Origin of the sequence: Leptospira koniambonensis, from assembly GCF_004769555.1 — a bacterium.
Lineage (GTDB): Bacteria > Spirochaetota > Leptospiria > Leptospirales > Leptospiraceae > Leptospira_B > Leptospira_B koniambonensis.
Genome location: NZ_RQFY01000004.1, coordinates 403,700 through 634,385 on the forward strand (window position 1 = coordinate 403,700; position 230,686 = coordinate 634,385).

Below are 230,686 nucleotides of genomic sequence, written 5' to 3' on the forward strand. Positions count from 1 at the left end.
ATCTTTTAGATCAAATGTGGATTCTTTTCCGAATAATTTTAGGATCTCTGCTCCGGCAGAATTAGATGCAAATTTGAAAACGGATAAAATTTTAGAAAGATCGGTCATCCTAAAACAGAAAACGATTAATTAGGATTTTCTGTTTGTGTATTAGGAGCAGGCTCGGAAGTTTCCATATCATCTAAGATAGAAGGACTTTTCGGTTTCTTCTTCTTAGTTTCTTTTTCTTCCTTAGGCATGGAAATAGTCCTAATTTGGATATATTTTCCAAAAACCCAGCCTTGGACAGTTTCAGTAAATGCATCCTTATACTTGGTATTTACTAAAACTTTATAATAAAAGTCCTCAATTCTCTGGCCTTCAATCGGAATGATATAAGCTACTGAATGTTTGCTGATTACTTTTCCAACTTCTCCAGATTCCAGGTCACGGATCTTAGGAGCTCCAACATAAGGCTCTCTGAGAAGAGGAGTATTATCGGAAATAATAGTCATATATTTCCCGACAGCTTTTAACTTATATAATCTGGCACTGATCTCATTTACTATATTTTCTGAACTTGAATTAGCATTCAAAATTCTTAATAATGCAAAGATCGCAAATGAATTCTTTTGTTCTGTCAAAGTATCCAGGATCTGATTTCGAAGATTTGTTTTATCTTTGAAAGAATCTTCCAGAATTTTCATGGAAGTTCTGGTCTTATGCCTTCCTAAAGCTTCTACTGCTGCTTTTTGGAATTCTTCATCTTCTGAATTTAAATAATCTATAAATATACGAAGATCCTCAGGAACCTGGTAATATCCTAAACCTAAAAGAGTAGCTTTTACGATTTCCTTATCGTCAGACTTAAGACCTTTTTTTAAGAGAACTTCTCTTGCTCCGGGATCTAATGTTTTTCCCATTCCACGGAAAGAAGCTATTCTGATCTCTCTATCAGAAGACTTAGCCCCTACATAAAAATAATCTAATGAACTTCTGGAACCTATATCTGCAAGTCCCTTGTATGCCGCCTGGCGCACCCATTCTCCATCTCGATCTATCATTTGATGAAGGATCTTAACGCCCACTGGACTTTTTAATCTTCCCAAAGCCAAAGCTGCTGCCGCTCTAACTCTTGGGATAGGATGTGTCAGTCCATACTGTTTTAAGCGAGGGTAATTATATGTGGCTTCGCCTTCAAAAACCTTTAACAAACCAGCTTTTAAAAGGTCATTATAACGTTTGGTTTCAGGGTCCAGAACCGGCTTTTTAGGATTTTTCTTATTGGTTTCTTGCTCATCAGTTGGAGCCGGATCTTCAGTCTCCGAGGAATTATTCCCTAGGTCGGAAGTATTGTTAGTATCTTCTTGAGTTTGAGCGAAAATAGGAGAAAACCAGACTCCATAGGAGGCGATCAGTAATAAGCCTGGAAATAAAAATCTGAAATTCAATAGGGCAAACATTCTTTTAATCGAAAAGCAAGCTTTGGTCCAAGAAACATTTCCCTGTGCCAGCCTCTATTCTTTTTTTCGACCATCCGTTATCGGCCGTTTACCTTTTTTTAAGGCTGAATCCTCTATTGCAAGTAATGTAACCGTAAAAGTAATAATTTCTTTCCAGAACAGGATACAGATTTGCCATCTATACCTTTATATCTATAGAATTCGATCTTCTTACACTTTTTACAATCGGAACTGCTTGACTCTCTTTTTAAGAAATGGTACCGTCTAATTCTTAGAGAAGAGGCAAATTTATCAGTAAGCTCAGCGGAAACCTTTCCGGACTCAAGTCCAATCAGATCCAAAGACTCAAAAAACTCTCCGAGCGAAGAATTCGGGAAAATGTGATTATCACACCCGAAGTTTCCAGAACACTCACAGAACTTTCCTTCGAAATCAGCAGACAAATCGGAATACTAATTGATAGGAACGGATACGTAACTCACGTGATCGTGGGATCTGATAGTTCCATCGATATCCCTTGGTTAGATCGTATCAGAACATCCGAGGCCAGGTTACGAGGTTTAAGACTCGTTCATAGCCATCTCAAAGAAGAAAGTTTAAACCAAGAAGATCTTACAGACTTAGCTTTATTACGTTTAGATTATATAACTGCAGTTACCATGGATGACAAAGGTCTTCCCAGATCTTATTATTCCGCACATGTAAATCCTGAAGACGAAGAGGGAGAACCTTGGACTGTTCTTTCTAAAAAAGTCCCAGGACAATTGGAAGAAGGTATACTAGACGAAATTCTGGACATCGAAAGCAGGATGACCAGATATCGCAAAAATCTAAAAGATGCTCAAAAAGAGAATAGAGCCTTTTTAGTAGGAGTGTATCCTGAAAATAACAGAATACGTCCTCCTGCACAATCCATTAACGAATTAAAAGAACTCTGCAGAACCGCAGGAGTTCATGTAGTAGATTCATTCATCCAAAGAAAAAATCGTTTAGATCCTTCTACAGTATTAGGAAAAGGTAAACTAGAAGAAATCGTTCTAAAAGCGATCCAAAAGCAAGTAGAAGTATTAGTATTCGATCTGGAACTCACACCTTCGCAAGCAAAGAAGATCTCAGACTATGCAGATCTAAAAGTTCTAGATAGAACCCAATTGATCCTGGATATTTTTGCAAGAAATGCAACAAGTAGAGATGGTAAACTACAAGTAGAACTTGCCCAATTAAAATATCTAAAAGGTAGACTTTCCGAGTTGGATGATAATATGTCCAGGCTGACCGGGGGAATTGGAGGAAGAGGACCTGGAGAGACAAAACTCGAGATCGGAAAACGTAGAGTAGAAGAAAGAATTTCCAGACTAGAACAAGAACTTAAGTCCTTGAAAAAACGAAGAGAGATCGCAAGAAGAAGACGTAAGAAAAATGAGATCCCAGTCTGCGGAATCGTGGGTTATACAAACGCAGGAAAATCTACGCTGCTGAATGCGATGACAAATTCTACAGTATTATCCGAAGATAAGTTATTCGCAACATTAGATCCAACATCCAGAAGGATCCGTTTCCCGGAAGAAAGAGAGATTATCATTTCCGACACTGTGGGATTTATCCATGATCTTCCCCCAGAACTATCCAATGCATTTAAAGCAACATTGGAAGAATTAGGAGATTCTGATCTTCTCGTTCACGTAGTGGATGTTTCCAATCCTGAATTCAGACAACAAATGGAAGCGGTCGAAACTATATTAGAAGATTTGAATTTATCTGATATTCCAAGGATCTTAGTATTCAATAAAGTAGATGGATTACCAGAAGAAGCACGAAACGAACTTCTAAGAGAAGCCGATCTGGATACAATCTATGTCTCAGCAATCACAGGTTTTGGATTAGAAACTCTATTAAACCGGATAGAAGAAAGAATGTATTCACAAGCAGAGGCAAAACTCTCTAGCACTAAACTTTGGGAAGAAGATGAAGAATTGGAAGAGGAAACGGAAAAAACCTACGTTTAGCGCAGGTTTTGAAGAAGGTTAATTAAACTAGACCAGCTAATTTTTCTTGGTCTAAAGCCAATCGGATCACAGAATTGATATAAGTTTCCCTGTCCGATCTTCCGGTGATATAATCTTGATACACGGATTGCAAGAGCAAATAAAACATATTCTTTCGGCCCCTAAAAGAATGTTCGGACCGACTTACTCTTCCCATAAGCCTTTTTTAGGCCTTAGACTTTTTTCTTGCTCCTAGATCCAAACGGGGAAACTTGAATAAAGTGGCCATTCTTTCCGAAATACAGATCCGAGAACTAAAGAATTCCCTAGAAAATTCCGGTCTTCCCCACCGAGAAAATCAGGATTTGAGCGTTCATTGCTCCTTTAAGATCGGCGGGATTTCTCCCATCATTGTAGAACCTGAAACCCAGGACCAAATCCTAGAAACTCTTTCCATATTCAAAAAATTGGACCTGCCTTGGAAGATTTTAGGAGGCGGTACCAATATTCTAATCTCAGATCATCCTAATGATTTTGTGATCTTAAAACTTTCAGGCGGATTTAAAGAATATAAAGATATGGGAGAAGGTCTCTTCCAAGTGGGAGCTGCAACGAATACCACTCCAATCTTCCGCCAAATTTCTCAGAAAGGATATACCGGCGCAGAGTTCCTAAGCACAATCCCGGGTTGGACAGGTGGAGCAGTCATACAAAACGCAGGATGTTACGGAGGAGAACTTTTCGATCTAATCCAAGAAGTAGAATTCTTAAGAAACGGAGAAGTTCTGAAAAAAAAACCTTCTGAAATAGAACACGGCTATAGATTTACTGAATTCTTAAAAAGAAAAGATTCCATCATTCTTTCTATTCTAATCCAATTAAAACCTGGAAACTTAGAAGAGATTGAATCTTCTCTCAAAGAAAAAAGGGATAAACGAAATTCTTCTCAGCCCCAGAACAAAAAAAGCGCTGGTTCCATGTTCAAAAACCCAAAGGTATTCGACGAACAAGGAAAAGAGATCAAAGCTTGGCAATTCATAGACAAGGTAGGCCTAAGAGGTCTACAAATTGGTGGAGCTCAAATTTCTCCGGAACATTGTAATTTTATAGTGAATACCGGAGGAGCAAAGGCTTCAGATGTAAATGGACTTGTAAATACTGTACAAGAAAAAGTGGAAAAAGAAACCGGTGTACTATTACAAAGAGAAGTGGAATACTTCGGTTCCATTCCCTAATTCCAGGAAAACCAAATGCCAGTAGTTCGAGATCCTGAAGATAAAAAAGAAAGAATACTCACCTCTGCCTTAAGGTTATTCACCGAAAAAGGTTTTGAAGGAACTCCTATACCCGACCTAGCCAAGGATGCGGGCATAGGTGCTGGAACCATATACAGATATTACAAAAACAAAGAAGAATTGGTAAACGAACTGTATCGTTTCTGGAAAAATAAACTGAAAGAAACTCTCGCAGAAAACTACCCAGAAAAAGCAAAATCCAAGGACTTATTCGTTCATTTATGGAAGGCACTTGCGACCTTCTACCACCGTTACCCGGAAGCATTCGAATTTTTAGAGTTACACTATCATTCCCCGTATCTGGACCAAGCTAGCAAAAAGGCAACTGCCCAAACTATGGAGTTCATTTGTACATTTTTAGAACAAGCTAGGGCCAAAGGAGATATCAAATCAGACCTGGGTTCTATGGAACTTGTTTCATTATGTTATGGAAGCTTCGTAGGGATGGTGAAAATGGCCAAGGGCGGGTATATTCAGCTTTCAACAGAGACATTACATGCTTCTGGTTTAACTCTTTGGAAAGCATTGGCAAAATAACGACTCTTTGTTCTAAAATTCATTTCTTAAGAGATAGGAATTATTCCAAATTGGCATCTACCGAAAATGGAAGCAATATTCCAAGTTATATCCCAATTTATCATTTCTCAAATAACATCTCTTTCTAGTATGCTTATATAAATGATCGATAGTTAGGAGAAATCGTTTGTCCCTAGTACCCTCTATAGCTCTTCTTTGCTCAGCGATATTTTTTTATATTAAATCGGACAGACGAAAGCTCTCTTTAGCCTTCACTTCAATCGCATTCTTAATGGCCTTATGGTCGATATTATTATTCTGCTTAGAATCAGGACTAAATCTTGAATTTAAATTAGTGATAATGGATCTAATACCGATTCCTCCCCTTTTCATTCCTTATTTAGTTAACTATATTATTCGAAACTATTCAAATCCAAATAACTTAACGCCAGTCCCACGTCCTTTTGCGATTGCTCACGTCCTTGCAATTATTGTATTTTCTATATTTTTTGCTTTGGGGATAGAGTCTCCTTTTGCAGTTAATGGATCTTCATTTTATTTTCAAGGAGGATTAATTTATAATCTTTCTATATTCTATATTTATACTGCGCTTGCTTGGGGAATGGGTAGAATTGTTTATAATATGTTCCAAGGGAATTATTTTGAAAAACTTCATTCTATTTATCTTTTCACAGGAATTTTATTTTCCTGTCTCTTCTCCATCGGATTTCTTTTATTCAGCTCTTCTGAAGAATTGATCCATAATTCAATCTTAGCAATTGGATTAATCTTCTTCTTATGGTTTAGTTGGATACCTGTCACAAAATACAAATTATTTAATGTGGACATAGAGGACTTCGGGAAAGATCTCAGAAGTCCTAGAATTTCTTCTGTTGTTATAACTATTAATCGATATCTATTAAATAAGATCGATCCAATCGGATATAAAGAGATCTGCGACAGATACGAAAAATTAAAAGCAGAGGAACTCAAACATATTCATATGTCCGGCATCCAACGCCTTTTATTAGGCAAGGTTTCCCCATCTGAGTATTTAGCAGAAGCCTCAGAGAAGATAACAAAATTATTTTTTCATTAATCTCTATAGCGGAAAGTTTTAGTTCTAACTAATCGTATACTTTTTTTTCTAAGCTCAATAATTGTTTATATGCTAGTTCATAAGAGGAACGAGGTAAATTCATAGTAAGTGAAATTGCAGATCGTATCTCTTTATTTTTCTTTTCTTGCAATAACTTATGACACAAATTGATTATCAGTTCTTTATCGGCAAACTCCAATTTTAAAGATAAATCAATTACCCTTTTCATTTGAACGTCTTCCTTTATTTTTTGCGACTTAACAAGTTCATTCACTTGGTTACCAAAAATTGATAATTGTTCTTCGGCGCTAGCCTGCCAAATCCCCTTGCCAGTCTTAACGTAGATTTTTGATATTCCTAGCTGAATTAGGACCTCATTTAAGACCAATTCCTCTATTCTATCATCGTTTCGTGCCCATCTTTGAAATGTATGCTGGGTAATATTTACTTTTTCGACCGCTCCTTGGATTCCATATTGCTGTACTGCGTATAACAGCCGTTTACCCTCAGATCCTAGGGCACGGGCGGGTTTTAATGCTTCAGGGTCCTTAATTTTCTTCATTTTTGAACCTTACACAAAAAGTACTTTTTGTACTTTTTTTTACTTGATTACGTATATTTTGTATCATTTATGGAACCGGATGAAATCTAATGGTGCGAGCAAATTTTATCAATATTTTTCACTACTGTTGCCTAATTTCAGTTTAGTTAATTATTTTTTGATTTGTTACTATAGGTTTAGAATGCCGGTTCCGGAAAACTAATGTTATAGATTCTTGGACTATTACAATCCTTGTTCTAAATAATTCAACCTTCAAAATTGAATTAGTAAATTATTTTTTCGAAAAATATAAAATCGGCATATTTTAATTCGGTACTGAGAACAAATAATAGGAAAATTATATTTTTTCTGTTATTGATTCAAGTATTCAAATTTTCTAATAGTTTGTCGCACCTCTGATTCCACAAAAATAAACTATAAAGACTGAACTCAGAAAACTCTTAAGAGTAAATAAAGTAGTTTAGGAAAATTTGAAATGGTTACCCGAATGGAAAATAGTTCCTTGATAGAAACCCAAAATATTTCCACAGATCCAGAATTCACACCAGATCAGGATCCCGTATACCAAACAGATAAGGAACCTCAACTACATAAAAAACAAGATGAGTCCAGAGAAAGGATCATACGTTCTGCTCTTAAATTATTTGCAGAAAGAGGATTTTTCGAAACAAGGATCCCTGAAATTTCTGCTCACGCAAAAGTTGGAGTCGGAACAATGTACCGACACTTCCGAAACAAGGATCATTTGTTTAATGAGGCATTTCGGATCTCAGTCCAAGAATTTTCTAAGTTCTTAGATAGATCCATCTCTAAGAACTTATCTCCCAAAGAACAATTTTTCGATTTTTGGAAAGGATTAGGATTATTCTCTCAAGGTAAATTCGACCAATTGATCATGATAGAAAGAAACCTATCTTCTTATATTCTGGATGAAGAAAGCACTAAAGAAGCAGAGACTTTAAAACAAAACATTTCAGAATACTTTGAACCCACTCAGGATGATAAAAACCTAAGACTACTGTATCCTTCTCTCATTTTAGGTTCCTTTACCGGGATCTTACGTTTTCACAGGATCCACGAAAATAACATAGACCCTTCTCTTTTGGAACAATCTGCCGAGATGTTATGGGAAGGATTTTCAAAGGTCCGCCAATCTCCAAATTCTAAAAAGAAAGAAAAAAAGCCCTAAATTCAGAAATGAGATAGTTTTTTTGTCGGAGGTTTATCTCAAATAAGATAAGTAAAATAAGCGTAAAAAACTTATTTACCAAGTAGAAATAGAACTTAGGATAAAATCGTCCTTTTGATATAGTAACGGGATTGGTTTAGGGTTATATGCGAGCTCGATTTTTGATATTTTTAGTCGGATTCGGAATGTTATGCAAACCAATAGATGTGCATAACCCTGCTATTCCATTTTCGGATGCTTGGTGGGAAACCACCTTTGTTCGCTGTATTTTGGGAGAATTGGACGTTTGTCTCCCAGGACCTGTGATTACCGGAAATCTAAGCGCAAAATTCGTAAGCAATAACGCAGGGGCTATTAACTCTTCCGATCTTACTTGGAGATCAGATACCGATGGGCCTTATGATGTCCGGATCGACGCCGGTTCTTGTACAAGCGGGGCAAGTTTAATTACTGGAACCGCTATAGCAAACACAGACAATCTAGCCACAATCGCCGCTAGCATTCTTCCCTTTGGAACAAGTTATGTTCGAGTTTGTGTTACCGATCCTGAAGAAGATGTAACTGGATCTGGGATTTTTCGGATCGTTCGGGATGATACTTATCCTACAACGAGCACAAATCCTGTGGCAGGTGCTTATAATTCTTCTCGAAATGTTTCTATTATTTGTTCAGACACTGGAGGCGCTGGTTGCGATAAGATCTCGTATGTTACTGATACTTCTACCCCAGATATTGACGGAGCAACTGGGACTATCAATGTAGGAACTCAATATTCTACTCCTATCAACGTTCCTGCAAATTCCACTACTTCATTTAAGTACGTTGCAAGAGATAAGGCGGGGAATGTAACCTTAGTTGATAGCGCCGATATATCAGTGGATACTGTGACTCCTACTATCTCCGCTACTAATCCAAGTAACGGTGCGACTGGAGTAGCTCTCGCTCCAGGATCAATCAGTTTAAGTTTTGCAGAACCGATGGACACAACTCTCACCATGTCCATGACTACAGAAATTTATAATGGAACATCTTGGGTAACTATTCCAAATAACAATACTATATTCGATTGGCAGGATTCCCAAACTTTAGTCATTACGATCAGCTGGACATACTTTCCGGAAGATTCGCAAATTCGTTGGACTATTCCTTCTAGTTCCTTGCAAGACTTAGCAGGAAATGGTGTCTCACAACAAGCCTCTTTTACTACCATAACCGGTGCTGCAATCACGGGAGCCCAGACATATTCCGGCCCAACTGCACATGGAACTTATACGGCAGATATTACTACTACGGATACTTCTACAGGTTTAGTTTGGAAAACTTGTTGGGAAGGAAGAATGGGGCCTGGTTGTGCTACTGGTTCAGCCACAAATTCTTCTTGGGCGGACGCGGTAGACGGATGCGCCTACTTAAATTACATCCATGGTCCTGGAATAGGATATGCAGATCGAGAAAACTGGAGACTTCCCAGAGCTGAAGAATTATATTCTTTAGTGGAAGGAGGTGCCGATCCATACATAAATACTACTGCATTCCCAAATCCGGTATCTCCAGCAACTTGGACATCATCCAGAGGTATTGCAGGTTCTCCACTGGAGCAATTCGGGAGAACAGTTGTATTCATGTACGGAATTTTAAATGAATTCGATAAGAGCCTAAGTTATGCGTTACACTGCGTAAGCGATTGATCTTACTTCGCTAGTAAACTAGGATGATATCCTTCCGGAGTTTCGTATCCCATAATATCGAGGATCGTAGCTGCAACATTCGCAAGTCCAGGGTCCTGTAGATCTGTTCTTAATTTGATCTTGCTTTCTGGATCCAAAACACTGAAAGGAACAGGATTTAAGGTATGAGAAGTTTTAGGAACAGGTTTGCCTTCTTTGTCCTTCTCCAAATTTCCTTTTTTGTCTAGTTGGTACATCTCGTCCGCGTTTCCGTGGTCTGCACTCACCAATAGAACTACATTATTTTTTTTGCATGCTTCTGCAAGACGGGCCATACATCCATCTAGGAATTCCATTGCCTCGACAGTAGCCTTGTAATTTCCAGTGTGACCTACCATATCTCCATTTGGAAAATTGATCCTATAGAAATCGGAATGGTTCTCTCCTAAAACTTTTTCAAGTTCTGCTGTGATTGCCTGTGCCTTCATCTCAGGAGTTTGGTCGAATGGGATTACATCGGAAGGAATTTCCTTATATTCTTCACTCTTGGAATCAAACTTACCAGAACGATTTCCATTCCAGAAGAATGTTACGTGTCCATATTTCTGTGTTTCGGATAATGCGTATTGGCCAATCCCGGATTTAGCCATATACTCACCTAAGGTACGATCAATCGCAGGTGGGCTCACTAAAAAACGTTCAGGTAATTGTAAATCTCCGTCGTATTGCATCATCCCTGCGTAACATACTTCCGGAAAATTTCCTCTATCGAATTTGTCGAAATTTTTCTGAGTGAATGCTTGGGAAATCTCGATTGCTCTATCTCCTCTGAAATTTGTAAATACTACTGAGTCCCCGCTTAGAATTTTTCCTAGAGGTTTTCCAGATTCTTCTACTACGAAACTAGGGAGATACTGATCAATTACTGCTGGATCTTCTTTTCTAAATGTTTCGATCGCAGTTTTTGCATCCGGAAAGGTTCTACCTTCTCCATGAACATGGATTTTCCATCCTCTTTCTACCATGGACCAGTCAGCTTCGTAACGATCCATAGTGATCGTCATTCTTCCGCCGCCAGATGCGATTTTTATATCGGCACCTTTAGATCTGAATGTGGTCAGCCATTCTTCAAAAGGATTCAAATATTCTAAAGCAGACTTTTCAGACACGTCCCTTCCATCTAAAAGAATATGCAATCTGATCCTTGGGACCTTCTCCTTTACCGCCGCCTCAATCAAAGATTTTGTATGATCGATATGTGCATGAACATTTCCATCGGAGAAAAGACCGATAAGATGCAAAGTGGAATTTTTTGTTTTAGTATTTTCTATAATTTCCTTCCAAGCTTTTCCTTCGAATAACAATCCTTTGGCGATAGAGTTATTGACTAACTTAGCTCCCTGATCGAAAATACGCCCGCAGCCTAGTACATTATGACCTACTTCGGAATTTCCCATGTCCTCGTCTGAAGGCATACCAACAGCGGTTCCATGTGCTTTTAATAGTATGGTGGGAGATTCTTTCCAAAGTTTATTTAGAAAAGGAAGATTGGCACCTGCAATCGCGTTCCCGAATTCGGGTCCTTTAGGAGTATAACCTACGCCATCTAAAATTACGAATAATAGCTTTTTGGGAGAGAAGGGAGTCTTTTTCTTCAGTTGCATTCTATTCCAGGAAAGCCCTTCCCCATGCTTCGTCAAGAGGATTCAGATAAGGACTCGGTATTACATCCTTCGGCCTATGCAGGTTTTATCGAAAAAGAAGCAAGATTTAGGTTTTTCGGTGGAAGCGTTTAGAATGCATTATATGATGGTTTTGAATATCCTCAGGGATACCTATATCTTTACTCAGTTGCTTCTCCGCAACTATATGCTAAATTCTTAATATTTAATTATTTATAGACAAAGATGAACGCAAAAGGTCCCAAACCCTTAGATCCGAACACTGGCAACGTAGCCGTTCCTAACTTCTTAAAAGTTAAGAAGTTAAACGAAGTAGTGAGTTACTACATGAACGACAAGATAACTCACTCTGTCTATAAAGCCATTTCTGCGGCGACATCTTTCAAGAATGTTAAAAAAAGACAATTATTCGAACCTCATCATAAAGTTCCGGAAGTTGGAGAGTTGGGTCCTAAAGACATTGACCTTCATTTAAAACGTCTGCTGGAAGACGGCACAGTTTCTCAACTTGCATATTTGATTAGCGACAGTACGGAGAAACAACCGGAAGCACTTCCTTGTTACGCTTCTTTTCCTGAACCGGAATCTTTAGATCTAAGTAGGATCTATCTGGAACTTTTGGATTATTCTGTTTCTGCTCTTTTAAATTATCTGGATCGAAAATCGGAAACAAGCAAAACTCTACTTTGGGAAAATTTAGAATCTGATCTTGAATGGGGAGCCAGGAAAGAATCTCCTTTCCCACAATTATTTTTATATTTAAGACAAACATTTCATAATGAACATTTTCGAATTCCACCAAACCCAGAGTTTGTTAAAGATTTTTTATTCGAATTAGAGGACGATCTTCACAAAAAAGGAAGAGTTATAGATGTTCCCGGATATGGATTATTCGGGATCAAAAATTCCAAAGAAGCAGTCCAGATCATGGATAACGTAGATGATTTCATTCAATCAAAAGGAACAAAACAATTACGCCATGTTCTGATGGACGAATTCCAAAAGACCGCTATGGAAGAGAAATTATATTATTCTAATACTTCCAATCCTGAAACTACAAAATTCAAAACAGATAGGGCAGAAGCTTTCGCGAGAGCTTTACCTGGCAGTCCAAGTCCTGGAACTCCCGGAATGTTAAGTGTTGTTTTGATCCGTAGCCTTGCTGACCTTGCAGAAAAAGAACTTCATAAACAATCTTCTGAAAGAGATCGAAATAGATTCCATGATATTAAAAGGAATCTTCTCTCTGAATCCGGTTCTTGGGAAAGGAAAGTCCTATTAGTTCCTGACAAAGAATTCAAATCTTATCCGGAAGAATTAAAAAGAATGTTGATAGATGATCTGGAGATCGGTTATTCCACTTGGGAAACAAAAACCACTACCATACATGCATTCTTTCATAAAAACGCAAATAGTGTCAGACAGATCATTCTGAGTTTGGGGGCGGCTACAAACGTAGAAACTTGGAAAATTCTATGTATCAGACAACTTGTAGAATCCAACGAACCTCAGATCAAATCGATATTCAGAGAGCCAGATCTAGTTAAGGCTTACGGTAAAGTATTAAGAAAAGGTTATTTAGATTATTTCCCTTGGTATTATGCTATTTTAGATCTTTTAGGGATTGGAAGAATATTCCAAGATGTATTCTTCGCCCAAGCAAAAGAAAAGATTAAAGGCCAACAAAACCAACTTAAAGCCAGAAACCACGAAAATTCTAAAAAAGAAGAACAAGCAAAGATCCAGGAAAAGATCAAAGAAGAAGAAAAGATCCGCTCTGCGGAACAGAAGTCTAAAATTTCTTCTGCAATGGATGAGTTTTATTTCAAACGAAGCGTTCCACCTACAGCATCTGAGATACAAGGAAATGTGGGCGAATTCGCTGCAGACCTATATTACCAAATCTTAGATCGGGAAAATTTCGTTTTTATCTCTTGGGATAAAGGAAAGGAAAAAATGGACCAGATCCTTTGTTATCCTGCAAACGAATCTTTCAGAAATAAAGCTAGAGAATTACATAGAATCCTATCCGAAAGGATGGAAGTCCTACAAAACAAAGTAAGGACCGCAGAAGAAGAAGATACCCGAAATAGGATCTCAAAAGTGATTAAACATGTGGATGATTGGTTTGCATCTCACAAATCTTCCGCAGACAAATCAACTCCTCAAAAAGGGAAAATGGATTCGGATGATCCTTATGAATCCTTCCGGAAGGAAATTGATAAATTAAGGAAAGTGGATAAACCCTAAAAAATCTGTTTTTTCTAAAAAAGTGAGCAAAAACTCGCAATTTGGTTTGTGATTTCTAAGAAGAAACCAAGCAAACCCGGAACTATGAATTCGCATCCAAAGATCCCTTTCAGACTTCTCCCGATCGTATCGTTATTTTCCTTATTCTCTTTTTGCAATCAGGCAAACCCGATCAATTTGGACGGCAGCAGCAGTGCTGCCGGCGTTCTTTTGAATGTTGTTATTCCGAATATCATCGGAGCAGAGATAGTTCCAGAAGGCCTTCCGCAACTTTCTTCTCAGGCAATGTTTGATGCTGGAGATACTTACATAGATCTAAATTTTTCCGAAACAAGCACAGTGGACGAAAATTTTAGTATGACAGTCGAAAGCTATACAACAGTGTATGAGCCCCATTTTATCGGGTACAATACATTCACTCTTCCTGCAAATACGAACACATATTCGATTGGTTTTTCTTTAGAAGCAGATGATGACAACTGTTTGGATAATGCAGCAAGCAAGTTCAGTTTCAAAATTACGAAAGATTCAACTGGAGATAGTTTCGTTTATGATGTAAACGTAAAGGATGGAGATTATTGCATTTTTGCGTCTTCTGCCAAAACCCCTGCTCAATTAGGCGGGCTCGGTGCGATGGACAATCATTGCAAAAACTTAGCTAGTGCAAAAGGACTTCCCAGAAATCCTGCAAATTATAAAGCAATGGTAGGTGCTCTTTCCGCAACCTATGGTGATAGGAATCCGGGAGAATCATTATCATCTACTTCCTTCTTCAGAAACAATAAAAGATACGTTCGCAAGCAAGGGAATGGAACTTGGGTAAAAGTTTTTTCCATCTATGGCGCTTGGCCTCCAAGTTCAGATTTTGACAATCCACTGATCGATTCAGGACAATATTGGACTGGAATGCATTCAGCCTGGGGAAGAATGGACAATAATTCTTGTCTGAACGGCTCCGAAAGTTGGACAAATTCGAGCGGTTCCTCAAGCGGAAACCTAGGCACTTCGAGTGTAGTAACCGGGGATGCGGCCTATATGACACTTTCCAGCTGCGATTCTCCGTTGTCCCTGCCGTTTATTTGCGTTTATTCCCCAGATTAAATCAAAAAATCGTTCAATTTTTTTCCTGCCCGACTGTTTTCTTACTTTAAGGGGTATTATCCTCTGAGACTGGACGGGTGCGAATATGAAAGGATCTAAATCATTAAGGGCGGCTTTCATTCTATTATGTCTTACTCTATGGGTTTCCAAGTGTAATAACGCAGAATCCACTGCCCTGGACGGAAGTAAGCCCAGTCTAGCTGGCGCGATTACAATCGATCCGACTATTTTTTGGAATTTATTCGTTACCCTTCCCCCCTATCCTATAGAGCCCCTTTTGAACGAGGGAGAAACTACTCTTTCTGTAGATGAAAACGATGCGGCTGATATTATGTTCGCAATCCAGAACCCACCTACTGACGGAAGCACTATCCGATTCAAATTTTATAAAAGTGATACTATTACCTTTGTAACGGACTATAACCCAGATCAAGGGGGTTACCAGAATTATCTTACTGTTGATTTCGGACCCGATCCTCAAAATTCAAACTTCGATTATAAAAGCGGATTTCAGATCAATTCACTGGAAGACGAGAACTGTTTGAATAATTATTATGATCTTGTTGCAGTAGATGTATCCTCAGGTTTATCCCAAACTTTCAAAGTAAAAGTAAACGACTCTGATAAATGTATCTTCGTAGCCACGAATAACGGAGCAGGTTACGCAGGAAACTTTGCTAAAAAAGCGATTGATAATACAACTTTTGCAGGTCCAGTAGAAGTTGCTGATGATATCTGTAGTTCTAATATTCCTGATGGTGTGAACAAGGACGTGAATTATAAGGCTATGATTGCAGTGAGTTATAGCCCAAGCGGTAACCTTAGAAACCCATCTACCGATTGGGTATTCAGCAGCTTCCGTAAATACTATAGCCAGGGCGGCAAAAAGTTAGCATACTCTTTCAGTTCTGGTACTACAATCGGATTTGCAAATGCAGCTCAGTGGACAAATTCTCTAGGAACTTCAGGTAAAATTTGGACAGGATTTAGTTCCATAGATTGGACTACTGATACTCCTACTGTGACTCAATGCGCAGGCTTGGCTCCTTCAGGAGCACCTTACTCTTCCTGGTATTCTGCGACAGCAACTGGAACCCAAGGAGTTCTTTCCGCAGTGGATGGAGACTCAATTGCAGAAATGACGAATACAGATCCGGCTGTGGTGATCCCAACATTATGTTCTCAAAAACGTAATATCGTTTGTGTCGGACAATAGCTTATTAGTGATCCAATAATTAGCAATACCGCTTAAAACAAAAAACCCGGGTCACTTTGCGGTGATCCGGGTTTTTCTATTTTGAGCAGAAGTTATCTCCTAATCCAAAATAACTTATTTCCAATCCAATCCTTAATAACGGATCTCGTATTTAAGCTCTCCATTCCAGCCTAAACCATTTCCTCCAACAGTCATAGGCTGGTAAGAAGGAGCAAAGCTGAATCTAAAACCGGAGCTTGGTCCTTCTGCAATTCCTTGCTCAGCTTTTACTCCTAAATAATAGGAATAGAAGAGCTGCAATCCATACGCAATCCCAAACAGGTATTGGTAATTATTGGATTCTCCCGCAAGATTTTGGTAATGATTGAAGGCACCCTTGTTCACCAAAAAGGCTCCAATCAAACGTTCTGCTGTATTTGCAGGTAAGGAAAGGACAGGATCGTTCAAAGCAAATATGAAATAATTTCTTGCATTCTCTTCATAAGCCTTTTTGGCATCACCAAAGTCATTCTGGGCCTTAACAGCAAGGTAGGTTGCCCCTAAAACTGCTACAAATGCCATAGAAGCCTTAAATTTTTTGTCTGCCTTCCAAATCCCCCAACCTGGAACTACAGCTGATCTAAGCGAATAATCCCAGCGAGGCTTTTGGTACCATCTCTGGACTGTTAGTTCTTCCTCTATTTTTTTAGGTTCTTCTTTAGGTTTAACAGGATCCTTTTTCACTTCCTGCTTAGGGGTGTCTTTTAAGTTCAATTCAGCGATCTCTGTTTTTGGAACGGTTAGAACCTTTCCATCCACTTCGATCTGAACTTCCGTACGGGTTTGGTTTACCACTTTCCCTTGTATCACCTTTCCGTTTTTTAAGGTTAGGCTAGAACCAAAAACGGAGTGGGAAACAATTAGGAAACAAATTGCAAAAAGCCAACGATAAGGCATAATCTATCTTAAATCCCTTCGTTTAGGATTACAGACACTAAAATTGTCTGCCTATAACCGTTTTAAAACTGATTGCTTTCTACAAGAAAAAACCGAATTTACTTGAAAAAAGACCAATAGAAAAAAATTTCTATTCTACCGTGTCTGAAACCTTGTTTTTCGAAAAACTATACAATAAAAACAAGGATCACTTGTTTTCATTTATTCGGCGCTCTGTCCAAGATGAATCCACAGCTTTGGATCTATTGCAGGACACCTTTTTGAACTTCTTTAAACATTATTCCGGCAAGGAATTACCGGATGAACAGGTTTCCAGGATGATCTTATTTAGGATCTCCAGAAACTTAATGATCAACCATGGAAAGTCTTATTATCAAAAGAACGTTGCTCTCGTTGGTGAGGAAACTTCTTCTTTATTCGGCTCCAAAGGCCAGGGTCCTGAAAGTCAGGTCCTTGACGAGATGGAAGCCCAAAACCTCGGAAAGATCTTAAACGAATTATTAAGCACATTACCGGAAGAACAAAAGACTGCAATTGAGTTACGTTATTCCCAAGGTTGCAAATTGGAAGAGATAGCCTCCGTATTGGACTTATCCGTGTCCGGAGTTTCCAGGCTTCTGGAAAGAGCAGAAAAGCAGCTTCTACAAGAGGGAAAGAAGAGAGGCATCCAACCTTCTTCTTTTCTAAAATCCTAGGATTTTCGCAAAAATATGTATTTCGAACAATCGATTCATTTCGTCAAAAAAGCCATCCTCATTCAAAAAAATGAGCAAGGTACCAGTCTTCAGTTTGTTGATCCAACTGAGCGGGCAGGACAATGTGAACAGGCCCGGAACTAAAGGATACGGTAAAGAGGATGGAAAGAATGAACCCTGAATTCCAAACATTCGCAGAGCTCCTCAAAAAGTCTCTACCGGATTCTAAGGCACCGGACTTCGATCCAAAATGGATCGGCATGTCGCCTCGCTTCTCTGTGGAGGCAAATATCATGCAATCTCCTACTAAGGACAATGTAGTTCAACTGAGCGGCTCCAAAAATAAAGTATGGTACTTAGCTGCGGCAGCAATCTTATTCGTAGGACTTGGGGCCGGGACTTATTTCACTATTTTCAAAAAAGAAGCCGCACCTGTAGCCGAAGGCACATTGCTTAAAGCGGCAGTCGTATTCGTTAAAGGCGAAGCAAAAAATGTAAAAGAAGCTCCCATAGCATTACATTTAGGTGATATACTTAGCGAAGGCGATAAGATCGTAACTGGCAAAGGTGGATCGGTCGATATCGGTCTAACTGATTCCAGTGTGATCCGCTTAAAAGAAAACTCTGAGTTAGTTCTTAAAAGTTTAAGACAAACTGACTCTTCTCAAATCAGAATTTCCCTGATGTCAGGTAAGATCCTGAACTTAGTTGAGAAAGAAAAGAAAAACGCAAACTACTTCGTAGATACCCCTACTGTGGTGGCGGCGGTCCGAGGAACTTCTTTCGAAGTTAATGCTTCTGATAAAGAATCCTCCGTCTTTGTGGTCGAAGGTGCAGTCGAAGTAACTCCTTTGATCCATGACAAGACTGAAAAAGCTTTAATCACCGGCGGAATGATCATCGTGACAAACGAAAGAGTCATTGTGATCGAAGATACAAAACGTGCTCAAGCAGAATCTCCTGAATACGGCGACATGCGTAAGAACTTGAGCGGTCTTGACAAAGAAGTTTTAGCAACCACTCAAAACTTAAAAACTGCTAAGACCGAGCAAGAGCTTGAAGAACTTTATGATAAGAGTATCGAACATATTATCATGAAAGATGGTCGCGATATCAAAGGTGTTGTGGTTTCTCAGAAGAAAGGAAAACTGATCGTTCAAACCCTAAAAGGATCTTATATCCTGGATGAGAACTCAGTAGAAAAGATCATCTATTAAGAAATATTAATAGATAGGTCCTAAGATCGAACCCGGGTTAATCCCGGGTTTTTTATATCTTATAGCCCGCCGGACAGATCCTTATACGGACCATTCGCCTAATTTTTTATCTAGGGAGAAGGACCCAGCTCCTCTGAATAAAAGAGAGAGTGCCGCAGATACCGCGAGAATATGGTATTCGAAACCTTCTCCGCCTTTGTCCCCGAACCAATTCATAAAGAAGCCGTATTCTCTATGAGTGAAACCTGCTACTGTTAACGTGATTGCAAGTCCCAAAGCCCAGAATCTGGTCAGAAATCCGAATACAAAACAGATGGTTCCAACGAATTCAAAACCAATAACCAAAACTCCTAAGACATAAGGAGCACCGAAGGTTTCTGTAAAATAATCCATTGCTGTGTAAAACCCCGAACCTTCGAACCAACCCAATGCTTTTTGGGCTCCATGCGGGAAGATACAAATCGCAAGGCCCAATCTTAGAAATATAGGCCCGAAACCTTCTTTCGTTTGAAATAAATTATATAACATGCCGAATCTGCATTCTATAGAACTCAAATCCGGACATATTTCCATTCTAATTTATCTGGCCGAGACTAGAAGCTGGCTTACAGGGCAAAATAGGTTGTCGAAAGGGGTATTTCCGTAAATTTTGGCAATACGAACGCATCGGAAGGTACCTATGTCTGAAGAGACAGCCGAAAAGAAGAACAAAAAAATCAACAAGATGAGCGCCGGAGAGCTTGACCAAGCTCTGAAAGACGCAGTCGAGAAGATGAACGGGGAAACGAGCAAGTACGTACAACATCTTAAAGCGAGAAAAGAAGAACTCGCAAATAAGAAGTAAGCACTACTTTCAAAACCCACAAAACCCTCCGCGGACTCGTGCGGAGGGACCTCAATATCTCCAGGAACCATGCTACAATTCATCGATATCAAGCACCGGTTCGGTAGCTCCACACTTTTCGAAAACTTCTCCTGGCATATTAAGCCGGGCTCCAAGATTGCCTTAGTCGGACCAAATGGTTCGGGCAAATCCACCTTATTCAAAATGGCTGTAGGAGAACTAAATCCTGAAGAAGGTTTAGTAAGCCGCTCCAAACATACAGAGATCTCTTTATTCCAACAGATCCCCGATTTTAATTTTGAAGCTAGGGTAATCGATACTGCACTTTCTAAACATAAACATTATAATGAATATATAAAGCGTGCAGAGGACATTCATGCAAGAATGGACCGCACGGATCATGATTCTCCAGAATTCACAGCATTATTAGAAGAACAAAGCTCTCTAGAAGAATACGCATTTACTTACGGTGTCCATGAATTGGAAGCCCAAGCAAAAAAGATCATTGGTGGTTTAGGTTTTTCTAATGATCAAATGGAGAAGAAGGTAAAAGAATTTTCTCCTGGTTACCAGCATAGACTTGGGCTTGCAATTGCGATTTTGAATCCAGGAAACCTTCTTCTTTTGGATGAGCCAACCAACCACTTGGATCATGCATCTAAGGCATGGCTTGCAGAATATTTAGTAGATACGAATCGTTCTTTTGTTCTGGTAACACACGATCCTGAGTTTTTGAATGCGACTACTGAGACGATCGCAGAATTAAATCCGTCCGGTGTTCTGGAATTTAAAGGAACCCTAGAAGATTATTTCGAACATAAAAACGAACTTTTAGATAAGTTAAGACTTCAATTCAAAAAAGAAGAAGCATACTTAAAGAAAAGGACTGAGTGGATAGAACGTTTCCGTTCCAAGGCTACAAAAGCAAAAGCAGTCCAAAGTGTTATCAAAAGATTAGAAAAAAGAGATAAGGTAGAAGAGCCTGAGGATTCTTTCTGGAATTCCAAAACAGAATACAGGTTCAATTATACGCCTTGTGGTAATCTTTCTTTTAGAATAGAGAACGCCTCCTTTGCTTACGAAAAAGGGGGGAAGAATATTTTTTCAAACGCAGAACTTCATGTTTCTAATGGGGATAAAATTGCGATCATAGGCCCGAATGGTGCAGGTAAATCCACCTTTTTAAGAAACATATTAGGAATTCATAAATTATCCGAAGGTTCTGTCACTTTCGGACCCAAAACAAAGATCGGCTACTTCTCCCAAAACCATCATGAACATTTGGATCCTGAAAAAAATCTTTTAGAAACGATTCTTTCTGTATATCCAGATCTTCCGGATGTCGAAGCTAGAAAACTATTAGGTTATTTTTCTTTTAGCGATGATAGAGTTTTCAAAAAAGTGGGACTTCTTTCCGGAGGAGAGCAGAGCAGATTAAGATTGGCTCTATTAGTTAGATTCTCTTCTAATACTTTATTTTTGGATGAGCCCACAAACCATTTGGACTTGGTAGTAAGAGATAATTTGAAACGTGCACTCCAAGAATATCCTGGAGCAGTTTTGGTTATCTCTCACGATCCTGATTTTTTAAAGGATCTGTGCACAAGGACCGTTTCAGTTTCCAACGGAAAAGTAAAAGATCTAAATACCAGCTTCTCTGATTATCTAAAATTCCCTCCGGAAGAATTAGAAGCAGAAGGCGGTTTTACAGTCAAAGCTCCGGCCGAAAACGCTAGTACAGAGAACAAGAGCAGATCCCAGAAGAACGCTGATAAAAATCGGGTTAAAAAAATACAAAAAGAAATAGAACAAATCGAAGCTAAGATCGCTCTATTAGAAAAGAATAAATCCAACTCAGAGGAACTTCTCGCAGATCCGGAGTTTTATAAAAAGCGCAGTTATCAAATGGAATTAGACACTTATAACGAGACCAAAAAAGAGATCTCTAAGTTGACTGAAACCTGGGAAAAATTGCAAATCGAGATGGAAGAACTTACTTCCGTAGTATAAATTGATCCATAAGGAGACTGAATGAATCCGAAAGAATTAAAAAACAGATTAGATGCCAGAAAATCAGGAAGTGATGATTTTTACCTTCTGGATGTACGTAACCCGAACGAACAAGAGATTAGCACTATTGATGGAACAGATCTTTTGATCCCTGTTGCTGAATTACCTGGTCGCCTTGGAGAATTGGATTCTTGGAAATCTTCCGGAAAAGAAATTATAGTATATTGCCGTTCCGGAGCAAGATCTGCAAATGCCTGCGGAGTTTTAAAATCCACAGGATTTTCCAAAGTATTTAATTTAGAAGGCGGGATCCTTTTATATTCTGACGAAGTGGACCCAACTCTAGCTAAATATTAAGAATTTATCATTTACTTAGATAAAAACTTAGAGATAGCCGGAAGAACCATATCCGGCTTTTCTATATGAGGAAGATGTCCAGCATCCTTCACTAAAATAAATTCAGCGTTTAAAAGTTCCTTCACATACTCCCCTTTTTCCAAAGGAGTAGTATGGTCCTGATCTCCCCAAAAAACCAATACTTGCTTTTTGGTTAAGGCCAACTTTTCGAATTCAGGTTTAGGATCGAAAGAAATAATATTTCGGATCGTAGAAAGAATAGCTCTTCTAAAACCTTTAAAGCTAAGTTGGGTCTCATACTTCTCCACCCAGCCGCTCGGAACCTTAGAAGGATCTACAAAATCAGCAGAGATCCCTTTGGGTAAAGAAGGAATATAAACAACAGAGTTTAAATATTCCCCAACCAAAGGAACAGTCAGAGGAAATGTATTTGTCTTTGAAGTAAACGGATCTACTAAGATTACTTTTTTGATCTGATCAGGATGTTTAGAAACGTAATGAGCAACTATAGGACCTCCCATAGAAAGCCCCATTATATCAAAAGATCCAGTTATATGCAGAAAATTTAATAGATCAGAGATCTGAGTGGTAAACAGGTCCAGATTATAAATTGTATCCGGTCTGTCAGAATATCCTCTACCATACAGATCAAAACGTAAAACTCGGAAACCCGCATCCGTCAGTGATTTTTGAACTGGATCCCAGATAAAATAGGGAGTAGAAAATCCGTGAACTAAAACTACAAGATTTCCTTTTTCGGGTCCTAACAATTCGTAATGAGTCCAGCCCAAAGGAAGTTCTGCAAATTGTCCGGAAACTCCGGATCGAATTGATTCGTTTAATTCGATTTTTTCTCTAGAGCGTACGAATGGTAAAGCGGTAAGTACGATGAGTACAATTACCGCTAAGCCGAGGAGATATTTCTTTTTCATTCTTTATCTAAAAGAATTTTACGGAAAAATAAAAAGCCTTCGTCGAGAGGATCGCCGATCCCTCTTTTTTTCAACATTCCAGTCATGTCCAAAACAATGATCCCGTACATCCAGGAATACATTGTTCTTGCGAGAGAAGGATAATCTTCTTCTTTGATCTTGAATTCTCCCGATCTAACGCCCGCTCGGATAGTTTCCAAAAATACGCGGTAACTGGTTGGAAGTTTAGGGAACGCTTTTCTGTGCATATGTCCATGAACAGTGTTGAACATTACCTTATGAAGCTCTTGGTTATTCCCAGAAAAATCATAATAAGCCCTTGCGATCAGGGTCAATTTTTCGTAAGAGTTTTTTCCATTCAGTCTAGAAGCTCTCAGAGTTTCGGTTAACTGAGCTTCTCCCTGGGAAATGATTATTTTGATGATATCTTGTTGGCTTTTGAAGTGAGAATAAGGACTTGCAACGCTGCAATCCAACTTCTCGGCGATCCTTCTCATGGAAAGCCCATCAATTCCCTCTTCGTTCAATATATCCAAAGCCGCCTGGACGATGGATTCTTTATTTAAACTATTTCTAGTGCGCCTTCTTGGACGCGGAGCAGCTACTGCAGTCATAATTTTTGCCTACAGGACGATCGAAAGCCGAGAACGGCTCGAATATCGTCCCCATTGTCCAGTTATCCCAAAAATGGGCAGGATGTTCAAGAGTTTCCTTTTCAAATTAGGGGATTTTCCTAGTATAGGATACAAAAAAGATAGAAACGGACCCCTAGAATGAAAGCAACCGCCTCTTCCAAGGTTAAACCAAAGACCAAAGCCTCAAAAACTACACAACAATCACCCAAAAAAGCCACAAACGCTAAGAGCAGAACCCAATCCTCTAAGAGACATTTTCCAGCTCCTTGGTCGTTAACAGGAGAAGGATTCCTTTTTCCCCTATTCGGTAGGAAGTCCTACAATTCTGAAATGGCATTTTTAGATGAAGAAGATCGTAAGTCCTACAAAGGAGGACTCGGTTCCTTGATGTTAGTGAATTACGAAAGATCTGATGTAGGACCTTATCACGAACTTTTATACATCCCTGGAAATTTCGAACACAAGAACACAAATTATAAAAGGATCACTCGCATTTTTGTATCCAGCCAAACTTCTGTAGATGAAGGAATTCGTAACTGGGCAATTCCAAAAGAAAGAGCAGACTTCGTTTGGAAAAAAGAAGGTTCAGTGACTAAGATAGAAGTTTCCAGAGATGGAAAAACTTTTTTCAAAATTAAGATCCGTACATTAGGTTTTAATTTTCCTGTAAGCACTTCTATCCTTCCCTATGTACTTTTACAAAAAGCAGAAGATGGATCCAAACTAAGCACAGCATTTATAGGCTCCGGCAAAGGAAAATTTGCAAGGATAGAATCCGTTTGGTCTGATGAAACAATCTTTCCGGACTTTATCAAAGGTGGAGGAATGAAAACTGGAGTAGGAGCTTCTCCTTTTCATCTCACCTTCCCTATTGCAGAAAATGTAGAATAAGCTGAATATTCGAATTTAATAAAATACTCTTTATAAAAATCCTCGAGGAGTGTGCTATGAAGAAATTCCGTTTAGCGATTGTTCTTCCTTTTTTGTTTTTATTCTTTTCCGGGTCTGCATTTTCCGGAACTGCTAAGCCTCAGATTAAAGATTTTAATTTTGAGGTTGGAATGTCCAAAGTAGACATCACTGGACCTTCAACAGGGATCATGTTTTGGGGTTATGCGCAAGAAGGACAAAAGGGAGAAGGTATACATCTCCGACAATTTGCAAGAGCCTTGGTCATCAAAGATCCTAAAACAGGAAAAGTATTAGCCTACGTGACTGCAGAATTAGGCGGAGTTCCCCATGAAGTCCAAAGAGATGTAGCAGCCAGATTGAAGAAGGAGGTAGATCCTAATTTCAATTTAGCAAATGTTCTTCTGAACGCTTCTCATACCCATAGCGCTCCTGCAGGATTTTTTCACTATATTCAAAATTCAATATATACTACTAAGTTTTTTCCTGAATATTATTCAGTAATCACAAACGGTATTTTTCAGGCAATCAAAGAGGCTTATTCTAAAAGGGAAATAGCTCAGTTATTGATCGGAACTGCGACTGTAGAAGGGGCTGGAGTGAATCGTTCTTTAGTAGCTTACCAAGCAAATCCTAAGGAAGAAAGAGATAAGTATAATTCAGATACAGATAGAACGATGATCCAAATCTCTGTGAATACCAGAAGAGGAGTGATCGGGATTGTGAACTGGTTCGGGGTGCATACAACAAGTATGACCTTCGACAATCATTTGGTATCTACAGATAATAAAGGATACGCTTCTTATCTTTCGGAATTTGAGGCTGCAAAAAGAGGACAAAAAGATTTTATCGCAATCTTTGCTCAGGCAAACGAAGGAGATGTAACTCCAAATCTAAATCTGAACAATACCGGCCCCGGAAAGGATATGTTTGAGAGCACAAAGATCATTGGAGAAAGACAATATCTTGCGAGTTCTAAGATCTTAAATGATGATAATCTGAGAGCATTACCTTCAGGCCTTAACTATACACAGTCTTTTATAGATATGCCGAACTCAATTGTTCGTAAGGAATTTTCAGAAACAGGAAAGGACGAAAGAACTTGTTTGTCTGCTTACGGATATGCTTTAGCTGCAGGTTCTACGGAAGAAGGTGGAGGACATTGGCTTTTCCACGAAGGAATGAAAGACGAGGATAGAAAATTCTATATTGATTGGTTGGCAGCAAGATTACTGCAAGCTCCAAGTGATGAATTGAGAATCTGCCAAAAACCTAAAGCGATCCTATTCCCAATGGGAGAAACAAAACCAGATCCTTCTCTTTCTCAAATTTTACCCTTAGGTCTTGCTACAATCGGCGATTTTGCCTTGATCGTTTCACCTAACGAGGTTACTACGATGTCCAGCAGAAGGATGAAAGAAACAGTAAAAAAAGTTTTAGGAACTAAGATCAAAGAAATCGCTCTTTCAGGACTGACCAACGATTTCGCGGGATATATCACTACTAAGGAGGAATATTCTACCCAACAATACGAAGGTGGCCACACTCTTCACGGACCTTTTAGTTTAGATCTTTTTAGACAAGAATATTACAGACTTGCAAATGATCTTTTGCAGAACAAGACAAGCACTCAAGGACCTTTCCCTAAGGATCTGAGCACAACTGTTGTAGGCACTGATGTTCCTCATAGAGATAAGATCTCTTCTTTCGAACCTAAAATCAAAACTCCGAATGAGAGTATTGCAAAGATAGGAGAATCCGTTTCTTGTGAAGTGAGTTCCGTAAATCCGAACATCTCTTATCCAAAACAAAAATCCTATTTTGATGTGGAGAAGAAAGAAGGAGATAAATGGATCACTGCTTATGCGGATGCAAGCTGGGCCACTAAATTTTATTATAAAAAATCATTCTTACCTTTGTTTGATGATAAGATCCTACTAGTTTGGGAAACAGATAAGAATGATGTACCTGGAGTTTATAGGCTAAAACATTCTTCCTTCTATATTAATAAAGAAGGAAAAGAAGTCCCATTCTCCATTGATTGCCCCGAATTCGAATTAAAATAGTATGACTCGGAAACGGCGTAAATTGGAATGGTAGTACACCGTATTGATCTGCAGTTAATGACTGCGTAATATTTAATATTTTTAGGACTGGAAAAATGGAAGAAGCAGTTTTATTAGACGGAATCCGCACCCCTTTCGGAAATTTCGGCGGAACATTAAAAGATGTAAGCGCAGTTGATTTAGGAGTATTAGTTTCTAAATCATTGTTGGAAAGAACAGGAGTTAATCCTTCCGATATAGGTGAGTCTATTTTCGGAAACGTGGTCCCTACTGGAAAAGAAGCTATCTACTTAGCGAGACATATAGGACTCAAAACCGGATTACCTATCACAGTTCCAGCTTTGACCTTGAACAGACTTTGCGGTTCCGGAATGGAAGCAATCATACAAGCAGCTAAAAAAATCTACTTAGGAGAATCAGAAGCGGTTCTTGCAGGTGGATCCGAATCCATGAGTAATGCACCTTATGTTGTACGTAACGCTAGATGGGGAGTTAAATACGGTTCTGCTGAATTCGAAGATTCATTAGAGCAAGGATTAACTGACCAATACGTTGGACTCATCATGGGCGCTACTGCAGAAAATCTTGCAGACCAATACAAGATCAGCAGAGCAGAACAAGACGAATGGGCTGGAATTTCCCAAACCAGAGCGGAAAAAGCAACGGTAGAAGGTAGACTAAAAGAAGAAATCCTTCCTGTAACTGTTGGCGGAAAAAAACCAGTTACATTAGAAAAAGATGAATTTATAAAAGGTGCTGCTTCTATCGAAAAACTTGCAGGACTAAGACCTGCATTTAGAGAAGGTGGAACAGTTACTGCAGGAAACGCATCCGGTCTGAATGACGGAGCTGCTGCAACTATCATTACTTCTGCTTCTTACGCTAAGAAGATTGGTAAAAAACCTTTAGCGATCATCAGAGGATACGGACATGCTGGATGTGATCCTGCAAAAATGGGGATCGGACCTGCGTTAGCAATTCCAATCGCTCTTAAAAAAGCTGGCTTAAAACTTTCAGACATGAGCCTTGTAGAAGTAAACGAAGCGTTTGCTGCTCAGTATCTTGCAGTTCAAAAAGAATTAGGCCTAAATCCTGAGATCACAAACGTAAACGGCGGAGCAGTTGCGATCGGGCATCCGCTCGGAGCAAGTGGCGCAAGAGTAGCCATCACTTTAGCTTACGAACTTAGAAGAAGAAAGGCAAAATACGGAGTCGCTTCTCTTTGTATCGGTGGTGGACAAGGGATCGCCCTTATTTTGGAAAACCCGGAAGCATAACGAAAAAAGACTAGGTCCCGCTTGGTTTGCAGGACCTAGTCCAGTTCTCACTTTCCTAGTTTACGCTTTTATAATCTATTTTCCAATTCGAATGCTTCTGCCAAAAGTTCGTAAGAACGAACCCTGTCTTTAAAATCATAAGTGATCGTAGAAACCACTACTTCATCAATCCCGTATTCGTCTGTCAGATCTAAAATCCTTTCTTTAACTGTATTAGGTGTTCCTACAATCATTCGTCCGCGATTATGCAATAACCTGACTCTTTCCATATCAGAATATACATAAGGTTTAATTTCTTCGTAAGAAAGTATACCCTCGCTAATTCCTTTTTCAATATTTAAAAGTTGCCTGTCCATTACAGCCTGTAGCTCTTCCGCCTTCTCCTTTGTTTCTGCGCATAACACAAATATGCCTACGCTCGCATGAGGAATTGGAAGTGCTTCAGAAGGTTGGAATCTATCTTTGTAAGCTTGGATGCTCGCATATCCTCCAGTTGGATTGATAAACTGAGCGAAAGATAGAGCCATTCCAAAATGAGCCGCAATCAAAGCGCTTTCTCCACTGGAAGTTAAGATCCAAAGTTCAGGACAGGTTTCTGCGACAGGGATTGCTTTTACCTTCTCTTGAATAGAATCAGGTTCTGCATTGTCCGTCAAAAAATCTCGCAAATCCATCAATTGTTGGATAAAATCATTTTGAACAAAACTATTAGATGGATTTAATATAGCAGCTGTTAGTCGATCTCCGCCAGGTGCTCTACCAAGTCCAAGATCTATTCTTCCTGGAAACAAAGTCTCGAGCATTCTAAAGTTTTCGGCTACTTTGAGAGAGCTATGATTCGGGAGCATGATGCCGCCGGAACCCATACGGATCCCTTTCGTTTCGCCAGCAAGATGAGAGATCAAAACTTCAGGAGAAGACCCAGCCAGTCCCAAAATATTATGATGTTCTGAAACCCAATATCTGTGATAACCCAACCTATCAGTAAGTTTTGCAAGTTCGATAGTCTCCTGAACTGCTTGGGATGCGGTCCCACCTTTACGAATTGGAGATTGATCTAAAACACTTAATCGGATCATATTAGAATGCAGACTTTACCACTCCTCCATCTACTCGGAGAGCAGCACCATTTGTTGCGGAAGAAAGTGGAGAAGAAAGATATACCGCGAGATTTGCGATTTCTTCTACTGTTGCGAATCTTTGTAAAAGAGAAGTAGGCCTTGCGTTTTTGAAAAATTCTTTTTCTACAGTTGCGGTGGAAACGTTTTGTTGTTTAGCTAGATCTTCTAAAAATCCCTCGACACCTTCCGAACGAGTTGGTCCCGGTAGAATAGAATTTACAGTTACATTAGTTCCCTTTGTGAGTTCTGCAATTCCTCTGCCTAAAGAGATCTGAGCACTTTTTGTAACTCCATAATGGATCATTTCATTTGGGATCTGTATTCCAGATTCACTGGATATAAATAAGATCCTTCCCCAGTTCTTTTTAAGCATAGAAGGTAAATAAGCTCTGGAAAGTCTGACCCCGCTTAGAACATTCACTTCGAAAAAACGGATCCAATCTTCGTCCGGAATATCTACAAAATCTTTGGGTTCGAAAATACCAACATTATTTACGAGAATATCTACATTAGAAAATTTTGATACGATTTTGTTTACTTCTTCCTTACTGGAAAAATCCGCTTCCACTCCAAGAAGATTTGCTTTGGGGACTTTTTGCTGGATGGTAGAGATTGCCTCTTCTACTCTTGTCTTGGTCCTTCCGTTTACGATGACCTGTGCTCCTTCTGCCGCAAGGCCTGTGGCGATTGCGAGCCCAATTCCTGCGGTTGATCCTGTGACTAATGCGATTTTATCTTTGAGTTGGGTATCCATGTATTGTTTTCCATTACTTAGACGAGGCTAACGCAGTTCTAGGCAAAAAGGGTTTTGGCTGCGACTTAGCCTTAGGTCGGCTTCTAATTAAATATAGAGTTTCGAAGTAAGATATTTTACAGCAATTTTCGGGTTGTGCTAAATTCAAAAAATCTTTTATACTTAGGCAAGAAATGATCCTCAGTAAAGAAATCCAAACCCCTTTAGGAATACTTCTCGCGGGCGCCGTGGAAAAAGGTATCTGCCTTTTGGAATTCACAGAAAAAGAGAGGTTGGAACTCCAACTCACTCGTCTCAAAAAAGTTTTGGGAGAAGATATCCAACCCGGAGAAAGTAAGTTTTTCAGGTTATTAGAAGAACAGCTCCAGGAATATTTCGAAGGTAAAAGAAAAGATTTCGATATTCCTCTAGTGGTCTTAGGCACTGATTTTCAGAAAAAAGCGTGGGAAGCATTACATTCAGTAATTTACGGTAAGACAAATTCCTACGAGGCTCAGGCAATCCGGATCGGGGATAAAAACGCGGTCCGAGCAGTTGCAAAGGCAAACGGAGAAAATCGGATCGCGATCTTGATCCCATGTCATAGGATTGTTGGCAAAAGTGGAGATCTAACTGGATACGGCGGAGGTCTTTGGAGAAAAAAATTCCTGCTCGAGTTAGAGCAAAAATTTTCTGATTCTCCTACCTTACCTTTTTTCCGAGGTGAATGACAGATATTATACTCCCTGGGAATATAACGCCTTCGAAAGGAGACCACCCACTCTTACTTTTTATATCTTCTTTTTTGAATGTAGTTGGAGTTTCAAAATCTAGAATAGTAAAACTTCCGCAATAACCTTCTTCGATCTTTCCAAAACCTTTTCCGTATTCTTTAGGCAAAAACTCAGCTACAAAATCTCCAGGATTCTCTGCACAGATCTCTGAAATTTTTTCCAGAGAAATCCCTGCCGTCTTATGCAACCAAGTCACGAATAAAGAATAAGTGTCGAGTTGTGAAATACCGGATGTACCTTTTAGTTTTTCTTCAATAGAATGAGGAGCATGATCAGTAGCTAAGAAATCGATCCAACCCTCTTTGACTCCTTGGAGTAAAGCATCCTTGTCTTCAGGTCCTCTTAAAGGTGGATTCATTTGGAACCAATGTCGATTTTCGTCGGTGAGCATGGTTCTATCAAAGTATAAATGAGTAGGAGTCACTTCACATTTTACTTTGACTCCTCTCTTTCTAGCATCTATGATCTTCTTTAAACCTTCTTCCGTAGAATAATGGCATAACTTTCCGACCAGTTCATATTTTTCGATCAAATATAGTGCAAAGTCAGTAGCTAAAGTTTCAGCAATAGCGGGCCTTCTATCCTCATGATATGTTTCGTTTTGGCTTTTTTCTAAAATTTCAGGATCTTCACAATGAAAACTAATATTACATCCTTTGTAATGACGGATCGTTTCTTCTAATTGCTCATTGGAATAAAAAAATAATTCTCCGATCGAAGGACCCATGAACGCTTTATACGGAACATGAGCCTTTAGAGGTTTTGTATGAGGACCTATACCTGCATATAAAGTGATACGAACTGGAGAATGATCCGCGAGTTCTCTCTTTTTAGAGTAAGTAATATCGTCAGTAGGAGGAATAGGATTATTAGGCATGTCCGCGATATGGATCACACCTCCATTGATCGCTGCATTTCCGGCAGATAAAAAATCTTCTTTGTATTTATGTTTTCCAGATTCATCTTCTCTTGCATGCACATGAATATCGCCGAAACCAGAAAAAATCGTAAACTTATCTGGATCAAATGCCAATTCCTCCACATTAGAAGATTGTAATACTTTGTCTTTTTGGATAGAAACTATGAGGCCTGTTTTTGGGTCCAGCTCCACTGTACCTATAAAAGAACCTTTGGAGTTTTGGAATTTTCCCGAAATTTTCCGGATTTGAGGAGCCATTAACCCAGTTTATCTCAGGCGCCTTTTTTTTCTATCGCATTCAAAAGTTTCGTAATTGCGGCAGAAGGTCCCTGCTCTTTACGAATTTCTATAGCAAGATCCCTGGCCTCATCCAAACGATTAGTATGATAATACATATCTGCAAGATGCAGATTGTTTTGAGCATGGCCCTCAGAGATTGATCTCAATTCTTCCGACAAACGGATAGCTTCTTGGATATCTCCCATTTTTTTAGCACAATAAGAGAGTATAAAAAGCATCTCAGGATCTTTCACGATGCCCATCTCTCTTAATTCTTGCGCTGCCATATAAGCAGTTTGATAATCCTTGATCTTCAATCCAAGTTTTAAGATTAACTTAGAACGAACTGGATGTGAATCTTGGCTTCCTTGTAGATCAGAAAGGAACCTTCTTAATTCTGAAACTGAACTGGTCTTTTTGATCCGATCTGAAATCTCTTTCCAAGATGAAATTCCTCCACCAGATTTGGACGGAGATTCACTCCGACTAAAAGAAGAATATTCAGAACTTGCCTCCGTTCGGATAGACTGGACCATTCTATTAAATTGATCCGCTAAACTTCCAATCTCATCCCAAGCTTCTGGATGTAGTTCTCTTTGTAGATCTCCTTCAGTAGCAAGCTCCAAAGCAGAATATAATCTATCCAAAGGATGGATCACAAAGAAGGAGAAAAATGAATTGATCGCGATAGAAAAAAGAAGAATACAAACTAAAAATGCAAGAACTGGCTTTTTCAATAATCCAGTCTCAAAAGCTAAAAATTCCTGATAAGGAATTCCGATCTCTTTTACTTGGGTTTTACCTGGAGATTTTTGAATTATAGAATAATAATATTCTCCCATCGCAAGTCCGGGAATCCTTCTAAATCGAGGCTCTCCTTCTGGGACAAGTTCCCTCATTTGATCCAATGTAAAACTTCGTAATGCCTCTCCTTCTGCCGAAGAATTTTTAACAGAGCCGGAAAGTATTTTTAAGAATAATGCAAACTTCTCCTCTTTACCTTCAGGAGAGATTTGTTCCAAAATCCCGTCTCGGATATCTTTAGGTGGAAGGCTTTTGATCTTTTTACGGACCTTCTCCAAACCTTTGGAAAAATTAATTAGGTTTTCAGAATATTTCTCTGAACCTTTTAAAGACTCAGCAACCTTTGCATAAGAAGGGAATTCTTTATTTAAAGCAGATGGATTATTCCAAATGAAGGAAAGGATCAGATCTCTTTTGGATTCTACAAAAAAAGAAGTCTCCAACCCGCCGGAAGCAGTTAGAACAAATCCATCATTGTCTTGAACAGAAAGTAAATAAGAATCAGGAGATAGATCCTGAGCCTTCAATCTTTCCTTTACTGTTTCATTAAAGGATTCTAATCCAGGTTGTAAGAATAACCAACTACTTCCTTGGAATACGAATAATAATAACAATACGATCCCAAGTAGAATGGGAGATCTAAGACTGAAAGCTTCTCCGGAGGCTCTCAAATGGATCAACCACGCTAGAAATAATGCAGTTAAAAAAATAGGATTCCAAAAAGAAAGGCCGATAGCCCTATCTATCGGATAAGCAATTTCTTTTAAATGAAAAAGTATCGTTGTTCCAAGAAGAAGTAAAAAAGGCACCCAAAGAGAAAGTGCCATTAGCTGAATATCTGATCTATGAGCTTGAAAACCTCTCCAAACACCGAAGAGCAATATTACAGAAACATAAATGATCCCGAACCAGAATATAATTCTTTCGTCGGCCCGATGGATTACGTCGTAAACTCCTCCACCAAAATCATAAACAGGTTTCGCAAATATTGTTCCTACTATATGAAGGACCAATATACTTAAGGCCAGAAAATATCCGGCGCCTAATAAAATCCTTCCTGTCTTTTCAGAAGCTTGTGAATTCAGTAGGAAAAAGTATAAACATAGATGGGCGCATAGTAAAAACGCAGAAGGTAAAGAAAGCCATCTATGTAAAAAAGAAAGAGGGTGAAAGAAAGAAGTCCCGAGTAAAAAGGAAAGCTCGAGTAACGCGCAGTATAAGAATACCCAGCCTAAATGTAAGGTTGTTTCGTATTTTTCCTTTCTAATTAAAAGAAAAAAAGCGCAGAGCCCGGAAAGAAGAAATCCGGTAAGATAACTGACGCTGGAAAAAGTTAAAACAGCCATGATGGTTCAAAGCATCATTTCACACAAATTACTGCGAATTTGTTTGTGCTGGGACTTGGAGAAAAGTCTCCACTGCCTAAGTTTACGGTCATATAGTCCCCTTTATCTCCTGCGGCACTCGTAGACCAAAACAATCCGATAGTTTTAACCTTCTTGTCTGCTCTTTTGGAGAATGTTTTAAGCTCTTCCTTGTCTGGAAGTCTCTTTCTTCTGGAAGAACAATAACGAACTGCATCTTCCCAAGCAACTGGAGATCCAGCTTCTTCATCCCAACCATGTTTTCCATAAACAGGGGTTTTATCCAAATATTCCTGAACGATAAAATATCCGAAAAATACGATCAATGCTACTGCGAGAAACCCAATCACTTTTACAAGAGTTCCCGAACTTCCTCCGGATTGTTGAGGAGCCTTCATTGGAAGTTCTTTCATCGTTTCTGAAATTTTAGTAGCTACAGTATGCTGTTGGTGACGATTCGGACGACCATGCTCCGGTCTTTTTTTCTGCTGATGCCCGCGGGTTCCTCCGCCTGGATGTTTGTGGGAAGATTCTTGTTTTTTATTCCCTGAGGTTTTGCGAGGAGGCTTACGACGGTTCGCCATAAAGTGGGTTATCCTTTCAGTCGATGGATTTGGACCTGTTTATTCTAAACGGTCCTAAACGAATTTTAAAATCGTCCGTAAAAGAATCTCTACCAAGACTAGCTCATTTAGTAAAGAAAAAACCGCCAGGTCGAAAGGAAAGCCTCTATACATACTTAAAAAAGGTCGAATGTTTCCAGTATAGCCGAAAGGATTGTCCCAGAATGCAGACGATTCGAATCGGATTAATTGGCGCAGGCACGGTCGGCTCAGGAGTTCTTAAAATTCTTTCGGAAGAATCCGCAAGATTCGAAAAAGAATACGGTATCTCTCTAAATGTACATACTATTTGTACCAGAACTCCCTCTAAAATCGCCCCTATTTCTAAATTATTTTCCAAAGTAAAAATAACTGACGATTACAAACAAGTGGTGGGAAACCCCGAAATCGATACGATCATCGAACTTGTTGGAGGTACGACAATCTCCGAAGAGATCGTACTAGGTGCTTTACAATCCAAACAAACAGTAATTACAGCTAACAAGGCACTTCTTTCCGAAAAAGGAGAGGTCATTTATAAAACTGCAGAAGAGAACCAAACAGAAATTGGATTCGAAGCTTCTGTTGGTGGTTCTATTCCGATCATCCGAGCCATACGAAATTGTTTGGCGGGAGATAAGGTTCTAGGACTTTATGGGATCTTAAACGGAACAACTAACTTCATTCTTTCCAAAATGGAAACAGAAGGTTTAGATTATAAAGAAGCTCTAAAACTCGCCCAGGAAAAGGGATTTGCAGAAGCTGATCCAAGCTTCGACGTAGAAGGTATAGATACAGCTCATAAGATCAGTATTTTAGGATCTTTAGCCTTCGGAGAAAAAATCCCTCTCCAAAACATAGTGGTCGAAGGTATAACAAAGATTACACGACTAGACATCGCATTTGCTTCTGATCTGGGTTATAGGATCAAGTTACTCGGCCTTGTAAGAAAATTAGATGGAAAGGTAGAAGCCAGAGTCCAGCCTGTAATGATCCCAAAACATCATGCGTTTGCAAGTGTGATGAATGAGACAAATGCAGTGTATTACAAGACTGCATTTGCAGGCCCGGGTCTGATCGTGGGAAAAGGTGCAGGCGCATTGCCAACTGCGTCCGCAGTGGTTTCGGATCTGATCTATTACAGCTCAAGACGGGGCAAAAATCTTCCGATGGAAAGGAACAGATTTCCAAAAGCCTCTATATCTGAAGCCAACCAAACAGAAGCTAGATATTATCTGAGATTTAATACCTTGGACCAGCCAGGGGTTTTAGCGGAAATTGCAAAAGATTTGGGAACAAACGGAGTATCTATTTCTTCTGTTCGCCAAAACGAATCTGAAAAGGAACCTGCAGAAGTAGTCGTGGTCACACATCCATGCGTGGAAGCTTCGATTTCTGCGTCTTTAGGAAGGATAGATGCTTCCGAAGTGGTATTAGAACCCTCGGTCGCGATCCGCTTAGAAGACAAATTGTAAAAGTATGAACGAATTTCCCTGCACATTATCCTTACATGAAGGATTCGGGGATTCACATTTGGATTTATTTTTGGATATTGACGGAATTTCTCGTCTAATCACCTTCGGAACAGTCGCTTCTTATTGGGAATTGCTCCAAAGTGGATCGAAAATAACTTTTCAAAGAAAGAATGATCACAGAAGGATCTATCTGGACTTAGAAGGCGAAATCGAAGAGAAAGGACGACTTAGGATACTTTACCGCGGATCCGCCAAAACGGATTCCAAACCGGAAGAAGTCTCCGGATGGACGGAATTGACAGCCACCATCAAAGATGGAACAATGATGCTTTAACGCGGATCGGGACAAAATGGCAAAAACGGAATTCGAAGGCCTTTACATAGAAACTAAAAGAGACTCCGTCGGAGACAAAGAAGTTTTAGTCGTCATCATGAACGGAAAAGTGACGAATTCAAACGCTTTCGAAATTTCCAGAAAGATCAATTTCGTTTTCGACGAAGGGATCTACGAGATCATCTTAGACCTTTCTTCTTTGGAATATATCAATAGTGTTGGAGTTGCGACGCTTCTAACCTTGATCAAAACTGTAGACCAGCATAACGGAAAGATCGTGATCGGAGGATTGAATCACTTCTTAGAGAATGTGATCCGATTGATGGAATTACCTAAAAAGGTAGCGATCTATCATACTCTGGACGAGGCCAAAACGGTTTTTAAATAATACTTTCTTGTTTAGAAAGAATATCTAAATATTCTAAAATACCTTTTGCAATGGTCTCCTTAGAAGCGGGACCAATTTCCTTTTTAGAACCTTCTTTTCCAAAAATGATAACACTTGTATCCAAGTCTCCAAAACCTTTGGAGTCTTTGCCCACGTAATTCCCTACTATAAAATCCAGATTTTTTCTTTTAAGTTTACCAAGTGCATTTTGGTCCAATAGATCTGTTTCAGCGGAGAAGCCTATACGTAGCACATCTTTCAGATTTTCTGCCTGGATCTTTTCTTGAACCGAAACAAGTATGTCCGGATTTTTGATCAGTTCCAGAACTAAGGTGTCGCTACCTTCTTCTTTTTTGATCTTGGATTCATTTGCATTTTTAGGGCGAAAATCAGCAGGTGCAGCTGCCATAATAAGGATAGAAGAAGAAGTAACTTCTTTCAAGACCGCGTCTCTCATTTCCAGAGTAGTTTCTACCTTTACAACTCTTGCGCCTTTAGGTTCAGAATATTTTGGCTCAGTCAAACCACGAATATAAACTACATCTTTTACTAAATGAGTCGCTTCTTCTGCTAAACAATATCCCATTTTTCCAGAAGAAGCATTCGAAATAAAACGAACTGGATCGATCCACTCTCTGGTAGGTCCTGAGCTTATTATAATTTTTGAATATTTAGCCAAGATAAAATATCTTACTTAGAAGTTTTTAGGTACTGTTCCAGGATCTTTTTTTGCATTACTGGAACATCTGCAAGTTTGCCATAACCTTCGTCACCGCAGACCACAACTCCTTCTTGGGGATCTAAGATAATCACTCCGTCTTCTTTCAAACGTGCTAGATTTCTTTGTGTGGCAGGATGAGTGAACATATTCGGATTCATTGCAGGAGCAACTAATACAGGACATTTCGCAGCGAGATAGGTAGAAGTTACAAGATCGTCCGCAATTCCATTCGCCATTTTTGCGATAATATTTGCGGTAGCAGGAACAACAGCGATTACAGCTGCACGATTTCTTGCATCAATATGAGCCATTCCCTGCTCATATTCATCTACCTGGACTTTTTTACCTGTAAGTGCCTCGAATGTGATCGGACCAATAAACTTGGTAGCATTCTGGGTCATGATCACAGAAACAGGATAACCTTCTTTAGTAAGATTACGCACAAGTTCGCAGGCTCTAAAAGCTGCGATACTTCCGCTGACTGCAATCAGAATATCCTTTTTGTCCATAGTACAGATCCAAAACCAATCTCGTAGATTTACAACTTAAATCGCAAAGGAAGAAGGAGCAGAAAGTCTAGTAAAACGAACGGTCATGATCTTATTCCCGTCCATTTTTTCTACGGTCAGTTTACCTTCGGGGATTGCGACTTCAGTTCCTTCCTTAGGCATATCTTCTAACTTCTCTAAAATAAAACCTGCGATAGTACGGATATCGTTTAACTCGTCTTCTTCGATACCTGTTAGGATCTCTTTTAATTCGTCGAGTTCAGTTTCTCCATCAATATCAAATGCATCGGGAGAATGTGATGGAACTGCATCTGTTTCATGATCGTCAGTCTCGTCCCGGATCTCGCCGAAAACTTCTTCCACTATGTCTTCCATAGTTAGTAGTCCTGAAACTCCACCATACTCGTCGATCACGATCGCCATATGTTGTTTTGCGACCCGTAATTTCTGGAGAACCTTCTCGATGGACATACCTTCTGGAACCACGATAGGAGGTTGCATGATTGTAGTTACTTTTGCTTTTTTGTTTCGTTTAGATTCAGAAAGCCAAGCAAGATAAGCCTGAACGTGAATGATACCTACTATATTATCAGTGGTTCCTTCATACACAGGATATCTGGAAAAATGATGTTCTGCGATAATAGAAAGAACCCCATCCATTTGGCTGTCCGCAGGAATTCCTACAATACTCAAACGATGTGTCATCACATCCTTAGCTAAATGTTCGGAAAACTGGAAAGTATTTTGGATGATCTGGAATTCTTCCTGATCAATATTTCCCTGTTTATTCTGCTCTTGGATCAAGATCATCAATTCTTCTGGAGAATGTATGATACGATGAGAATCTTCTTTAAATCCGATCATTCTCAAAAGGAAAGTAGTCATTCCATTTAAGAAAAACGTAATAGGGAAAAATAAATAATAAAAGAAGAATATAGGAGCACTTGTAACCAAGGCCATGGTTTCCGTCTTTTGGATCGCAACTGTTTTAGGAAGAAGTTCTCCCAAAAGAATATGCAAAAATGTGATCAATGCAAATGAGATCGCTACTGCAACGCCATGAACAGTTAAGTCAGAATCCGGATAACCTGCGTAGTGAAAAATAGGCTCAATCCAGCTGGATAGATAACCTTCTCCCACCCAACCTAAGAGTAAGCTTGCAATTGTAATCCCCACCTGACAGACGGAGAGCATATCATTCAACATGCTTGCCGCTTTTTTAGTGAGAGCGGCCATAGGTCTGCCGTCCCTGATCAATTCTTCCAAACGAGAAGGTCTGATCGAGACCAGGGCAAACTCTGCGGACACGAAAAATCCGTTGGCAAAGATAAGAAGAAGTATTACGAAAAATCCAATCACGTCCATTAACGGTAAGATCTTTCGAATATAAAATTTAGGCAGATTGCTAGATCGAAAGAATAAAACAAGGTGGGAAAAATATGGCTTTGGTCCGGAAAATTCCGGCTTCTACTGTCGGGGTCCATCTATCTGTGATACCATCCCTGAAAAACGGTGCATTGTCGAGTGTTTTGGAGACGAAAAAATGAAAATTTGCTCTTTTATCGAACCGGGTTTAAGCGGGTTATTCTGCATTTCGAACCATTTTGAGGACTCTGGAATTCAGATTTGGGTCCCCATTTTCATTTGCGAGTCTCTCTAATAAATTTATGTCGGATTCCGATTCTGGATTCCAATATTTAACAAAATAAAGGCGAGAAGTCCCTGCAGACAGCCAGAACCTAGCCCAGTCCAAAAAGTCCTCAGATTTGTCTCCCCAGCCGGAACCACTAAGGGAATCCTTTGTAAATGCAATTCTATCCGGCAAATTCCTAAAATCTAATCTACGCTTTGCCTTTCTGAAAGAAATAGAATCAGATCCACAGGACCATTCATAATCCCTAAGTCCATTAGGCGATTTAGAAGTCACTTTCATATTCCAAACAAGTAAAGCTGACTTCCCTTGGAGCAATTTAGATCCATCATAATATTGTAATGGAAAAGACTGCCAGCCTAAATGGCCTTCCCCTTCCGGAAGATTTTTAGGGAAAAGATTCTCACAAGCAGGTCCGAACACTTTTTTAGCAGAATCAGACTCGTCTCTTTTATCAAATCTTAGGAATAATTTAATTTCAGAATCAGGGAATTCCTTTCTAAGATATTCTGCTGCTTCTACTCCAGGTGAATTCAAATAAATTTGGATTTTATCCTTTTTAGAAAAGGATTCCATCGCACTTCTAAAAGCAGATTGAGCAGTATAGCTAGTAGGATTATCGGTATTCAGCTCTCTTGCTTCCAGCTCGGAAGAATCTCCGTCTTTATGAAATAGAAATACTCTCTTATCCTTTACAAAAACTGCAATCAACGGGTGAGTTAACTTTTTGAAATTTGCATTTTTAAGAGGATCTGATTCTTCCCTAATGCGGGAAGATTCTTTGGTTCTCATTTCAGACCAAGCAGATTTCCAAGGTTCTCTTCCTGGAGGATAAAATCCTTTATATTTAGAAATTCTATTATGAGTTTTAAGGATCGCAAGGTCAGGAGGAGAATCATCTTCTTGAAGTTCAGAATTTTCCTCATAATGGATCATAAAAGAAAGTAGATCGTTTGTATAACCATGTCTGGTATAAAAATCAATTGCAGAATTTTCTAAACTTTTACTTCCGAAAGAAGGAGGGAGATAATTTTTGATCTCAAAAGTTTTATCATCCGTATGACCTGAAGCAGAAATTTTAAGCGCCTGGTCTAAGAAACTTTTTACTCCTCTTAGATTCGAAGATTCCTTATGAGAAAGAAATAATCCATTCAAACGGATCCATTCTTCTTTATAAGAAGGATCTTCTTTTAAAATACCGCCCGCCTTAGTAAACTCTATGATCGCTTTTCTAAGATTATTCGTTTTTAACTGCAAAAACCCATGAAGCAATGTCGCGGAATATTCTACTCTTCTCCACCCTTTACTTTGTGCGAGAAAGCTCAGATCCATTGCAAGTTTAGAAGCTACTTCAGGTTCGTCTTCTGAAAGTATTTGAATAATTCTTAATTTAGTAAATAGATCATCTTCTGTCAGATTTTTAGGAGTGCTAACTGATTGTAGAGCATCTACAGCTTTATGAGAATTTTTAGATTTCCAAACTGCAACAGATATTAGATCGCGAGCGCTATTTATCGGAATCGGTTCCCCTAAGAATGGATGGAGTATCTTAGTAGACCAGTGTAAAAAATCTAAATTCAAATAATATTCAAGTGCTCTTGCAGGTTCACCTTGCAAATATGCAAGAGTTCCTAACTTCAAATATAATGAATTTTTATAAGCGGGAGCCATTTCCCCTTGTCTTTCTATTATATACTTTAAAACTTTTTCAGCAGAATTCGGATCCCCATCCACCAAATAATAATACGCCAATTTTTCGTAAGAATGAGAAAGCATTCTTCCACCTAAATTTTCAGAAACAATACCAATTTTAGAAAATTGGATCGCGTCTCTTGCAAATCCTAACTCCGAAAGATAATCTGCAATATTAGGAAGAAAATTAGATAAGAAAGGAATATGTTTTAGCTCCTTCTCCTCTGGATCAGTAACCCCAGGAAAAGGAGAAAGTATTCTTTGCAAATTTGTATATTCTCTATCATGGTTCGGATCAGAAAGTTTGAAATCCGCCATATAACTTCCGAGACGAAGCATTCTACAAAGTGAATAATATTGTTTTTTGGGAGAACATTTGATCTTATCCGCTGGCTTCTTATAAAGAAGAACGTTACGAGTAGATTCTACTAATTCTTTTTGGTAAGTGTCTCCAGCAGGAGGATTCCAAACTTTTAGGAAATTTTCCCCATTTGATTTCTTGGAGAAGTAAATATCTTGAAAATAAAGTAGAAGAACTTCTGCGAAGCCTAGATCTTTTTCCTTTCGAATAGAATTGATAAGGTTAGAAAATTTTCCGGAATCTTTATTAAGAAGTAAATATTCACCAGCTAATAGTGCAAATTCTGATTTTTGGACTGCATTCAGACCTTCTGGAAAGGAATTAAAATCAGTTTCCTTCGTTAGGACGTTTTTGCCATCCATCAAAAGATAAAAATTACCTGGAGAACCTGTCCAACCGTAATCATTACGGGTCTGAGCAGATAGCGATGTACAAAAAGAACAGAATGAAATTAATAAAAATGGAATATACTTGAAAATTAGGCTAATGCCGCCTACTTTACGAATATTTAAAATTGCATTTTGCAAGGGAATCGATCGCGATTTAAGAGCGGTTTATAGACCTTCTCTTTTTAAGTCCCGGCCCATTAAATCTCTAACAACCTCCTTCGGATTCTTATGCTCGTAAAGCATTTTATACACCTCGGTGGTTATTGCCATTTCGATACCTAATTTCTGGGATAATTCGAATCCACTTTTTGCAGTTTTAACCCCTTCTGCAACTTCTACCATTCCGCCTAAGATAGAATCCAAACTTTCTCCTTTTCCCAATCTGAAACCTACAGTCCTGTTTCTGGAAGCATCTCCGCAACAAGTAAGGATTAAATCTCCCATTCCAGAAGGTCCTAAAAATGTAAGAGGATCCGCTCCCAATTTGACTCCTAGTCTGGAAATTTCGGTTAATCCTCTGGTGATCAAAGCGGCTCTAGTATTCTGTCCGAATCCTAATCCGTCAGAAACTCCTGCAGCAATTGCGATCACATTTTTTAAAGAGCCGCCAACTTCTACTCCGACCACGTCTGGAGTCCAATAGGTCCTAAAATATGTGAAACTGAATATTTCCTGTACCTTTCTTGCAGTTGCTTCATTTTTAGATGCGATACTCACTATCGTAGGTACACGTTTGACCAACTCTTTTGCAAAACTAGGTCCAGAAAGATAAGATAATCTGCTATGAAATTTGCCTGGAAGTTCTGCTTCAAAAATTTCGGAAACTAGTCTAAGACTTCCATTTTCTATTCCTTTGCTTGCGGAAACGATGGGAGCCTTTTCCGGTAGAAAAGATTTAATCTCTTTTAGAATATCAGTGATTGCGTGAGAAGGAGGAGCAGAAACGATCATGTCCTTATCACGTACGGCTTCTTCTAAACTTGTACTTCCTTTTAAATTTTTAGGAAGATCTATGCCTGGTAGATATTTTTCGTTCCGATGGTTCTCATTAATCTCTTGGATCAGCCCAGAATTCCTTCCCCAAATGGTAACATCATAACCTTTGTCCGCCAGCAACACACCTAAAGAAGAACCAAAACTTCCAGATCCGATAACGCCGATTTGCATGAGATACCCTTTCCCCGACTAACCCTAAGGAGTGATGATCCTGACCTGGAAAGCCTAAACGGCAAGAAAAAAAAGCAGCAAAAACAAAGGCCTTTCCATTCTTATTTTGGTATAAAACAGAAATGAGTTTACCGACCAAATCCGCAGGATTAACTTTGTTCTTCCATGCTCGATTTGCGGAAACTTTCGGGATTCAATCTTTTAGATTTTCTGACGGGAAAAAATTCCTTGGAAGAAAAAGCCTTAAAGAGCAATTACAGGATCGCCGTTTTACTTCATTCTTTGAATAAGGTTCTGCAAAAAAAAGTGGTAGAGGGCACAGAAGATCTAGAGTCCCTAGTGATGGATTCAGGTCGGGGTGTTTTATATCTTTCCGGACATTATTCTATCCAAGGACTGGCCTGGTCCAAAATTTTAAGAACGAATCATATCAGATATAAACTCTCTTTACGACCTGTAAAGGTAGACGGAAACAGAGTGGTGTTTCGAATAGAAGCGTTTAGACTCTATGATCATAACCCAAGATCTATAGATCCAATACGGATTTTTTCCAAAGTTTTCAAATTCCATAGAAAACTAATATTAGAAGAAATAGTCGAAGAAATTCCTGAAATATTATCCCTTACGGAAGTGGGGAATGAGATCAGAGTCGACTTAAATTATTTTTTAGCAGAAATTCCAGAAGTAGCTGGAGCTGTTTCAGTCCAAAAAGTAATCCCCGAAAAAGGAAATGTATTCTTATTCGTGCGCTCTAATACAATTTTAAAACCATTATTGGATTTTTTTGGTCCGGACTATCTAAGGGTAGAACCGATTTCGGAGAATGAAGACAGCATGCTCATGCTGTGGAGGGATTAGAAAGATTGGACATTATCACGGGTTTTTCAAGAATCAGTATAGAAAGGGTCAAACGGCTTCAAGTCGTTTAACATAAAATTAGGATAAGTCCAAATGAGGATCATTTACCTCACCGATATCCACGACGGGCTCAGAGGATTGAAAGAAGTCCTTATGGGAACCGAATGCGACTTGTACCTATTCTCCGGCGACATTATCTACAAAGCCTTTTTTAATCCAGAACGTATCATCGAATTTGTAACACTCCAAGAAGACATGTATCGTATCATGGATGATGTCAAAGAAGAGATCAATCCTTATGATTACGCAACAAGAGCAGTACGTTTTCCAGAGAAGTACCAGCCTAACGTGGTAGAAAAATCCCACGATTACAGAAGATTATTCCACCAAGCCGCAAAAACGATGAAGGAAAAATACGAACTCATCGAGATCATCATCCAAAAATACGCAAAAGCTCCTGTCTGGTTATTACCAGGAAATTATGATATAGATCTTCAATACTCCGCGTTATACGAAAGAGACCTGCATAGAAAAACCTTCGATATGGGAGGATTAAAATTTGCAGGTTATGGTGGAGCTCCAGTAATCACTTCAGGGATCCCGGAAAAATTAGCCGTAAAATTCCACGAGTATAATCGTAACGGAAAAAATTACAGCGAACCAGAAGACTTCTTCAAAGAAGAAAATCCAGATGTTGTTGTAATTCATAATCCAGCGTACGGATTTTTAGATAAGATCCCAAGTTTTGGAAATGTAGGCTCTCAAGGGATCCGAAGATATTTAGATGATTATTCTCCCGCCTTAGTTGTCTCTGGTCATGTTCATGAAGACCAAGGGATCATAAAAAAAGGAAAAACAGTGTTTTTGAATCCTTCTAATTTTGGACCGGTTGATTCAGTCTTCGGATTTCAACCTGGAGGCTTCTTCTCTGAAATAGAAATAGAAAACAATCTTGTAAAAAATGTAAAACTGAATAGACTATCGGATCACTCAATTCGCCACCTTTTAGAAGTCGATTGCTCTGGAGACAAGTTAGAGCTTGTCCATGCAAGCAATGACTCAGAAGTTCCGGCGGAAGATTTTATCCGATAGTTATGACTCTTCCAAAACTCAGCTCAAACTCTAATATTGTAAAATTCGTAGGTCTAAAAAAATTTTTTAGATCTCATGAGACTGGAGTATCCAGAGAAAGAATAGAAGACTTCAAAAAATTTAATAAGTTAATCAACTATGGTGGAGACGAGGTAGCATTCGATATATTAGGTTCCTTAAATTTCGGCCAAGCAACTTCCGATTCAGACACAGACATAGTAATGTATACTAGATGTGAAGAAGGCAGAATGGGAGAATGTGGACTGGAAAATTGTTATAAAATTGCACTTTTCAAACATATGTTCCTGAACCTAGTTACCTTCGAACATAATTCACAAGCTTATAAATTGGAAATCGTAGACTGTATCAATCTGAACCAATTGGAAAAAGATATAAAAGATAAGAATGCTGAATCTGCTTTGCTCATCCGTTTTTGTTTTTACAGATCCATTTGTAGAGGAGTGAATCGTAGACTTCTTCATAAATACGAAAATATGATCTCCGATAATCTTCCTCTTTGGGAAAAAATTTCAGAATCATTAGAAGAATGTTTCGAAGGGATTATTAAGTCTTCTCAACATACTTATTCATTTCATAAATACGCGGGAAGATTAGCTGATAAGGGAATTAAATTGCCTGGTTCCATGGCGGAGAAAATAAAGGATTATCTGAAACAATGATCACCTTTCTCACCTTAGTTGCTTGTTTAGCAGCGGCCGCGATCTTCTTCCATGTTTTATATACTGTAGATACAAAACGTCTGGATAAAAAAGATTCCAAACGACCTAAAGACAAAGATTACGGAAATCCAAGAAAAGTATACGGTGGAAATTGGGATCCGAACATTCCCCGCCCCAGACTTTGTCCTGTTTGTGGTCGATTCTTGGATAAGAATGAATACTTATACGCAGTTCTTTTTGAACCTGCAACTCCCGGAGCAAAACGACAAGCGCGGATTTATGGTTGCCGTTACTGTTACCTAGGATTGGATGATTCAAGTTCGGCTCCAGAGGAGATTATACAAAATTCTCCTCAACCGAAACCAGTCCAGGATGAAGAACTCGGTCTCTGATAAAAAAAACTCTACCATTTCCCTAACTAGCTCCATTGGAGTCGTAAAAGGTGTGGGTCCTAAAAAACAGGAAGTTTTAGAATCCGTAGGGATCAAAACTATCCAAGATCTTTTAGGATGGTTTCCACGCAGATACTTAGATCGGAACTTAACAGAAAATATTCTACTCAAACAAGGTGAATCAGTTACCTTAATTTTAGAAGTAATCGATTCTTATCTGGCTCACGGAAAAAAATCCAGACTAGTAGTTTCTGCAAAAACAAAAAACAATGAGCCGATCAGTTTAGTTTTCTTCAGAGGTATCCAATTTTTTCGCAGAGTATTCCAACCTGGAATTCTTGTAGCTGTAACTGGTAAATTGGAATATTTCAGAGGATTCCAACTCATGCATCCGGATTACGAAGTTCTATCTTATGGTGGGAACTCCGACATTTCAGAAGATGATCTTCCTGAGAGCATTCACACTGGCCGTATCATTCCTCTTTATCCTACAACGGAAGCAATGAGAGATGAACATCTCAATTCCAGAGAACTTCGTAAACTTATACACTTTGCATTAAAACTTTTAGAGGGCAGAATTCAGGAAATCCTACCTGCACAAGTTGTCAAAAAAAGAAATTTAATGGATCGAGCCCAGGCATATAATGAGATCCATTTTCCGACTGAAGATGAACAATTAGGAAGAGCAAGGACTAGATTCAAATACGAAGAATTATATTATTTCAATCTTTTGATAGAGTATAAACGTTCCCAAAGAGCAAAAGTTCCCAGGCTTTTATGGCCTCTGCCTGAATCCAAAACTGCAAAGGATTTGATCAAAAATCTACCTTTCGAGTTAACACCGGATCAAAAAGATAGCATAGCAAAAATTTCAGAATGGACCAAGTCGGATACTCCTGCCGCAATCCTATTGCAAGGAGATGTGGGTTCTGGAAAAACCTTGGTCGCACTTCTTACAGCACTCAAATACACAGACAATCAAGTTCAAGTCTGCATGGTGGCTCCTACAGAAATTTTAGCCAGACAACATTACCAAACTGTAATGAACTTCTTAGGAAACATGCCTTTCCTAAGAATAGAACTTTTAGTTGGAAAAGAACCTAAAAAAACCAGGGCAGAAAAAATATTCAGGATCAAAACTGGAGAATCCCTATTTATAATAGGAACTCATAGTGTTTTCCAAGAAGATGTGATCTTCAAAGATCTGGGACTTGCAATCATAGACGAGCAGCATAAGTTCGGAGTGGAACAAAGAGAAACATTAAGATCCAAAGGAAAAAATCCGGATATTCTTGCAATGACTGCAACTCCTATCCCAAGAACACTTTGCCTTACCTTATATGGTGACTTGGAACTCGTGACCTTAAAAAATCGCCCAGCCGGTAGGATCCCTATCAAAACATTATGGTTCACAGAAGGAAAAAGATCCGGAGTTTATAAATCTATCCAAAAGTACGTCTCCCAAGGAAGACAATGTTATATTGTTTACCCATTGGTCGAAGAGTCTGAAAAGTCGGATCTTAAATCCTGTATAGAAGCGTACGAAACATTAAGAAAAGATGTTTTTCCTGAATTCAAGGTAGGACTTCTTCATGGAAAAATGGAAACTTCTGAAAAAGATAGGATCATGAAATTGTTCCAACAAAATGAGATCCAAATCTTAGTCAGCACTACAGTGATCGAGGTTGGAGTAGATGTTCCAAATGCGTCGGTAATGGTAATTGAACATTCCGATAGATTCGGGATCTCCCAGCTTCACCAGCTGAGAGGACGTGTTGGTCGGGGAAAACACGAAAGCTTCTGTATCTTAATTTCTGATTCAAAAATTACGGAAGAAGCAAGATATCGCATCCAAGCCTTAGTAGATTCTGATGATGGCTTCTTCTTATCTGAAGCTGATTTGAAATTGAGAGGCCCTGGAGAACTTTTAGGCGTAAGACAAAGTGGATTACCAGACTTTAAGATAGCTGATTTAAGAGAAGACAGCCAGTGGATTGAAATCTCTAGAGAAGATGCAAATCAATTCGGGAATCTTGGAGATCTAGAAAAATCGGAAATCGTTTCTAGATTTTCGGAAGGCGCTTTATTATTTTCGAATTAAGAGAGATGAATTTTCGGCCGACTAAAAATATCCAGCCGGCCGAAAATTGATAATCTACAGAACGGATCAGTAGATAAACGGGATAATTGTCGGCCTAGGGTTTAGGTCGCAAGTAAAACCACCTAAATCCACAGTGAGCAAGTTAATGATCAATGCTTCATTAGCACAATCGTCAACATCAGCTTTATTATAGTATTTATCTTCTTCTACTTTTGCTAGTTGAGGAGCAAGAATAGAAAGAATTTCGAAGCCACTTACTGCGGATCCAATAACTGCACTTGTCAGAATGATACTTTTTGCTTCCTTTCCGTCTACGGTATCCGGATAGGAAAGACCGATCGCATCGAATAGAACACAATTAAACGTTAAGACCAGGGGCAGAAGAAGAGTGATGATTTTTTTCATCCAGGGTTCTCCCAATTTGTTTTTTACAAAAAATTTCCAATTAGAGCTTAACTTCAACCGAATTTCGAAAGTAATTCAATACAAATTTCCAGATTTCAGGACCTAAGTTTGTCATAAAGATCCGGAAATTTCTGTAGTAACATTTGTGTCTTAAACAAATTGAGACTGCCTCGAAAATCCCTTTTCCCCAAGTCGCCAGAGAAGAATATGGAATTATGCCGTTCCTATTCCGATGTATAGTACTTGTTCTGATTTTCGGTACCTTCTCCCTAACTTCCCAAACGACTGACGAAACCTACCAAGGTGTCTCGGAAATTTCTTATCTGATTGGGGACTTTTCTAAGGAGAAGGCTCTCGTATCTTTTACAAATCCTGGAGATCCAAGACAATTTTTCCTTCGAAAAGAAACCAAGGCTGCATTTTTAAAATTAAAAGAAGAATATAAAAAAGACCATCCAAAGGAAAGACAGGAGCCATTCATAATCTCCGCGTATAGATCTTTTTCAGATCAAAAATCCATATGGGAAGATAAATATTCTGGAAAGAAGAAGATGAGATTACCTGTAAAAGATAAAAGTCCTTCTCAGATCATCTCCTTAATTTTAGAATTTTCCAGCGCGCCCGGCACTTCTCGCCATCACTGGGGAACAGATATTGATATCAACGCCTTGGAAAATTCTTATTTTGAAAAAGGAGGAAGAGGAGAAGTCTTCTATAACTGGATGAAAAAGAATGCTCACAAATTCGGATTCTGCCAGCCTTATTCATCAAAATCAGAAAGAGCCGGAAAAGGTTATAATGAAGAGAAATGGCATTGGTCTTATGCCCCTCTTTCTAATAAATTCCAAAGAGCTTGGGTAGATGCTTATAAAAAGGAAAAATTAAATTTTAAGGGAAGATTCCAGGGATCTGACTCTTTAGGGAACCTACCCCTGGAATATGTGATATCTATCAACCCAGACTGCTCCAGGATAGATTAATATAAGTTGCGTGTTGGAGTTCCAACACGCAGAAACTTTTTAATTATCTGTGGTTCATAACTCCACGATCACTATTTCTAAAGAACTTAATGATCTGTAGAACTTCAGCAGGATGACCTGATTCCTTCTCCAATTGATCCAATGCAGTTCTATAATTCAGTCCTGAATGATAGATTGTTTTGTATGCATTCTTGATCGCCGATCTTGTTTCAGGAGAAAATCCTCCCCTTTTCAAACCAACAGTATTTAAACCAATGATCGTACAAGGATTCCCATCTGCAGTAGCAAAAGGAGGAACGTCCTGCACTACTTTAGAACAACCAGCGATCATTGCATAATCACCTACAAAACAAAATTGGTGAACTGCAACTAAACCAGAGATGAAAGCCTTATTGCCAACTGTAACGTGCCCCGCTAAAACAAGACCATGAGTTAGAATATTATCATCTCCTAAAATACAATCGTGACCTACGTGAGCATTTCCCATCACATAGTTCCTGTTTCCGATAATAGTGGGAGAATCTACCTTGGTTCCCTTGTGAATATTGGAATATTCCTTAAAAGTATTATTATCTCCGATGATTGTTTTGCTCGGAGTGCTAGGATCAAAACCTAGATCCTGAGGGCCTACTCCAATTACCGATCCATGATGTACTTTGTTGAATTTGCCTAATTTAGTACCTGCGAAAATTCGGGCTCCGGTTTCAATTACGGTTCCTTCGCCGATTACCACATCTTTTTCTATAATTGTATACGCACCGACTTCGACGGACTCGTGTAGTTCCGCTTTCGAATCGACGATGGCTGTTGGGTGAATTTTCATTAAGTTTCGCCTCTTAAATCTTCCATAATACGAAAATCGACGTGGATTTTTTCTTCAAGCTATAAATAATTGGGGTCGGTAAAGGGTTTAGTGCTTCGTCGAATTTGGGAAGCCGCAATCATTTACCAAACGCGGTTCGGGAAGGAGAATTCTATGCTAGTGGATTGGTCTCGTCTGGATTCCCTAAAACAAGGCGATGATGAAGATGATATTATTTGGCTGGAAGAAATGGTACGTTCTTTACGTAAGAACATGAACAGCCGTTTAGAGAATATCAAAAGTTTCACTGAAGAAAAGAAAGACGTAGAACTCCAAGCAGAATTGCACCAAACAAAAGGTGTAGCAGCGAATTTCGGACTCGCGGCAGTTCAGAAGAATGTTACTGAGGCTGAATTGAAATTGAAGGAAGGAAACTTAGAAGCTTGTCTAGCTCTTTGTCAGGAACTTCCGAGTCTTTGGGAGCAAACCAAAAAAGAATTAGCTCCCAAATTTCCGGAATAAGTCATAACTCTCTGACTTATTTTTTACCCTTACGTTCCAAAAAATAAGAATCTACCTTATCCGTTATAGGTTTAATTTTTTCCTCATAGGTTAAAATAGCTTCTACAGTTTTTTCGTATAGAGTCATTAGAAGCGCCTGAGCCGCATCACACATCTGCTCTTTACGGAACTCTTCTACATGTAAAGTTTCAGTAATAGATCCATCCGGATTAAACGGAAGAGAAGCCAATAAATTGGAAACCACGATCTTATCGTCACCCGCAACATGGCTTGGATCAAAGATCACAGGTAGAATTGTTTGGTTCTTAGCATGAGTGATCACGTTCAGATCCGGAGTGTTACGGCAATATCCTTCCTTGATGAAAAGAGTTTTCACTCCTCTTTCACAAAGAACTATATTTAAATTTCCTTGATTAGCAATATATTCTGCAGCTGAAAACCATTCGATAGCTTCGTTACCGAAACCTCTTTTTAAGATCACAGGTTTACCAGTGCGGCCTACTGCTTCTAAAAGTTCGAAGTCTTGAGCGTTTCTTGTTCCGATCTGGATCATATCAGCATGTTTGGAAACTTCTTCCGCCATGGTATGGTCCATAACTTCGGTTACGTAAGGAAGTCCGGTTTCTTCTTTTACTCTATCGAGTAATTTGATCCCGTCCCAACCCATTCCTCTCCAATCAGTTGGACGAGTTCTAGGTTTGAATGCTCCACCTCTAAAGATAATACGATCTAAGATCCCGAATTTTTTACCGATCTCTACAGCTTGTTTTGCAATAGTAACTGTTTGCTCATACGTTTGAGGAGAATCCGGACCAACTAGGAAGATATGTTTTCCAGTTCCAAACTTACGAACTAATCCATCTTTTCCGTGAACTTCTACAATTCGGTTTTCACGATGGACTACTTCTCCGTTTTTACCAGCAGCAGTACGAGCGATATTTTTATAAGGCAATGATACGTTCCAAATTCTAGTCACACCAGGAAGTTCTTTTACATAACCTTCCTTGTCGGAGATCTTACGGGTATCCCCGATAAAATGAATGGTATCGGATACAACCGCTCCGCGAATAATCTCGGTGGCGTTCCCACATTCGGATGCTAAAGCCTTTATTTTTGCTTCAGTTTCCGGATATCCCTTCTCCAGTTCGACTATGTCCACGTATCTTCCGTCCTATCTTTGTTCGATTTTACAATCGGGATTGATTCTCTCTCCAGCCTTTACTTCACACACGGAACGTCAAGAAATCCGCAGAGAAAAGAAATTAATGAGAATGTTCCGGCCCAGGAAAACTTCCATTTCTCACTTCCTGAATATAATTTTTGACTGCGCCGGAGACATCGTCGTATCCATTCAGGAAAGTTTTTAAGAACTTAGGCTTAAAGCCCTTATTCAATCCAAGAAAATCGTAAATTACCAGCACCTGTCCATCGGTCGCCGCTCCAGCTCCTATCCCGATCGTAGGAATTGGGACAGATTCAGAAATTTCTTTAGCAAGAGCAGAAGGTATTAGCTCGAAAACAATGGAGAAGGCTCCGGCGTCGGAGATCCCTTTTGCTTCGCTTATCAATCTGGCCTTATCTTGTTCTGCTTTTCCTTGGATTTTATGTCCTCCGAAAACGTTCACAGATTGAGGAGTAAGACCTATATGTCCCATAACTGGGATGCCTATCCTTTCTAATTTATAGATAAGTTCCAACATCTCGGGACCGCCACCTTCGAATTTTACAGCGTCGCATCCGCTTTCTTTCATTACCTTTCCAGCAGAGCGGATCCCTTCTTCCAAAGAAACCTGATAGCTTAAAAATGGAAGGTCCACAACTACGAATGTGTTGGGGGCTCCTCTTCTAACTGCCTTTGCATGATAGATCATCTCATCCAAGGTAACAGGCAAGGTAGTAGGCTGGCCTTGGTAGACAACACCCAGAGTGTCCCCGACGAGAATACAATCCACGCCGGAATCTTCTAAGATCCGAGCGAACATAAAATCATAGCAGGTCAATACTGTGATCCTTTTCTCTACAGGTTTTGGTCCTCTGGGAAATATTTTACTAACATCTCTCATGTTATCCCTCCGAAGGATTCCCAAATGCTTGGACGAGGGAACCTTCTCCGAGTTCATTTAAAAGTTCTAATATAAAAGGACGTGTGAACAAACTATGATGGGGAAGATGTAAACCCTTCTCATGGATTTTCATATCATCGATGGATAGAATATCTATATCGATCACGCGAGGGCCCTTGTCTCTTGTGCGGATCCTTCCCAATTCATTTTCAATTCCTAATAAAAAATCCAAAAGTTCTTTAGGAGAAAGATGAGTAGATATTTGAAGAAGTTGATTTAAGAAGTCAGGTTGGTCAGTAACTTCTAAAGCTTCTGTGTTTAAAGCAGTTCCTTTTTTTAGGATTTGTATTTCAGGATGAGCGCTTATCTTTTGGATCGCCTCCGAAAGATATAATTCGCGATCTCCCAAATTAGTTCCCAAACACAAAAATGCGATGTGATTATTTTTATCCATCAATGATTTCCGAAAGCGCTATGACTTAGACGATAATCAGGACAATCCAAATGGATTTGTTTTGCCATCTCCATTAATCTAGAAAAGATCCTGCCTTCTGCTTTATCTTTCCAATCCGTAGGAGGGATATTAGAAGTGAGAATGGTTACCTTCTCCTCTTCATATCTTGTATCGATCAAATCGTATAACTGAGAGTTAGCCCAATCGGATTCTTTGTTTGCTCCGAAATCATCCAGGACTAAAACTTCGACATCCGCAAATTGTTTTTTAATAGTTTGCTCCATTCCATGCAGCTCACTTTCTTTCTGATAACTGTCTCGAATGGTAGAAAGAAAGTCACGATTGATCTTTGCATATTTGCATGTCAAACCGTAGCGAAGGATCAGTTCATTTAAAATAGCACATGCAAGTAAAGTTTTTCCGGAACCAGTTCCACCCCAAAGGTATAAACCTTGTTGTATTCTTTCTCTTTCTTTCCATTGAATCACGATATCATTCGCCCAGTCATGAGCTGCTAAGAAAGAAAGTTCAGTGGTATCCATTCGATCTAAGGTTCTGTACTTGTATCTGGCTGGGATCCCTGCCTTCTTCACCAAATATTCTACCTTGCCGAGTTCCATTCTAGCGTTATGACAAACGCAAGGTAACATTCTATTTTGGCTTTCATCGTAGACCATATAAGGAGCCTTGCCACCGCAAGGGCAGGATTCTCCCACGCAGGAACAAAGTAGCAAAACTCCAGAGCTAGAATTCTTTACATTCTCTTCCAAAAGGAACCCGACTCCCGCACAGAATTTACAGCTGGGAGAACCTTCTCGGATCGGGGTTAAATTCTTTAAATTCATGGTCTAGATCCAGACTGGAAAAAAGGAAAGTAATAGAAAGAAAGAAATCTAAGAACCAATCATTTCCTAGGAATTCCTAAAAATCTGCTGACAAGTTCTGCTTTAAGCGAGATCCTGGAGGGAGTCTCTGAACGGATTCAGAGAACAAAATTAGCGAAAAATGATAGAATTTCGCTAATGGATAGTGTAAAAAGATTCTCGTTTATGTCCCTTCTATAGGAAAAATGGGAAATTTTTTTTAATCCAGGTTTATATCTTAAAGGTCCCTGACCGATAGATAAACAGAAGAAAAGGACTTTGCTGTCCTTTTTCTAAATCCTATCTTTGAAAGAGAAGGCACAGGTGTGAGCACTATGAAGGTGATGAAGACTATATTCGTTCTTCTGGCCGTGGTCGGACTCAACCTCTCCTTGTTCGCACAGAACCAAGGGGGGCAGGATACGACAGATGCCAAGGCGGCAGCTGATAAGATCGACGAACTGCTGAAAGGTGAGCTCGTTCCGGAAGACGACGACAAAAATCTAACGGAAGAAGCTAAGAAACGTAAAAAAGAAATCCAGGAGCAGGAAGCGATCTGGAAGAACCCTGACTTCAAAGGTTACGACAAGAACTTCCAAGAACTCCATCAGCTTTCTAAGGCTTTCGCGAACAACAAGTTCCGCCTGGCCCTGACTAGCTATCAATCCGGAGTTAATACCGTCCTCAAGATGAGGGAAGCTGTTGAGCAGTACCGTAAAGAGGAAGCGGAGAAGAAACGTCTAGACGAGAAGTGGTACTGGCAAAAGGTCGACCGCAAAGCTCGCGAGGATCGTGTCGTTTCCCGCCAAAAGTTGGAAGCAAAACAACAAGCATTGAATTATTTCACCAAGGCAATCAACCATTTGGATGAGATCAAGAACCCGGATTTACGTGAACGTGCCGAGTTCAAAAGACTTCTTTCCGATGTATACAGATCTTGGATTGTTACTGAATACGATCTACAAAACTTACCTCAGTGTATTCCTATACTGGAACTCTACATCGAGGTTAATGAAAATGAGAAAGAATACCCAGCTCACAAGTATCTTGCAAGCTGCTACGCTTTCGAAGAAAACATGATCAAGAAATACGGTGGAGCTAGCGAAGACCAGATGTTCAAATTCCGTCACAAGAAAAACATCCACCTTCTTCGAGCTACCGAGCTGAAATATGGAAAGGATTCTCCGGAATACAAACACATCGTTGCTTTGATTAACAAAGACGAAGTGATTTCGGTTCGCCCTTAATCCTCTCTTTTCATTTCAATGTAGGAAAAAACCCCGGCTTAAAACCGGGGTTTTTTTATTTCTAAAAGAATTGTGAGATTATAATTATCATCTGAAAGCTTCGAAAGCTAAACGAATGCATTCTTTTGCTTCGGGTACCATAATCTGATCTCCCAAGGATCGTATATCAGAATTACTAAACCATTTAATTTCGGAATGTTTTTTATTAGAATCTTCACGAAGCTTTTCAGAATTGCTTACAGCAGCAAAAATTATTCCCGGTATTATTGATCCATCATCATTTGTAATTTGATAGGTTGAAATCGGTCTCAAAGGACTTGGATTAATTTCTATTCCAAAATCCTCTTTGTAATCAACCATCATACATTCTTCGATAGATTTGCCAAACTTCAACTGCGCACAGCCGAATTCCCAAATTCCAGGCAATCTTCTTTTAGTAGCTACCCTTTTTGCCAAAAGAACCTTATCATTAAAAATAACTACTGCTACGCAATGTACTTCGGAAAGGCGACTAGAAATCACCCGAGTTGCATCTTCTTTTTCTAAAGTGATTGAACCTTTATCTCGTTCTATTATGCCTAAATAATGATTCTGGATATAATCTCGGTTTGCAGATTTAAGAATTTTACCCAATATATCAATCGATTCGAATTTTTTTTCTTTAATCCTCTCAATCAACTTTGAAGATAAATGATCGTCATATTCAAATATCCCTGCGAGAGAATTCCAGTCTTTAGAATACCAAATAATTGGATACGCTCTCCCGCCCCAAACACCTTTTAAGACTTCATAGCTAATAATCTTATATTTTCCGATTTCTGCGGATTTATCTATCCCAGACTCAGGATTCACATACGACAGTATATAGGCTAATTCCGCACTCACCGCAAGATTACCCTTCTCAACGTACTTACCTAACCGAAAGCCCGTATCAATATCAGGACCGATAAAATCCTTTGTAAGAGATTGTTCCTCAGCAGCAATATAGATAACGTAATTTGTCTCAACTTCAGAAGCGGCCTTCTTTATGGATGTTTTCGGAATTTTTGCAACTGGTGCTATCCAAACGATTCCCTTTATGGAAATTCGCTTAATCTCGGGTAATTCTTTAAAAATTTCATGTAAACTTGCGACTACATTTGTTAAAGTTTTTAGCGCAATTTCAGGGGCTTCAAAAAGGCGAGAAGCACGTCTAATTTTTTCGTAAAATAAGACTTCATCTCCATTGTATTTCCAAAGATGCACGGATTTGTTCTCATCTTTAAATTGAAGCTCAATTAATTCATAAAATTTATTAAAAACTTCAGGCCAACGACTTGATTCTTTAGATTTAAACTCTGTCGAATTTGTTAAATCAAATGAATAAAATAAATATAAATCTTGTTCAGAAATTTCTGTAAAAGATTTTAAGGCATCCCTTTGAGGAAACGCTTCAATGGAATCACGGGATATTGAATTCATTTTATTCCCAAGAGAAAACTCCTAACCATTTTCCACGAGTCACTACAGCTTCATCAGAAACTTTAAAATATTCTGAAATCGGAGAAATGCTACAAGCCCCTGCATGTGTATTCTTGCGAACTTCTCTTAAGAATTCTTCTTCAGGCATTAACAATGCAGCAGCAAATTGGTTTGCTTCTAATTCTTCCTCAGTATAACCGCTTCTGTAGTAAACTGAATCTTCGTAATTATCTACTCTAGACCATAAATCTGGATTTAATATATAGCCCATATGGATGAATAAGTGGCCAATCTCATGAGCAATAGTAAAATTCTTTCTTAAATCTGGTTTCCCACTATTAACTGTGATTAAGAATGAATTATCTTTCTTTTCTATTTTTCCATCAAAGTGAGGGGGTAAATCCTCTTCTTTATATTCTCCCCCAAAGGATGCGATTAACGCTTTTAAATCAATAGGAGATTGAAGTTTTAGTAGCGATCTCAAAAAATCGGCCAATTCTTGGATGGTTTGCCTTTTTCTTGCGTCCATTTTTTTATAATACTAAGTACTTGATTAGTTGTCTACTTTTTTCTAAAAAGCTTTTATATTTTAAGATATTTATATAATGAAAATTTTAAAGAACGAAGATTCTTATTGAAAGATCAGTTTAGCTAAACCAATATAAATAGGAAGAACGGAGGTAATGATCACAGCAACCATCCATCTTGTTTGAGAAGCGATTGTTTTATGAATACTTGCGATCTCTTTATACACTTCTTTGAATTGCTCTTGGATGCCAGCAAAACCTGCATGCATTTCTGCTCTAAGCTCAGCAATTGCAATCCATAACTTTGCGGTTTCTTCCTTAAATTCCATTCTAAGTTTACCGGTCTCTTCTTTAAATTCTAAACGAAGCTTACCAGTCTCTTCCATTAGTCTTTTTTCAAATCTTTCCGAAACGAATTCTTCCATAAATTTTCTCCCTCCTGAATTGGCTTGATTTAAAAGACTAACAAGAGCCTCAGCACCTTCTTCGCCTAAACTGTTCCTAAGTGCTTTGGGAACTAATAGTATTGGTTCAGTCATACATTAAACATCCATGATTTGATTTTCAAGCGAGTTGCTTTGAAGATACGGGTCTGAGAGAGGAAAAGTCGTTCACACTTTTTGTTAGATTTGAAGGATCTGCACCGGAATATTGATTCCAAAAGAAAAATATAGGCCCCAACAGAATGAAATTCCTTACTGATTCCGGAATTTATTAGTATTTCCCGGTATCAAATTCTAAGATCGGACGATCCTTTGCCAGAAACATTGTATTCTATATCTCTAGGAAACACCGGGGAATCCCTGGAAGAATGTTTAGAGGAGAGAAGAAGAATGGTAGCTCAGACATTAGAAAGACCGAGCCTCAACCAGAACTCCCAAGCGGAAAAAGTATATGATGTAGTCATCATAGGAACTGGATTCGCTGGGTTATGTATGGGGATCCGCTTAAAACAAGCCGGAATAGAATCATTTATTATTTTAGAAAAAGGAAATGGGATAGGAGGAACCTGGAGAGATAATACATACCCTGGAGCTGCCTGCGATGTTCAGTCGCATTTATATTCCTTCTCATTTGCACCTAAATCGGATTGGTCCAGACTTTTCGGGCCTCAAGAAGAAATCCTAAATTATATGAACCAATGTACGGACCATTTCGGGATCCGTTCTTTTATCCGTACGAACTCAGAAGTGAGCGGAGCCTCGTTTGATGAAAAAACAGGTCTTTGGGAAATCAATACTACTAGTGGGAAGTCTTACAAAACAAAATCTGTAGTGAGCGGCACGGGTGGTTTGAGTAGACCAGTTCTTCCGAATATCAAAGGAATTGATACTTTTAAGGGGGCAAAATTCCACTCTGCAAAATGGGATCATAGTTATAATCTTCAAGGGAAGAAGGTAGCGGTGATTGGAACAGGAGCGAGTGCAATCCAGATCGTGCCGACCATCGCTCCTATTGTAGGAACATTAAAACTTTTTCAAAGAACTCCAGCTTGGATTATCCCAAAACCAGATAGTAATATCTCAGGTTCCGTAAAAGGGATCTTTAAATTCATTCCTCCATTAAGATGGTTGTTTAGAAAAGCAATCTATTGGTTGAACGAAGTCGGAGTATTAGCTTTCGCGATCAATCCTAAACTGATGAAAATTTTTGAGAAGTTCGCCAGGAGTTTTATCAACAAAAGTATTCATAACGAAGAACTTAAGAAAAAGCTGACTCCGAATTATACGATCGGATGTAAACGTATCCTTCTTTCCAACGAGTATTATCCAGCGCTCAATAGAGAGAATGTTGAATTGGTTACTGATGGTATCGAAGAGATCACTGCTTCTGGAGTTAAAACAAAGGACGGAGTAGAACATAAGGTAGATGCAATCATTTTTGCGACTGGTTTCCAAGCAGCAGAAGCAGTTTCTCCTTTTGAGATCAAAGGAAGAAGCGGAAAACTTTTAGCAGATGTTTGGGAAGACGCAGCCGAAGCTTATTTAGGAACCACAGTTTCCGGTTTTCCAAATATGTTCATGATCGTAGGTCCAAATACTGGCTTAGGTCATAGTTCTATGATCCTAATGATAGAATCCCAAGTACAATATGCTCTCCAAGGAATTCGTTATCTACTTAATAAAAATATAAAGTTTATAGATGTTCGTCAAGATGTTCAGGATCGTTATAACGAAGAGATCCAAAGACGTCTTGGAAAATCCATCTGGTTGACCGGAGGATGTGTAAGCTGGTATAATACTAGTTCTGGTAGAAATACAACTCTCTGGCCGGGATTCACTTTCGAATTTAAGGCCAGAACATTCTTCCTTCGTCCTAAGGATTACGAATTTGTTCGTGTGGATGGAAAAGCAAAAAGACCCGGGATCGGTTCCAGAGTTTCTATGGTTTTAGATGCAACTTTTGGTTAAACAGGTCGGTTAAACTAAAGAGTCCAGTATACCAAGATTTCCCGATTACCATCTCTCCCGGTAATTGGGGAATCTTCCAAACCTATCCTTTTTCCTTTAATTTCATTTTTCAAAAATTGTAAAAAAGAATGGATCGTCTTCCAACGTATCCAAGGATCTCGTAAGACCCCTTTATCCAAATTTCTGGATTCTGTTTCGAACTGAGGTTTGAATAGACTAACTATATTCCAGCGGACATTCGGATTTTTGCTTTTGAGTTCGGAAAGAACGGGAAGAACAATACGAAGAGAAATAAAACTCAAGTCCATGACTAGAAATATCTCGTCCGGAAACATTTCTTTAGTCTTTTCGGCCCATAAAGAAGATAATAATTTCCAACTAGTATCTCTGATATGAAATCGGTCTCTAACAGTGACCTTTGGATTCATTGCAACCTTGGAAGCCATCTGTCCATAGCCAACATCGAAAGCAAAAACTAAGTCCGCTCCTTCTTCCAAGAGGACCTGAGTAAATCCTCCAGTAGAAGCTCCCCAATCTATACAAAGTTTTTCTTTAACCGATATATTCCATTTTTCGAATGCAGCTTTAAGTTTATAAGCTCCCCTGCTTACATATTTAGGAATAATTTCTCTGATACGGATCTCTACTGACTCTTCGAATAATGTGCCGACCTTGTCGGACATTCTATCGTTCACAAGAACTGAACCGGATAAGATGAGACTTCGAGCCTTGGAAATATCCTCAGCCAAACCCTTTTTCAAGAGTAAGTCATCTAGTCTAATTTTTTCTTTTGCCAATGTTAGAAGGAAGAGACTTAAAGAATTCTGGAAATTCGGAAACTTCTATTTTAGAAGAAGAAGTATCCAGATCCGACCCTAATTCTTCCAATTCGGAAACTAGATCTGAAACCATCTGCTTGCAAGTTTCCATTCCATATAGAGAAGGATAAGTGATCTTTCCGGATTTTCCATCTTTACCTGGAGTTTTTCCTAGATCTTCTTTAGTTCCTTCGATATCCAAAATATCATCTGTGATCTGAAATAATAAACCAAGCTTGGCACCATATTCTGAAATAGTTACTTCTCTCTCTTGGAAGTCTTCTCTCAAACGATTTCCCATTAGAAAGGAAGCCTGGATCAATGCTCCGGTTTTCAATTTATGAGTTTTAGAAAGTAATTCTTCCTTTGTTCCATTTAAGGAAGAAGGATTTCTCTCTAATAATAGATCATACATTTGTCCAGAAACCATTCCTGCGGCCCCGGCACCCTTTGCCAAAGTTCTGACCAAATCCCTATGCAGGTTTTTATCAGAAGAATCGATTTGGGTCAACCAATCAAACGCATAAGCCTGCAAAGCATCTCCTGCAAGTATCGCAGTTGCTTCTGAAAATTGTTTATGAAGAGAAGGTTTGCCTCTTCTGAAATCATCATCGTCCATACTAGGAAGATCATCATGGATCAAACTATATGTATGAACAAATTCTAATGCAGCCCCGATCGAAAGAGAATCGCCATTGATCTTTCCAAAAGAAGCGAAGGCAAGAATTGGCCTTAATCTTTTTCCACCAGCTCTCAGACTATATTCCATAGCTGCAGAAAGTTCAGGAGCAGATTCTTTTTTAAAAAATGGATATACTTGGTTTTCTAAATAATCCTCGAAACGATCTTTAGAACGTTTTAGTAATTGAGAATATTCGTTTGTTTCCGTTCGATTTGTCATTTTCCGGATTCGACAGTAATCACCACTTTGCCGGTAGTATTTCCTGTTTGGAAATGCCGAACTGCTTCCGGAAGATCCACGAAAGGATATACGGAACCTATATGAGGTGGTTCCAAATTTAATTTTAATAATGCTTTTAGATGAACAGTTAGTTCATCGATCTTCTCATATAACCAGATCAGGTTAAATCCCATCACCGCTTTATTTTCAGAAACAATTTCTAAAGTATCCACTTTAGGTCTGGTCAAATATCTCCAAGCCAAAGTCAGCCAATTGACCTTATCTCCCTGGCTCATAAAAGAAGCGGAACCATAAACTACCATGCGACCCATTGGAGAAAGAGCTTCATAGCTTGCTTTGAAAATTTTACCGCCGATACACTCTAAAACCAAATGTAATTCTCTACCGCCCAGTGCAGTTTTTAATTCTTCTGGAAAGCGAGAAGATCGAATGATCCAAGCATCGTAACCTTCTTTTTCCAAAAGAGAAATTTTAGAATGATTTCCTACAGAACCTAAAGTCCAGGCTCCGAATTTTTTAGCGATACGATTGGCATAGATCCCTACTCCACCCGCAGCACTATGTATCAAAACGTTTTGGCCTTTTCTTAAATCTCCCAAAGGAAGAAGAGCATAATAAGCAGTAAGCCCTTGGACTAAAAATCCTGCTCCTTGTTCAAAACTCCATTTTGATGGAAGTGGGAAAATATATCTAGAGTCTATGTTTATATAGTCCGCGTAAGCTCCGAATCGGGTCACTCCCATGACCTTATCATTCTTTTTAAAGTTTTTAACCTTCTTGCCAACAGCGATCACCTTACCTGAATATTCCAAACCTGGAATAAAAGATCCTTTAGGTGTTGCGCTATACAATCCTTGGATTGCGAAAATATCCGCAAAATTCAGACCGATTGCACGGATCTCTACTGTGACTTCATTGTCACCGGGAGGGGGAAGTTCCTCTTCTCTTCTTTCCAGAGAATCTAAAGAACCCTTGGTATCGACTCTATAAACGGAGCGAATCATGAGGGCATTCTGCTCTTTTAATTCCTATCCTAAAAGGAAAAAACAGATGGGAACGGAGGAAAAATTTCCTCCGTTTATTGGTTGGTTACTTAGAAGGGAAAATTTCTTTTAAGAAGTTTTTCAACTCCAACCAGGAACGTTTATCTGCTTTTTCATTGTAAGCCGCTCCTTTAGAGTTATCATTTCCTGCTTCTTTGATGGTGAAAGAATGAACCGCTCCACCGTAAGAAACAAGCTGCCAATCCACTCCTGCACTTCTCATTTCTTCTTGGAAAGCTGCCACCTCATCCGGTTTTACGAAAGGATCATCTGCTCCATGAAGAGCCAAAACTTTACCCTTAATATTTTTTGCATCGTCCGCCTTAGGAGTAGATAATCCTCCATGAAAGCTAATGGTTCCTTTTAAGGGAGCTCCACTTCTTGCTAGTTCTAAGGCAGTGGTCCCACCAAAACAATATCCTAAAATCGCGAGATTTTTTGGGTCCACACCAGTCTGGGATTTTAATGCGTCTAACGCGGCCTGGCCTCTGGCTCTTAATAATTTGCGGTCCCCTTCTCTAAAGGATGCAGCTAATTTGGAAGCTTCTTCCATAGATTTTGGGCGCACACCTTTTCCATAAATGTCCGCTGCAAAAGCAATATATCCTAACTCAGCGAGTTGTTCTGCTCTTGCTTTTGTATTTTCTCCCAAGCCCATCCAATCATGGACAAGCACAATGCCTGGAGCTTTTTTGGCTCCTTCTGGATAAGCAACAAAACCTTCTAAGACTGTATCGCCTTGTTTGTATTCTACGAATTCGGATTTAACTTTTGCAGATAAAACATTCGTCGCTAAAAGAAACGTTATACTGAACCAAATGATCTTTTTCATTCTATATTCCCCGGGAATTCCCGTTTGAAAAATAAATTTGATATTAGACTGATTCGAAATTTAAAGCAAAAAACTTAGGATCAAAAATAAACTACTCTAAGATCCAAACCGCCATGAGTGATATGTACTGTTTGTAATTTAGAGTTAATTCCTTTTAAAAACGCAGACCAGGTTTCTTCATCTGGACAAAGAATAAACCCTGAAACTTCGCCTGGAAGCTCCCACCAAATTTTTAAAGTTTCTGCAATACGTTTGTATAATCCAAGGTCGGACCCTTTTTGGATCCGTAAACCATAAGGTGGATTGAGTGGCATCCAGATCTTTCCTGGTTTGCCTGAGGATTCCCAGACTTCTTTAGGAGATAAAGAAAAGAAGTCCCCATCTTTCCCGATAAACCGATTTTGTGAGCTCAAAGGAAATTGTTTTATAAATTTCTGATATTCTTCGCTTCTTTCGTTTAGATAGGAGAAAACTTCCGGTTCTGAATCGTTATACCAGAATGCCAATTTATTCTCTTCTTCCGGTCCTATCTTACGTTTTAAAAATTCCCAACTTGGTGCTGGAAATTCTTTCATTTCTTGGAACATATAGTTCCGATCCAAATGAGGAAATCCAAGTTTAAAAAGTGAAGAAGCTGATTCCCAGATAAATGTTCCTGAACCAGCAAAAGGCACAAAAACCGCATTAGGTTCCGGCATATTCTTCTTTAATAAATGTAAAAGAAAAGCGGCTGTATCTTCCCTAACAGGAGCAGATTTAGATAGAGGTTTAAAATTTCCCCTTTGAAAAATGGGAGCACCTGCCAAACTCAAAGAAAGAATGATACTATCTCCAAGAGCAAGTGCATTTAGCTCAGTGTTTTTAGAATCAGGATCTCCAGATGACGAATAAGATTCTTCCCAAAAAGAATACAATTCTTCTCTGGAAATTTCTTTTCTTCCGCGAACCTGTGGATGGAAGTTTATGCCCCAGCTTTCTGGTAAAATTTCATTTTCTCTTAAGGATTCTATCAAACCTGAGAAGTTAAACTTTTCATCTAAAGGGAATTTGCCCAGATTCAAACGAAAATCTCTGATCCAAGGAATTCTAACCAACACCTCTAATGCTTGGCGAAAATTCGTTTTTTCTAATATAAACTTCTCAGGAAAAACCTTAAATTCAGGAGTATGATTTCTAGGAAGAAATGGATCGGAAACAATTTGAGAAAGTAAAACTTCTGTTTCTTTAGCAGAACCAGGAGGAACTAAAAATTCCCATCTAAGAGGTTTGCCGGATTTAAACTTGGGAATTTTCCAATCCATAGAGATATTCTTTTAAAATCGATTCTCCAGGAAAGGTAAAAAGTAGAACGAGCAAAACTTTGCGTGAGATCGATAACCTCACGCAAAGTTAAAAATTCGATTAGAACTCTGGGGAAACGAACTTGGCTTGGCCAGCACGAGGACGGATCACAAATCTATATTTACGTTTTGCGATCTGTTCCGGGTTGTACCAACGAACTTGGTAAACTGCCATTCCTTTTCCGGAGTTAGAAGTTTTTCTTACTTCTATATCAACTCCCTTATCGTCCACAGGTTCTCCATCCTGGGTCAACTCTTTCCAATCATTGCCTTCTTTGTATTCAATTGAAACCAAAGGTTCATGTAAGGAAATTTCAGAGCGACCCACATCCTTATAACGGAAGACCCAATGTTTTTCTAGATTTTCTTCTGCTAAGATCAGCTCAGGAGAATCTACTAATTCTCTTACACCTTCTGATTTCTCAGTCTCAGGAAAACGATCGGAACGATCCAATTCGTAATTCCAAGATGCAGGGAATGCTTCTTTTCCCCCAGAAGCCGGAAGATTTTTGGTCAGATCGGCAAGATGTGCCTGTAAGAATGGTTGGGTGCCTGGTCCGTAAAGAGTATGGCCACCTTCATAATGTTGGCGAGTATATTCTTCTGGAGTAGTCACATAACCGAAATATCCGTTTGCACAACTGATCACAGATGCATTTTTGATCGGCTGAGAACTGGATTTTAATGCCTCATCTACAAATCTTTTTCCAGATTCTTTAGTAACTTCGAAAGGAACAGGAAGAAGAAGTGTGTCCGCAATTTTCACAGACTGTAAAAGAAGTTTATGTGGGAACTTTGATTTAGGAAGAACGATAGGTTGTAGATATTTGAAACCCACTATTCTTTTATGACCTTGGCAACCGCCTGTTAAAAACCAACGAGGCCAACCTTCTGCAAAGAATGGTAGCCAGTTTAGAACTGGAGTGAGTCCATCTTCTGCTCCACCAGTTAATGCAGTTCCAACATAAGGACGATCACAAACTTCTGCATCTCCAATCTTTTGGTTTTCATACAGATCCACTTCCCTTGTATTAAAAGAAAGATTTGCTTCAGTGCTTAGAGAGTTTTGCAAAGAGTCAAAAAGTTTAGAAGCTTCCGCACCGATTGCTTCTCCAATTCTTCTGGATTCTATAAAACCTTGCATGTCTTCACGATAATCAGGAGAATTATCTCCATGAGTAGAATTGTTCAGTGCATGGATTGGATCCCAGCTTGGTTTAAAATCTTTACGGATCTTTTTCTCTAAAATTCGAGTTGGATATGCAAACACGTCCGCGTTCGCAACATCATTTGAATCAGGTACTGTAGTTCCATGAACGGAGAATGTAGAGAATGCACCAAGAGGTTTGTATCTTCCGTCTTTATCCTGTGCATCAATACGGATCATTACTAGATCAGGATTGATTGCTTGGTATTGGATCTCTGGTTTTAATTCTTCAAATCCAGAATTTTTATTAGCACGATAAGCATCCAAGGATCTGTTTCTAGTCAGTCCCCAAATTGCAGTTTTTCCAGAAGCAATCTTCGCAGGTTTTGCGGACTTATAAGCTTCTTCTACTCCACTAGTCAAACGATCCAATACGAAATCAGTCCAACCCTTATCGAATCCAGGTTTGTTAGAAGCAAACTCGTTATAAAAATTATTATCGTAGAAGTTAGCAGGAGCAGAGTGTGTATGAGTTCCCGCAAATACGATCCCACCAAAAGAAATATCTGTCTTAGAAGCCAAACGTTCTGCAAGCAAGTGATGGATCAAAAGAGATCCGGATAAAAGATCACTTTGGATCAAAACTACTGGTTCATTTGCATCTTTTCTAATATAGAAAATTCTAGCATAAAGACGAGTGCGGAAACCTTTTTCGGTCTCAGCCATTTTGGAATAACCTGCTAAAGGTAAACCGGGAGGAGGAGTTAAATCCACCTTGGAAATTCCAGCAACCAGTCCTCTGGTTTTGGAAGCAACTTCCGGTTTTTTATACGCGATCTTATATTCGGCGACGGTTCCGCAAGCGGCTGCAGAAAAGATTAAAAGGATCGAAATTAGGTACGGTTGGATATTCTTCACTATTTGATTCGGTTTCATTCCCCCTCCGGGAATTCTTTGGTTTTTTTAGCCTCTACTTGCTATCAGAAGGGTAAGTTCTTAGCAAGAATTTTCGGATAAGAGTATGTTATCGATCCGTCTTACAAACCAATTATATTCTCCAAAAATAGCTCGGATTTTTGAGCCTCTTATTAGTTTGAGACAAAATAAGAAATGTAGATAGGAAATCTTCTATGTCCCAACCGGGCTTTTTACAAAGACTTAAATTTCATTTTTTCAATTTCTATCCTCCTTACTTAGGTGCTGGTATCAAGGTTAAAGCCTTGAACAAAGAGAGAACCTTGTTCTCTACCACAATGAAACTCACACCTTTTAATAAGAATTATGTGGGAACACAATTCGGAGGATCTCTCTATTCCATGTGCGATCCTTTTTATATGTTGATCCTAATGGAACATTTAGGATCCGGATATCTGGTCTGGGACAAAGCAGCAACTATCAGATTTTTAAAACCAGGAGAAGGTACCGTAAGAGCTGAGTTTTATATCCCTAAGGAAAAAATCCAAGAGATCAAAGAAGAAACAGATCGTAAAAGAAAAATGGACGTTACCTTCACCGCTCAGATTGTAGATGTGAAAACCGGTAAGCTCGTGGCAGAAGTAGACAAAGTTATCTATGTCAGAAAAAAATTGAAAGAGTAAGTTCTTAAAGTCTACCGCCCAAATTTCGTCATTAGGATCATGTTGGAGTTCCGACATGATCCTGGGACCTTATCTCGAACCATTCTAAAGAAAGCCCTTCAAATCTTTTTAAAGGGGGCCTAAAATTGTTTTTCCCTAGGGACTACGATGAAATGATGGCCCCAAACGCTTATGTCCCAATGGAAAACAACACCTCTGTATGAGGAGCATAAACTTTTAGGCGCTAAGATGATCCCTTTCGGCGGTTGGGACATGCCTGTTCAATATTCCGGAATCATTGCTGAACATACAGCGACTAGAGAAGCTGCCGGTCTCTTCGATGTTTCTCATATGGGAGAAATTTTTATCGAAGGTCAGGCTGATATCATCCTCGGCTTTCTGGAATCAGTTACCTGTAATTCTGTTTCTTCTTTAGCAAATGGACAAGTGCAGTACAACGCAATCATCAATGAGAATGGCGGACTGGTAGACGATATCACTCTCTACAAGTTTAACGATCAAAAATATATGATCTGTGCAAACGCATCCAATGTGGATTCGGTTTACGCGTATCTAAAAAAGTATGTGCCAAGTTCTGCAAAATTAGAAAACCAAAGTGCTTCTTGGCATCAAATTGCGATCCAAGGTCCCAAAGCAGATTCCATTCTTTCTTCTTATTTTAAATCTGACCTAAGCCATATCGGATATTATAAATTCGTGTTATTCTCCTTTGTGGGAGAAGAGATCATTCTTTCCAGAACTGGTTATACTGGAGAAGACGGATTCGAAATTTACAGTTCTAATTCTACTGGCGTAAAAATCTGGAAGGAACTATTAGAATTCGGAAAAAACCAAGGACTTCTTCCTGTAGGCTTAGGCGCGAGAGACACACTTCGTATCGAAGCAAAATATCCTCTTTATGGTCATGAGTTGGACGAGAACAGAAGTCCAATCCAATCGGGGATAGGCTGGATCGTAAAAGAAAAGAAAATTCCTTATCCTAAATACCAAGAGATCATCTCCGAAAAAAAAGAAGGGCCTAAACGAAAGATCGTGGCATTCGAACTGCAAGAAGCAGGTGTCCCAAGAGAGAATATGCCAGTATTAGATTCTAACGGCAAAAATATCGGGATCACAACTTCCGGTACCTTCTCCCCTTCCTTAAAAAAAGGAATAGGACTCGCACTCGTGGACTCTGAAAAGATCCAACATGGAGAATCCATCCAAATTGAGATCAGAGGGCAGGCAAAGTCCGCAATTATATTCACCCAATCTTTCATTCCGGGAAGCATTCGGAAAAATTAAACTAAGGATTTTCAAATGGCAGTAACTAACGCACCTCCGGGTTATAAGTTCACAGAAAAACATGAATGGGTAAAAGTAGAAGGGGATACCGCATTGATCGGGATCTCTGACTATGCTCAAGCGGCACTCGGAGATATCGTTTTTGTGGACCTTCCAAAAGTAGGAAAATCTATCAAACAACTGGATACATTCGGAACGATAGAATCCGTAAAAGCAGCAGAAGATTTATACGCTCCCATCAGCGGAGAAGTAGTCGAAGTTAATGGAAACCTTTCCAAAAACCCGGCAGCAGTGAATTCTGATCCTTTCGGATCTTGGATGATCCGAGTCAAAGGGATCAATTCTTCCGAGTTAGAGAAATTATTAGATCCCGAATCTTACAGAGAATTAGTAAGCAAACTGGATTAGGAAAATAGAATGAGTACTGCAACTTGGAACGGATCCGGCAAACAAACTGAAATGAAGAATCCACTCGATCCTTTGGATACTTTTTCCAGAAGACATATAGGTCCTGATGAAGATCAGATCAAAGAAATGTTATCCACACTCGGTTTATCCGGGTTGGAAGAGCTGGTGGCAAAAGCAGTTCCAGAAGGAATTCGTTTGGAAAAAGCTTTGGATCTTCCTGAGGCTTCTACCGAAAGAAAGATCTTAAACGATCTGAAAAAGATCGCTTCTAAGAACAAGTTGTATCGCTCTTATATTGGTTCCGGTTACCAAGCGAGTGTAATGCCAGGAGTGATCCAAAGAAACATTTTGGAAAATCCGGGTTGGTATACTGCTTATACTCCTTACCAAGCAGAAATTTCCCAAGGAAGATTAGAGGCACTTCTAAACTTCCAAACCATGATCATGGATCTAACAGGTTTGGAGATCTCAAATGCTTCTCTCTTGGACGAGGCTACTGCTGCCGCAGAAGCAGTATTCTTAGCGTATGGAATTCGCAAAAACGAAACATCCAAATTACTTTTTATCTCCGAGTTATGCCATCCTCAAACAATTGATGTGGTCCGCACAAGAGCACTTCCACTTGGGATCGAAGTAAAAATTGGAAATCATTTAAAAGCAGAACTAAACGAAGATTATTTTGCAGTATTAGTTCAGTATCCAGGAACAGAAGGAACCATTTATAATTACGAAAGTTTCTTCCAGTTGGCTCATAATATTGGAGCTCTAACAATCTGTGCTGCCGATCTACTTTCACTTACAGTTCTAAAAGCTCCTGGAGAATTCGGAGCGGATATCGCTGTAGGAAGTTCTCAAAGATTCGGATTACCTTTTGGATTTGGCGGGCCTCATGCAGGTTATTTTGCGACCAAAGACGAATTCAAAAGAAATATGCCAGGAAGACTTGTAGGAGTTTCCAAGGACAGCCAAGGAAATCCTGGGCTCAGACTTTCTCTACAAACAAGAGAACAACATATCAGAAGAGATAAAGCTACTTCTAATATCTGTACTGCACAGGTTCTATTAGCAGTTCTATCTTCTATGTATGCTGTATATCACGGCCCCAAAGGTTTAAAAGATATCGCTCTTAGAGTTCATAGACTCACAGAAACATTGGCTAAAAATTTGGAGAAGGCAGGCTTTGCCATCCAAAACAAAACCTTCTTCGATACTATTGTTTTAGATCTAGGATCCAAGGCTCAAACTTATATAGATGCTGCTTCTAAAAAAGAGATCAATTTCAGAAGTTTGGGAAATGGCAAAATTTCAATCGCTCTGGATGAAACTGTAGAAGTTTCCGATTTGGAAGATATTCTTTCCGTATTCGGGACCTCTAAGATCGATCCTTCCCTAGAAGGAATTTCCATCCCGAACGAATTTATCAGAACTTCTGAATATCTTACACATCCAGTGTTCAACTCACATCACACAGAAACAAAGATGTTGAGATATATTAGAAAATTGGAATCCAGAGATCTTTCTCTCACAACTTCCATGATCCCTCTGGGTTCTTGCACAATGAAGTTGAATGCAACAGTGGAAATGTTCCCTGTGACCTGGCCTGAGTTTTCGAATATTCACCCATTCGCACCCGCAAGCCAAACAGAAGGATACAGAACTGTATTCTCTCAATTAGAATCTTGGCTTTCTCAGGTAACTGGATTCCCAGGAATTTCCCTACAACCAAATGCTGGTTCTCAAGGAGAATATGCGGGACTTCTCGCAATCCGAAATTATCATATCAGCAGAGGGGATAAGGACAGAGATATTTGTTTAATCCCAATCTCTGCTCATGGAACCAATCCTGCTTCTGCAGCAATGGTTGGATTCAAAGTGGTAGTGGTAGCCTGCGACGCAGAAGGAAACGTAGATTTAGAAGATCTGAGAGCGAAAGCAAAAGAACATTCTAAAGATCTAGCTGCATTAATGATCACCTACCCTTCTACACATGGAGTGTACGAAGAACCTATTAAGGAAATCTGTTCCATCATTCATGAGAATGGAGGACAGGTTTATATGGATGGAGCGAATATGAACGCTCAGGTAGGCATCACAAGACCTGCGAATATTGGCGCTGATGTTTGCCATCTGAACTTACATAAAACTTTCTGTATTCCTCACGGAGGTGGTGGACCTGGAGTGGGACCAATCGGAGTTGCAGAACATCTGAAACCATTCTTACCTGGTCACCCTCTTGTAGATAACGGAACAGGCAACGAACACGGTGCAGTCTCAGCTGCTCCTTGGGGAAGCGCAAGTATCGTTCTGATCTCTTGGGTGTACATTGCACTTTTAGGAACAGAAGGTTTGGAACAAGCCACCAAAGCTGCGATCCTAAACGCGAACTATATCGCCAAACGTTTAGAAAACTATTTCCCAGTACTTTATAAAGGTAAAAACGGATTCGTTGCCCACGAATGTATCCTGGATGTAAGACCTTTCAAAAAGACTAGCGGGGTAGAAGTAGAAGATATCGCAAAACGCCTGATGGATTATGGATTCCACGCACCTACCATGTCCTTCCCTGTTCCTGGAACTTTGATGATAGAACCTACTGAATCAGAATCCCAAGAAGAATTGGATCGTTTCTGTGAAGCGATGATCTCCATTCACTCAGAGATCCAAGAGATTGAACAAGGCAAGGCTGATCCTAAAGATAACCCTTTAAAGAATGCACCTCATACTTCTGCGATGGTGATCTCTGATAATTGGGACCATGCTTATTCCAGAGAGAAGGCTGCTTATCCGGCACCTTGGACTAAAGAGCATAAATTCTGGCCTTATGTAGGAAGAATAGATAACGTATATGGAGATAGGAACCTGGTTTGTTCCTGCCTTCCTTTAGAATCGTATCTCTAATTTTTTCTAAAAGCCAGAAGACAATAAAAAAGACCGGGGTTTTTCGCTCCGGTCTTTTTGTTTTATAAAGAATGAAGATCAGAAATTAATCGTCTTTCTTTTTCTTTTTGGATTTTTTAGACTTCTTGGAGTCGTCATCATCGTCTTTGTCTTTTTTAGACTTCTTTGACTTTTTAGATTTTTTGGAATCATCATCGTCCTTATCTTTATCCTTCTTGGATTTTTTGGACTTTTTAGAATCAGAGTCGTCATCATCTTTATCTTTTTTGGATTTCTTGGATTCCTTATCGTCATCCTCATCCTTTTCTTTCTTAGCCTTTTTCTTAGGCTCGTCTTGATCGTCGTCTTCGACCTTATCTTTGGACTTCTTAGCCTTAGATTTTTTTACTGAATCTGCAGAATCAGAAGCCTTTCCAGGTTTAGCTCTGCAATAAGCATCTACATTAGTTCCGTCTTGTTTGCTATAACCGGAAACCCAAGTACAATCAGAATCAGACTCGCATTGACCTTTGGATAAACCTTGGCATTGGGATTCTGCAGAAAGAGAAGTCCCACTTAAAATAAGCAGACCTGCAAAGAGAATACTAGTTATAAATTTTAAAAGATATATCGGCTTACGATACATTCTATCGACTCCTAAATCGAATGGTTCGACAAGGTTCTATATAGAAAAAGAATTTGCGATCTGAAATATTCCTATATTTCAAAAAAATTATATTAGAATCATTTTAAAAAGGTGGGTCGGGAGGGGAATTCCTCCCGACCAAACACAGTCAGGAATCAACCGCCATAGTACATCAACTGGAACCCGTATATAGGATATAAAATGCCCATCTAATCTAACATTAACTCCCCGGATCCATACCTTCAGAGCGGTCCGCATTCTACTATCGAGTCTTCGAATCGTCAAGCTCACAAAGTAAATAAGATGCAAATTTTGGAAAAAAATTTCATTTGGAAATATCTTTTTTCGAACAGTCGATATTCCATCGGCAATATTATGCAGATCATATTCACTATTTGTAATAGTCTTTGAATAGATCGGCCGTGTTCCAAACTTTATACTGGTTGTTCAGAATTTAGATCGATGCAGAATAATCAGGATAAATAAGTCTTGGTCTCAATCTAAAATATCATAAGGACAAGCTTAGAATTGAAGTTTAAGTTTTAGGGGAAATGTTAGAAGAAATAAAAAAGGCCGGAGATTAATCCGGCCTTATATGATTACAGTAGAAACCCGGCAACGTCCTACTCTCCCACATAGCGAACCATGCAGTACCATTAGCGATGAGAGGCTTAACTTCCGTGTTCGGGATGGGAACGGGTGTGACCCTCTCTCTATAACCACCGAGAATCTATAACCAGTATTCCCTGCGAACCTCGGAAGTCTACCTTTTTTCATAGAAAAAGAAGAAGTTTTTAGGGAGAAGAAGGAGCAGATTTTTCAAAATTTTCCCTCGGCTGAGCCGCCTAATCTCAGTTTTAATATTCCAAAGAAAGGGCTCTAACTTCTTCTCTGGAATAAGCATCTGGTTTTTTTAATATTTGGACCAATGCCTTAAATTCTCTTGGAAGAAGTTTCCCTGGATGTTTATTAAAATAATATTTGGAAGATCTATAGATCCCGTTCAATCCGCGGCCCCAATACACCAAGTTGAGATAATATTCTAAAACTCCCTTTTTTCCTAACTCTTCATCAAGAGCTTGTGCAATCCGGATCTCTCTTAACTTTCGAGTTAATGTTTTGTCCCTGGATAAAAATAATGTTCTAGCAAGCTGTTGGTCCAATGTGCTTGCACCTCTTAATCTTCTGAACAAAAAGACTGCTTGTATGATAGAAGATTGTATATCAGCTAAAGAATATCCTCTATGCCTGTAGAATCTATAATCTTCTACTTCTACCAGGTATTCTAAACTTCCTGGAGGTAATACTTCGAGCCGTACCCAATCATTTTCGAGAGGAACAGACTCTAAGTTTTCTGGGAGATAGACTAATTTGTTCTCTCTGAATAATATTCTTTTTTCAGGAAAGGTTTGGTAATAAATAAGAAGAAGGAATACTATTACCAGAATACTTCTGATCCCAAAGAAAAACCATCTATGAAAGAAATGGTTTCCTTCGTTCATTGGACTTCAGTAATAGTTTGTTTATCGTATATCAAAAATACTTCCTGCTCTATCTGTTCGGAAGATACAAGTTTCCAATTTGCTTTATCAAAGTTAAAATATGCAGATTCTCCACCGGTAATCGAAGGTAAACCAACTTGTCCAATAAAGAATGGAACTATAGTAAGATAAAGTCTGTTCACAAGTCCCTTTCTAAAAAAGGAATCATTTAGTCTAGGCCCGCCTTCTAAAAGTATTTTCGAATGCCCTCTTTTTTCTAATTCTTTCAGAATGATCTCCGGATCCAGATCTTCTCCCTGCAAAGGAATAATCTCTGCAAACTCTGATAATTCGGTTCTGACTTGGGATTCGTTTTTAGAAGTACAGAATAGAAGCGGTTTTACTTTAGAAAAATGGAATACTTTTCTGTCAGAAGGAAGGGTCCCAGTTCTTACAAGAAGTATGGCCCTTGGCTCCTTCTCCGATTCTACATATCTAAGATGAGTAACTGGATCGTCATTGAGTAAGCTATTTTTTCCGAGAATAAGAGCATCTGCTTCGGAACGGATCTGGTCCATTCTTCTCTTATCATTTCTGGAAGATAGACCATACCATTTTCCGTCGGGACGACATACCTTTCCGTCCAAGGTCATTGCCATATTCACGGCCAAAAAAAGACGACTCATTGAGGTTTAGATGCGAGGGTTTCGGAAAGTAATTTGAGAACTCTTCCTCTGCAGGTACCACAGCCGGTGCAACAACTTGTGTCTCTCATCAATTTACCCAAGGTATCGTTCCCTCTGCGGATAGAATTCGTAATATCCTCTTCGGATACTTGGTTGCATACACAAACCTTTCTAGGTCGCATCAGGGCATTTAGGTCTATTTGACTAAAGTCGGAAGAATTCATCAGGCCTTCTAATTATTGGACGCCGAAAGCAAAACCATCACTCAAGCTAAACATTAGAAGGCCAGGATCAAGAGAATTTTTTTCCAACCTGATTAGGCCCGCCATGCCAGTTTTAAGGAACCAACAGGTTTTTATAACGGATTCCAGAATGGATATTTCTCGTTGACAGCATGACTTTCAAGCTCATCCTCATTCGGAAAATTCCATAAAGGAAACCTACAGAATGCAAGTGACCAAACGCGCTCCCTTAAGGGAAATATTCGGATGGTGCATGTTCGATTTCGCCAATTCTAGTTATACCACTGTAATTATAACAGTCATCTACTGCAGAGTTTTCGCAGAAGTAATCGTTCCAATCTCCTCCAATCCGGCAAATCCTTATGAAGATGGGAATTTTTATTTTGGACTAGCTTTATTTTTCTCTTATCTACTGGTTGTACTGACCGGTCCGTTATTCGGAGCTATTTCAGATTTCTCCGCTAAGAAGAAAACTTTCCTCTTTTGGAGTTATATCAGCTGCGTGATCAGCACCGCTGCTTTCTGGTTAGTGGCGACTCCAGGTTCTTGGGAGTTAGGTTTTGCTCTAATCATTCTTTCTAACTTCTTCTTTGCTTCCGGAGAAAACTTTGCTTCTTCTTTCTTACCTCATTTAGGACCTAAAGAAGAATTAGGAAAAATTTCAGGGTATGCTTGGGGAGTCGGGTATATGGGAGGACTTCTTTCCGTATTCCTAGTCCAGACTCTTGTGGCACCTTCAATTGATCCTGCGATCTACGGTTCTCTTAGATTTGTAGGACCTCTTACAGCGTTGTTCTTCTTACTTGCTGGAATTCCTACGTTCTTACTTTTGAAAGAATACCAACCTGCTATTAAAATACCGACAGGAGAAAGTTATCTCACTATTGGTTTTAGACAATTATCAGAGAGTATTAAATCGATAAGACATTTCAAAGATCTAGTCATCTATTTGATCTCTCTATTCTTTTCTATGGCTGCGCTTGCTATTGTGATAGCATTTGCATTCTTATACGGGAACCAAGAGATCAAGATCACATCTGGTCAAGAGGCTACCCTATTCGTAATGCTTCAGTTCTTTGCGATGATAGGCGCAATATTCTTTGGATTCGTTCAGGACAAGATCGGAGCTAAGAAAACTTTCAATATCACTTTGGTATTTTGGATCTTCTGTCTGATCGGAATTTATTTCGTGAGAGAGATCACCGGTTTTGTAAACGGACTAGGAGTGGATATCTCAGTACAATGGGTATTTGTGATCTTTGGAACCCTCGCTGGTTCAGGAGTTGGATCCACTCAATCAGCAAGTAGAGCAATTGTCGGGGTCTTCTCCCCTGAATCCAAGTCTGGAGAATTTTTTGGTCTCTGGGGTCTTTCCGGAAAACTTGCGGCGGCAATCGGAGTTTTTGCGATCGGTATATTACAGAAAATTTTCGATCTAAGAAATGCATTCTTAGTAGTTGCTGTATTCTTTTTCATCTCTTTGATCATCAATACATTCGTGAATGAAAAAAGAGGGATAGAAAAAGCGAAGGATTGGGAAAGAAACGGAGGACATTAATCCTCACCTGCTCCAAGCTTTTGCTTGTAAATCCAATATTCTGGATTATACTTAAATCGTGGCTGGCGAGTTTAATACAGAAGATGAGTTCGAGTCCCACCAAAGCCAAAGAAAATTGGCTTTGGCGACTATGGACGAATTGACTCAAACTAAATTGGATCTTTTAGATGCCGGTAAAGAAATTCCTAAATTTCTAAACTACGCCATTTCTTATTTAAACCGTAAATATCTAACAGAAGAAAAAGTGATTAGCGACCTGATCGTACGAAGAGACTCTTCGAATTAATCACTCGTCTTCATCGTCTTTTTCTTTTTCCGCTTCTATTCGTATTTCAGAAATTACTGCTTGGGCCTCATCAAAAATCGGAGTTAGTGTAGAAGTATCCGAATCTATCTCGGTAACAGTATCTTCCAAATAATAAGTGCCTTGTGTTGTTAAGAAAAAGAATCTCACCTGATCCAAGTCTGGATTCGGGGTCCAGCGGACCTTCTTCCCTTGTTTCCAAAGATAAGCGTATTTGTGGATCAAACGTACGGAACTTTTTTTAATACTTTCTCTTCCTCCACCACCAATGAAAGAAGCTCCTGAAGTTAAGAAGATACTCGCGTCTCCAGAAAGAAATGTAGCTAAAGTGACTATCTCGCTTTGGGTAGGCCAGTCCATGATGATCCCGTAAACGACTGTTTTGCCGTTTGGATTTTGTATACCTATATCATCATATTCTGTTTCGAATGCGAGTTCTCTTAATTCTTTGTAAGGTGTGCGATCAATGGAAGGGCTGCAAGCCGAGAGCAGGAATATACAGATTATATTATAAAAACTAAATTTGAATATTGAGCTCGAAAACTTCTCTGACATGCGAATATACCGCTTCTTTTCCAAAGGAATATCTCTGAAAAATCTATCCTAATATACATCAGGAAAGACTTCTTTTTGCAAAAAGAAGGAAGAGAACCTAAGAAAAATTCTTGGATCTGAAAAAATCAAATCCTTCTTATTTCTTTTTGGTCTTTTTCTTCGGAGTCTTAGAGGCTGCTTTTTTCTTGGGAGAAGCTTTTTTAGGAACAGTCTTCTTCTTGGCGGGTTTTTTCTTAGCTACTGCCTTTTTTTTGCCTTCTTCGCTAATCGTGAGACTTGGGTCTCTTTCCATATTCTTAATATGAGAAGAATGCCTAAATCTAAGTGCAGACCAATCATCGTCTATGGAGATCAATCTTACTCCTTCAAAACTGATCTTTCCAAGTGGGTCCCAACCTGCATCTCTATGAATGGATACATTATATTTACGGGATGTTTTTTTGGGATAGGCCAACCATAAGAGTCCATCATCTATCAAGGTGGTAGGCACCATAGAAGCTATATTCCGGATCTCAACTTCGGTTTGGACGAACGCAAGTATAAGCCTGTATCTTTTTCCGGACCTTAGCGCTCTATCGACCGGAGCCCCTAAACTGGAAAGTGCGGGTTCGAATTCATAAGGAGAAGATAAAACACAAATCTCCCCTTCGCCAGGTTTGAATTGTAATTTACCAAACACGGAATGGATAGCCATCGGTAAATAGAATCCTTTTCGCCAAGAAAAGGCAAGCGAGAAACCGAAAACAATATTTGGTTCGTTTGCTTATCTATTGGATATTCTTAAATTACCGACCTTCTCCCTATTTATGGGATACAATGTTTTAGCAAGGTAGATAACAATTGTTATCCAATGAGTAGGAACTAACGTCACGCGTAAGAGGATAAACGTCTTAGAAGTTTAGGCGACAAGAGATCCTGCTAGTTTTGCCACAGATTTTCCTTTTTCTGGTTCTAGTAGAAACCATAGTATACTGTGATCTATCTCAATAACAAAAAAGGCGAACCGATTGGTCCGCCTTTTCCCTTATTCTAATGTTATAAAATTCTCTTATTGGAATTCCAACATTTTAGAAACTAATCTTTTTTGATTAAGTTCTAGATCCCTCAGCTTATGGCGAACATTCTTGTCCACCTTACGCAGATATTTTTTATATGTTACAATAATCTGTTTTTGTTTATTATAAGGTAGAGGATTAGTTTCCTCATGTAGTTTGGTCTCCACACTAGGTGCCATAGATTGAACCGGAGTATCTGGCCAAATCAATTCAGTATCATGGCTGGAATAATATTCTAATTTTATCTCTTTATTATTATTCGGAGTCCTTTTTCCTTCAGTTCCGATCTGAGGTCCCTTAGGCTCAATATTGATCACTCTACGCATCTCTCTTACGAAAATTTCGCCGTTAGAGTTCGTACGCTTGAATTGCATAATGATCTTTTCTAATTTTTCAGGATTACTTCCTGGATATATAAAGATACGCGCATTATAAAGATAAGTTTTAGGGAAGTCCCAGAAAGATTCTCCGGAGCCCATATCCAATTCCAGATAAGGTTTATTATCTCTATCTGTTTTTAAGAACTGAGGTAATTCCTGAGGTTCATCACCAATATATCTTAACGCTTTTTTGGTGGTTTCCATCTGAAGGATCTTATTGATCTGATGGATATTCTGAGAGATAGAAGCATGCAAATTATCTATCTCAATATCGGAAAACCCCGCCTTGCGGATGGCTTCGATCTGGCGTTCTATTTCTCTTTCTTCCATTGTTAGGATTTTAGGTGCCGCATCTATTTGTATGAATACGGCCAAAAGAGAAATTATAAGAAAGATAAGGGTTTTCATTAGATGCCTTCCTTCTAAATATCGAAAAGACTATACCCCATTCTTGATCCTAAAAAGGATTTTTTCAAGGGTTCTTTCCTGATTATGCCTCGAATCTTCCGCCCGAATGCCTATTTCGAAGAGGAACTCCGACTTGGAAAATTATTTCCGAGGGAGTTAGAGGCCAGGAATTCCGTTTTAGAATCCTCCTTTTTAGTGCTGAATTCTTTTCCCGACTCAGCAAAAGTTTTAGCTCATTCCCCTCCCGAAGAAAATTGGATCAAATATTGGAATGATAAGGGAATAAAGATCCCAAAACCTATTCTTCTTAGAAATATAAAACAATCTTTGCAAAAAGAGAAAGAGATCCAATTAGAAGAATGGGGAAAAATATGCCGTTGGAATTCCCACAGCTGTGAATTAGAAATAGATCCTGCATATTCAGATCCTGCAAAAATATACGGATCTAAACTAAACCAAAAAGATTGGAACCAAGAATCTAATTCTGATCTAATTTCTTATTCCATTCGCAATTCAGAAGATTGGGAAATATTCTTACAAAATGAAAAGGATCACTTCTCTCCGGATCAAAAATTCGTTTTTAAAACTGAGTTTGGATTTGCTGGCGCTCAAAAATTTAGAGATGTTTCCGGATTAAAAGATCTAGCTTATCTATTCTTAAAGGTTAAAAGAGAACCATTTCTGATCGAAACCTGGGTAGATAGAACCAAAGATTTTAGCTTATTATTCTCCGCAAAAAATGGGGAATATAAAATAGAAGAAGGCACCATCCTACTTAACGACCATAAAGGAAAATATTCCGGGACATGGATGGGAGAATTTTCAGAAATCGAAAATTACCTTTCTGGAATGTCAGAAAGTTTTTCTCAAGTCTCCAAATTCCATCCTAATTACGAAGGATATGGTTCTATAGATTCTTTCTTTTATAGATCTAAAGGCACCCAAGTTTTACGTAAAATTTCGGAAGTCAATTTTAGATGGACTATGGGCTGCTTATTGTTGGAGCTCCGACGTAAATTTCCTAAAAAGGGAAATGACCTTCTTCTTTTCTTACCCAAAGTCCAAAACTCAGATCCATACTCTAGATTAAAAACATGGGAGAAGGAAACAGGCTGGGAAATTCTTCCACTTTCCACATTCTTCTCCCCTTATAGAAGACCGAACCAGAAAAACCTAATTTGGGTACGTCTCCCGGCGGGGAAAACCCAGGATCCTTGGGAAGAGGCTAAAATCATTTCAGAAAGCGGTATCCGAGTTCTTGGCCCCTGAAATGTACTTGTGATTCTTTACCTGCCTCCGAGACTGGTTCCAATCCCTTCGGGGAACTAGCCTGCAGATATTACTCAGGTTTCAGGAAAAGAGATGGAACTGTTTCTCAATTACGCGCTTTATATTATCGTAAGTATCGGATTCTTGATTCCCTTCACTGGATTTGTTGTCGGAGCGGGAGCAATTGTAAATGCTACCGTTGCTGGATTTGCCGTTAACTTGTTGGCTCAAATCGTAGAAGAGGACAGACTCAAAGGTTATCTCGAAAAGAATAAGTCCACTATGATCGGTCAGGCTTTATTAAAAGCGATCGAAACAGGTAAAACTAAACTGGCACCTGGTTCAGTTGTTTCTCATGCAGAAGAGCATGGTCATGACGGTCATCATCTGATCTCCGTTCAAACTTACTCTCTTGTGTTTGCTGCATTGATCGTTGGAACTGTAATCACTGTATTAGTAGCTCAAGTTGACTTCGGAGCAATGAACACTGTGATCGCTATGCTTGTAGCGACCATCAAAGCTTCCTTAGTATTAGCTTACTTTATGCACCTTAAATACGATAACGTAATGAACAGAGTGATCTTCGGATCAGGTTTTCTTTTCTTACTTCTTCTTTTTGGATTCTCTGTAGCAGACATCTACACAAGGGCAAAAATTTTAGCAGGCTTCCCTTACTAAGAAGATTATAATACTTTCGAGTATTTCAAAAGAGCCGGCTGAACGCCGGTTTTTTTGTAGCCTGAGGTTTTCCTTCCAGCTTTCGTATCCGAATCGAACAGAGGAACTATGGCAGGATATTCAGGAACACCCTTGGCCAAAAAGTTAGGATTTAAAGAAGGCCAGTTTGCAATCATCATCAATGAGCCAAAAGAATTTAAAGGCTTATTGGAAGAACTTCCTCCAAATATTACATTCAAGAAGAAGTTAGCGGGAAGTTTCGATTATATTCATTTTTTCTGTAAGAGCAAAGATGAACTTTCCAAAAACTTTTCCAAGTTCCCGGACTATCTCGCTGACAAAGGAATGGTTTGGATCTCTTGGCCTAAGATGAGTTCAGGTGTGAAAACCGACTTAAAAGAAGATACGATCAGAGAAATAGGCTTGAAGACAGGGTTGGTAGACGTTAAAGTCTGCGCAATCGATTCGACTTGGTCCGGTCTACTTTTTAGAAGAAGAAAGAGTTAAGCTGTATCAAATATTCGGAAACTTGAACATGATCCTATTAAAACGTTATAGTCTGGGTTTCCTATTATCAGGGTTCATTTTATGTTTTGCCTGTATCGAAAAAGTTCCTGAAATCAAAAAGACAATCGAAATCACTGAACTTGGTTTAGTGTTAAATTACGAAGGCTGGATCTATGAAGAATATGATCCAAATAGAGATAGCTCCGACCCCAATCGTCCCAAAAACAAAAGAGAATCCCAAAACGATAAAAATATTAAGGTAATGTTCTATCTTTTCGAACCGGAACAAAATAAAGGTTCAGAGATCAGGACCAATATCAATTTTGTATCAGAGCCAATTCCTGTAAAATATTCCAAAGCAACCTTAGAAGATTACGTAGCCTCCATAAGTGGACTGTATTCAAATGTATATAAAGAATACGAAATACTTTCCGTTCCTCAAAAATGCAGTTTCGGAAAAGAGAAATGTATCTTCTTTGAATCTAAGTTCATTCTTCCAAATACCCCAGAAAATAAACAAATCAGAACTCTTCAATGGATCTTTTTCAAAGAAGGTACTGTTTATATTTTCACAGGGACAATACCTGAGTCAGAATTTTCGGAGAAGAATAAAAAGATCCTGAACACAATCCAGACTCTTACTGAAAAGATTTAATTCTAAGTTAACTGCGTCTTAAAGCCTTAGGCTTTTTATCTTCTGTGATATCTTCGTAGTCTACTAGAAGTTTATAGATCGAGACTGCGTCCTTCCAAATATGGATCCGTCCTTCTTTATTTAAATTCCGAACGTATTCATTTACTTCCGAAAGACGGGATCTAAAAAAATAGAATAGTTTTTTATCTTCTATCGCTATATGACTTACAAGCCAATCCTTTAAGTCCTGGATCAAAATTGCCAAAGATTCCAGTTCTTCTTTTTCACTTCTTTCTATCATATCGTTGATGAGAATATTAAATCTCTCATGTTGTTTCTGGTGATTTTTTTCCCCGATATAATGAAAATTATGCATGATAGCTTCTTCCGTATTAAAATGTTCACGGATATATTCTATCGTTTCGTAGATTGCTTCTTTTAATTGAGCACTTAAGGATTCAGAGTCTATCTCTTGTTTTAATCTTTGTTTATATAGTTTATCCGTTTTCACTAATAATTGCAAAAGCCATAGATGTTGGATATCCACGATCGCGATCCCAGTTTTGAGTTTATAACGATACCATAGGTCTGAGATCAGTTTTAGATTTTCTTCTCCCAGTTTTTTGAATTCTACGGAGACCTCTTGTTTTCCCGAGAAAAGAACCAGTTGGTATAATTTTTCGATTTCATCTGCATAGATAGATGCTTGCAAATGTCTTTGCATCCAATCTGTGAGCTTATCATCCACATGTACCATTGCAGCGTCCACATACTGTCTATCCTCACTCAGTATATGTCTAAACAGCCATTTTTTTAGGTTTTTAAGAAGGTCCAGAACAGCATTCTCAAAATCTCCTTCGAAACTTTTTCGGACCCTGTTCCTTAAAGCAGTAATAAACCGCATATGTTGTAATCTATGTTGCCCGAGCTTAGCGTATCCTATATTCTCTAAAAGTTTTTCTTCCAGAGCGAAATGTTCAGTTGCATAATCCAAAGTTTTAGAAAGTGCATTTGTGAACGTAGTTTCTAATTCAGATCTGGTTCCCGACTCCAGTTTATCTTCCAAATCAGCTAGAATCCCAATTAACCAAAGATGTTGTTTATCTATTTCAGGAATTCCTAAAGAAAGATCGAATGTCTTCCATATACCTCTGATTTTTTCTATAACCCTTTCGTCATACATGAGTTAATCCTTATAGCTGTTTTACGAAAAACTGTTACAAGAATTCGTGAGTAAGCTTCAGAACGAATCAGAAATCGAACGAAAGGAATTGATTTATATCAAATGGAGGAGAGAGAGGTTTAAGTAAGAATTAGATATTGTATCTTTTGATGATAGATTTTGCTTCTTCTACAAAAGATTTTTCTTCTTCTTTTGTGAAAGGTTTGAATACATTCTCTTGGAATCTTTTCGCTAATTGTATGTATTCCAGACAACCCGCAATACTCATCTCAGGTTTTGCTTTTTTCTCGTAGATGACGATGCCTCCGTTCTTAGGAAGCACCATGGCTCTAGGCGGGATCTTTTTACCTCCGCGGATCATACAACCCGCGAGTATCATAGCTCCATCTCCGATCTCAGCCTCATCTAAAATGATCGCGCCTATTCCAATCAAACAACCCTTCCCGATCTTACATCCGTGAAGCATTGTATTATGACCTACTAATGTATAATCGTCTATGATGAGGTTACCTGTAGAATCAGTATGAAGTGTGCTATTATCTTGGATATTAACACCTTCACCCAATTTGATCTCATTTAGATCTGCACGAACAACAGCACCCGGCCAGAGAGAAGATAAAGGTCCCATCTCCAACATACCGAATGCAGTCGCAGCCGGATGGATAAATGCCGTTTCGTGAATTTTCATGGTTTAACGAAGAGGATAACCGGAAGAATTCGCGATCTGGATCAAACGATCTGTGATCTCTTTAATCCTTTCCTGAGTTAAGTTCTTGTCCTGGCTTAAAAGTTTGAATCTATAAGAAACGGACTTTTTGTTTTCAGGAAGGTTTCCTCCAGTAAATACAACTGTAACTTTTACATCCTGCATTTCAGGGAATTTTTCTTGGACCGCAGCATCGCTGAATTTGGAAGAAGATTCATTTAGATCCATTACTAAAGAAAGATCTATCTCTGTTTGAGGGAAATGAGAAGGAGCAGCAAAATAGTTCTTATTTCTATCTTCGGTCCAAACTTCTAACAAAGAAGCAAATTCAAATCTTCCTAAAATGACTCTTTTTTTAATATCAGCAGTATCTAAAGCGGCAGGATGAGCGTATCCTAACTCTCCCACTTTTTTGCCGGAAACAAATAAGGAAAGAGAAGCCTTAGGATGGAAATAGCTCTTTTCATCTATCTTCCACTCGAACTCTCTTAAGTTTAAATGCCTTAATACTTTTTCGACTCCGGTCCTTATATCCAAGAAATCGGACTCTAAAACATTTAGATCTTTTTCGTTGGACTTCCTACCAAAAGAAACTGCCCAAACAAACCATTTGGATTCGTTAAAAGGTTCTTCTGCCTTTTTATAAGTGCGTCCAAACTCAAAAATTTTCAGTTTTTCGAATCGATCTGAATTAAATCTGATATTTTTCAATAGAGAAGGATATAAAGAAGTCCTTAAATATGCCTGCTCATCCGGCATTGCATTTAGGATCTTAATAGAATCCTTTACTTCTTCTTCAAAAGAATTATCTTTAAAGGAAGCATAAGAATAATTGAATACTTCGTTGTATCCCAGGTTTTGAGAGAATGCTCTTTTTAGATGTTTTTCCAGCTCTCTAGAGAAATTACGAGCGGGAGGTTTTACATCGGAAGCCAATGGACGAACAGGAATAGATGCATATCCCAATGTGCGACCTATCTCTTCTACTATATCTTCTGGAATAGTGATATCGTAATTTTGTCTGTATTTAGGAACAAGAACCTTAACTATATCTCCTTTCCATTCAGTGGAGAAGGAAAGTTGTTTTAAAATTTTATCTGATGTCGATTGATCAATCTCTGTTCCAAGTTTTTTATTCAAGAAAGCTAGGCTGACTTCTATCTCTACTTTTTTATCCGCAGTATGAATATAACCAGCGGGTAAACTTGCTTTCAGATCGGGACATCCATTCTCTTTCAAAAGATTTAATGCTCTTTTGATAATAGGAAGAGTTGTTGTTGCTTCGAGGCCTTTCTCGTAACGAACGGAAGATTCAGAACGAATTCCTGTTTTTCGGATCGACTTACGAACAAATTCTCTTGGGAAAACTGCAGATTCTAAAATCACTTTTTTGGAATTAGAATCTACTGCTGTATCTGCACCGCCCATCACACCAGCGATCGCGACACCTTTTTTAGAGTTACGAATGATCAGAATTTCAGAGTCAAGTTTGGGAGAAGTTTCATCTAGAAGAGGGAAACTTTCGTCCTTCTTCGCATAATCTACTTCTAATTCGATCCCACCTTGAGCGGATAATTTATCAGAATCAAAGAAGTGAGTAGGCTGTCCTGCTTCCAATAATAGATAATTGGAAACATCCACCACATTATTGATTACTCTCACTCCACATTTTTTCAAACGGGAACGAACAGTTTTATTCGAAGGTTTTATCTGAATTCCTTCAATGGAAGAAGAATAATAAGAATGTGCGTATTCTGTTTCTTTTACTTTTGGAGAAACAACATCTTTGGAAAAATCCCAATTGGTTTCGAAAGGATTAAACTTGATCGGTAAATTTAATTGAGCAGCAAGTTCTCTTGCAAATCCGAAATGGCTCCATAGATCCGGACGATGTGTAATGGATTTATTATCAATATCTAAAATAGTATCTCTGAATCCAAAATACTCTCTTAAGTTTTGACCTGGTTTTGCTTCCGGATCATCCAGAACCATAACACCAGCATCTTCTTCAGAGAGTCCTAATTCTTTTTCAGAACAAAGCATCCCGGAACTTTTTACTCCACGAAGTTCAGACTCTAGGATTTTTTTATCTCCAAGCTCTGCTCCTGGAATAGCGAGAGGAACCAAGTCCCCTACTTTTAAATTAGGGGCACCTGAAACGATTTGGATCTTATTTTTACCGTCAGAAACCTGAGCGACTTGTAGTTTGTCTGCCTGAGGATGTTTTTCTAAGGATTCGATCTTAACTAAAATGACCTTCTCCAAATGAGAAAAATAATCCTCTACCCCGTCTACTTCGCAAATAGAAGCCGCAATTTTTTTTAGGACATCCTCGAGAGATACATCCTTAATAGGGGTAAAATCGTTAATCCAATCCAGGGATAATTTCACGTAAACTGTCTCCTAAGGCCGAATATCTGGCGGAGTAGTTTAACAAAAGCGGATAGCGGGCGCTTGTGTCCAGCAGTAAAAACGGAGATCTATAAGCTGGAAGCGGCTCTTTATTTAGATCAGTCTGATCCAGGAAGATAGGCTTGGAAAAGTTCGAAACGATGGTGGATTTCTTTTCCTACTTTTACCTTTCTTAACTCTACTTCGAAATCCTCTTTTACTTTTTGGATCTCGTTTTTAGTTCGATTCATTGCGGATTTTTTCTCGGGTCTTCCTTCCCATTTGAAAGCAGCCTCTTGCCTCATTAGTTTTTCTTCTAACTGGCGGAGGGTGTTTTGGTTGCTGTTTCGGATCTTGTATTCTTCTTTTTGGAATAGATCTTTAGTTTGTTCGTATAATTCTTTTTTTCTATCTTCTAACGCAAATTCTAATGTCTCGCAAGCGGTCACAAAATATTTTTCAGTGTCACCAGGCAAATCTGTTTCAGAAGATCTGAATCGATTCTCTCTCACTGTTTCCGGGAGATTTTCTAAAACCTTAGAACTTCCGCTTCGTCGGTTCACTTCCACCACGAACAATTCTTTTCTGTCTAAGGAAAATTTGAATTCTACTATAAATACGAAGTATAAGAAGTTCCCAGAAGTTCTATAAAATCCGACTTTCCAACCCGATCTATCTTTCAAAAAGGATTGGACCGCTTCTTCAATTAAAGGATGTCCGAATGCCAAAAATTCCAGTCCATCATCTGCAAGTGCAAGTTCTGAATTGAATGTTGCTTTCTTCCCTTTGTAATTTACTCCATCAAGTTCGTACACTTGAGGTTTTAAGGTCTTAAGTTTGAAGTTCAGTCGATCAGAATACTTCTTAGCGTATCTAACAAAGAAAGTTTCTAAGTGTTGGTTAGTAAAAGATCTTTCTTGTAGAGTGGTCTTATAATAATCTTCTAAATTAAAATCCAATAGTTTAGGAGTAACCAAGGAGCCCAGTTTTTCGAAACCTTTTTTTGCGATCTTGATCCTTTGGTCGATCTCCTCTTCTACTTCTTTTAACTTTTTGTTTCCAGTAACAAATCTCATAAAGCTAGAATGGAAATCTAATTCGTCTTCGATTGCTCCGAGTAATTCGTCGGAACCTCCGATAGATTCCTCAAATAGTTTGATCTTATTGGATAGAACTTCTAAAATTCTTTCTGCAACTGTGTCCTTAGAAGCGAAATTGAAAATAAATACATTATCCTTTTGGCCGAACCTGTGAATTCTTCCAATCCTTTGTTCAATTTTTAAAGGACTCCAAGGTAAATCGTAATTGAATAGAACGTTTGCAAATTGAAGGTTACGTCCTTCTCCGCCTGCTTCGGTACAAATTAATATCTCAGAAGTTTTTCTGAATTCAGAAATTGCTTCTTCTTTTGCATCTGCACTTAAAGATCCATGAAATAATGTGACTTTGTATTCAGATAAGGTAGAGGCTAAGAAATCTTGGGTACTTCTAAACTGAGTGAATATAATAAATTTAGGGTGACCTTCTTTTTTGAGCTTCGCGATTGTCTCTTTCAGTTTTTGGCTTTTACGATCTTCTTTGATCTTTTTGCCTAAAAGGATCAATCTGTTTAAGGATAATAATTCTCTTCTGAGATTTGCAAGATCAGAAGGAGCGGATTCATCCAGATCAGAAACAAAGTCTTCGACTCCTTCTGTTTCGTCCAAGTCCCATTCTTCTAATTTATTGCCGACTGCCTGCAAACGATGGAGTCTATTCTCCAACATGAACTTTCGTTTGGACAATGCAGAAAGAAGCGCGAATACAGAAGAATCCAGCAATTTCTGGAATACGATCATCACGAATCCAATTGCCCTGTTCTGGGTCCTCATCGCGAGATTATACTCTCTGCGGACGTACTCAGTAGTCTCATTGTAGAATTGTCTTTCTACATCGGATAATTCTATCTTAACAGTTTTGGCGAATCTTTTGGTGAATCCACCTACTTCTACTTTTCTACGCCTTAAAAGAACCTTGGAAATTTTCTCTTTTAATCCGCTCTTATTTCCAAGAACATAATCATTTATAAAAGTGTGATATGGCCCAAGCAAATTCGGATCGACCAAGTGAACCAGATAATATAGTTCTTCTAATTTTCCTCTAAAAGGTGTTGCGGTAAGAAGAAGTAAACATTCACATTTTTTGGCAATCTTCTCCGCGAATAAATAAGCTCTGGTAACTTTATGATAGTCTCTTCTTAAACGGTGTGCCTCGTCAAAAACTACGATATCCCATTTTGTTTTTAGGATCTCTTCTGCGTATTTAGGATTTTTAATAAAGTCTACGGAAGTGATTACATGTTTGAAATTTTTCCAGTTTTTCTCTCCGCTAGCTAAGAAGTTCCTACGTTTAACGATCTCAAAGTCTTCGTTAAATTTATTCTTTAATTCCTGTTTCCATTGGACAAGAAGCGGAGAAGGAGCAACGACTAAAACTTTTTTATAACCTCTACGAAAGATCAGCTCTTTCATAACTAAAGCTGCTTCTATCGTTTTACCTAGTCCAACCTCGTCGGCCAAAATGAATCTAGGTCTAAGAGAATTTACAACAACGAAAGTGGATTCTATCTGGTGAGGAAGAAGTCTGGTCCTTGAATTAGATAATGCAGAAAGTTTGTCGTAAGCGTGAGTGAGTTTTAACTCGAATGCTTGCAAACTTAAATCGAGTAATTCAGGGTCTGCAAAAGATTCAGTAAATGCGGTAGGATAAGATCCTATAATTTTCAGTTTGTTAGAATTTTCAGAAATAGTTTTTCTAGTATCAGAAGATGGAAAGTAGATCTGGAATTTTCCGGAGTCGGAACTTTCTATCCTTCCAATTCCGAGTTCTGGTTCATCCTTGAGATAGCAGGAATCACCTCTGAATCCACTGGAAGAATCAGATTCGAAATCTAGACTGAGCTGCAAAGTAGAGTCCAAGATCAAACTCCCCTTTTTTCTCCCCAGATATATTTATGGGTCTGCAAAGAAAGGCGCAGATCCGTTCTATTATTTTCTTTGATCCAATCTACAAGGATTTCGGGAGCTAACTCTCCGAATACGGGAGAAGCCAGAAGATTTCCCTTTAATTTAAAACCGTCTATCACTTCCAAAGTTCTATCGAAATCCTTTCTATCTCTAATTACGAATTTGATCTCATCCAAATTATCGTTTCTATCCCGGACAAATTCCAAATTCTCCGTGATCATTTTGTTTTCCATTCCTGAGCCGGGGAGTTTGTAATCCAGGGTAAAAACCATATTTTCCAAATTGGAGATCGGCTCTGCCCCGTTTGTCTCCACCCTCACCCTCGTATAAAGCCCCGAAACTTGCCTGGACTGTTGAAATTTTTTCGCCAATGTTTGGCTGAAAATCCTATTCGAATTTTCTAATGGTTCTCCGCCCGTAAGAAGTATTTGTGTGGGAGAAGAAGAAATGGATCCTATCTCTGAGATCACATCTTCTAACTCCAATTCTTTCCCCGCATTCGGAGAAAGAGCGTACGGAGTGTCGCACCAAAGTTTACGGTTTCCGTCCATTCCGCATCGGAGAGAACATCCCGCGAACCGGACAAAAATTGTAGGCAAACCTGTTGAAATTCCTTCTCCAGAAACAGAGAGATAAATTTCATGAACGACGGATTTCATACTAAGGAATAGCTCTCCAAGGTACAAGATTTTTACCTGCTTTCTTTGCAAGAATCCAGAAAAAACCGTTTATTAGAATACCAGAATGATTTTTGGCCCGATCCAGTCAAGATGGGGCTATCAAAATCCCGAAAAAAGCTTGTTGAAAGACGTATGTACGTGTAATAAATTTGGAAGCCTTTTTGAAATCATTTTAACGTTTCGAAAGTACTAGAACGTCCTTCATGAAATTTTCCTTTTTAGAAAAAATCAAAGAAAAATCCCAATTCTTGCAATGGAAAGTGCTGATCGGTTTTTTCTCTCTTACTTTACTATTGATCATAGCAAGTTTGATCAGTTTGTATGGAATGATAGAGCTGAAGGACTCTGGAGTTTTAATAGAACATACATTTACAGTCATCGAAGAGATAGACCAATGTAAAAGTATCACTAGAGAGATTGGGATCGCACAAGCTTACACTGAAGACGCTGCCTCCGAAAATACCAGATCCTTATTCTCCAACTTAAAAAGTGAGATTAAGATCCTACAAAATCTCACCAAGGACAATCAGATCCAACAAGTTAGGATCCTTGGAGTTTCCAACCTAATAACAACTGCAGAAAAACAACCTGGCTCTTTTGAATCTAAAAAAGGGATCATACTGATAGAGATAGCGGAACTTCTGAATAATATGCAAGAAGAAGAGCTGAGACTTCTGAATAGCAGGAACGCTAATAGTTCTATGAAAGGAACCAGGGTCGCTTATTCGCTACTTACTTTAGTTATAGTTTCTTTTCTTGTCGTTGGTTATGGCTCCTTCGCTGTCCAAAAAGATATCAAAGAAAAGAGAAGGATCACTGATAGATTGATAGAAAGTGAGTCCAGACTTCTTTCCATTTTAGACAATCTACCTTCTGCATTTTGTATGATGGATCTGGACGGAAGGACCCTATTCCACAACCAAGTATTCGCGAACAGATTCTTAGAAAGTAAAGATAAAAGAAAGGACATGGGCCTCGAAAATCTTTTCGGAATTGAGAAGGCAGAGTTCATTTCTACAATCATTGCAAAATCCTTAGAAAAACAAGGTCCTTTGGATTTCGAATTGGACTTAATCGTTTCGGACGAAGAAAAAACATTCTACTGTGTGATCGTTCCTTTAGTGGACTTAGAGGGAGAAGTTTACTCAGTCTGTGGATTATTCACAGATATTTCTGTACGCAAAAACTACGAGTACGATCTCAAAAAAGCAAAAGAAGAAGCTGAAAAAGCAAACCGTGCTAAGTCAGAATTTTTGGCAATGATGAGCCATGAGATCAGAACTCCTATGAACGGAGTGATCGGAATGACTGAACTACTGATCGATTCCAATCTAAATAAAGAACAGAAAGAATACGCTGAGATCATCCAAAAAAGTGGAGAAAGCCTGCTCAATATCATAAATGATATTTTAGATTATTCTAAAATTGAATCCGGGACTTTATCTCTGGAAATCAGAGAATTTTCAGTCATCGAAACCATCGAAGAAGTTTTGGATCTATTCAGGTCTCGTGCAGCCCAAAAACAGATCGATTTGGTCTATTATCTGGACCCGAATGTTCCTGATAGGATCTTATGTGATAGCCTCCGCTTAAAACAAATCTTTATCAATCTGATCGGAAACGCACTAAAATTCACTGAACAAGGTGAGATATTCTTATCTGCAGAAGTTTCTAAATTAGAAGGGAATTTATATACGATCCTATTTGCGATCAGAGATACTGGGATTGGAATTCCGGATGAAAAACAAAAGGAACTATTCCAACCATTCTACCAAGTAGATACATCCTCTACCAGACGATATGGTGGGACAGGGCTTGGTCTTTCTATTTCTTCTCGTTTAATAGAAATGATGGGCGGGGTTATCTGGGTAGAAAGTGAACTGAATATTGGTACAACCTTCTCCTTCTATATCCAGGTAGAAGGTAATAATCAGGCAAAGAACAAAGAAAAAGCAGCTAACTCAGAATTGGAAAATAAGAAAGTTCTTATATTGGATGATAATCCTACCAACCTCAGGATACTTGCGTATCAGCTGCAAATTTTAGGGCTTATAACCTTCTCCGCTAAATCAAAAGAAGAAGCATTAAATCTTCTTGATTTGGACATCATGCCAGATCTTGGAATTTTAGATTATAATCTTCCTGGAAATACTGGATTAGAGATCGCCCAAGAGATCCGCAAAAGAAATTTTCATTTTCCATTAGTGCTTCTATCTTCTTCATTTCTAGACCCTAAAGATAAAGAGATCGCAGGTGAATTATTCGCAGGAGAATTGAGTAAACCTGTTAAGAAAAAAGATATAGAAAAAATCGTAACTGATATTTTAGCCGAAGATGAAGCTGGGACTAAGGCGAAGGCGAATACAAGATCTTCTTATCTTGCCAGCCAAAAAGAAATTTTAAGTTCTCAATTTCCTTTCAAGATCATGGTCGCAGAAGACAATGAGATCAACCAAACTCTTGCAAAAAGAATTATCCAAAAATTAGGATTTGAACCGTTTATCGTTCCGAATGGAAAAGAAGCTTTGATCGCTCTTAGAGAGAAGACGATCAATCTAATCTTTATGGATGTTCACATGCCTGAGATGGATGGACTACAAGCAACTCAGGTCATCCGAAATACTTGGCCTGTGGAATCACAACCTTATATCATTGCAATGACTGCTGCCGCAATGCAAGGAGATAGGGACCTATGTATTCGGGCAGGAATGAACGATTATATCTCCAAACCAATCGTATTCGAAGAACTGGTCCATGTAATGAGAAAAGCAGGGAACACTCTCTTTCCAAAGTCCAAAGCTTAACTCCAGCCAGATTTTGACGACCCTGAGGTTATAAAAAACCGTCCACAATTCCACAATTTCTGCCGATCTTTAAATTTAGAGGGCCTCACTCTTCCATGTCCAGGACCAGAGCTATTATATTTATCTCATTCTGTTTGCTTTTTCTATTTTCGGAAACCGGGACAAGCCAGGAAGAAAAGGAAGCCGCATCTTCATCTTCTGATACAAGAAAGATGGTACTTTGGACTGGAGAAGTTCTTTCCGTTTATAGAAATAAAGGAAAGGCAAAGATCAAAATAGGTAGGAACTCCTACTTTTCAGAACGTTCTGAAGAAGAGATCAAAGGAATCCTCGGCGAAAAATCAAATCTACCTTTATTCAGAAAACCTAAAATGGAAGAAATAGGCTCCTTCCAAATAGAAAATATAGAAGTAGAATTTGGAAAAGTAGGAAAACTCACTAAACCTGTTTCCATAGAACTTAGAGGAAGTTTTTCTATAGCAGAAGGTAAACCTGCCAGATTGATCAGCGTAGGACTTTTGATCGGAGCTTATGGAGAAGAAACATTCTACCAAGATCCTTCCAGATTTGATGCAACTGATGTGGTCCGAAATCGTTTAGCTAAAAATATTCTTCATCCAAAAGACGGAAAAGAAATGGTGCTCGTTCATACTGGTTATGAATCCAATGGCAAAATTTTATACGAGCATATGGGATATTTCCTATACGGGCAAGGTTCAGATCCCGGAGATGATAGTTATAATCCTAAATTCGGAGTTCCTGATAGAAGTAGCCTGGAAGAAATTCCTTCCTTTTACATTGATAAATACGAAGTCACAAACAAAGAATATAATAAATTTTTAAAAGAAACTAGCACTCCCCCTCCACCTCATTGGGAAAATGGAAATTTTCCAAGAGGAAAAGAATATCATCCAGTCACCAACCTAACTTATAGAGAAGCAGAAGCTTATTCTAAATGGGCAGGAAAGAAGATCCCGAGCGAATGGCAATGGGAGAAGGCAGCCAGAGGAACAGGACTCGTCTGGAGATTATTAAAAGACGAAAGTTACGAATTTATCTCCCAACCACAAGACTATCCTTTTGGAAATGAATTCGATTCTGCACTTTGTAATACAAGAGAAAGTGGAAGCAGAGGAACAATCTCTGTATTTGAACTTCCTTCCAAAGGCCAAAGTCCTTACGGTGCAATAGGAATGTGTGGTAACGTTGCAGAATGGACTAGCTCCGCTTATATCCCTTACCCAGGACATAGACCAAACTCAGGAAGATTTGGAAAACATCTGAAAGTGATCCGAGGTGGTTCTTATTCAGGAACCAAAGAAGAAGCTAAAGCTTATGCAAGAGACTTCGGTGGAATTCCGAATCTATTGAATGATAGAAAAGCAGGCCTCAGACTAATCACAGAAGTAAAAAATTAAGATGCTTTTAGGAGATCCTTACCTTTATTAGAATTTTATCCAAAGTTTTAGGTGAGATCCTGCTTAGAAAATAACCGAATTTTTCCTTTAATTTAGAAGGAATAATTTCTCGTTTTCTTTTCTCGATCCCTTTTAAGATTTTTTTAGCAACCAACTCAGGCTCTAATCCGTTCTTCTGTCCTTCATCCATAATTCCATGAGGAGTTCCATCTCCCTCTAATGCTTTTACTGAAATTTCCGTTTTCACAAAACCTGGACACACAGTTAAAACGTGGATGCCTGTTTTAGCGTTTTCCAATCGGATACTATCCATAAAGCCTTGCATCGCATGTTTGCTTGCGGCATATCCAGATCTCAATTGTGTAGCAAACTTTCCTTGTATAGAAGAGATCGCAACCACATGACCTTCACTTTGGCGAAGATCAGATTCCAAAAGTCGATACATGAACACTAAAGGAAAATAATTCGTGTCCATAATGGATCTGAAAATTTTTATATCTGTCTCGGCCGCAGTTCCTCTCATAGAAATTCCTGCGTTATGAATAAAGCCGTCGATCCTCTTAAATTTTTTTCTAAATTCTTCGACTACTTTTTTCAATTCGGATTCGGACATTACATCCGCTTGAAAAACGAAAATTCTATCCGGATGAGAAGCAGAAAGTTTTAGCTCCTTAAGTGCTTCTTTCCTTCTTGCAATCACTGCTACGTAAGCACCTTGCTTTTCCAACTCCGATGCCAGCGCCCTGCCTATCCCGGAACTCGCTCCTGTGACTAAAAAAACCTTATCTTGAAAAAAAGACGTCATCCCAAAATCCGTAAAAGTAGGTAGAAGAATAGGTAAGAATCGTAAAAAAGCAAATCAAAACATTGTAAAATCCTTTCAGGTCTATCTCTTGGAGAGAAAAAAGGAACCAGGAGAATGTATGGCACTTTCCCAATTAAAACAAAAGATCAGATACAAAGACTGCGGTTTCCAGCGAAGATATGAAAGTAGATACTATTGGTTTCCGGAAGAAAGCCCTCCGAGTTGCTTGATAGAAGTAAGTCAAAGAGATCCTTATCATGATATGACTTTGTACATGTTAGTGAACTTAGCCACCATGAAAATTATGGACTTAGATGTAGAGGAAGATAGAGTTCCTTACGAAACATGTCCCCACGCAATCAAATCTTATTCTTATTTAATCGGAGAAGATATATCTTATAATAAAATTATGAGGAAATTTCCTGAAGATAAAACAATAGGTTGTCTTCATATAAACGAACTTCTACAAAACGCTGCCCAAAGTTTTTCTTCCGCATATGCATTCTTCTTAAAAGAAAGAAATTTCCCACCTGAATGGGATGAGTATAGAATGTACCAAGGCGACTTAGATCCAAAATCCAGAAGGGAGATTGGAAGGCATTGGTGGATGAAGGACAAGGGTGTTCGAAATTCTTGTTATAGTTTTTCCGACAGACATGAAACTCCTGATTTGAAAGAGCAGGTGAAACCTCTCGACAGTATCACCTCTTTGATGGTAAAAGAATTCCGAAGTGCCAGAGGAAAATAATGATCCGAAGTTTCGCGATATTCATTTTATCCATTTACTTCTGCCCTATATTTGCAGATGTAATTCAGAATTGTGATAAGAAGAATATTTGCTCTTCGATAGAAACAGAAAACGAAGAAACTTCAGTTTATCTCCAGGCTAAAAATTTAATCCCTGGAACTCATATCACTGTCTATACAGCAATCGAAGGTTCTAATATAGAAACAGAACCTTCGAGCCCGATCTCTTTTGTATTAAATGATTCAGAAAAGAAGAAGGTACTGACATTCAAAAAGAAAGAGAATACTGAGGCTCCACTTTCGGTCGCAGTACTAGCAGTCGCTTACTATGGAGACTTATCTGCGAAACATGATGAAACCTACGTGTATACTCTTCCTTACGAAGGCAAGTCTTGGATCTCAGTAGGTTATAATAGCGGAGAAGAGCATAAAGGAGGAGGAGCTTATTCCCTGGACTTTGTTCTTCCAGAAGGAACTCCACTTTTAGCCGCGAGAGATGGGATCGTAGTAGAAACAGAGGATAAATTTACGGAAGGAAGAAGGGATCCAAAACTCATAGATAAAGCAAACCGGGTCGTGATAGAACATTCAGATGGAACAGTCGCGATCTATGGACATCTAAAATCCAAAGGTGTATTAGTAAAAACCGGCGAGAAAGTAGTCGCGGGACAAAAAATTGGACTCTCTGGAAACACAGGATTTAGCACAGGACCTCATCTACATTTTGAAGTTTATAAACCGGAAGAGAATCGGAAGAAAAAAAGTTTTGCTACATTATTCAAAACAGAATCGGAAGAAAAAGAATATTTAAGCGAGGAGAATGCTTACTGGAGCCCAGACGGAAAAACTCCCCCAGGATTTCCGATCACAAACTTGGAAGAATTTTGTATCGGCCATTCTATTCCAGACCCGGACAATCAAACTTCTTGCTCAGATAAGCTGCAAATAAAACGGAAACTTTATCTTTCTATACCTATCTATAAATCCGGGCCTTATACTTTTAAGGCAGAGTTCATCCACTTAAAAACTAAAAAGATAAGTTTTACCTTTCAGGAAAAAATCCCTGTTGGGATCAATTTTGAAGCCTGGGAAATTCAGCCGGTTCTGAGCGCTGGAAAATATAAGATCAAATTCTATCTAGAAGAAAAAGAGATCGGAGAAAGATCTCTACAAATCCTTCCTTGACCTAAATTCGCTTTCCGGTGAAAAGGATCGATCCATGTCTAATTTTATAGTAATCGGACTTTGTTTTCTGTTCGGGATACTCATCCGGACCAAAGGAAAGTTTCCCGCCGATTCCCATAAAGTTATCAATTCATTTATCATTTCAGTTTCCCTTCCTTGTATGGAGTTCGGACCTCTGCGTCATGCTTCTCTGGATGGGAACTTCTTAACATTCGCAGCCATGCCTTGGATCTTATTCGGATTCGGGTTTTTATTTTTCAGCTTTTTTGGAAAACTACTGAATTGGAAAGAAAGTACAATTGTATGTCTTTGTCTTTCTGCTGGACTCGGAAATACTTCCTTTTTAGGAATTCCACTCATCGAATCCTACTACTCTAAAGAGGGACTTCCTACAGTTCTAATCATAGACCAACTCGGAACATTTCTGACTCTTGCCATTCCTGGGACGTATTTAGGAACAAAGGCGAGGCATGCACTCAAACTCTCTGAAACCAAATCTTCTCTTTGGAAGACATTATTCACATTCCCCCCATTTATCGCATTATTGGTTTCTTTGGCTTCTCGTCCTTTTCCCGTTCCACAAGAACTTGAATCAGCAATCTCCAGAGTTGGAGACACCCTCATCCCACTTGCTCTTTTTTCAGTAGGATACCAACTTCCTGGGACCATTCGGATCAATTCCGAAGAACCAAATGCCGAAAATCCCAAGAGGGAATCAGACGATTCTTTTAGGATAAGAATTCCTTTGTTATTCGGCTTAGTATTTAAACTAATAATCGGCCCAGTCTTGATCTGGCTTTGTTTCGGAACCTTCTTCCATTATTCAGAAAAGAATATGGGCGAGAATTTTTTTAGAAACTTTAAGATCCTGATCATGGAATCCGCAATGGCTCCCATGATCACGGGAAGTCTTCTCGCTGCAGAATGGGGACTTTCACCTAGATTAGCTGTTTCCCTAGTTGGAATTGGAATACCGCTTTCTTTTCTAACGACCTTGGGATTGTATTACCTCCTGGAGAATCAGGCGTGGACTGGAACGATCTTTTTCGGGCAGTAAAAACAGGTAACAACGGAACCCTTCGCGCCTTATTATCTGAGGCTTCGACGAGAGATGGTTTCGCAGAAGAATTTCCTGAACTCAGAGATTCGTACGGCTGTGGACTTTTGTACTGGGCCATCAAAGAGGGAAATAAAGAAGCCACAAATCTTTTAGTAGAATATGGCTCCGATCCGAACGAGACAAGCTCAAGAGGAGAGACTGCACTACTTCTTGCATTAGAATCTGAGAATACTGAACTCACTACCATCCTCTTAGATTATGGTGCAGATCCTGAACTTAGAGATATGGATGGAAACACTCCATTAACAAGAGCGATCAGTTCGGGAACATTAGAGTTAGTAGAGATATTATTCGATCTACCAAATCATCCACCTGATATAGAATCCAGAAATGGAGAAGGTTATTCTCCTCTTCTTCTCGCAGTGGACATGGGCCATTTAGAGATCGCAGAATATCTGGTTTCAAAAGGTGCAGATCCTAAAAAGAAAAACTCAGAAGGACGAACAATCCTTCATCTAACTGCATTACATAATGATTATGAAATATTGGATCTATTCTCTGAGAACAAAGAAGTCCGTTCTTTGATGGAGAATAAGGACCAAGACGGAAATACCCCTCTTCTTCTTTCTGCTTTATATGATAGCGTAGAATGTCTGGAAAGATTACTAAATCTGGGCGCCGATCCTTTGGCCAGAAATCTAAGTGGTAAAACTGCTAAAGAAGAAGCTGATAGAATGAAATTCCATCATACTCTAAAAGTCATAAACAAGGCCACTCTCACTTTATTGTTTAGGGCTTCTTCTGAAGGAAAAACAGAAACAGTGGAAAAAATCCTAAGCAACGGTTACGAAGCAGAAGTTCGTGATATGCTTGGTCGCACACCATTGCTTCTTGCTGTAAAATCCGGAAAAACAGATTTGATCGAATTATTAGTAAAGAATGGAGCTTCTCCTTATTCTACAGATAAGGAAGGAAATTCTCCTTTAGCTCTTGCAGAAGCTTCTGAAAGTCCTGCTCTACATCAGATATTTAAACAATTCCTGAATCCAGAAGAAGGGAAATAAATTTAAATCCTACTTCTTTTGATGATCTTTTCGAAAAGTTCTTCTGGATCTGCGCTGACTTCTATCCATTCTCTGGTTTGAGAATCTAAGAAACCTTCTTCCACCATATGATCTAATTGTTGTAATAAAGGATCGAAAAATCCGTTTACGTTCAATATTCCGATCGGCTTGGAAAGAACTCCAAGCTGATTCCAAGACGTAACTTCTACCAATTCTTCTAAGGTTCCGATCCCGCCCGGCAAAGCAATGAACGCGATGGATTTTTCGTACATCAGAAGTTTTCTTTCGTGCATTGTAGGAACTAAGATCAGTTCCGTAATTTCTTTATGAGCAATTTCTTTACTGGAAAGAAACTCAGGAAGAACTCCGATTACGGTCCCACCTTTTTCCAAAACAGAATCAGCAACCGCTCCCATCAAACCGGAAGTGGCTCCTCCATACACCAGCCCTATTCCTTCGGAGGCCATTAAGTGACCTAAGAATACTGCGGCTTGAAGATAACGAGGTTCCTTGCCAGGTCTGGAACCGCAGAATACACAAATGGCTGGTTTCATCTGAGTCAGGATCGATTTTGATTTAGGTTTGGCAACCTGATTTGAGAGAAGGAGTAGACTAAGGAAAGATTTTGGATCTATCTTTGGTTCGGATAAATGATGATCTCTGTATAAGGGAATTCTTGTTTTAGATCGTCTAGTAAAGATTCTAAGATCTTAGGTTCTTCTAAAGGATGAGTGTCCTTTTTGAATTCCAGTCTGAACTCAAGAAATTTCCTTTCTCCCTTGGATCTGGCTTTTAGATCGTAGATCTTAGAAACCTGCGGAAACCGATCCGAAAGAATGTTTTGGACGGTCTCTTTGTATTCATCCGAAAAGTCGAAAGACATACCTCAAAACTTTCGATTTTAGGAAAATACTTCCTCCCTTTTTTCATTCTTTCTATAAAAAAGAATTGGAGTCTTGCGTCCAAGATACTTAGTCTTTCCGTTTACAATGCTACGCGAAATACTTAGAGGTAGACCTTGCAGACTTTTCTGAAACTTTCCGCATCCTTATTCTTAGGCATTTTTTTATTTGTCTCCGGCCCTGTATATTCTCAGGGAAAACTACCAGATCCGGAAGCTTTGGAAAAAGAAGCTGATGAGCTGGAATACCAGGCCGGTAAATCCCAGGTCCAAGCAGAAAGAAGAAGGCTCGCATTACTCGCGCAAGAAAAGAGAAAACAAGCAGCAGATGTCAGAAACGAACTTCATGACCAGGAATTATCCAAACCTTATACCCGGCCTACCTTAGATGTCCAGTTTGCGGCATTACAATCCACTTGGGAATCAGAGGTTTTAGCCAGACAAAAGAATATTGGAGTAAATAATTACAATACAATCCTTTCAGCATCTGGAGCTTACCAAGATGCTCAAAACACTGCCGCTGGTGCAGGTGTAAATCCAAACTTATTAAACGATAGTATCACAGGTTATTCTAGACCCCAAGGAAATACTAAGACTGCATTTCCTATCAAACTTTCTTATTTGAATACTGCCAAAACTTTCGGGATAGAATTCAATTATTTAGATCTAAAGATCAAACCTTCTTACACAACCGTGGATACAGCATCCGTATTGTCTGCGCTTGCTCCCGTTCAATACCATTCAGTCCAATACAGAAGATTAGATTATTCTTTAAACGTCGCTTGGTACATGCAAACAGCAACTGGGAGGATTGGTCTAGCAGTTGGAGCAAGAAACTTAGATATTATTTCCAGCGAATACGGAGTGATTCCTGGAAATTACGGTTTCGGAAAATCAGAAGAAAAAGCAGGAGGATTCGGTCCTCAGATCGGAGTTAGGATCTTCAAAAATTTCAACGCATTCTTGCTTGGACATTTTAAAGCGGATTATTTTAGGACTTTAGGACATTATAATAGAAACACCCAAGGAGTTCTGAACGGAATAACTGGCCCTTATATTTTAGATACCTCTCCTCCAGGCGGGCTAAAAGAAAACGTGCTTAGTAGGACCGGATATGAGATCGATTTTGGTCTTTCCTTGCTTAGAAGCCGTTGGTTAAAATATACTTTAGGATTCCAATATACGGAATTGATCTCTAAAGTTTCAGGTTATAATTATAATCCGAATGTTTTTCCAGGAGCACCTGGCGATATACTCTTTTTAAATCAGGTTTCTAAACCTTTAGATCAAATCTCTACAGGCTCAGCCTTACAAAAAGAAGTACATGATAAATTTTATGGAATTTATCTAAGTTTAACTTTGACTATTTAGGAAATAAGAAGAAGGTAAAGCGCCGCTTGAGAATGCGGCGCCGTGTAGAGGAAATTAAGCTGCTTGGGTAGTAGCTACAAATCCATTCTTTTCCAATAGATAATAGGAACCGAACAGAACGGAAACATAAGTAAAGTCTCCGAGTAAGCTATATTTGAAGAAAGGGATCGCAGCAATATAACATTCTACTAATCCTTGTGTGTTCAAAGTATACATTCCAGAAGTTAACCAAACAAAGAAGTTGGTGATCACGAAGAATGAAACAGAACCTGCAAGTCCAGCAATCGCCAGAGATCCGATACCTAAACGATCTTTGATCTTCATGCCTACAATAGCATACACTACGAACAATCCGTAAATCAATGGGATCATATCGTGAAGACCGATCACCAAGTCGCTGATCAGCATAATTCCCAAAGGAAGAGCGATCGCTAACCAACGGTTAGAGAAATAAACCCCAGCGAAAATAGAGATCGCCAAAACCGGAGTGAAGTTCGGTAAGTGAGGAAGAAAACGACTGAGAACCGCAAATACAAGTAATGCGAAAGCTACCAAATTTTTAGATAGTGACATGTTCTTTCTGGTATCCTTTTACCCAATTTTAGCATAAGAACTCTAAATTGAAAAGCACTTAGGTTTAAACAGGGATTTTCGGATAGGATGTTAGGATAAATCCCCCAGTCAATCTTCATTTCCGGGAAAAAGACTGTGAATTCGGAATCTAAAATCGAGCCTAGTACTTAATGAAAGCTCCCGACCCGAAAGACTATCCGAACTCGATGGCATTTCTCCAAGACATAACTTCTAAACTTAGAAGTCCGGAAGGTTGTCCTTGGGATAGAGAGCAGACACATTCTACCCTGGTTCCTTATCTAATCGAAGAGTCCCAAGAAGTTGTAGAAGCAATACTCAAAGAAAACGACGAGCACACTAAGGAAGAATTAGGAGATCTATTATTCCAAGTGGTCCTTCATTCTCAGATCGCATCCGAAAGAGGTGCATTCGGTTTGGAAGAAGTAGCCAAAGATGTGGCGGAAAAACTTGTACTACGACACCCTCATGTATTCGACCCCGAAACAAAAGATATCTCTTCCGCAGACGAGGTAGTCGCAAACTGGGATCTATTTAAAGAGAAAGAAAAACAACTCAGGCAAAAAACCTCTAAACCTAAATCTATTTTATCAGAAGTCCCAGAAACATTTCCTTCTCTATTAAAGGCAGAAAAATTCCAGAAGAAGGCTGCGAAAGCAGGTTTCGATTGGGAAGACATAAAAGGTGTAGAAGAAAAACTGAATGAAGAATTGCAGGAGTTCTTAGACGAGATCAGAGGAATTTCAGATCCTTCTTCCAATCAAATCAGGATAGAAGAAGAATTAGGAGATCTTCTTTTTACAATAGTCAATCTTGCAAGAAAATTAGGTGTTTCTGCTGAATCATCTCTTACTAGAACTAATACAAAGTTTAAACATAGAATAGAATATATAGAAGCTCGACTCGGAGAATCCAATCGTAAATTTTCAGAAACTCCTTTGGACGAGTTGGAAAAACTTTGGAACCAAGCAAAAAAAGGGCTCCAAAAACAAACTCAAAATCCGTTAGAAGAAAAGCAGAGTATTGTATCAGAATTGATCCGTGGACTTTCTTCTTTTATCATCTGGAAACAAAGTCCCGGAACAGATTGGCCCAAAACATATAGTTTTTCCAACAAATCAAACGAGTATTCGTTAGTATTCTCTGCATTCGGATCCATGACATTATTACCTAGTGCGGATCCATGGGGCAGAAAGGCGCAACCTATCTTCTATCTAAATCTATCTGAAAAGAATCCTGGAACCTGGGAAGATTTGTCTGGAAATTCTTACAAAAGCCAGGAAAATATTTACGAGGCAATCTTAGGATCGATCGGGGAGTATAGTCGTTTTCATTCTGAAGCCCGCAAAGGGGAAAAAGTTCCAGAAAAAGAAGAATGATCCGTTATGGGATGCATAGATATATATCAAAAGTATATAATAAATTTCCTTAATAAAGACACGGATTTTCCAATCTAGATCGAAAGTTCTATCCGTCTTCATTAACATGAACGCAAGCAAGGAAATGCCCTACCAAAGTGGCGTTAAGGAAGGTGCCGGTTTGCCTTCAGAAAAACTTAAAATACTGATCGTAGATACAAGCAAGGTCATTCTTGAAATTATCTCCTCAGAATTCTCCTCATCCTTATTTGATGTCCAAAAAGTATCTCTTATGGAAGAAGCAGCAGAACTCGCCAGAAAGACTAAATTCGACCTAATCACTTTAGGTATCCATTTAGAAGGTGGGACAGGATTCGATCTTTGTAAAGAGATCAGAGGTAAAGGTAAAAAGGAAAAATTCGCATCTTCAGCAGCCAGGATCATATTCGTAACCTCTGATTTTACTGAAGAAAATCGAATCATCGCTCATAATTCAGGTGCAGACGGTTTTATAGAAAAAACCCAAGAGTTAAGTTCTTTTCAGTCCACGATAGGAGAGATCATAAAAGATCTAATCGCAGAGAAAAAAGAGCCTTCCCAAAAGAATCCTAGTTTAGCAAAAAGAAAAGTGCTCATCATAGATGATTCAGAACTGAACCTGGTGTTGTTCAGAAGATTATTAGAATCAAAAGGCGCGGAGGTCCAAACTGCAATTTCTGGAAAACACGCTCTCCAGATTTTAGAAGAAAGACCAAAAGACTTCGAGGCAATCTTTACGGATATGTACATGCCTGGAATGAATGGGAACGAACTCTGTAGTCTCGTTCAAAAAAATCCAGCATTCTCTCAGATACGATTAGGGATAACCTCTGCGGCTGAGGAATCTTCTTTTACCAGAGATAAGATCCCAAGCGGTGTAGAATTATTTTCTAAACCTTACGATATGCAAGTAATCTGCGACTTTCTAAAGTAGTCGCTTCGTTCCTGCAGCCTGGATCGCAGACTATATAAACTCAATCCCGACAATTACATCTGGGTGGCATTCTCTTCTGATATCACCTTCTAACTTTGGTAATTTAGAGAACCAGGTTTTGTTTTCGAATAATAGGTCGATCCAATAGAAAAACAAATTCGCTTCTCCCAATTCATTTTGGATCTTAAGTTCTCCAAAATCTTTTTTGATCTCGCCTATTCTTTCGAATGTTTCTCCATTTTTAGTTTTGTAATGGATCTCCCAAGGTTCTGCTTTATAAGGAACACCTTGAGAATTCGGTTTTCCTTGGACCAATTTCCAAGCCTTAAGAAGAATTCTGGATACTTCTTCGGACTTTAAGGTTTTAGAATATTGTACATTGTCTCTCGTATGTTTAAATGAGAATTCTTTAGGTGCAGCTTTCCATGTTCCAGTGATAGTTCTACCATCACAAAAGAATGCCTTCACATTCGGCCCAGAATTTTGGTTACTCGAAGAATTGGATGAACTAGTAGAATCACCTCTTGCATCCAAACTAGGTTCATTCGGAAGAGTTGGATCTTTGGGTAAGCTGAGTTTTTGGCCAAAAATCGGAGTGATCAAAAATAAAAAAAGAAGGAGCCGTAAATGGCTCCCTCTTCTGTTTGTGTCTTTAGATTTCACAGTGTGAGATTCCTAATAGACTAAAGGCGTTTTTGGATCGCCTCCATAAACTGGAAGGTATCCAATTGTTTCGGGCCTTTGGTTGTGGTAAGTAAGACCAAGTCCTTGGTCATCTCTCCAGCTTGGATAGTGTCGATTACCGCCTTCTCCAATTTTTGAGCAAAGGAAACAACATCAGGAGTTCCATCCAATTCTCCCCTCTTAGCAAGAGCTCCGGTCCATGCAAAGATAGAAGCTACAGAGTTTGTAGAAGTGGTTTCTCCTTTTTGATACTGACGGTAGTGACGAGTCACAGTTCCGTGAGCTGCTTCGTATTCAAATTTTCCGTCTGGAGAAACAAGAACAGAAGTCATTAGTCCTAATGATCCAAATCCGGAAGCAACCATATCGGACATCACGTCTCCGTCATAGTTCATTAGAGCCCAAAGCATTCCACCTGGGTTCTTAACGATCTGAGCAACTGCATCATCAATTAGGTAATACCAGTATTCGATCCCAGCAGCTTTTAGTTCTGCAGCTCTTTTAGTAGAAACTTCTTCGAAGATGGCACGGAAACGAGCATGGTATTTTTTAGAAATGGTATCTTTAGTTGCAAACCATACGTTAATCTTTTCAGAGATCGCATAGTTGAAACAAGCTTCTGCGAAGCTATAGATGGACTTGTCCAAGTTGAACTGTCCCATCACAACACCAGGTCCGTCGAAATCGTTAATAGTAACTCTTTCTTTTTCTTTCCCGTCTTTAGTCGTGAAAACGATCTCTACTTTTCCAGCTTCTGGAATATAAAGTTCAGTGTCTTTGTAAAGGTCACCGAATGCGTGACGACCAACTACAATTGGTTTTTCCCAGGATCTAACTCCAGAAGGAATATTGTTTACGATGATCGGTTTACGGAAAACAGTTCCGTCCAGAATGGAACGAATAGTTCCGTTAGGAGACTTCCATTCTTTTTTGAGTTTGTATTCTACAACTCGATCTTGGTTTGGAGTGATGGTAGCACACTTAACACCCACACCGTATTTTACAATAGCATTAGCGGAATCTACAGTAACCTTATCGTCGGTTTTGTCGCGATATTCTACGCCTAGATCATAATAATCTAATTCAATATCAAGATAAGGATGAATGAAACGATCCTTAATTTCTTTCCAAATTATACGTGTCATCTCGTCCCCGTCGAGTTCGACGAGAGGAGTTTTCACCTTAATTTTAGCCATTGGAATTCTCCTTAGAATGTCAGATGGATTATAGGTTTTAAACCTTAGGTTTTTCCATCTTCTAAGGACTTAGGACTTCGGGAAAGAAGGATTCTCCTTTATTTTCAAGATTCCGCTTCGGAGGTAGTATAGGTTTTGGGTGGAGAAGTAATTGATTGCTACCGGAAGGGAAACGATGCCCAGGACTGAAAAATAACGATATTTTAAAGGATCTTTTCCATCCAGACCTACGATGGACTTTTCTAAACGTAAAAGTATCTTTTTCCAGCGTTGTAAGGTGGGAAGAAGAGAAGGATTACATCCTTCGAAATACAGACCTTCTGCGGAGCTAACAATTACATCTTTCAAGTTACTAGGAAGTGCCGGAGAACCAAACAGATCTCTTACTTTAACCAGGTCTTTTTCGACCTCGGACTCTGTTTGTCTTGGAATGGGAAGAATAGAACTGATCCCTAAGGAAACCGGAAGAGAAAGGCGGAATAAAAAGTCAGAAGCGACTATTGAATTCAGATATCTTCGAATTGTTTCGCCCAACGCGTCGGTATGATCCAGCTGTGAATCGCTTAGATCCTTTACGGTTTGGATAGTGTACTGGCTGAGCTTGATCTTTTCTGTCCAGAACAGGCCCAGTAATTCCGTTTCCATGTGGGTAAAGAGTACATTTTTTGTTCGGCCTTTTTTGGCAATCTCTATCTTGAGATCCAAATCCAGTTCTTATATACCACTTATGAGGAAAGGTTTGGTACCCAAGGAATAAACCCGCCCTAGGAAGACTGGATCTATTCTTCTTCGCACATTAGTTCAATCAAGTATCCATCTGGATCTTGGAAATTTAGAAAAAGTGTCTTAGAGGATTTACGAACACCATATTCCAATCTTTGAGAGAATAATCTTTGTTCGATCTCACGGAAACTTTTCGGATCTACCTTGATAGCAAAATCACATCCGGATCCATATACGGAAGAAGAAGGATCATCCTTCTCTCCGTAAATCGCTATATTCGATTTTCCAATGCCTAAAACTTTCGCAGCTTTCTCGGTCTCCTCCTCTTGGGGGAGACCGAAAATTTCACGATAAAAATTCGCGCTTACTTCCGGATCACGGGAGGTGATACCGATATGATTTACTTCCATAAACATAATTTTACTCCCTTAATTCGCGATCGATTTGATCTAACTTCTGTTGAAGTTTGTGTCTCATCTTCTCTTTCATCCTACGTTTCCAGTGTGCTCTTTCTCGATGACCATGGTGATGGCCTGGACCAAACCAATGTCCGCCTTTAAACAATATATGTGAAAGAACGAACAAACCTAAAGCTTGCCAGTAACTGATCTGTTTGATCCCGAAAATATCAGGAAGCAGCCAGTTCCAAAGTTGCCAAACCGCATAAGCCAAACCGAAAAAGAACAACGGCATAAAGAAGATGATCAGAAAAAATTTTCCTAATTTATGTCTAAACTCATCTGAACCGTGCATGGGTTTTCCTCCAAAACTCAAAACTCTTCCAGAAAGAAAACCTTAAGGTCCTTCAAACGTTTTGCTAAAAAATCTTTAGCGTATGATTTTCGCGCTGAGAGAGTTCCTTCTGGAATTCCGGTAGCTTCCGAAATTTCTCTAAAGGATTTTCCTTCGAACACGTTTTGTACAAACGCAGACTTTTGTTCTTCAGGTAGTTCTTCTACTGCGATCGCTAATTCCTGGAGCACAAGACTTCTGTAAAATTCCTTTTCAGGTCCTGCTGCTTTATCAGGTAATGCATCCTCTAAGAAAAACTCCTGCTCTAAACGAGAGTTAGAATACTTCCCAGCTTTTTTAAATCTGTACCAGTCCCCGACTTTATTGCGAAGAACCGCATACACATAAGCTAAAAGATATTCAATAGACCCAGCGGAATCCAGTTCAGTTACAGCGGTTAAAAAAGATTCCTGAAGAAGATCTTCTGCTTCTTCCGGATCTGCAACCCTGGAACGAACCCATGCTAGGATTCTATCTCTTTCCCGTCTGTATATTGTGTCCAAGGATCCCAATGTGTTTCTCTTTCCTTAAAGAGGTAGTTGTTGCTATGGGATTTTCCTTGGATTTTTTTAATAAGAATTGGTTTGAAACGGAAAAAAAATGATCCAAAAAGGAAAAATTCCGGACCAGAACCCATTCGAATTTAAAATGCTCTGCATGAAAACTCCTGAAGTTCGATTCAAAGGTCCCATGTAAGAAAGCTAAGTTTATCTCTTGGGTCCCATTTTTTTCTAAATCTCTAAATTTTTTTCTGCCATTTCCTTCGCTCAAAACCCGTTTCCCCGGAGGATTTTATGAAGGCTAGGAGAAACAAAGATATAGAGGAACATTTCGGTTGGATGAAATTGAAAACGGATCAATTGGGTTTTTTAGGAATTATACATTCCGTAAATAGATTCTATGATTCTCTGCAAGGTTCTCAATCCAATGAGCTTCGTTATTTCAGAAGAAAATTAGTAAGAACAGATTTTAGATATTCTAAAATTTTTATGAAGAAGTTCGGAGATTATGAATATCTGATCTATGCTCGAATAGAAACAGAAGGAAAATCAGAATCAGATTCTTGGATCCATGTAGATGGGATCAGAATGGAAAGGGATGAAATGAAAGCAAAAGGAGTAAAGGATCATCCATCTTTCGAGATCAGATGCTTAAGTGATATTTTCGAATCCTCCTGCGTGCCAGCATCCAGATCAGAAGAAGATAAAATAGATTCGGATTGCAGCTGAGCCCAAAAATTGCTTGCCGGAGAATAAAACCAGGGTTAGGAATTGATCCCCATGTTTTTCTCATCCGAAAATTCTTCGGCGAACGATTGTTCTTTTAAACAATCTAAATCCATTCTTCCCAAATCTATTTTGGTTTTCTTACTAATATTTTGTGCTTTAGGAGAATGGAAGCTATCCGCAGACGAAACAAAGATCCAAGCCAGGAAAACAAGCAAACATGAGATGGGATTTCATCCATATGCTCAGGAAGGTTATTTTCAAGCTTGGAATTATTCTTTTACGGATGATCAGACTTGGATCTTTGCAACTTTCATAGTGAGTAATTTAGGGCCAGGCACCAGAAACTGCGGAGTGAGCCTTGTAGTTTACGATAAACAAAATGGCACACAATTTTCCACCAGAGAATATTCCAAAGACGAACTCAAAGCAGAGAGTGGAAATTTAGAATTGGAAATTTATGATAGTTCCGCTTATAAGGGAGAAGCTGGGCCGGAGATCAAAATAATCACTGACACTGCTGAACTTGTTATTAGTTATAAAACTGGTTGGTCGAAAGCAGTTTCTCTTTCCGGAGGAAAGATACATTTACCTGAAAAAGATAGTTTTGTACAAGCAGACATGGCATTCTCTTCTGTCCCTGCAAAAGGATATCTTGTATTGAACGGAAATAGAATGGAGCTGAATGGAAGAGGTGGAATGGAACATCTTCTTACCAACTACGAAGTATATAAATACAGCAGACGTTGGGAATTATACCGGTCCATTAATAGTGCGGGAGAAAGATTATTTGCAGGCGGCTTTATAGGGAACGAAAACTTTCCTGGAGAAGAGGTCAGAACAGTAAGCGCATTAGATCCTGCCGGAAAAATGTTATTCTCCGCAAAAGTTTTAAAGTCAGAAGTTTTAGAATCAGAAACAGAACCTTTTTCAGGGTATCATTTACCGATCAAAGAAAAGTTTTATTTAGATGAAAGTGGTTCCTGCAGCTTAACAGTTTCTCGAAAACATACCATTGGGCAGATTTATGTTCTTTCGAATATATCAGCGGTACTTAGATTTTTTGTTCGTTTGTTTTTTACGAAACCTTATCAGCTTTATTATATCACTGATTCCAAATTAGATTGTGCCCAACTTCCAGAAGGAAATCTCCCGAAAGATAAAAACTTCCGGGGGATTTTTTCCTATTATCTGATCAATCCTTAGGCTTCGGACTTTTTATTACGAAGCAATATATTTCCATAATATATTGCAGTCAGAATAATCATGATCCAAGGGATCAGGTTTCCATATAGAATATAAAATCCAGGAGGAGAATCGATCACTTGGATCTGTTGCCAACTGGTTTCCGCTTTCATTAAAGAAGTGGATTTGCCTTCTATAAAATTTCCAAGATGATCTACGTAACCTGAGATCCCAGAGTTAGTAGAACGAACCAGCCATCTTCTCCATTCTATCGCTCTTAATCTTCCTAACTCAAAATGTTGGTCACTTTCAGTAGTGGTACCATACCATTTATCATTTGTAAGATTTGCAATGAACTGAGGATTTCCTGAGTCTTTGAACTTTCTTACAAATTCGGGAACGATCACTTCATAACAGATCAAAGGAAGAAAAGTACCCTCGTCTTTTAATTCTGTATGAGTTGGAGAATAATAATTTCTTACAAATTCAGCATCTATCCCTTCTGTCTTTTCCCAAGTAACTGGTAAAACGGTCTGAGGATTTTCTTTAGGAATATCAGAATAATAATGTAGAAGATCGAAAGATTCTCCCGGATCGAACCTGCCAGTTTGAGGGCTCAAATCATACATAAACTCAAAAGGCATTGTCTCTCCGAACATTACCAAATATTGTTTTTGGTAAGCTTGCCTTCTGACACCATTCGGATCATATACTACGTTATTATTAAAGTACCTTAGATATTCTCTTCCGGAACTTTTGGTTTTATAAGCTGCATCTATTTCGTTAAAGAATACAGTCGCCTTGTATCTATTTGCAAATGAAACCATTAAGGAATCGAACCTAGGCCAATAGATACGATCTCCCATTCTGATCTTTAATAGTTCTCTATTCGCGGAGAAATATGGAATTCCTGCTTCTGGTAGAACGATTAGATCCGGATTTTTACCGGCTCTTTGGACAGCATTCTCCACCATCTTGTCCATTCTATCCATTAGATCTTCGATTACTTCTCTAGGAGATCTTCCTCTTTCGTCACGAATACTCATAGGAGCATCCGGTTGTACTACTAGGACTTCGAGAGTCTTAGTTGGAGTTACATTCTTCCATTTTAAATACAATGTGGAACCAACGACCACGAAAAGAAGAAGTAACGCAAACGGTAAGGTCCAGAATTTTATAAAATGAGATCTTTTGTCTTTGGATCTTAAGATCTCAGGAAGATGTAATAGATTTGTTTCAAAAAGTGTATAAGAGATTACGAATACTAAGAATGAAAGTCCGTAAACTCCTGTGATCTCTACAGTTTGAGCGAGTATGATATTTCCTGCTGCAAGGTTTCCCCAATACCAAGGAAATAATTGGTACCCGATCATGTCGGCAGCCATTCCGCAGACACCGGCAACCCAAACACTATGTTTACCTGCTCTTCTGGAAAGAAAGGAGTAGGAGACTAAGAAAATTGGGAACTTCGCCCCAAACAAAACACCTGCCAAAAGAAGAATGATAAATGCGAGAGGCCAAGGGAAATTTCCGAAGACCATCGCCATATGATGGATCCAATGGAATGCGATCGCGTAGAAGAATACCCCAAATAGGAAACCGTATCCTACGAGCCTCCAATATCTTCCGGAATATTTATGAGTGATCCAAAATAGACCGAAGGGTGCGATCCAAACTAAATGGCTGAGATAAAAAGGAGCAAAAGCTAAGAATGCAAATCCCCCCATCCAGAGAAAACAGAAGAAGTCGAAAAACAGTGTTTTTTGAAACTCTCTAAAACGGTGTAAAAAAGAATCCATGGGTACCAACGTTGATCGGAAAAAAAACCTTTTGAGTCAATCTATTTAGGTTCTGATGAAGTGCTTGCCGTAGGAGAAGGAGGCATGAGTATACCAATAACACTGGTCGAATCATGAGCTCTCCATACTTCAAAATTGTCGGTAAAAATCCTCTTCACGGAACTGTAATGCCCCAAGGGAATAAAAACGAAGCCCTACCTATTTTAGGCGCTGTCTGTTTAGTTCCTGGCGAAGTAATTATCGAAAATATTCCCCAGATCTCAGACGTGTTAATGCTCATGGACGTTCTACGCCATTTAGGAATGGAAGTAGAAGATAAGGGAGAAGGTACGTTTGTATTTCGTAACAACGGAAACCTAAAGTCAGATCTTCCTGCAGAACTATGTTCCAAGATCCGCGGAGCTGTCACACTTGCAGGGCCAATTCTCGCAAAAACCGGAAGAGTATTTTTACCAAGACCAGGTGGAGACAAGATCGGGCGAAGAAGAATGGACACCCACCTTCTCGCACTCCAAGCACTTGGTGCTCAGATAGAAGTATTTCCAGACGGTTACGAAATCAAAGGTGATAGACTCAGAGGCACGGACCTTCTTATGGACGAGGCTTCTGTTACTGCTACTGAAAACGCAGTCATGGCGGCTGTACTTTCAGAAGGTGTTACAATCTTACGTCATGCGGCAAGCGAACCTCACGTGCAAAGGCTTTGCAAATTTTTAGTTTCCGCTGGTGCAAAAATTTCAGGGATCGGTTCTAATATCCTCACTATCGAAGGTGTAAGTTCCTTAAAAACTCCTGAAAAATCTCATAGGATCGGATCTGATTATTTAGAGATCGGAAGTTTTATCAGTTTAGCTGCAGTCACTGGCGGAGAAATTTTTATCGGAGATGTGGATCTGGAAGATATCCGAATGATCCGCATGGTATATTCTCGCTTGGGGATAGAAGTTCGTCCTCAAGATGGAGGCATTTTAGTTCCTTCTGACCAAAAAATGGAAATCATTCCTGACTATCATGGAGCCACTCCTAAAATAGATGATTCTCCTTGGCCTGGTTTCCCTGCGGATATGACTTCTGTTGCGTTAGTCACTGCTACACAATGTAAAGGGACAGTTCTCATTCACGAAAAAATGTTCGAATCTAGATTATTCTTCGTAGATAATATAATCTCTATGGGTGCTCAAATTATTCTCTGCGATCCGCATAGAGCGATCGTGATCGGACCAAATCGTCTTTATGGACAAAAAGTAGCAAGTCCAGATATCAGAGCAGGAATGGCAATGATCATCGCGGCTCTTTGTGCAGAAGGTACAAGCTCCATCCATAATATCGTTCAGATAGACAGAGGATTCCAAGACATAGATACTAGACTTAGATCTCTAGGCGCTCATATTGAGAGGATAGGTGAAGAATGAACCGAAAAGACTTCTTCCGGAAAGGCTTAGCAAAAGCTTTTTCCGTAATGGAAGAAGGCGTTAATGAAATTTCGGAAACCTGGAAAACTGCTGTAGAGGAAGATAAAAAAGCAGAACCGGAAAAGGCCCCACCTAAAAAAACTCAGATCAAGGTCCCAAAACCTAAAACAGTTAAAAGTAAATTTAAAGGTTTTAGAAATTTACAATTTCCTCCCGGTGCAGACGCAAAAGGAAAACGATTCTTTTCTAAATGTACGGCTTGCAGTGATTGTATCTATGCATGCCCTTATTCGGTTCTGTTTCCTGTTCCTGACGATAAGACTGGTAAACATTTTCCTCATATGGATGTGAATCTGAATGCATGTATGTTATGCAAAGATTATCCATGTATCTCTGCTTGCGAGACTGGCGCACTTTTACCTTATAAAGAAAATCAATCTCCTAAATTTGGAAAAGCAAAAGGTTTCTTCCAACATTGTATTAATTCCAGAACTGGAGAAAAAACCTGCGAGACCTGCTCTATCACTTGCCCAATTCCAAATGTAGTTCAGTTCAAAGGAAACAAACCAAACTTTTCGAATGAATGTGTAGGTTGTGGTTTATGTGTTTCTTCTTGCCCTACATTTCCTAAAGCGATCCAAGTACAATGAGTCGCGTTTCCAGACTTTCAGGTTTGGCGTTTTTATTTATATTTTCTAATTCTTTAATCGCAGATCCAATTCCAAATAAGATCAAGATCGGGATTTTATCTAAATATTCTCCAGATACAGTTCATATCATCGCAAAAGGTTCCAGAATTCAATATTCAGGTAAAAATACTTTAGAAAAAGATAAAACGATTTTGGTTCGAGCAGAAGAAGATCAAATCAGGATTATAGACGGAACTAAGAATGCAAGATCAGAACATATCCTATTCTCAGGTGGAGAATATGAGCTTGAACTTCCTAAAGATCAGAGCCCTAAAAAATACCGAGGAGATCTAGAAATTACCTCCTCCAAAGGAAAACTAAAACTTATACTTACTATTCCCTTAGAAGAATATGTGATGATCGGAATGATCTCTGAATTCGGGGATCTATTTTATCCTAAGGAAACAAAGAACCTAAATCCAAATTGGAAGCAGGAATACACAATCGCTGCATCAGCAATGATCCGCTCTTATGCACTCGCAAATATAGGACGACATTCCAAAGAAGGCCACGATCTCTGCGATCTAACTCATTGCCTCCAATTTTCAGGAAAATTAAAGAAGGAGAATAGTAATATCTCCTCTTCTAAAAAAATACTTCTGCAAGATAGAACTGGGAAAGTGTTAGAAACATTTTTTCATTCTACCTGCGGAGGAAATTTATCTTCTCCTTCTGTTCTTTGGAAAAATTTTAAAAATCCACAATATTATAGATCTGGGCCCGACACACAAGGCGGAGACATCCAATGTAAAAATTCTCCATACTTCTCTTGGGAAACTTTTATCTCGAAAGAAGAAATGGGATCCGCTTTAGAAGTAAAACAAATAACTGAATTAGAACCGAAGTATTCTGAATCCAGAGTAATAACCTTAGAATATAAAGATTACTCCGGAAAAAAGAATATCCAAGCTTCTGAATTCTTATCTAAAATCGGTAAAAAATTGGGCTGGAATAAAACCAAGAGTAACGATTTTAAGATCGAAACAAGCACTCGAGGATTTTATCTAAAAGGAAAAGGATTCGGACATGGGATCGGTCTTTGTCAATACGGAGCAAGAGAAATGGCGTTTAAAGGAGCAAAATCAGAAGAGATACTTCGCTTTTATTTTCCGGGCGCGGAACTGAGGCAAATCCCTTGAAGTCAATTTGCACTGTATCTACAATATATTTACTTTTTATAATATTCTTCTTTGAAACCTTAAATGCTCAGGCGGCAAGAAGAAAAGTAGAAGGATTTGAATTTTACTTTTTAGATGACTGGAACAAACAAAAAAATCCAGACAAACTACTCGAAACATTTGCAGAAAAATTCCTAGCAGAGATCCGATCCGAAGCAGAAAGATTAGAAAAAAGAATTCCGGGGGACACCCAAATCTTTGTCTCAGAAAATTCTGAGGTATTCAGAAAATACTCAGGTCAACCGGGAACCACGGCTGCATTCTATTCTCCTGAATCTAATAAATTCTTTTTTCAAAATCCGGAGAGTTTGGCTAAAAGAGGAATTTTAGATACAGTGATCAAACATGAGATCTGTCATTTTTTAGCTCCAGAATCTAAATCAGAATCTTCCTTCTGGATGCAGGAATCTTATTGCGAATCTTTGTATCCTACAAATCCAAAACCTATATCAGTAGATCTTAAGTTTCCTTGGAGTTGGGAAAAATTCGACGAAGAATGTATGAAGGAGATCCATACAAAAAATGGATCTAAAAAGAAAATTTTATACCAGAAACTTTATCTATGGGGTTCCTGGCTTTTAAAAACAAAGGGAGAAGCAAGATTTCGCGCTTTTTTAGAAACTCCAAATCCTGAAATCCAAAACATATATTCACAATTTGTAAAATCGAGGTATTAACTTTGCAAAGCGTGTAGGAATTCCAGCAAAATAAGATGAGCCGTATATTGGAGTTCCTACAAATGATTCAGAAAACCTTTAGTTTACCCCAATCTTCCCCTTCTTTTCCGGAGCCAAAAGAGATTACCAATCTTTCAAAAACTTTCAATTTGTCTAAGACAGGTTGCACATCTCTATCGATTGTTTTGGAAGTATATTCAGACGAGCCTTCTGCTCCATATAAATAAAAACTTTTGAGATCATCTATAATTCCTGGAACACGGACCACAAAATGATGAGGATAATAAGCTAGTTCTTTTGCAGGACCAGAAGAGAATAGATCCGCTTGGTTCGGGCGATTCCCATTTCCAGACGAAACAGTTTCTTCTGCACTTTTTCTATCGGAGGCTAGGTATTTCCAATTTCCAACTTTCAAAGAAGCAGGAGTATAGAAGCCACCTTTTCTCAATGGATAAGATTCCAAATTTGTATTTTGGTAAGTAACCTTGATTGGATTTCCAACTTTGAAAATCGCTTTTAAAAGTTTATCGTCTGGAACAGAAGCTGGTAAAGAAATTCCAAATCTTGGATAAACCATTCCGGATCTGTATTCCAATCCGTTAAAACTAAGAGCTATCCCTTTTTCAGAACCGAAGTATTGTTCATGGATACCTGCATTTTTACCGAATGCATTTAGGCCTTCTCCGAATTCTTCCCATTCTCCGCTTATGGATTCTAAAGATTTCCAAACTTCAGAAGGTTTTAATTCTTCTGAATAAAATACTAAATTTGTTTCTCGAGGTAGTATTTTAGAAAGACCAGGGCCAGAACTAATTACTTGGTTTTTATCTCCGCCTATCTTATAAACTTTTCCATCCAGATTTTTTCCAGCTTCCCAACCTAAAAGTAAAGCTGCTCCTGAATTTCCAAATGAAGGTTTAAGAAATGGAGCGATCAAAGAATCAGTTCCTGCATAAAGCAGAACCTTATTTTCTTTTTTAGAAACTTCTTTTCTCAGAACATCAAAACCACTTTGATTTCCCAAAGAATCATTACTTGCAGAAGAAGCCAGATCTAAAGATTTTTCCAATAGATCTTCAGAATCTGTTAGAATGATAAAATCTCCTAGAACGATAGCCAAAATTTTTCCAGAACCGAATTCATATTTAAAAGCTTCTAAGTTTCCGAATTTTTCAGAACCAGCAGCAAATTGATCAGCAAAATCATCTGCAGAATGTGTAGTCTCTGAACCTGTAGGAGTATCATATCCTTCTTCTGTTTGAGGAGGAGCTGGTTTTTCTTCCTTAGGAGTTTCCTTGATTACGATCTTTTCTCCCTTGAACGCAGTGATCAAACTCACTCCTAGCTTAGAGCTTGCACTTGCCTTACCTACAAGTATAAAATTAGATTTAGGAAATATAGCAGCAGCCACAGGTCCATCGAATAAAGCAGCAAGCCTGGATGGTTTAGTCATCACTCCCGCTTTCGCTTCTAATAAATAAAGAACGGAACTGATCTTTCTAAGTTCAGGTAGAGTAAGAATTTTTTGGAAGGTTCCATCATCCGAAAGTTCTCTTCCTAAATTGGTTTTTTCCAGATCTTCTACGAACTCTTCCGGACGATATACTTCTACGAGTAAGCTTGCTTTTTTAGGAATGAGAAGAGCAGGATCTTTGATTGAAGAATCTATGGAATATCCTTTTAAAGAAAGATAAAATCCAATCGCCAAAAAAACAACTCCCGCACCAGCAGGAACTCCGACTTTAGGATCTTTTAATATATTTTCCTTAAATCCGGCTTTGAGATTTTCCAAAGATTCTTTTGAAAAAAGTGCTTTGAGCTTAGGAATTAATTTTGTTTTGAAAATTTGGATGCAAGTTCTCATTTTATTTACCTGATTTTATTGCAGAATCTTTACTTTTAGGATCGATCTTAGCCAGAAGGATCGAAGCCAAAGATTTAGCCTGATTCCCTCCGGAGCCATTGTCCACAAAAACGGTCAGCACATATGATTTTCGATCTTTACGAAAAGATAATACTGTCCATCCATGGGTCTCATATTTATGCATATATTTAGTTCCGGTCCCAGTCTTGCCGCCCAGGATCTCTAAGTTTCCTTTTTCAGGAACATTCATATTCTTTAAAGTCCCGACTTGTGGAACCTCCGAAAGAGCGGAAGTAATCCATCTTAAATCCTTTCTAGAATAAGGATTTTCTTCCGATCGAACAGGCTCTTGGTTTGTTTGCCAATAAGGAGAAAGTCTTGGTCCTTCTTTCCATATAGAAGAATACAATTGTGAAATTTTTAAAGGGCTTAGAAGAAGTCCACCTTCTCCTATAGAAGCTGCTACTTTACGAAGTGCACTGATCGAGATAAAATTTGTATCAGAAGGTTCTAGATAAGGATCTAATCTGGATCTAGTAGACTTCCCCAAACTCCATTCTTCATGTAGTTTTGAATAAAATAGATCAGGATTAGTAGAAGCACTCGTTAAAAAATATACATTACAAGATTGAATTAAAGCAGATCTGAGATCCATTTCTCCATGGCCTTTTGCCAAAGAACATCTCAAATATTCTTTTCCGTTTTCATCTTGAGGCAGATGTAATGTGTTCAGATCCGATTTGTTAGGAGTTAAATTTTCTTTAGGATAAAATCTTCCCTTGCATAATACTTTCTTTTCGGAAGAAAATCCAAGGCTATCTTTGTATTTCAATAAAGTTAAAGCGGAGAAGGTTTTCACTAAAGAACCAGGAGGTAATTTTTTAGAAACGGCAATCTGAGGCCTGTAGATGTATTCTATTTTTCCAGAATCCATTTCCATCAGCACTACGGAAGATGTAGAATTTTTAGATTCGAATTCTTTTACAGCCTCATCCAAATAAGAATAAGAAAATTTAGGAGCCGCTTCGAGCCGTGCCACGCATAGCAAGACGACAATAGATAAAATCCCGATTTTATAATATACTTTGGAATTCATTCTGATCAGTCCGGCTCTATCTCAAAATTCCCCAGATGATACACTTGCTGGGCCCTGGTCATCGTGAATTGGTATTGTTTTCTTTTTTCTCTGGGTGTTCCTTCGTATAAGATTACATATACTTTGGCCCTAGTCACTTGTGAATTAAACGGAGCATAGTATTGAGCCTGGACTGCATAATTTCCAGGTAAGGCCTTGGACATTGTAAAAGTCTGAGGAGCAAAAGTAGAATCATCATACACAAGATTTCCTCCAGACTTAGTGGAAGTATGTGCCCAATAACACTTCTCCCCGGAAGGATCAATTACCCAAAGATCTGTATAACTCGCGGTGTCCCAGGTTAGAACTACTTTGATATCTCGCGAAGGGACCTTTGCAAAGAAGCTGACTTTATCGTAGGCCTTGCCAGCGCGAACCTCCACCAGATTGTCTCCGGGAGAAGCCACAGTACTAAAGGAAAATTTACCTGCATACAAAGGCACCATCTGAGGGATACCATTGATAACCACTGTGACTTTTTCAGGATTGATACCTGTCACAGTTCCGGAAATTTTCTGAATTCTTTCTGTGGTAAAACCACCATGAGGAGAATCTATCGAAACAGTTTCCGCACCCAAATACATTATGGAAAGTGAATATATCACAACAAGAGAAGTCAGGGAACGTATTCCAAGACTTCTACTCGACTTTCCAAAAGATATATTTGGCTGGGAAAAATACATCTTAAGATTCCGGATCTATCTCAAAGTTCGCGATATGATATACTTGTTGAGAACGGGTCATCACAAACTGAAATTGTTTTCTTCTTTCGTTTGGCTTTCCTTCGTTCAAAACAACATATACGTTCACCCTGGTGATTGGTCTATTATAAGAACCGTAATACTGCACTTGTATGGAATAATTTCCAGGCAGTGCCTTGGACATGGTAAAAGTTTCCGGACCATATCCATCCACTACGTCTACGTCTAGATTTCCTCCAGACTTAGTAGAACGATTTGCATAAAAACATTTTTCACCTGTAGGATCTAAAACCCAAAGGTCCACATCCGTTGCAGTGTCCCAGGTTAGGACCACTTTGATATCTCGAGGTGGAACAGCAGCGAAGAAGGAAACTTTGTCGCTTGCATTGCCCGCTTTCACTTCTATCAGATTTGTTCCGGGAGCAACCACAGTGCTTAAGGAAAATTTTCCGCCATGCAAGCGGATCATCTGCGGAATTCCATTAATTACAATGGTTGCCTTTTCCAGATTTCCGCTAACAGAACCTGAAACAGTTTGGATCCTCTCCGTAGTAAAACCACCATGGGGAGAATCTATCGTCACTGTCTGCGCGAATGTAGCAGATCCAAAAAGTAGAATAGAAGCGATGAGTAAATTATTGACCAACGTTGATTTCATCGTCTGAACTCGCTCCTGTTACTTCTGAATAATACATTAAGGAAGCTCTGGCAGGGATTACCTTATATTTCCCACCTACTTCTGCTCTGATAAAATATCTTACCTTAAATTCTTTTGTAGGACCTCCTACAAAGAAGACGGCTCTATCATCATAGATCTGCCGACTTAGATATTCCATCTTCAGATCGCCTGCATAATACTCCGCATCTCTTTGTAAGAAAGAGAATCCAGGTAATAAAGAATCTTCTACTTGATAATAAGAATCTAGATCTCCTTCTTTCTGGACGGAAACTTCGACCATTACCAGGTCACCTGGTTGGAATGTTTTGGATTCCACAGGAGTAATATCATTCGAATCCACTTTTAATTTATAATAGGTTCGTTTTACTTTGATACCATTGGAGTAAGCTTGGATTTTTTTGCTTCTATCCGTGTAATACAAGGAAGCGGTTGCATAAAGAACAGGCCCATCCTTCTTCAGAACTTGCACCTTGTTCGTTCCGGAACGGATCAACTCAGAAGGGATCGGGATCTTATATAATTCTCCCTGCTCCGATTTTGGCGAAAGAGTAACCGTTTTCAAACTGGTACCATTCAATACGATCTCTACATTTGCAGGAGTTTCAGATTCACGGACAGAAGCTAAAAATTCTGACAACGCCAATACAGCAGCAGATGTATCTCTTGAGTTATTCCAAGCTAACTCGATACGATTGGATAAAAGGGAAGAAGCAAGATTTGCAAGAATGACCTTATCTTCTCCCAATCGAACTCCCACGCTCAATAGTGCTGAGATAGTTTCGATCCTATCTTCTTCCCAACGAGGATTTTTTCCATAAGAAGTGAGTTTTAAGAAAGCCTTCTTGCCGAATCCACTGGATTCAACACCTTTTTTAAACCAGGTAGAAGCTTCTGCCTTCTTACCTTTATTAGCTAAAGTTAATGCAAGAAGTGCTTGTCCATATTGGTTCAGCTTGGAGGAAGATTTCACTAAGCCATCTACAATAGAATCTTCTACATTTCCGCCTTCACTTAAGGAGAAGATAATATACGCTTTTGCATTCGGGGAAAGATCACCTTTTCCTAAAACATCGTATAAATAAGCTCTGGCCCTATTCAATACTGGAGCAGAAACTTTGACTCCATTCTTTTGGCTGATCGCTAATCCTCTATAAACATATGCGGACATCAGAACATCACTTTCTACACCACCGTCGAACCAGCCAAATCCTCCATCAGTGCGTTGGAGTTCCGACACTCTCTTCAGTCCTACATCTATCATCTTAGGAAGTTCTTTTCTAAGTCTTTCGCTGATGAAACCTGCTTTCTGAGCGGATAAAAGAGGATAGAACCTACTCATAGTTTGTTCCACACACCCATAAGGATAATCCGCAAGATAATCCAAAGATTGTCTCAATGCAGGTAAGGAAGCAGGGCTGAGTCGAACTTCTAAACGAGGATCTCCTAATTCTTTAGGTGCTTCTAAGTTTAGAACTCCCGAATGTTCTCCTTCTTCCATTCCTAAACTATCCGAAATAGTTTTAGGTAATCCCCAAGTTTTAAGTGGGATTTCGGATTTAAGTAAATCTTGGTAGCCAGCTCCTACAGCCAGAATACTGATCTTTGCTGATTTGGTCTTCGGATCTGCAAGAGTCTGCACATCAAAATGTAGAGATTGATTTTGGCCTGGCTCTAAGTTGATCGTGGTTTCGGAGTTACCTACAATTTTTGCGCCTTCTGCTTTTACAGTAACTTTAACTGGAAGTTTGGTTGGAGATTGATTGGAAATCGTAGCAGAAACTTTTTGGGTTTCTCCCTTGATTATAAATCTTGGCATTCCTCCTAAGATCATTAGATCTTTTTTAGTAACGAAACTTGTTTGTCCTCTTCCAACTTTTGTATCAGGAGTAACAGCGATCGCAGTCACTCTCCAGGAAGTTAAATTATCCGGAAGATTAAAACTAATAGTCGCAGTTCCATCAGGTCCAGTTTTTACTTTTGCATTCCAATAACTTGTATCTTTAAAACGATCTCGGGCTTGCTCCTCGTTTTTCATTGCTGAATAAACAGAATCCCCCTTTTTACCCAAGGCCAGTTTTAGTCTTTTATTCTCAGAATAACCAAAGAACTTATAAGCAGATGCCAAAGTAGTCTGCACGTTATTTCTTCTTGGATGATAGAAGAATGTTCCTATATTAGGGGTCTTCTCCTCTTTGATCTGGTAGATAGCTTCGTCAACTATAGCGAGAGAAACTTCTGCAGAAACTCCAGCACCACCAAGGCCAGTTGTTTTTAAACGGACCTCTGCTTTATCGCCTGGACGATATACTTTGCGCCCTGGTTCCAGACCAACTTTCAGGAACTTCTGCTCCGGAGGAGCGACCACTCTTACTTGGCTTTTATAAACATCATTACCTGAAAACTGAACTGCAGATAATGTAAAGTTCGGACTCATCTCCGCAGTGATTGGAACTGCATATTTCAATGCATTCCCTTTCATCTTCACCACTTCTTTTTTGAAGATACGATTTCCTTCTAAGGTAAGAATCATGTGCCCGTTGGATACAGGACTTAGGATTAAAACTTCTGCGGTATCTCCCACAGAATAAATATCCTTACCAGGCTTGAGAGTAATATCTTTGAAAGGAATTTCGATAGAATCAGAAACGGAAGAAGCCCAGAAGAATGTTTCAGACTTTGTAGTATTTCCACTCGGGTCCTTTGTTTCTGCGACTAAAACAAATTGTCCTCTTTTAGGAATTGTGAAAGAAGCAGTCCCAACGCCAGAAGCAGAAGTCACTACAGACAAGGAAGAAATTTTAGAACGATTTGCTTCTCTTACGAATTGAATATCTCTATTATAAAGAATAAGATCTACATTTCGGTTTCCCACCATTTTCTGGCGTTCTATATCGCTCAAAGTTTTATCATAAGCGATCAAATTTACCGTTAACTTTGCTTCTTTACCTGGCTCATAAACTGAATTATCTTTAGAGATCCTAACAAAGAATGCGCTTCGATTTACGGAGAAGGAAGCGGATCCATCCAAGGTCATATCCTCGGCTTGAACAGAAGCAATGATTGTATAAACAGAATCTGCATCTGATTTATCCGGTTTAAAGCTGATAGAATATTGCCCTTTAGAATCTAATTTTCCTTTTCCATCCAAGACTAACTCTTGTTTATCGCTTTGACCTGATTGTTCCAAATAATCGGAAGAAGCGTCAAAATTGATCGTTCCGACAGGAGAATAATCGAATTTAGGTCTGCGGAATACTCTATAAGCAACCTCTTGTCCTGCAACCGGTTGACCGTAATAATATCTGGCCTTTACAAGAGCGTTTACTTCTTCTTTTTGTAAATAATTGGATTTAGGAACGGATACTGAAACGAGGAATGTAGGTTTTTTATAAGCCTCTACTGCAAATTCAGTTTGGAAAGTTTTATCACGGAAATTTAATATAAGAGAATAATTTCCAAGAGTTGTATTTTCAGATTCAGGGACTACAAATTCTCCTGAAAAAGTTCCATTGTCTCCTGAGATATTGATAGGAACACTCGGGATAGAAGTTTCTCCCTGTTCACTTGCAACCGCGATTACACCAGCACCGGAAATAGTTCTATAATCATCTTGGGAGAAGTTTCTAACAATTCCCTTAAAGTAAACAGTATCTCCCGGTCTATACACAGGGCGATCTGTATACATATAGGCTCTCGGCCCACCTTCTCCATAAAAGGAACTGGAATAAAATTCAGGATCGGAAACTGAATATTCTCCATTCTTATGAGCGAGAACTAAACCTTTTACAGGACTTCTTCCTTTATAAAAGTAAGTTCCATCGGCGCCTGTCTTCCCTGTTTGGAATGCTTGTCCATTCTCTAAATTGAAAAGAGTAAGATCCACATCTGAAACTGGCTCTCCACTATCTTTGCGGCCCACATATACGAATGTCTCTGCATCAGATTGTTTTACTAAAAAGTTTAAACCTGATTTGATCAGAATTGTATAAGCCAATTGAGATCCGGAAACACCTTCTACAAGATAAACACCATTGTCTCGGATCGGAACAGGCACCCTACGATAGGCCCAAAAAGAAGTAACAGTAGGAATGGAGAATGTAGCGACCAATTCCTGGTCTTTTAAAATAGCTGGGACAGCAAGAGGTTTATAGTCATTAGGTCTTTCATAATCAATTCCTAATGTTTTTTTAAGCTCGGACCTTGTCTTGGAATTGAATTCTTTTCTAGCAACTTTGCGGAAATCATTCCTGAATTTATCAACAGTTCTTGTAAAAAGTGCAATTGGATTCCCGAATGCTCCGTCATTATTCTCCTGGACCAATCTTTCTTTTACTTTTTTGGTCAAGAACGCTTGAGGATCTGCAATCTTATAAACTCTGAACTCGTAATTTACGGTTCCATTCCCTTCCAGATTTACATATGCATTTTCACCAGAACCAAAACTTCTGTCCGTTCCAAGATAAAATGCAGCTGAACCGAATAAATTCGGTTTCACATAAAATAATCCTAATGCAGAGATCAAAATTGCGAGAAAAGAGAATATTATCTTTTTACGATCCGATACACGAGTTCTCATTCTGAAATTCCTATTCTAAAATCCGAAATCTATAAACCCCAAGAAAATTTCGGTTATTCTTTTCTGGGGAAAATAACACACTTCTTTCCAATTCTTTTGCTCGGATCAATTTGATGCCTCGATCCGAACCTGTATGATATAAAAGCTGAGGATTTTTAACTTCTCCCTCTATCAGGATCATAGAATGGAAATTTGTTCCAACCCCACGATCCGATCTGAAAAAGAGAATATCTCCTGCTAATCCAGACTCCAACTCTTTGGAAACAAAGTAAGTATGGAACTTTTCCAAACTTTCTGCGTCTGCAAATTCTCCGAATTTGCCCTCACCGGTCCGAAATAAATTTTTACCAATATAGGGTATATCCGGGTAATTAAATTCCCGGACATCCGGTAAATTTTTATCTAATAAGATCCCAGTGCGAGTTTGCCAGTCCTGAGTATGAGCTTTTAGAGACTCCTTATATGCAAAACGGATCAATCCGCTGCAATCCCTTTCCTTCAGGTTCCAGGAGGAATTCTCTTTTAAATATTGTGACAAAGAGATCCTAACAAACCATTCCCGAAATGCCTGACGATCAGTTTCTGTTCTAAGTTCCGCAGAATCAGGAAAGCCATCCTGGTCAAAATCCCCATCTCGACTGAACAAGGAAATCTGGACAGTTCTGCCTTTCTCAGTTCGGATCGTAATATTAGTTGGGACCTTCCCCGCTTGCACACGTAAGATATCTTCTCTATCGTTTTTTTCGCTCGAGAGAAGTTTAAGCAATTCAGGATCTATGTTTTCCCAAATAAAATGATCCTTTGAGCCAAAGAGTGGATTCGAAATTTTTAAAACGGCAACTGAGTTACCGTCTGCTGGCATTCTTAATTCAGTCGGATCCAGAACGGATTCGAAATAAGAATTACATTCGAACAGAACGAATATTAAAAGATAACAAATCCGAAATTTCAAGGAAGCACCAAGCGGAGAAGGTCAGTAACCTAATGCCTTTCTGATCTTTTCCGGAATATCCTCAAACTTAGGATATTTATGTTTTTTACCATCCGGGAAAATAACATAATAAGTTCCATTCAGAACTTCCATATAATAATTTCCCTTCTTCTTTTGTCCTATAGAAGACTTGTCCATCTCCTTTACCATTGCCTGGTATCTAGAAGGAAGTTCCTGCCAAGAACCATAAACTTGGATCTCTCCCGCATGATTCACAGTGTACATTCCATTCTCATGCATGATCTTGATCCCGTTATAATCAAAAACTTCTAGAACATTTACTTTAGGTTCTTTCTTTTTGGGTTTTTCATTCGGATCAAAACTCATAGGTTCATCCGAAGGAATATTATATTGAACTACTGATTTTGAATCGTGTCTTCTGTTTCTAGTGAGGAGTATATAAAGATAGGAAAGGCCGGACAAAGCCAGTGCAGCAAAAATCAGATAATCAAAATGTCTGGCTATCCATCCCATCACTTCAATCTATACTCGATGGCCTTGCATGCAAAGGGAACTGGATCTCCTGCTTGGATCCAAAAGCTACATTTTTCGAAAGCGACGGAAGCAACACAATTATCAACATCCTTCTTCCTTTGTTTTCCAGGAACTAAAGATGTGATCTGTCTGCTTGATCCGCATTCCGCATCTTTTGCTGCGTAAGCTACCATGATCTTAGTTCCTGCTTCTCCGAAAGTATAAAAATCGTCGTCCACATTGGAACAATTCGACAAACCGAGAGTTAAGATTATAAGAAGAATTAGGCCCTTGCAGGCAGTTCTAAAACTTAAAGAGTTAAATTTCATGCTCCGGCTTCTTAGGTGGTAATAATCGTATTTTTTCATCCAAAGGAAGATCTACTTCTCCGAAAACGGTTTTGTATCTCACAGTTCCTTTCATTCTCAAATTCGGATCTTTTCCAGCGACCAGGCTCGTGACTACTAAAATTCCAAGTAATAGTTTATCCTGGTTTTCTCTCTTTTCAAAGCTTGTTTCTATCCTGAGTTGGACAACAGTTTTAGAAAAAGCAGGGACTTCTGTTTCTTCTTCCGAAATTACCCTGGCTAACTCAGCTTCTTGTCCGTCCTTGCCAGAAGCAATTACACCAAGATCAAATCTATAAATTTTAACGGAAGAATCATTCGGGTTCTCTATTTCCAGCTTAGAGGTCATTACAATCTTGGGAGAAGGTGGAAAAGGTTGTAGTTCTACCCTTTCCGTTTTGGTTTCCAAAATTTTAAACTTACAAGACTGTAGTTTTCTAACATTCTGCTTTAGATCTAATAAACAGGAGCTGAAGACTAAACCAGCTCCCAAAATTAAGATCCAAGGTCGGAACATTTTAAACGTACTGGATGGAATTCCCATCAAAGCTCCCAACCGTTGGAAATAAGGACCTTTCCTCTAGTCATATTATTTGCATATTCTTGGATCGCTTTGTCCGCTTCTTTGAGTGGAAACTTAGCAGCAATCTCAGTTTGGAATTCCTTCTTTCCTAGAAGAGAACGGATCTCTGAAGTGATCTTCCAAATTTTGAAAGGATTCTGCCCCGGCATCCAAGAAGAAAGCCAGTAACCTTCTATTTTTTTGTCCTGAAAAATACCAAGACCTGCGTGAAATGAGATCGGCTCTTCTGATAATGCACCATAAACCACACATTTGCTGCCGTAAGGCATAGCGGCCAATGCTCTTCCTGGAAGCTCTCCTGCAACTGCATCCAACAAAATGGTAGCATTCAGTTTATTAGAAAGAACTCTGAGTTCTCTATCAAAATTCGGAGAGCTGGAATCCAATACATGTTCAGCGCCCATAGATTTAAGAAGATCAACTTGTTCTTTTCTTCTCACCACCTGAATTCCTTGGATCCCTTTTTTATTGGCGAGCCTTAATAACATTCTTCCCAAAGCAGAAGCTGCAGCGGTTTGAATATAAGCCTTATGTTTTTCTCGGACGACTTGGTCGAGTAAAGCCCAAGCAGTGATAGGGTTTACGAATAAACAAGCTCCTTGTTCTAAGCTTACATCTTTCCCTAAAGTAAAACAAGAATACGCATCAGTGATCATATACTCTGCATAAGGTCCATCACCTTTATTTGGAGCAACACATGCAACAGGTTTGCCAACAAGCGAATTCGCTCTCCAACCACCACCACTTGCAATCACTACACCGCTTCCTTCAAAACCAGGAACCACAGGAAGTTTTTTCTTAATTCCGTAAAGCCCTCTCATGAACATTAGGTCGGATGGATTGATGGAACCGGAATGGATCTTAAGTAAAACCTCTCCCTTCTTTAAGGGTTTAAGTTCTTTTTCTACTATCTTAGCTCTTCCAGGTTCGTTGCTGTATTCTTTCAATTCGTATGCAAGATACGATTTTGGTATTTCGAATTTTTTTGCCATTTGATTACCCTCTCACTCTTCGTCCTTTAATGTCAGATGCCGGATCGCTTCCGGTTTATTTTCTAGTATATGATTTTGTATGAATGCTTCCGCGTCTTCTTGAGTCTTAATAGAAAACCAAAGACCTTCCGGATAAGAAACCTGCACAGGACCTAACTCACAACGATCCAAACATCCTGATTTTTGGATACGGATCTTACCTTTTAATCCAAGTTCTTGTACTCTCTTTTTCATATAAGCGAGTAATTGAGGAGATCCTTTCGGACCACAAGAAGGTCTCTCTCCTTCTGCTCTGACATTCTCGCAGACAAAAACATGCTTATCAAAATACATCCGGGCTTGCCTTTCCTCCTAATTTCCTATATAGGCAAAAGCTTTGAACCCATTTTTTCAGCGATTAGTTTGAAGCTCTAACGGTTGCCAGAACCTAAAAAAGATTTTTTTATGGTCTAAGAGGCTCGATTCCCGAGTATTTACTCATATTTGGAGAATAGGATGAAACGTTCCGTAATACTAATTTTATTATCTTCACTATTATATTCCCTTTCCTTCTGCAAAAAAGAAGAGAAGCCTGTATTAGAGACTGAAAAACCACTTTTCGAAAAAGTTTTGTCGGAAAACGATAAGATAATTCAATTTCTCTTAACAACGGAGAGTGTGTCTCCGGATGTAAGTGGATTGATTTCTTCCTTAAATTCTTTGGGAGAAGCAAAAGGTGGCTTGGAATCTTCTACACTAGAAATGAAGAATGTATTGGAAGGGGCAAAATCCTCGGATGTGAGAATATCCTTTGAGGCCTATTCCAAGTTCAGCGAAGTTTTAGCGAGTACAATGAAGATACATGGACTACAGTCTGGAAGAAACCGTTTCTATTGTCCAATGGTCAAAAAGACATGGGTGTTTTCCGGAATGAAAATCCTGAATCCATACGCTCCGGATATGCGTGATTGTGGTGACCTTATTCCCTGAAAACGAAAGACAAGAAGAAAGAACCTGCTTAGCGGGAGTCTCCGAGTCCAAACCCTGTCCCGGAAATTGTAGGGATTTTTACAGGGAATCGAATTGGAATGATTCCGGTGAACAGGCGTGTTTTGCCTTCGAAAAATTAGAAAAGTTTTTAGAAGGAGCTAATTCCTTCTCAGTTGGTGCCACTGCATTCCAACAAGCTCCAGCAGACATTTTAGAAAACTTTTCCACAAGATCCGAAATTGGTTTCGATCTAGTCAGATATTTTCTTTCTATCTCTTCTCCAAACCAAGTAATGTCCACAATTTTGGAGATGGACGATTCCTTACTTTATAGGATCGTAAAAGAAGATTTCAAAATATTCCAAAAACTTAAAAAAGAAAAGAAGGTCTTCGGAACAGAGAGTAATTTTTTAGATTCGAAAGCAGCACAATTCTGGAATGGACTTCCTCCAGAAAGGATTTCCAAATTTATATTATTCTGTCTTAGAACTAAAAAAGATAATATATTTGCCGCCAGATTTTTAGGACTCATGCCTATCGAAACTCTGCTAATGCTTGGAGAATCCTTAGGATTAAATAAAGAAGAAGAAGCAGAACTCTACAGAGGACTAGAAGATTCCCTTTACGAATTTCCGATCCGATTCCCAGGGATCTATCCTCATCTTCTCGAATTATTTTCGGAAGATCCTGAGATCAATATCATACTCTCAACAATGGAAGGACTTGTAGAAAGAAAAGAATCACTATTAAGAGCGAGGGAAGAAGTACTTAAAATCATAGAAGAAGCTCATAAAAAGAACTCCCACCAAGAAGTATTAAACTATCTAAATACTTTAGATAAGGACGCTGCCTTAGAAATTTTAGGAATGTTAGAAGAGCAGAACCATATAGGATTTTCAGAAAAAAGCCTATTATCCGCCTATATCAAAGGAGAAGAGTCTGACTTCATTACCTTCGGAAGAAGACCTCAAATTTTCAGAGTGAAATAAAGATCTAAAACACCGATCAAACGGAAATTTTTAGACCCTTTCTTCTACCTCGTATTCCTTGAATAAACTCTTTTGATTTCCCATATCGCTTTGGAATTCCACAGGATAATCTGAGGTAAAACAAGCGTTGCAGAAACCGCCACCCCTATGATCATTCACTGCTTTATGCATAGAATCCACTGAAAGATAAGCAATAGAATCCACTCTCAAATACTTACGAATTTCTTCGATCGTATGAGTAGCAGCGATCAATTCATTATGGGTTGGAATATCTATCCCGTAATAACAAGGGGAAACTGTAGGAGGAGCGGAAACTCTTAAATGGATCTCAGTAGCGCCAGCGTTTCTGATCATTTTAATGATCTTACGGCTGGTAGTTCCTCTCATAATGGAATCGTCTACGATCACAACACGTTTTCCATCCACTACATTCTTAACTACGTTGTACTTGATCTTAGCACCGAAATCTCGGATCTTTTGGTCCGGCTCGATGAAAGTCCTACCCACATAGTGAGAACGGATCAATCCAGATTGGAAAGGAATTCCAGATGCTTCTGAATAACCTAAAGCCGCAATGTTTGCAGAATCCGGAACTGGAATTACAACATCAGCTTCGACTGGAAGTTCTTGAGCGAGTTGGTTTCCAAGTGCCTTGCGGACTTTGTAAACAGACTCGCCAAAAATATTGGAATCAGGTCTCGCGAAATAAATGTATTCGAAAATACAAAGAGCAGGTTTTGCAGGAGGGAAAGGATAGAAGGAACGAGTTCCAGTTCTATCCACAACGATCATCTCACCTGGTTCCACATCTCTTTCGTAAGTGGTGTCAGTGATATCGAAAGCGCAGGTTTCAGATGCGAATACGATGGATCCGTCATCTCTTCTTCCCATAACCAAAGGACGGAAACCGTTCGGGTCACGAACAGCAATCAATTGATTTTTAGTAAGAACTACAAGTGAATATGCCCCTCTGACTTTTTTCAGAGCAGAAGAAAGTGCAGAAAGTAGATCTGTCTCTCCGGAGCGAGCCATCAAGTGGACGATCACTTCTGAGTCGATTGTAGTTTGGAAAATAGAACCTTCTTTTTCCAATTGGGAACGAACTTCCCAGGAATTTACAAGGTTTCCGTTATGAGCCAGAGCGATCGGTCCTAAATGGGACTCAACTCTGAGAGGTTGAGCGTTCCTTAAGAAGCTCGCACCAGTGGTAGAATAACGATTATGCCCGATGGCCGCGCTTCCGGTTAACTCCCGGATCTTGCCCTCGGTAAAAATATTGGCTACTAGTCCCATCCCGGCATAGCGGTAGAGATGTTCTCCGTCGGAGGAAACGATCCCGCTCGATTCTTGGCCTCTATGCTGCATAGAATACAAGCCGAGGTAAGTGAAATTGGCAGCTTCGGGAGAATTAAAAATCCCAAAGATTGCACATTCTTCTTTTGGTTTGTCATCTCGGACTAGGGTCCGTAGACTGGACGTATTGGGAATCGAACTCATGGTCCCCCTTCCGACGCTAGTCTCCCAGGTCGCCTTTTAGATGCAAATACAATCCGATTATATTGTCGTAGACAACGTCCGAAGCTTACAGTTGGCATTGATAACTCTCTCTCAATCCGATTGCCTCTCTATTGATACGGAATCTAGCGGTTATTACACCTACTATTCCAAAGTTTGTCTCATCCAAATATCCTCTAAGGGTAAAAATTATATCTTTGACCCTATTCGTTTGGACGATCTCTCCGGGTTAGGTCCTCTATTTGAGAATCCCGGCATTTTAAAAATATTTCATTCCGCTTCGGACGATATCAAAGCTCTGAAAAGAGACTTCGGTTTCAAGTTTATCAACATCGCAGATACGATGTTCAGCTCTCGTTTATTAGACTTAGAACAGAACTCTTTGTTGTATCTTGTGGAACATTACCACAAGGTCAAACTTTCGAAGAAGGAGCAAAAATCCAACTGGGAAAAGCGTCCTCTAGAAAAAAGTCAGCTGCAATACGCGGCCCTGGACACAGTTTATCTGGAATCCATTTGGACTAAAATGGGTGAGGAACTCGGAAAACGTAAATTGTTAGACGAAGCAGTTTCTGAGTTCGCAAAAATTGCGGAAGAAGAGCCTGAACCTTTCGAAGGATTCTCCATCAATTTGGAAAAATTTCCGAACGTTCTTGAATTAGGTTCTGACGAAAGAAGGGCACTTCACGATACATTAGGCTTCCGAGACGAAAAAGCAAAGAAGTTAAACAAGGCTCCATTCAGAGTTTGGAATAACGACAAGGTTTTGGAATTAGTCAAGTCGCGAGGAGAATTGAATAAACTCGTAGACATCTTAGGCAAAAAAGACGCCGAAAATTTATATCAGGTTTACAAAAATCCAAGCGGCCCTCCTATCCAAAAGAATGATCTATTCAAAAGATCTACTGAAGATCTAGCCGGAGAAGAAGCAGACAGATTTAAAAGATTAAGGCAGTGGAGAGAAACAGTCATGTCCATTCGCCGGATGGGTCACAACTTGATGCCGTCTAATAAGAATATCGCGGAGATTGCAAAAAGAAATCCTAAGTCTATCGAAGAGTTAAAAGAACTAGGTATCTTTTCTAACTGGAAGGTAGAAAATTACGGACCTTCTATTATAGCGGCAATGCAATCTAAACCTTACGAGACAACCTTGTCAGGTTTGATCCCGATCAAAAAGAAATTTGATTAGATTAGAATTAGATAAACTAAAAAAGAAACTTCTCCTTCTACCTGAAGGAGAACCAAACCTGCCAGAGGATGTTGCACATTCTTCTGTAGTCATGCCTGTGTTCCAAAAGAACGGGCAAGACGGTTTCCTTCTTCAAAAAAGAAATCCAAACCTTGCTTCTCATCCAGGTCAGATCTCCTTTCCAGGTGGAGTAAAAGATCCAGAAGATAAGGATCTTTTAGTTACAGCTCTTAGAGAATGGGAAGAAGAGATGGGAGCTCCCGATAAAGAATTATCCGTGATCGGAAATTATAGAGGACAACTCACTCATACCGGATTTCACATCACTCCATTCCTGGCCCAATATTCTGGAGATTTTAAATTCGAATTCAATCCAGAAGAAGTAGAAAGAATTATTATACTGGAGCTAGACAGACTTTGGGAGGCTCCTTTTTATAGTATCAAGGGAAGAAGGAAACCTGACTCACCTTTATTAGAAGTATTTTATTTTGATATAGAAGAAGGACTTTTATGGGGAGCCACTGCAAGGATCATTGTAGACTTCTTAAGAGAACATGCAGGTTTTGATCGTTCTCCCATTTTAAGAACTCCTAACCTAAGTTCAGCGCCGTTCTTGGACGTGAAAAAGCCCGAATAGTTTCCGCATAAAACGAAAGATCCATGGTTTTTACTTTTTCTTTCTTTCTATTTTTTTGTCTCATCTCCCAATTTTTCTTCTAACCCTTACGTCTCTAAAAAATGTAGTCCTACGAGGTTTTCCACTTTAGGGATTCCAAAAGTGGACCGAAATTATATACGACATAATTAAAAACTCTTTTCCGGGAGTTTTAAAGTTCGTATTCGAACTTCGAAAGGCATTTTACATAGGAGTATTCCAATGAGCAAAATTAAGGATCTATTTAATTCAGACATCCGCACTAGTTATCTAAAAGAAAGCTGGAAAGAAGAAGACTGGTATGAGTCTCTCGCCAACAGACCTGGCATTGAACAAAAAATCCCTTATTTTAAGAAAGGTGAAACTTCTCACGCACAGGTGGCGGTTCTTAGCAGATGACCCCAGAAGAAAAGGAAGCCCTCTTTCGTAGTCTAGAAGAGATCAAGTTCGCCATCCAAGCAAGTCAGCCTGGTGGAGAATACAAAGCGATCCTATATAGTATTCCGATTGTAGGGATCATCTTCGGATGGTTATTATTATTCTTCCTATTCTTTTGGTGGTATCGTCAGAGAATGGCGATCATCAAAGCAGGCCTTTATCAAAAAGAAAAATTTGATCTTCGTCTTTATTCCTTCTTCTTAGGACTTATCCTTACCTTCGTTGGTGTAGCACTTTCAGTTACTTTCATTCTAGTATTAGGAAAATCTTTAGCGATGCTTGGAGGATTGATCCCTCTCGGGACCGGTCTTGGTCTTCTCTGTTATTATAAATGGTCTCCTAGGAAGTGAATCGGTTCTTCTGAAATCCGATCCTTCCATAAAATAGGTTTATTATTACTCCCATGAAACCGGAAGAACCCATCCTATGCGATCCGGAGGATTGGGCCAATATTCAAAAAGTCCTAACCGGGGATTTTGAATCATTCGAACAACTCGTATTAAAATACGAAGCGATGGTTTATTCTCAGGCAAAAAAAGCATTTCGTAATGAAGCGGAAGCAGAGGACTTTACTCAGGACGTTTTTCTAAAAGCATTCGAAGGATTATCCACTTTCAGAGGAAAATCCAAATTTTCCACCTGGGTCTTCTCCATTGCAAGAAATGAGATCATACGCAGATACCGTAAAGAACACCCAGAGATAGATGCTCCTATAGATACGTTATCCAGCGAGAAGCTGGGAGATAATTTCTCCTCTCAAGAATCCGAAGTATTAGAAAAAGAAACCACTGAAAAGATAAGATCTTTGGTGGATAAGTTACCCGAATTGTATAGGAAACCTATATCATTACATTACTTCGAAAATATGTCCTATAAAGATATCTCCGAAAATTTAAACTTGAAAATGAATACTTTAAAGAGTTATATTTTTCGAGGGAAAGAAATCTTACGCGATTGGCTGAAAAAAGAAGATGAGCACGGAAAAAGATAAACTTCCTGACGAATTGCAAGAGCAATTGGATTTTTTTGTAAAACCTCCGGAAGGCGGGGTGAACGATGACGTACCACCTATGCTTAAGAAAAAAGTAATGCTTCATTTGGTGCATCTGAGGCATATTCGGCTTCTTCTAATTACAATTCTGATCTTGGCTTTTTCTCCACTTACAGTTCTTCTGTTTGTGGATTGGAATTTTCTCTTCCAAACAGGGATTTTACACGCGATTTTAGCGACTAGCGGATTTTTGTTCCTGCTTTTTACGGTTCTAATAGGGATTTATCTTGTGCAAAATAAGAGTCCTTATACCAAGGAATGGAAAAACAAGTTAGGATTCGACGAATGAAATATTTCAGTTTTGGGATCGCTTTATCTTTATTACTTACCTTCGGAAACCAAATCTCCGCACAAGAAAAACAGCCTGAGACCAAATTAACTGCAAAAGAATTCTTAGAGATGAAGTTAGACTCTGTCTTCCCTCTCATTCAAAACATGAGCAAACAGGAAGCGGATGTTCTAATCACCCAAATCAGAGAAGAAGCCAGAAAATCCTGGGCCCAATCCGATAATTATTTTTTCTTAGTAGAACACCTAACCACAATCAAAGCGATCGAAGAAGAACAGAGTAGATTAAAAGGTCTACTTTGGGTTTATGTTTTGGGTCTGGCTTTATTTTCTGGATTTGTCCTTTATGTCCTCTTCCGCCAAAGAAAGCTCATCAGCGAGTTAAACGAAATTATTAAGGACCGGGACTGAGCAAATCCCCCGTCTAATGGTTTGTCAGAAAGGAAGGTTCCTTTTTGTTTACTGGTTGTCACAAGAATAAGCCCAGAATATTCTTTTTCCGGCGATTGTAATGTTTGTGTAAACCTTTTGTAACGATTTTCTGACAATCTGAAGGGATGGAACCTATCCAAATCCAAGGATCCTCCTCCCCGACGACTAATGACAAAAATCCTCCGAGGCGTAGGAGAAAGAGCTTCAGCGAATTTATGAAAAATGCTTCCGGCACCCCTGGCCAAAAAATCCTCGTAGTAGATGACGAAGAGGATATCGCAGAACTGATCAAATTTCATTTAGAAGAGAACGGCTACCAAGTAGACACCTGCCAAAATGGTTTAGAGGTGCTACCTAGGATCGAAAAAAATCTGCCTGACTTAGTAGTATTGGACCTAATGCTTCCAGGTATTGGTGGAATGGATCTTTGCAAAAGGATCAAAGAAAAATATTCTCTTCCAATCATCATGGTTACCGCTAAATCCGGAGAGACAGACGCAGTTTTAGGACTGGAGCTTGGCGCAGACGATTATGTTAGAAAACCATTCTCCACAAGAGAACTCATCGCAAGAGTTCGTTCCGTATTGAGAAGATCGGGAGAAGGAGAAGATGAGCAAGACCAAGAAGGAAATATCACGGTTGGCAAAATTTTCCTAAATCCTAAGGCGCATAAAGTATTTATCAATAATGAAGAAATAGATCTTACATTGATCGAATACAAAATTCTCTATCTATTTATGACCAATACAGGCGTTGCATTTACCAGAGACAAACTTTTAGATAAGGTTTGGGGAAAGGATATTTACGTGACGGATCGTGCTGTAGATGTTAATATTAAAAGACTCCGAGATAAACTAGGAGAAGAGAAGGAGAGGTTGGAAACCATCCGCGGGATTGGTTACAGATTCAATGAGGCGTAGCTTATTTTCTAAACTACTCTTAAGTAACTGGCTTCTACTCGTTTTCCTTATGGCTATCGCGGGGATAGTCCTCTTTTTAGAGGACTTAATCAACCCTGACCTCAAAATACTTTTATTCTCCGCTTATATCTTATTGGCAATGTTTGGGACTTTTTATATGTCCTTCTCCATTGCCAGAAGTGTAACTCAAACACTCAACCAGATCGAAATGAAAACTGGAGAGATCAACGCAGGAGATTTTGGCTCCGAGTTGAGTCTTCCTGAGATCCAAGAGTTAGCTGATCTTGCAGTCTCCATCAATCTGATGTCCGGACGTTTAAAACACCAATTCGTGGATCTTACCATCGAAAAGGAAAAGTTCGACTCAGTATTACAAAACTTGAAAGAAGGTGTATTCTCTGTTGATTTGGAAGGCTCCATTGTTTTTCAAAACAGAAGTATTCCTGGCTCCTTAATAGAGCCTAATTCAGGCTCTAGAAAGGTAGAAGACGCAGTCAAAGATCCAAGATTACTAGACTTTATTAAAAGGAATCTTTCCGGGAAAAGTGAACCTAAGATAGAACTGGATCTAAGCCAAAATTTTTACGCAATCAAAATGTATCCCCTCAGAACGAATGGGAATCTATTGATGTTCATTGGAGTAATCCGAAACATCACGGAGGAAAAACAATCTTATCTAATAAGAGAACAGTTCGTTCAAAATGCTTCTCATGAATTAAAAACTCCTATCACTTCTATCAAAGGTTATACGGAAACATTACTCGGCCGTTTAAAACTTTTGGAAGATAGTCATGAAAAAAGATTTTTAGACGCGATCTCTCGAAACACAGACAGAATGGTCCGTATCGTAGAAGACATGCTTACAATCACTAGAATTGAAAACCAATCTGCAATCGCTCAACCTGAAGAATTTACATTAAAGTCTTTAGTAGAAAATCTTTCTTTTACTGTGGATGGAGTTATTTCTCCGAAAGGACAAAAGCTAGTAGTGGACATGCCTGCTCCACTAACCATCGCTGCGGACTGGGTTCTTTTGGAACATATGCTCTTAAATTTAATTTCGAATGCTTCTTCTTATTCTCCAGATGATAAAACGATCACTTTGAAAATCGCAAAGGTGGAACCTGACTCAGTGAATTTTCAGGTAATGGACCAAGGGATCGGGATCAAGGACGAGGATAAGGAAAGAATTTTCGAAAGATTCTTCCGAGTTGATAAGAACAGATCCAGGAAAGAAGGCGGAACAGGACTCGGACTTTCTATCGTGAAACATATTGTTAGATTACATCACGGTTCTGTCAAAGTTTTCGATAATCCGGAAGGCGGGACCATCTTCTCCGTAACCCTTCCGTTAGTGTATTCTGAGATCTCAGAAGTTTGAAATCCGAGCATTTGCTCGTAATACGCTTTTCCTAAAACAGCCCTAAACCGAATATAGAGATTCTATATATAAAGGTTAGAACATGGATTATCCTAAGGGCTTTTTTTCATTCGGAACAAACATAGGGATCAAAGACAAAACCAAAGATTTCGGAGTGATCTATTCCGAAAAACCTTGCAAGGCCGCCGCTGTATTTACTAAAAATAATTTTCCGGGCGCTCCAGTGATCGTAGGCAAAGAACATATACGAGATGGAGTTTTGCAAGCAGTAGTTATTAATTCTAAAAACTCGAATGTTGCCACTGGAGAAAAAGGAATTTTAAACTCCAAACAGATCTGTTCCGAGGTAGCTAAGTCTCTTGGTATTGCTGAAACTTCTGTGCTACCCTCTTCCACAGGAGTGATTGGAGTTCCACTTCCTATGCAGGTAATTCTTCCTGCATGTGCGCAAGCAAAAGCAAATTTGAAACCTGGTAATCTAGAAGAAGTAGCAGAAGCTATCATGACCACAGATACTCGCAGAAAAATTTCTGTGAGAAAGATCAAATCTTCTAATGGAGAAGCTGTTATCTTTGGTATGGCAAAAGGTGCCGGGATGATAGAGCCCAATATGGCAACTATGCTTTCTTATATTCTCACTGACGCACAAATTGAAGGGGAAGTTTATCCAATCTTAAAAGATTGCGTGGACTTAAGTTTTAATTGTATCACAATAGATTCGGATACTTCTACATCTGATACCGTTGTTTTACTTAGTAATGATCTCGCAGGTTCAGTTGATCCTAACGAATTCAAATCAGCACTTTTAGAGATATGCACCGATCTTGCCAAAGAAGTAGCGAGAGATGGAGAAGGTGCGACTAAATTGATCGAAGTCCGTATCAAAAAATCCAGAGACGAATCGCAAGCGAGAAAGATAGGTAAATCCATACTGAATTCTCCATTGATCAAAACCGCAATTTACGGCGGGGACCCGAATTGGGGAAGATTGGTTATGGCAGTAGGTAAAGTTTTTGATGAACCTATCCCTTTTGAGTCTTTGGAAATTTATTTCGGCGGACTTCCTGTCAAGGGTGCAGATCCAGAAACTCTCAAAAAATTGTCTGAGTATCTAAAAAAGAATTCCGAGATCTTCGTCGATGTGGTATTGAATACCGGAAACAAAGAGATGGTGTTTTGGGGATGCGACCTGACCGAAGGTTACGTGAAGGAAAACGCATACTACACAACCTGAGTTTGCCGAATCCAAATCGAATCCCTAAAACGTGAAGACCTATTTTTCCGATCTACGACTTATCTCTTCGGTTATTACTTTAACCGTACGATTACTTTCTGTATTCGTAATCCTAGGTTTATATGAACTCAGTATTTACCTCATTCCTAAGGAAATTGAATTCGTAAGTGAAATTGCAGTCCTGACCTGTTTGGTCTTCGGAGTTTTTGCAATACTACCTACCCAAGAAAAAATTTCAGGATTCTTAAAGTCTACATTTGTTTCTGAATATTTAAGTGATGATCCTGGTTCTTCTAGATTAGCTCATAGAAGATTTGATTCAGAAGGATTGATCAAAAATGTATTTCCTGAGTTAGTAAGATTAACTAACAGCAATTTTGGAAAATTAGCGATATTAAAAAATGATTTGGTCCATTATGAGCTATATACTTACGCCCACAAAAAACAAAGAAAGGTAAACACATTCGAAGGAATTAATCCTAGAGCAGCACTTCTTACATATATATTGAATAAAAGATCCGGAGCCATGATTGGAGAACCGGACCAAAATAAAATTATCAATGAAGACTTCGTAAGTTTAAGGGCGAACTTCATTCTTCCTTTTGTGTTTAGAGAAAAACTTTTTGGATTTTTAGCAGTTTCTAATATCCCAAAAGACAATGTAAGACATGAACTTGGTTTCCTGGCAGGAAAATGCGCGTTAGCAGTTCACAATCAGATCTTATCTTCTCAAATTGCAGAAAATAAAAAATACAGAAAAGAATTAGAGAACGCAGGTAAGATCCGTAAGTTTTTGGAATCTCCTGAACCTCCTATGGTAGGAGATATCAAAATAGATCTATTATCCAGAGAACCTGGAGAACTTCTGGAATTTTTCCAAAGTCCTTCCGGAGATTTTTATTTTGTATTCTTACGATTGAGCGTAACCAACGCAGTTTCCGTTTTAGCTCTTTGTTATATATTAGGGACTTTATACTCTTCCAGAATTAATGGAGATCTAAAAAATATTCTTCAGATCAAATCTTTAGTTGAAGATAACTTAAAAGAGATCTCATGGACTGAAAGATATGATCTCGCAGTAGGAATGGTCCAAAAAGAAACAGGTAAGATCTCTCTTAGATTTGTTGGAAAAAAATTCAAATTATTCGATGCATCCAAACCGGATAGAAACTTAGCGTCTATCGGTTGGGAAAATATAGAAACTCCGGGCAAAGATCCGCTGTTCTTAACTTTAAATGACCGTAATATTATTTCCTTTCAACATTTGGGGATACAGTCGTGAGAAATATTCTAATCGTATTTCTTTCAGTAATCCTATTCAGTTTGATCCTATTTTCAGGATTATTGAACTCTTATTCTAAAGAAGCAAGACTTCCTTTCTATTTTTATCCAAACGGAAAGATCGCGGTATCCAGTGGATCGCATATAGATCTAGTCGGAATGAAAATCGATTTAATCGAATATGAGATCGTCCGACTTGGAATAGATTCCGGATCATCAGAACACTCATTTCATTTTTTTGGAAAAGAAGGAAGTATAGTTAAAAGCCTCTCATTAGATATGAGATCTTCGTTTGAAGTTTTGAAGGACTTCTTACCTGATATATTTTTATCCTTATTATATTTTTTAGTAGCGATCTGGTTTTTCTTTTATACGAGAGATTTATATATTTTCTTATTATTCGGATCCTTATCTTCTTTATTCTTATTTAACTTCTTCTTATTAGCGTTTCACGATTTCCTTTTTCCGTTTTTCTTTTTCTTATACTTTACAGGATTTTTGATCTTAGATGTTTCTTTTAGATTAAGAGGAAAAGAAATACCATCCAGGTGGTTTGCGCCTCAGGTAATATTTTCCTTAGTCGCAGGATTTGTAGGCCTTTCCCAAAAAGGAAATCCGGATCTGTTCCAATTCTTATCCGTGAATGGAATGTATTTCAATCTGTTTTCCGCAGGAATTTGTATCCTGCAGTTGGTATTTCACACATTCAGGAATAAGGGTACTTTTCAGGAAGTTTCCAAGAAGCTAAGTATCGTTTTAGCATTTTTCTTAATTACTGTCGTTCCATTCTTAATGGCGGAATTAGGTTCCACTAAAAGTTTTTTTATAATCCGCCCGTATCTGATGGCGGCTTTGATCTTATTTCCAGTTTTAATTGTTTTCGGGACTTACACTTACTCATTGGTCCCAGTTCAGATTGCTTTCAGTTCTTCTTTAACTTCTATTTATTCTATATTGATCTTAACTTTCGGATATTTGTTCGGACTTGAGTTTTTTGTAAGATGGAACCCTGGGTTCTTAGGAAAATATCAAAGAGAATGGAATTTATTCTATGTAATCATGTCCGCGTACTTTTTAGGATCATTGAACAATAAATTGTATAAGTGGATAGATTATTGGAGTTTTAAGAATAATCCCAAACTTCACACAGCGTTAGAAGAATTGTCAGTAATGATCGGCGCTCCAATTTCCATGAGAGCAACGATCAATAGTTTAATCCGCAGGCTTGTTGATGCTTTAGAGGTTAAAAAACTTCAAATATTGATCCCTGCGGATAAATTTTCAGGTACAGACCTTAGAAATCTAAACTTCATTCGAATTCCATATGGATCAGAGATTTGGACCTATTTCGAAGATCATACTGAAGTTACTATTACTTCTCACCTTGCATACGGATTAGGGATTAGAGAATCAGTATTTAAATTTTTAAACCAGATGGAAGTCCAACTAGCTTATCCTTTATTCAATTTTGAAAAAGGAAAAGAGGTGATCGCAGTATTTTTGGTCGGAGAAAAGATCACTCGTAAGAATTTTACACTAGGCGAGCTTAGATTTTTAAAAGAATGTACTAGATTAGCATCCTTACTCATTCGAAATTACTCTCTACTAGTAGATGAGGTTGAGAAGAAAAGGATTGTTAGAGACCTAAATATGGCAGCAGTCTTGGATAAAACTCTTCATTTACCTGAGTTAGAGACCATAAAATCGGTTCAATTAGGCTATTTTACTCTTCCTGCAGTAGGAATTTCAGGAGATTATCTAGATATACTCAAACTTTCTCCTAAAAGGCAGTTATTATTCTTAGGAGATGTTTCAGGACATGGACTTGGGTCAGGTTATCTTGTTTCTGCAGTAAGAGGAATTATTCGCCGTCAATTGGGCAATTCTTCTTCTCTTCCTGATATTTTTAGAGCGATTAACTTATTTTTGATCGAGAGATACAGAGGAAGCGAGTTCATGACTTCTATCGCAGGCATATATAACGCTAGTGATGGAGCATTTTCATTCGTAAATGCAGGTCATACACCGCCAATTTGTATTCGAAAAGGTGGAAGAATAGAACTTAGAAACGAAACTCAAAGAGTTTTAGGTGTTCTACCAACTGATTATAGAATCTTAACTATTCATTTAAATCCAGGTGATAAATTAGTTTTGTTTACCGACGGAGTGACTGAAACGTTCGATGATAACGAAGAAATCTTCGGAGAAGAGAATCTTTTACGAATATTATCCTTAAATCATGATAAAGATGCTCAATCACTAGCTGATCTTATCAAAAAAACGCTAGAAGAGTTTAGAAATTACAAAGAACCTAGCGATGATATCTCTTTTGTTTGTCTAGAAGTTTCCGAATAAGTATCACTTAGTGTGAAATCAACTTCTTAAAATTTTTTTCCTAAAATTAATTAAAATACTTTACAATGAAAAGTAAATTGCTTAATTATGTCACTATCCAAGAGCTTTATTGATCTTTCATATTATATGAAGAGCGATAAACTTCTAATACATGGAGGACGTCAATGGTTGCAAAAAAGAAAGCAGTCAAGAAAGCAGCTAAGAAAAAAGTAGCTAAGAAAAAAGCTGCTAAGAAGAAAGTTGCGAAAAAGAAATAACTAACTTCAACAACATCTCTTCCGTACTTGATACGGAAGAAATGAAGCTTAAACCCGCTTCTTTGAGGCGGGTTTTTTATTTTATAGCCCTTCTTTATTAGTATTTTCCGATTTTCTAACGGATTCTGTTGTAAAAATACAACACTTTAGGTGTGTTCTACTTAAAGATTTATATATTTCATCACGTCTTTCATCTCATCTCTGAAATCCGGCAGTGTATTTCCGTAATTTTTAACTAGTTTTGCCTCTCCTTCTTCTGAAATTTCGAATAATCTATACTCTTTTTCAGTTTTAGGTGAGTTCTCTAACTTAAAAAACTTAATAGCATGCTTGCTATAGCGGTTATAAGCAGTGAATTTATGATAATAGAAACCTTCTCTCTTAGCATTTACTGGATAAGGAAGGTAATATTCCGCTCCTAATACTAAAATATTCGGTGTAACCACTGCCATTCTAGTCCAAGTAGCAAGATTTAGCGGATAATTCTCTTCTAGATAAGCCTTTTTATGGTTCTTTTCCCAAACGTTTAGGATCTTTTTACGACTTTCATCCGCTTGTTTATATCTTTCTAGACCATTCAAACAGATTTCCATCAAAGAAAGAAGCTGCAATGACTCAGAATTAGATGATTGAAGTTCTTTTTGGACTAGTTTTTTAGCAGAGATGAAGTCCTGAGAGTATATATTCTCCCAAATTTTTTCTATCGCAGCCGTAGAAGTCTTATCTTGAGCATTTAAACTTATATTTAAAAAGTTAAACGCTAAAAATAAGCTTAGAAGAATTTGAAATCGCTTAGAGATAAAGGTCTTCATAACAAAAACTGTCAGATCAGATCGTAGATTGTCTCTCTGGATTATGGATCCACTTAGATTGAGTGGAATCTAATAAGGAAAAGAAGTCTTCAGCGCCTTTTTCTTCTATATAGACCCTTTCTTCCTCTGAAACAGGGATCATAGCCAGAAATTTGATCGGATTTCCTCTTTCAGACTTTAATTCAGTCAATTCAGGGAATCCTTCTTCTTTTCCTATCTCTCTGATAACAAAAGAACTAAAACTTAAGTACAAAGCTTCTGGATCTCTTCTATTCATCGCGATAGAATGTCCATGACCAAACCATTTACCAATGACCCAAGGATAACGAATGATCTCTCCAATTTGGTGCGGAACCCAACTTTCTGATCTATCTTCATCTGAAACTTTTACTGCACAGACTAATTCTATTCTTGCGTAGTTCTCATAATCTTTTCTGTACAATTCAACTGAAGGAAGATTTTGTGCGCTCATTCCTACGGTAGAATATACATAAACACCAGGCATATTCTTTGGAGCGAATCTTACGATACCTAGTTGTGGATATTTTCCACCATCTGCAGACCAATACTTATCATGTTTACCAAATACGTATTCTAGATAAGCAAGTCTTGACTCTTGTATATTCTTCCAAATCCCTTTAGTAGATCTATATTCCCAAAAACTTCTGTCTTGATTGATACGATCTGGGATCACTCCGAATTCTGTGTTACCTAATGGATACGCAGTGATTGTATCCATTTTTGCAAATTTAGAATATCCATGAAATCCTTTGATACCGGACCAAGGAGGGAGATATGCGATCAGTTCTTCTTTATAGAATAAGGAGACTCCATTTCCTTCTTCAGACCAAATGAAATGGATCTCTTTGGGATCAAACTCAGGTTGGCCTTTAGGATCAGAAACTTCTTCTTCTGTTAAGAATGGTGCAAGTCCCGATCTTAGATCTAGATCGGTTCTTGTTTTAGGTGCATCGATCCGATTGCATACCCAAACAGATTTTATCGCGAAGTCAGGGCTTTCTTCTGCTTGTAGATAAAGATAAACAGTTCTTCCGTCGTCTTCTAGATACGCGGTTAAGGATCCGTAAGGATTTGCTTCTTGGTATAAAATATTAGGTTCAGCAGTTTGATTCATTTAATAGGAATGTCCACGATCCTGGAATTAAATTCGTCCAGACGATGCTGGATCTTCTTCTCCATATCTTTTTCAAAAAGAATATCTGGAAAATAGGCGCTGGCATTTAGAAGTCCTGTTAACTCCACCTGATTCCATCTTTGGTAGGTCCTTAAACTGTCCCAAACCAGAACGGGAACACGATCCCCTTCTTTTTTACATTTAACGAAGGTATCTATCGCTTTGATAGGTGTGAGTAATTTGTTCTTCATAGAAGTTGAAATCCGCCCAAGGCCATTATCCCTGGTATCCAGAAGGATTCAAGTCGGTTCCAACATTAACGAGGCGAGAAAAACGAAGGCCGGGGCATCCTTTCGCCCGGCGCTTGGACCGTAGGTTAACGGTGAAGGAAGTTACGTAAAGGTTCTACAAATACCTTCTCTCGAGTTTTTCTTTCCTTATATTGTTCGAAAAGAATCAAGAAAAGGGCCGTTGCTAAAAACATCGTTTCCATACAAATTTCGACGGACATAAACAAGGAATCCCACCCTACTTGAGCGAGGTTTTTGGAAAAAAATTTCTGAAAAATCGAAAATTTATCCCTGGAGGCAGGGTAGAATATGTTCAGGATAACGCTTCTTTCGCGGCGTCCTTGAGTTTTTTTATCAGTCTAGATCTGAGTTTGTCCGGAATTTTAGCGGAAATCTCTAAGGTCTGAACGAATATCTCGGCGGCCAAATCCACCATTTCGCTCATCTTTACGTCGTTATCTCTGGGAATACGTACACTTTTTGTCCCGGTAGAAGAGGATTTTGCCCGTTTAACTACCTTCTTTTTAGGTGAGGGTTTCTTTTTCTTTTTTTGGACCATTGTTAATGAGTGCTTCGGGTCCGTACCTTATCTTCTCCCGATTCGTATTCTACTCGGATTTTATTCCTTTTCTAAAAAAATTCCGAGTACTCTGTAGCTATCTACGTGATCCATGGAGAGGCTTTTACTTCCAGACCTGTCAGAAACAGGTCTTTCGGTGGAGATTAAAACTTCTTCTCCCCTTTGCCATTTGCCTTCCGTTTCGGAGACATAGAAAAATTTGGAATATTTACGTAAGTCTAAACAATCTTCTACCGTTTCCCAATGCGCTGAGAGGGAAATGGCTGCCTCTGTATGTTTGGAGTCAGGCACTAAGATCTTTTCTTTTCCAAGAAAGGTCCTAACTTCTCCAGTTCGAATGTTCTCCGCAGTGATAAACAAGAATATCGTCCCCTACACAAAGATCAAATCACGGAAACGGTTCTCGCATTTTCTTTTCAGATACCCCGTGCATCCGGGTTAGACAGCCTCAAGTATTAGACTGAAATTTTGGCTGTCTTGTTTTCGAATCGATTTCAGATCCGAAGCCGCTTTCGCTTTCCGAGAAAAAATCTGACGGAAAGGAATCAGAGCGTACTTCAAGTTCGGAAATTTTTTTCCAAAAACAAAGCAAAAGTATTTCTTCTTAAAACAATTCTAATCAATTTTTTTTCTAATTTCTGCGGAGAATATTAGAAAAAATCTATTTAGTTTTGCAAGACGAACGATCGGTTTATAAAAGTAAAGCCTTCCATCTTCTGCCTTCTTTTTCGATCTTCACCCGAGTTCTGTCGTATTGCAGTTCGTCCCCGGACTTGCGCATCGTCCCATCCTTCTCGTGGATGTTTGCAAGAACGAAACGATTTTCTGCCAACTTGATCAGAGCTAAAGAATAAGGAGGCTTCCAAGAGAATCCTGGATTCATGTTAACGGTTGTAGAAGACCAGATGACACCTTCTTCACCAATATCTGCACCTGGTGTGTTTAACGTAAGAGGAGAAAGTTCAGGAGATCTAGATTTTCTATCGCTTGAAGGACGTTCCGATGAGAATAAAGCAATAGAATTGATACTGTCTATTCCACCATTCCCTCCCAAGAGTGATACCTTCGGAGAATGTGCCGGAACTTTTCCAATAGCCGAAGACTGTGCATATAATCCGTATTGTACAGCGATATCTACAAGCCCTGTAGCGGCAGAGATGGACATTGCAGCTTGGTAATTCAAGATCCCACCCATCTGATTGATAGGGATCTGCTTTCCATTAGAAAGTTTTAATGAAGAAGTTTTGAGTGCATTAACAACGTCTTTTTTGCTCAATTTAAAATATTGAGCTGATTGTTGGATTACCTGACCTGGAAAACAATCATAGATCCAAGCATAGTCTACTTCTTCTCTTTGGTAACCTGATTGAGCAAAAAGTCTTTCCGCAGAATTTCTAGACGGAGAATCAAACCCACCTTTCAAAATGAAATATTCACTGTGAGCTGCATGAGAAGCTCCCACAAGATGTAGAGGTTGAAGATCCTTACGGATCAGGCCTTTAGTTTTCCATTCTTCTGCTTTTTTTTCAGAAACTAAGATAGTAGCAAATCCATGATCTGTTACGATAGCGATCATTGGAGTAGGATAAGGATCAGAGATAGGACGAGACATTTGTTTTTCTGTAATCTCTTGTCCATAATAGAATGCTCTTGGATTTCCGATTGCATTGGATCTGAATTTTTGAGTGATCTCTTTCAGATCATCTAGGCTGATCCCATCTTCGAACATCATTCTTTTCATCATGAGTCCGTACATTGCGATGAGGGTTGCACCGTTATCTAATTCGAATTCAGGATGACATACTGTTTCGTTTACCATCTTTAGATCTGAAACTTGACGGAATGCTGATTTAGGAATATCCGCTGCAGCAACTAACACAACTGCGTCTGGATTATCTGCTAAGATGGTCCTTGCTTGTCCAATTGCTCCAGTAACACTGGCACCTCCCAGGTCTATCACATGGGCTTTCATTCCAGTATATCCTAGTTCATTAGCAATACGTACTGTATGTCCGTAACCACCTTTTCCTAAGGAGGCCGCTTCTATACTTACGAAGTCAGTGATCTCAGAAGATAATGTTTCATTCTTCATTCCAAGAAAATCCAAAAGAGTGCTTATGGATTTTTTATAATGTTGAAAAACTTTTTGAGACCCGCTCCACGATTTGTATTCTTCTTCCGAAAAATCTTTGGTCGTACTGTCAGCGACTCCTAATAGAACGGGAAAACTCATGTATAACTCCTGAAAATTCTAAGCTTGGGCAGAAGGAGGTAGAACTTTACATTCTCCCTTGCCAATGATCTCTTTTTTTTGATTGGTCCACTCTATGTTCATGGAGACAGCTTTCAGTCTTGGGATTTTTTCTTTCACCGTGACTGTACAAGTAATCGTATCTCCAGGATACACAGGTTTGCGGAACTTTGTTAATGTTTCTAAAGCGACTGTACCTAACCCAGGAAGTTTCATCCCGAGTACAGGAGCTAATAGAGATGCTGCAAGTCCACCGTGAGCGATCCTTGTTCCGAACGCAGTGGTCTTTGCATATTCTTCGTCCACATGCAAAGGATTAAAATCCCCGCTGATCCCTGCGAACAGATAGATATCTGTTTCAGTAATCGTTTTTGTGAAACTCCCCTTATCTCCTATTTGTATTTCGTCGTAAGTCTTTCCTCTTTCGTACATTCCGATTTCCTTATTTATTTTGTGGATTAAGCGAACTCTAACTGTGCGCCTAAGACCCCGTTTTTCAGGAACTCTACACAATCAGCCACTTCTTTTTCCACAGAAGGAAGTTCGGAGAAAAGTCTCATCAGGTTTTTAGTTTTTTCTGCATCCAATTCTTTTAAGAAATGTACACTTTTGAAAAATCTACAACCAGCGTAGAAGGTAAGTATTTTTAGATCCCTTTGTCTATCTTCCGATTTGTATTCAGAAGTAGAATTTGCAGTATCCCAGAATCCTAACTGAACTGTGGTAACGAATACTGCAAGATCAGCAAATCCGAATTCTAAAGCTTGTTTTTTCTTTCTGTCAGAATGTTCTCCTGCTGCTTTAAGTAATTCTTTTGCCGCAGTAAGGACTTTTTCTTCCGGAGAACCTGCTAGGATTTTTTCTGCCTTAGCTCTGATCTCTTCCGGTTGAGATTGTTCTAAAACTCCCATCAACTTTTCGAAACCTTTGTAGGTAGAGGATATAATGCTTTTTTGAACTTCAGTAGTTCCTCCACCGATTGTACCAAGTCTTACGTCTCTGTATTGGCGGCTTACATGGCATTCTCTCATGTAACCCATTCCACCGTGGATCTGAACTGCGTCGCTTGCCACCTCTTCAGCGGTTTCTGTAACAAAAACTTTTAATGCAGAACTTTCAAATGGAAGGCTTGCTGTTGGATCCTGGTCTTTCTTATTTGCTACGAAATAGATCAATCTTCTGGAAGCACATAGATATGCCCAGTTACGTGCGATCTTCTCTTGTACTCCGAAGAAGGATAAGATCGGTTTTCCGAATTGGTGACGCTTCCATGCATAATCCAAAGAAAGTTCTAATCCAAATTCCATTCCGCCTGGAACAGCAGCGACTAGAACTGTTCTTTCCCATTCTAAAGTTCCTTTTCCGATACGAACGAATCCTGAGTTTAGTGGGCCTAAAAGATTTTCATCAGGCACGAACATATCTTGGAAAGAAAGTTCTGCAGTCATGGAAGTATTATGCCCTAACTTCTTAAGAACTTTACTTATATGAAATCCTTTCATATGAGATTCTACTATGAATGCAGAAACTCCCATTGGTCCTCTGGACTTAGTTGTTCTCGCCATTACGATGAACACTTGTCCGTTCGGTCCATTGGTGATAAACAGTTTGCTTCCGTTTAGAATGAAACCTCCATCTACCTTAGTAGCGAATGTATTCATTGCAGCTGCATCCGAACCAGAATCAGGCTCAGTTAATGCAAGACCCGCGATCCATTCTCCTGATGCAAGTTTAGGAAGGTATTTTTTCTTTTGGGCTTCCGTTCCTTGGAAAAGAATTGGAAGAGTCCCAATGATCATATGGGCTCCCCAAGAAAGTCCAAATCCTCCGTCCAGAGAACCTGCGTTAAACGCTTCTTGAGCAATACAACATTGAAGACAAGTTCCACCCTGGCCTCCAAATTCTTCAGGAGTAGGAATGCCGAGTAGGCCCATACTTCCCATTTCCTTCCAGATATCGTCTCCCCATACGCCGTGTTCGTCTCGATCTTCGACCGAAGGTAATACTCTTTCTTTAGCAAAGTCCTTTACGGTTTCGTAAAATTCCAGATCAGAGGACGTTAAATACGGATTTAAAAACATGTTCTTTCTCCCAATCCGATCCTAATTTTTAGTTAGATCGGAAACTTCTTTTTTAAAACTTTCTAATATTTCGTTTCTTTTTATCTTTAAGGTTCTGGTCATTTCCTTGTCCGGATCAAACGGTCTTGGAATAACATAGAATGCATTTTGAGGAACTAACTCGAAAGATTTGAATCCTGTTTTACGAGATATTCTATCCGAAACTTCCTTCTTAAAGATCTCTCTAATTTTGGGATGGGAATTCCAAACATTCGCATCCTCTGGCAGTTCAGGAAACTCTGCCTTCAATCTTTCGAAATCCGGAACGATCAGAACTACCAAATGTTTTGCCTCATGACCAGTTACCATTACTTGGTTCACATAAGGAGAATTTAAAAGCTGATCCTCTATAGGAACTGGCTCCACATTTTCTCCTCCGGCAAGCACTATAGTATCCTTTGCTCTTCCTGCAAATACCAATTCGCCTCTATAATTGAAACGCATGATATCTCCGGTATCAAAGAATCCATTTTTATCAAAAACAACATCGTTCAACTCAGGGCGTTTGTAATAACCCATAAGGACCTGTTTGGATTTTACCCAAAGGCTTCCTTTTCCACCTTGAGGAACCAACTTACCATGTTCGTCCTTGAGAATACATTCATATCCTTGTATTGGAGTTCCTACAGTTCCAGGAGAAGGTTGTTTAGGCTTACGAATGGAAAGTACTGCAGAAGTCTCAGTCATTCCATATCCTTCTAAAACGATTAACCCGATAGAAGATAAAAATTTATCCACTACAGAAGGAAGTGCACTTCCTGCAGAAACAGAAACTCTTAACTTTCCTCCAAGGGCACTGTGAATCGGTTTAAACACCAAAAGTGCGAGTAACTTGAGAGGAGATAATAAAATAAGAAAGACCAAAGAGGATAATTTTGAGAAGGTCCAGACGATAAAATTCGGTTTTTCTATCCTGAAATCATAACCGAATAGAACTCCTTTTTGGACTGCCCAAAGGTTTCCGATCTTCAAACAGAAATTAAATACTCCTCTTTTTAAACCGGATTCCTTTGAAACCTTATTCATAATTCCATTATATAAAGATTCCCAGATCCTTGGAACAGAAGGGAATAATGTAGGTTGGAATTCCTTCAGATCTTCTTTCAAATTGCTGATATTAGAAACTAGGAACCCAGCGCCTAATTCTAAGATACAATATTCAATTGCTCTTTCAAAAGCATGCCAAGGAGGAAGAAGACTTACGCCTGAATCAGCAGAAGTCAATTGAACAAATCCAATTACTTTTTCTACAGCAGAGATCCAACCAGTTTGAGTGAGCATTACTCCTTTAGGAGCGCCTGTTGTTCCGGATGTATAGATCAGAGTCGCAAGTTCGTTTGGAGATTTTTCCTGGAGTCTTTTACGAACAATTCCAGGATCTTTGGAAAGATTTGATTTTCCTTTTTCGATCAAACCTTGGATCGTATCGGCTCCTGATTTAAGATCGCCTATATCATCTTCGATCACAAAAACTTTTTTCAAACTTGGAAGTTTAGAACCAAGGTTGATCAATCTTTGTTTATCTTTTTCTTTTTGGACGATCGCGTATTTACTTTCAGAATGATTAACAATATATAATATATCTTCGTCCACTACGTCTGTTCCTCTCGGAACGGAAACGGCACCTGCAGAGATTATCGCGATATCACCTATAATCCAATTCTGACTAGAGTCACAAAGATATAAGATCTTATCATCTTTCTGAACTCCTTCTTCGATCAAACCTGCGATTAAAGAATCAGTTAAGGACTTCATTTCTGAAAATGTCCTTCCTTTAATTCCGTCTTTGGTTCTCCGGGAAAAACTTTCCTTATTCGGAAATTTAGATGCCGTCTTTTCCAGCATATCGTAAAAATATTTTTGATCAGTTTCCAAGAACTCCCCCTGAGAACACTATAAACTAGGATTTTTTCCCTACGGCGGAAACACTAAGTTGAAGGACCTATGCTTCAATCGATTTTTATTTAGATTAAAAAAACTGAAATGTGTTGAACAATCGTTCACATATTATACGGCTGTTATTCAAATTTTTTGATTAACTACGTTCGTTTCAAAACGAGTTAAACAATCTTTGCATAAGCAGTCTTCATACATTTCTCTTATATTCTTCAAAGCTTCCCCATCTAAACGAATATCAAAACACCAACAAGTTCCTTGGTCCACTCCACATTCTAAAATGCTGGAACATTGAGGGCATTTCTTTTGCGTCATAGTTCTATAGTAATGAAAGCGAGGAATTTTCAATCCTTTAGCGATAGGAATATAAAAAGAGAGAAGATAATAAAACTATACGCGACGTATAATTTTAGAAGATAGCTTTAGATCTTGATCCCGTTTTGTTTTAGAAGTTTTAAAAACTCATCCTCAGATATAACCTGCACTCCTAATTCTTGTGCCTTGTCCAATTTAGAACCGGCACCCGGTCCTGCCAAAAGGTGAGTTGTTTTAGAAGAGATAGATCCTACTTTTTTGCCGCCATAATAAACGACCAGATCCATTGCCTTATCTCTAGGTTGGAAATTTTCAAAAGAACCGGATACACACCAGCTCTGTCCTGCAAAAGGTTGTTTGTCCGATTTTTCGATCGGATCCGCCTTCATTTTAAGTCCTGCTTTTTTCAAACGATCAATAAGAGAAAGAATTCTTTTATCAGTAAAATTTTCCTGGATAGCTTCTATTGTAGAAGGTCCTATACCTGGAATTTCCAAAACGTTTTCCAGCTTCTTGGGATTTTTAGCAGCGGAGATGATAGAATCGATCGTATCATACCCATTCTCTGTCAGAAGTTCCGCAACCTTAGGACCAATTTCCCTCAAGCCTAATGAAGAAAGTACAAATCTAAAATCCTTTTTCTTGGATTCTTCGATTCCTTTTAAAATGATAGATACGCTCTTTTCTCCGTATCCTTCTTCTTCCATTAACTTTTCTTTATGTGCATTCAGAGAATAAAGGTCAGCGATATCTTTGATATACTTTTGGTCGTATAAAAATTCTACCTGCTTCTCCCCTAAACCTTCTATATCCATTTGTTTGCGAGAACAATAGAATATGATCCCATTCTTCACTCGATCAGGACATTCTGGATTTGGGCAGAAATAATCTACGGAGTCTTGTTTCTTTTCAGTCTTAGTGCCGCAGCAAGGACAACGAAGTGGAATTTTGAAAACTTCTTTTCCTGGAGTAACTACTTCCTCAACAGCAGGAATGATTTCCCCTCTTTTGGAAATTCTTACGATTGCTCCGATCCCAACTCCCAACTCATCAATATAATCTTGGTTATGTAATGTAGCGAATGTTACCGTAGTTCCCGCTAAGCTAATTGGTTCGACTTCAGCTCTTGGAGTGATCTTTCCAGTTCTTCCTACAGCGTAATCGATACCTACGATCTTACTTTCTTTCATCAAAGCATCGAATTTGTAGGCACGAGCCCAACGAGGAGAATGGGAAGTATAACCTAAGGCCTCTCTTTTAGAAAGATCGTTTAGTTTGATCACGAGTCCGTCTGTAGGAAATCCAATATTCTCTTTTTTCTTCTTAAAGTCTTTGATAGCAGCTGGGATCTCAGAACCTTTCAGTAATTTAGTATCAGGTGGCAGAGGGAATTTTAGATCTTCTGCCTTTTTCATTACTTCTTGGTGAGTTTTGAATTTTGCTTTGGAACCTGGAAAAAATGCGTCGTAAGTAAATATTCTAAGAGGCCGTTTTGCAACATCCGAAGAATTTTTCTGCTTCAAAGAACCTGAAGATAAGTTTCGAGGATTTGCATATCTCCCTTCAGAAGCCTCGTTAAATTCTTCAAAGTCGGAGAAAGTCATATACACTTCTCCTCTTAGATAAATAGAAACTTTTTCGGCTAATCTGAGTGGAATAGAACGAATGGTTCTAATGTTTTCAGTAACATCATCTCCTATTCCTCCTGTGCCCCTGGTCACCCCGTTAGCAAGAATTCCATTTTCATAATATAGCATTAGAGAAGCGCCATCGATTTTCCATTCGACGGAATACAGCTCATCCTGCCCTGTTTTTTGGATCCATTCCATTAGCTCTTCTTCGTTGTACGTATTTTCCAAAGAAAGAACAGGAAGTTTATGAGTGAACTTCTCAAAGTTTTTGTCCAAATCGGAACCTACACTTAAAGTAGGACTAGCAGGATCTGCTAATTTTGGGAATGCTTCTTCAAAAGCTTGGAGCCTTTTGAATATCTGATCAAAATCATAATCAGAAATCTTAGGAGTGTTTTTAACGTAGTATAAATATTGATGATGACGGATCTGCTCTTCTAACGAGCGCATTTCTTTTGCGGCCTGCTTGGAATCCTTTGGCAGATCTACAGAAACTTTTTTAGATACTTCGGTTGGCTCCGCTTTTTTAGAGGAGGTCTTTTTAGCCGGGGCTTTTTTAGGCATAGTCGATTATATAAAATTAATATTGGCCGAAACCTACTTTCATATAATCCATAGGATCGGTGCGGTTTGATTCTCCGATCCATACTTCATAATGAAGGTGAGGACCTGTTACGTTTCCTGTGGCTCCCACAGTAGCAATCCTCTGTCCTTTATGGACATATTCACCTTCTCTCACTTTTAAGGAAGTGCAGTGACCATACAAACTATAGTATCCGTTTGCATGAGCGATCACTATATGATTTCCGTATCCTCTATTCGAGTAAATTGCTCTATAAACTCTTCCGTCTCCAGTTGCAGCAATATCGGTGCCTGGAACGTTTGCTAAGTCTACTCCGTCATGGAATTCCATGTATCCAAAAGTAGGAGATCTTCTCATTCCATAATAAGAAGTTAAATTATAAGATAATAATGGTTCTCCGAATGGGAGAGAGTTCATGATACCATATCTGGAATCTAAAAAGTTGAATACTGAATCCACAAGAGCCTTGTTCTTCTCCATGGAAACTCTTACAGAACGATATCCATAAATTTCAGAAAGATAAGATCTTCCGAGCATAAGATCCTTATCTACTGCTTCTTCTACCTTTAGTTCAGTTGCAGCCAAGTCCTCTGAGTCTGACTCATCTGGAAGTTTAAGTAACTCATCCGACTCACCATCGATCAAAGAATGGACTTCTTGTAAATTTTCGTTCAGACTTGCGAAATCATCTCGGATATCTCCTAACTTTTCGCTGTATTCGATATACTCATCGAAGTACTTTCCATAAACGGAAGCGAGTGCGTTGATCTGAATCCTGGTATTATTATAACGAACAATTCCTAAAACTGCGATACCAACGATCGCAAACAATAATCCTACTAAGAAGAAGATAGTGAAGATAGAAATTTGGAAATGGAAGGACTTATCGAACCCATGGGGGATCAAAAGAACTGTCAGCCTTTGGTGACCTTTTTCTTTTACCTGGTCGATGCGTTTTTTTATCATCTTTTCCATGGTCGAAATCCCTCTGATAGAAGGATTCCGGCCAGGAAAGACCTAAGTCAAGTTGAAACTATGTTTAATAGAATTCCGTACTTAGGTCTTAATGTGACTAAAGGTTCCATAACGACAGGATGGCTTGAATCTGTTTGGAATTTGTAGTCTTTGACGAGCATCGCAAGTATCAATGTAGCTTCTGTTAATGCAAAAATATTACCGATACAGATCCTTGGTCCTCCTCCAAAAGGAAGATATGCATACTTAGGTCTATCTGCAGATCTTTCTTCATCAAAACGATCCGGATCAAACTTGTCAGGATTTTCCCAAAAATCTGGGTTTCGGTGAATATTAAAAATGCAGATGGAGATATTTGTTCCAGTCTCCACATCATAACCGCCAATTTGGTCAGGACCCATTGCAGTTCTTTCGATCACCCAAGCAGGAGGATATAATCTCAAAACTTCATCCAACACTTTGCGAGTGTATGTCAATTTTTGAACATCTTCTAAGCTAGGAGTTTTATTACCTAAAACTCTATTTGCTTCTTCTCTAACTTTTTCGCAAATCTCAGGATGTTTAGATAGAAGATAAAATCCCCAAGACAATGCATTTGCAGTTGTCTCATGTCCAGCAAGAAGAAGTGTGATTGCCTCGTCTCTAACTTGACTTTCACTCATAGTCTCGCCGGTTTCTTCGTCTCTGACTTCCAAAAGCATAGAGATCAAATCGTTAGAAGGATTTTTTTTACGTTCAGCAATTAACTCATCAACTACTGAATGCATATCTTTCAATGCACGTTTGAGTTTCAGATTTTCAGGTGTAGGCCAACTAAATGGAAAAGGAAAAATACGAGTGATCCTTTTAGTAACCAGCTCTAACGCGATCTTTAAAGAATGTTCTATTCTTGCCGCGTAACTTTCTACCTCTGTTCTGAATAAAGTTCTGCCCACGATCGCAAACGTTAGTCGCATCATTTCTTTAGAAATGTCTAAGCTGGAAATCTTCTTCCAGCTTTCGGAAGTTTTTTCAGTTTCCTGGGCCATAATCTCTACGAATTCAGAGATCCTTTGTTTATGGAAAGAAGGTTGGATCAGCTTTCTTTGCTTCTTCCAAAATTCTCCTTCGCTGTTCAATAAACCTTTGCCTAAAATTCTTCCGAGTTCTTTGTAAAAAACTCCCTTATGATAGTTCTGGTTATTTTCTTGAAGGACTCTTTTGATATCTTCTGGCTGAGTAATTAAATGAAATACAACCTGCCTCAATCCAAATCGTGCTGAATTTCCGAATTTGGACTGCATCAATTGGAAAAATCCGATCGGATCTTTTGCCAATTTAGAAACGTAAGGTAGTGCCCGGATCCCGAAAACTCCAGGAGGAAGATTCGGTTTATTTTTTTTGGTGCGACCTGAAGTCGGTTCATGCAAGGAAAACAAAAGTGTACTCCTAGTCCAAGAAGGACATTTGGATTAGTTTCACCCAACCAATCCTTGCCGCAATTCTATGTAACAACCGCTATATTAGCAAGCTGAGTTTGTATTTATTTTTAAAAACCTATCTGCGTTCGAAAGAAGTTTCGATCAACGCATCCATATCCATTAAAGAAGAAGAAGGTGCGGTAGAAGACGAACTAGTATCTTCCTGATTCAAATCAGGAGTTTGCATACTAGTTTCTGCTTCCTCGAAAGTTCCTTCGATCTGCTCTTCTATCAAAACCTGCCAGTCTCCGGATTCGGATTCTCCCTCAGGCTGAAAATAAAAAGAAGATATGCCAAGGCCCACAATAATAAGTCCGCTAAATGAGAAGATGAAAAATCGCTTAAAGCTAGCGATCTTACGCCTTCTTATTATCTTTGCAGAGATATTATCACTCCATTCGTAACTTTCTAAACGACGGAAAATCTCTTGGTCTAACTTTTCTTTGTTTCTATCTTCCATTTCCGATTATCTCTAGGTCTCTTGAAAAAAAAGTTTCTTCAGCATTTGTTTGCCTCGGAAAGATCGGGACTTAACTGTTCCTTCTGGAATCCCCAACTTCTCCGCAATCTGTTGCTCTTTGTATCCTTCAGATACTAATGCAAGCACAGATTTATACTTCCAAGGAAGATTGGAGATCAAATCTTGCAGTTCAATGTCCATTCCAGAGTCGTTATATTCTTCTCTTGGGTTTAGGATAGAATCTTGAGTAGCTTTTTCCTTTAGCTTCATTGCAAGGTTTGCCTGGCGCATACGCTTCTGGTTCATTCTCAAGGATTCATTTCTTGCGATTGTATACAACCAAGTACTATGGGAAGAATCCCCTCTGAACTTATTGGCTGCTAAACTTTTATAAGCACGGATATAAGTTTCTTGGACAACATCATCGATGGTATCGTAAAACTCTTCGTATAAATTCTTTTTAATCGCGGAGAGCACGATGTGTTTCGTACTGTCTATCAATCCGGCAAATTCTCTTTGGTCCATTTTAGTTTCCTTATCTCAGGATGCCTGGCACAGGCAAAATTATTCTCTCGGGAACAAACAGATTCAAGGGGAACCCTGGAGCTTCCCTATGCTCCTCGGGTAGGGTAACTAATTCCCTTTCCTTTCCCCTCTTTTTTTGCTCTGAGGATAAAACCCTTTCGATCGCGAGCCGATGCGCGATTTGATTCATCCGAATTTCGGATGTATATCTTGCAATCGCGTTAACAAGAAGACGAACTTTGATTAGGTCTGGATTTTCATCCATTAAGACCAGTTCGAGTTCAACTTGTTTCGGAGATAATCTACGAAGCCATCTTTCATGCTCGTTCTTATATCTCCGGTTCAGCTCAGCGATACGTTCGAGTTGTGTGTCTGTAAGAATATAGCGGTTTTTAAATGAATCTAGGTCACCGAAAACTACTCCGGCTGCTCTTTCATTACGGTAGAAGGAGACTGTGCGAATAGGTCGGGCAGTATGAAAACTAGTTTTGGTATCTTCTGAGAAAAGATACGCCGGCGTGAGGAACACACCGGCCAGAGCAACTCTGACGAATGAATTCAGGAGATTCATGAGTCTTACTCGGTTCATAACCTAGTGTATCCTAAGACCCCAAAGTAGCCGTCACGTTTCCAAATATCGATCGAAATTTTTGGTCCGAGAAAAAAAGAAATCCGGTCTTCTTTAAAGAGAACATAATTTGGAACAAAACAAGGATTTTAGGGAAAATTCCTTTTCCAGAACCGCTTCTTTAGCGTATTCTCCCTTAAAGTACTATGGACTTTGGACTAAAAAACCAGGAAATCAAAAAGATGCCCGGAGTCTATCTCAGGGGGAGGATGAGACTTGCACTCTTACTCGCCGCTGCAATCTGCATCGGGATCCCAGCTTCCATAGATCTTTCCATCGAATGGGATTACGAAAACAGAAGTCCCCATGCAGGAAATTATCGTTCTCTAAAACCCGCAACTGTTGCAATCGTCCCAGGTGCTTCCGTTTATAAAGGCATTCCTTCTCCTGTTTTACAAGACCGCCTAGATTGTGCGATAGAACTTTATAAACAAGGGAAGGTGCGTAAAATTCTACTCTCTGGTGATAATGGAACTAGCTATTACAACGAAGTGAAACCTATGCTTCTTTATGTTTTAGAAAGAGGAATAGATGAAGAGGATGTGTTCGTAGATCACGCAGGCTTTAGAACATTAGATACTTTAGTAAGAGCAAAAGAAATTTTTCAAGTTAAGGATGCAATCTTTGTAAGCCAAAGATTTCACCAACCTAGAGCAGCATTCATTTCTAAAAAGATAGGATTAGATCTACAATCTTATGAATCGGATAGAAGGATCTATATCAGCGGACCAACAAGCAGGTTCAGAGAATTTTTTGCAAGAACCTTGGCCTGGATCGATATGAACCTTACAAACACTGCGCCTAAATATTTAGGTAAACCGTTTCCTATAGAAGGAAGTGGAGTCAAAACCTGGAAGGGTTCCGTAATCTAAGAAGAATATTCTGTTTTTCGAATATGTTCGAAAATTTCTCGAACTGCTTCTTTGACGGAGGTGGCAGGAGACCAGCCCAAAGATTTTAATTTAGAATTATCTCCCAAAGATCTTTTCATTTCTGCAGGTCTTAATCTTGCAGGATCTTGTTTAGAAACTAATTTAGAATCCGCAAATTCCAGGATCCATTGCAAAACTTGAGAGATTGAAGTCTCAGCTCCAGAACATATATTATAAACTTCTCCACTCAAACCCTTGGTCGCTAAAAGAACATAAGCTTTTACTACATCAGTTACATGTAAAAAGTCTCTCGTAGGAGTTAAATCTCCCACTAAAATTTCAGAAGAAACGTTTTTGGAAATATTCTCCAATACCTGTTTACAGAAATTTGGAACCACGAAGTTCGGATTCTGCCCTTTGCCTATATGATTAAAAGGCCTTGCGATCACAGTTTCTATATTTTGATATGAACGAGAATATTGAAGACAATAAGTTTCTGCAGCAAGCTTAGAAGAAGCATACGGATTCACAGGGCTTGGTAGAAGGTTTTCCGAAACTGGAAGTTGTTCTTCTTTTATATTTCCATATACTTCAGAAGAAGATACATATACTAGTTTTACTTTTTTACCGGAACGTTTAAAACATTCTAAAATATTCAATGTGCCAGCTACATTGATAAGTAATGTTTCTTCTGGATTTTCAATAGATCTTGGAACGAATGTTTGTCCTGCTAAATGGAATAATACATCGGGTGAATAAGACTCAAATACTTGTTGGAGTGATTGGATATCTCGGATATCACAGATCTTATAGGGAAATGGAAAGTTCGTATTTTTGGGATTCATTCCCAGGCCCAGAAGTTCAGACCCGGATTCTTGTGTAAGTTCTGGGACCAGATAAGATCCTACAAAACCTTCCGCTCCTGTGACCAAGTATTTCATGTTTCTTATAAGAGCCTTTCAGGCTCTTGAAGCCCGAAATTAATTGCTTGTCGATAGCCGAAGTTTTAAGACGGACTATAACAAATCGAAGTAAAAATACGATTGTTTTGTCGAATAAGAAAAAAACAATCGAATAAAAGTCCGGGCTCCCATGGAAGAAAGATCTTCAGATATAATAGAAATCAAGGACAGCTCGGTGAATGTCCGCGAGCTCATGGAAGAAATAGAATCCAGGCTTGCCAGAAGACCAGTTTCCAAGGAAGAATTGGAACGTCTTTCTCGTTGGAAATTTTCTCCTCAATCCCCTGAAGGATACAGAGAATTCGACGCTGCAGAAACAGCTCATTTATTTGAAAAAGGGATCTCCCCTCCTAAGTTTACAAATCCAAAATTCAAATATATTCGCGGCCCAATTCGTTGGTTGTTTATCAAACTGATTGAGCTATATGCTTTTCTTGATAAAAAACTTTCTGAAAATAGAACTCGCGCATTCTACAGCGTTTTGAATGAATTGATCCTCTTAAGAGGAGATCATGAAAAGTTAAAACGTAAATTCGAGAAGTTCTATAATGAGTTTGTAGAATTAAATTATACTCTTAAAAAAGAGATCAGCCCTGAATTCGTTTGGTCCAATGAGTTTCTTTATGAAGAAGAAACTCTAGAAGAAAGTGAAACTCTTATTCTTTCTAGATTGAATCCTGGAGATTCAGTTCTTGCGATCAATCCTGAATGGGGAAAATTCCTAAAACAACTCTTAAAGGCTCAGATAGAATTCAAAGCTGTCACTTGGAATAAATCTCAATATTCTTATATCAAAGAAAATATTACTAATTCAGTATCCCTTCTATCCTTTGAAGAAGTTTTACCTGAGTCTCCCCTTCCTTCTAAAATTGTTTCTAATACAAATCTGTGTCTTTTGCCAAATTGGGTTTTAGAAAAACTTTTCAAATCCTTGGCTTCTAAAACTTCCAGTGGGACAGAGTTCATCTTTAGATATTCAAATTATTCAAATCGAATGGTCTCTCCATTTCAACCAATCCTTTTGACTCAGATCAGCGAGTCAGCATTCAGAGAATTCTTACAAAAATTAGGTTTTAAGAATATAGTGGATACCAAGGCCGGAGACGGTTTCTCAGTGTTTAGTTTCAGAAAATGAATGCCTATCTCCATATTTCAGAATTTAGGGATAAGGACGGGATCGGAAACGATATCAAGGGCTTAAGAGAAGTCCTAAATTCTTCCGGTATCAATACAGAGATCGTTTGCCAAAATGATCTGAGCGATGGCTCCATCAAAATTATACAAACAGAAGAACTTCGCAACGAAAGAAATATTTCTTCAAATTCAATGCATATTTTGGAATACGGAGGATCTGGCTATCCTATAGATTCTTTTCTTTCTTTTCCCGGCAGAAAATTTGTCCGTTATCAGAACATAACTCCTCCTAAGTTTTTTAAACCTTTCGTTTCTCAAGACATATTTAGAAGTTTCGAGTTAGATTATAAAAAATCCATATTAGAATTACATAAACTGAAAAGATCCACGGAACGTTTTCTTCCCAGTTCCAGATACAGCGCTTCCAATTTAGAAGATCTAAACATAGTAAATTCCAGCGTTCTACCGATTGTCAGAAAGTACGGATGGAAGGGAGAAAAACGAAATCGTAAAAATGGTTACACTCTCGGCTATGTAGGACGTTTGGTCCCAAGCAAAAAGATAGAAGATATATTATTCCTTTCTTATTTTCTGAAAAGAATAGAACCTAAATATAGGATCTTACTCATCGGAAATGTTCCAAGTATTTTCGAAGATTATTTTACCAATTTAAAGCAAATGGCAAGAGAGCTCGGGATTGGTGGAAACGTTCAATTTAGAATGGGGGTCCAAGATTCCGAGCTGCCCAGATTTTGGGAAGAAATGGACGCTTATATCAGCATGAGTGAACACGAAGGTTTCGGAATTCCACTTGTGGAGGCTTTGAGTTACGACATTCCAGTTTTTGCATATGCTTGCACTGCTGTTCCAGAAACATTAAAGGATGCAGGATATCTTTTCCGAAAAAAAGATCTAAGTAGTTTAGAAAAACTAGCTGAGTGGATCCACTTTATATTAGAATCCCAATCTTCCGTTCGTCCTGTAGATGGTCCTCATGCTTCTTCCAAAAGAAGAGAAGTTTGTATGGATTATGATTCCATGCCTTACGGAAGAGTTTTAAAACAGATATTTACATTTAAAGAAGCGGCGACCTCATGATCTTCAGAAGAAGAGGAGTTCATCAATTCGCAGCCGGTTTTAATTTGGGAGATGCTATTTCGAATGAAATGAATTCCTTAAAATCTGTTTTCAAAAAGATAGGATATTCTTCCGAAATTTATGCGGAGAATACAGGTCCTGGAACGGATGCTTTCGTAAAAAAGCACAAGGCATATTCTTCCAATAGCAAAGATATATTAGTATATCATCATTCTATCCATTCAGACGTTCTGGAAACTTTGGTAAAAACAAAGAATTCTAAAATTCTAATATACCACAACGTAACGCCAGGTCATTTTTTCGAAAAATACGATCTAAAACTTACGTACCTTCTACGCAAAGGAAGAGAAGAATTAGAGTCATTAAGAAACAAATTCGATAAAGTATTTGCAGTTTCTGAATACAATAAATCGGAACTTGTAGATCTTGGTTTCGAAAATGTAGATGTCCTTCCTATTACTTATCAACTTCCGCAAGGGAAACAAACTCTTAAGGAAAATTTTTCCAAGAATAGACCTAATATCCCCCGCTTTTTATTTGTAGGAAGAATTGCCCCGAACAAAAAACAAGACGATCTGATCCGATTTGCATTTCATTATCTAAAAGCTTACGGGTCTGAATTTCAACTTTTTATGGTAGGATTCAGTTCCAAAGAATTGTATTTATACAGAGAAGAATTGGAACGTATGCTCGATTTTTATAAATTGAGAAAGAATGTGATCATCACAGATTTTTTATCCGACGAAGAGTTAAAGTCCATGTATTTAAACTGCGATCTTTTCTTATCAATGAGCGAGCATGAAGGATTTTGTGTTCCGTTATTAGAAGCGATGGTGCATAATATTCCGATCCTTGCTTTCGATGGTGGCGCAGTAGGAGAAACTCTTTCAGGTGCTGGGATCTTATTCAAAGAAAAGAGAATGGATATGATCGTGGAGCTTGCCCACAAAATGGTAACTGATCGAAGCTGGAAAGACTTAATCCTTGAAACCCAACAAAGACGATTATCTTCCTTTTCTCAGATCAACGCAGAAACAGTATTGAGGCCAGTCCTTGCTAGACTCTCGTAGAAGATTAGCCGTAGTTACTCCTATTTTTTCGGATCATATCTCAGGTGGTTCCGAAAAGCTAATCTATCAATATACTCTAATATTATCCAAGTTCTATGAGGTGACAGTTCTTGCGAGTCGCTCCTTAGATTATATCACTTGGAAAAACCAAGTCCCGATAAAAGATTTAGAGCCTGTACTTCTTGGAAAAGATTTAGAGAAGAAGGTCAGTAGAGAATGGATCGAACCTGAAGCTGGAAATCGAATTAGAGTTTTAAGATTCTCAGTAGATAAAGAAAGAAATATATCTAAGTTTAATAGATTTTCAGATAAACTGTTTAGGAATTCTGAATCAGGAAAAAACACCGGCTCCCAAGAAGAAAAAGAAAGGATCTGGGTAGACATGCAAGGTCCGTATTGCCCTGATCTGATTCAATACATTGAAACAAACGAAAGAGATTATGATGTATTCGTTTTTGTTTCTTATCTATATTATCCGATGGTTTACGGGCTGCCTTTGGTTGCTAAGAAATCTGTTGTAATTCCTACATTGCATGACGAACCTCCCGCAAAATTATCCGTATATTCCAATCTTTTCAAAGATGACTCAGCTTATTGTTTTAATACTCCTGAAGAAAAAGCACTCTTCCATAAATTATATGGGTACGAACCAAGTCTTGGGAATGTAATAGGAATGCATTTAGCCATTCCAGAAGAAGTTGAGAAAAAAAGTTCAGACAGAAAAAACCCGCAAGATTCGTTTCAGTTTTTATACGTGGGAAGGATAGACGAAGGAAAAGGTGTGCTGGAGATGGCCCAATACTTTTCTGAGTGGCAGAAAAGAAGCGGCAGAAACGATAAACTACTTCTGGCCGGAAGAGGAGATTCCAAACTTCTACAAAGGATATCAAAATTTTCTCATGTATCTCCTTTAGGTTTTGTAAGCGAAGAAGCAAAGGATGAGATCATCCGTTCTTCAGATATTTTAATCAATCCTTCTCCTATGGAAAGTTTTTCCATTATTATTATGGAAGCTTGGATCCGTAAAAAAGCAGTTTTGGTTAATGGAAGATCAGATGTTCTGAAAGGACATTGTTTGAGAAGTAATGGTGGTTTATATTATTCTGATCTAGACAGCTTTTGTGCAGTCGCAGAATATTTAGTAAATCATAGTAAAGAAAGAGAAGAGATGGGACTAAATGGTAAAAAATACGTTCAGGCGAACTTCAATCCAGACATAGTGGAAAAGAAGATCGCCCATATCGTAGAGAGATGTATCAGAAGAAGATACTCAGAATAAAATTAATCCCCTCCTAAAAACTTCAATCCGATCACAGATAATATCAAAGTAGAAAGAAAGAAAATCCTCCAAGTATTGATAGAATCTCCAAAGGAAAAAATTCCTATAATCACAGTTCCCGCTGCGCCAATTCCGGTCCATACAGCATAAGCAGTGCCTAGAGAAATATTCTGAGTAGCCTTGTTCAAAAAGTAAAAACTTAAGATCGCAAATACTAAAAATCCTAGGCCGTATCTCCAGTCCTTAAAACCGTCGGATAATTTCATACAAGTAGTGAACCCTACTTCGAAAAATCCCGCTAATACTAATAAAACCCAACTCATATATCTAAATACTCCTGCAAGGTCTCTACCATTTTTTCGTGCAACACTCCGTTAGACGCAATCAAACTTGTCACGTACGGATGAAATGTATTGTTCGCATAAGTACTTAATTTTCCACCTGCTTCCTGAAGAATAGCTGCTGCAGCAGTCATATCCCATGGTTTAAGATCTTCTTCCCAGAATGCGTCGAATTTACCTTCTGCTACCCAACAAATATCTAAACCTGCTGATCCAGTTCTTCTCACGCCTCTAGATCTTAAGATAAACTTTTTCAGATTGAACATGAGTTGTTCTATCTTCTCTTCTCTATCATAAGGAAACCCAGTGCATAAAAGTGCTTTTCTGATCTCTTTGGTTTGAGTGACTTTGATTGGAGTTTTATCTTTGAATGCACCTTCGCCCAACATTGCATGATATACATGTCCGAGCGCTGGCATAGGGACGATTCCCATCACTGCAGATTTATTTTCTAAATCTTCTAATCCGATACAGCAGCAATATAGAGGAATACGATGAGAATAATTTACAGTTCCATCCAAAGGATCTATGATCCATTTGAATTGAGAATTTCCTTCGTAGTTACTTCCTTCTTCCCCTAAGATATGATCATTAGGGAAAACTTTTCTGATCTCTGAGACGATCAGCTCTTCTGAACCCTTGTCTGCGATCGTAACTAAGTCCGATTCTATATTTCCTTTAAAGGAGATTTGCAGATCTTCTCTTTCGTGAGTTTTTTTCAGGAACTCAGAAATTGTTGGGGAAAAGTTGAGGAAGTGTTGGTATCTTATCTTGATTTCGTTTTGGTAGCTCATTGGAGATGTTTTTCAATTCTCCAGGGTACCCTCTGGATTGGAATCTAAAAAATCCGCTGCCTTCTTCTTATGTTCTTCTTTTACGTACATAGAAGCAGCTGCTAAAACCGCAGCAACCACACCCGCGTCGTCTATATAACCTGCTCCAAATAATATATCCGGGATTGCATCAAAAGGTGTAAGAAAATAAGCAAGTGCACCAGCAATCGTAAGTTTTGCTTTCAGGGGTGTAGAAGGATCCAACATCGCATAATACAAAGAGATTGCATCAGCAAGAAAAGGAACCTTTCCTGCGACCTTCTTCACCTTAGGCCAAAACCCTTGTTTGATCTTTTCTATTTTATCTTCTTCCATAATATTACTTACTATATAAGACCTGACAGTTTAAAAATTCTCCAAATTACTTTCGAAATTTTCAAATCTTTGGGGAGGATCTAGAACGATCTGTACTTCTTCTCCCGTAAAAGGATCCTTAAATTCTAACCAATAAGAAAGAAGTAAAAGTCCATAGTTCTCAAAAAGTGCTGCGTTTCTGGAATAAAGAAGATCACCAACCACAGGGCATCTCAAACTCTGAAAATGGACTCGGATCTGGTGAGTTCTTCCTGTTTCTAAGTCTGCTTCGATAAGAGAAAACTTTCTGCCGTTTTTAGAAACTGCGGTTTTTAAGATCCTATAATGAGTAACTGAGGCTCTACCTTTAGTAGTCACAGTCATCTTCAATCTTTCTATTGGATGTCTTCCGATCGGTCTGTCTATAGTACCTTCTCCTTCCGGAAGTGTGCCTTGGACCCAGGCAAGATATTTCTTAGTAATATTCCTTCTTCTGAACAACTCTGAAAGTTTTGCATGTGCTTGATCATTTTTAGCAACGATCATGATACCTTCTGTTGGTTTATCCAAACGGTGCACGATACCTGGCCTTGCTTCTCCTCCAACACTCGAAAGCTCCTTAAATTTGTAGAGTAATCCGTTAACTAAGGTAGCAGATCTATCTCCAGGTCCACTATGAGATGCTATGCCTGCAGGTTTTCGGATGATCAGATACTGAGGAGTTTCTTTTAAAACTTCGATATCCATTTTTACTGGAGTTAAGTTCAACGGAGGTTTAGGAGGAACTGATATATAAAAGTTTTCTCCAGGACTTACCTTATACGATGATTTAAGTAGAATTTTTCCAGATCCATCTTTGACCCAACCTGAATCGATCCAATGTTGAATGGAAGCTCTGGAAATCTCATCACCCAGATAATCCTTTAAAAATCGATCGAGTCTGGATCCTTCAGAGTCTGCGTTAACTTCGGCATGAAGTTCCAGATTCATAATAGTTCTCCTAAGAAATATATAAGCAGGGAAAACGTGTCCCTTTCGCACAGAGGTCTAAAAAAGATTTCCCATTTTGCGAGAATAGGTATATTTTGGATAAATTCATCGAAATAAACCCCTACCCTAATCAAGGAAGGAATACAACATGGTAAAAAAAATTCTCAATATCCTGCTCATCGGTGCAACGGTTTTTTCCTTAGCTCTTTGCTCTTCTGCAGACAACAAAGACCAAGCGGCTCCTGAGCCTGGAGAACAAAATTCCGCAGCTTCTCGTAACGTCAACGTAGACTCTCCTGCAGACGCTTTCAATAATCAAATTAAAGACTTCCGCTATCCAGACGGGATCACTCGTCCAGGATTCAGCTACAAAAAAGCTGATGTTAGTGCTGGAGATTTCAGCGAGTGGGCAAAAGTTAATATTGCTGTTCTTAAAGATGGAATTTCTAAACTTCCTGATTCTTGGGCAATCGAGATCACTGGTCACACTGATCAAGTAGGACCTGAAGAAGCAGAAGGTGACAAAAAAGGAAACGTTTTCTACGGAGAAATTCGTGCGAAAGCTGTTAAACAATCCTTAGTTAAACAAGGAATTCCTGCGAATCGTCTTGTAACTAAGAGTGCAGGTTCTTCTTCTCCAGTTTCCGGATTGGATGCAAAAGATCCTAAAAACCGCAGAGTAACCTTCAAATTTGTTCAACAACAATAATCAGTAGGGTTTCGATCCGAATTAAAAAGGCAGTGGTTGAACACACTGCCTTTTTTATGCCCTCAGAGTATTAAGAACCTATCAGACTTTTGTTTAGATCAATCCACACTTGGAGAGATCATTTTTTCTGGAAGAACCCATTGGTCAAATTGTTCAGAAGTCAATAAGCCAAGTTCAATTCCAGATTCTTTCAGACTAGTTCCTTTCTTGTGAGCATTCTTAGCGATCTTAGCAGCATTATCATAACCGATATGCGGATTTAACGCAGTAACAAGCATCAAACTATTCTTCAAATGTTCTTTGATATTGTCCTTATTAGGTTCAATTCCTCTTGCACAATGTTCTTCAAAAGAAACAGCAGAATCTGCCAATAGGCGAATAGAGTTCAGAACATTATGAATGATCAGAGGTTTGAAAACGTTTAACTCGAAGTTTCCAGAAGCACCGCCGATATTCACAGCCACATCATTTGCGATCACTTGAGAAGCAACCATGGTCATTTGTTCTGACTGAGTAGGGTTTACTTTTCCAGGCATGATAGAAGATCCCGGCTCATTCTCTGGAATAGAGATCTCACCAATTCCACATCTAGGACCGGAAGATAACCATCTCACATCGTTTGCGATCTTCATAAAGGAAGCAGCGATTGTTTTTAGAACTCCATGAGTTTCCACCAAAGAATCATGAGCAGCCAAAGCCTCAAATTTGTTCTCTGCAGAAGTAAAAGGAAGTCCTGTTTCTTTAGCGATTTGAGCCGCGGCTTTTACAGCAAATTCAGGATGAGTGTTCAATCCAGTTCCTACTGCAGTTCCACCAAGAGCCAATCTATACACAGAAGGAAGAACAGATTTTACTCTTTCGATATTATACTCTAATTGTTTTACATAACCGGAGAATTCTTGGCCAAGAGTTAAAGGAGTCGCGTCTTGTAAGTGAGTTCTTCCGATCTTGATAATATCTTTAAACTCGTCAGACTTTTTCTTTAAAGTATTCTTCAATTGTTCTAATGCAGGTAAAAGTTTATTCACTAATTGTTCCGCAGCAGCGATATGCATAGCCGTTGGGAAAGTATCATTAGAGGATTGAGCCTTATTTACATCGTCATTTGGATGGACCGGCTTTTTAGAACCTTTTACTCCACCAGCAATTTCAATCGCACGATTAGAAATCACTTCGTTGGAATTCATATTCGTTTGTGTTCCGGAACCTGTCTGCCAAACGCTTAGAGGAAAATGTTCATCCAATTTTCCGGAGATCACTTCGTCTGCGGCTTGAACGATCAGATTTTTTTTCTCATCAGTCAAAAGACCAAGCTGACCATTTACGATTGCTGCTGACTTTTTAAGAACTCCAAGAGCACGGATCATTTCCCTTGGGAAACGATCGTTCCCTATATGAAAGTGATGAAGAGATCTTTCGGTTTGAGCACCCCAATATTTGGAATCATCTACCTGGATTTCTCCCATGGAGTCGGTTTCGATTCTAGTTTTCATGAATCCTCCGTTCAATAGTAATGAATTGATCGGGTTGGATTTTCCGGGATCGGAACGAATGTCCTAATCAGAACTTGGAGTGTTCACTCGTCTCGGAATTTGCGAAGAGTATCCGCTAAGGCTGCAAACTCCGGTTTTTTGGCGGTGACATTCTCCAGATATTCCAGGGTAGAATCCAACCAGGCGGAATCGGATTCCAATTCTTTTCGGATAAATACATGCCGAATAGAATTCATGGAGCGAATCTCGATATATCTCCGCTTCTGGTCATAGTATATAAGGTCAGCTACTTTGTCTTTTCCGAATTCCGGAGAAGAAGTAGCATTCACTACTTCATCCAACCAGATTATCCCGTTATTTTTACGGTCCACGTAATCTATTGATTTTTGGACTTTAGCTGGGATCAAAGTGGATTTTTCTTTAGGACCTACGAGTACTCCCAAAGACTTCTTCTTTTTTGGAGTTTCCTTTTCTGGCTCCGCAGAAGGTCCGCTACTTTGAGATTTCTTACTTTGTTTGGAAGACTGGAACTCATCAGCCGGCTCTATGTCTTTTTTAGGAGAAGGAGAAAGATTTACTCCGAACAAACCAAGCAGCCATTCTAAAAGTTTTACCAAGATAGATTTGGAATCTTGGATCGCTTTCAGTCTTTGTTTTTCAGTTTCTTTTTCCCAATCTGCAATTGCTTTAGAAAGACGGATCTGATCATCTATCACAAGTTCAGAATCCACACCTTCTACTACATCCTTTAAAAAAGCATAAATTCCCTTTGGTTGTCCATTCTTACGGATCAAAGTATGAATTGAAGTCCTTCTTTCTTTATTGGTTAGAAAAGAAGATATCACATTTTCTAAAGCGAGTGCAATGATCCCAGGACCAGCACCTGTCACTTTTTCTCTGGTGAGAATATCATTTCTAGTTTTGAATCTTTCCAGCACTTGATCTAAAACTTCTGCTTTAGTCAAACCTGCCGCTTGGATAGATGAGTCTTTGATCTTTAAAGCACCTGAATCCACAACTAGCGGCTCTTTTGATTCTCTGATACGGATAACTATATCACTAAAAGCTAAATTGATCAGAGATTCCTTTCTCAAGCTGGAAAGAGAAGACATGGAACTTAATAATATATCAAAAGCTTGTAAGAATATATCCGAACCTTCCCAAGTTTTACCAGAAGTGAATGCAGGGTGTTTAGATAATTCTCTTAAATAATCTACGCCTTGTTCAGTTCCAGAAGGTTTGATCCATCCAGCTTGTTCCCCAGGCAGAAGTGAAATTAAGATCTTCCTAGATAACCCTATAAATAATTCAAAAATAATCTCTAACTCAGTTTCTTCGTTTGCGTTTGGTTTTTTAGTATCTAGAGAAGTTTCACCCACAAGTTCTTCTAAAGAAGGTTGGATAACATGAAACTCTAAATGAAGTCTTAATAAAGGAGGACGACTTCCTCTTTTTTCTAATGCAAGTAATGCGTCCGGGACTGTTTTGATCTGAGATAAGAAAGCAACAATCTCGTTTGGTTTTTTGCTTAAAAGAGAAATTAAAGAAGTAAGTATATCTTCTCTAATTTTAAAATTCCTTTGCAGAAAAGATTCTACAGAAAGAGTTTTAACATTTCTCATAGAGTAAGGAAGATTTCTGGAATCTTGGAAATCCAATAGATTTCCTTTCTCGTCAGTATTCAAATACTGCCTTATTACCCAGTCCCTTAATTCTCCTGCCGACCTTCTGTCCGCTAGATTGATATCTCTTCGGACAATGAATTGTAAAAACGCCGCTGCTGATTGAGCTAAACAAGCAGATTTGATTTTTTGGATTTGATCCGCTCTCCTGGAAGCAGGACGGATCGCAACATTCGCCAGTCCCAATTCTTTTGTTTCTTCAGAAACGAATAGATATTGGTAGAGAACGAATCCGTTTTTATCTTCGAAATATTTTAGATCTGCCGGTTTTAGAAATTGTAACTGTTCAAATTTTGCGAGAGCGAAAGGAGAATAATTAAATAAGAAAAAATTTTCCACTCCCTTCTCAATTAGATCCAAGTCCCTCATTGCTTTAGGAGTTGTTTGGAGAAGAAGGTTACGAAGTTCCTCTTCCGGGATTAGATCGACACGATCTACCGGAATGACGCCATCTTCCGACAGCGGATTCGAAGCGGGGGGCGTGGAATTACTTTCCATTTCGGGCATAAATCTTCCCTTTTGCTCCGATCTTGATTTGGCTTTTTATTAGAGCCGAGCTAGTATTATATTTTCGGAAACAAATACATGCTTTCTTGAGCAAGTTCTAAGGGTTTAGACGTTAAATTCTAAAGATTCCCGAAAAGAGGTCTTTAAGACCTCATCAAACCTTCTAAGAAAGAAACGTAATTTTCCCGTCCAGGATAAGGCCTTCTCGCCGTCCCACTTTGGACCGCCGCTTCTGCAACTGCAGGAGCCACATGGTATAATACCCTTTGGTCAAAAGGTTTTGGGATCAGATAATCAGGGCCAAAAACGAATTTTTCTCCGCCATAAGCAAGACTAACCGCATCTGGAACTTCCATCCTAGCAAGTTCTGCTAAGGAACGTGCTGCTGCTAATTTCATTTCCAGAGTAATATGTTTAGCTCTTACGTCCAAAGCTCCCCTGAAAATAAATGGGAAACCTAATACGTTATTCACCTGGTTCGGCATATCACTTCTTCCAGTTCCCATGATAATATCAGGGCGAACCTTTTTAGCGATAGCGTAAGGAATTTCAGGATCTGGATTTGCAAGAGCAAAGATAACTGGATTTGGAGCCATGGATTTTACCATGTCTTCGGTTACCATATCTGCTACCGAAACTCCCACAAAAATATCCGCATCTTGCATGACATCTGCAAGAGTACGTGCGTTTGTCTTTTGGACATATTTTTGTTTGGTAGAATTTAGATCGGTTCTTTCAGTGTGGATCACACCTTTTGTATCTACTAAGAAGATATGTTCTTTTCTGATACCAATATGTTGGACTAATTCTGCAATTGCGATCCCTGCGGCTCCCGCCCCACAGACCACCATCTTTACATCGCTAGGACGTTTTTTATTGATCTCGAATGCATTCAGCAACCCTGCAACAGTGATGATCGCTGTCCCGTGTTGGTCATCATGGAAGACCGGGATATTCATCCCTTTAATGAGTTCTTCTTCTATATAAAAACTTTCAGGGGCCTTGATGTCTTCTAGGTTGATCCCACCGAAAGTAGGCTCAAGCATTTTGACTGCTTTAATAAAATCATCCGGATCTTTGGCATCTACTTCTATGTCAAAGACGTCTATCCCAGCAAATTTTTTGAAAAGTACCGCTTTACCTTCCATCACAGGTTTTCCTGCGGCTGGTCCGATATCTCCCAAACCTAAGATTGCGGTTCCATTTGTGATAATTCCTACCAGATTCCCTTTGTTGGTGTATTCATACACCAGATCCGGATTCTCTTTAATTTCCAGACAAGGATAAGCAACTCCCGGTGAGTATGCTAATGATAAGTCGAATGAATCTCTAGTCGGCTTTGTCGGAACAACTTGTATTTTACCCTTTGGATGAAGGGAATGATATTCGAGGGATTTTTCTCTCATAACGATAAAACCAATTTTTCGACGATCGGGCCTAGGTTCTATTCTATTTCTGAAAGAGCTTATTTCCCAACGCAGAATTTACTAAAAATTCTTCCTAAAATTTCTTCGGTGTCCACTCTTCCATTTACTTCCCCGATTTGTTCCAACGCGGAATCAATTTCTTTGATGTAAATCTCAGCTGGAGCGCCTTCTTCCATTAAAGTCAGACAGTTTTCCAGGCTTCGAGTGATAGAAGAAAAATGAAATCTGTTCCTTTCTTCCAAAAGGACATAATCTTCTGAACTTTCTAAACCTTGTAGTTTAGTGGCGATTTCAGATACCAAAGTATCCAGACCTTGTCTAGATTTGCAGGAAACTTCGACCAAGACTGTGCCGGGATAATTTTTCTTTAAGATAGAGTGAGGATCCCAACTTGGATCTCTTATATCTGATTTATTTGCTGCAACTATGGCGCCTTCTAACTTAGATCTGTTCTCTTCTGCAAACTTGTCCCAATCATTCTTTTGAGAGACATCTATCACAAAAAGCCTTACGTCTGCTTGGGAGAATTCTTTCTCACTTCTTTCAATTCCCATCTTCTCGATCTTATCGCCGGTTTCTCTAACACCTGCTGTATCAATAAGTCGAATGGGAACTCCAGAAAGTAAAAGGTCCTCACTAATGTAATCTCGAGTAGTTCCAGGAATTTCAGAAATGATAGAACGATCTCTTCCTAGGATCAGGTTCATCAAACTGGACTTGCCAGTATTTGGTTCTCCATACAATACGACTCTGCTTCTTTCCAATAGAGTTTCCGTATCGCTGGATCTTTTAAGAAGGTTAGAACAAATATTGGAAATAGAACGAATTCTTTTTTTTCTTTCTTCAAGGGATTCGAAAGTAAGATCTTCTGTAGAAAAATCGATCTCAGCTTCGCATTCCGCCTTAAGAGAGATCAATTGGCTTCTTAGATTTGAGGCGAGTCTGGAAATTTCTCCGAATGCATTTTTTTGGGCCAGCTCCAATTCAAATCTGGAACGAGCACCTATAATTCTTCCGATAGCTTCTGCTTCGTTTAGATCTATTTTACCATTTAAGAATGCTCTTTTAGTGAACTCACCTTGTTTGGCCGGTCTCGCTCCAGAACGAAATAAACATTCTAAAGCTTCTCTGAGTAAGATCGGATTTCCGTGAGTGTGTATCTCGCATAGGTTTTCTCCAGTAAAAGAATTCGGTCCCGCGAAATAGATAAAAACTACTTGGTCTAATTTTTTTTCCCCATCTACAAAACGACAGGTATACGCGTTACGAGGTTTGATGGAAGAAAGAGGAAGAGTTCCCTCAAAAAAGGATAAATGCCTATAAGCGATAGGAAGTGCTTCCGGTCCGGATAACCGAAGAATGCCAATGGCACCGGCGCCGGAAGCTGTGGAGATAGCTGCTATAGTATCAGCCACGACTGATCAATAGTCGTTTACTTCCTCGAGCAAGTCCCCGTTAGGACTTTTTTCGACGACGTCTTTGTACTTGTGTCTGTCTTTCATCGGAATGATTCGAACTTTTTTATAAGTTCCATTTCCTTCCGATCTGGTGAAAACTTTCTCGTTCTCTTGAAGAGCCATGTGAACAATCCTTCTTTCGAAAGGATTCATTGGCTCAAGTAATTTGGACTTACCTGATTTTGCTACAGAAGAAGCTACTGACTTGCTCAATCTGATCAAGGACAGTTCTCTTTTGTCTCTATAAGATTCAGTATCCAATACGATCTTACGACCGTGGCGGATCTTAGAATCTACCATCAAGTTTACCAAAAATTGAAGAGCGTCTAAAGTTGCTCCTCTCTTTCCGATAATCAGTCCGGACTCGCGGCTGGTAAGTTCTATATAGATCTTTCCATCCACATCTCCCATTCCGACAACTTCCGCTTCTACTCCCATCTTGCGGAGAAGTGTAAGTACTACTCCGTGAATGATCTTTTCAGCCGGAATATCGAAGTTCGAAACGAATGCTCGAACAACTGCCGGTTTTTTTTGTGTTAAACCTAAAAATCCAGACTTACCGGATTCGACAGTTTCGAAACGAATGTCTCCGGGTTCTAATCTTAAGGTTTCTAACGCGATCTCTTCAGCCTCGGCTTTTGTTTTTCCTTCGGCTTCGAAAATATAGTTTTCCATATCGTATCCTCGATATATGAATTCACACTTTTACAGGGGTTTCGTCTTTCTTACGAATATTGGTTACCCACTGTTGAGCTATGGAAAGGACGTTAGTCACAGTCCAATACAATGTCAGTCCAGACGGCATACTCCAGAGGAAGAATACCATCATAACTGGCATTAAATACATCATCATTTTTTGGTTCGGGTCAGTTTGCACCGATGTCAGTTTCATAGAAAGGAACTGAGTTCCAACCATCAATAATACTAGTAAGTTAATAGAAAGTCCAGCCGCAGCGAGATAAGGGATCGCTGGAGAAGTCCATATAAAATCAGGCTCGCTCAAATCTGAGATCCAAAGGAATGGAGACTTCCAAAGATCGATTGTATCTGCAAATGCAACATACAATGCGAAGAAGATTGGAAGTTGGATCAACATAGGAAGACATCCGCCCAACTGAGAGAGTGGATTCATATTATGCTTTTTGTATAACTCCAACATCTTCTCTTGTTTTTTGGCCGGATCATTAGCATACTTCTCATTTAACTTTTTAAGTTCAGGAGAAAGTGCACTCATCTTCTTCATTGCCTCTGCCTGTTTTTGGTTGAGAGGATAGAAGACTAATTTGAATACTAACGCAAATAGTAGAATACCGAAACCATAACTTGGGATGGTATATTTATAAGATTGTTGTAAGAACCAAACAATACCGTTTCGGATCGGGGTAAAAATACCTTGGTTGAATGATTTGTTAAGGTCGGCACTTAAACCTATAAAAGTGGACTTAGGATTTTTGAAAGGATCCAATTTTGGATCTCTAAATAACATCCCGTCCCATTCTCTAATCCCAACATAGTTTGCGAATTCAAGAGTTTCTTCTTTTCCAGGATCTAAAGTTATATTAGAATAAGCTAAAACAGTTCCTGTTTCGTTTTTCTTTCTATTATCTAAAAGAATTCCTTCTGCAGGATGATTTAAGGTGTCAGATGCTGCTAAGAAGTAACGGCTACCGGTACCAACATAGTCCACACCTTCTCCGCTGCTCCAAACCTCTTTATTGAATTCATTCCCGTTCGGATGTCCGAAGATGAAGTTACGAATTCCTTCCCAGAATCCCCAAGCGTCTCCACCGTCAGCGAAGTCTTTTTCGCTTCCGTCCATTCTATATACACGGAAGAATTTAGAAAGCTCCTGAGTGTTTGCCTCTCTGTTTAAAGGAAGAGGTCCTAAACTTCCAAAAGTTCTTAAGTAAGCCGGAGTATTACGATCCCCGAAATAGAGTTTTTCTTTTCCGAGGTTAGTGATCGTAATTTCTGTTTTAAAATAATTTTCACGAGGGAAGAATCTAAATACTTTTTTAAGAAGAACACCTTTCTCTGTAGCAGTGAATGTAACACTCTGATCTTCTTTGTTTTCTTCTGCTTTAAAATTCAGATGATTCCATTCTGAAGTGGCCACATCTTCTTTTCTATGGGAGAAGTTGAAGTCGAAACCTTTTCCTCTGGAAAGTTCAATCGCCTTGATCTTCTCACCTTCTACTTCGATCTCTTGGAAATCGGCTCTGGTAATATTGATCTCGTTTCCTTCAACGTCCTTGTAATTCTTAATATAGAATTTATCGATCCTTCCACCTAAGCTGGAAAGAACAACTACGTGAGCTTCAGTCTTGAATGTAAAAGTTTTAATATCTTTAGCATTCGTAACTGTAGTAACAGGTTTAGGTTCGGCCTTAGTTTCCTGTTTTACGTTTTCCTTATTTTCAACAGGAGTTTGTTCCGTTTTGGGTTGTTGTTTCGGTTTTCCTGCTTCCGGGTTGAAGTAATAGGTTACTAAGAACCAAACTCCCATGGATAAAATTAACGCGAGAAAAAGTCTGTTTTGTCTATCTTCCATTCCTAATTCCTTCTAGGGTTGGGTGGTAAAGGATCATCGCCAGCGGCGAAGAGTGGATTACATTTTAAAATTCGTTTTGTGCTTAGATAAGTAGCCGACAAGAAATCATATTCTTGAAAGGCCTGCATTGCATATTCAGAACAGCTAGGATGAAATCTGCAGGAAGGCGGAAGAATAGGTGAGATCCAACGTTTATAAATTCGGATCAGAAAGATGGCGAGTCGGTTCATTTTAATCTACGAGCTAATTGACCCAAACAAGTCAGAAGTTCGGTATGATCTTTTTCGAATAGGCTCGGTTTCGCAAGTATCGCGATATCGAAACCCTTTGGAAAAAAGCCTGCCGTTTCAGCCACGGCGGCTCTTAATCTTCTCCGTATCCGGTTTCTGCGAACGGCCTTTCCGACCGAACGTTCAGGGCAGTATAAAAACCTGTTTTGCTCCAGGCCGTTTCCCCGATAAATCACCGTGAGAGGAGGATTGGTTACCCGTTTTCCGGAAGCAAAAAGCTCCCGGATGTCCTTCTTAGATGTAAGTGTCTCTTCTATATGGGTTTCGTTAGAATTTTTTACCAGTTCTTTCGTCAGAAACGGTTAACTTATAACGGCCTTTAGCTCTTCTGCGGGAAAGAGTTTTTCTTCCGCCGGGGGTCGCCATTCTGGCGCGGAATCCGTGTGTACGGGCACGTTTAATCCGGCTGGGTTGGTATGTTCTTCTCATATGGTTCCCTGTATCTCTAAGATTGCGTCTTTAAGACCCTTGATCGGTCTTACCGGTTTACATTTTTTCCGGAGAACCGAGGGTCAATCCGTTTCTTGGACGGATTTTCACTATTAAATATAATGGAATAAATAATGGCAACCCGGCGACGTCCTACTCTCCCACATAGCGAACCATGCAGTACCATCAGCGATGAGAGGCTTAACTTCCGTGTTCGGGATGGGAACGGGTGTGACCCTCTCTCTATAATCACCGAGAATCTATGGACAGTTTGAAAAATTTGCTTGTACTGTCAAGCTCGATTTATTTCCGGTTCAGAGAGTTTTATTCCAATCTATGAACTGTTCTCCAGGCACTCTCTGGCAATTTGGACAGAAGAAGGAATCGTGACCCAAAACATTCGCCCTGCGGATCGTTGTCCCGCAGCGAGGACATGGTTCATTCTTCCGATTCCGGACCTTTACATGGTCTCTGACTTTAAAATCCAAAGGTGCCTGTTTCTTACGAATATAATCTATAGAATCATTTAATACAGATTTGATACTCTGATAGAGTTGGATCTTTTCTTCTTCCGAAAGTTTATTGCATGGAGTTTTGGGATGGATCTTAGAATCAAAAAGTACCTCGTCCGCATACGCATTTCCAAGAGCGCTCAGTTTGGTCTGATCCATGAGAAAGACACGGGTTTGCTGCCGATTCTTCTCTATTCTTTTTAAAAATTCTTCCTGGGTAAAGTTTTCGGAAAGAAGGTCTATTCCTTGGTCAGAAAACTTAGGGATCTGGGGGAAGTATTCAGGTTCTGTAAAATACACCTTTCCCATATGAACATCGTCTGCGTAGTTCAGGATCTTGTTTTGAAATTTGAACCGAACCGCCAGATCCTTCTTCTTATATTTTGGATCTAAGGAAAATCGGCCGGCAAGCATTGGATGAATGACAATATTCCTTGGGCCGAATTTAAAATTCAGAAAAGGTCCTGTTCTCTCCAAACTTTCGAATGTAGAACCTATAAAAGAAGTTTCTGATTTTCCGCCGCTAAGATTGCGAACTACTAGGGGATCTAAGATCTCTATCTCTTGGATTATCTCTCCAGGAAGTTCTTTTAGAAGACGTTCTCGAATAATAACCAGGTCCGGAAGTTCAGGCATACTATCCCTATTTCTTTTTACGGCTAGGAAGGTATTTATAATATTCTACTTCTATTGTGTTAATTAGGAAAGTATAATATTTAACAAGTTTTTTATCATATTTTTTCTTTTGGGCTTCGTTCCTTAAAAATTCAGAGATTTGATCTCTGATCAAAGGAGCCTTTAAGTCAGTGTGACTTAGAATGATAGTGCTCGGCATTCCGACCGGAACAATCTCATCAGGTATCGCTATTGTAGCAGAGTTTTGAAGAAGTGCGTATTCGACAGTAGATGCTACCTTATCATCATCTGATTCAGTTCTAAGATGAGCCACTGATTGGCGGATATTATCTATATTATCCCAGATCTTTTTGCGCATAGATTTGGAATCGTGGATCTTATCTTGGATCTTAGTGAATCTGTTCGGAAAGACAAAACGTTCTGCACCTTTTGCGATCAAGCTTACTTTCTTCTCTTTAGGGCTTTCTGCCTTTCCGAAATGTTCGTCAGCATCGTCATCGTCGCTGCTCGGATAATAATCACTAACTGTTGATATTCCGGAATAACTTGCAGCGAAACCACTACCACCGCCGGAAGATTTAGGGACTCCACCTGGACCGATATCCGATTTATCTCTATCTCTGAAGAATACAGCAAGCAGTCCACCGATCACAAGTGCAACAGGAAGTCCAACCAGAATGACACCCGCCGCATTAAAATGAACGCTCGCAATTAGGAAAAAGAGCATTGTTCCTACAAAACCCAAAAGTCCCATAGAAAGATTCACCTTCTTAGCGAGTGCTTCACTTTTCTGGCGGTCTTCTACTTCTCTTTCCATAAGAGCTGCGTCTTGTTGTAGTTTTACTATGTAATCCGCTTTGAGCATTGAATTGAGTGCAGGGTTTTTAGAACTGATTAATGAGGCATGGATCTCTTTTGCTATATTAAGTTCTTTTTCGGCTGCTGGACTTACTTTTGCATCAGCAGTTAACTTATGTAAAACCGCAGCCATATAACCTGGATCGACTACGTAAACTTCAGTGGTTCCGTCTTCTCTCTTGACCTCTTTCAAACCGAATTTGGTTTTTAGATCAGCAATGATATCGTTCGTATATTTAGAAACAAGTTCAGGATCGGTTATACCCACGGCATCCAAACGTTTTTCCGGAACAAATCTATAAAGAGTCAGATTGTTTTGAGAATGTTCCTTGGCTTGGATATTCAGACGGTTCTTCAAACTTTTGAAGGCGCCCTCTATCTTTCTTTCGCCCAAAAGTGCTTTTTCTTGGATCAGCTTTCGGATGACTCGAACAGATTGCTGGCAGGTCTCTGCGACTCTTTTTCCAAGATCATCCTTTTCCTTATCGAAAGGAAAATCTTCTACAAGTTGGATGAGTGCTTCTACCTTTTCACTGTTTTGTTTTTTGCCGGGCTCTGCATTTCCATGAAGAGTTTCAAAGTCTTGGATACGAGCTCGGAACAGATTGTATCCCGCTCTTTCTGCAAGCTGTTTAAGATAAGTAAGAGCGAATACTTCTAGAGCATCACTTTGCGCTCTATAATGTGCGATCACTTCCGGTTGGTTTACATACGTTCCATCTGGATTGAGTTGTAAATCATCCAAGATCAAATGATAGTCAGGAAGAATTTCTACTACCGCGCCTTTATTCTTTGCGTAGTTTGCAAAGTCGGCGAGAAAATCATTCATAGGAATATAACTATAAGGTTGGAACCCGCGTCTTATAAGACTTGCCATCTCAGATTGTAAAGAAGCAAGTTTAGGATATAGCCAGATCTGTCCGCTTTTGTTTTTATGAAGAAGCATCGCTCCAGGACGATCTTCTTCCAAAACTCTTGGTTTTTTTGCTCTATTGTTTAAGATAAGATCAATTGTTTCTTCTGAAAAAGAAAAACATGCCTTTCTGAAAGGAGTAACATCAGTCTTCGCTTCTTTTTGCGGAGAAGCTAGTGAGATCCTAGCCAAAACCTTGTTTCCATTTCGGACCAAGAATGGATAGACCAGAGCGGATTTGTTTCTTCCCCTCTTTTCTAAATCCATCACTTGACGAAGAGCCATATCAACAGAAGAAGGAGACTTTGCTTGTTCGCTTAAGTTCCTATATTTGTTCAGAAGTTCCCCTAGTTTATCCAGGGTAAGAAGATAAGACGGATGAACACTTTTAGAGCCGTGTTTTTCTGTCTTTTTATGCCAGTCTCGAAGTTCGTCCAGAATACAACGAGCTGTCGCAGAAAGTCCTACAGCTCCGTCATTTAAGAAGATATAATCCGGTGCCAGGGCCTCCAAGTCCGGGGCCTTGTTTTGACTAGAAGCCAGCTCCTCAAAGGATATTTCTTGCTCCAAGGTTTCCATGTTTTGCACCGTATCGAAACAACAATCCGAGTTAGGAAATTTTCTATTGTTTCCTTCCAACCAAGATCTCTAAAAGAAAGAGAGAATGAAACAATTTTATTCCACTTAGTATTGGCTGAAATTAGATCGGATCAATGCGTATAATTACTTAGAATTTCGCCTATTTTTCGTATTCCTTCTTGGATTTCCGAATCTTCTCTAGCAAAACTCATGCGAATGGAATCCTCACCGAAACCTTCTCCTGAATTAGTAACCGGATAGAAATATTTACCCGGTACGATAATGACCCCTTTTTCTTTTAATAGGGGATATATTTCAGAAATTTTTTTGCGAAGTCCTGCAAATTGGACCCAAAGGAAGAATGCGCCCTCACTTTCATGGATCCTATATTTTAATTTTCCCTTCCATTCTCTGCGGATAGACGAAATTGCAAGTTCCCTTTTTCGGAGATAGTAGGGTTTTACTATGTCTCGAGAAAGTTTTAACCATTCTCCGGATTTTACAAATTCTAAAGCAATATATTGGCCTAAATTTCCGCCTGCCAAGTTCAGAACTGCATTCGCTTTATTTAATGCTTTTATAATTTCAGGATCTGCTAAAACAAAACCTGTTCTGACACCAGGTAGACCTATTTTAGAAAAACTGAAACTTTGGATCATTCCTTCCGAATGAAAAAGTTTCTCATCCGAGAATACAATCCCTGGAAAAGGAAATCCATATGCGTTATCTAATAAGAATGGGATTTTTTTACTTCTCGCGAACTTAAGTATTTTTTCTAATTCTTCCTTCTTCGCAACTCTTCCTGTTGGATTTGTAGGACGAGACAGTACCACACATCCAAGATCTTCTTTTATACGATCAAAAGAAGAAGGGTCCAACTCGTAACGAAATCCATCTTCTGATGTAGCAATTTCTTTGCCTAAAGAATAAGAGAATGAATCCGGATTTATAGGTTGATCCAAGTAACCAATATATTCAGGCAAAACTGGTAAGAATATTTTTTTGAATAGGCCGTCTTCGAATTTTCCTGAATAAAAATTTAGCAAAAGATAGAATGCGTTTTGGGAACCGCTTGTGATCGCGATCTGTTCTTTGGAGATCGAAGTCCCTGTTTCGGAACTTAATAAGGAAGCAAGTGTTTCTAATGTTTCTTCTTTGCCTGTGGGAGTTTCATACTTACCCAAAATAGAATCCCAGGCTCCAGACTCTGAAAATTTGCTTAGTATCTTTCTCCAAACTTCTTCCACCTCAGGGATTAAGGAGGGGCTTCCGCCACCCAACATGGAGACCCCAAGAGAAAGATTACCTAGGTCCTCCATCAATTGGCCGATCCCTGTTTGGTTACGGAATTTAGCTCCGAATTTGGAAAAAATGAAATCTTGGCCCATAAGGTTATTCCACTTTTCTTTTTGCAAAACTGCCGAAAAGATAATCTAAGAGAGGAAGGATTTTTTTTATTCTTCTGCCCTCCGGAGAAACCGATGCAAACGATCGATTCCATCTACGATGCTGATATGTTGGATCCAAATACCTTGGACCTTCAGACCTACTTGGAAAAATATCCTTGGGAAGAAAAATGGACCTCACTCGGAGAACCAATTGAAAAACTTTGGAAATTCGATCTGGAAGTTTCTCCAGAAGAAGTATGGCCTTGGCTCATAGACACTTCTTCTTTTAATAAAAGGATAGATATTCCTGAAATGAAATTTCAGGAGATAAACGGTCGCCTTTTTGGTAAGTCCAAAAACGCAGGTATCCCTGCTGAATGGGAAGAAGTTCCCTGGGAATGGGAATACTGCAAACAACTCAATAATGCGCGCATTTACTCCAAAGGATTCGCTCACTATGTTAGAGTTAGATATCTTGTTTATCCATTGGGAGAAGATTCCACAAGACTATTCGTTTACTTTGGTTGGATCCCTAAAGGTTGGCTCGGAAAAACTCTTTTAAAGTTCGGAATGGTCCAGTTAGAAAAAGCATATGGAAAAGGTTTGAAAGGCGTAGTAGAAGACGTAATCAAAACAAGATCTTATCGCTGGTTAGGACCAGGCGCATTAAGTATAATCAAAGAATCCAAATCAGAAAAAAATCCAGTCTTTCCTGCAAGGATGCAACAGATTAGAGTTGGTTATATCAGAGAAGGACAACCCAGGGAACTAGTTGATAAAGTTTTAAATTATATTTTGGATGCCGATGAATCCGATCTTTATCGGATCAGGATCAAATCATTATCCAAAGCATGGAAAATTCCAGAAAAGGAATTGCTCCTTGTATTTTTACACGGGTGTAGATTGGGATTATTCACAATGAGTTGGGACGTGGTATGCCCACATTGTAGAGGAGTCAGAACAGAAGCACAACATTTAGGGGATCTTCCTACAAAGGATACCTGCGAAGTTTGTGAGATACAATTCGAAGCAAATCAGCTAAATTCTATCGAGATCACTTTTCATGTACATCCTTCTATCCGAGAAGTGCAAAAAAGAATGTTCTGTGCTGCGGAACCAGCTACCAAAAGCCATATTCGATTCCAGAAATATTTGGAATCTGGAGAAACATATAATTCCAAACTTCTACTTTCTCCTGGTGTTTATAGACTAAGAGTGAATGGAGAGAAAAATTATTCTCTACTAGAGATCAAAGAAGAAGTCCCGAATGAAACCTTAGTTTGGAAAACAGATGAGACCCCAGAACAGATAGAGATCGCGGATCATCCTAAACTAATCTTGGAAAATTTATCTTCTTCCAGAAAAGGTTTTGTGATCGAAGAAAGAAAAGAAGACCAAGATTGTCTTAGACCTACTGACTTATTCAATTTCCAAGACTTCAGAGATCTATTCTCCCAAGAGGCTCTTTCTACTGATCTACAATTGGATATCGGAATGCAGACTATCCTATTTACGGATATAGTAGGTTCTACAAAATTCTATTATAATAAAGGGGACTCCGGTGCATTCTCCGAAGTCAGATATCATTTCGTAGAAGTTTATAAAGTAGTAAGAGAATTCCAAGGAGCAGTTGTGAAAACGATTGGAGACGCGGTGATGGCTGCCTTCCCTTCTCCCAGCGCAGCGGTAGAAGCTTCCGTCAGACTCCAAGAATTTTTCTCAGAAGAAAATACTGAGACACCTATTCGGATCCGTATCAGTTTACATACAGGACCCTGTTTGGCAGTGAACCTAAATAGTAATATAGATTATTTTGGAAACACAGTAAACTTTGCAGCAAAGTTACAAGCGATCGCAGAAGGAGGAGAAGTAGTATTTTCTGAAGTAGTCTTTAGAGAAAAACAACTCCGCCAATTGATGACTGAAAAAGGTTGGAAAGTCAAAAGGGTCAAATTCCATCAAAGCTGGATAAACGAAGAAACCCCGGCTTATAAATTGGTGTTTAATGGTGCAAATATATGATCTTTAAAATAGTTTCTCTTTTCTTAGCTGCTTATTTCATTTTCGCTGGTGCAGTCCAGTATAATGATCCTGATCCACTTCATTGGATGCTTCTCTACTTTACTTCTTCTTTAGCTTGTATACTTGCGGCGTTCGACAAGGATAAGCTTCCATTATTGTATGCGATCCTAGGTATGGCGGGAATTGAAATAGCAGCTACGATTGATGGATTTTTTGATTGGGTCCGAACTGGTAACGAAAATCTGATCACCGCAAAGATGACTGATGAAAAACCATATATAGAACTCGGAAGAGAATTCTTAGGTGCTCTAATTAGTATTGTAGTCATTACTTGGCTTTGGTTTAGAAAACGTCCTAAAAATTCTAAGTAGTTTATCCAATGTCGTATCTTCCTAAATTTACTAAAAAGAAAAAAGGTAAAGCTCTGATCATAGAAGGTGGAGGAATGAGAGGTTCCTTTGCAGGTGGAGTTCTTTCTTCCATGGCTCCCATATACCCGCCTAGCAAATTTGATCTGATCGTTGCAGTCTCTTCCGGTTCTTGTTCTTCCGCATACTATGTTACAGAACCAAATCCTTCTTCTGAAGATATTGAAAGAGCTTTGGATATTTGGAGAAAAGAATTAGCAGGAAATCATCTTATCTCTTTTTGGAATCTTTTTAAAGGCAAAAGAATATTAGACCAAGATTATCTAATAGATCATATTTTTCAAGAGAAGGTACCGATCAAAGTAGATGTACTGAAACAAAAGAAGACCGTGCCCTTCTATATTGTGGTAAGTAATTTCAAAACCTTGCAGCCGGAATATATAAGAGCAACTTCTCAAAATCTTTTTCCACTTCTGAGGGCTGCAACTTCTCTACCAATTGCAACCAAAGGATATGGCCTTTTAGAAAATGCAAAATATACCGACGGAGGAGTTTTAGATCCTATCCCTGTCGAAGCAGTATTATCCGCAGGTTATAAAGATATTACAGTCATTCTAACAAAACCAATGGATTTTAGATTAAGCCCTACAAGTCCGTTATTGGGAAGTCTTGCATTTCCTAAATTTCCAGAAATGGGAAAAGCATTTATAGAACAAAGATTCAATCGTTATAATCGAGCTATGGAAATATTGAATAATCCACCTAAAGGTATCCGCTTTGAAATTATAGCTCCTGAAAAAACCCTTCCTGCAGGAAGAATGACTACAGATGCAAACCTACTAAATGAAAACGTTCAGTTGGGAATAGAGCTCGGAAAAAAGGTCTTTCCTAAATAAAATTCTCCCAAGCTGTCCAATTTCCAAAACCTCATTTGATATAAGGATAGCAAAAGAGGTTTTATGAAACGTATCTTATTCTGGTCCTTCTTGGCCATTCTTCTACTTATCTCAATATTTATGAGCTTCGGGATCTGGTCCGCGAGTAACCAACTATTATTTCCTGTTTGGAGAGATAACCAAGACTTCTCCGCATGCAGCCCTGAAACGGAAAAGTATTTGGGAAAATCATGTGGAAATTTAAGAAATTCTAATGAGTTCAAATTCGATGAACTCAAAATACCATCTACAAATGGATTTGATCTTCCCATATGGAAAATAGGTGCTTTTGAAAAAGGAAAATCTAAAGGTGCAGTCTTTTTAGTACACGGAGGAGGAAGTGATAAAAGAGAAATGACAAAACACATCGACTTCTTTCTAAAAAGAGGATTGGACGTTTTTAGTTTCGATTTCGGTTGTCATGGAGAAGCAAATTGTGTAACACCTGGCCTAAGCTATGGTTACAGAGAATCCAAAGATGTGCTATCAGTATATCAATATCTTTCAGAGAAATATGATCGAATCTACGCGTTAGGAAGTTCCGTGGGAGCTTCTTCCATTCTGATCACTTTGCCTGAGATGCCAAAACTAACTGCGGTCATCGCTGAAAATCCAATGTATAATTTTGAAAGATTGATCTTAGAATTTCCAGGCACAGCGAAAGACATTCCGGCTTTCTTTTCTTATCTTTTGATCAAACTCACTCAGATCAGAGGAAATTTTGAAACTTCTCCAAGTCCTGCAAGTTCTTTGGTGAATACCAAGTCAGTGCCAATCTTATTTATTCATAGCAAAGAAGATAGGATTGTTCCTTTTCAACAAACTCAGGACTTAGCAAATATTTATAAAGGACCGAAAGAACTTTGGCTCTTAGAAAAAGGAGAACATGGCGGGGCGAAGGAGATAAACCCGCGCGAGTATGAGAGAAGGGTAAGTGCCTTTTTGGATAGATTGCGATGAATCTTTGGAGACGCGGGGGTTCGGCGTTACGCAGTCTCACTTCGTGTTCGACTAAGCTCCACGCCGTCTCGACCGGTGCCTCGCTACATCCTGTAGCTCGGACGCATCCGCGACGCTTCTAGGGTCGCTGCTTCCGCTTTCACGGTCTCGCTTCGAACCCCTCAGGTCCTCAGTTATTTGAAAAATTTCAATGGAGACGCCGGGGTTCGAACCCGGGTCCTATTGCGCCTTAATGGGGCCTCTACATGTTTGTCTTATGTTTTAAATCTCGAAAGGCCTTAGCCCACAAGCAGGCGTGTCCTTCCTATTCGATCCAAATACTCTTTAAATCGTGAACCGAAAACCGATCTAAAAAGTCTCCCGTTTAAGGCAGAAGAAAAATCACCGGGAGAGTAAACCTTTCTTCCGTAGTAGCGATTAAGCTGCTAGTGCTAATTCGTTGTTAGCGTTTAAAGTTTTGAAGGTTTTTAAGAGGCCCCTCACCCCTACATGCCACCACATCTTAACTACAACAGTCGAAACCTAATTCGTCCCCGTAGATTTAATGATTAGACTAAAAATCCGTTGAGCTAGTTAGGAAATCAAGAAAAAGTAGATCCGTTGGTGCTTTGATTTTGAAAATTTTTATTCTAGTATTTTCGGTTTTATTGTTCTATTGCGGAACTTCTTCTTCCCCGAAAATCAAAAATCCAAGTCAGGAAGTTTCCGGTTCCAGATTACCTCCTGGTGCATTGGAAGATGGGCTCTATGCAATTTTGCTTGGAAAATCATCCTATCCTAATCGGCTTACAAATTCAGACAAACAAGATGGAGAATCTGAGATCGTATACTTATTCTATCTGATAAAATTAGAAAAACGTTATATTTTGATCGATACAGGGACTTCTTCCATATCTACTCCTGAGATTACGGTCCATAATTGGATCTCACCGGATAAAATTTTAGGCTCGGCTGGGATCAATCCAGGAATGATCGGAGAGATCATTCTTACCCATTTTCATTTGGATCATTCTGGTGGAATTGGGCTTTTTCCAAATGCAAAAATTTATATTACGCCAGAGGACTGGGACTCTCTTAAAAAAACAAATCGATCAACAAGCGGGAAACTTTTAGCAAGGGAAAGATCAGGAAAAGTCCAATTCTTAAATTCTAGTATAGAAGTTTTTAAGAACTTCCGGATCTTATTAACTAGAGGACATACGCGAGGTTCAGTCGCAGTAGAATGGTTATTATCTCCAAGTAAAAAATTTCTGATCACAGGAGATGAATGTTATTGGATAGAATTTTGCAAACAAGGTCAGGGTCTTCCTTCGGAGGGGTCCTTCTCCCTTTCTAATAATAAAGAATTTTTAGATTATGTTTCTGTCCTGTCTTCGAGTGGAACTAAAATTTTAACAATGCATGATCCTGCTGTTTTATCTTTTGGTGAAGAGATCTTTTCCAGGATTTATAAATTAGATTAAAAAAAATCCCTCGGTTTTTAGTCCGAGGGATTTTCTAAAACACTGATTAGAATCTAGTTTCTTATTTATAAACTTTATCGATTCGCTTCTGATATTTTTCAGTAATCACGTGTCTTTTCATTTTAAGTAGGTTCGTTAATTCGTCGCCTATCTCAAAAGGTTTTTGAGCAAGCACTACATGTTGGATCAATTCGAAAGATTTGAATCCGTGTTTAGTACTATTATACTCTCTAATCTCTTTTTTATAGAAATCGATTACCTTAGGATTGTCGATCAGATCCTTGATGTCCTTAGCTTCGATACCGTTTTGAGATAACCAAGGCTGTAGAACTTCGATATCAGGAACGATAATCGCTCCTAAAACTTTTTGATCCTGACCGAATACCATGGATTGTTTGATATAAGGAGACTCGTCCATACGGTTTTCTATTGGAACCGGTTCTACGTTTTCTCCACCCAAAAGAACCACAGTTTCTTTTGCTCTTCCTGTAAGAGTTAAAGTATGTTTGTAGTTGATGAACCCGATATCTCCAGTGTTCAACCATCCATCTACAATGGTTTTCTTAGTGGTTTCAGGATTTTTGTAGTACCCTTTCATCACTTGAGGCCCTTTGATATGAACGATACCTTTTACTCCAAGTTTTCCAGCAAGGATCTGTCTTTGATCATTGATATGAGTTAGAACATTTCCATGATCGTCTCTCAACTGAAGTTCAGTTTTAGGAACAACATATCCTACGGAACCAATGATCGGGTGATCGTAATGACGAACTGAGATCACAGGAGCACTTTCAGTCATTCCGTAACCTTCTAACACTAAGAGCCCGATATCATTGAAGAAATTATCTACGTGGCGCTGTAAAGCTCCACCACCGGATAGGGTTCCCCTCAGACGTCCACCAGTTGCTTGGCGGATCTTGGAAAGAACGATAGTATCTAAGGTCTTGAAGTTAAAGATAAGTCCTAAAATCGCGATCGTAAGCAGAACTGGCGCTAAGAATGCCAACTCAGGCTTTACGAACTTGACATAAGAATATCCCGCTGCACTGATCAAAGTAACTGTGAATGGTCCAAATACAATTATTTGAGCAATCGCCTTAACCGCAAGTGCCAAAGATTGGAAGATATTACGGTTTTCATAATCCACTTGTTTTCCAGTCAAGAAACGAACTCCTGCGTTGAAGTTCTTAGAGAACAGATACGCAGTATTGAAGAGGAATTTACGGACAGGAGGAGTCTGCTTAGGATCGTTGATCTTATTGTAAATCCCAGTATAGATACTTTCCCAAACCCTTGGAGCAGAAGCCATGAAAGAAGGTCTCGCTTTTGCGAGGTCATTTCTTAGGTCAGCAACCTTGGTATAGAAAGTAGAAATCCCGAGAGAGATTGCAGAGTATTCTACAACTCGTTCGAAGATATGCCATACAGGTAGAATAGACAACATACTGTCGTCTTCGCGAATCACTGATTTTTTTAGGATCAAAGGAACAACATGTTCCATCTGGTGAGCCATGTTGGAATGCATTAGCATTACACCTTTAGGCATTCCTGTTGTTCCAGAAGTATAGATCAAAGTAAATAGATCATCAGGTTTGATACCTTCGATCCTTTTTTCAGTCTTATGACTACCTTTAGATCTTAACTCTTTTCCTGTTTCGAGTAAGTCATAAAGATGCAAAACTCCTTTCGCTTTTGTTTTGCTATCTTTGTCCATAATGATGACGGTTTCAACGCCTTTCAATTTGGCTTTGTTCTTAAGGAACTTCTCATACATCTTATCGTTTTCTAAGAAAACTACAGAAGCCTCGGAGTGAGTTAAGATATATTCCATCTCTGAATCGGTTACGTCAGTTCCTCTAGGAACGTTAGCGCAACCCGAAAGTAAAACTCCCGCATCAACGATGATCCATTCCAAACGGTTATCCGCTAACACACCGATATGTTCGCGGGCTTTCACGCCTAGATCTATTAATGCCTCTGATAAAGAGAGACCTAGATCTACTAATTGTCTAAAGTTGGTCGATTGATATTCTTTATTTTCATCCTTCGACCAAAACGCCGGTCTGTCCCCAAAAGACTCGGCGGCCTTAAGGTACATGTCTGCTAAATTCTTGTACATTGGAGTTATTCCTTTGAAGAAGGGGTATATTACGCTTATCTCAATAAAGCGCGTTTACGTTAATGTGAGAAGTCGACCCGTCAACTAAATTTTAGAAGAAGTCAAAGCGTAGGTGCAGTGCAAAATTGAAGAAGAGATATATAAAAGAGAGAAAACTCCGCTCGAGAGGACCTCGAACGGAGTGAGAAAGGAAAAATATTACTGTTGTTCTTCGCCAGCGCCTTCTTCTGCAGGAGCAGGAGTAGAGTCAGACTTGGTTCCTTCTTCTTTTCCTTTTTTGGAATCTTTCTTATGCTTCTTGTGGTGTTTTTTCTTACCTTTTTTCTTCTTAGCTTTCTTTTCTTTTTTCTCAGCTTTAGAAGCACCAGCATCTTCAGTCTTAGCAGGAGCGTCGCCGGTAGTCTCTTGTGCGCTAACTCCGGTGAAACCGAAAAGAGCGATTGCAGACACAAGAAGGGTAACAAGAATTTTTTTGAATAGGTTCATTATGGATCTTCCTATAGAAACTTTGGTTTGTGTCGTAATTTTATTATTATGCGAAGCAAATCAAATCCATTTTACATAAAAATCAGATTTCATCCACAGGCGGGACCCATTTGTTCGGGATTGCTACAGCGAGTGACAAACGGTCCAAAAATTTATCTTTTGGGATCTCATATGCTCCCAGATTCAAAGTGACCGGGTTCATTTGCTGGGTATCGAATAATGTGAAGCCGTCTTTCTTCAGCGCTTCGAACAGAAAGTAGAGCCCGATCTTCCCGAAATCAGGTAAAAAGGAGAACATAGACTCTCCGGCAAAAAATTTACCGATAGCTACACCGTACACTCCCCCACCTAACCGTCCGTTTTCGTCCCAAACCTCTACACTATGAGCGTAACCTTCCTTATGAAAGTTAGTAAAACCTTGTAGAAAGTTCTCCGTTATCCAAGTCTGCTCTTCTGTTCTGAACGCGCAGCAACGCATAACTTGTTCAAACGCACGATTGAATGTGACTGTGAATTTTTTTTGACGAATTCTTCTGTGAACTCTGGAACTAATATGCAGAACATTGAGGTCAAAGATAGCCCTCGGATCCAATGAAAACCAAAGTAAAGGTTTATCTGCCCAAGGAAAAATTCCTCGAGTATAAGCATATATAAGGCGATCTGGTTTTAAATCTCCACCGATGCCCACGACCTCTTCCAGAGAATGTCTAGGATCCGCAAAAAAATCGGAAAAGTCCCGGATAGGAGAATACTGATTTTGTCTAGGGTTTTCCATTTATTCCAAGAGAAGAGGATATGATTCTTCGACCGAGTATATCTGACCGTTCGCTCCGCTGCGACTAGAAAATAAGTGGAATTCCGACACTGGAACTATGTCCGTTTGAAATTGTGAGAATTCATTCAAATACAGATCCAAACGTTTTTCAGGCGTTCTTTTGAATCTACCAATCGTTATATGAGGTCTATAATCCCTTTTATCAATGGAGAAACCTTCTCTTCTGAGAGTGGATTCCAAAACTTTTTGAAGCCTTTTTAGTTCTTCTGAAAGAGTAACTCCCACATATAAAATTTCAGGAAATTTATTACCAAAGAAGCCTACACCTTTGATCTCTAATGAAAAACTTTTTTCAGAGACTTGGCTGCAGATCTCAGAGACCTTTTCTAACTCTTCTGGTTTTAGCTCTCCCAAGAAAACTAAAGTAACATGAAAATTTTCGGGAGAGACCCAACGGATCTCTTCCAAGCCAAAACAGATTTTTTCCAGATCCGATTTTATAGAATCTGGGAGAACCAATCCTAAAAAACTTCTCATTCGAAATCTACTCCGGAAACTCTTCTGACTCCCCTAAGAGAATTTACCAAAATGATCTTAGAAGCAAGATTCAGATCTTGTTTAGAAATTTTCTTTTCCTTTGCTTTCAGTTTTCGGGCCCATTGTTTGCGAGCAACTCCTGGAAGAATTCCTTCTTCCAAAGAAGGTGTGATCCATTCTTTATTTAGTAAAAGAAAGATAGAATGAATAGATCCTTCAGTCAGATAACCTTCTGTGTTTGTATAAATTTGATCCAGATAACCCTTGGAAATCGCTGACTCGTAACCGGCTGCAAAAACTTCTCTGATATTTGTCTTATGATAATAGAACTGATCTTTCTTATTGGTAGAAGTTCCGCTGAACAAAACCTTCCCCTCTTTTGGGCCCGGATCGGATTCGGAAACTTCTGTCTGAAACTCTCCGCTGAGCAAAAGAATAATTTTCACTCTGTATTTTTTGTCGGAACTAATTTTGCCGGAGACTTCATTAACTGCGGATTCCCATCCTTCTTCATTCCAAACAAATCCAAGTTTTTTCGCGGATGCTTTCATTCTATCTTTGTGATCTTTTAGAAAATAGATCTTTTTTCTTTTGCAGATTGTAGTTGTGAATAAATGAAAATTCTCTTTTGCATCATGTAAAAATTTTGCCTTGGACCAACATTCTTCCCATTCTGCATTTGGATCGGAACCAATCGTAATTCCAGAACCTACCCCCATTCTGCCCTTTTTTTGTCCGGAAGGATCTTGCAAAAACTCAAGAGTGCGGATCGCGATGGAAGAAATTTCTTTTTGAGGAGATAGATAGAATATTCCCCCAGTATAAACTCCTCTCTTTTTTTCCAAATCACTGATGATCTCTGAGGATCTTTTTTTAGGAGCTCCAGTGATGGAACCTCCAGGGAATAATGCCTCTAAAATATCGGTCCATTTTATTTCTGCGGAAAGTTCGGATCTTACCTCGCTGGTCATCTGAAAAACTGTTGGATATTCTTCGATAGAGAAAAGTTTAGAAACACTGACTGAGCCTGGCAAAGAGATCCTTCCCAGGTCGTTGCGGAGAAGGTCAGTGATCATTAAATTTTCTGCTCTATCCTTTTCCGAGTTGGAAAGTTCTGACTTCAATTTTTGATCTTCTGCGAAATCTTTTCCTCTTGGTCTGGTCCCTTTCATTGGAACAGTTCTAATCTGATTGGATATTCTTTCCCAAAATAACTCGGGAGAAAATGAAAGAATATCTCTTTGTGTCGGAATAGAGTCGCCGGTATGTATCCAAGCCTCGTACGGAACTGGCTGTTTTTTTCGAAGCTCAAAAAACAATCTTCCGAGAGAACCTTCTAATTCTAGTTCCAGAGGGAAGGTAAAATTTACCTGATAGATTTCTCCTGCGTATAGAAAGTTCCGGATCTTATGAATGTTCTCTTCATATTCTTTCAGATCCATCTCGGATCTAATTTCTGCAGAATAACCTTTGTCCTTAAATTTCGATTCCAATTCCGAAATTTCAGCGTAGCTTAAGGTCTTCGGTTCTGAAAAAATACCGAACCAGAAAAGAGGATCTTCCGAAACTTCTTCCATATTGTCAGGATTTAAAAATAAATTCCCAGCTTCATAGGAGATCCAACCCGCGGCATGATATCCTTGTGCGACCTTGTTTTGAATTTCTAAGAGGAATTTCCTTGCTTCGCTTCGTCGATTAGTAGTAAGAACTTCATTCGGCTCGGTTAGAACTAGGCACGCATCTCCAGAGAAACCTTCTCCTAAATAAATAAAAGGTTTCCTGGAGTTTTGAAATAGGTCGGAAATCATCTGAAAAAGGTCTCAAAACCTTATTCTCAGGATCTTCCGAATCCTAAAAGCGAAATGAATAAGATTCTAAGATTAATGTTATCTCGATCCCTAAAATTCTTCCAAACCGCCGGAAAATTTCTTCTGGTAGCTTCTGTTTATTTTCTTTTAGGAAAATTCGGAGAATTTTTCGGGACTTTTTCGGATTACGCCTCCCCAATTTGGCCCGCATCCGGTTGGGGACTGGTCACCCCTCTATTATTCGGAAGAGTTTCCTATTTCGGGATCTTTACAGGTTCCTTTTTATACAACTGCCAGATCCGGCATGAAGTTCTTCCGGGACAGGATCTAAGCATTTATTTTGGAGCCGCAGTGCTCATTGCTTTTGGAAGCACTTTGCAATCTTTCACTGGAGCTTACTTATACAAAAAGTTTGTTCCTGAATTAGATCTTACAAAGAACACATCCTTCGTTCTTAGATTTCTTTGGATAGAAACATTAGTTTGTATTATCGCGGCAACCATCGCATGTTCCGGACTTCTACTTTTAGGTATCCTCGATTTAAATTCATTTTTTCCTACATGGATTACATGGTGGATGGGAGATTCTTTAGGAGTATTCGTATACTTTCCGTTTTTCTTAAGTTGGCTGGGACCAGGAGTCGCAAGATTCCAAGTACATTCTTGGAAAGAGAGTGTAGGACTTGTTTCCTTCTTAATTTTATTAGGAGGAGGGATCTTTTATTTCTTTAGCATCAATCAAATACCTGCATATTTCCCACTTTCTTATCTTCTGATCGCAGTCATCTCACTTGTTTCTCTCAGATTTGGGGGAAGAGAATCTTCTTTAGTACTTATTATAGTTTCTATTATATCTATCTTAGGAACTGAACAAGGACATTCATATAATTTCCCTGCTTCCAAAGAAGTTTCCCTTCTCCTTTTGCAAAGTTTCCTTTCTGCAATCTCAATCGCTTCTCTTCTCGCTTTATCAGTAATAAGAGAAAGGGTAGATGCACAAGATGAAATCTACCTTTCACATAAAAGATTAGAAGATCTGGTTGCAGAAAGGACGCAGGAACTGGATAGGTCTTATCGATTTTTAGGGGCGAGCGAGGCAATCTACAAGGGCTTATTCGAGAATATTCCAATCGCGATCTTAGAATGTGATTATTCTGAAGTAAGAAGAATGTTGGGCGAATTGCCCAAGATGTCCCAAAAGGAATTTGCTAAATTCTTAAAGATGAATCCTAAATTCGTTTCAGAATGTTATGAAACAGTAAATGTAATAGATGCAAATAAAGAATCTGTTCGTTTATTCGAAGCAAGCTCAAAGGAAGAAGTTCTATTCCTCGCCAGAAACTTTTTTAGAAAAGGAAACGATCATTATTTCAAAAAACTTCTGACTAGGATTCGTTTTGGGGCAAGAGTTCTTCATACCGAAACCACATTATCCACTTGTAACGGAAAACAATTTGAAGCATCAATTCGTTGGTCCTTGGCACCAGAGTTCGAAGATACTTTCTCTTCTACCATCATAACTGTTACAGAGATCACTGATAAAAAACAGGCAGAAAGACAGTTAAAATCTTCCTTAAAAGAAAAGGAAGTGATGCTGAAAGAGATCCATCACAGAGTAAAAAACAATCTGCAGGTGATTTCCAGTTTATTCAATCTTCAATCTGAATACGAAAATGATCCTAAGATCCATGAGGCATTTACAGAAAGCCAAAATAGGATCCAAACCATGGCACTTATCCATGATGAGTTATATCAATCCAACGATCTCGGAAATGTAGAATTTTCAGGTTATTCCAAAAGACTTGCGGAGAAGATCAGGTCAGCCTATAAGATCGGAGCGGAAACAAGAGTGGACGTGATAGCAAGTCCTATCCATTTAGAGATCAGCATTGCAATTCCGCTCGGACTTGCATTAAACGAACTACTCACAAATTCATTTAAATACGCATTCCCTCATAATTTTTCTCCTACTGATGAAAGACCTAAGATCCAAATCAGACTCCAAAAAAAGGAAAATCTAGTAATATTAGAAGTTTCAGACAATGGAGTTGGATTACCAAACGAGTTGAATCCTATCGCAACTCATTCTTTTGGTTTAACTTTGGTTCAAGTCCTAACCAAACAGCTGAAGGGAAAATTGGATTTTTCCAGTGTTAAAGATCAAGGAGCCAGTTTCCAAATTCGTTTTGAACTTCCGAATTAGGAAAATTCCTTGCGAACTAGTTCTCCAAATCAGAGTAAGGAGAACATGAGAACAAAGCCTCCTAGTCCGATTGCCAACAGGGCAGAAGCAAGAAGAGAACAAATCCTGGAAGCGGCGCTGGATGTATTCTCCGAAAAAGGATACCATGAGGCCGGGATCGCAGACATAGCCGGAAAATTAAATATAGGTCATGGAACCTGTTATCGTTATTTTAAAAATAAATTAGATATCTTACATGCACTAGTAGATCGGATCCTCCTTGGATTATTAGAAGTGGTCCGCAAAGAAAGTCCTGAAAAATCAAATACGATAGAAGAATACAGAAACCAGATCAAAAATATTGGTTGGGAACTATTTCAACTTTTCAGTAAAGACCCGAGACAAGCAAAGATCGTTTTTTTCGAAGCAATGGCTTTGGATGAAACTGTAAAAAGAAAAGTACAACTTGGGATCGATAAAAGTGCAAGGCTCACTGAGTTATATCTGAAGAATGGTGTGAAAAAAGGATTTCTCAGAAAAGAATTGGATACTCGTATCGCATCCCAAGCAGTAAATGCGATGATGTTCGAAGGAATACGGATCAACTTGTCTTCTAAAGTAGATTCTAAATTTGCAAAACGTTGGTTGGAAGAAATGCCCACCCTTATGTTAGAAGGAATGGGCAAAAGTTAATTATATTTTATAAAGTAAGGAATTGTACTAGATCTTTTGCTGTGATATCCGGAATTTCTTCCATAGGAATATGACCAGCACCTTCATAAGAGATGAACTTAGAATTCTGAAGATCCTTAGTCCAGTTTTGTGCATATTCTAATTTCAACCAATGATCTTCTTTTCCCCACATAACCAATGTAGGGGTTTTGACTAACTTGATCCCTTCAGAAATTTTAGGATCAGTAAACTTCTCCCTGGCAGTTCTGAAAAAATAATTATAAGCCTGTCTGTTTCCTTCTCTTCTGGAAAGATCCACATATCTTGTTTTGATCTCAGGCGTAATTTTAGAAGAATCTCCGTAGACCTCATCCACACTTTTTTCTACCATAAAACTTGGGAGCATATGTCGTGCAAAAGGACTTACGACCGGATTACTTCCTAATGCAATCATAGGAGGCATAGGTTGTGCGTACCCAGCAGCATCTATCAATACTAATTTTTGGACTTTATTAGGATATTTTAATACGTAATTCCAGGAGATATAACCTCCCATGGAATTTCCAACCAGATAGAAAGAATCCACTTTTAGATAATCCAGGAATTGGTTTAGAACTTCTACACCTTCTTCCAGATTTAACTTTTCTATATCTTCTGGAGGACCAGTGAGACCATGACCAGGAAGATCTATGCGGATCACTCTATAACGAGATTTTAATATTTCTGCCCAAGCATCCCAAGTATGTAAAGAAGAACATACGCCGTGCAGTAGTATAATTACAGGACCTTGGCCCTCGTCCCTGTAATGGATATTAAGATCCCCAATCGGAGCGAACTTTGACTCTGAGTTCGCATATTTCGTTTTCAAATCCTCTAAGGAATCTGAACCGACCCCTAAAAATCTACAATCAAGTAGAATGATGAGAAGTAACATTAAGCTTATTGTTGTTCTTTTCATAATTTCCCTGTTTAATGAAAATTCCCAACCCAATCGGAATGACAGATAAGTCATTTCAGCTCCAAAGTAAAACACGTTTTTCTTTGAAATTTTTGGATTTCCCCTATTGACAAAAACTGAATGACATGTCATTCTTATACGTAATTAAGGTGAGGAGTTAAAATCCAATGGTTCAAGTGGATGTTTTTTGGGCCTACGGCCTGGGAGCCGGTTATGCAATGGCCGCAGCTCGCCAAATTAAAAAATTGCAGGCGGGGGAAATCACAGCAGGTTCTCTACCTTCTATCAAAAAAGAAGAGAAGAAGGTCCCATTTTGGAAGAATACCTACTTCATTTCTAATCTTCTTTATTTAGGTTTATTATTCGCTCCGTCCGGTTTGTATCTGGTTTGGCAATTTACAAGTTGGGAAACAATGCATGCCGGAGATAAAACAATGCCTGGGTGGCTTGTGGCATTATTCGGTTTAACCAATATTTCCCAAGGAATCTTAGGTTTTTGGGTCGTCTGGAAATTAATCGAAGCAGGAAAAAATTTCTTAGCTTATCTGCAAGTTCCCGCGGGTTATTTCGGAATGTTCTTCATCCTAGTTCATGGTTGGGATGGAACCGGTTATAAAAGATTTTTCTCAGAGTCTGTAGATCAATTCCACACATGGACATGGGGAACCGCAATCAACTGGTTAACCTCCGATATTGCTATCACTCTGTATACAATGGGCGTGATCTTAATTCCAGTTCTGATTTTTTCACTTCTAAAGATCGAAAAAGAAGGTTGGGAATTAGGAGGCTCTGGAGAATTTTCTGTTAGAAAATCTCCTTCTGGTTTTGTTTCTACAATTGCGTTTTTAGCAACTGTGTTTGTAGGCGCGTTGGGATTTGCAATTGTCTCCAGCGTAATCATTCACCAACTGGGTTGGATATTAGGAGCGATCATTTCTGCTTTGGTAATTTATACTTTAGGAATTTCTAAATTTGGATTATTCCAGATCTTTTATAAGAATGTTTTACAATCGGAAACTGAAACTGGTGGAAAACTACAGAGTGTTCGTTCCGCGGCTTAAGACTAGTCTTCTTTAGAACCGTTCAAATTTTTGGCTCTGGAGAGTTAATCTCCCAGAGCTTTTTTGTATTCTGCAATTAGAAGATCTGGATTTTCTCGGCCGATAGAAATTCGGATCAAACTTGGATCTAATCCAACTTCTTTTAAAAATCCTCTTCCCGCTTCAGTAGATACTAACTCATAATGAGCCAAATACATATACAACATGTTCAGAGTGAATTCAGTTCCGAAACTTGGCCCTTTTAATAATCGTAATGAATTATAAAATGGTTCCAAAGGAACTCCTGGCTCGATTGTGATCACTCCACAATGCAAATCCTTATCTCTTGCGATCTTGGAAAAATTTCCATGATTTTCTTCTGAACCACTCCAATGAACTGCTTTGATCTTTGGATGACTTGAAAAGAAGTTTGCAAGTTTAGCAGCATTCCTACCTATCTCTTTGACTCTTTCTATATAACCTTCTAATTCAAAGGACATACGTTCACAGTCTCTGAAATAAGGAGTTTCTAAAAATTCTGGAGAATCTTTTTTCAATTTCTCAAAATAAGCAGAAGATGGATTCAAAAATAAAGCGCCCATCATCACATCTGCATGTCCAGATGCGAACTTGGTCAAACTTTCAACAATCACATCTGCATAAGGAGAAAGGTCCACAACTGCGGAACCTGCGACGGAAATATCAGCTACTAATGGAATTCCATATTTTTCCAAAAGTTTTTTAAGTTCAGGATAATCAGGAACTTGTATAAGAGGATTTGTAGGAGATTCAGTAAGAATTGCAGCTACTCTATGTCCTTCTTTAGAAAGGAATTCTTCCAATTCTTTCAGATCGACCACATCGTGGAATATATGAGAACCTCTAGAATATTTTTCTAATATTCTAATATTATCTACATACAACCATCCGAGTCTAAGCCAGATATCTTTTCCTTCTGCTGCGCGAATTTTATCTAATACTCTAAAAGAAGCATAGACTGCATTCATTCCAGAAGTGGCCAGATATACTTGCAGGTTTTTGCCCGGATATAAAGCAGACAACGCTCCTTCTACCGTTTCGTAAGGTTTTTCTTTTCTGGATTCTTCTTGGTATATAGAATCTATAAGTCCTTTTTTGAATAAGTAATCTTCTGCTTTGCGAGAAGATAATAAACATCCTGTATGTTGGATAAAGGATAATATTTTGGATTCGTTTTCTTTATTAGAAGGAATAGTTAAAGTAATGATGCCTTCGTCTTCTATAATTCTTGCGCCTTCTACCTGGAAAAATGAAACAATATGATCAGCGGCTTTCCGGGAGTTTACGATAAACTGAGGGCCATCTACTCCCTTAGTCTCTCTATTATAATCTAAAATTTTTTCTATATAAGCATGAGCTACAAAGCGGGGATATCCTGCTTTTAATCTGGAAAGAGTTTCGGTTCTTTTTTCTTCGTAACCGATTACGTCAGCGACTTCCGGAAGGCTCATGGAAACCGCATGTATGTTTTCAAATGGTATTCTTTCCCCGCAGATCCTACGATGCGGTTCTTCTATCTCTAGTATCATACTTTGATTACCATCGCAAAATTTTAGTCAGAAACATCAACTTTATTCGGTTGGACGAACAGAAGTCTAAAACGGTTCTAATTTGCCTGTGAATCTGCGAGGCGTTTGACTCTATCTTCTTCAGTTAAGGCGTTGATCAGGTCTTCTAGATCTCCTTCCATTATAGCAGAAAGATTATGACTAGTAAATCCGATCCTATGATCTGTACATCTTCCCTGTGGAAAATTATAAGTTCGAATTCTTTCCGATCTGTCTCCTGAACCAACCATCTGTTTTTTTAGAGCATCTGCTGCGGCTTTTTTTTCTTCCGCCTGCTTTTCTAATATCCTAGCGCTTAAGATCCTCATCGCCTTTGCTTTGTTCTTGTGTTGGGATTTTTCATCCTGACAAGCAACTGCGATCCCAGTTGGAATGTGAGTGATACGAACAGCAGAGTCAGTAGTGTTAACGTGCTGACCACCAGATCCGGAAGAACGATATACGTCCACGCGCAGATCATTTTCATTTATATTGATCTCAGATTCTTCTGCTTCAGGTAAAACGGCAACGGTTACTGCACTTGTGTGGATCCTTCCGCCTGATTCTGTTGCAGGTATTCTCTGTACTCTATGAGTTCCAGCTTCAAATTTAAAAAGGTCGTAGGCTTTATCGTTTTCCATCGCAAAGATGATCTCTTTCAATCCACCTATTCCAGTAGGAGAAGAATCTATGATCTCATGACGGATGCCCTGCTTGTCCGCATATCTGGTGTACATTCTAAACAGGTCAGAGACGAATAGTCCTGCTTCTTCGCCGCCGGTCCCAGCTCTTATCTCGAGTAGTATATTTTTGCCTGAATTCGGATCAGGAGGAAGAAGTAGGATTTCCAACTCTTTTTCCAAAGTTTCAATTCTTTCTTCTGCTTCTTTGCGCTCCTCTTCGTACATGGAGCGCATATCCCCGTCTTTTTCGGTTTTTAAAAGTTCTTCGGCGTCTTTTTTGTTCTGAATTAATTTTTGGTATTCGGTAATTTTATCGAATAAGGGCGTGAGTCGGGAACGTTCCTTATAAAGTCGTTTTAAATCATCCGGATTGGACGCGGTTGTAAGTTCGTCCGATATTTTGAGGTATTTTTGTTGTATTTTTTCTAGTCTGTCTAACATAGAAACCGTATCCCATTGCCTTGGTACCTTACTCCTCTACATGGAAAACTACAATTCGATTCTCTCAGCAGTTTCCGATCAGATACTGAATCTTTTATCCGGTCTTCATTCCTATCGCAGCCCCTATGCTAAGACCATAGGATCGCCAGATGAGCTCATCCAAGAGCTGACCCAAAAATCTTCTCTCCAAACAGGAGCTGCGAGTGCCGCTCTCGCCCTTCCCCAAGGACGTTTGGGACTTGTTACATTGGCTCCCGAAATTATTTTAGTCTTAAGGCTCCAAGGTAAATTGGTGAAAGACATCGCCGCTTTATATGGAAAAGAGCATCAGGTAACACCAGAACTTATGGCTTATTGTTTATTTAAGGATAGGACTTCTTTTTTCAGGAATGTTCTCAAAGACGTTGGTGCTCGAGTTTTGATCCGACCAATGGCTTGGAAACTTCTACAAGAAGCAACTTATCAGATCGCGAAGGGTCTTATAAAAGGGAAAAAGTTTGCAAAACCTAAAAGTGGATTTTGGCTCCCGATTTTCGGATCCTTACTTTCTGGAGGATATTCCTTTTTGGAAACTCGTAATGTAGCATCCAGAGCTCAGAAATTATTTTCTAAAGATATTATCAGCGTCCAATCGGACGAGCCTTGGGCTGAGGAAACTGCCTGAACTCAAAATCTAAGTTCTATCGAATGATCAGAATTTTATCTTTCTTATTATTAGTTTTTCTTTCCTGGAATTGCAAAAGTAAACAGGAAAGTTTAATTGAAGAGATCCAAGAATTACTGGAAGAGCAGAATTACGAAAAAGCTTCCGGTATGTTAAAGGATTATTTAGTAAAACCTAAATCCGACGGCGAAATTCTTTCTTCTGAAAAACCGGAAACTCCTAGAATAGTCGAACTCTCTTACGACAGAAAAAGATTAGTATATCTAGAAGATAGCAAACTAAATTGGAGAGATACAAGCGATGGATCTAACGGTTCGAAAAGTTTGGACGAAGTTCCAGCTTCTCTTGCAGTTTCCTTAAACGCAAACTTTGCGTTGGCGGAATATCCGATGACAAACGGCTGTCGCCTGTTCGCTATTTCATTAAAAAATAATGATCTTCTATATGAATCAGGTGCTCAGATCTCTTGCAGGAATAGAGGTGGGATCTCAGACGATGGTTCTAAAATTTACTACTTTGTAGATAACCAACTCTATGAAGAGAAAACAGTAGAACCAAGAACTCCTAAATTAATCGTTTCTAAAGAAAAGATCACTCCACCTTTTACAGGACTCAAAGCTAGATTCTTTTTATATCCGATTGGAAAAGATTTCTTACTCTTCTCCGGAAACGCTGGCTCTTATTATTTATACTATTTCCAACCTGAAAAAAAATCAGTAGAGAAAATCGACCAAGAAGTTATCAGTCCGTTGATCTATTACGGAACTGGAGACTCAGCATATTATTTAGGCGGTTCCATCGGTAGACTTCATTTAAGAAGGTTACAACTCGGAAAAGGCAAACCTTCTAGCAGTAAACTATTTACGATCAGCAGAAAAGAGATCAATCCTTGGAAACTTCCAGGTAAGAATGAATTTGTTTCTAACTATTCAGGCAAAGTCCATCTTTGGGGACCTTCTCGCAAAAGCCAGGTTCTACCTTTGCTTTGTGAAAGGATCTGGCTTGTGGATCAAAACAAGGTTCTTTGCGAGAATGAAAAAGGCGGACTATATCTGACTAATTTGGATTTCCCAGAAGAAGATTGGAGAATTCTCAAATTGTACGAAGAAGCCAGAGACAAATAATATCAGAAAAAGATATTAATGATCAGATTTCCTTTTTGGCCTTCTATCGGCTCAGGGGAACCATACCGTGTCTTTGCAAAACTTTTTGCTGGAAATTCTTTGGTAAACGCTTTGCCTGAAAACTGAACTTGTCCGCTGGATTCAAACGAAGAATTTTTGATCCATTCTCTGAATTTGCCTTCGTCTTCTTGAGAACCAAGCCCGATCAATTTGTTTACATAAGTTTTCTTAACGATCTCTTCCATTTGAGAGGATTTTAGATCTTCTGTGAATAAGATCCCCAATCTGCCAGAAGGCAAATTTGCGACCCAAACTTCTGGAAGAATTTCTTTTTCCGAACCTGCAACTTGCGCGTCTTCAGATTTTTGAGTAGAAGTCCTAAGCAAAGAACCTTCTAAAAACTTTCCGGAAGGATCAAATATGTATGCTCTCTCTTGCCATTCACCCGGTTTGATAGAAAGTTTTCCTTCTTTCACTTCAGGAGAAGGTAAACAAATCGATCCTGCTAAGATGGAAACACCATACATCTTTGCCAGGTCTCCGAAAATCCTTTCGTATCTTTCTTTTGAATCTTGAGCGATCTCGAAAGATACTTCTTCTCCATTTAATATATGGGAGAAGTTTTTAATAGAAATCCTTTGGAAAAATACAGCCCAGTTCCAAGCCGATTCAATATTCTCCGAATCCAAAAGTTCCTTTCTGGAATCCATTAGGAAAATATAATTTCCTATTTCAGGAGGAAACGCTACGACTGTGGAATTTTGGAGCCAGCCTTTTTCTTTTGCAAAAGCAAGAGGTTCTTCTAGCCAGGCTCTGAATCTGTCTTCTCTAGTAAAATATTCAGGTTTGAATTCCAACTGAACGATGAGTAAATTTCCGGATCTTCTGTCCCAACCTAAAGAGACGGTTTTGGTTTCTTTTTTAGAGATCCTTTTTTGGAACTCTTCTTCGCTTAGAGAAACTCCAGAGAGAAGCCATCCAATAAATAAAAAGATCGGGACTAAAACCAAAGATGCGAGTGCATTCCTAACGAATGGGCTCATACTAACCAACCTTTAGGATTTAATTTACCATCAGGTATCTGGGGAACATATTCTTTTTGGTACAATTGCAGAGCGTCCAACATATATTCGAAAAATAAAGGTTTAGGTTCGTAAGCAGCTGCGTCTACCCAGGCAATATAATCATGCTCGTCAGAGAGGGTGATCTCACCTGAAACAAATTCTCCATGATACGCTACGATAACACATGGATGATTTCCATCACTGACTCTATGTTTGTGAATTAGGATTGGTCGAGGATGAATCTTGATCTCACAAAATTCTCCCATTTCTTCTTTTAACTCTCTGGATAAACTTTCCAGCCAATCTCCGTAAAATTCGTCTTCGTTCATTCTTCCGCCAGGAAGATCTCCGAATCCGGATTTGCGGTCTCTAAGAATGAGAAGTTCCTTTCCTTTTCTCAAAAAAACCTTTTGTGTGATTTGAAAAAAACCGTGTTTGCTCAAAGCCTTATCCTTTCGCAGCGACCCTTAGGAAGCAATTCACTAAATACTCGCTCAGGAAGCTTTATGCCTGACAACCACTTTTATATTCTCCGATTTTCTTGCGTCTGTATACGCTTCCGGGATAGATCTGGAATCGAATTCTTTGCTGATCAAGTTTTTAGAAACGGATTTTAAAAATCCAGGTTCGGACAGCAGAAGTTCACGAGTACGGACAAAGTCCCCGCATCTACTTGTACTCAGGAATCCTCCACTTGTAATCCAATCTAAAAACAAATTGGATTCACTATCTGCAGATTTGGAGATCAGAATAAAACCTCTTGGTCGGACCAAAGATTTTTCTTCCTTAACATCTGGGCGAATCACTAAGTCCAGTTCAGAAGAAGAATTTACGATCGCAAAATCAAATCTTTCTAGAGGGCCTTTGAATTCTTTAGATCCTAAAAACTTGGTTCCTTCTTCAATTGAGCCTGTAAAGATCCGGATTTTATTCTTCTTTTCTAGATCATCTAATAATTCTTTTTCTTCTTTGTTTAAGGAAACAGAAGAAGAAATGAAAACCCAAACCGGAGAACTTGCGTCAATTCCCCATACTAAATCTAAAAAATTCGATCTTAGATGTGTAACAGAAATCTCATCTACTACGAGCTCAGTAAGATGTGCGATTCCAAGAGAAGTTTGGCCATTTGTAGTTTTTCTATGAATTTCCTTTTGGGTAAGATGGATGCTAGTTTCTAATCCGGAGACAGAACCAGTGGTATCAAACACTAGATCAAAAGAATGTTTATAATCAATCCAAGAAGCAGATGTCGGAGTTCCTGCATTCTTCTCGAATAAAAGGCCTTCTTTAATATCAGCTTCTCCAAGATTGGAAAAATATAAAACCTGATCTGCTCCCATTCGCAAAGAAAGATCTGCTAAGTTTTGATGGCGGATGAAAGAAACAATTTCGAAGTTTAGATTGTTTTTTTTCCGATATAGATCCAAAGCTGCGATCACTAAAGAGCCCAAACGTCTAGGCCCAAGAACTGCGATCTTTTTGAGATTTGCTCCGGCACGATTGAGAGAAACTTCTACACCATGCAAAGAAGCAGCAAATGGTTCTAATAAGACCGCTTCCATATCTTCTAGCTGTTTGGTCTCTACTAAGTTTCCTTTTGGTGCGAGAATATAAGGTCCAAATCCTCCGGGAAGACGGTCTATTCCCAAAACCATTCTAGTCGGACTATGTGTTGGAATTCCAACCTGGCAAAACGGATCAGCCTCTTCTCCCCTGGAAACTACTGTATCATTGATTTCTAATACGTATTTTTTACCGGTGAGATAATCGGATGCAACTACTTCGTGGCCAATGATCTGAGGAAGCGGAAAAGGTAAAAATCTGCGATCTAAGTCTGTGGAACAAATCCCGCAAAGTTCTGTTTTAAGAAGTCTATAACCTTTTCCGAGTTCTAAATAAGGAGAAGAATTTCGTAAAATCTGCCAGCCAGATTCTTCCGAACCTTTCATTTCATACACTGAATCGGAAAAAGAATCGTTAGAGTTGTATTCGTAAGCAGTGAACCGAACTTCTATCAATTATCTTGCCCCGACAAAAAATCCCAATATCAAAAGCAAAACTACGAATACTAAGTTTAATGCAAATCCAGTATGCAGCTCTCGTTTGATCTTATTATTTAAAAAATATGCGGTGAATACAACTGAGATAAATCCACCTAGGTGAGCCCAATGCGCAACTTGATCTCTAGAAAATAGATTGGTGATATCAGAATATACCATAAGCCATGCCACTGCAAAAACAGGAAAAGGATAACTTCTCTTTCTAACTCGAATAGAAAAAGGAGAAAGTAAAGCGGCAACTGCAGCAAGTCCAGACACAGCACCTGAAGCTCCTATAGCAGGTTGATTTTCTCCTAAGATCATTCCTCTTACAAAAGAATCCAAACCGCCCGAGACAAGAGCGCCCATAAAAAAGAAAAGAAGCCATTTTGTTTGGCCAACTTTATATTCTACAATCCTTCCTAAAAAAAATAGAAAGATCATATTCCAAAATAAATGGGTGAAGTCCGCATGTAGAAAGACCATTCCAATCCATTTCCAAGGATAGAATTCTCCGGGACGACTGATGAAGAACGTATTTACAATTTCTTCTGGAACAACCACTGTAAGAAGGATTTGAGAAATAGTTATAAGTCCTACAATAAAAGCAGTCAGAGGAAATTCGAATAGAAAGGCCTTCATTTAGATCCTCTCTGTATATAATAATTCATATAAGCTTTAAGCATCGTCTTCAATTCTTGTAAGATCCCATCCGCAAGTGCACTATCTTGTCTTTCTCGGAGCCAGCGACTTAGAACAGAATCTGATACTTCTACCATGATCCTGGACATGACCATCATTTCCTCTTTTTTCTTCATCCAAGGAATGACCCCGAAAAATAACTCCGCGATAAAATTGGCAATTGCCCTGTTATTCTCTCTGTCTATGGCTACAAGTTCAGGATCTAAGTTTTTATTCGACCACATAGGTATAAACCCAGGTTCGGATTTATAAAGTTGGGCAAATGCATCTATCAACCTATCTACAAGATTTTCCCATTCTGTTTTATTTGGAGGAGTATCTAGAAAATTCATAATCATTGAATTCACTCTTTCTAGATGCCTTTGCCCAACAGCTTTTAAAATGGCATGTTTGTTTGGAAAATATTGGTATAAAGAACCAATAGGTATCTCAGCTCTTTGTGCAATTAAATTAGTAGTGAGCGCTTCTGTTCCAACTTCATCCAAAAGATCAGCAACTATATCTAGGATATACTCAACCCTCTCTATAGCTCTTTTTTGAGAAGGTGATTTTCTCAGATTTAACTTAGAGTTTTTCTCTTTTTGTTTAGAGGATATTGGCAGTTTCTTTTTTGCGATTTTGGGCAAAGACATTCCCCGGTTCTAAGTCGGTTTCTTACTAAAGAACAGAAAACTTGGATTCTATCAAGAAAACTATTTCACGCCATAATAGCGAAGGATATGACGGAGGCTAGTTAAGTAAGAAGCACCAAATAAATTGATATGCACAAGCACAGGATATAACTGCCAGAATTGGATCCTATCCTTCAAATTGCCCGGATCATCCAAGCCAGCAGTGGCCAAAATGTCCTGCATCTCTTCTAGATTTAATGGACTTCCGAATAATTGTAACATGGCAAGATCTTGTTCTGGATGTGAATAAGCAACGGATGGATCAATCAAATAAGCAAATCCATTCTTACCTTGCAAAACATTCCCTGACCAAAGATCTCCATGGACCATTCTAGGTTTTACATGATCCAATCCCCAATCTTCTGAAAACTTATCAAAGATCCCACGGATCGCTAAAAGGTCTTTGTCTGTCAGAAGTTTTCGAGCTTGTGCAAGTTCTATCTGAGGTTTTAATCTTCTTTCCCAATAAAACTCTCTGAAGGAAGAGAACCAACCGTTGGCTTGGTTAAGGGAGCCGATAAAGTTATCCTTCTTCCAACCCCAAGAACCGAATTCGTTTTTGTATAAATTTTTTAAACTAGCAATTAGGTCTTCTCTAAACCCGGCAGAAGATCCAGTTTGCACAAATTCCATTGCAAGAAGAGAAACTTTTCCTAAATGAACAGTTCCTAGATATTCAGGAACTCGAACACCAAGTCTGCAAAGTTGTTCCAGACCTTCTGCTTCGGTCTCAGCCATTTCTTTTTTAGGAATGATCTTAATGGCAAGCTGAGAACCGTCAGGCAGCCTTGCCTTATACAGTTCGAATAGGCTAGTAGAATGATGGGTGATCTCCGCCTTTTTGGAGGAGGATAAAATACCAAGACGATCTAATCCGTCTCGGATCAATTCACCCATTCCTGTATTCGTGATTGCCATCATTCGCATCCTACCTAATTCTTCGACCCTGGCTATGTATTTAAAATCGGAGATCAAACCTTCAGGATTGAAGAAAATTCGAGAATGGTTTCCTTAATATTACAGGACGGATAAATGAAGATCTTTTCAAGGCTCAGATCCATATTTACCTGCGTCATTTGTATTTCCCTATGTCCCTTATCTGCCCAGGAAAACGTATGGAAGTATACTATAAGCCAGGACTTAAGCTCCAAGTCCTTTCCCTATTGGGAGAAGGTTTTCAAACCTGGGACAACCATTTGTTTTACAGGGACTTATATCGGAGGTAGCGGAGAAGTTTCCGGGACTTCGGTGCCTTCTACCCTGCAAACAATTGGAAAGAAGAGTGAGATCAGATGGTTTCCCCTCATTACTTTTAGATCGGAAGATATAGGGAAGAAGGTCCTAACTTCTCCTAAGCTCAGAAAAACCCTCGTTCGGAATTTAGAACTCTATTTGGAGAATTATTCTTTCTATTCAGGCATCCATTTGGATTTTGAAGGTTTAGGTCCTGAATATTCTACTCACTATAAAGAGCTCTTGTTGGAACTCCAACCAATCCTAAAGAAAAAGGGGAAACTTCTTACATTAGCTATCTTTCCATCAGAGGAATTCGATCCCAAACTCTCCGGTTTTCATTCTACAATTTATAAAGAGAATCTGGCCGATGAGATTGTACTCATGGCTTACGATCTACATTCTCCTAAAACTTCTCCAGGACCGGTCACAAAATTTAGCTGGGCAAAACGAAATACGGAGCTTCTTCTTAAAACATATAAACCAGAACAGATCTGGTTAGGACTCCCTCTTTACGGTTATTATTGGAAGAAGGGTGTAAAACGACCTAAGCTTCTAACCCAAAGTTCGGATAAGAATTTTGTACTTCAGCATGGAAAAGAAAAAGAAGGGATTTATCTGATCCAAACGAACAAAGGAGAAGGTAGTTTAATCCTGGACCTAAAACTCTGGGAAGAATATTCAAAAAATATAAAACTAAAAGGCCTAGCTTTTTGGAGATTAGGATTCTGAAATTTTATCTAAATCCGTAGACAATTTTAACTTTATGACTTTTTCCGTTTTCGTCGTTAATATTGCTAGTTCCTTTATATTCCATAATTCTTTTAGATCCTATATCGTATACCAAATCGATCGGTTTTACAAACATGGAAAGAATGGCGCTCGCAATTTTCATTCTTAAAAATAATGCAGGCTTACCCTTGTATTCACCCTCTTTGATTTTTTCGACAGAGAAAAGGAACTTATCTCTTTCTACAGGAACTAAAATATGAAAATTTATTTTTTTGCCAGATATGAGTTCGTCCCAATGATCGATCACAAAATAATCAAAACCGCCGTCTAAAGCGGATAAATTCCCAGCATCTAGGATTTTTTCTTGGATCGGATCTTCAGATTTTCTGCGGGCAAATAATTTTACCAAACTTCCGCTCTGCAATGCGCCTCCTTCCAAATATCCATCTCTATAATCCTCTAATAGAAATTCTGGAAGAGTTCTATTCTTTAAAAAACCGATCTTTTTCTTTGCAAAGGTTTTCCCTTCCATATCCTTATATATGATAATAGAACTAACGTGTTTTCCATTTTCCCAAGTTTCCTCATGAAAATCCTTATAAAGCAAATTGCCGGTTTCCAAATCAGTTGCAATTCCGCTAAATCTAATTTTCCCCAGGTCGTTAGAACCGAGAGGAAATACTAAAAACAAAAAGATCAGGATGAAAATCGAGTTATACATATGGGTAAAACCTATTTAGCCGGAGTAAATTATTCTATAAAAACGAATTTTTAAAATTTTTGCAAAAACGTAAGTCTCAGTTTGTTAATTATAATTGGAAATATATTTTATCCATTCTAAATCTAAATAGACCGGAACAATTCTATTTCCAGGCGGAATAAACAAATGAATCGAAAACTCTTTCTTCTGTTCCTAATTGTAACATTCATCGGATCCTCGAACTTTTGTTCTAAAATTTTAAGCTCTAAATCCAAACCAGGTTTAGTAGTCATATTCCTAACTGGAAAAGTAGAAGTTCAAAGAGACGGACAACTTATCCCTCTCTCATTAGGAACAGTTCTTCAAAAGAACGATACCATCAAAACAAACAGTGGAAGTTTGGACTTACAAACCGGCCTGGGTCATGTAATCCGTTTAAAATCTTATACAAATCTAAACATTGATTCTCTTCCTGGAGATCAGTCAGAAGAAACTTCTCTCGCAATTCGAACTGGACTTCTTCTTGTAAAAACAAATAAGTTAAGCCGGCAGGAGCAGTTCAAAATTACCACACCTACCGCAATCGCTGGCGTCAGAGGAACAGCATTCTCCTTTGAAGTAGTCCAAGGCACACTCCCTAAGATCAAAGTGTATGAGGGAATGGTTGCCATGACCCTAAAGGCTCCGGTCAGTCAGGTAATTGCTGCAGATAAAATTGCCGAAAATCCAAACTACCAAAAGCTCCAGAAACTATTGGAAGAAAACGAGATCATTATCTCCGAGGAAGAAGAGGCAGAAGTTAAACCTGAATTTGACCAACTCGCTCAAACAATTTTGAATCGATTAGATGATCAGGCAGTTACCCAAAGTATTGAAAGTTTTAGAAATGATCTAGTACGCACTGTCCAAAAAGGAAAATTCGAAAGGGATCCTAGAGAAAGTGCTGATCTGGAAACATTAGTAAAAGTAGATGAGGATCTGATCTCAGGAAGCCTGGAGAACAAGTCCTTAGCAAAAGAAATAGATGCTGACCAAGGCAAAAAATTGAATATCGCTCTGGACAAAGTAGAATCAATTGCAGGTTCCCAAAAGCTGGACTCTGAAGAAGAGATCAAAAAATATTACAGCGTTTTAGAATCCATTCATAAAACGGATAAAACAATTTTGTATGGAGCAGTGGTGACTCAGGTAGGAAATACAATGTTGGTACATTCTACCAAAGGTATCTTCCGTTTGGACATTTCCGATGTGGAGTATATCCAATACAAAAATTTCGACGTGGTTACTAAAAAGAAAAAGTAAACTCATAAGGCCGGTTTGTATTCTTGCAAATCGGCCGAATCCTCATTTTTTCCTTTCCATTCTCCTTCCTCTCCTGAAATTCTCTCAAAAGAACCTATGAGAAAGAAAATACTTCTGCTCGGCTCAGGTGAGCTTGGAAAAGAATTCGTAATCGCCGCCCAAAGATTAGGCCAATATGTAATTACAGTCGATAGTTATGACGGTGCACCCGCAATGCAAGTCGCTCATGAAAAAGAAGTCATAGATATGTTGGATGGAGACTCATTAGATCGAGTCGTTGCCAAACATAAACCAGATGTGATCGTCCCAGAAATTGAAGCTATCCGAACAGAAAGATTTTACGAATACGAAAATCAAGGTTACCAAGTAGTTCCAAGTGCTAAGGCTGCTAACTTTACGATGAACCGTAAAGCGATTAGAGATCTTGCTTCCCAAACCTTGGCTCTAAAAACAGCAAAGTATAAATATGCTTCCACCTTAGAAGGATTGAAAGAAGCAATTACAACCATAGGAATTCCCTGCGTTGTAAAACCTTTGATGTCTTCTTCCGGAAAAGGACAATCCGTGATCAAAACGGAATCAGATATTGAACCTGCTTGGATCGCTTCTCAAACCAAAGGAAGAACTGGAGCATCAGAGATCATAGTCGAAGAATTTATCTCTTTCGAATCCGAGATCACTTTGTTAACCGTGACTCAAAAATCAGGAAGAATTTTATTCTGCCCTCCTATCGGTCATAGACAAGAAAGAGGAGACTACCAAGAAAGTTGGCAACCTGCAGAGATCAGCGATTCTCAACTTAAGTCAGCTCAAGAAATGGCGGAGAAGGTCACTAAAGAGTTAGGTGGCGCAGGTATCTGGGGAGTAGAATTTTTCTTAACGAAAGATGATGTTTATTTTTCGGAACTTTCTCCAAGACCTCATGATACTGGAATGGTTACCCTAGCTGGAACTCAAAGTTTTAACGAATTCGAATTACATGCTAGAGCTGTTTTAGGTCTTCCAATTCCTGAAATTCTTTTAGTAAGAAAAGGAGCAAGCGCTGTTATTCTTGCCCAAACAGAAGGTCAAGTCCCGAATGTCCAAGGTCTTGACAAAGCTTGTGAAATGCCTGAATCTGATCTGAGAATTTTTGGAAAACCAATCACCAAAAAATATAGAAGGATGGGAGTCGCTCTTACCTATTCTGATAAAGATGAATCAATCTCTATGCTTCGCAAAAGAGCGGTATTGATCGCATCTAAGATCAAAGTGGATTAATAAAATCCGGATCCGATCAAGTCGGGTCCGGTACCATGTTTCCATAATATTGCAAAAGTTCTGGCTCTAATGCCTTGATCTGACCGTTTTCTTTTTTAATAAACTTTCTGGAATTTAGAACCTTGAGTCCTCGATCTATAATTTCAGAAACATCCTTTGTCAGATAATTTCCCTTTCTAGTTAGGATCATCTCTTCTATCATCTTAGTTAGATCGGAAGAATTGATCTCTCCATCTGCTTCTGTCAAAAGTTTTGCAACGATTTGATTCGGAAGAATTTTATGATGAGCCTGCCAAGATCTGGAAATCTCCATCGAGATAGAAAGAGTAGGATCATCTTCTTGGATATATCTAGAAACAGGAATTGGTTCACAAAGATCCATATACACTTCTGTTCTTTTGAATAAGAAGTCCCTAAAAGAAAGATGAGTGTCCTTACCTGCAAACTCCACATCTTCCGGAACATTCTCATACGAAAGAACGATTGGAACTACTATCACTTCACTTCCTGTATGCTTAAATGCATCTACTGATGTGGAAAGAATTCCTGTTTTAATCGGAATGATACCGCCAGTTCTAGATCTGGTTCCTTCTGGATAGACTAATGTTGGAATTCCAGCTTCCAGCATCATTGTAGAATATTGGGTCAAACATTCTAAATAGAGAAGGTTTCGATTTCTTTTTCGATCCACCATATAGGCGCCCAAGGATTTTAATACCCTGGCAAGCCCTGGTGTTCCCATTACTTTTTTATCAGCGGCATATCTTGGAACAGGAAGTCCAAGCCATCTCAGACCAAAAGCAACTTCTATAGAATCCAAATGAGATCTATGAGTTGGAGTGTATAAGATATCGTATCTGGAAGCAAGAGCTTTGATCTCTTTTATATTTCCACCGATCTTAGGAAGCCCCCCTCCAGGTTTAAAACCACCGATCGCAAAACGTGCAGGAGCTACTAAATGAATAAGAGATTCTCTAAAAAGAGGACTGTACTCATCTGCAATTTCAGAAACATAAAACTCTACTAAACGTTCCAGGTTTCTGCTCTTTCCATTTTCGTAAGCAATATCTGCTTCTTGCCATAACTCAATTTCTTTAGGAAGAAGCATCAGATCAGTTCCTGCTTCCGTCTCCACAGCTTCAGAATATCTTTTTTCCAAAGACTTGATCTGTAATCCAGACTGCTTTAAGATCCGATCCGACAATCCAGGTTGAGAATGAACATGTCGAAGTACCCTTCTTCTTAACGCTTGTTGGAATTCCTTCCCGGATGCTAAAGACAAACCGAATCTTTTACGAGCGGTTCTGGAAATATTTCTAATATCATCACTAGTAGATTTAGAAACAAATCGGATCATTTCCGTTGGGGAAACTTTTCTAGTAAGAACTTCAAAGAGTGTTGTAAAAAGTGGGAGTTCCACCTTCTTCTCTTCTGCCAGATCCAAAATGGTAGAAAGTGCATATGCTCCCTCTACATGTGTTTCACTCTGGCTCATTTCTTTTTGGATAAATTCTTTTGGATTTAAGAAGAGCTCTATTCTTTCGAGTAAGTTTGGAGAATCTTCCCCTGAGATCAGTTTTCGGATAAATCTTTGTCCATAAGCTCTGTTCCGACTCGCTCTGGAAGTTGCAGTTGTAATCAGATCAGCCAGCCCAAATTCCATCGCAGGTTTTGTTGGTAGTTCCAATACATTTAATAGAGTTAATATTTCTGAAAAACCTAAACTGATCAGCTCACCTTCGAAATTGGATCCACATTCAGGAATTCCATTTACAAGACCGCAGGCAATTGCGATCGGATTTTTCATCACCCCGAATAGTTCTAGGGTTCTGATATCATCAAAAGTTTTAATATGATTTCTGGGTCCTGAAAAAAGATCTTCCATGATCTCGGAAGCTCTTTCGCCAGTAGATGCAATGGAGAAGAAGCTATGTTTTCCTTTAGCCATCTCAGAAAGAAGATTCGGTCCTGCCACGGCAACATATTCCATGTTCAGATTTTCTTTCATCTCTCTAACTTTGATCACATAGTCAGAGAATGTGACTGCATTTGTTTTTTTACGAGTAGAAGTGGAAACCAAACCCTTAGTAAAAGAAATGATCGTATGCTCTTCTTGTTCAGAAAGATAAGAAGAGATCCTATCGATTACATTTTCTTTTTGCCTGGAAGGAACTGCGATAACGATGACCCAAGATCCTTGTGATAAAAAATCGAAATCGTTTGTAACGATAATATTGTCAGCAAGAGGAACAAATTCATCCAACAATTCTGCTGATCTATCTTTTTGAAGTCGATCCGCCTTCTTCTTATCAAAGTACCAAAGAAAAAGTCTGTCTGCTCTTTCGGCTAAGGAAACAGAAAGATGAACTCCCATCGGCCCGCCTCCGAAGACAGCGATGTTTTTATGACGGACTCGAGTTTCTTCCAATTCGTTCATCTATTCATTCCAATTGTAATTTTTCTATCGGGATACTTTTCAATAAGACTAGAGGAAGAAAACCAATAAAATTTCTCTACTTTTACGATTGCGTTTCCTGATGAAACAGAGAGCTTAGCGGAAAGCCAATCTTGGCAACTAAACTCAGACTATTTCCCAAAATGAAAAAAAAACTTATCATACATTTTTTCTGTATTTTTCTTTTGGGCCTTGTAGTGATCGATTGTTCAACATACTGGTCTCATCGAAAAAAAGATCTAGGAGACGTTTTCACCGCTGGAGTAGAATCTCCTGGCTACGGGATTGGCGTTCGTATAGGACCTCTTGCAACTGGATTTGTTTTTCAAGGTGGGGAATCTGAACCCGGCAAAAGAGACTTAGGAAAAGGTTACGGATTAAGAGGTGGAACTTACGGACCTTATAGATCCCAACAATTGATCTTTGGATTTTTAGGAAGTGAGAAGTTTCACTCCTTACCTCCCGAAACTTCCCCTCAAAAAGAAGAAACGAAAAAGCCTGAACCTAAATCTCAAACAGCAGAGAATATTTTATTACTTCCGGAAAATCCTGAATCAGAGCAGGACCCAAACCCTACTCCAGAACTTTCAGATGAAAGATTAAATTCTAAAAGTTACGAAATCAGATATTTACGTTTTTATAATAATCCAGTCTCTGAAAGAAGGAAAGCCAAAAAGGAAGCATTCTTCCGGAGATATTTAGAAAGTTTAGATCCTCACAAAAGAAACGAAGCAATCCAAACATTCTTAACCCAAAACCCTAAAAACAAAGATGATTATCCATCTGCATTTCTATATGAAGTGGAAATCTATATTTCCATCAGATACGGTATTAGATTAGGATTTAATTTCGGAGAATTTTTAGACTTTCTTTTGGGATTCGCTGGAATCGATCTGATGGAAGACGATATCTAAAAATAAAAAAGGCCGCTGTAAATCGCGGCCTTCTTGCAGATATTGATCTAAATTCGAATTAAAGTTTATATTCGTATTTTTTGATCACACCTTTTTTATCTACGATCACTTTGATATACTTAGTGCTGTCATCTATTCTGGAAGGTTTCTCTGCCAGAGTTTTGTAAGAATTCTTTTGGTAAGTAGTAGATTCAAAATACCATTCTAAAACGGATCCGTCTTGAGTGTTCTCTTCGAAAGTAGGAGTTCCTAAAACAGCTTCTGCTTTAATTCTTTTATCTCCTTCTTTAACCATATTCGCTTCTACAACACGAATATCAGAATTCGGAACGTAAGCAGCCTCTGATTTTTTTTGATCGGAAGAACAAGCTCCGAATATAAGTACCGCAGCAAATGATATTGCGGATAATTGACGTTTCATTCTTAACTCCTTAGCGCGAGTGCACTTTTTAAAAAAGCGGCTCTATAGTTTTCGATAAAACGGATTTGTCACGCCGAATTTCTTAATTTTTGTTCTAGGATAATAAGAAGGTCGTCCAGATCTCGTTTCAGGCCTTGTACCTTTTCGGCAGTGAGACCTGATTCTTCCAACAATCGTTCCGGAATACAAACCGCTTTTTTTTGCAATTTTTTTCCTTTTGTGGTCAGGCTAACCACAAGAGAACGTTCGTCCAGATCTGATCTATCTCTAGTCAAAAGACCAGAAGATTCCATTTTTTTGAGAAGAGGAGTTAAGGTCCCGGAATCCAGAAATAATTTATCCCCAATTTCTTTTAGAGGAATTTTATCCGTTTCCCAAAGGACCAGAAGAACAAGATATTGAGGATAAGTAATATCAAACTCCTCCAGAAGCGGTCTGTATAATGCAGTTACCGCCCTGGAAGAAGCGTAAAGTGGGAAACAAATCTGTTTCTCTAACTTTAAGGATTCGTAATTCACTTGGAAAGAAGTTCCTCGATCTGTTTGTCCAGTTTTTCTGGAGGAGTCATTGGAGCGAATCTTTTGATCACGTTCCCTTGTTTGTCTATCAAGAACTTGGTAAAATTCCACTTAATGGATTTTCCTAAAAGTCCTGGAGCTTGTTTTTTAAGATATTGGAAAACAGGATGAGTTCCGTCGCCATTTACTTCTATCTTTTTGAAAAGAGGAAAGTTTACACCGAAGTTTACTTGGCAGAAACTTTGGATCTCAGCATCTGTTCCTGGCTCTTGGTGACCGAATTGGTCGCAAGGGAATCCTAATATTTCCAGGCCTTTTCCTTTGTACTTATCGTACATTTCCTGAAGTCCTTTGTATTGAGGAGTAAATCCGCATTGGCTCGCTGTATTGACGATCAATAGGACCTTTCCTTTGTAATCTTGTAATTTTTTTTCGGATCCGTTGTTTAAAGTAGCGGTTAGTTCGTATAAATTTTGGGCCACAGGTGGGCACCTCCTAATTACGTAATAAATAGATTGCATACAATTTAATTTTGTTCAATCTTTTTTAGAAAAATTCTAAATTTTCCCGTTTGAAAAATGGAAATTTATAATACCGGAGTCTAGATTAAAACTGTAGATCTATGGATCTTTCTCATAAATAAATCCAAGGATTCTGCATCTTATCCAACATAAATAAAGAGGAATCAGCATGAATATAATCTCTTTATTTCAAGGGCGAGAAGAAGTTCCGATACAAAACGTTGAATACGTCTCCGCAGATTGGGAAGAAGCCATTTTAGTATGTAACAAATGTGCAATGAAAATTAAGGGAGAAACCGATGGCAGAAGAACTAGAATAAAATCGGAATTAAAAGAAGCTCTTAATTCAGAAGGGATCAAAAATATTAGAGTATTAGAAGTCAGCTGCTTGGATGTTTGCAAAAGAAATCGAATAGCAATTACATTTAGCAAAAATCCCCAAATGAGTAGAAAGATATTATTGGTGCCTCCTAAAATTTCCGGCAAAGAAATTCTTCCGAAAATTTTACCGGACCGATTCAGATCTTAATAGAAAGAGAGAAGATGAACATCCTATCTAGTTTGGATGTATTATTCTCGTGAGGATAAATTGAATCCATAGATCTTCTGTATTGGTAGGTAAATCTCACTAAAATTGCAGGATCAGGATGATAATCTAACGTAGCAGTTGCTCCACTAGTTTGAAAACCATCCTTTGTATTTGTAACGATGATCATCTGGTCCCGATCCAGATATCTTTCTAATCTTACACCAATTCTCCAATCAGGTAAGAATCGATACGCAAGCCATAGGTTTCCTACATAGGTTTGCCTAAATGCTGTGCCATCTCGACGAATATAGATCGGACCTTCTGGAGTATAGACCAGATCTTCTCTACTTGCTCTTTCCTGATAAGCAACATCAAAAGAAGAAGCTAATGTAAGTCGTTGGAATGGTTTCCATTCTGCGATAAAATTATTATAATATCTGGTTTCTTTCGGAGTAGTAGTCGGCTGTTCATTTCCTATAAAAGTATTCCAGCGAAACATTAAGTTACTTAAAGGATTCCATTCTAATCGGAAACCTCCTGAGATATCTTTGTTATTATCCGTAACTACTTGGTATCCATTATTCAGATGAAGTTGGTAAGAAACTTTATCACTGATCTTTCCACTTAATCTCGCTCCAGAAACATAATATGGTACGTAATCCAGAGAGAATGCACGAGTATAAACAAAGTTCTCATGAGAGATCCAAGACTCATATCCTAGATGCCCGAAATAAATTCCTGCGTCCAACCAGGTAGATTTCCCTAAGCGAACACCTCCATATGCTTCTTGCATATTACGGATAGATGACTCGTTAGAAGTTTTACCTGTGGTCCCTTCTCCAGAATAATTTGCGACAACAGATGTACCAAATTGAACTGCAAATCTCCCTCTGTATTTATCAGTCTCTACTTTGGCATCCAGATAAGCCAGGTTGATATTGTATTCGTTCGTACGAGTTGCTTGGGTTGTATATAATAGTTCTTTAGAGGCGGGTCGGTTCAAACTTGCATTATAATAACCGTCAACGAAGAAGCCGAATTGGATCGGGATAACGAGATCATCTTTCTTTTTAGGATTCAGTTCTTCGGTTTTAAGACCTTCTTTTTCATCTTCCGTTGCCCCCGAAGAAGTTTGCGCATCTGCTTTTGGATTCTCTTCTTTACTTTGAACGGTTTTCTCCTTAGGTTTTACCGATGTCTCTTGAGTCTTTAAATCTTCAGAAAAAAGTGTACCTGAAAATGAATAAACACAGAGTAGAAATATAAATTTGGAAAATCTGAATTTGCGAATCATAAATTTTTGATTTTTTTCGAATTGTTTATTATCTACTCATTTTTGCAGGAAAGATATTCCTTAACGCAAATCTTATGAAGAAACCTATTTTTCCTTACATTAATCCAAAATAATTATAGCGTTTTCTAGTTTGAGAAGAAGAATCATACATAGGAAAAGTGGTTTTATTACCTATCCGTAAAATGTCTAATGAAAATTAATCCAAATCAAAAGGAAGAGCATTGATGGAAGAGAAAAGTTTACTCGTTACTGCCATTATTCTACTCAGCACAGCAGTTCTATGTGTTCCTGTTTTTAAAAAGTTAGGAATAGGATCCATCATAGGTTATGTCGTAGGAGGAATTTTAATTGGTCCTCATGGGATCCGACTAGTGACCGGCGGGACCGAGATCATGCATTTTGCAGAGTTTGGTGTGGTCCTTCTTCTTTTTCTGATCGGGTTGGAACTCCGACCCCAAACTCTTTGGGTTCTCAGAAAGCCGGTTTTCGGAATGGGATTTTTCCAAGTAGCGGTATCTTCCCTTTTATTAGGTGGATTGATCGGTTATCTATTCCAATTGGGCCTTATTCCTTCGATCATATTAGGGATTAGTTTATCACTTTCTTCCACTGCATTTGCTCTTCAATCTTTGGCAGAAAAAAACCAACTCAATACTTCTTACGGACGATCTGCATTTGCAATCCTTCTCTTCCAGGATTTGGCGGTCATCCCAGTAATGGCAATTCTTCCTTTAGCAGCTTTGGAACCGGGACAAACGGCTCATAGTGGATTAAATTTTTATAAATTAGGAACTGCAATTGCAGCCATTCTTTTGGTGATCTTAAGCGGACGTTTTTTGATGAGACCTCTTTTCAGAATGATCGCTGCAACCGGAAACCATGAAATTTTCGTAGCTCTTTCTTTGGTTTTGGTTCTTGGAGTTTCTTTTGCAATGGAGAAGGTAGGGCTTTCCATGGCACTCGGTTCTTTTTTAGGAGGAGTGTTACTCGCTGATTCCGAATACAGACATGAGTTAGAAGCAAACTTAGAACCTTTTAAAGGATTATTATTAGGTCTATTCTTCCTTGCGGTAGGAATGTCCATGAATTTGGAAATTCTGATCAATCATCCATTCTTAATTTTTGGTCTTGCATTCGGATTAATGTCAGTAAAAGGGATTGTTCTTTTTGTATTAGGAAAGATCGCAAAACTTACTTCTGATTCTTCTTCCAATCTTGCAGTTAGTATTTCTCAAGGTGGGGAATTCGCATTTGTGATCCTGAATGTGGCCGCACAGCTAAGTGTTCTTTCTAAGGAAACTACTGATTATTCTATCGTGATCGTTACTGCTTCCATGATACTCACTCCTTTTGTAGGGATCATTAAAGAAAAAGTAATAGATCCTTATTTACAGGAAGAAGAGGAGAGACCGGCCGATCCTATTTATGAAAAAAACCGTGTAATCATCGCAGGTTTCGGAAGGGTCGGACAGATCATCTCCAGGATGTTATATCTGCATAAGATAAGATTCACCGCATTAGAACATAATGCAGATCAAGTAAATGCCGCCAGAAAATTCGGTCATAAGATCTATTATGGAGATGCAAGTAGATTAGATCTATTAACTGCAGCAGGAGCGGCTCAGGCAGAAATACTTGTACTCGCTATCCAAGATGCAGAGTTATCTGTAAAAATTGCCAAGATCGCTAAAGAAAATTTTCCGAACTTAAGAATTGTTGCAAGAGCAAGAAACAGATCTCATTACTTCGACCTAATGGAATTGGGAATCGAAACAATACGAAGAGATACGTTCTCTTCTTCTTTAGAGCTTGCAGAAGAAACTTTAAAAGATCTGGGATTTTTACCTTCGGAAGTAAAATACTTTATCCAAAAGTTCAGAGATTATGATGAAGGAATGGTCAAGGACCAATTCAAACTCAGACATAATGAAAAAGAACTGATCGCTTATTCTAAAAATGCAGTTCGTCAATTGGAAGAAGCTTTCGCTGCAGACATGTTACAGAAGGAAGCCTCTTAAGGGCAAGGGTCCAAATAAGCATCCAAACTTTGGTTTTTCAAAAAACCGGATAAACGAAGAGAGATCGACTGAGAACAAAAATCGTTCTTGGTCGTTCCATTCTCTACATATTCAATCTGAAAAACTGCAGAACCTTTGTTTGGGAATGCTTCTTCTAAATTGCACCATCCATCCTCGTAGCAACTTTCAGTAATGGCCCAATCAAAATTTCCGATCAGATATGGAATTTGATCCGGATCATTTTTTAAACCGACAGACATTCCTCTAAAATGCGCAAGATCAGCAATCCAACGATTGAATCTGATCTGATCATCTGCACTCAAAGGAAAACCAGTATCGTTTTGGTAACCGTCTAAATTATCAGGATCTATTCCATCACAACCTTTTGTTTTCGCCTTATCAAACCTTGCAGAGAGTATCGGATTCAAAAGATCAATCCGCCTTATATCCAACCATTGTTCATCTGGATAACCACTATAAACATTTCCTAAAACTTCTGGAGGATATTTAGAAGCATCCGATCTGTAATTTTCATAAGAACCCACATCTATATAACAAATTACTTTTTTACCGGCAGAATGTAGTCTTTGGATCACTGTCGGATCGGAATCGGTGAGATCTGAATCTATATCGAATACTTGCACATCAACAGATTCATCTAAGGTATCTGAAAATTGGATTTGGAAAGTTGTTCCAGGAGAAGGTATCCAAACTCTTGTTAAAAGAAATACTAATATAGAATCTCTTTCTCCATCAGAATGATGTTTGCAAGAACTCAAACAAAGGGAGAAGGCCAGAAGGAAAACAGAAAATATTCTAAAAGAAAACATCGTTATAACTGGAAGTCCCAGCTATAACGATTAGAAGATAAGATCTCTGAAATTACTTCCAGAATTTAAGATCAGAACTATGAAAAATGATCAAAGATCATCAGCAGGATTGGAGGTTGCAGGCTTTTTAATACCTACCAATAAACTGGAAAACTCGGAAGCTTTCCACACACCTTTGGCATTTCTTTTTACAGTCACAGGTCTTGGAGTATCAGCTCCGGAAGAAGGAAGAAATAATTTCTTCTGCCCCGACTCTTCTGTTCCACTGAATCGATTCGAAGTCAGTGTAAAATTATAAGGCGGGTTAGAAGGTTTATAACCGTTTTGAAAAGAAGAACCTGGAAGATAAGAACCGATCAAATAAGGATGTTGCTCTAATTGTCTTTTCACTAAATCAATCGTGTTCCGATTGATATTAAAACCTTTATAACCATTGGGAGAAGTATCGGAGATGAGAGAGTTAGCATCCAAGCAGATGATCAATGCCTTCTTACCTTCTTCTGCATTTTTGGAATAAATAGAAAGTGCAGCTAAAAGAACGATAACCGCTCCTTGTGAAGTGCTTGCATTCGTATCTCTAAACGATTCGAAAGAAGAAAAATCAGCAGGCCAAGAATTTGCAGTTACAGTATAGGTTTCGTTTTGAGCGGATAAAGTCGCTGCAAATAATAAGATCAAAAGAATAGAAACGTATTTTGGAATTCGATCCATAATTCTACACCAATCCAAAGAATGAGGACAGATTTAGGTCAAAACCTGAATCAAGTCGAGTATAAAGTTCTAAACTTAATAAAGATTAATAATTTTTTTACTGAAATAGGCGGACTTCATTTTTTAAAGTTAAATTATCGTAAAATCCGGTGCGACCCTTTAGAAATTTCTAAGAACTCCGAACTATTAAAAAATCTATTTAGGAGACTCGGATGAAAAAACTATTGATATTAGTTTTACTTTTCTCTGGAGAAGCTTTACTTTCAACTCCCATAAAACCTTCTTCCATTTGTAATTTTCCTGTCGGAGCATATCAAGGTCCTTGGGGATTCGTTCCTGACTATTCAAGTTTTCTAGACTGGTTATTTGAAAATAAAATCGGAAAAAAGAATTCGGTCCGAATCAACGCTAACGAATATCATACGGAAACAAAGATGATAAAATTCGGAGATACTAAATCAAAACAAACAGAAATTTGCGTCGAGAAATGTATCCGCCTAAATCCAAATCGTGGTAAAAATTCTCCCATAGACTTATCTAAACGTCGAATTCTATTTTGGGAAGATGTAAATGGAGCAATGATTGGATTTGAATTAGTAAGTCCCAAAGGTAGATTAGTTCTAGTTTCCTGCAATCTTTCAGACGCTCCAGTTTCGATAAATTGGATCCGATTTGAAAACGGGATCAGAGTTTGGGAAAGGGCAGAGGGTCTATTTTTAGCAGATGTTCGAGGGAATATTTTTAAGAATGGAAAATATGACTGCGTAGACGAATGTAAATTCAATCCAAAAGAATCTTGGCTTCTTCATCCTGAGCTAATCCCAGACGATTTTGCAGATTCGAATTTTCATGAACTATTTCCAAGAAAATAACAAGCATTAAAATCGTTAAAAAATCTTGAAGACTCGCATCAGAATTAGAAAACCTGGTCCATGACTTCTAATATCATATTATCTGGATTTTTAGCAAGTTTAGTCGCAGGTCTTTGCACTGGCCTCGGAGCGGCAGGCGTTTTTGCGATCAGACAACTTTCTACAAAATTAGAAGATGGGCTTTTGAGTTTTGCAGCAGGGATTATGCTCTCTGCGTCATTTTTCTCTTTATTATTACCTGCATTAGAAATTGGTGAAATTCATTTCCAGGACAAAAGTTCTGCTGCGGGTATCGTAATTTTAGGACTTCTATTTGGTGTGGGAGTTCTATTTCTCACCCATAAATATTCTCCTCATGAACATTTCATTTCAGGAAAAGAAGGACCTGATTCAAAAGCACTTAGCAGGATTTGGTTATTTGTAATAGCGATCACTCTTCATAATTTTCCAGAAGGAATGGCAGTAGGAGTTGGTGTCGCAGGTGACGGTTTATCTTCCGGGCTTTCTCTCGCAACAGGAATAGGTATCCAAAATATCCCGGAAGGTTTGGCAGTTGCAGTGTCACTTCTATCCGTAAAATATTCTAAACTTCAATCTTTCACGATCGCATTCTTAACAGGACTGATTGAACCGATCGGTGGATTGGTAGGAAGTTTTGCAGTTTCAATCGCGGGACCAATGATGCCTTGGACCATGGGTTTTGCAGCAGGTGCGATGTTGTTCATCATCGTTGGAGAGATCATTCCAGAAACTCATAAGAGAGGATTCCACGACTTCTCCGCTTTGACGCTAATCTTTGGGTTTGTGTTTATGATGTATCTAGATACGATTTTTGGATAAGGTAGAAAGAGATGAAAGAAAATAAATTTAACGAAGTTATTCCAGGCTTTTCTAAATTAATTAAATTCTTACCTACAAAAAAGGAAATTAGGTCCTTAAAACTTTATTCGTTTAAAGATTTTTATACGGAATCTAAGATTAAAGATAATCAAAAATACTATTTAAATAAAGATTTTATTCAGAAAAATTTTCAAATGAATTCTAAGAAGAAAGAACAAGATACTCAATTCACATCACTTAAAGGTCTTTATATTTTTTTCGAAAATGATGAACCAATCTACGTCGGAATTTCAGGAAATATCTTATATAGAATCAAACAACATATGACTGGAAGAACTCATTTTTCCGCCAATCTAGCTTATCTAATTGCAGTTGATCGTTTCAAAAAAAATAGAAAGAAGCAACCTAATACAAGAGAATCACTTTGGAAAGATAATCGAAAGAATATAAGAATTATACAGAAAGAAATGCGTGAGCTATGGAAAATAGCCATCCTGCCACAATCCGAGAATTACATGCTTTATCTGAAAGAAATTTATTTAGCATGCGAATTGAAAACAAAATGGAATTCTTTCGCGACTCATTAGAATAGATTTTCGGACTCGACCTCTATGCAATTTTGCATCCTGCAAAATTGGGCTCCGAGGCGTGTTTCATCCGACTCGGCACATCCTTGTGCCTCGTGCGCAAAAATATACGCTCCCTATGGGTCGCTATTTTTGCTTACGGATAAAACCGTTCGAGTCCCTCAAATTAGAAGAACTTGAAAATTTCATTTTGATTTAAGGGGAAAATTTTTGCGGGCAGAGGGACTCGAACCCTCACTAGAAGCTTGGAAGGCTACGGTGCTAGCCATTACACCATGCCCGCGATAGACAAAAGTCAGTTTTTGGTTGGTGAGCGAGATGTCAATCGAAAAGAATGTTTTTTAAGTATGTGGGAATCTGAGCTTCAAAATTGGGAAAATATCCTTCCGGCTTTCAAAGCCTATCGGGATGAATTCCGTAATATTTATCATCTTAGAAACATCGGAAGTGTTTTGCATTGGGACATGGAAATTGGTATCCCAAGTGACGGCCTAGGTGAAAGAGGAGACCAACTTAGTTTTCTTTCTGGGCTCGCTCATAAATCTTTTATTGGTGATTCATTTCGTAGTTTGGCAGAGAAAGCTAGAGAAGAAAACTCCCGCTCTGATGCTCCGGGTAAATCTCTTAGAGAAAGAGAACTGAATTTATTATTCAAAGATCTGGATCGTTCTTCTTGTTTACCAATTTCTTGGGTGGAAGAATTTTCTAAGGTCACAAGCCAGGCCCATTCTATATGGGTGGATGCACGAAAAAAGAATGATGCTTCTTCTTTTCTTCCTATCTTACAAAAGATCGTAGATCTTGTTTTTCAGAAGGCAGACTATTTCGGTTATTCTACGGAAGCGTATGACGCTCTTTTAGATGAATATGAGCCGGACGCTAAGGCTGCGGATTTAGAAGTTCTGTTTGCTAATCTTAGAAAATCGTTAGTTCCTTTGATTGCAAAAGCAAAGGATGCAAGTTTTCCTTTTATTGGAAATTTTCCGACCGATTCTCAAATTCCTTTTAATACAAGTCTTCCTGTTCTATTGGGTTTGCCTGAATCGGGGTTTCGTTTGGATGCAAGCGCTCATCCTTTCTCTACTTCATTAGGTTCTTTTGATAAAAGGATCACCACTCGTTATGAAGAATCGGATCCTCTTTCTTCCGTATATTCTGTTTTGCATGAAACAGGCCATGCTTTGTATGAGTCTGGGATTTCTTTGATTGCAGGAGGTCCTTCTCCTTTAAAAGATTCTGTTTCTTTAGGTGTTCATGAATCTCAAAGCCGTCTTTGGGAAAATCAAGTGGGACGATCCAAAGAATTTTGGGAAGGGATCTATCCTTTATTCTTAAAGAACTTAGGCATTTCAGAATCTTCTCTTCCTTTTTCTAAATTGTATTCTTTTGTGAATAAATCTAAACCTTCGTTAATTCGGGTAGAAGCAGACCAGATCACTTATAATCTACATGTGATCCTAAGATTCCAAATTGAAAGAGCAATCTTCAAAAAGGAAATTGCATTAAAGGATCTTTCAAGCGCTTGGAAAGATGGAATGAAATCTTTACTTGGTGTAGATGTTCCAGATGATTCCAAAGGATTTTTGCAGGATGTTCATTGGAGTGGCGGTGCCTTCGGTTATTTTCCTACTTATTCTTTGGGAAATATTTATGCGGCCCAACTCTATTCTGCCTTCTTGAAACAAAATCCTAAGTTTAAGGATGAATTGAAAAACAGAGAAACTTCTTCTCTCCTTGATTGGCTTAGAAAACATGTTCACAGTAAGGGTAGAAGTTTGGAAGCAAAGGAACTCATTCGACAAGCAACCGGAGAAGAACCAAATTCCAAATACTTAGTAGAATATTTGGATTCTAAGATTAAAGAACAAGAGGATATATGAGCGGAGAAGATAAGGAAGAATTAACTCTAAAATCCTTCGAAGAATTGTCCTTCTTTGATAACTTGGCTTTGTTTTATTTATGCAATGAAACTCCTCCTCAAACCTTGGCACTTGCTTTCTTGGTGGGAGATAAAAAAGTCTGCGGCTCCATGTTAGGAGTTATGGATGCAAAGAGAAGAGCATTTGTTCACGAATTGATGTCCAAACAAAATGATCTTCCTGACGAAAAGAAACATGCTGCAGCCCAAGGATTACTCATCATTGCAGATGGATTGATCCAAAGGAACCTGATCCGCAAACAGGGAAAATTTTATTTCGGAACAGAAAGAGCGGGCTCCTAAACAAAACGATTTTATCTCGGAGTATAATAAATCACTGCTACTCCAAATAAAGCGATCAACGATCCTATAATATCATATCTGTCCGGTTGGAATCCATCCATCTTCCAAGCCCATAATAAAGACATTACGATAAAAAATCCGCCGTAGGTAGCATATACTCTCCCAAAGGAAGAAGATTGTAATGCGGCTACTACTCCATACAAAGCCAAGATCAATCCACCCGCAATAAGATAGATCACTGACTTGGATTCTTTATACCAAAGCCAGACAAGATATCCGCCGCCAATCTCACAAAGTCCTGCGAATATAAAGATCATTATAGATTTAAAATATTCCATTACGATTTCCTATTTTTAGAAGTAGGTTTTTTAATCTGGCCCATACTTTCTATGATTAGTTCCTTTTCTTTTTTACCTTTTGGCAATCCTAAGCTTTGTTCCAAAAAATTACGGATCATATTTATCTCTATTTCTTTAGCAGAAGAATATTCCAAATAGCGGATCTGTTTTGTATCTCCTAACAAAATTTTGCTCGGATCTTTGAGCAAAACTCCCCATTCAAAGATCAAACGTACATTTTCTGAAAATGGGAAGATGCCACATACATAACCAGAGTTTTTATCTCTAAAGCCGATCGCTTTCCAAACCGGATAACCTCTCTCTTCGAACTCAGGAAATTCCTTTTTGATCTTATTCCGAAGAGAATTTACAATCTCCAAAACCTTCTTAGTATGAGGCTTTAGTATGTCTGAGATAATCTCAGACATATCTTTAGTTTGTTTGGGTTTTTTAGAAACCATAGAATATATTAGATCAAAGGACGACCAAGCATCGCGTGAAAGAATACAGCGCCAACTAAGATCGCGTAACCTATAGAAACAATTTTAACGATCAGAGTGTCCCAACTTTGTTTGATCGCAAAAAAAGCAAACAAAGGAAGAATTTGCAAAGCATGTATCCCAACAAAATGCGCAATACGAATATCTCCTCCGTTCTTACTCCAATTTACCAAAGGTAATCCAGGACCTCCGTCAGGAACTCCCACAGAGTGAGCAAGTCTCGCAGACATAAAAACTCCGATCACAGAAGCAATTGCAAAGATCCAAAGAGAGGATCGAACTGCTATCAAAACGCGAGAATCTAATTTAGAACCTAAAAGTCTGAACTTTTTATCCATCCATATCGAAACAGGGATCATCGGAAATATAAACATTCCCATAATACTATAGATCGCTCCATCAAGCGCAGAAGATTGGTTGAAGTGAGATTGTACTCCTCTCGCTGATTGCAAAGTGATGAGCACCAATTCAACTGCAGTAGAGATCACAAAATATTTTTCTACTCTATCTCTGAAGATTGGAAAGTCTCCCAGCAATTCCAAGAACCAAGCCATGGTCCAAAGAAAGATCCCAATCGAAATTGCAAACTTGATTGGTTTAATCCAAGTATTGACCCCTACTACAATTCTTGGATCGATTTGGGAAAGAAGAATGTAAACTGGTATTAAAAGTAAAGATACCAACCCAGTATAAAAACTTAAACTTCTGTTTTTTCTTAAAGTATAGAAAAAACCTTCTGACTGAGAATGATTCGGATATAAAACGTTAGATGCTTGCATAACTTCCTCCTTTTCTCCAACGAACGATTTGA

At 38.8% G+C, this 230,686-nt stretch carries 224 protein-coding genes, 1 tRNA gene, 2 rRNA genes and 1 other RNA gene (2 of these 228 cut by a window edge); 96 read left to right on the plus strand and 132 right to left on the minus strand.

From position 1 onward, the window contains the following. On the minus strand, positions 1-108 hold the 5' portion of the coding sequence (locus EHQ52_RS05875) for an inositol monophosphatase family protein (RefSeq protein ID WP_135614316.1). 672 nt of this gene lie to the left of the window's left edge; 108 of the gene's 780 nt are visible here — the first part of the coding sequence; it begins with the start codon at positions 106-108; its stop codon lies off the left edge, out of view. Between the two features lie 17 nt (positions 109-125). Continuing rightward, the gene (locus tag EHQ52_RS05880; RefSeq protein WP_244244805.1) at positions 126-1,442 is read right to left on the minus strand and encodes a HEAT repeat domain-containing protein; all 1,317 of its coding nucleotides are present in this window, start codon (positions 1,440-1,442) and stop codon (positions 126-128) included. A 335-nt stretch (positions 1,443-1,777) separates the two neighbouring features. Between EHQ52_RS05880 and hflX the strand changes: the two genes are divergently transcribed. After that, positions 1,778-3,448 carry a GTPase HflX gene (gene hflX / locus EHQ52_RS05890; RefSeq protein WP_341867172.1) on the plus strand — a complete coding sequence of 557 codons (1,671 nt, stop codon included), beginning with the start codon at positions 1,778-1,780 and terminating at the stop codon, positions 3,446-3,448. A 22-nt stretch (positions 3,449-3,470) separates the two neighbouring features. Here the strand turns inward: hflX and EHQ52_RS20310 are convergent, their stop codons facing one another. After that, positions 3,471-3,596 carry a hypothetical protein gene (locus EHQ52_RS20310; RefSeq protein ID WP_020769644.1) on the minus strand — a complete coding sequence of 42 codons (126 nt, stop codon included), beginning with the start codon at positions 3,594-3,596 and terminating at the stop codon, positions 3,471-3,473. A gap of 112 nt (positions 3,597-3,708) precedes the next feature. Here EHQ52_RS20310 and murB point away from each other — a divergent pair, with 112 nt between their 5' ends. The 3 genes from murB to EHQ52_RS05905 all read left to right on the plus strand — a co-directional run bounded on the left by murB (position 3,709) and on the right by EHQ52_RS05905 (position 6,337). Further along, entirely contained in the window at positions 3,709-4,662 is a 954-nt protein-coding gene (gene murB, locus EHQ52_RS05895; protein WP_135615664.1) for a UDP-N-acetylmuramate dehydrogenase, read from the plus strand. Positions 4,663-4,677: 15 nt separating this feature from the next. Beyond that, the gene (locus EHQ52_RS05900) at positions 4,678-5,259 is read left to right on the plus strand and encodes a TetR/AcrR family transcriptional regulator (protein WP_135614319.1); all 582 of its coding nucleotides are present in this window, start codon (positions 4,678-4,680) and stop codon (positions 5,257-5,259) included. Between the two features lie 166 nt (positions 5,260-5,425). Further along, the gene (locus EHQ52_RS05905) at positions 5,426-6,337 is read left to right on the plus strand and encodes a hypothetical protein (protein ID WP_135614320.1); all 912 of its coding nucleotides are present in this window, start codon (positions 5,426-5,428) and stop codon (positions 6,335-6,337) included. Between the two features lie 28 nt (positions 6,338-6,365). On the opposite strand, the gene EHQ52_RS20235 is transcribed toward EHQ52_RS05905, so the two are convergent. Next, positions 6,366-6,899 carry a hypothetical protein gene (locus tag EHQ52_RS20235; protein WP_244244806.1) on the minus strand — a complete coding sequence of 178 codons (534 nt, stop codon included), beginning with the start codon at positions 6,897-6,899 and terminating at the stop codon, positions 6,366-6,368. Positions 6,900-7,386: 487 nt separating this feature from the next. Between EHQ52_RS20235 and EHQ52_RS05915 the strand changes: the two genes are divergently transcribed. Continuing rightward, complete coding sequence (locus EHQ52_RS05915; RefSeq protein ID WP_244244807.1) at positions 7,387-8,088, plus strand: TetR/AcrR family transcriptional regulator; 702 nt, start codon at positions 7,387-7,389, stop codon at positions 8,086-8,088. Between the two features lie 146 nt (positions 8,089-8,234). Beyond that, a complete protein-coding gene (locus EHQ52_RS05920) occupies positions 8,235-9,776 on the plus strand; it encodes an Lcl domain-containing protein (protein ID WP_135614322.1) in 1,542 nt (513 codons plus the stop codon). A 2-nt stretch (positions 9,777-9,778) separates the two neighbouring features. Here the strand turns inward: EHQ52_RS05920 and gpmI are convergent, their stop codons facing one another. After that, complete coding sequence (gene gpmI, locus EHQ52_RS05925) at positions 9,779-11,419, minus strand: 2,3-bisphosphoglycerate-independent phosphoglycerate mutase (RefSeq protein ID WP_135614323.1); 1,641 nt, start codon at positions 11,417-11,419, stop codon at positions 9,779-9,781. 243 nt (positions 11,420-11,662) lie between these two features. Here gpmI and EHQ52_RS05930 point away from each other — a divergent pair, with 243 nt between their 5' ends. The 3 genes from EHQ52_RS05930 (at position 11,663) to EHQ52_RS05940 (ending at position 16,004) form a co-directional block, all read left to right on the plus strand. After that, positions 11,663-13,687: a hypothetical protein gene (locus tag EHQ52_RS05930; protein WP_135614324.1), complete on the plus strand. Its 2,025-nt coding sequence runs from the start codon at positions 11,663-11,665 to the stop codon at positions 13,685-13,687. Positions 13,688-13,771: 84 nt separating this feature from the next. Further along, positions 13,772-14,788 (plus strand): DUF1554 domain-containing protein, encoded by a 1,017-nt coding sequence (locus EHQ52_RS05935; RefSeq protein ID WP_135614325.1) that lies wholly within the window; start codon positions 13,772-13,774, stop codon positions 14,786-14,788. A gap of 85 nt (positions 14,789-14,873) precedes the next feature. After that, positions 14,874-16,004, plus strand: coding sequence for a DUF1554 domain-containing protein (locus EHQ52_RS05940; protein ID WP_135614326.1), 1,131 nt, complete (start codon positions 14,874-14,876; stop codon positions 16,002-16,004). Between the two features lie 132 nt (positions 16,005-16,136). Here EHQ52_RS05940 and EHQ52_RS05945 read toward each other — a convergent pair whose 3' ends face one another. Further along, positions 16,137-16,940 carry an LA_0442/LA_0875 N-terminal domain-containing protein gene (locus EHQ52_RS05945; protein ID WP_135614327.1) on the minus strand — a complete coding sequence of 268 codons (804 nt, stop codon included), beginning with the start codon at positions 16,938-16,940 and terminating at the stop codon, positions 16,137-16,139. A gap of 140 nt (positions 16,941-17,080) precedes the next feature. Between EHQ52_RS05945 and EHQ52_RS05950 the strand changes: the two genes are divergently transcribed. Both EHQ52_RS05950 and EHQ52_RS05955 read left to right on the plus strand, forming a co-directional pair. Further along, positions 17,081-17,635: an RNA polymerase sigma factor gene (locus EHQ52_RS05950; protein WP_425269379.1), complete on the plus strand. Its 555-nt coding sequence runs from the start codon at positions 17,081-17,083 to the stop codon at positions 17,633-17,635. A gap of 161 nt (positions 17,636-17,796) precedes the next feature. Beyond that, positions 17,797-18,852, plus strand: a complete 1,056-nt coding sequence (locus tag EHQ52_RS05955; RefSeq protein WP_135614328.1) for a FecR family protein — start codon at positions 17,797-17,799, stop codon at positions 18,850-18,852. Positions 18,853-18,933: 81 nt separating this feature from the next. Here the strand turns inward: EHQ52_RS05955 and EHQ52_RS05960 are convergent, their stop codons facing one another. Beyond that, positions 18,934-19,380, minus strand: coding sequence for a DoxX family protein (locus EHQ52_RS05960; RefSeq protein ID WP_135614329.1), 447 nt, complete (start codon positions 19,378-19,380; stop codon positions 18,934-18,936). 151 nt (positions 19,381-19,531) lie between these two features. Here EHQ52_RS05960 and EHQ52_RS20050 point away from each other — a divergent pair, with 151 nt between their 5' ends. From EHQ52_RS20050 to EHQ52_RS05970, 3 genes are all read left to right on the plus strand, one after another. Continuing rightward, complete coding sequence (locus tag EHQ52_RS20050) at positions 19,532-19,696, plus strand: hypothetical protein (RefSeq protein ID WP_165780203.1); 165 nt, start codon at positions 19,532-19,534, stop codon at positions 19,694-19,696. A 69-nt stretch (positions 19,697-19,765) separates the two neighbouring features. Continuing rightward, positions 19,766-21,706, plus strand: a complete 1,941-nt coding sequence (locus tag EHQ52_RS05965; protein ID WP_135614330.1) for an ABC-F family ATP-binding cassette domain-containing protein — start codon at positions 19,766-19,768, stop codon at positions 21,704-21,706. Between the two features lie 21 nt (positions 21,707-21,727). Then, on the plus strand, positions 21,728-22,063 hold the full coding sequence (locus EHQ52_RS05970; RefSeq protein WP_135614331.1) for a rhodanese-like domain-containing protein: 336 nt from the start codon (positions 21,728-21,730) through the stop codon (positions 22,061-22,063). An 11-nt stretch (positions 22,064-22,074) separates the two neighbouring features. On the opposite strand, the gene EHQ52_RS05975 is transcribed toward EHQ52_RS05970, so the two are convergent. Together EHQ52_RS05975 and EHQ52_RS05980 are read right to left on the minus strand one after the other, a co-directional pair. Continuing rightward, entirely contained in the window at positions 22,075-22,995 is a 921-nt protein-coding gene (locus EHQ52_RS05975) for an alpha/beta fold hydrolase (RefSeq protein ID WP_135614332.1), read from the minus strand. Further along, a complete protein-coding gene (locus EHQ52_RS05980; RefSeq protein ID WP_020769708.1) occupies positions 22,992-23,609 on the minus strand; it encodes a TetR/AcrR family transcriptional regulator in 618 nt (205 codons plus the stop codon). The genes EHQ52_RS05975 and EHQ52_RS05980 overlap by 4 nt, the downstream gene beginning before the upstream one ends. 159 nt (positions 23,610-23,768) lie before the next feature. On the opposite strand from EHQ52_RS05980, the gene EHQ52_RS05985 reads away from it, so the two are divergent. The 3 genes from EHQ52_RS05985 (at position 23,769) to EHQ52_RS05995 (ending at position 27,882) form a co-directional block, all read left to right on the plus strand. Continuing rightward, positions 23,769-24,521, plus strand: a complete 753-nt coding sequence (locus tag EHQ52_RS05985) for an acetoacetate decarboxylase family protein (RefSeq protein WP_135614333.1) — start codon at positions 23,769-23,771, stop codon at positions 24,519-24,521. Positions 24,522-24,577: 56 nt separating this feature from the next. Next, positions 24,578-26,605: a neutral/alkaline non-lysosomal ceramidase N-terminal domain-containing protein gene (locus tag EHQ52_RS05990; protein WP_135614334.1), complete on the plus strand. Its 2,028-nt coding sequence runs from the start codon at positions 24,578-24,580 to the stop codon at positions 26,603-26,605. Between the two features lie 95 nt (positions 26,606-26,700). Continuing rightward, the gene (locus tag EHQ52_RS05995; RefSeq protein WP_135614335.1) at positions 26,701-27,882 is read left to right on the plus strand and encodes an acetyl-CoA C-acetyltransferase; all 1,182 of its coding nucleotides are present in this window, start codon (positions 26,701-26,703) and stop codon (positions 27,880-27,882) included. A gap of 68 nt (positions 27,883-27,950) precedes the next feature. On the opposite strand, the gene EHQ52_RS06000 is transcribed toward EHQ52_RS05995, so the two are convergent. Both EHQ52_RS06000 and EHQ52_RS06005 read right to left on the minus strand, forming a co-directional pair. Next, complete coding sequence (locus EHQ52_RS06000) at positions 27,951-28,961, minus strand: LLM class flavin-dependent oxidoreductase (RefSeq protein WP_135614336.1); 1,011 nt, start codon at positions 28,959-28,961, stop codon at positions 27,951-27,953. A 1-nt stretch (position 28,962) separates the two neighbouring features. Continuing rightward, positions 28,963-29,757 (minus strand): SDR family NAD(P)-dependent oxidoreductase, encoded by a 795-nt coding sequence (locus EHQ52_RS06005; RefSeq protein ID WP_135614337.1) that lies wholly within the window; start codon positions 29,755-29,757, stop codon positions 28,963-28,965. 173 nt (positions 29,758-29,930) lie between these two features. Here EHQ52_RS06005 and EHQ52_RS06010 point away from each other — a divergent pair, with 173 nt between their 5' ends. Further along, positions 29,931-30,467 carry a methylated-DNA--[protein]-cysteine S-methyltransferase gene (locus EHQ52_RS06010; RefSeq protein ID WP_135614338.1) on the plus strand — a complete coding sequence of 179 codons (537 nt, stop codon included), beginning with the start codon at positions 29,931-29,933 and terminating at the stop codon, positions 30,465-30,467. Here the strand turns inward: EHQ52_RS06010 and EHQ52_RS06015 are convergent. From EHQ52_RS06015 to EHQ52_RS06025, 3 genes are read right to left on the minus strand one after another with little or no spacing between them, the layout of a single operon-like run. After that, positions 30,439-31,707, minus strand: coding sequence for an amidohydrolase family protein (locus EHQ52_RS06015; protein ID WP_135614339.1), 1,269 nt, complete (start codon positions 31,705-31,707; stop codon positions 30,439-30,441). The genes EHQ52_RS06010 and EHQ52_RS06015 overlap by 29 nt on opposite strands. Positions 31,708-31,721: 14 nt before the next feature. Beyond that, positions 31,722-33,878, minus strand: a complete 2,157-nt coding sequence (locus EHQ52_RS06020; RefSeq protein WP_135614340.1) for a tetratricopeptide repeat protein — start codon at positions 33,876-33,878, stop codon at positions 31,722-31,724. A 14-nt stretch (positions 33,879-33,892) separates the two neighbouring features. Then, positions 33,893-34,480: an LIC_10572 family protein gene (locus EHQ52_RS06025; protein WP_135614341.1), complete on the minus strand. Its 588-nt coding sequence runs from the start codon at positions 34,478-34,480 to the stop codon at positions 33,893-33,895. Positions 34,481-34,683: 203 nt separating this feature from the next. On the opposite strand from EHQ52_RS06025, the gene EHQ52_RS06030 reads away from it, so the two are divergent. The 3 genes from EHQ52_RS06030 to EHQ52_RS06040 are packed head-to-tail and all read left to right on the plus strand — an operon-like array spanning position 34,684 to position 36,695. Beyond that, a complete protein-coding gene (locus EHQ52_RS06030; protein ID WP_135614342.1) occupies positions 34,684-35,973 on the plus strand; it encodes a homoserine dehydrogenase in 1,290 nt (429 codons plus the stop codon). Between the two features lie 4 nt (positions 35,974-35,977). Continuing rightward, positions 35,978-36,307 (plus strand): hypothetical protein, encoded by a 330-nt coding sequence (locus EHQ52_RS06035; RefSeq protein ID WP_135614343.1) that lies wholly within the window; start codon positions 35,978-35,980, stop codon positions 36,305-36,307. Between the two features lie 16 nt (positions 36,308-36,323). Beyond that, a complete protein-coding gene (locus EHQ52_RS06040) occupies positions 36,324-36,695 on the plus strand; it encodes an STAS domain-containing protein (protein WP_135614344.1) in 372 nt (123 codons plus the stop codon). On the opposite strand, the gene EHQ52_RS06045 is transcribed toward EHQ52_RS06040, so the two are convergent. The 5 genes from EHQ52_RS06045 to EHQ52_RS06065 form a co-directional block, all read right to left on the minus strand. Further along, on the minus strand, positions 36,688-37,374 hold the full coding sequence (locus EHQ52_RS06045; protein ID WP_135614345.1) for a phosphopantothenoylcysteine decarboxylase domain-containing protein: 687 nt from the start codon (positions 37,372-37,374) through the stop codon (positions 36,688-36,690). The two genes, EHQ52_RS06040 and EHQ52_RS06045, sit on opposite strands and share 8 nt — an antisense overlap. 11 nt (positions 37,375-37,385) lie before the next feature. Then, entirely contained in the window at positions 37,386-37,925 is a 540-nt protein-coding gene (locus tag EHQ52_RS06050; RefSeq protein ID WP_135614346.1) for a phosphopantothenoylcysteine decarboxylase, read from the minus strand. Between the two features lie 36 nt (positions 37,926-37,961). Then, positions 37,962-39,290 (minus strand): hemolysin family protein, encoded by a 1,329-nt coding sequence (locus tag EHQ52_RS06055; protein WP_135614347.1) that lies wholly within the window; start codon positions 39,288-39,290, stop codon positions 37,962-37,964. Positions 39,291-39,507: 217 nt separating this feature from the next. After that, complete coding sequence (locus EHQ52_RS06060) at positions 39,508-42,156, minus strand: tetratricopeptide repeat protein (RefSeq protein ID WP_135614348.1); 2,649 nt, start codon at positions 42,154-42,156, stop codon at positions 39,508-39,510. A gap of 27 nt (positions 42,157-42,183) precedes the next feature. After that, on the minus strand, positions 42,184-43,185 hold the full coding sequence (locus EHQ52_RS06065; protein ID WP_135614349.1) for an NAD(P)H-dependent glycerol-3-phosphate dehydrogenase: 1,002 nt from the start codon (positions 43,183-43,185) through the stop codon (positions 42,184-42,186). A 165-nt stretch (positions 43,186-43,350) separates the two neighbouring features. Here EHQ52_RS06065 and EHQ52_RS06070 point away from each other — a divergent pair, with 165 nt between their 5' ends. The 5 genes from EHQ52_RS06070 (at position 43,351) to recG (ending at position 48,308) form a co-directional block, all read left to right on the plus strand. Then, on the plus strand, positions 43,351-44,043 hold the full coding sequence (locus EHQ52_RS06070; protein ID WP_135614350.1) for a hypothetical protein: 693 nt from the start codon (positions 43,351-43,353) through the stop codon (positions 44,041-44,043). Between the two features lie 93 nt (positions 44,044-44,136). Then, the gene (locus EHQ52_RS06075; protein ID WP_135614351.1) at positions 44,137-45,135 is read left to right on the plus strand and encodes a metallophosphoesterase family protein; all 999 of its coding nucleotides are present in this window, start codon (positions 44,137-44,139) and stop codon (positions 45,133-45,135) included. Positions 45,136-45,137: 2 nt separating this feature from the next. Then, positions 45,138-45,815 carry a hypothetical protein gene (locus EHQ52_RS06080; protein WP_135614352.1) on the plus strand — a complete coding sequence of 226 codons (678 nt, stop codon included), beginning with the start codon at positions 45,138-45,140 and terminating at the stop codon, positions 45,813-45,815. Then, entirely contained in the window at positions 45,812-46,207 is a 396-nt protein-coding gene (locus EHQ52_RS06085; RefSeq protein WP_135614353.1) for a hypothetical protein, read from the plus strand. The genes EHQ52_RS06080 and EHQ52_RS06085 overlap by 4 nt, the downstream gene beginning before the upstream one ends. Continuing rightward, positions 46,188-48,308: an ATP-dependent DNA helicase RecG gene (recG, locus tag EHQ52_RS06090; protein WP_135614354.1), complete on the plus strand. Its 2,121-nt coding sequence runs from the start codon at positions 46,188-46,190 to the stop codon at positions 48,306-48,308. The genes EHQ52_RS06085 and recG overlap by 20 nt, the downstream gene beginning before the upstream one ends. Before the next feature lie 66 nt (positions 48,309-48,374). Here recG and EHQ52_RS06095 read toward each other — a convergent pair whose 3' ends face one another. Continuing rightward, positions 48,375-48,713: a TIGR04452 family lipoprotein gene (locus EHQ52_RS06095; protein WP_135614355.1), complete on the minus strand. Its 339-nt coding sequence runs from the start codon at positions 48,711-48,713 to the stop codon at positions 48,375-48,377. 215 nt (positions 48,714-48,928) lie between these two features. On the opposite strand from EHQ52_RS06095, the gene EHQ52_RS06100 reads away from it, so the two are divergent. After that, positions 48,929-49,693: a M15 family metallopeptidase gene (locus EHQ52_RS06100; protein ID WP_135614356.1), complete on the plus strand. Its 765-nt coding sequence runs from the start codon at positions 48,929-48,931 to the stop codon at positions 49,691-49,693. 43 nt (positions 49,694-49,736) lie between these two features. On the opposite strand, the gene lpxA is transcribed toward EHQ52_RS06100, so the two are convergent. Beyond that, positions 49,737-50,516 carry an acyl-ACP--UDP-N-acetylglucosamine O-acyltransferase gene (gene lpxA / locus EHQ52_RS06105; RefSeq protein WP_135614357.1) on the minus strand — a complete coding sequence of 260 codons (780 nt, stop codon included), beginning with the start codon at positions 50,514-50,516 and terminating at the stop codon, positions 49,737-49,739. A 153-nt stretch (positions 50,517-50,669) separates the two neighbouring features. Between lpxA and EHQ52_RS06110 the strand changes: the two genes are divergently transcribed. After that, the gene (locus EHQ52_RS06110; RefSeq protein WP_135614358.1) at positions 50,670-51,017 is read left to right on the plus strand and encodes an Hpt domain-containing protein; all 348 of its coding nucleotides are present in this window, start codon (positions 50,670-50,672) and stop codon (positions 51,015-51,017) included. A 16-nt stretch (positions 51,018-51,033) separates the two neighbouring features. Here EHQ52_RS06110 and EHQ52_RS06115 read toward each other — a convergent pair whose 3' ends face one another. The 4 genes from EHQ52_RS06115 to zapE form a co-directional block, all read right to left on the minus strand. Beyond that, a complete protein-coding gene (locus tag EHQ52_RS06115) occupies positions 51,034-52,176 on the minus strand; it encodes an N-acetylneuraminate synthase family protein (protein WP_135614359.1) in 1,143 nt (380 codons plus the stop codon). Between the two features lie 103 nt (positions 52,177-52,279). After that, positions 52,280-53,080 (minus strand): 3-methyl-2-oxobutanoate hydroxymethyltransferase, encoded by an 801-nt coding sequence (panB, locus tag EHQ52_RS06120; RefSeq protein ID WP_135614360.1) that lies wholly within the window; start codon positions 53,078-53,080, stop codon positions 52,280-52,282. Position 53,081: 1 nt separating this feature from the next. Then, a complete protein-coding gene (folK, locus tag EHQ52_RS06125; protein ID WP_135614361.1) occupies positions 53,082-53,534 on the minus strand; it encodes a 2-amino-4-hydroxy-6-hydroxymethyldihydropteridine diphosphokinase in 453 nt (150 codons plus the stop codon). Then, positions 53,534-54,379, minus strand: coding sequence for an AFG1/ZapE family ATPase (zapE, locus tag EHQ52_RS06130; protein ID WP_135614362.1), 846 nt, complete (start codon positions 54,377-54,379; stop codon positions 53,534-53,536). The genes folK and zapE overlap by 1 nt, the downstream gene beginning before the upstream one ends. Positions 54,380-54,732: 353 nt before the next feature. On the opposite strand from zapE, the gene fcpA reads away from it, so the two are divergent. Then, positions 54,733-55,644 carry a flagellar coiling protein FcpA gene (gene fcpA / locus EHQ52_RS06135; protein ID WP_008589523.1) on the plus strand — a complete coding sequence of 304 codons (912 nt, stop codon included), beginning with the start codon at positions 54,733-54,735 and terminating at the stop codon, positions 55,642-55,644. 87 nt (positions 55,645-55,731) lie between these two features. Here fcpA and EHQ52_RS06140 read toward each other — a convergent pair whose 3' ends face one another. The 3 genes from EHQ52_RS06140 to EHQ52_RS06150 all read right to left on the minus strand — a co-directional run bounded on the left by EHQ52_RS06140 (position 55,732) and on the right by EHQ52_RS06150 (position 58,171). Next, positions 55,732-57,105 carry an NUDIX hydrolase gene (locus EHQ52_RS06140; RefSeq protein ID WP_135614363.1) on the minus strand — a complete coding sequence of 458 codons (1,374 nt, stop codon included), beginning with the start codon at positions 57,103-57,105 and terminating at the stop codon, positions 55,732-55,734. A 1-nt stretch (position 57,106) separates the two neighbouring features. Then, positions 57,107-57,634 (minus strand): ImmA/IrrE family metallo-endopeptidase, encoded by a 528-nt coding sequence (locus EHQ52_RS06145; protein WP_135614364.1) that lies wholly within the window; start codon positions 57,632-57,634, stop codon positions 57,107-57,109. A gap of 102 nt (positions 57,635-57,736) precedes the next feature. Continuing rightward, a complete protein-coding gene (locus EHQ52_RS06150) occupies positions 57,737-58,171 on the minus strand; it encodes an LA_3696 family protein (RefSeq protein WP_135614365.1) in 435 nt (144 codons plus the stop codon). 216 nt (positions 58,172-58,387) lie between these two features. Here EHQ52_RS06150 and EHQ52_RS06155 point away from each other — a divergent pair, with 216 nt between their 5' ends. Continuing rightward, a complete protein-coding gene (locus EHQ52_RS06155; RefSeq protein ID WP_244244808.1) occupies positions 58,388-60,043 on the plus strand; it encodes a flavin-containing monooxygenase in 1,656 nt (551 codons plus the stop codon). A gap of 14 nt (positions 60,044-60,057) precedes the next feature. Here EHQ52_RS06155 and EHQ52_RS06160 read toward each other — a convergent pair whose 3' ends face one another. From EHQ52_RS06160 to EHQ52_RS06185, 6 genes are all read right to left on the minus strand, one after another. Beyond that, a complete protein-coding gene (locus tag EHQ52_RS06160) occupies positions 60,058-60,840 on the minus strand; it encodes a TlyA family RNA methyltransferase (protein WP_135614366.1) in 783 nt (260 codons plus the stop codon). Then, positions 60,821-61,762: a polyprenyl synthetase family protein gene (locus EHQ52_RS06165; RefSeq protein WP_135614367.1), complete on the minus strand. Its 942-nt coding sequence runs from the start codon at positions 61,760-61,762 to the stop codon at positions 60,821-60,823. Before EHQ52_RS06165 ends, EHQ52_RS06160 begins: the two co-directional genes overlap by 20 nt. Further along, positions 61,759-62,787: a synaptic vesicle VAT-1 family membrane protein gene (locus EHQ52_RS06170; protein WP_135614368.1), complete on the minus strand. Its 1,029-nt coding sequence runs from the start codon at positions 62,785-62,787 to the stop codon at positions 61,759-61,761. Before EHQ52_RS06170 ends, EHQ52_RS06165 begins: the two co-directional genes overlap by 4 nt. An 85-nt stretch (positions 62,788-62,872) precedes the next feature. After that, the gene (locus EHQ52_RS06175; RefSeq protein ID WP_135614369.1) at positions 62,873-63,658 is read right to left on the minus strand and encodes a dienelactone hydrolase family protein; all 786 of its coding nucleotides are present in this window, start codon (positions 63,656-63,658) and stop codon (positions 62,873-62,875) included. Positions 63,659-63,738: 80 nt separating this feature from the next. Continuing rightward, positions 63,739-64,959: a hypothetical protein gene (locus tag EHQ52_RS06180; RefSeq protein ID WP_135614370.1), complete on the minus strand. Its 1,221-nt coding sequence runs from the start codon at positions 64,957-64,959 to the stop codon at positions 63,739-63,741. Positions 64,960-65,059: 100 nt separating this feature from the next. Beyond that, positions 65,060-67,081 carry a neutral/alkaline non-lysosomal ceramidase N-terminal domain-containing protein gene (locus tag EHQ52_RS06185; RefSeq protein WP_135614371.1) on the minus strand — a complete coding sequence of 674 codons (2,022 nt, stop codon included), beginning with the start codon at positions 67,079-67,081 and terminating at the stop codon, positions 65,060-65,062. Positions 67,082-67,275: 194 nt separating this feature from the next. Here EHQ52_RS06185 and EHQ52_RS06190 point away from each other — a divergent pair, with 194 nt between their 5' ends. From EHQ52_RS06190 to gcvP, 4 genes are all read left to right on the plus strand, one after another. Further along, positions 67,276-67,743 (plus strand): YiiD C-terminal domain-containing protein, encoded by a 468-nt coding sequence (locus EHQ52_RS06190; protein ID WP_135614372.1) that lies wholly within the window; start codon positions 67,276-67,278, stop codon positions 67,741-67,743. A gap of 171 nt (positions 67,744-67,914) precedes the next feature. Next, complete coding sequence (gene gcvT, locus EHQ52_RS06195; protein ID WP_135614373.1) at positions 67,915-69,027, plus strand: glycine cleavage system aminomethyltransferase GcvT; 1,113 nt, start codon at positions 67,915-67,917, stop codon at positions 69,025-69,027. A gap of 15 nt (positions 69,028-69,042) precedes the next feature. Then, entirely contained in the window at positions 69,043-69,435 is a 393-nt protein-coding gene (gene gcvH, locus EHQ52_RS06200) for a glycine cleavage system protein GcvH (protein WP_086447347.1), read from the plus strand. 9 nt (positions 69,436-69,444) lie between these two features. Next, positions 69,445-72,333 (plus strand): aminomethyl-transferring glycine dehydrogenase, encoded by a 2,889-nt coding sequence (gene gcvP / locus EHQ52_RS06205; RefSeq protein WP_135614374.1) that lies wholly within the window; start codon positions 69,445-69,447, stop codon positions 72,331-72,333. A gap of 85 nt (positions 72,334-72,418) precedes the next feature. On the opposite strand, the gene EHQ52_RS06210 is transcribed toward gcvP, so the two are convergent. The 5 genes from EHQ52_RS06210 to EHQ52_RS06230 all read right to left on the minus strand — a co-directional run bounded on the left by EHQ52_RS06210 (position 72,419) and on the right by EHQ52_RS06230 (position 75,349). Continuing rightward, positions 72,419-72,958, minus strand: coding sequence for a hypothetical protein (locus tag EHQ52_RS06210; RefSeq protein ID WP_135614375.1), 540 nt, complete (start codon positions 72,956-72,958; stop codon positions 72,419-72,421). A 610-nt stretch (positions 72,959-73,568) separates the two neighbouring features. Next, a 5S ribosomal RNA gene (gene rrf, locus EHQ52_RS06215) occupies positions 73,569-73,685 on the minus strand. Positions 73,686-73,815: 130 nt separating this feature from the next. After that, positions 73,816-74,460, minus strand: a complete 645-nt coding sequence (locus EHQ52_RS06220; protein WP_135614376.1) for a biosynthetic peptidoglycan transglycosylase — start codon at positions 74,458-74,460, stop codon at positions 73,816-73,818. Further along, positions 74,457-75,125, minus strand: coding sequence for a RibD family protein (locus EHQ52_RS06225; RefSeq protein ID WP_135614377.1), 669 nt, complete (start codon positions 75,123-75,125; stop codon positions 74,457-74,459). The genes EHQ52_RS06220 and EHQ52_RS06225 overlap by 4 nt, the downstream gene beginning before the upstream one ends. Next, on the minus strand, positions 75,122-75,349 hold the full coding sequence (locus EHQ52_RS06230) for a (2Fe-2S)-binding protein (protein ID WP_008589782.1): 228 nt from the start codon (positions 75,347-75,349) through the stop codon (positions 75,122-75,124). The genes EHQ52_RS06225 and EHQ52_RS06230 overlap by 4 nt, the downstream gene beginning before the upstream one ends. A gap of 223 nt (positions 75,350-75,572) precedes the next feature. Here EHQ52_RS06230 and EHQ52_RS06235 point away from each other — a divergent pair, with 223 nt between their 5' ends. Further along, positions 75,573-76,925, plus strand: coding sequence for an MFS transporter (locus EHQ52_RS06235; protein ID WP_135614378.1), 1,353 nt, complete (start codon positions 75,573-75,575; stop codon positions 76,923-76,925). A 58-nt stretch (positions 76,926-76,983) separates the two neighbouring features. Then, positions 76,984-77,211, plus strand: a complete 228-nt coding sequence (locus EHQ52_RS06240; protein ID WP_135614379.1) for a hypothetical protein — start codon at positions 76,984-76,986, stop codon at positions 77,209-77,211. On the opposite strand, the gene EHQ52_RS06245 is transcribed toward EHQ52_RS06240, so the two are convergent. The 3 genes from EHQ52_RS06245 to EHQ52_RS06255 form a co-directional block, all read right to left on the minus strand. Then, positions 77,212-77,784 carry a hypothetical protein gene (locus EHQ52_RS06245; protein WP_135614380.1) on the minus strand — a complete coding sequence of 191 codons (573 nt, stop codon included), beginning with the start codon at positions 77,782-77,784 and terminating at the stop codon, positions 77,212-77,214. 136 nt (positions 77,785-77,920) lie between these two features. Beyond that, positions 77,921-78,478 (minus strand): hypothetical protein, encoded by a 558-nt coding sequence (locus tag EHQ52_RS06250; RefSeq protein WP_135614381.1) that lies wholly within the window; start codon positions 78,476-78,478, stop codon positions 77,921-77,923. Between the two features lie 354 nt (positions 78,479-78,832). Beyond that, positions 78,833-79,627 (minus strand): LIC13212 family protein, encoded by a 795-nt coding sequence (locus tag EHQ52_RS06255; protein WP_135614382.1) that lies wholly within the window; start codon positions 79,625-79,627, stop codon positions 78,833-78,835. 84 nt (positions 79,628-79,711) lie between these two features. Between EHQ52_RS06255 and EHQ52_RS06260 the strand changes: the two genes are divergently transcribed. From EHQ52_RS06260 to EHQ52_RS06275, 4 genes are all read left to right on the plus strand, one after another. Then, entirely contained in the window at positions 79,712-80,896 is a 1,185-nt protein-coding gene (locus EHQ52_RS06260; RefSeq protein ID WP_135614383.1) for a hypothetical protein, read from the plus strand. A gap of 93 nt (positions 80,897-80,989) precedes the next feature. After that, positions 80,990-81,574 carry a cytochrome C oxidase subunit IV family protein gene (locus EHQ52_RS06265; RefSeq protein ID WP_135614384.1) on the plus strand — a complete coding sequence of 195 codons (585 nt, stop codon included), beginning with the start codon at positions 80,990-80,992 and terminating at the stop codon, positions 81,572-81,574. Positions 81,575-81,682: 108 nt separating this feature from the next. After that, on the plus strand, positions 81,683-82,081 hold the full coding sequence (locus EHQ52_RS06270) for a DUF3052 family protein (RefSeq protein WP_135614385.1): 399 nt from the start codon (positions 81,683-81,685) through the stop codon (positions 82,079-82,081). 28 nt (positions 82,082-82,109) lie between these two features. Next, positions 82,110-82,736, plus strand: a complete 627-nt coding sequence (locus EHQ52_RS06275; protein WP_135614386.1) for an LIC_13215 family putative lipoprotein — start codon at positions 82,110-82,112, stop codon at positions 82,734-82,736. Between the two features lie 7 nt (positions 82,737-82,743). Here the strand turns inward: EHQ52_RS06275 and EHQ52_RS06280 are convergent, their stop codons facing one another. From EHQ52_RS06280 to EHQ52_RS06300, 5 genes are all read right to left on the minus strand, one after another. Then, positions 82,744-83,898: a bacteriohemerythrin gene (locus EHQ52_RS06280; RefSeq protein WP_135614387.1), complete on the minus strand. Its 1,155-nt coding sequence runs from the start codon at positions 83,896-83,898 to the stop codon at positions 82,744-82,746. 130 nt (positions 83,899-84,028) lie between these two features. After that, positions 84,029-84,586 (minus strand): gamma carbonic anhydrase family protein, encoded by a 558-nt coding sequence (locus EHQ52_RS06285; RefSeq protein ID WP_135614388.1) that lies wholly within the window; start codon positions 84,584-84,586, stop codon positions 84,029-84,031. A gap of 3 nt (positions 84,587-84,589) precedes the next feature. Continuing rightward, the gene (gene pheT / locus EHQ52_RS06290; RefSeq protein ID WP_135614389.1) at positions 84,590-86,995 is read right to left on the minus strand and encodes a phenylalanine--tRNA ligase subunit beta; all 2,406 of its coding nucleotides are present in this window, start codon (positions 86,993-86,995) and stop codon (positions 84,590-84,592) included. 119 nt (positions 86,996-87,114) lie between these two features. After that, complete coding sequence (locus tag EHQ52_RS06295) at positions 87,115-89,952, minus strand: DEAD/DEAH box helicase (RefSeq protein ID WP_135614390.1); 2,838 nt, start codon at positions 89,950-89,952, stop codon at positions 87,115-87,117. Between the two features lie 2 nt (positions 89,953-89,954). Continuing rightward, positions 89,955-90,659, minus strand: a complete 705-nt coding sequence (locus tag EHQ52_RS06300; protein ID WP_135614391.1) for a 7-carboxy-7-deazaguanine synthase QueE — start codon at positions 90,657-90,659, stop codon at positions 89,955-89,957. 224 nt (positions 90,660-90,883) lie between these two features. On the opposite strand from EHQ52_RS06300, the gene EHQ52_RS06305 reads away from it, so the two are divergent. Both EHQ52_RS06305 and EHQ52_RS06310 read left to right on the plus strand, forming a co-directional pair. Next, the gene (locus EHQ52_RS06305; RefSeq protein WP_135614392.1) at positions 90,884-93,484 is read left to right on the plus strand and encodes a response regulator; all 2,601 of its coding nucleotides are present in this window, start codon (positions 90,884-90,886) and stop codon (positions 93,482-93,484) included. Positions 93,485-93,579: 95 nt separating this feature from the next. After that, the gene (locus EHQ52_RS06310) at positions 93,580-94,902 is read left to right on the plus strand and encodes a formylglycine-generating enzyme family protein (RefSeq protein ID WP_135614393.1); all 1,323 of its coding nucleotides are present in this window, start codon (positions 93,580-93,582) and stop codon (positions 94,900-94,902) included. 7 nt (positions 94,903-94,909) lie between these two features. On the opposite strand, the gene EHQ52_RS06315 is transcribed toward EHQ52_RS06310, so the two are convergent. Further along, entirely contained in the window at positions 94,910-95,707 is a 798-nt protein-coding gene (locus tag EHQ52_RS06315; RefSeq protein ID WP_135614394.1) for an SDR family oxidoreductase, read from the minus strand. A gap of 118 nt (positions 95,708-95,825) precedes the next feature. Here EHQ52_RS06315 and EHQ52_RS06320 point away from each other — a divergent pair, with 118 nt between their 5' ends. From EHQ52_RS06320 to EHQ52_RS06335, 4 genes are read left to right on the plus strand one after another with little or no spacing between them, the layout of a single operon-like run. Then, complete coding sequence (locus EHQ52_RS06320) at positions 95,826-96,455, plus strand: DUF2889 domain-containing protein (RefSeq protein WP_135614395.1); 630 nt, start codon at positions 95,826-95,828, stop codon at positions 96,453-96,455. Continuing rightward, a complete protein-coding gene (locus EHQ52_RS06325) occupies positions 96,455-97,639 on the plus strand; it encodes a M23 family metallopeptidase (RefSeq protein WP_135614396.1) in 1,185 nt (394 codons plus the stop codon). Before EHQ52_RS06320 ends, EHQ52_RS06325 begins: the two co-directional genes overlap by 1 nt. Before the next feature lie 34 nt (positions 97,640-97,673). Then, positions 97,674-98,696 (plus strand): AEC family transporter, encoded by a 1,023-nt coding sequence (locus EHQ52_RS06330; protein WP_135614397.1) that lies wholly within the window; start codon positions 97,674-97,676, stop codon positions 98,694-98,696. Then, positions 98,666-99,763, plus strand: coding sequence for an ankyrin repeat domain-containing protein (locus tag EHQ52_RS06335; protein ID WP_135614398.1), 1,098 nt, complete (start codon positions 98,666-98,668; stop codon positions 99,761-99,763). Before EHQ52_RS06330 ends, EHQ52_RS06335 begins: the two co-directional genes overlap by 31 nt. Before the next feature lie 2 nt (positions 99,764-99,765). Here EHQ52_RS06335 and EHQ52_RS06340 read toward each other — a convergent pair whose 3' ends face one another. Further along, positions 99,766-100,326: an LOG family protein gene (locus EHQ52_RS06340; protein WP_208653491.1), complete on the minus strand. Its 561-nt coding sequence runs from the start codon at positions 100,324-100,326 to the stop codon at positions 99,766-99,768. 68 nt (positions 100,327-100,394) lie between these two features. Next, entirely contained in the window at positions 100,395-100,646 is a 252-nt protein-coding gene (locus EHQ52_RS06345) for a cation transporter dimerization domain-containing protein (RefSeq protein ID WP_135614400.1), read from the minus strand. A 135-nt stretch (positions 100,647-100,781) separates the two neighbouring features. Between EHQ52_RS06345 and EHQ52_RS06350 the strand changes: the two genes are divergently transcribed. Then, positions 100,782-102,035 carry an LA_2444/LA_4059 family outer membrane protein gene (locus EHQ52_RS06350; protein ID WP_135614401.1) on the plus strand — a complete coding sequence of 418 codons (1,254 nt, stop codon included), beginning with the start codon at positions 100,782-100,784 and terminating at the stop codon, positions 102,033-102,035. 54 nt (positions 102,036-102,089) lie between these two features. Here the strand turns inward: EHQ52_RS06350 and EHQ52_RS06355 are convergent, their stop codons facing one another. Next, on the minus strand, positions 102,090-102,608 hold the full coding sequence (locus tag EHQ52_RS06355; RefSeq protein ID WP_135614402.1) for a DUF6580 family putative transport protein: 519 nt from the start codon (positions 102,606-102,608) through the stop codon (positions 102,090-102,092). Positions 102,609-102,778: 170 nt separating this feature from the next. Here EHQ52_RS06355 and mazG point away from each other — a divergent pair, with 170 nt between their 5' ends. Beyond that, positions 102,779-104,005 carry a nucleoside triphosphate pyrophosphohydrolase gene (mazG, locus tag EHQ52_RS06360; protein WP_135614403.1) on the plus strand — a complete coding sequence of 409 codons (1,227 nt, stop codon included), beginning with the start codon at positions 102,779-102,781 and terminating at the stop codon, positions 104,003-104,005. Between the two features lie 106 nt (positions 104,006-104,111). Continuing rightward, positions 104,112-104,957: a response regulator gene (locus EHQ52_RS06365; RefSeq protein ID WP_208653460.1), complete on the plus strand. Its 846-nt coding sequence runs from the start codon at positions 104,112-104,114 to the stop codon at positions 104,955-104,957. A gap of 30 nt (positions 104,958-104,987) precedes the next feature. Here the strand turns inward: EHQ52_RS06365 and EHQ52_RS06370 are convergent, their stop codons facing one another. The 6 genes from EHQ52_RS06370 to EHQ52_RS06395 all read right to left on the minus strand — a co-directional run bounded on the left by EHQ52_RS06370 (position 104,988) and on the right by EHQ52_RS06395 (position 108,864). Then, positions 104,988-105,620, minus strand: a complete 633-nt coding sequence (locus EHQ52_RS06370; RefSeq protein WP_135614404.1) for a hypothetical protein — start codon at positions 105,618-105,620, stop codon at positions 104,988-104,990. A 20-nt stretch (positions 105,621-105,640) separates the two neighbouring features. Beyond that, entirely contained in the window at positions 105,641-106,837 is a 1,197-nt protein-coding gene (locus tag EHQ52_RS06375; RefSeq protein WP_135614405.1) for an NADP-dependent isocitrate dehydrogenase, read from the minus strand. 69 nt (positions 106,838-106,906) lie between these two features. Then, complete coding sequence (locus tag EHQ52_RS06380) at positions 106,907-107,482, minus strand: hypothetical protein (protein ID WP_135614406.1); 576 nt, start codon at positions 107,480-107,482, stop codon at positions 106,907-106,909. A gap of 134 nt (positions 107,483-107,616) precedes the next feature. Further along, a complete protein-coding gene (locus EHQ52_RS06385) occupies positions 107,617-107,970 on the minus strand; it encodes a VOC family protein (RefSeq protein WP_244244810.1) in 354 nt (117 codons plus the stop codon). A 10-nt stretch (positions 107,971-107,980) separates the two neighbouring features. After that, the gene (locus EHQ52_RS06390) at positions 107,981-108,313 is read right to left on the minus strand and encodes a hypothetical protein (protein WP_135614408.1); all 333 of its coding nucleotides are present in this window, start codon (positions 108,311-108,313) and stop codon (positions 107,981-107,983) included. A gap of 17 nt (positions 108,314-108,330) precedes the next feature. After that, entirely contained in the window at positions 108,331-108,864 is a 534-nt protein-coding gene (locus tag EHQ52_RS06395) for an RNA polymerase sigma factor (RefSeq protein ID WP_135614409.1), read from the minus strand. Positions 108,865-109,146: 282 nt separating this feature from the next. On the opposite strand from EHQ52_RS06395, the gene EHQ52_RS06400 reads away from it, so the two are divergent. Both EHQ52_RS06400 and EHQ52_RS06405 read left to right on the plus strand, forming a co-directional pair. Then, positions 109,147-109,581, plus strand: a complete 435-nt coding sequence (locus EHQ52_RS06400; protein WP_135614410.1) for an LIC_13246 family protein — start codon at positions 109,147-109,149, stop codon at positions 109,579-109,581. Positions 109,582-109,632: 51 nt separating this feature from the next. Beyond that, complete coding sequence (locus EHQ52_RS06405) at positions 109,633-110,784, plus strand: hypothetical protein (protein ID WP_135614411.1); 1,152 nt, start codon at positions 109,633-109,635, stop codon at positions 110,782-110,784. Here EHQ52_RS06405 and EHQ52_RS06410 read toward each other — a convergent pair. After that, positions 110,781-112,562 carry an apolipoprotein N-acyltransferase gene (locus EHQ52_RS06410; protein ID WP_135614412.1) on the minus strand — a complete coding sequence of 594 codons (1,782 nt, stop codon included), beginning with the start codon at positions 112,560-112,562 and terminating at the stop codon, positions 110,781-110,783. The genes EHQ52_RS06405 and EHQ52_RS06410 overlap by 4 nt on opposite strands. A 113-nt stretch (positions 112,563-112,675) precedes the next feature. Between EHQ52_RS06410 and murA the strand changes: the two genes are divergently transcribed. Genes murA through EHQ52_RS06430 form a run of 4 tightly spaced genes read left to right on the plus strand, consistent with a single transcriptional unit; the run spans position 112,676 to position 116,518 of the window. Beyond that, on the plus strand, positions 112,676-113,974 hold the full coding sequence (gene murA / locus EHQ52_RS06415; protein WP_135614413.1) for a UDP-N-acetylglucosamine 1-carboxyvinyltransferase: 1,299 nt from the start codon (positions 112,676-112,678) through the stop codon (positions 113,972-113,974). Then, positions 113,971-114,624 (plus strand): 4Fe-4S dicluster domain-containing protein, encoded by a 654-nt coding sequence (locus EHQ52_RS06420; protein WP_135614414.1) that lies wholly within the window; start codon positions 113,971-113,973, stop codon positions 114,622-114,624. The genes murA and EHQ52_RS06420 overlap by 4 nt, the downstream gene beginning before the upstream one ends. Then, positions 114,621-115,802: a SpoIID/LytB domain-containing protein gene (locus EHQ52_RS06425; protein WP_135614415.1), complete on the plus strand. Its 1,182-nt coding sequence runs from the start codon at positions 114,621-114,623 to the stop codon at positions 115,800-115,802. Before EHQ52_RS06420 ends, EHQ52_RS06425 begins: the two co-directional genes overlap by 4 nt. Next, the gene (locus EHQ52_RS06430; protein ID WP_135614416.1) at positions 115,799-116,518 is read left to right on the plus strand and encodes a hypothetical protein; all 720 of its coding nucleotides are present in this window, start codon (positions 115,799-115,801) and stop codon (positions 116,516-116,518) included. Before EHQ52_RS06425 ends, EHQ52_RS06430 begins: the two co-directional genes overlap by 4 nt. Positions 116,519-116,585: 67 nt before the next feature. Here the strand turns inward: EHQ52_RS06430 and EHQ52_RS06435 are convergent, their stop codons facing one another. From EHQ52_RS06435 to EHQ52_RS06485, 11 genes are read right to left on the minus strand one after another with little or no spacing between them, the layout of a single operon-like run. Further along, positions 116,586-118,382 (minus strand): hypothetical protein, encoded by a 1,797-nt coding sequence (locus EHQ52_RS06435; protein ID WP_135614417.1) that lies wholly within the window; start codon positions 118,380-118,382, stop codon positions 116,586-116,588. 1 nt (position 118,383) lies between these two features. Next, on the minus strand, positions 118,384-119,478 hold the full coding sequence (locus tag EHQ52_RS06440; RefSeq protein ID WP_135614418.1) for a penicillin-binding transpeptidase domain-containing protein: 1,095 nt from the start codon (positions 119,476-119,478) through the stop codon (positions 118,384-118,386). 5 nt (positions 119,479-119,483) lie between these two features. After that, entirely contained in the window at positions 119,484-120,200 is a 717-nt protein-coding gene (locus tag EHQ52_RS06445; RefSeq protein WP_135614419.1) for a DUF2135 domain-containing protein, read from the minus strand. 1 nt (position 120,201) lies between these two features. Beyond that, on the minus strand, positions 120,202-120,876 hold the full coding sequence (locus EHQ52_RS06450) for a YfaP family protein (protein ID WP_135614420.1): 675 nt from the start codon (positions 120,874-120,876) through the stop codon (positions 120,202-120,204). Continuing rightward, positions 120,854-125,473: an alpha-2-macroglobulin family protein gene (locus EHQ52_RS06455; RefSeq protein ID WP_135614421.1), complete on the minus strand. Its 4,620-nt coding sequence runs from the start codon at positions 125,471-125,473 to the stop codon at positions 120,854-120,856. The genes EHQ52_RS06450 and EHQ52_RS06455 overlap by 23 nt, the downstream gene beginning before the upstream one ends. Before the next feature lie 10 nt (positions 125,474-125,483). Continuing rightward, on the minus strand, positions 125,484-126,425 hold the full coding sequence (locus tag EHQ52_RS06460) for a DUF1175 family protein (protein WP_135614422.1): 942 nt from the start codon (positions 126,423-126,425) through the stop codon (positions 125,484-125,486). 21 nt (positions 126,426-126,446) lie between these two features. After that, a complete protein-coding gene (locus EHQ52_RS06465) occupies positions 126,447-126,938 on the minus strand; it encodes a hypothetical protein (RefSeq protein ID WP_135614423.1) in 492 nt (163 codons plus the stop codon). Next, entirely contained in the window at positions 126,938-127,267 is a 330-nt protein-coding gene (locus tag EHQ52_RS06470; RefSeq protein ID WP_135614424.1) for an LIC13255 family lipoprotein, read from the minus strand. The genes EHQ52_RS06465 and EHQ52_RS06470 overlap by 1 nt, the downstream gene beginning before the upstream one ends. Next, on the minus strand, positions 127,257-127,829 hold the full coding sequence (locus EHQ52_RS06475) for an LEA/WHy family protein (protein ID WP_135614425.1): 573 nt from the start codon (positions 127,827-127,829) through the stop codon (positions 127,257-127,259). Before EHQ52_RS06475 ends, EHQ52_RS06470 begins: the two co-directional genes overlap by 11 nt. Next, positions 127,829-128,860 (minus strand): zinc-binding dehydrogenase, encoded by a 1,032-nt coding sequence (locus EHQ52_RS06480; protein WP_135614426.1) that lies wholly within the window; start codon positions 128,858-128,860, stop codon positions 127,829-127,831. The genes EHQ52_RS06475 and EHQ52_RS06480 overlap by 1 nt, the downstream gene beginning before the upstream one ends. Positions 128,861-128,872: 12 nt before the next feature. Beyond that, positions 128,873-129,193: a (2Fe-2S) ferredoxin domain-containing protein gene (locus EHQ52_RS06485; protein WP_135614427.1), complete on the minus strand. Its 321-nt coding sequence runs from the start codon at positions 129,191-129,193 to the stop codon at positions 128,873-128,875. 162 nt (positions 129,194-129,355) lie between these two features. Here EHQ52_RS06485 and EHQ52_RS06490 point away from each other — a divergent pair, with 162 nt between their 5' ends. After that, positions 129,356-129,829, plus strand: coding sequence for an LIC13259/LIC11441 family protein (locus tag EHQ52_RS06490; RefSeq protein ID WP_135614428.1), 474 nt, complete (start codon positions 129,356-129,358; stop codon positions 129,827-129,829). After that, positions 129,813-130,817, plus strand: coding sequence for a hypothetical protein (locus EHQ52_RS06495; RefSeq protein WP_135615669.1), 1,005 nt, complete (start codon positions 129,813-129,815; stop codon positions 130,815-130,817). Before EHQ52_RS06490 ends, EHQ52_RS06495 begins: the two co-directional genes overlap by 17 nt. Positions 130,818-130,847: 30 nt before the next feature. Here EHQ52_RS06495 and purF read toward each other — a convergent pair whose 3' ends face one another. Next, positions 130,848-132,314, minus strand: a complete 1,467-nt coding sequence (gene purF / locus EHQ52_RS06500) for an amidophosphoribosyltransferase (protein ID WP_100708463.1) — start codon at positions 132,312-132,314, stop codon at positions 130,848-130,850. A gap of 40 nt (positions 132,315-132,354) precedes the next feature. Between purF and EHQ52_RS06505 the strand changes: the two genes are divergently transcribed. The 12 genes from EHQ52_RS06505 (at position 132,355) to EHQ52_RS06560 (ending at position 143,559) form a co-directional block, all read left to right on the plus strand. Further along, complete coding sequence (locus EHQ52_RS06505; RefSeq protein ID WP_135614429.1) at positions 132,355-133,524, plus strand: ribonuclease D; 1,170 nt, start codon at positions 132,355-132,357, stop codon at positions 133,522-133,524. Continuing rightward, positions 133,520-134,161, plus strand: coding sequence for an NUDIX hydrolase (locus EHQ52_RS06510; protein WP_208653492.1), 642 nt, complete (start codon positions 133,520-133,522; stop codon positions 134,159-134,161). Before EHQ52_RS06505 ends, EHQ52_RS06510 begins: the two co-directional genes overlap by 5 nt. 240 nt (positions 134,162-134,401) lie before the next feature. Beyond that, positions 134,402-134,578, plus strand: coding sequence for an LIMLP_16695 family PerRB-regulated protein (locus tag EHQ52_RS20055; protein WP_167492185.1), 177 nt, complete (start codon positions 134,402-134,404; stop codon positions 134,576-134,578). Continuing rightward, the gene (locus EHQ52_RS06515; protein WP_135614431.1) at positions 134,575-134,967 is read left to right on the plus strand and encodes a hypothetical protein; all 393 of its coding nucleotides are present in this window, start codon (positions 134,575-134,577) and stop codon (positions 134,965-134,967) included. The genes EHQ52_RS20055 and EHQ52_RS06515 overlap by 4 nt, the downstream gene beginning before the upstream one ends. Before the next feature lie 53 nt (positions 134,968-135,020). Then, a complete protein-coding gene (locus EHQ52_RS06520; protein WP_086447412.1) occupies positions 135,021-135,608 on the plus strand; it encodes an RNA polymerase sigma factor in 588 nt (195 codons plus the stop codon). Then, a complete protein-coding gene (locus EHQ52_RS06525; protein ID WP_135614432.1) occupies positions 135,589-135,957 on the plus strand; it encodes a hypothetical protein in 369 nt (122 codons plus the stop codon). The genes EHQ52_RS06520 and EHQ52_RS06525 overlap by 20 nt, the downstream gene beginning before the upstream one ends. Then, positions 135,954-136,367, plus strand: a complete 414-nt coding sequence (locus EHQ52_RS06530; protein WP_135614433.1) for a hypothetical protein — start codon at positions 135,954-135,956, stop codon at positions 136,365-136,367. The genes EHQ52_RS06525 and EHQ52_RS06530 overlap by 4 nt, the downstream gene beginning before the upstream one ends. 236 nt (positions 136,368-136,603) lie before the next feature. Continuing rightward, on the plus strand, positions 136,604-137,308 hold the full coding sequence (locus tag EHQ52_RS06540) for a response regulator (RefSeq protein ID WP_100708470.1): 705 nt from the start codon (positions 136,604-136,606) through the stop codon (positions 137,306-137,308). Next, positions 137,298-138,689: a HAMP domain-containing sensor histidine kinase gene (locus EHQ52_RS06545; RefSeq protein ID WP_135614435.1), complete on the plus strand. Its 1,392-nt coding sequence runs from the start codon at positions 137,298-137,300 to the stop codon at positions 138,687-138,689. The genes EHQ52_RS06540 and EHQ52_RS06545 overlap by 11 nt, the downstream gene beginning before the upstream one ends. 82 nt (positions 138,690-138,771) lie before the next feature. Then, on the plus strand, positions 138,772-139,923 hold the full coding sequence (gene argJ, locus EHQ52_RS06550; RefSeq protein WP_135614436.1) for a bifunctional glutamate N-acetyltransferase/amino-acid acetyltransferase ArgJ: 1,152 nt from the start codon (positions 138,772-138,774) through the stop codon (positions 139,921-139,923). 31 nt (positions 139,924-139,954) lie between these two features. Beyond that, the gene (locus EHQ52_RS06555; protein WP_135614437.1) at positions 139,955-141,205 is read left to right on the plus strand and encodes a hypothetical protein; all 1,251 of its coding nucleotides are present in this window, start codon (positions 139,955-139,957) and stop codon (positions 141,203-141,205) included. Further along, entirely contained in the window at positions 141,202-143,559 is a 2,358-nt protein-coding gene (locus EHQ52_RS06560; RefSeq protein ID WP_135614438.1) for a PP2C family protein-serine/threonine phosphatase, read from the plus strand. The genes EHQ52_RS06555 and EHQ52_RS06560 overlap by 4 nt, the downstream gene beginning before the upstream one ends. Before the next feature lie 418 nt (positions 143,560-143,977). Here EHQ52_RS06560 and EHQ52_RS06565 read toward each other — a convergent pair whose 3' ends face one another. The 16 genes from EHQ52_RS06565 to EHQ52_RS06640 form a co-directional block, all read right to left on the minus strand. Beyond that, a complete protein-coding gene (locus tag EHQ52_RS06565; RefSeq protein ID WP_135614439.1) occupies positions 143,978-144,628 on the minus strand; it encodes a hypothetical protein in 651 nt (216 codons plus the stop codon). Between the two features lie 16 nt (positions 144,629-144,644). Then, complete coding sequence (locus EHQ52_RS06570) at positions 144,645-145,763, minus strand: suppressor of fused domain protein (RefSeq protein ID WP_135614440.1); 1,119 nt, start codon at positions 145,761-145,763, stop codon at positions 144,645-144,647. Beyond that, positions 145,760-146,014, minus strand: a complete 255-nt coding sequence (locus tag EHQ52_RS06575; RefSeq protein WP_135614441.1) for a hypothetical protein — start codon at positions 146,012-146,014, stop codon at positions 145,760-145,762. The genes EHQ52_RS06570 and EHQ52_RS06575 overlap by 4 nt, the downstream gene beginning before the upstream one ends. Before the next feature lie 352 nt (positions 146,015-146,366). After that, positions 146,367-146,612, minus strand: a complete 246-nt coding sequence (locus EHQ52_RS06580) for a hypothetical protein (RefSeq protein WP_135614442.1) — start codon at positions 146,610-146,612, stop codon at positions 146,367-146,369. 60 nt (positions 146,613-146,672) lie between these two features. Then, positions 146,673-146,993 (minus strand): hypothetical protein, encoded by a 321-nt coding sequence (locus EHQ52_RS06585; protein ID WP_135614443.1) that lies wholly within the window; start codon positions 146,991-146,993, stop codon positions 146,673-146,675. 331 nt (positions 146,994-147,324) lie between these two features. Next, positions 147,325-148,866 (minus strand): thiolase C-terminal domain-containing protein, encoded by a 1,542-nt coding sequence (locus tag EHQ52_RS06590; RefSeq protein ID WP_135614444.1) that lies wholly within the window; start codon positions 148,864-148,866, stop codon positions 147,325-147,327. Positions 148,867-148,884: 18 nt separating this feature from the next. Then, on the minus strand, positions 148,885-149,316 hold the full coding sequence (locus EHQ52_RS06595; protein WP_100708008.1) for a MaoC family dehydratase: 432 nt from the start codon (positions 149,314-149,316) through the stop codon (positions 148,885-148,887). 26 nt (positions 149,317-149,342) lie between these two features. Then, on the minus strand, positions 149,343-150,965 hold the full coding sequence (locus tag EHQ52_RS06600) for an acyl-CoA dehydrogenase family protein (RefSeq protein WP_135614445.1): 1,623 nt from the start codon (positions 150,963-150,965) through the stop codon (positions 149,343-149,345). A 21-nt stretch (positions 150,966-150,986) separates the two neighbouring features. Continuing rightward, a complete protein-coding gene (locus EHQ52_RS06605; protein WP_135614446.1) occupies positions 150,987-152,879 on the minus strand; it encodes an AMP-dependent synthetase/ligase in 1,893 nt (630 codons plus the stop codon). Positions 152,880-153,026: 147 nt separating this feature from the next. Then, the gene (locus tag EHQ52_RS20375) at positions 153,027-153,215 is read right to left on the minus strand and encodes a cysteine-rich CWC family protein (RefSeq protein WP_100708483.1); all 189 of its coding nucleotides are present in this window, start codon (positions 153,213-153,215) and stop codon (positions 153,027-153,029) included. A 107-nt stretch (positions 153,216-153,322) separates the two neighbouring features. Continuing rightward, entirely contained in the window at positions 153,323-155,410 is a 2,088-nt protein-coding gene (ligA, locus tag EHQ52_RS06615) for an NAD-dependent DNA ligase LigA (RefSeq protein ID WP_135614447.1), read from the minus strand. A 16-nt stretch (positions 155,411-155,426) separates the two neighbouring features. After that, complete coding sequence (locus EHQ52_RS06620) at positions 155,427-156,404, minus strand: M23 family metallopeptidase (RefSeq protein ID WP_135614448.1); 978 nt, start codon at positions 156,402-156,404, stop codon at positions 155,427-155,429. 47 nt (positions 156,405-156,451) lie between these two features. After that, positions 156,452-157,822: a cytochrome P450 gene (locus EHQ52_RS06625; protein ID WP_135614449.1), complete on the minus strand. Its 1,371-nt coding sequence runs from the start codon at positions 157,820-157,822 to the stop codon at positions 156,452-156,454. 118 nt (positions 157,823-157,940) lie between these two features. Continuing rightward, a complete protein-coding gene (locus tag EHQ52_RS06630; protein WP_135614450.1) occupies positions 157,941-158,324 on the minus strand; it encodes a hypothetical protein in 384 nt (127 codons plus the stop codon). A gap of 12 nt (positions 158,325-158,336) precedes the next feature. After that, entirely contained in the window at positions 158,337-158,849 is a 513-nt protein-coding gene (locus EHQ52_RS06635) for an RNA polymerase sigma factor (protein ID WP_086447433.1), read from the minus strand. Positions 158,850-158,859: 10 nt separating this feature from the next. Then, on the minus strand, positions 158,860-159,438 hold the full coding sequence (locus tag EHQ52_RS06640; RefSeq protein WP_135614451.1) for a hypothetical protein: 579 nt from the start codon (positions 159,436-159,438) through the stop codon (positions 158,860-158,862). A 248-nt stretch (positions 159,439-159,686) separates the two neighbouring features. On the opposite strand from EHQ52_RS06640, the gene EHQ52_RS06645 reads away from it, so the two are divergent. Then, the gene (locus tag EHQ52_RS06645) at positions 159,687-160,349 is read left to right on the plus strand and encodes a SanA/YdcF family protein (protein ID WP_425269380.1); all 663 of its coding nucleotides are present in this window, start codon (positions 159,687-159,689) and stop codon (positions 160,347-160,349) included. Here EHQ52_RS06645 and EHQ52_RS06650 read toward each other — a convergent pair. Next, positions 160,346-161,290: a GDP-mannose 4,6-dehydratase gene (locus EHQ52_RS06650; protein WP_135614453.1), complete on the minus strand. Its 945-nt coding sequence runs from the start codon at positions 161,288-161,290 to the stop codon at positions 160,346-160,348. The two genes, EHQ52_RS06645 and EHQ52_RS06650, sit on opposite strands and share 4 nt — an antisense overlap. A gap of 151 nt (positions 161,291-161,441) precedes the next feature. Here EHQ52_RS06650 and EHQ52_RS06655 point away from each other — a divergent pair, with 151 nt between their 5' ends. Genes EHQ52_RS06655 through EHQ52_RS06670 form a run of 4 tightly spaced genes read left to right on the plus strand, consistent with a single transcriptional unit; the run spans position 161,442 to position 165,892 of the window. Continuing rightward, positions 161,442-162,446: an LIC_10202 family protein gene (locus tag EHQ52_RS06655; protein ID WP_135614454.1), complete on the plus strand. Its 1,005-nt coding sequence runs from the start codon at positions 161,442-161,444 to the stop codon at positions 162,444-162,446. Continuing rightward, entirely contained in the window at positions 162,443-163,543 is a 1,101-nt protein-coding gene (locus EHQ52_RS06660; RefSeq protein ID WP_135614455.1) for a glycosyltransferase, read from the plus strand. The genes EHQ52_RS06655 and EHQ52_RS06660 overlap by 4 nt, the downstream gene beginning before the upstream one ends. After that, positions 163,540-164,613: a glycosyltransferase family 4 protein gene (locus tag EHQ52_RS06665; protein WP_135614456.1), complete on the plus strand. Its 1,074-nt coding sequence runs from the start codon at positions 163,540-163,542 to the stop codon at positions 164,611-164,613. Before EHQ52_RS06660 ends, EHQ52_RS06665 begins: the two co-directional genes overlap by 4 nt. Next, the gene (locus tag EHQ52_RS06670; RefSeq protein WP_135614457.1) at positions 164,597-165,892 is read left to right on the plus strand and encodes a glycosyltransferase family 4 protein; all 1,296 of its coding nucleotides are present in this window, start codon (positions 164,597-164,599) and stop codon (positions 165,890-165,892) included. The genes EHQ52_RS06665 and EHQ52_RS06670 overlap by 17 nt, the downstream gene beginning before the upstream one ends. Positions 165,893-165,894: 2 nt before the next feature. Here the strand turns inward: EHQ52_RS06670 and EHQ52_RS06675 are convergent, their stop codons facing one another. Genes EHQ52_RS06675 through EHQ52_RS06690 form a run of 4 tightly spaced genes read right to left on the minus strand, consistent with a single transcriptional unit; the run spans position 165,895 to position 168,350 of the window. After that, a complete protein-coding gene (locus tag EHQ52_RS06675) occupies positions 165,895-166,215 on the minus strand; it encodes a DMT family transporter (protein WP_135614458.1) in 321 nt (106 codons plus the stop codon). Next, positions 166,212-167,027: an inositol monophosphatase family protein gene (locus tag EHQ52_RS06680; protein ID WP_135614459.1), complete on the minus strand. Its 816-nt coding sequence runs from the start codon at positions 167,025-167,027 to the stop codon at positions 166,212-166,214. Before EHQ52_RS06680 ends, EHQ52_RS06675 begins: the two co-directional genes overlap by 4 nt. Before the next feature lie 12 nt (positions 167,028-167,039). Then, on the minus strand, positions 167,040-167,381 hold the full coding sequence (locus EHQ52_RS06685) for a YkvA family protein (RefSeq protein ID WP_135614460.1): 342 nt from the start codon (positions 167,379-167,381) through the stop codon (positions 167,040-167,042). Positions 167,382-167,411: 30 nt separating this feature from the next. After that, positions 167,412-168,350, minus strand: coding sequence for an RluA family pseudouridine synthase (locus EHQ52_RS06690; RefSeq protein WP_135614461.1), 939 nt, complete (start codon positions 168,348-168,350; stop codon positions 167,412-167,414). Between the two features lie 148 nt (positions 168,351-168,498). Here EHQ52_RS06690 and loa22 point away from each other — a divergent pair, with 148 nt between their 5' ends. After that, positions 168,499-169,059 carry an OmpA family outer membrane lipoprotein Loa22 gene (gene loa22, locus EHQ52_RS06695; RefSeq protein WP_100708500.1) on the plus strand — a complete coding sequence of 187 codons (561 nt, stop codon included), beginning with the start codon at positions 168,499-168,501 and terminating at the stop codon, positions 169,057-169,059. Between the two features lie 98 nt (positions 169,060-169,157). Here loa22 and fumC read toward each other — a convergent pair whose 3' ends face one another. The 13 genes from fumC to EHQ52_RS06760 all read right to left on the minus strand — a co-directional run bounded on the left by fumC (position 169,158) and on the right by EHQ52_RS06760 (position 183,781). Then, positions 169,158-170,552, minus strand: coding sequence for a class II fumarate hydratase (gene fumC / locus EHQ52_RS06700; protein WP_100722506.1), 1,395 nt, complete (start codon positions 170,550-170,552; stop codon positions 169,158-169,160). Positions 170,553-170,635: 83 nt separating this feature from the next. Further along, entirely contained in the window at positions 170,636-172,741 is a 2,106-nt protein-coding gene (locus EHQ52_RS06705; protein WP_135614462.1) for a hypothetical protein, read from the minus strand. Between the two features lie 143 nt (positions 172,742-172,884). After that, positions 172,885-174,147 carry a malic enzyme-like NAD(P)-binding protein gene (locus tag EHQ52_RS06710; protein WP_135614463.1) on the minus strand — a complete coding sequence of 421 codons (1,263 nt, stop codon included), beginning with the start codon at positions 174,145-174,147 and terminating at the stop codon, positions 172,885-172,887. 59 nt (positions 174,148-174,206) lie between these two features. Beyond that, complete coding sequence (mnmE, locus tag EHQ52_RS06715) at positions 174,207-175,583, minus strand: tRNA uridine-5-carboxymethylaminomethyl(34) synthesis GTPase MnmE (RefSeq protein WP_135614464.1); 1,377 nt, start codon at positions 175,581-175,583, stop codon at positions 174,207-174,209. Positions 175,584-175,589: 6 nt separating this feature from the next. Then, positions 175,590-176,300, minus strand: a complete 711-nt coding sequence (jag, locus tag EHQ52_RS06720; RefSeq protein ID WP_100708504.1) for an RNA-binding cell elongation regulator Jag/EloR — start codon at positions 176,298-176,300, stop codon at positions 175,590-175,592. 22 nt (positions 176,301-176,322) lie between these two features. Then, positions 176,323-178,176, minus strand: coding sequence for a membrane protein insertase YidC (yidC, locus tag EHQ52_RS06725; RefSeq protein ID WP_135614465.1), 1,854 nt, complete (start codon positions 178,174-178,176; stop codon positions 176,323-176,325). A 2-nt stretch (positions 178,177-178,178) separates the two neighbouring features. Continuing rightward, positions 178,179-178,406, minus strand: coding sequence for a membrane protein insertion efficiency factor YidD (gene yidD / locus EHQ52_RS06730; protein WP_135614466.1), 228 nt, complete (start codon positions 178,404-178,406; stop codon positions 178,179-178,181). Beyond that, a complete protein-coding gene (gene rnpA, locus EHQ52_RS06735; protein ID WP_341867173.1) occupies positions 178,403-178,762 on the minus strand; it encodes a ribonuclease P protein component in 360 nt (119 codons plus the stop codon). The genes yidD and rnpA overlap by 4 nt, the downstream gene beginning before the upstream one ends. Further along, on the minus strand, positions 178,734-178,895 hold the full coding sequence (rpmH, locus tag EHQ52_RS06740; protein WP_016546812.1) for a 50S ribosomal protein L34: 162 nt from the start codon (positions 178,893-178,895) through the stop codon (positions 178,734-178,736). Before rpmH ends, rnpA begins: the two co-directional genes overlap by 29 nt. 140 nt (positions 178,896-179,035) lie before the next feature. Beyond that, positions 179,036-179,152 (minus strand): 5S ribosomal RNA (gene rrf / locus EHQ52_RS06745). Positions 179,153-179,209: 57 nt separating this feature from the next. Then, positions 179,210-180,043: an Fpg/Nei family DNA glycosylase gene (locus EHQ52_RS06750; RefSeq protein ID WP_135614468.1), complete on the minus strand. Its 834-nt coding sequence runs from the start codon at positions 180,041-180,043 to the stop codon at positions 179,210-179,212. A gap of 7 nt (positions 180,044-180,050) precedes the next feature. Then, complete coding sequence (locus tag EHQ52_RS06755) at positions 180,051-182,393, minus strand: hypothetical protein (RefSeq protein ID WP_135614469.1); 2,343 nt, start codon at positions 182,391-182,393, stop codon at positions 180,051-180,053. 131 nt (positions 182,394-182,524) lie between these two features. Next, on the minus strand, positions 182,525-183,781 hold the full coding sequence (locus EHQ52_RS06760; RefSeq protein WP_135614470.1) for a pyridoxal phosphate-dependent aminotransferase: 1,257 nt from the start codon (positions 183,779-183,781) through the stop codon (positions 182,525-182,527). Positions 183,782-183,874: 93 nt separating this feature from the next. On the opposite strand from EHQ52_RS06760, the gene EHQ52_RS06765 reads away from it, so the two are divergent. The 4 genes from EHQ52_RS06765 (at position 183,875) to EHQ52_RS06780 (ending at position 188,066) form a co-directional block, all read left to right on the plus strand. Beyond that, complete coding sequence (locus tag EHQ52_RS06765) at positions 183,875-185,803, plus strand: adenylate/guanylate cyclase domain-containing protein (RefSeq protein ID WP_135614471.1); 1,929 nt, start codon at positions 183,875-183,877, stop codon at positions 185,801-185,803. Then, positions 185,800-186,174, plus strand: coding sequence for a transmembrane 220 family protein (locus tag EHQ52_RS06770; RefSeq protein WP_135614472.1), 375 nt, complete (start codon positions 185,800-185,802; stop codon positions 186,172-186,174). Before EHQ52_RS06765 ends, EHQ52_RS06770 begins: the two co-directional genes overlap by 4 nt. Before the next feature lie 8 nt (positions 186,175-186,182). Then, positions 186,183-187,067 (plus strand): patatin-like phospholipase family protein, encoded by an 885-nt coding sequence (locus EHQ52_RS06775; protein ID WP_135614473.1) that lies wholly within the window; start codon positions 186,183-186,185, stop codon positions 187,065-187,067. Between the two features lie 63 nt (positions 187,068-187,130). After that, on the plus strand, positions 187,131-188,066 hold the full coding sequence (locus EHQ52_RS06780; protein ID WP_135614474.1) for an alpha/beta hydrolase: 936 nt from the start codon (positions 187,131-187,133) through the stop codon (positions 188,064-188,066). A 188-nt stretch (positions 188,067-188,254) separates the two neighbouring features. Here EHQ52_RS06780 and ssrA read toward each other — a convergent pair. Next, positions 188,255-188,601: a transfer-messenger RNA gene (gene ssrA / locus EHQ52_RS06785) on the minus strand. Positions 188,602-188,680: 79 nt separating this feature from the next. Between ssrA and EHQ52_RS06790 the strand changes: the two genes are divergently transcribed. Further along, entirely contained in the window at positions 188,681-189,529 is an 849-nt protein-coding gene (locus EHQ52_RS06790) for an MBL fold metallo-hydrolase (RefSeq protein ID WP_135614475.1), read from the plus strand. 61 nt (positions 189,530-189,590) lie between these two features. On the opposite strand, the gene EHQ52_RS06795 is transcribed toward EHQ52_RS06790, so the two are convergent. From EHQ52_RS06795 to pabB, 5 genes are all read right to left on the minus strand, one after another. Further along, positions 189,591-191,648: an AMP-dependent synthetase/ligase gene (locus tag EHQ52_RS06795; RefSeq protein ID WP_135614476.1), complete on the minus strand. Its 2,058-nt coding sequence runs from the start codon at positions 191,646-191,648 to the stop codon at positions 189,591-189,593. 198 nt (positions 191,649-191,846) lie between these two features. Next, positions 191,847-192,134: a hypothetical protein gene (locus EHQ52_RS06800; protein WP_100722490.1), complete on the minus strand. Its 288-nt coding sequence runs from the start codon at positions 192,132-192,134 to the stop codon at positions 191,847-191,849. An 82-nt stretch (positions 192,135-192,216) separates the two neighbouring features. Further along, positions 192,217-192,876 (minus strand): leucyl/phenylalanyl-tRNA--protein transferase, encoded by a 660-nt coding sequence (aat, locus tag EHQ52_RS06805; protein WP_167492209.1) that lies wholly within the window; start codon positions 192,874-192,876, stop codon positions 192,217-192,219. 33 nt (positions 192,877-192,909) lie between these two features. Next, positions 192,910-193,446, minus strand: a complete 537-nt coding sequence (thpR, locus tag EHQ52_RS06810) for an RNA 2',3'-cyclic phosphodiesterase (protein WP_135614478.1) — start codon at positions 193,444-193,446, stop codon at positions 192,910-192,912. Next, complete coding sequence (pabB, locus tag EHQ52_RS06815) at positions 193,443-195,254, minus strand: aminodeoxychorismate synthase component I (protein ID WP_135614479.1); 1,812 nt, start codon at positions 195,252-195,254, stop codon at positions 193,443-193,445. Before pabB ends, thpR begins: the two co-directional genes overlap by 4 nt. Positions 195,255-195,329: 75 nt before the next feature. Between pabB and EHQ52_RS06820 the strand changes: the two genes are divergently transcribed. Both EHQ52_RS06820 and EHQ52_RS06825 read left to right on the plus strand, forming a co-directional pair. Next, positions 195,330-197,456, plus strand: a complete 2,127-nt coding sequence (locus EHQ52_RS06820; protein WP_244244813.1) for a histidine kinase dimerization/phosphoacceptor domain -containing protein — start codon at positions 195,330-195,332, stop codon at positions 197,454-197,456. 45 nt (positions 197,457-197,501) lie between these two features. Further along, positions 197,502-198,128: a TetR/AcrR family transcriptional regulator gene (locus EHQ52_RS06825; RefSeq protein WP_135614481.1), complete on the plus strand. Its 627-nt coding sequence runs from the start codon at positions 197,502-197,504 to the stop codon at positions 198,126-198,128. A gap of 7 nt (positions 198,129-198,135) precedes the next feature. On the opposite strand, the gene EHQ52_RS06830 is transcribed toward EHQ52_RS06825, so the two are convergent. Further along, positions 198,136-199,065 (minus strand): alpha/beta fold hydrolase, encoded by a 930-nt coding sequence (locus tag EHQ52_RS06830; protein WP_244244814.1) that lies wholly within the window; start codon positions 199,063-199,065, stop codon positions 198,136-198,138. Positions 199,066-199,232: 167 nt separating this feature from the next. On the opposite strand from EHQ52_RS06830, the gene EHQ52_RS06835 reads away from it, so the two are divergent. After that, positions 199,233-200,126, plus strand: a complete 894-nt coding sequence (locus EHQ52_RS06835) for a hypothetical protein (RefSeq protein WP_135614482.1) — start codon at positions 199,233-199,235, stop codon at positions 200,124-200,126. Between the two features lie 44 nt (positions 200,127-200,170). Here the strand turns inward: EHQ52_RS06835 and EHQ52_RS06840 are convergent, their stop codons facing one another. Together EHQ52_RS06840 and prfA are read right to left on the minus strand one after the other, a co-directional pair. Then, a complete protein-coding gene (locus EHQ52_RS06840) occupies positions 200,171-201,673 on the minus strand; it encodes an aminotransferase class I/II-fold pyridoxal phosphate-dependent enzyme (protein WP_135614483.1) in 1,503 nt (500 codons plus the stop codon). A gap of 77 nt (positions 201,674-201,750) precedes the next feature. Further along, positions 201,751-202,815: a peptide chain release factor 1 gene (prfA, locus tag EHQ52_RS06845; protein WP_135614484.1), complete on the minus strand. Its 1,065-nt coding sequence runs from the start codon at positions 202,813-202,815 to the stop codon at positions 201,751-201,753. A gap of 40 nt (positions 202,816-202,855) precedes the next feature. Here prfA and EHQ52_RS06850 point away from each other — a divergent pair, with 40 nt between their 5' ends. Continuing rightward, the gene (locus tag EHQ52_RS06850) at positions 202,856-203,479 is read left to right on the plus strand and encodes a hypothetical protein (protein ID WP_135614485.1); all 624 of its coding nucleotides are present in this window, start codon (positions 202,856-202,858) and stop codon (positions 203,477-203,479) included. A gap of 23 nt (positions 203,480-203,502) precedes the next feature. Further along, positions 203,503-204,603 (plus strand): hypothetical protein, encoded by a 1,101-nt coding sequence (locus EHQ52_RS06855; RefSeq protein WP_135614486.1) that lies wholly within the window; start codon positions 203,503-203,505, stop codon positions 204,601-204,603. 2 nt (positions 204,604-204,605) lie between these two features. On the opposite strand, the gene EHQ52_RS06860 is transcribed toward EHQ52_RS06855, so the two are convergent. Genes EHQ52_RS06860 through EHQ52_RS06885 form a run of 6 tightly spaced genes read right to left on the minus strand, consistent with a single transcriptional unit; the run spans position 204,606 to position 209,997 of the window. Continuing rightward, positions 204,606-205,646, minus strand: a complete 1,041-nt coding sequence (locus EHQ52_RS06860) for a carbon-nitrogen hydrolase family protein (RefSeq protein WP_135614487.1) — start codon at positions 205,644-205,646, stop codon at positions 204,606-204,608. Continuing rightward, positions 205,643-206,110: an NUDIX hydrolase gene (locus EHQ52_RS06865; RefSeq protein WP_135614488.1), complete on the minus strand. Its 468-nt coding sequence runs from the start codon at positions 206,108-206,110 to the stop codon at positions 205,643-205,645. The genes EHQ52_RS06860 and EHQ52_RS06865 overlap by 4 nt, the downstream gene beginning before the upstream one ends. A gap of 51 nt (positions 206,111-206,161) precedes the next feature. Continuing rightward, positions 206,162-207,685, minus strand: coding sequence for an alcohol dehydrogenase catalytic domain-containing protein (locus tag EHQ52_RS06870; protein WP_135614489.1), 1,524 nt, complete (start codon positions 207,683-207,685; stop codon positions 206,162-206,164). Beyond that, entirely contained in the window at positions 207,686-208,348 is a 663-nt protein-coding gene (locus EHQ52_RS06875; RefSeq protein WP_135614490.1) for a rhomboid family intramembrane serine protease, read from the minus strand. Next, on the minus strand, positions 208,345-209,040 hold the full coding sequence (locus tag EHQ52_RS06880) for a TetR/AcrR family transcriptional regulator (protein WP_425269381.1): 696 nt from the start codon (positions 209,038-209,040) through the stop codon (positions 208,345-208,347). Before EHQ52_RS06880 ends, EHQ52_RS06875 begins: the two co-directional genes overlap by 4 nt. 60 nt (positions 209,041-209,100) lie before the next feature. Further along, the gene (locus EHQ52_RS06885; protein WP_135615672.1) at positions 209,101-209,997 is read right to left on the minus strand and encodes a fructosamine kinase family protein; all 897 of its coding nucleotides are present in this window, start codon (positions 209,995-209,997) and stop codon (positions 209,101-209,103) included. A 114-nt stretch (positions 209,998-210,111) separates the two neighbouring features. Here EHQ52_RS06885 and EHQ52_RS06890 point away from each other — a divergent pair, with 114 nt between their 5' ends. Continuing rightward, positions 210,112-211,044: a glycosyl hydrolase family 18 protein gene (locus EHQ52_RS06890; protein ID WP_135614491.1), complete on the plus strand. Its 933-nt coding sequence runs from the start codon at positions 210,112-210,114 to the stop codon at positions 211,042-211,044. A 4-nt stretch (positions 211,045-211,048) separates the two neighbouring features. Here EHQ52_RS06890 and EHQ52_RS06895 read toward each other — a convergent pair whose 3' ends face one another. Then, positions 211,049-211,765: a hypothetical protein gene (locus tag EHQ52_RS06895; protein WP_135614492.1), complete on the minus strand. Its 717-nt coding sequence runs from the start codon at positions 211,763-211,765 to the stop codon at positions 211,049-211,051. Between the two features lie 165 nt (positions 211,766-211,930). Here EHQ52_RS06895 and EHQ52_RS06900 point away from each other — a divergent pair, with 165 nt between their 5' ends. Both EHQ52_RS06900 and purT read left to right on the plus strand, forming a co-directional pair. Continuing rightward, a complete protein-coding gene (locus tag EHQ52_RS06900) occupies positions 211,931-213,046 on the plus strand; it encodes a FecR family protein (protein ID WP_135614493.1) in 1,116 nt (371 codons plus the stop codon). Positions 213,047-213,142: 96 nt separating this feature from the next. Beyond that, positions 213,143-214,306: a formate-dependent phosphoribosylglycinamide formyltransferase gene (gene purT / locus EHQ52_RS06905; protein ID WP_135614494.1), complete on the plus strand. Its 1,164-nt coding sequence runs from the start codon at positions 213,143-213,145 to the stop codon at positions 214,304-214,306. Positions 214,307-214,322: 16 nt separating this feature from the next. On the opposite strand, the gene EHQ52_RS06910 is transcribed toward purT, so the two are convergent. Then, positions 214,323-216,743 carry a 1-acyl-sn-glycerol-3-phosphate acyltransferase gene (locus EHQ52_RS06910; protein WP_135614495.1) on the minus strand — a complete coding sequence of 807 codons (2,421 nt, stop codon included), beginning with the start codon at positions 216,741-216,743 and terminating at the stop codon, positions 214,323-214,325. A 131-nt stretch (positions 216,744-216,874) separates the two neighbouring features. Between EHQ52_RS06910 and EHQ52_RS06915 the strand changes: the two genes are divergently transcribed. Next, the gene (locus EHQ52_RS06915; RefSeq protein WP_135614496.1) at positions 216,875-217,675 is read left to right on the plus strand and encodes an LIC13411 family adhesin; all 801 of its coding nucleotides are present in this window, start codon (positions 216,875-216,877) and stop codon (positions 217,673-217,675) included. Positions 217,676-217,733: 58 nt separating this feature from the next. Here EHQ52_RS06915 and EHQ52_RS06920 read toward each other — a convergent pair whose 3' ends face one another. The 3 genes from EHQ52_RS06920 to EHQ52_RS06930 form a co-directional block, all read right to left on the minus strand. Beyond that, a complete protein-coding gene (locus tag EHQ52_RS06920; protein ID WP_135614497.1) occupies positions 217,734-218,096 on the minus strand; it encodes an LIC13410 family lipoprotein in 363 nt (120 codons plus the stop codon). Between the two features lie 68 nt (positions 218,097-218,164). Then, on the minus strand, positions 218,165-218,614 hold the full coding sequence (locus tag EHQ52_RS06925) for a MarR family winged helix-turn-helix transcriptional regulator (RefSeq protein ID WP_135614498.1): 450 nt from the start codon (positions 218,612-218,614) through the stop codon (positions 218,165-218,167). Further along, complete coding sequence (locus EHQ52_RS06930; RefSeq protein ID WP_135614499.1) at positions 218,611-219,096, minus strand: glutathione peroxidase; 486 nt, start codon at positions 219,094-219,096, stop codon at positions 218,611-218,613. Before EHQ52_RS06930 ends, EHQ52_RS06925 begins: the two co-directional genes overlap by 4 nt. Positions 219,097-219,304: 208 nt before the next feature. Between EHQ52_RS06930 and EHQ52_RS06935 the strand changes: the two genes are divergently transcribed. Then, positions 219,305-219,664: a hypothetical protein gene (locus EHQ52_RS06935; RefSeq protein ID WP_135614500.1), complete on the plus strand. Its 360-nt coding sequence runs from the start codon at positions 219,305-219,307 to the stop codon at positions 219,662-219,664. Here EHQ52_RS06935 and EHQ52_RS06940 read toward each other — a convergent pair. Next, entirely contained in the window at positions 219,654-220,958 is a 1,305-nt protein-coding gene (locus tag EHQ52_RS06940; protein WP_135614501.1) for a porin, read from the minus strand. The two genes, EHQ52_RS06935 and EHQ52_RS06940, sit on opposite strands and share 11 nt — an antisense overlap. Positions 220,959-221,182: 224 nt before the next feature. Between EHQ52_RS06940 and EHQ52_RS06945 the strand changes: the two genes are divergently transcribed. Further along, positions 221,183-222,976, plus strand: coding sequence for a monovalent cation:proton antiporter-2 (CPA2) family protein (locus EHQ52_RS06945; protein WP_135614502.1), 1,794 nt, complete (start codon positions 221,183-221,185; stop codon positions 222,974-222,976). On the opposite strand, the gene EHQ52_RS06950 is transcribed toward EHQ52_RS06945, so the two are convergent. Next, positions 222,973-223,806: an endo alpha-1,4 polygalactosaminidase gene (locus EHQ52_RS06950; RefSeq protein ID WP_135614503.1), complete on the minus strand. Its 834-nt coding sequence runs from the start codon at positions 223,804-223,806 to the stop codon at positions 222,973-222,975. The genes EHQ52_RS06945 and EHQ52_RS06950 overlap by 4 nt on opposite strands. Positions 223,807-223,896: 90 nt before the next feature. Next, positions 223,897-224,517 (minus strand): DUF6935 domain-containing protein, encoded by a 621-nt coding sequence (locus EHQ52_RS06955; protein WP_135614504.1) that lies wholly within the window; start codon positions 224,515-224,517, stop codon positions 223,897-223,899. A 212-nt stretch (positions 224,518-224,729) separates the two neighbouring features. Between EHQ52_RS06955 and EHQ52_RS06960 the strand changes: the two genes are divergently transcribed. From EHQ52_RS06960 to EHQ52_RS06970, 3 genes are read left to right on the plus strand one after another with little or no spacing between them, the layout of a single operon-like run. After that, positions 224,730-225,389 (plus strand): hypothetical protein, encoded by a 660-nt coding sequence (locus EHQ52_RS06960; RefSeq protein WP_135614505.1) that lies wholly within the window; start codon positions 224,730-224,732, stop codon positions 225,387-225,389. Between the two features lie 60 nt (positions 225,390-225,449). Beyond that, entirely contained in the window at positions 225,450-226,229 is a 780-nt protein-coding gene (locus EHQ52_RS20240) for a ZIP family metal transporter (RefSeq protein ID WP_135614506.1), read from the plus strand. Positions 226,230-226,240: 11 nt separating this feature from the next. Continuing rightward, positions 226,241-226,816: a GIY-YIG nuclease family protein gene (locus EHQ52_RS06970; protein ID WP_135614507.1), complete on the plus strand. Its 576-nt coding sequence runs from the start codon at positions 226,241-226,243 to the stop codon at positions 226,814-226,816. A 211-nt stretch (positions 226,817-227,027) separates the two neighbouring features. Here the strand turns inward: EHQ52_RS06970 and EHQ52_RS06975 are convergent. Beyond that, positions 227,028-227,099 (minus strand) — tRNA-Gly (locus tag EHQ52_RS06975). A gap of 64 nt (positions 227,100-227,163) precedes the next feature. On the opposite strand from EHQ52_RS06975, the gene EHQ52_RS06980 reads away from it, so the two are divergent. Beyond that, complete coding sequence (locus EHQ52_RS06980) at positions 227,164-228,696, plus strand: carboxypeptidase M32 (RefSeq protein ID WP_135615673.1); 1,533 nt, start codon at positions 227,164-227,166, stop codon at positions 228,694-228,696. After that, positions 228,693-229,037, plus strand: coding sequence for a hypothetical protein (locus EHQ52_RS06985; protein WP_135614508.1), 345 nt, complete (start codon positions 228,693-228,695; stop codon positions 229,035-229,037). The genes EHQ52_RS06980 and EHQ52_RS06985 overlap by 4 nt, the downstream gene beginning before the upstream one ends. Positions 229,038-229,048: 11 nt before the next feature. Here the strand turns inward: EHQ52_RS06985 and EHQ52_RS06990 are convergent, their stop codons facing one another. The 4 genes in view from EHQ52_RS06990 to EHQ52_RS07005 are tightly spaced (at most 8 nt apart) and all read right to left on the minus strand, a layout consistent with a single transcriptional unit that may run on beyond the window. Next, a complete protein-coding gene (locus tag EHQ52_RS06990; protein WP_135614509.1) occupies positions 229,049-229,375 on the minus strand; it encodes a YnfA family protein in 327 nt (108 codons plus the stop codon). Further along, positions 229,375-229,836: a DUF1801 domain-containing protein gene (locus EHQ52_RS06995; RefSeq protein WP_135614510.1), complete on the minus strand. Its 462-nt coding sequence runs from the start codon at positions 229,834-229,836 to the stop codon at positions 229,375-229,377. Before EHQ52_RS06995 ends, EHQ52_RS06990 begins: the two co-directional genes overlap by 1 nt. Before the next feature lie 8 nt (positions 229,837-229,844). After that, positions 229,845-230,654: a hypothetical protein gene (locus EHQ52_RS07000; protein WP_135614511.1), complete on the minus strand. Its 810-nt coding sequence runs from the start codon at positions 230,652-230,654 to the stop codon at positions 229,845-229,847. After that, on the minus strand, positions 230,641-230,686 hold the final stretch of the coding sequence (locus tag EHQ52_RS07005; RefSeq protein WP_135614512.1) for an ABA4-like family protein. 380 nt of this gene lie beyond the right edge of the window; 46 of the gene's 426 nt are visible here — the last part of the coding sequence; its start codon lies off the right edge, out of view — the gene reads right to left on this strand; the stop codon is at positions 230,641-230,643. The genes EHQ52_RS07000 and EHQ52_RS07005 overlap by 14 nt, the downstream gene beginning before the upstream one ends.

What these genes read in the sequence shown, in the direction of transcription:
- EHQ52_RS05880 (WP_244244805.1), bottom strand. Translation starts at nt 1,442, where the DNA reads ATGTTTGCCCTATTGAATTTCAGATTTTTATTTCCAGGCTTATTACTG.
- EHQ52_RS20310 (WP_020769644.1), bottom strand. Translation starts at nt 3,596, where the DNA reads ATGTTTTATTTGCTCTTGCAATCCGTGTATCAAGATTATATCACCGGA.
- EHQ52_RS05900 (WP_135614319.1), top strand. Translation starts at nt 4,678, where the DNA reads ATGCCAGTAGTTCGAGATCCTGAAGATAAAAAAGAAAGAATACTCACC.
- EHQ52_RS20235 (WP_244244806.1), bottom strand. Translation starts at nt 6,899, where the DNA reads ATGAAGAAAATTAAGGACCCTGAAGCATTAAAACCCGCCCGTGCCCTA.
- EHQ52_RS05915 (WP_244244807.1), top strand. Translation starts at nt 7,387, where the DNA reads ATGGAAAATAGTTCCTTGATAGAAACCCAAAATATTTCCACAGATCCA.
- EHQ52_RS05920 (WP_135614322.1), top strand. Translation starts at nt 8,235, where the DNA reads ATGCGAGCTCGATTTTTGATATTTTTAGTCGGATTCGGAATGTTATGC.
- gpmI (WP_135614323.1), bottom strand. Translation starts at nt 11,419, where the DNA reads ATGCAACTGAAGAAAAAGACTCCCTTCTCTCCCAAAAAGCTATTATTC.
- EHQ52_RS05930 (WP_135614324.1), top strand. Translation starts at nt 11,663, where the DNA reads ATGAACGCAAAAGGTCCCAAACCCTTAGATCCGAACACTGGCAACGTA.
- EHQ52_RS05935 (WP_135614325.1), top strand. Translation starts at nt 13,772, where the DNA reads ATGAATTCGCATCCAAAGATCCCTTTCAGACTTCTCCCGATCGTATCG.
- EHQ52_RS05940 (WP_135614326.1), top strand. Translation starts at nt 14,874, where the DNA reads ATGAAAGGATCTAAATCATTAAGGGCGGCTTTCATTCTATTATGTCTT.
- EHQ52_RS05945 (WP_135614327.1), bottom strand. Translation starts at nt 16,940, where the DNA reads ATGCCTTATCGTTGGCTTTTTGCAATTTGTTTCCTAATTGTTTCCCAC.
- EHQ52_RS05955 (WP_135614328.1), top strand. Translation starts at nt 17,797, where the DNA reads ATGGAAAGAATGAACCCTGAATTCCAAACATTCGCAGAGCTCCTCAAA.
- EHQ52_RS05960 (WP_135614329.1), bottom strand. Translation starts at nt 19,380, where the DNA reads ATGTTATATAATTTATTTCAAACGAAAGAAGGTTTCGGGCCTATATTT.
- EHQ52_RS20050 (WP_165780203.1), top strand. Translation starts at nt 19,532, where the DNA reads ATGTCTGAAGAGACAGCCGAAAAGAAGAACAAAAAAATCAACAAGATG.
- EHQ52_RS05965 (WP_135614330.1), top strand. Translation starts at nt 19,766, where the DNA reads ATGCTACAATTCATCGATATCAAGCACCGGTTCGGTAGCTCCACACTT.
- EHQ52_RS05970 (WP_135614331.1), top strand. Translation starts at nt 21,728, where the DNA reads ATGAATCCGAAAGAATTAAAAAACAGATTAGATGCCAGAAAATCAGGA.
- EHQ52_RS05975 (WP_135614332.1), bottom strand. Translation starts at nt 22,995, where the DNA reads ATGAAAAAGAAATATCTCCTCGGCTTAGCGGTAATTGTACTCATCGTA.
- EHQ52_RS05980 (WP_020769708.1), bottom strand. Translation starts at nt 23,609, where the DNA reads ATGACTGCAGTAGCTGCTCCGCGTCCAAGAAGGCGCACTAGAAATAGT.
- EHQ52_RS05985 (WP_135614333.1), top strand. Translation starts at nt 23,769, where the DNA reads ATGAAAGCAACCGCCTCTTCCAAGGTTAAACCAAAGACCAAAGCCTCA.
- EHQ52_RS05990 (WP_135614334.1), top strand. Translation starts at nt 24,578, where the DNA reads ATGAAGAAATTCCGTTTAGCGATTGTTCTTCCTTTTTTGTTTTTATTC.
- EHQ52_RS05995 (WP_135614335.1), top strand. Translation starts at nt 26,701, where the DNA reads ATGGAAGAAGCAGTTTTATTAGACGGAATCCGCACCCCTTTCGGAAAT.
- EHQ52_RS06000 (WP_135614336.1), bottom strand. Translation starts at nt 28,961, where the DNA reads ATGATCCGATTAAGTGTTTTAGATCAATCTCCAATTCGTAAAGGTGGG.
- EHQ52_RS06005 (WP_135614337.1), bottom strand. Translation starts at nt 29,757, where the DNA reads ATGGATACCCAACTCAAAGATAAAATCGCATTAGTCACAGGATCAACC.
- EHQ52_RS06010 (WP_135614338.1), top strand. Translation starts at nt 29,931, where the DNA reads ATGATCCTCAGTAAAGAAATCCAAACCCCTTTAGGAATACTTCTCGCG.
- EHQ52_RS06015 (WP_135614339.1), bottom strand. Translation starts at nt 31,707, where the DNA reads ATGGCTCCTCAAATCCGGAAAATTTCGGGAAAATTCCAAAACTCCAAA.
- EHQ52_RS06020 (WP_135614340.1), bottom strand. Translation starts at nt 33,878, where the DNA reads ATGGCTGTTTTAACTTTTTCCAGCGTCAGTTATCTTACCGGATTTCTT.
- EHQ52_RS06025 (WP_135614341.1), bottom strand. Translation starts at nt 34,480, where the DNA reads ATGGCGAACCGTCGTAAGCCTCCTCGCAAAACCTCAGGGAATAAAAAA.
- EHQ52_RS06030 (WP_135614342.1), top strand. Translation starts at nt 34,684, where the DNA reads ATGCAGACGATTCGAATCGGATTAATTGGCGCAGGCACGGTCGGCTCA.
- EHQ52_RS06035 (WP_135614343.1), top strand. Translation starts at nt 35,978, where the DNA reads ATGAACGAATTTCCCTGCACATTATCCTTACATGAAGGATTCGGGGAT.
- EHQ52_RS06040 (WP_135614344.1), top strand. Translation starts at nt 36,324, where the DNA reads ATGGCAAAAACGGAATTCGAAGGCCTTTACATAGAAACTAAAAGAGAC.
- EHQ52_RS06050 (WP_135614346.1), bottom strand. Translation starts at nt 37,925, where the DNA reads ATGGACAAAAAGGATATTCTGATTGCAGTCAGCGGAAGTATCGCAGCT.
- EHQ52_RS06055 (WP_135614347.1), bottom strand. Translation starts at nt 39,290, where the DNA reads ATGGACGTGATTGGATTTTTCGTAATACTTCTTCTTATCTTTGCCAAC.
- EHQ52_RS06065 (WP_135614349.1), bottom strand. Translation starts at nt 43,185, where the DNA reads ATGCAAATCGGCGTTATCGGATCTGGAAGTTTTGGTTCTTCTTTAGGT.
- EHQ52_RS06070 (WP_135614350.1), top strand. Translation starts at nt 43,351, where the DNA reads ATGCTCGATTTGCGGAAACTTTCGGGATTCAATCTTTTAGATTTTCTG.
- EHQ52_RS06075 (WP_135614351.1), top strand. Translation starts at nt 44,137, where the DNA reads ATGAGGATCATTTACCTCACCGATATCCACGACGGGCTCAGAGGATTG.
- EHQ52_RS06080 (WP_135614352.1), top strand. Translation starts at nt 45,138, where the DNA reads ATGACTCTTCCAAAACTCAGCTCAAACTCTAATATTGTAAAATTCGTA.
- EHQ52_RS06085 (WP_135614353.1), top strand. Translation starts at nt 45,812, where the DNA reads ATGATCACCTTTCTCACCTTAGTTGCTTGTTTAGCAGCGGCCGCGATC.
- recG (WP_135614354.1), top strand. Translation starts at nt 46,188, where the DNA reads ATGAAGAACTCGGTCTCTGATAAAAAAAACTCTACCATTTCCCTAACT.
- EHQ52_RS06095 (WP_135614355.1), bottom strand. Translation starts at nt 48,713, where the DNA reads ATGAAAAAAATCATCACTCTTCTTCTGCCCCTGGTCTTAACGTTTAAT.
- EHQ52_RS06100 (WP_135614356.1), top strand. Translation starts at nt 48,929, where the DNA reads ATGCCGTTCCTATTCCGATGTATAGTACTTGTTCTGATTTTCGGTACC.
- lpxA (WP_135614357.1), bottom strand. Translation starts at nt 50,516, where the DNA reads ATGAAAATTCACCCAACAGCCATCGTCGATTCGAAAGCGGAACTACAC.
- EHQ52_RS06110 (WP_135614358.1), top strand. Translation starts at nt 50,670, where the DNA reads ATGCTAGTGGATTGGTCTCGTCTGGATTCCCTAAAACAAGGCGATGAT.
- panB (WP_135614360.1), bottom strand. Translation starts at nt 53,080, where the DNA reads ATGAGAGATGTTAGTAAAATATTTCCCAGAGGACCAAAACCTGTAGAG.
- folK (WP_135614361.1), bottom strand. Translation starts at nt 53,534, where the DNA reads ATGGATAAAAATAATCACATCGCATTTTTGTGTTTGGGAACTAATTTG.
- zapE (WP_135614362.1), bottom strand. Translation starts at nt 54,379, where the DNA reads ATGAATTTAAAGAATTTAACCCCGATCCGAGAAGGTTCTCCCAGCTGT.
- fcpA (WP_008589523.1), top strand. Translation starts at nt 54,733, where the DNA reads ATGAAGGTGATGAAGACTATATTCGTTCTTCTGGCCGTGGTCGGACTC.
- EHQ52_RS06140 (WP_135614363.1), bottom strand. Translation starts at nt 57,105, where the DNA reads ATGAATTCAATATCCCGTGATTCCATTGAAGCGTTTCCTCAAAGGGAT.
- EHQ52_RS06145 (WP_135614364.1), bottom strand. Translation starts at nt 57,634, where the DNA reads ATGGACGCAAGAAAAAGGCAAACCATCCAAGAATTGGCCGATTTTTTG.
- EHQ52_RS06150 (WP_135614365.1), bottom strand. Translation starts at nt 58,171, where the DNA reads ATGACTGAACCAATACTATTAGTTCCCAAAGCACTTAGGAACAGTTTA.
- EHQ52_RS06165 (WP_135614367.1), bottom strand. Translation starts at nt 61,762, where the DNA reads ATGACAAATCGAACGGAAACAAACGAATATTCTCAATTACTAAAACGT.
- EHQ52_RS06170 (WP_135614368.1), bottom strand. Translation starts at nt 62,787, where the DNA reads ATGATTCGCTCCGTTTATAGAGTCGATACCAAGGGTTCTTTAGATTCT.
- EHQ52_RS06175 (WP_135614369.1), bottom strand. Translation starts at nt 63,658, where the DNA reads ATGAAAAAGATCATTTGGTTCAGTATAACGTTTCTTTTAGCGACGAAT.
- EHQ52_RS06180 (WP_135614370.1), bottom strand. Translation starts at nt 64,959, where the DNA reads ATGGATTGGAAAATTCCCAAGTTTAAATCCGGCAAACCTCTTAGATGG.
- EHQ52_RS06185 (WP_135614371.1), bottom strand. Translation starts at nt 67,081, where the DNA reads ATGAAACCGAATCAAATAGTGAAGAATATCCAACCGTACCTAATTTCG.
- EHQ52_RS06190 (WP_135614372.1), top strand. Translation starts at nt 67,276, where the DNA reads ATGTCCCAACCGGGCTTTTTACAAAGACTTAAATTTCATTTTTTCAAT.
- gcvT (WP_135614373.1), top strand. Translation starts at nt 67,915, where the DNA reads ATGTCCCAATGGAAAACAACACCTCTGTATGAGGAGCATAAACTTTTA.
- gcvH (WP_086447347.1), top strand. Translation starts at nt 69,043, where the DNA reads ATGGCAGTAACTAACGCACCTCCGGGTTATAAGTTCACAGAAAAACAT.
- gcvP (WP_135614374.1), top strand. Translation starts at nt 69,445, where the DNA reads ATGAGTACTGCAACTTGGAACGGATCCGGCAAACAAACTGAAATGAAG.
- EHQ52_RS06210 (WP_135614375.1), bottom strand. Translation starts at nt 72,958, where the DNA reads ATGTATCGTAAGCCGATATATCTTTTAAAATTTATAACTAGTATTCTC.
- EHQ52_RS06220 (WP_135614376.1), bottom strand. Translation starts at nt 74,460, where the DNA reads ATGAACGAAGGAAACCATTTCTTTCATAGATGGTTTTTCTTTGGGATC.
- EHQ52_RS06225 (WP_135614377.1), bottom strand. Translation starts at nt 75,125, where the DNA reads ATGAGTCGTCTTTTTTTGGCCGTGAATATGGCAATGACCTTGGACGGA.
- EHQ52_RS06230 (WP_008589782.1), bottom strand. Translation starts at nt 75,349, where the DNA reads ATGAATTCTTCCGACTTTAGTCAAATAGACCTAAATGCCCTGATGCGA.
- EHQ52_RS06235 (WP_135614378.1), top strand. Translation starts at nt 75,573, where the DNA reads ATGCAAGTGACCAAACGCGCTCCCTTAAGGGAAATATTCGGATGGTGC.
- EHQ52_RS06245 (WP_135614380.1), bottom strand. Translation starts at nt 77,784, where the DNA reads ATGTCAGAGAAGTTTTCGAGCTCAATATTCAAATTTAGTTTTTATAAT.
- EHQ52_RS06250 (WP_135614381.1), bottom strand. Translation starts at nt 78,478, where the DNA reads ATGGCTATCCATTCCGTGTTTGGTAAATTACAATTCAAACCTGGCGAA.
- EHQ52_RS06255 (WP_135614382.1), bottom strand. Translation starts at nt 79,627, where the DNA reads ATGAAAACCCTTATCTTTCTTATAATTTCTCTTTTGGCCGTATTCATA.
- EHQ52_RS06260 (WP_135614383.1), top strand. Translation starts at nt 79,712, where the DNA reads ATGCCTCGAATCTTCCGCCCGAATGCCTATTTCGAAGAGGAACTCCGA.
- EHQ52_RS06265 (WP_135614384.1), top strand. Translation starts at nt 80,990, where the DNA reads ATGGAACTGTTTCTCAATTACGCGCTTTATATTATCGTAAGTATCGGA.
- EHQ52_RS06270 (WP_135614385.1), top strand. Translation starts at nt 81,683, where the DNA reads ATGGCAGGATATTCAGGAACACCCTTGGCCAAAAAGTTAGGATTTAAA.
- EHQ52_RS06275 (WP_135614386.1), top strand. Translation starts at nt 82,110, where the DNA reads ATGATCCTATTAAAACGTTATAGTCTGGGTTTCCTATTATCAGGGTTC.
- EHQ52_RS06280 (WP_135614387.1), bottom strand. Translation starts at nt 83,898, where the DNA reads ATGTATGACGAAAGGGTTATAGAAAAAATCAGAGGTATATGGAAGACA.
- EHQ52_RS06285 (WP_135614388.1), bottom strand. Translation starts at nt 84,586, where the DNA reads ATGAAAATTCACGAAACGGCATTTATCCATCCGGCTGCGACTGCATTC.
- EHQ52_RS06300 (WP_135614391.1), bottom strand. Translation starts at nt 90,659, where the DNA reads ATGAAATCCGTCGTTCATGAAATTTATCTCTCTGTTTCTGGAGAAGGA.
- EHQ52_RS06305 (WP_135614392.1), top strand. Translation starts at nt 90,884, where the DNA reads ATGAAATTTTCCTTTTTAGAAAAAATCAAAGAAAAATCCCAATTCTTG.
- EHQ52_RS06310 (WP_135614393.1), top strand. Translation starts at nt 93,580, where the DNA reads ATGTCCAGGACCAGAGCTATTATATTTATCTCATTCTGTTTGCTTTTT.
- EHQ52_RS06315 (WP_135614394.1), bottom strand. Translation starts at nt 95,707, where the DNA reads ATGACGTCTTTTTTTCAAGATAAGGTTTTTTTAGTCACAGGAGCGAGT.
- EHQ52_RS06320 (WP_135614395.1), top strand. Translation starts at nt 95,826, where the DNA reads ATGGCACTTTCCCAATTAAAACAAAAGATCAGATACAAAGACTGCGGT.
- EHQ52_RS06325 (WP_135614396.1), top strand. Translation starts at nt 96,455, where the DNA reads ATGATCCGAAGTTTCGCGATATTCATTTTATCCATTTACTTCTGCCCT.
- EHQ52_RS06330 (WP_135614397.1), top strand. Translation starts at nt 97,674, where the DNA reads ATGTCTAATTTTATAGTAATCGGACTTTGTTTTCTGTTCGGGATACTC.
- EHQ52_RS06345 (WP_135614400.1), bottom strand. Translation starts at nt 100,646, where the DNA reads ATGTCTTTCGACTTTTCGGATGAATACAAAGAGACCGTCCAAAACATT.
- EHQ52_RS06355 (WP_135614402.1), bottom strand. Translation starts at nt 102,608, where the DNA reads ATGTCACTATCTAAAAATTTGGTAGCTTTCGCATTACTTGTATTTGCG.
- mazG (WP_135614403.1), top strand. Translation starts at nt 102,779, where the DNA reads ATGAAAGCTCCCGACCCGAAAGACTATCCGAACTCGATGGCATTTCTC.
- EHQ52_RS06365 (WP_208653460.1), top strand. Translation starts at nt 104,112, where the DNA reads ATGAACGCAAGCAAGGAAATGCCCTACCAAAGTGGCGTTAAGGAAGGT.
- EHQ52_RS06375 (WP_135614405.1), bottom strand. Translation starts at nt 106,837, where the DNA reads ATGGCTAAAATTAAGGTGAAAACTCCTCTCGTCGAACTCGACGGGGAC.
- EHQ52_RS06380 (WP_135614406.1), bottom strand. Translation starts at nt 107,482, where the DNA reads ATGGAAACGGAATTACTGGGCCTGTTCTGGACAGAAAAGATCAAGCTC.
- EHQ52_RS06385 (WP_244244810.1), bottom strand. Translation starts at nt 107,970, where the DNA reads ATGGAAGTAAATCATATCGGTATCACCTCCCGTGATCCGGAAGTAAGC.
- EHQ52_RS06390 (WP_135614408.1), bottom strand. Translation starts at nt 108,313, where the DNA reads ATGCACGGTTCAGATGAGTTTAGACATAAATTAGGAAAATTTTTTCTG.
- EHQ52_RS06400 (WP_135614410.1), top strand. Translation starts at nt 109,147, where the DNA reads ATGAAGGCTAGGAGAAACAAAGATATAGAGGAACATTTCGGTTGGATG.
- EHQ52_RS06405 (WP_135614411.1), top strand. Translation starts at nt 109,633, where the DNA reads ATGTTTTTCTCATCCGAAAATTCTTCGGCGAACGATTGTTCTTTTAAA.
- EHQ52_RS06410 (WP_135614412.1), bottom strand. Translation starts at nt 112,562, where the DNA reads ATGGATTCTTTTTTACACCGTTTTAGAGAGTTTCAAAAAACACTGTTT.
- murA (WP_135614413.1), top strand. Translation starts at nt 112,676, where the DNA reads ATGAGCTCTCCATACTTCAAAATTGTCGGTAAAAATCCTCTTCACGGA.
- EHQ52_RS06420 (WP_135614414.1), top strand. Translation starts at nt 113,971, where the DNA reads ATGAACCGAAAAGACTTCTTCCGGAAAGGCTTAGCAAAAGCTTTTTCC.
- EHQ52_RS06425 (WP_135614415.1), top strand. Translation starts at nt 114,621, where the DNA reads ATGAGTCGCGTTTCCAGACTTTCAGGTTTGGCGTTTTTATTTATATTT.
- EHQ52_RS06435 (WP_135614417.1), bottom strand. Translation starts at nt 118,382, where the DNA reads ATGAGAACTTGCATCCAAATTTTCAAAACAAAATTAATTCCTAAGCTC.
- EHQ52_RS06440 (WP_135614418.1), bottom strand. Translation starts at nt 119,478, where the DNA reads ATGAATTCCAAAGTATATTATAAAATCGGGATTTTATCTATTGTCGTC.
- EHQ52_RS06445 (WP_135614419.1), bottom strand. Translation starts at nt 120,200, where the DNA reads ATGTATTTTTCCCAGCCAAATATATCTTTTGGAAAGTCGAGTAGAAGT.
- EHQ52_RS06450 (WP_135614420.1), bottom strand. Translation starts at nt 120,876, where the DNA reads ATGAAATCAACGTTGGTCAATAATTTACTCATCGCTTCTATTCTACTT.
- EHQ52_RS06455 (WP_135614421.1), bottom strand. Translation starts at nt 125,473, where the DNA reads ATGAGAACTCGTGTATCGGATCGTAAAAAGATAATATTCTCTTTTCTC.
- EHQ52_RS06465 (WP_135614423.1), bottom strand. Translation starts at nt 126,938, where the DNA reads ATGGGATGGATAGCCAGACATTTTGATTATCTGATTTTTGCTGCACTG.
- EHQ52_RS06470 (WP_135614424.1), bottom strand. Translation starts at nt 127,267, where the DNA reads ATGAAATTTAACTCTTTAAGTTTTAGAACTGCCTGCAAGGGCCTAATT.
- EHQ52_RS06475 (WP_135614425.1), bottom strand. Translation starts at nt 127,829, where the DNA reads ATGGGAATTCCATCCAGTACGTTTAAAATGTTCCGACCTTGGATCTTA.
- EHQ52_RS06480 (WP_135614426.1), bottom strand. Translation starts at nt 128,860, where the DNA reads ATGGCAAAAAAATTCGAAATACCAAAATCGTATCTTGCATACGAATTG.
- EHQ52_RS06485 (WP_135614427.1), bottom strand. Translation starts at nt 129,193, where the DNA reads ATGTATTTTGATAAGCATGTTTTTGTCTGCGAGAATGTCAGAGCAGAA.
- EHQ52_RS06490 (WP_135614428.1), top strand. Translation starts at nt 129,356, where the DNA reads ATGAAACGTTCCGTAATACTAATTTTATTATCTTCACTATTATATTCC.
- purF (WP_100708463.1), bottom strand. Translation starts at nt 132,314, where the DNA reads ATGAGTTCGATTCCCAATACGTCCAGTCTACGGACCCTAGTCCGAGAT.
- EHQ52_RS06505 (WP_135614429.1), top strand. Translation starts at nt 132,355, where the DNA reads ATGCAAATACAATCCGATTATATTGTCGTAGACAACGTCCGAAGCTTA.
- EHQ52_RS20055 (WP_167492185.1), top strand. Translation starts at nt 134,402, where the DNA reads ATGAGCAAAATTAAGGATCTATTTAATTCAGACATCCGCACTAGTTAT.
- EHQ52_RS06515 (WP_135614431.1), top strand. Translation starts at nt 134,575, where the DNA reads ATGACCCCAGAAGAAAAGGAAGCCCTCTTTCGTAGTCTAGAAGAGATC.
- EHQ52_RS06520 (WP_086447412.1), top strand. Translation starts at nt 135,021, where the DNA reads ATGAAACCGGAAGAACCCATCCTATGCGATCCGGAGGATTGGGCCAAT.
- EHQ52_RS06525 (WP_135614432.1), top strand. Translation starts at nt 135,589, where the DNA reads ATGAGCACGGAAAAAGATAAACTTCCTGACGAATTGCAAGAGCAATTG.
- EHQ52_RS06530 (WP_135614433.1), top strand. Translation starts at nt 135,954, where the DNA reads ATGAAATATTTCAGTTTTGGGATCGCTTTATCTTTATTACTTACCTTC.
- EHQ52_RS06540 (WP_100708470.1), top strand. Translation starts at nt 136,604, where the DNA reads ATGAAAAATGCTTCCGGCACCCCTGGCCAAAAAATCCTCGTAGTAGAT.
- EHQ52_RS06545 (WP_135614435.1), top strand. Translation starts at nt 137,298, where the DNA reads ATGAGGCGTAGCTTATTTTCTAAACTACTCTTAAGTAACTGGCTTCTA.
- argJ (WP_135614436.1), top strand. Translation starts at nt 138,772, where the DNA reads ATGGATTATCCTAAGGGCTTTTTTTCATTCGGAACAAACATAGGGATC.
- EHQ52_RS06565 (WP_135614439.1), bottom strand. Translation starts at nt 144,628, where the DNA reads ATGAAGACCTTTATCTCTAAGCGATTTCAAATTCTTCTAAGCTTATTT.
- EHQ52_RS06570 (WP_135614440.1), bottom strand. Translation starts at nt 145,763, where the DNA reads ATGAATCAAACTGCTGAACCTAATATTTTATACCAAGAAGCAAATCCT.
- EHQ52_RS06575 (WP_135614441.1), bottom strand. Translation starts at nt 146,014, where the DNA reads ATGAAGAACAAATTACTCACACCTATCAAAGCGATAGATACCTTCGTT.
- EHQ52_RS06580 (WP_135614442.1), bottom strand. Translation starts at nt 146,612, where the DNA reads ATGGTCCAAAAAAAGAAAAAGAAACCCTCACCTAAAAAGAAGGTAGTT.
- EHQ52_RS06590 (WP_135614444.1), bottom strand. Translation starts at nt 148,866, where the DNA reads ATGAGTTTTCCCGTTCTATTAGGAGTCGCTGACAGTACGACCAAAGAT.
- EHQ52_RS06595 (WP_100708008.1), bottom strand. Translation starts at nt 149,316, where the DNA reads ATGTACGAAAGAGGAAAGACTTACGACGAAATACAAATAGGAGATAAG.
- EHQ52_RS06600 (WP_135614445.1), bottom strand. Translation starts at nt 150,965, where the DNA reads ATGTTTTTAAATCCGTATTTAACGTCCTCTGATCTGGAATTTTACGAA.
- EHQ52_RS20375 (WP_100708483.1), bottom strand. Translation starts at nt 153,215, where the DNA reads ATGACGCAAAAGAAATGCCCTCAATGTTCCAGCATTTTAGAATGTGGA.
- ligA (WP_135614447.1), bottom strand. Translation starts at nt 155,410, where the DNA reads ATGCCTAAAAAAGCCCCGGCTAAAAAGACCTCCTCTAAAAAAGCGGAG.
- EHQ52_RS06620 (WP_135614448.1), bottom strand. Translation starts at nt 156,404, where the DNA reads ATGGAAAAGATGATAAAAAAACGCATCGACCAGGTAAAAGAAAAAGGT.
- EHQ52_RS06630 (WP_135614450.1), bottom strand. Translation starts at nt 158,324, where the DNA reads ATGGAAGATAGAAACAAAGAAAAGTTAGACCAAGAGATTTTCCGTCGT.
- EHQ52_RS06635 (WP_086447433.1), bottom strand. Translation starts at nt 158,849, where the DNA reads ATGGACCAAAGAGAATTTGCCGGATTGATAGACAGTACGAAACACATC.
- EHQ52_RS06640 (WP_135614451.1), bottom strand. Translation starts at nt 159,438, where the DNA reads ATGAACCGAGTAAGACTCATGAATCTCCTGAATTCATTCGTCAGAGTT.
- EHQ52_RS06645 (WP_425269380.1), top strand. Translation starts at nt 159,687, where the DNA reads ATGAGACTTGCACTCTTACTCGCCGCTGCAATCTGCATCGGGATCCCA.
- EHQ52_RS06650 (WP_135614453.1), bottom strand. Translation starts at nt 161,290, where the DNA reads ATGAAATACTTGGTCACAGGAGCGGAAGGTTTTGTAGGATCTTATCTG.
- EHQ52_RS06655 (WP_135614454.1), top strand. Translation starts at nt 161,442, where the DNA reads ATGGAAGAAAGATCTTCAGATATAATAGAAATCAAGGACAGCTCGGTG.
- EHQ52_RS06660 (WP_135614455.1), top strand. Translation starts at nt 162,443, where the DNA reads ATGAATGCCTATCTCCATATTTCAGAATTTAGGGATAAGGACGGGATC.
- EHQ52_RS06665 (WP_135614456.1), top strand. Translation starts at nt 163,540, where the DNA reads ATGATCTTCAGAAGAAGAGGAGTTCATCAATTCGCAGCCGGTTTTAAT.
- EHQ52_RS06675 (WP_135614458.1), bottom strand. Translation starts at nt 166,215, where the DNA reads ATGAGTTGGGTTTTATTAGTATTAGCGGGATTTTTCGAAGTAGGGTTC.
- EHQ52_RS06680 (WP_135614459.1), bottom strand. Translation starts at nt 167,027, where the DNA reads ATGAGCTACCAAAACGAAATCAAGATAAGATACCAACACTTCCTCAAC.
- EHQ52_RS06685 (WP_135614460.1), bottom strand. Translation starts at nt 167,381, where the DNA reads ATGGAAGAAGATAAAATAGAAAAGATCAAACAAGGGTTTTGGCCTAAG.
- EHQ52_RS06690 (WP_135614461.1), bottom strand. Translation starts at nt 168,350, where the DNA reads ATGAATCTGGAACTTCATGCCGAAGTTAACGCAGACTCTGAAGGATCC.
- loa22 (WP_100708500.1), top strand. Translation starts at nt 168,499, where the DNA reads ATGGTAAAAAAAATTCTCAATATCCTGCTCATCGGTGCAACGGTTTTT.
- fumC (WP_100722506.1), bottom strand. Translation starts at nt 170,552, where the DNA reads ATGAAAACTAGAATCGAAACCGACTCCATGGGAGAAATCCAGGTAGAT.
- EHQ52_RS06705 (WP_135614462.1), bottom strand. Translation starts at nt 172,741, where the DNA reads ATGCCCGAAATGGAAAGTAATTCCACGCCCCCCGCTTCGAATCCGCTG.
- EHQ52_RS06710 (WP_135614463.1), bottom strand. Translation starts at nt 174,147, where the DNA reads ATGAGAGAAAAATCCCTCGAATATCATTCCCTTCATCCAAAGGGTAAA.
- jag (WP_100708504.1), bottom strand. Translation starts at nt 176,300, where the DNA reads ATGGAAAACTATATTTTCGAAGCCGAAGGAAAAACAAAAGCCGAGGCT.
- yidC (WP_135614465.1), bottom strand. Translation starts at nt 178,176, where the DNA reads ATGGAAGATAGACAAAACAGACTTTTTCTCGCGTTAATTTTATCCATG.
- yidD (WP_135614466.1), bottom strand. Translation starts at nt 178,406, where the DNA reads ATGAACCGACTCGCCATCTTTCTGATCCGAATTTATAAACGTTGGATC.
- rpmH (WP_016546812.1), bottom strand. Translation starts at nt 178,895, where the DNA reads ATGAGAAGAACATACCAACCCAGCCGGATTAAACGTGCCCGTACACAC.
- EHQ52_RS06750 (WP_135614468.1), bottom strand. Translation starts at nt 180,043, where the DNA reads ATGCCTGAACTTCCGGACCTGGTTATTATTCGAGAACGTCTTCTAAAA.
- EHQ52_RS06755 (WP_135614469.1), bottom strand. Translation starts at nt 182,393, where the DNA reads ATGGAAACCTTGGAGCAAGAAATATCCTTTGAGGAGCTGGCTTCTAGT.
- EHQ52_RS06760 (WP_135614470.1), bottom strand. Translation starts at nt 183,781, where the DNA reads ATGGGCCAAGATTTCATTTTTTCCAAATTCGGAGCTAAATTCCGTAAC.
- EHQ52_RS06765 (WP_135614471.1), top strand. Translation starts at nt 183,875, where the DNA reads ATGCAAACGATCGATTCCATCTACGATGCTGATATGTTGGATCCAAAT.
- EHQ52_RS06770 (WP_135614472.1), top strand. Translation starts at nt 185,800, where the DNA reads ATGATCTTTAAAATAGTTTCTCTTTTCTTAGCTGCTTATTTCATTTTC.
- EHQ52_RS06775 (WP_135614473.1), top strand. Translation starts at nt 186,183, where the DNA reads ATGTCGTATCTTCCTAAATTTACTAAAAAGAAAAAAGGTAAAGCTCTG.
- EHQ52_RS06780 (WP_135614474.1), top strand. Translation starts at nt 187,131, where the DNA reads ATGAAACGTATCTTATTCTGGTCCTTCTTGGCCATTCTTCTACTTATC.
- EHQ52_RS06795 (WP_135614476.1), bottom strand. Translation starts at nt 191,648, where the DNA reads ATGTACAAGAATTTAGCAGACATGTACCTTAAGGCCGCCGAGTCTTTT.
- EHQ52_RS06800 (WP_100722490.1), bottom strand. Translation starts at nt 192,134, where the DNA reads ATGAACCTATTCAAAAAAATTCTTGTTACCCTTCTTGTGTCTGCAATC.
- thpR (WP_135614478.1), bottom strand. Translation starts at nt 193,446, where the DNA reads ATGAGAAGTTTTTTAGGATTGGTTCTCCCAGATTCTATAAAATCGGAT.
- pabB (WP_135614479.1), bottom strand. Translation starts at nt 195,254, where the DNA reads ATGATTTCCGACCTATTTCAAAACTCCAGGAAACCTTTTATTTATTTA.
- EHQ52_RS06820 (WP_244244813.1), top strand. Translation starts at nt 195,330, where the DNA reads ATGTTATCTCGATCCCTAAAATTCTTCCAAACCGCCGGAAAATTTCTT.
- EHQ52_RS06825 (WP_135614481.1), top strand. Translation starts at nt 197,502, where the DNA reads ATGAGAACAAAGCCTCCTAGTCCGATTGCCAACAGGGCAGAAGCAAGA.
- EHQ52_RS06830 (WP_244244814.1), bottom strand. Translation starts at nt 199,065, where the DNA reads ATGAAAAGAACAACAATAAGCTTAATGTTACTTCTCATCATTCTACTT.
- EHQ52_RS06835 (WP_135614482.1), top strand. Translation starts at nt 199,233, where the DNA reads ATGGTTCAAGTGGATGTTTTTTGGGCCTACGGCCTGGGAGCCGGTTAT.
- EHQ52_RS06840 (WP_135614483.1), bottom strand. Translation starts at nt 201,673, where the DNA reads ATGATACTAGAGATAGAAGAACCGCATCGTAGGATCTGCGGGGAAAGA.
- prfA (WP_135614484.1), bottom strand. Translation starts at nt 202,815, where the DNA reads ATGTTAGACAGACTAGAAAAAATACAACAAAAATACCTCAAAATATCG.
- EHQ52_RS06850 (WP_135614485.1), top strand. Translation starts at nt 202,856, where the DNA reads ATGGAAAACTACAATTCGATTCTCTCAGCAGTTTCCGATCAGATACTG.
- EHQ52_RS06855 (WP_135614486.1), top strand. Translation starts at nt 203,503, where the DNA reads ATGATCAGAATTTTATCTTTCTTATTATTAGTTTTTCTTTCCTGGAAT.
- EHQ52_RS06860 (WP_135614487.1), bottom strand. Translation starts at nt 205,646, where the DNA reads ATGAGCCCATTCGTTAGGAATGCACTCGCATCTTTGGTTTTAGTCCCG.
- EHQ52_RS06875 (WP_135614490.1), bottom strand. Translation starts at nt 208,348, where the DNA reads ATGAAGGCCTTTCTATTCGAATTTCCTCTGACTGCTTTTATTGTAGGA.
- EHQ52_RS06880 (WP_425269381.1), bottom strand. Translation starts at nt 209,040, where the DNA reads ATGTCTTTGCCCAAAATCGCAAAAAAGAAACTGCCAATATCCTCTAAA.
- EHQ52_RS06885 (WP_135615672.1), bottom strand. Translation starts at nt 209,997, where the DNA reads ATGGCAATCACGAATACAGGAATGGGTGAATTGATCCGAGACGGATTA.
- EHQ52_RS06890 (WP_135614491.1), top strand. Translation starts at nt 210,112, where the DNA reads ATGAAGATCTTTTCAAGGCTCAGATCCATATTTACCTGCGTCATTTGT.
- EHQ52_RS06895 (WP_135614492.1), bottom strand. Translation starts at nt 211,765, where the DNA reads ATGTATAACTCGATTTTCATCCTGATCTTTTTGTTTTTAGTATTTCCT.
- EHQ52_RS06900 (WP_135614493.1), top strand. Translation starts at nt 211,931, where the DNA reads ATGAATCGAAAACTCTTTCTTCTGTTCCTAATTGTAACATTCATCGGA.
- purT (WP_135614494.1), top strand. Translation starts at nt 213,143, where the DNA reads ATGAGAAAGAAAATACTTCTGCTCGGCTCAGGTGAGCTTGGAAAAGAA.
- EHQ52_RS06910 (WP_135614495.1), bottom strand. Translation starts at nt 216,743, where the DNA reads ATGAACGAATTGGAAGAAACTCGAGTCCGTCATAAAAACATCGCTGTC.
- EHQ52_RS06920 (WP_135614497.1), bottom strand. Translation starts at nt 218,096, where the DNA reads ATGAAACGTCAATTATCCGCAATATCATTTGCTGCGGTACTTATATTC.
- EHQ52_RS06935 (WP_135614500.1), top strand. Translation starts at nt 219,305, where the DNA reads ATGAATATAATCTCTTTATTTCAAGGGCGAGAAGAAGTTCCGATACAA.
- EHQ52_RS06940 (WP_135614501.1), bottom strand. Translation starts at nt 220,958, where the DNA reads ATGATTCGCAAATTCAGATTTTCCAAATTTATATTTCTACTCTGTGTT.
- EHQ52_RS06945 (WP_135614502.1), top strand. Translation starts at nt 221,183, where the DNA reads ATGGAAGAGAAAAGTTTACTCGTTACTGCCATTATTCTACTCAGCACA.
- EHQ52_RS06950 (WP_135614503.1), bottom strand. Translation starts at nt 223,806, where the DNA reads ATGTTTTCTTTTAGAATATTTTCTGTTTTCCTTCTGGCCTTCTCCCTT.
- EHQ52_RS06955 (WP_135614504.1), bottom strand. Translation starts at nt 224,517, where the DNA reads ATGGATCGAATTCCAAAATACGTTTCTATTCTTTTGATCTTATTATTT.
- EHQ52_RS06960 (WP_135614505.1), top strand. Translation starts at nt 224,730, where the DNA reads ATGAAAAAACTATTGATATTAGTTTTACTTTTCTCTGGAGAAGCTTTA.
- EHQ52_RS20240 (WP_135614506.1), top strand. Translation starts at nt 225,450, where the DNA reads ATGACTTCTAATATCATATTATCTGGATTTTTAGCAAGTTTAGTCGCA.
- EHQ52_RS06970 (WP_135614507.1), top strand. Translation starts at nt 226,241, where the DNA reads ATGAAAGAAAATAAATTTAACGAAGTTATTCCAGGCTTTTCTAAATTA.
- EHQ52_RS06980 (WP_135615673.1), top strand. Translation starts at nt 227,164, where the DNA reads ATGTGGGAATCTGAGCTTCAAAATTGGGAAAATATCCTTCCGGCTTTC.
- EHQ52_RS06985 (WP_135614508.1), top strand. Translation starts at nt 228,693, where the DNA reads ATGAGCGGAGAAGATAAGGAAGAATTAACTCTAAAATCCTTCGAAGAA.
- EHQ52_RS06990 (WP_135614509.1), bottom strand. Translation starts at nt 229,375, where the DNA reads ATGGAATATTTTAAATCTATAATGATCTTTATATTCGCAGGACTTTGT.
- EHQ52_RS06995 (WP_135614510.1), bottom strand. Translation starts at nt 229,836, where the DNA reads ATGGTTTCTAAAAAACCCAAACAAACTAAAGATATGTCTGAGATTATC.
- EHQ52_RS07000 (WP_135614511.1), bottom strand. Translation starts at nt 230,654, where the DNA reads ATGCAAGCATCTAACGTTTTATATCCGAATCATTCTCAGTCAGAAGGT.